Origin of the sequence: Serratia proteamaculans, from assembly GCF_946227095.1 — a bacterium.
Classification (GTDB): domain Bacteria; phylum Pseudomonadota; class Gammaproteobacteria; order Enterobacterales; family Enterobacteriaceae; genus Serratia; species Serratia proteamaculans_E.
On record NZ_CAMISV010000005.1, the window covers coordinates 115,344 to 346,029 of the forward strand.

210 protein-coding genes, 3 tRNA genes, 2 pseudogenes, 1 riboswitch and 1 other annotated feature (2 of these 217 only partly in view) are annotated in these 230,686 nt (G+C 56.4%); of the genes and pseudogenes, 79 read left to right on the forward strand and 136 right to left on the reverse strand.

Annotation, left to right across the window (positions count from 1 at the left end):
• Nucleotides 1–473 carry the 5' portion of a H(+)/Cl(-) exchange transporter ClcA gene (gene clcA / locus OC597_RS12095; RefSeq protein ID WP_099063066.1) on the reverse strand. The gene continues 967 nt to the left of window position 1, outside the view, so 473 of the gene's 1,440 nt are visible here — the first part of the coding sequence; its start codon is at nucleotides 471–473; its stop codon lies off the left edge, out of view.
• A gap of 179 nt (nucleotides 474–652) precedes the next feature.
• On the opposite strand from clcA, the gene hemL reads away from it, so the two are divergent.
• The gene (gene hemL / locus OC597_RS12100) at nucleotides 653–1,942 is read left to right on the forward strand and encodes a glutamate-1-semialdehyde 2,1-aminomutase (protein WP_261257347.1); all 1,290 of its coding nucleotides are present in this window, start codon (nucleotides 653–655) and stop codon (nucleotides 1,940–1,942) included.
• 62 nt (nucleotides 1,943–2,004) lie between these two features.
• On the opposite strand, the gene ampE is transcribed toward hemL, so the two are convergent.
• On the reverse strand, nucleotides 2,005–2,859 hold the full coding sequence (gene ampE, locus OC597_RS12105; protein WP_085120245.1) for a beta-lactamase regulator AmpE: 855 nt from the start codon (nucleotides 2,857–2,859) through the stop codon (nucleotides 2,005–2,007).
• A gap of 215 nt (nucleotides 2,860–3,074) precedes the next feature.
• Here ampE and nadC point away from each other — a divergent pair, with 215 nt between their 5' ends.
• From nadC to hofC, 4 genes are all read left to right on the forward strand, one after another.
• A complete protein-coding gene (nadC, locus tag OC597_RS12110; protein ID WP_261257345.1) occupies nucleotides 3,075–3,965 on the forward strand; it encodes a carboxylating nicotinate-nucleotide diphosphorylase in 891 nt (296 codons plus the stop codon).
• Nucleotides 3,966–4,164: 199 nt separating this feature from the next.
• Nucleotides 4,165–4,614, forward strand: a complete 450-nt coding sequence (ppdD, locus tag OC597_RS12115; protein WP_262208867.1) for a prepilin peptidase-dependent pilin — start codon at nucleotides 4,165–4,167, stop codon at nucleotides 4,612–4,614.
• Nucleotides 4,611–6,056: a type II secretion system protein GspE gene (gene gspE, locus OC597_RS12120; RefSeq protein ID WP_262208868.1), complete on the forward strand. Its 1,446-nt coding sequence runs from the start codon at nucleotides 4,611–4,613 to the stop codon at nucleotides 6,054–6,056. The genes ppdD and gspE overlap by 4 nt, the downstream gene beginning before the upstream one ends.
• Nucleotides 6,053–7,252: a protein transport protein HofC gene (hofC, locus tag OC597_RS12125; protein ID WP_262208870.1), complete on the forward strand. Its 1,200-nt coding sequence runs from the start codon at nucleotides 6,053–6,055 to the stop codon at nucleotides 7,250–7,252. The genes gspE and hofC overlap by 4 nt, the downstream gene beginning before the upstream one ends.
• Nucleotides 7,253–7,309: 57 nt before the next feature.
• On the opposite strand, the gene OC597_RS12130 is transcribed toward hofC, so the two are convergent.
• The gene (locus OC597_RS12130) at nucleotides 7,310–8,353 is read right to left on the reverse strand and encodes a GMP reductase (protein WP_261257338.1); all 1,044 of its coding nucleotides are present in this window, start codon (nucleotides 8,351–8,353) and stop codon (nucleotides 7,310–7,312) included.
• Between the two features lie 443 nt (nucleotides 8,354–8,796).
• Between OC597_RS12130 and coaE the strand changes: the two genes are divergently transcribed.
• Genes coaE through yacG form a run of 3 tightly spaced genes read left to right on the forward strand, consistent with a single transcriptional unit; the run spans nucleotide 8,797 to nucleotide 10,411 of the window.
• Nucleotides 8,797–9,411: a dephospho-CoA kinase gene (gene coaE / locus OC597_RS12135; RefSeq protein WP_261285599.1), complete on the forward strand. Its 615-nt coding sequence runs from the start codon at nucleotides 8,797–8,799 to the stop codon at nucleotides 9,409–9,411.
• Between the two features lie 5 nt (nucleotides 9,412–9,416).
• Entirely contained in the window at nucleotides 9,417–10,169 is a 753-nt protein-coding gene (gene zapD / locus OC597_RS12140; RefSeq protein ID WP_262208873.1) for a cell division protein ZapD, read from the forward strand.
• A 50-nt stretch (nucleotides 10,170–10,219) separates the two neighbouring features.
• Complete coding sequence (yacG, locus tag OC597_RS12145; protein WP_261257334.1) at nucleotides 10,220–10,411, forward strand: DNA gyrase inhibitor YacG; 192 nt, start codon at nucleotides 10,220–10,222, stop codon at nucleotides 10,409–10,411.
• A 43-nt stretch (nucleotides 10,412–10,454) separates the two neighbouring features.
• Here the strand turns inward: yacG and mutT are convergent, their stop codons facing one another.
• The 3 genes from mutT to secM all read right to left on the reverse strand — a co-directional run bounded on the left by mutT (nucleotide 10,455) and on the right by secM (nucleotide 14,293).
• Nucleotides 10,455–10,859 carry an 8-oxo-dGTP diphosphatase MutT gene (gene mutT, locus OC597_RS12150; protein WP_261285597.1) on the reverse strand — a complete coding sequence of 135 codons (405 nt, stop codon included), beginning with the start codon at nucleotides 10,857–10,859 and terminating at the stop codon, nucleotides 10,455–10,457.
• Nucleotides 10,860–10,959: 100 nt separating this feature from the next.
• Nucleotides 10,960–13,671 carry a preprotein translocase subunit SecA gene (gene secA / locus OC597_RS12155; RefSeq protein WP_261257332.1) on the reverse strand — a complete coding sequence of 904 codons (2,712 nt, stop codon included), beginning with the start codon at nucleotides 13,669–13,671 and terminating at the stop codon, nucleotides 10,960–10,962.
• An 88-nt stretch (nucleotides 13,672–13,759) separates the two neighbouring features.
• Nucleotides 13,760–14,293 (reverse strand): secA translation cis-regulator SecM, encoded by a 534-nt coding sequence (gene secM / locus OC597_RS12160; protein ID WP_261257330.1) that lies wholly within the window; start codon nucleotides 14,291–14,293, stop codon nucleotides 13,760–13,762.
• A gap of 26 nt (nucleotides 14,294–14,319) precedes the next feature.
• Here secM and OC597_RS12165 point away from each other — a divergent pair, with 26 nt between their 5' ends.
• Entirely contained in the window at nucleotides 14,320–14,844 is a 525-nt protein-coding gene (locus OC597_RS12165; protein ID WP_262208876.1) for a DUF721 domain-containing protein, read from the forward strand.
• A 14-nt stretch (nucleotides 14,845–14,858) separates the two neighbouring features.
• On the opposite strand, the gene lpxC is transcribed toward OC597_RS12165, so the two are convergent.
• The 16 genes from lpxC to mraZ all read right to left on the reverse strand — a co-directional run bounded on the left by lpxC (nucleotide 14,859) and on the right by mraZ (nucleotide 32,709).
• A complete protein-coding gene (lpxC, locus tag OC597_RS12170; protein WP_017891607.1) occupies nucleotides 14,859–15,776 on the reverse strand; it encodes a UDP-3-O-acyl-N-acetylglucosamine deacetylase in 918 nt (305 codons plus the stop codon).
• Between the two features lie 103 nt (nucleotides 15,777–15,879).
• Nucleotides 15,880–17,034: a cell division protein FtsZ gene (ftsZ, locus tag OC597_RS12175; protein ID WP_004950150.1), complete on the reverse strand. Its 1,155-nt coding sequence runs from the start codon at nucleotides 17,032–17,034 to the stop codon at nucleotides 15,880–15,882.
• A gap of 74 nt (nucleotides 17,035–17,108) precedes the next feature.
• Nucleotides 17,109–18,365 (reverse strand): cell division protein FtsA, encoded by a 1,257-nt coding sequence (gene ftsA, locus OC597_RS12180; RefSeq protein ID WP_004950148.1) that lies wholly within the window; start codon nucleotides 18,363–18,365, stop codon nucleotides 17,109–17,111.
• Entirely contained in the window at nucleotides 18,362–19,213 is an 852-nt protein-coding gene (gene ftsQ, locus OC597_RS12185; protein WP_099063078.1) for a cell division protein FtsQ, read from the reverse strand. Before ftsQ ends, ftsA begins: the two co-directional genes overlap by 4 nt.
• A 1-nt stretch (nucleotide 19,214) precedes the next feature.
• On the reverse strand, nucleotides 19,215–20,135 hold the full coding sequence (locus tag OC597_RS12190; protein WP_085120232.1) for a D-alanine--D-alanine ligase: 921 nt from the start codon (nucleotides 20,133–20,135) through the stop codon (nucleotides 19,215–19,217).
• Complete coding sequence (murC, locus tag OC597_RS12195) at nucleotides 20,125–21,603, reverse strand: UDP-N-acetylmuramate--L-alanine ligase (protein WP_085120231.1); 1,479 nt, start codon at nucleotides 21,601–21,603, stop codon at nucleotides 20,125–20,127. Before murC ends, OC597_RS12190 begins: the two co-directional genes overlap by 11 nt.
• A gap of 83 nt (nucleotides 21,604–21,686) precedes the next feature.
• The gene (gene murG, locus OC597_RS12200; RefSeq protein ID WP_262208879.1) at nucleotides 21,687–22,751 is read right to left on the reverse strand and encodes an undecaprenyldiphospho-muramoylpentapeptide beta-N-acetylglucosaminyltransferase; all 1,065 of its coding nucleotides are present in this window, start codon (nucleotides 22,749–22,751) and stop codon (nucleotides 21,687–21,689) included.
• Between the two features lie 3 nt (nucleotides 22,752–22,754).
• Entirely contained in the window at nucleotides 22,755–23,957 is a 1,203-nt protein-coding gene (gene ftsW / locus OC597_RS12205) for a cell division protein FtsW (protein WP_085120229.1), read from the reverse strand.
• A complete protein-coding gene (gene murD / locus OC597_RS12210; protein WP_207979278.1) occupies nucleotides 23,954–25,273 on the reverse strand; it encodes a UDP-N-acetylmuramoyl-L-alanine--D-glutamate ligase in 1,320 nt (439 codons plus the stop codon). The genes ftsW and murD overlap by 4 nt, the downstream gene beginning before the upstream one ends.
• Nucleotides 25,274–25,275: 2 nt before the next feature.
• Nucleotides 25,276–26,358 carry a phospho-N-acetylmuramoyl-pentapeptide-transferase gene (gene mraY, locus OC597_RS12215; RefSeq protein WP_261257324.1) on the reverse strand — a complete coding sequence of 361 codons (1,083 nt, stop codon included), beginning with the start codon at nucleotides 26,356–26,358 and terminating at the stop codon, nucleotides 25,276–25,278.
• A complete protein-coding gene (gene murF, locus OC597_RS12220) occupies nucleotides 26,352–27,713 on the reverse strand; it encodes a UDP-N-acetylmuramoyl-tripeptide--D-alanyl-D-alanine ligase (RefSeq protein WP_261257323.1) in 1,362 nt (453 codons plus the stop codon). The genes mraY and murF overlap by 7 nt, the downstream gene beginning before the upstream one ends.
• Nucleotides 27,710–29,197 carry a UDP-N-acetylmuramoyl-L-alanyl-D-glutamate--2,6-diaminopimelate ligase gene (gene murE, locus OC597_RS12225; protein WP_099063082.1) on the reverse strand — a complete coding sequence of 496 codons (1,488 nt, stop codon included), beginning with the start codon at nucleotides 29,195–29,197 and terminating at the stop codon, nucleotides 27,710–27,712. The genes murF and murE overlap by 4 nt, the downstream gene beginning before the upstream one ends.
• On the reverse strand, nucleotides 29,184–30,947 hold the full coding sequence (gene ftsI / locus OC597_RS12230) for a peptidoglycan DD-transpeptidase PBP3 (protein WP_085120225.1): 1,764 nt from the start codon (nucleotides 30,945–30,947) through the stop codon (nucleotides 29,184–29,186). Before ftsI ends, murE begins: the two co-directional genes overlap by 14 nt.
• Nucleotides 30,948–30,989: 42 nt before the next feature.
• Nucleotides 30,990–31,310 carry a cell division protein FtsL gene (gene ftsL / locus OC597_RS12235; RefSeq protein WP_012005204.1) on the reverse strand — a complete coding sequence of 107 codons (321 nt, stop codon included), beginning with the start codon at nucleotides 31,308–31,310 and terminating at the stop codon, nucleotides 30,990–30,992.
• Nucleotides 31,307–32,248, reverse strand: coding sequence for a 16S rRNA (cytosine(1402)-N(4))-methyltransferase RsmH (gene rsmH / locus OC597_RS12240; protein WP_085120224.1), 942 nt, complete (start codon nucleotides 32,246–32,248; stop codon nucleotides 31,307–31,309). Before rsmH ends, ftsL begins: the two co-directional genes overlap by 4 nt.
• A 2-nt stretch (nucleotides 32,249–32,250) precedes the next feature.
• Nucleotides 32,251–32,709 carry a division/cell wall cluster transcriptional repressor MraZ gene (mraZ, locus tag OC597_RS12245; RefSeq protein ID WP_085120223.1) on the reverse strand — a complete coding sequence of 153 codons (459 nt, stop codon included), beginning with the start codon at nucleotides 32,707–32,709 and terminating at the stop codon, nucleotides 32,251–32,253.
• Between the two features lie 871 nt (nucleotides 32,710–33,580).
• Here mraZ and OC597_RS12250 point away from each other — a divergent pair.
• On the forward strand, nucleotides 33,581–34,021 hold the full coding sequence (locus tag OC597_RS12250; RefSeq protein ID WP_261285594.1) for an L-alanine exporter AlaE: 441 nt from the start codon (nucleotides 33,581–33,583) through the stop codon (nucleotides 34,019–34,021).
• 40 nt (nucleotides 34,022–34,061) lie between these two features.
• On the opposite strand, the gene cra is transcribed toward OC597_RS12250, so the two are convergent.
• From cra to leuO, 5 genes are all read right to left on the reverse strand, one after another.
• Nucleotides 34,062–35,066: a catabolite repressor/activator gene (gene cra / locus OC597_RS12255; protein ID WP_085120221.1), complete on the reverse strand. Its 1,005-nt coding sequence runs from the start codon at nucleotides 35,064–35,066 to the stop codon at nucleotides 34,062–34,064.
• A 216-nt stretch (nucleotides 35,067–35,282) separates the two neighbouring features.
• Nucleotides 35,283–35,774, reverse strand: coding sequence for an acetolactate synthase small subunit (gene ilvN / locus OC597_RS12260; protein ID WP_004932806.1), 492 nt, complete (start codon nucleotides 35,772–35,774; stop codon nucleotides 35,283–35,285).
• A gap of 2 nt (nucleotides 35,775–35,776) precedes the next feature.
• A complete protein-coding gene (ilvI, locus tag OC597_RS12265) occupies nucleotides 35,777–37,495 on the reverse strand; it encodes an acetolactate synthase 3 large subunit (RefSeq protein WP_099063084.1) in 1,719 nt (572 codons plus the stop codon).
• 316 nt (nucleotides 37,496–37,811) lie between these two features.
• Nucleotides 37,812–39,620 (reverse strand): AMP-dependent synthetase/ligase, encoded by a 1,809-nt coding sequence (locus tag OC597_RS12270; protein WP_262208887.1) that lies wholly within the window; start codon nucleotides 39,618–39,620, stop codon nucleotides 37,812–37,814.
• A 462-nt stretch (nucleotides 39,621–40,082) separates the two neighbouring features.
• Nucleotides 40,083–41,030 (reverse strand): transcriptional regulator LeuO, encoded by a 948-nt coding sequence (leuO, locus tag OC597_RS12275; protein ID WP_262209079.1) that lies wholly within the window; start codon nucleotides 41,028–41,030, stop codon nucleotides 40,083–40,085.
• An 887-nt stretch (nucleotides 41,031–41,917) separates the two neighbouring features.
• Here leuO and leuA point away from each other — a divergent pair.
• From leuA to leuD, 4 genes are read left to right on the forward strand one after another with little or no spacing between them, the layout of a single operon-like run.
• Complete coding sequence (gene leuA, locus OC597_RS12280; RefSeq protein ID WP_017891594.1) at nucleotides 41,918–43,492, forward strand: 2-isopropylmalate synthase; 1,575 nt, start codon at nucleotides 41,918–41,920, stop codon at nucleotides 43,490–43,492.
• Nucleotides 43,493–43,494: 2 nt separating this feature from the next.
• Nucleotides 43,495–44,586, forward strand: a complete 1,092-nt coding sequence (gene leuB / locus OC597_RS12285; protein WP_262208888.1) for a 3-isopropylmalate dehydrogenase — start codon at nucleotides 43,495–43,497, stop codon at nucleotides 44,584–44,586.
• 1 nt (nucleotide 44,587) lies between these two features.
• On the forward strand, nucleotides 44,588–45,988 hold the full coding sequence (gene leuC, locus OC597_RS12290; protein ID WP_262208890.1) for a 3-isopropylmalate dehydratase large subunit: 1,401 nt from the start codon (nucleotides 44,588–44,590) through the stop codon (nucleotides 45,986–45,988).
• A gap of 11 nt (nucleotides 45,989–45,999) precedes the next feature.
• On the forward strand, nucleotides 46,000–46,602 hold the full coding sequence (gene leuD, locus OC597_RS12295) for a 3-isopropylmalate dehydratase small subunit (RefSeq protein WP_085120215.1): 603 nt from the start codon (nucleotides 46,000–46,002) through the stop codon (nucleotides 46,600–46,602).
• Between the two features lie 48 nt (nucleotides 46,603–46,650).
• Here the strand turns inward: leuD and OC597_RS12300 are convergent, their stop codons facing one another.
• From OC597_RS12300 to sgrT, 3 genes are all read right to left on the reverse strand, one after another.
• Nucleotides 46,651–48,123: a DASS family sodium-coupled anion symporter gene (locus OC597_RS12300; protein ID WP_261285588.1), complete on the reverse strand. Its 1,473-nt coding sequence runs from the start codon at nucleotides 48,121–48,123 to the stop codon at nucleotides 46,651–46,653.
• Between the two features lie 141 nt (nucleotides 48,124–48,264).
• Nucleotides 48,265–49,470, reverse strand: coding sequence for a sugar efflux transporter (locus OC597_RS12305; RefSeq protein WP_261285587.1), 1,206 nt, complete (start codon nucleotides 49,468–49,470; stop codon nucleotides 48,265–48,267).
• A gap of 157 nt (nucleotides 49,471–49,627) precedes the next feature.
• Complete coding sequence (gene sgrT, locus OC597_RS12310; protein WP_261285586.1) at nucleotides 49,628–49,801, reverse strand: glucose uptake inhibitor SgrT; 174 nt, start codon at nucleotides 49,799–49,801, stop codon at nucleotides 49,628–49,630.
• Between the two features lie 90 nt (nucleotides 49,802–49,891).
• On the opposite strand from sgrT, the gene sgrR reads away from it, so the two are divergent.
• From sgrR to ilvN (OC597_RS12345), 7 genes are all read left to right on the forward strand, one after another.
• Nucleotides 49,892–51,553: an HTH-type transcriptional regulator SgrR gene (gene sgrR / locus OC597_RS12315; protein ID WP_261257305.1), complete on the forward strand. Its 1,662-nt coding sequence runs from the start codon at nucleotides 49,892–49,894 to the stop codon at nucleotides 51,551–51,553.
• Nucleotides 51,554–51,590: 37 nt separating this feature from the next.
• Nucleotides 51,591–51,696, forward strand: a riboswitch (TPP riboswitch).
• A 58-nt stretch (nucleotides 51,697–51,754) separates the two neighbouring features.
• On the forward strand, nucleotides 51,755–52,741 hold the full coding sequence (gene thiB, locus OC597_RS12320; protein ID WP_261424864.1) for a thiamine ABC transporter substrate binding subunit: 987 nt from the start codon (nucleotides 51,755–51,757) through the stop codon (nucleotides 52,739–52,741).
• Nucleotides 52,717–54,324 (forward strand): thiamine/thiamine pyrophosphate ABC transporter permease ThiP, encoded by a 1,608-nt coding sequence (gene thiP / locus OC597_RS12325; protein WP_261463258.1) that lies wholly within the window; start codon nucleotides 52,717–52,719, stop codon nucleotides 54,322–54,324. Before thiB ends, thiP begins: the two co-directional genes overlap by 25 nt.
• A complete protein-coding gene (gene thiQ, locus OC597_RS12330; RefSeq protein ID WP_261257300.1) occupies nucleotides 54,311–55,015 on the forward strand; it encodes a thiamine ABC transporter ATP-binding protein ThiQ in 705 nt (234 codons plus the stop codon). Before thiP ends, thiQ begins: the two co-directional genes overlap by 14 nt.
• Nucleotides 55,016–55,103: 88 nt before the next feature.
• Nucleotides 55,104–55,220, forward strand: a complete 117-nt coding sequence (gene ivbL, locus OC597_RS12335) for an ilvB operon leader peptide IvbL (RefSeq protein WP_208295193.1) — start codon at nucleotides 55,104–55,106, stop codon at nucleotides 55,218–55,220.
• A gap of 110 nt (nucleotides 55,221–55,330) precedes the next feature.
• Entirely contained in the window at nucleotides 55,331–57,025 is a 1,695-nt protein-coding gene (gene ilvB, locus OC597_RS12340) for an acetolactate synthase large subunit (protein WP_262208892.1), read from the forward strand.
• Nucleotides 57,026–57,028: 3 nt separating this feature from the next.
• Nucleotides 57,029–57,322, forward strand: coding sequence for an acetolactate synthase small subunit (gene ilvN, locus OC597_RS12345; protein ID WP_099063098.1), 294 nt, complete (start codon nucleotides 57,029–57,031; stop codon nucleotides 57,320–57,322).
• A gap of 27 nt (nucleotides 57,323–57,349) precedes the next feature.
• On the opposite strand, the gene OC597_RS12350 is transcribed toward ilvN (OC597_RS12345), so the two are convergent.
• A complete protein-coding gene (locus OC597_RS12350) occupies nucleotides 57,350–58,120 on the reverse strand; it encodes a DedA family protein (protein WP_261257296.1) in 771 nt (256 codons plus the stop codon).
• A gap of 184 nt (nucleotides 58,121–58,304) precedes the next feature.
• Between OC597_RS12350 and OC597_RS12355 the strand changes: the two genes are divergently transcribed.
• The 3 genes from OC597_RS12355 (at nucleotide 58,305) to rluA (ending at nucleotide 64,548) form a co-directional block, all read left to right on the forward strand.
• Nucleotides 58,305–60,668, forward strand: coding sequence for a DNA polymerase II (locus OC597_RS12355; protein WP_262208894.1), 2,364 nt, complete (start codon nucleotides 58,305–58,307; stop codon nucleotides 60,666–60,668).
• Nucleotides 60,669–60,933: 265 nt separating this feature from the next.
• Entirely contained in the window at nucleotides 60,934–63,840 is a 2,907-nt protein-coding gene (rapA, locus tag OC597_RS12360) for an RNA polymerase-associated protein RapA (protein ID WP_261424869.1), read from the forward strand.
• 57 nt (nucleotides 63,841–63,897) lie between these two features.
• A complete protein-coding gene (gene rluA, locus OC597_RS12365) occupies nucleotides 63,898–64,548 on the forward strand; it encodes a bifunctional tRNA pseudouridine(32) synthase/23S rRNA pseudouridine(746) synthase RluA (protein ID WP_261285578.1) in 651 nt (216 codons plus the stop codon).
• Nucleotides 64,549–64,608: 60 nt separating this feature from the next.
• Here the strand turns inward: rluA and djlA are convergent, their stop codons facing one another.
• Nucleotides 64,609–65,430, reverse strand: coding sequence for a co-chaperone DjlA (djlA, locus tag OC597_RS12370; protein ID WP_085120201.1), 822 nt, complete (start codon nucleotides 65,428–65,430; stop codon nucleotides 64,609–64,611).
• Nucleotides 65,431–65,658: 228 nt separating this feature from the next.
• Between djlA and lptD the strand changes: the two genes are divergently transcribed.
• The 6 genes from lptD to apaH all read left to right on the forward strand — a co-directional run bounded on the left by lptD (nucleotide 65,659) and on the right by apaH (nucleotide 72,420).
• A complete protein-coding gene (lptD, locus tag OC597_RS12375) occupies nucleotides 65,659–68,022 on the forward strand; it encodes an LPS assembly protein LptD (protein WP_261285577.1) in 2,364 nt (787 codons plus the stop codon).
• 65 nt (nucleotides 68,023–68,087) lie between these two features.
• Nucleotides 68,088–69,386, forward strand: a complete 1,299-nt coding sequence (gene surA / locus OC597_RS12380; RefSeq protein WP_261257286.1) for a peptidylprolyl isomerase SurA — start codon at nucleotides 68,088–68,090, stop codon at nucleotides 69,384–69,386.
• Entirely contained in the window at nucleotides 69,373–70,365 is a 993-nt protein-coding gene (gene pdxA / locus OC597_RS12385) for a 4-hydroxythreonine-4-phosphate dehydrogenase PdxA (RefSeq protein ID WP_261463254.1), read from the forward strand. Before surA ends, pdxA begins: the two co-directional genes overlap by 14 nt.
• Nucleotides 70,358–71,176 carry a 16S rRNA (adenine(1518)-N(6)/adenine(1519)-N(6))-dimethyltransferase RsmA gene (rsmA, locus tag OC597_RS12390; RefSeq protein WP_085120197.1) on the forward strand — a complete coding sequence of 273 codons (819 nt, stop codon included), beginning with the start codon at nucleotides 70,358–70,360 and terminating at the stop codon, nucleotides 71,174–71,176. Before pdxA ends, rsmA begins: the two co-directional genes overlap by 8 nt.
• Nucleotides 71,177–71,188: 12 nt before the next feature.
• Nucleotides 71,189–71,566 carry a Co2+/Mg2+ efflux facilitator ApaG/CorD gene (gene apaG / locus OC597_RS12395; RefSeq protein WP_012005174.1) on the forward strand — a complete coding sequence of 126 codons (378 nt, stop codon included), beginning with the start codon at nucleotides 71,189–71,191 and terminating at the stop codon, nucleotides 71,564–71,566.
• A gap of 2 nt (nucleotides 71,567–71,568) precedes the next feature.
• Nucleotides 71,569–72,420, forward strand: a complete 852-nt coding sequence (gene apaH, locus OC597_RS12400; RefSeq protein WP_261257283.1) for a bis(5'-nucleosyl)-tetraphosphatase (symmetrical) ApaH — start codon at nucleotides 71,569–71,571, stop codon at nucleotides 72,418–72,420.
• Nucleotides 72,421–72,459: 39 nt separating this feature from the next.
• On the opposite strand, the gene OC597_RS12405 is transcribed toward apaH, so the two are convergent.
• The 4 genes from OC597_RS12405 to OC597_RS12420 form a co-directional block, all read right to left on the reverse strand.
• Complete coding sequence (locus OC597_RS12405; protein ID WP_261257281.1) at nucleotides 72,460–74,349, reverse strand: PhoX family protein; 1,890 nt, start codon at nucleotides 74,347–74,349, stop codon at nucleotides 72,460–72,462.
• Nucleotides 74,350–74,543: 194 nt separating this feature from the next.
• Nucleotides 74,544–75,026, reverse strand: coding sequence for a type 3 dihydrofolate reductase (gene folA, locus OC597_RS12410; RefSeq protein ID WP_261285575.1), 483 nt, complete (start codon nucleotides 75,024–75,026; stop codon nucleotides 74,544–74,546).
• 141 nt (nucleotides 75,027–75,167) lie between these two features.
• On the reverse strand, nucleotides 75,168–75,632 hold the full coding sequence (locus OC597_RS12415) for a threonine/serine exporter (protein WP_261257276.1): 465 nt from the start codon (nucleotides 75,630–75,632) through the stop codon (nucleotides 75,168–75,170).
• Nucleotides 75,629–76,429 (reverse strand): threonine/serine exporter family protein, encoded by an 801-nt coding sequence (locus OC597_RS12420; protein WP_099063110.1) that lies wholly within the window; start codon nucleotides 76,427–76,429, stop codon nucleotides 75,629–75,631. Before OC597_RS12420 ends, OC597_RS12415 begins: the two co-directional genes overlap by 4 nt.
• A gap of 129 nt (nucleotides 76,430–76,558) precedes the next feature.
• On the opposite strand from OC597_RS12420, the gene OC597_RS12425 reads away from it, so the two are divergent.
• Nucleotides 76,559–77,173 (forward strand): LysE family translocator, encoded by a 615-nt coding sequence (locus tag OC597_RS12425; protein WP_085120191.1) that lies wholly within the window; start codon nucleotides 76,559–76,561, stop codon nucleotides 77,171–77,173.
• 43 nt (nucleotides 77,174–77,216) lie between these two features.
• Here OC597_RS12425 and kefC read toward each other — a convergent pair whose 3' ends face one another.
• The 8 genes from kefC to pvcA all read right to left on the reverse strand — a co-directional run bounded on the left by kefC (nucleotide 77,217) and on the right by pvcA (nucleotide 88,924).
• The gene (gene kefC, locus OC597_RS12430) at nucleotides 77,217–79,070 is read right to left on the reverse strand and encodes a glutathione-regulated potassium-efflux system protein KefC (RefSeq protein WP_207979299.1); all 1,854 of its coding nucleotides are present in this window, start codon (nucleotides 79,068–79,070) and stop codon (nucleotides 77,217–77,219) included.
• Nucleotides 79,063–79,620, reverse strand: a complete 558-nt coding sequence (kefF, locus tag OC597_RS12435; protein ID WP_112347991.1) for a glutathione-regulated potassium-efflux system oxidoreductase KefF — start codon at nucleotides 79,618–79,620, stop codon at nucleotides 79,063–79,065. Before kefF ends, kefC begins: the two co-directional genes overlap by 8 nt.
• A 180-nt stretch (nucleotides 79,621–79,800) precedes the next feature.
• Entirely contained in the window at nucleotides 79,801–83,025 is a 3,225-nt protein-coding gene (gene carB / locus OC597_RS12440) for a carbamoyl-phosphate synthase large subunit (RefSeq protein WP_262208902.1), read from the reverse strand.
• Between the two features lie 16 nt (nucleotides 83,026–83,041).
• Nucleotides 83,042–84,190, reverse strand: a complete 1,149-nt coding sequence (gene carA / locus OC597_RS12445; RefSeq protein WP_261257272.1) for a glutamine-hydrolyzing carbamoyl-phosphate synthase small subunit — start codon at nucleotides 84,188–84,190, stop codon at nucleotides 83,042–83,044.
• Between the two features lie 469 nt (nucleotides 84,191–84,659).
• Nucleotides 84,660–85,481 (reverse strand): 4-hydroxy-tetrahydrodipicolinate reductase, encoded by an 822-nt coding sequence (dapB, locus tag OC597_RS12450; RefSeq protein WP_261424873.1) that lies wholly within the window; start codon nucleotides 85,479–85,481, stop codon nucleotides 84,660–84,662.
• A gap of 242 nt (nucleotides 85,482–85,723) precedes the next feature.
• The gene (locus tag OC597_RS12455; protein WP_498881645.1) at nucleotides 85,724–86,998 is read right to left on the reverse strand and encodes a glycosyltransferase; all 1,275 of its coding nucleotides are present in this window, start codon (nucleotides 86,996–86,998) and stop codon (nucleotides 85,724–85,726) included.
• Nucleotides 86,999–87,004: 6 nt separating this feature from the next.
• Entirely contained in the window at nucleotides 87,005–87,868 is an 864-nt protein-coding gene (locus tag OC597_RS12460; RefSeq protein WP_262208904.1) for a TauD/TfdA dioxygenase family protein, read from the reverse strand.
• 90 nt (nucleotides 87,869–87,958) lie between these two features.
• Nucleotides 87,959–88,924 (reverse strand): L-tyrosine isonitrile synthase, encoded by a 966-nt coding sequence (gene pvcA, locus OC597_RS12465; protein WP_261257267.1) that lies wholly within the window; start codon nucleotides 88,922–88,924, stop codon nucleotides 87,959–87,961.
• Between the two features lie 191 nt (nucleotides 88,925–89,115).
• On the opposite strand from pvcA, the gene OC597_RS12470 reads away from it, so the two are divergent.
• Complete coding sequence (locus tag OC597_RS12470; RefSeq protein WP_261463250.1) at nucleotides 89,116–90,039, forward strand: LysR family transcriptional regulator; 924 nt, start codon at nucleotides 89,116–89,118, stop codon at nucleotides 90,037–90,039.
• Between the two features lie 303 nt (nucleotides 90,040–90,342).
• Here OC597_RS12470 and ispH read toward each other — a convergent pair whose 3' ends face one another.
• Genes ispH through ribF form a run of 5 tightly spaced genes read right to left on the reverse strand, consistent with a single transcriptional unit; the run spans nucleotide 90,343 to nucleotide 96,045 of the window.
• Nucleotides 90,343–91,296 carry a 4-hydroxy-3-methylbut-2-enyl diphosphate reductase gene (ispH, locus tag OC597_RS12475; RefSeq protein ID WP_085120176.1) on the reverse strand — a complete coding sequence of 318 codons (954 nt, stop codon included), beginning with the start codon at nucleotides 91,294–91,296 and terminating at the stop codon, nucleotides 90,343–90,345.
• A complete protein-coding gene (gene fkpB / locus OC597_RS12480) occupies nucleotides 91,277–91,747 on the reverse strand; it encodes an FKBP-type peptidyl-prolyl cis-trans isomerase (RefSeq protein ID WP_085120175.1) in 471 nt (156 codons plus the stop codon). Before fkpB ends, ispH begins: the two co-directional genes overlap by 20 nt.
• 1 nt (nucleotide 91,748) lies before the next feature.
• Nucleotides 91,749–92,258 carry a signal peptidase II gene (lspA, locus tag OC597_RS12485; RefSeq protein ID WP_099063126.1) on the reverse strand — a complete coding sequence of 170 codons (510 nt, stop codon included), beginning with the start codon at nucleotides 92,256–92,258 and terminating at the stop codon, nucleotides 91,749–91,751.
• A complete protein-coding gene (ileS, locus tag OC597_RS12490) occupies nucleotides 92,258–95,074 on the reverse strand; it encodes an isoleucine--tRNA ligase (RefSeq protein ID WP_261285571.1) in 2,817 nt (938 codons plus the stop codon). The genes lspA and ileS overlap by 1 nt, the downstream gene beginning before the upstream one ends.
• Nucleotides 95,075–95,106: 32 nt before the next feature.
• A complete protein-coding gene (ribF, locus tag OC597_RS12495; RefSeq protein ID WP_262208908.1) occupies nucleotides 95,107–96,045 on the reverse strand; it encodes a bifunctional riboflavin kinase/FAD synthetase in 939 nt (312 codons plus the stop codon).
• A gap of 390 nt (nucleotides 96,046–96,435) precedes the next feature.
• Between ribF and rpsT the strand changes: the two genes are divergently transcribed.
• Nucleotides 96,436–96,699, forward strand: a complete 264-nt coding sequence (gene rpsT, locus OC597_RS12500) for a 30S ribosomal protein S20 (RefSeq protein ID WP_037420676.1) — start codon at nucleotides 96,436–96,438, stop codon at nucleotides 96,697–96,699.
• Nucleotides 96,700–96,732: 33 nt separating this feature from the next.
• On the opposite strand, the gene nhaR is transcribed toward rpsT, so the two are convergent.
• From nhaR to dnaK, 4 genes are all read right to left on the reverse strand, one after another.
• Nucleotides 96,733–97,665, reverse strand: a complete 933-nt coding sequence (nhaR, locus tag OC597_RS12505; protein WP_261257261.1) for a transcriptional activator NhaR — start codon at nucleotides 97,663–97,665, stop codon at nucleotides 96,733–96,735.
• 193 nt (nucleotides 97,666–97,858) lie between these two features.
• On the reverse strand, nucleotides 97,859–99,025 hold the full coding sequence (gene nhaA, locus OC597_RS12510) for a Na+/H+ antiporter NhaA (protein ID WP_261257260.1): 1,167 nt from the start codon (nucleotides 99,023–99,025) through the stop codon (nucleotides 97,859–97,861).
• A gap of 237 nt (nucleotides 99,026–99,262) precedes the next feature.
• Nucleotides 99,263–100,393 (reverse strand): molecular chaperone DnaJ, encoded by a 1,131-nt coding sequence (gene dnaJ, locus OC597_RS12515; RefSeq protein WP_085120169.1) that lies wholly within the window; start codon nucleotides 100,391–100,393, stop codon nucleotides 99,263–99,265.
• 106 nt (nucleotides 100,394–100,499) lie between these two features.
• Nucleotides 100,500–102,413, reverse strand: coding sequence for a molecular chaperone DnaK (gene dnaK, locus OC597_RS12520; protein WP_085120168.1), 1,914 nt, complete (start codon nucleotides 102,411–102,413; stop codon nucleotides 100,500–100,502).
• A gap of 324 nt (nucleotides 102,414–102,737) precedes the next feature.
• Between dnaK and satP the strand changes: the two genes are divergently transcribed.
• Nucleotides 102,738–103,337, forward strand: coding sequence for an acetate uptake transporter (satP, locus tag OC597_RS12525; protein ID WP_262208910.1), 600 nt, complete (start codon nucleotides 102,738–102,740; stop codon nucleotides 103,335–103,337).
• Between the two features lie 47 nt (nucleotides 103,338–103,384).
• On the opposite strand, the gene OC597_RS12530 is transcribed toward satP, so the two are convergent.
• The 3 genes from OC597_RS12530 to tal all read right to left on the reverse strand — a co-directional run bounded on the left by OC597_RS12530 (nucleotide 103,385) and on the right by tal (nucleotide 106,508).
• The gene (locus OC597_RS12530) at nucleotides 103,385–104,692 is read right to left on the reverse strand and encodes an MFS transporter (protein WP_261257259.1); all 1,308 of its coding nucleotides are present in this window, start codon (nucleotides 104,690–104,692) and stop codon (nucleotides 103,385–103,387) included.
• 124 nt (nucleotides 104,693–104,816) lie between these two features.
• Complete coding sequence (gene mog / locus OC597_RS12535) at nucleotides 104,817–105,404, reverse strand: molybdopterin adenylyltransferase (protein WP_262208911.1); 588 nt, start codon at nucleotides 105,402–105,404, stop codon at nucleotides 104,817–104,819.
• A 150-nt stretch (nucleotides 105,405–105,554) separates the two neighbouring features.
• Nucleotides 105,555–106,508 (reverse strand): transaldolase, encoded by a 954-nt coding sequence (tal, locus tag OC597_RS12540; protein ID WP_085120165.1) that lies wholly within the window; start codon nucleotides 106,506–106,508, stop codon nucleotides 105,555–105,557.
• 381 nt (nucleotides 106,509–106,889) lie between these two features.
• Between tal and OC597_RS12545 the strand changes: the two genes are divergently transcribed.
• Nucleotides 106,890–108,314, forward strand: coding sequence for an alanine/glycine:cation symporter family protein (locus tag OC597_RS12545; protein ID WP_262208912.1), 1,425 nt, complete (start codon nucleotides 106,890–106,892; stop codon nucleotides 108,312–108,314).
• Nucleotides 108,315–108,418: 104 nt separating this feature from the next.
• A complete protein-coding gene (yaaA, locus tag OC597_RS12550; protein WP_261285567.1) occupies nucleotides 108,419–109,192 on the forward strand; it encodes a peroxide stress protein YaaA in 774 nt (257 codons plus the stop codon).
• A 72-nt stretch (nucleotides 109,193–109,264) separates the two neighbouring features.
• On the opposite strand, the gene thrC is transcribed toward yaaA, so the two are convergent.
• The 5 genes from thrC to OC597_RS12575 all read right to left on the reverse strand — a co-directional run bounded on the left by thrC (nucleotide 109,265) and on the right by OC597_RS12575 (nucleotide 114,998).
• Complete coding sequence (thrC, locus tag OC597_RS12555) at nucleotides 109,265–110,554, reverse strand: threonine synthase (protein WP_261257253.1); 1,290 nt, start codon at nucleotides 110,552–110,554, stop codon at nucleotides 109,265–109,267.
• Nucleotides 110,555–110,557: 3 nt separating this feature from the next.
• Nucleotides 110,558–111,487, reverse strand: a complete 930-nt coding sequence (gene thrB / locus OC597_RS12560) for a homoserine kinase (RefSeq protein WP_261257251.1) — start codon at nucleotides 111,485–111,487, stop codon at nucleotides 110,558–110,560.
• A 1-nt stretch (nucleotide 111,488) separates the two neighbouring features.
• Nucleotides 111,489–113,948, reverse strand: a complete 2,460-nt coding sequence (gene thrA, locus OC597_RS12565; RefSeq protein WP_262208916.1) for a bifunctional aspartate kinase/homoserine dehydrogenase I — start codon at nucleotides 113,946–113,948, stop codon at nucleotides 111,489–111,491.
• A 25-nt stretch (nucleotides 113,949–113,973) separates the two neighbouring features.
• Nucleotides 113,974–114,092, reverse strand: a sequence feature (Thr leader region).
• A complete protein-coding gene (gene thrL, locus OC597_RS12570; protein ID WP_071592991.1) occupies nucleotides 114,031–114,117 on the reverse strand; it encodes a thr operon leader peptide in 87 nt (28 codons plus the stop codon). Its footprint overlaps the feature before it by 62 nt.
• 194 nt (nucleotides 114,118–114,311) lie before the next feature.
• Nucleotides 114,312–114,998: a tRNA/rRNA methyltransferase gene (locus tag OC597_RS12575; RefSeq protein ID WP_261285565.1), complete on the reverse strand. Its 687-nt coding sequence runs from the start codon at nucleotides 114,996–114,998 to the stop codon at nucleotides 114,312–114,314.
• A 633-nt stretch (nucleotides 114,999–115,631) separates the two neighbouring features.
• Between OC597_RS12575 and arcA the strand changes: the two genes are divergently transcribed.
• Nucleotides 115,632–116,348: a two-component system response regulator ArcA gene (arcA, locus tag OC597_RS12580; protein ID WP_004949989.1), complete on the forward strand. Its 717-nt coding sequence runs from the start codon at nucleotides 115,632–115,634 to the stop codon at nucleotides 116,346–116,348.
• A gap of 44 nt (nucleotides 116,349–116,392) precedes the next feature.
• On the opposite strand, the gene creA is transcribed toward arcA, so the two are convergent.
• The gene (gene creA, locus OC597_RS12585) at nucleotides 116,393–116,872 is read right to left on the reverse strand and encodes a protein CreA (protein ID WP_261257243.1); all 480 of its coding nucleotides are present in this window, start codon (nucleotides 116,870–116,872) and stop codon (nucleotides 116,393–116,395) included.
• Between the two features lie 343 nt (nucleotides 116,873–117,215).
• Here creA and robA point away from each other — a divergent pair, with 343 nt between their 5' ends.
• On the forward strand, nucleotides 117,216–118,085 hold the full coding sequence (gene robA, locus OC597_RS12590) for an MDR efflux pump AcrAB transcriptional activator RobA (RefSeq protein WP_112348512.1): 870 nt from the start codon (nucleotides 117,216–117,218) through the stop codon (nucleotides 118,083–118,085).
• Here robA and gpmB read toward each other — a convergent pair.
• Nucleotides 118,082–118,729: a 2,3-diphosphoglycerate-dependent phosphoglycerate mutase GpmB gene (gene gpmB / locus OC597_RS12595; protein WP_099063141.1), complete on the reverse strand. Its 648-nt coding sequence runs from the start codon at nucleotides 118,727–118,729 to the stop codon at nucleotides 118,082–118,084. The two genes, robA and gpmB, sit on opposite strands and share 4 nt — an antisense overlap.
• Before the next feature lie 111 nt (nucleotides 118,730–118,840).
• Here gpmB and yjjX point away from each other — a divergent pair, with 111 nt between their 5' ends.
• Nucleotides 118,841–119,380, forward strand: coding sequence for an inosine/xanthosine triphosphatase (gene yjjX, locus OC597_RS12600; protein WP_112348511.1), 540 nt, complete (start codon nucleotides 118,841–118,843; stop codon nucleotides 119,378–119,380).
• A gap of 18 nt (nucleotides 119,381–119,398) precedes the next feature.
• On the opposite strand, the gene trpR is transcribed toward yjjX, so the two are convergent.
• Both trpR and sltY read right to left on the reverse strand, forming a co-directional pair.
• Nucleotides 119,399–119,728: a trp operon repressor gene (gene trpR / locus OC597_RS12605; protein ID WP_112348510.1), complete on the reverse strand. Its 330-nt coding sequence runs from the start codon at nucleotides 119,726–119,728 to the stop codon at nucleotides 119,399–119,401.
• A 55-nt stretch (nucleotides 119,729–119,783) separates the two neighbouring features.
• Nucleotides 119,784–121,712 carry a murein transglycosylase gene (sltY, locus tag OC597_RS12610; RefSeq protein WP_262208920.1) on the reverse strand — a complete coding sequence of 643 codons (1,929 nt, stop codon included), beginning with the start codon at nucleotides 121,710–121,712 and terminating at the stop codon, nucleotides 119,784–119,786.
• Nucleotides 121,713–122,456: 744 nt separating this feature from the next.
• Between sltY and yfiR the strand changes: the two genes are divergently transcribed.
• The 4 genes from yfiR to ettA all read left to right on the forward strand — a co-directional run bounded on the left by yfiR (nucleotide 122,457) and on the right by ettA (nucleotide 126,656).
• On the forward strand, nucleotides 122,457–123,071 hold the full coding sequence (yfiR, locus tag OC597_RS12615) for a regulatory sequestration protein YfiR (RefSeq protein ID WP_261257234.1): 615 nt from the start codon (nucleotides 122,457–122,459) through the stop codon (nucleotides 123,069–123,071).
• Nucleotides 123,068–124,315 (forward strand): diguanylate cyclase DgcN/YfiN, encoded by a 1,248-nt coding sequence (gene dgcN, locus OC597_RS12620; protein ID WP_261257231.1) that lies wholly within the window; start codon nucleotides 123,068–123,070, stop codon nucleotides 124,313–124,315. Before yfiR ends, dgcN begins: the two co-directional genes overlap by 4 nt.
• Nucleotides 124,316–124,350: 35 nt before the next feature.
• On the forward strand, nucleotides 124,351–124,848 hold the full coding sequence (gene yfiB / locus OC597_RS12625; protein ID WP_261257229.1) for an outer membrane lipoprotein YfiB: 498 nt from the start codon (nucleotides 124,351–124,353) through the stop codon (nucleotides 124,846–124,848).
• 140 nt (nucleotides 124,849–124,988) lie between these two features.
• Complete coding sequence (gene ettA / locus OC597_RS12630; protein WP_261257227.1) at nucleotides 124,989–126,656, forward strand: energy-dependent translational throttle protein EttA; 1,668 nt, start codon at nucleotides 124,989–124,991, stop codon at nucleotides 126,654–126,656.
• 29 nt (nucleotides 126,657–126,685) lie between these two features.
• Here the strand turns inward: ettA and OC597_RS12635 are convergent, their stop codons facing one another.
• Nucleotides 126,686–127,654 (reverse strand): AraC family transcriptional regulator, encoded by a 969-nt coding sequence (locus OC597_RS12635; RefSeq protein WP_316044866.1) that lies wholly within the window; start codon nucleotides 127,652–127,654, stop codon nucleotides 126,686–126,688.
• A 128-nt stretch (nucleotides 127,655–127,782) separates the two neighbouring features.
• On the opposite strand from OC597_RS12635, the gene OC597_RS12640 reads away from it, so the two are divergent.
• Both OC597_RS12640 and OC597_RS12645 read left to right on the forward strand, forming a co-directional pair.
• Nucleotides 127,783–128,748, forward strand: a complete 966-nt coding sequence (locus OC597_RS12640; RefSeq protein ID WP_262208924.1) for an SDR family NAD(P)-dependent oxidoreductase — start codon at nucleotides 127,783–127,785, stop codon at nucleotides 128,746–128,748.
• Nucleotides 128,749–128,819: 71 nt separating this feature from the next.
• Nucleotides 128,820–129,824 carry an NADP-dependent oxidoreductase gene (locus OC597_RS12645; protein WP_262208925.1) on the forward strand — a complete coding sequence of 335 codons (1,005 nt, stop codon included), beginning with the start codon at nucleotides 128,820–128,822 and terminating at the stop codon, nucleotides 129,822–129,824.
• A gap of 57 nt (nucleotides 129,825–129,881) precedes the next feature.
• Here the strand turns inward: OC597_RS12645 and OC597_RS12650 are convergent, their stop codons facing one another.
• Nucleotides 129,882–130,793 carry a LysR family transcriptional regulator gene (locus tag OC597_RS12650; RefSeq protein ID WP_262208927.1) on the reverse strand — a complete coding sequence of 304 codons (912 nt, stop codon included), beginning with the start codon at nucleotides 130,791–130,793 and terminating at the stop codon, nucleotides 129,882–129,884.
• A gap of 98 nt (nucleotides 130,794–130,891) precedes the next feature.
• On the opposite strand from OC597_RS12650, the gene OC597_RS12655 reads away from it, so the two are divergent.
• Nucleotides 130,892–131,893 carry a zinc-binding alcohol dehydrogenase family protein gene (locus tag OC597_RS12655; protein ID WP_262208928.1) on the forward strand — a complete coding sequence of 334 codons (1,002 nt, stop codon included), beginning with the start codon at nucleotides 130,892–130,894 and terminating at the stop codon, nucleotides 131,891–131,893.
• 39 nt (nucleotides 131,894–131,932) lie between these two features.
• Here OC597_RS12655 and nadR read toward each other — a convergent pair whose 3' ends face one another.
• The 3 genes from nadR to serB form a co-directional block, all read right to left on the reverse strand.
• Nucleotides 131,933–133,192 (reverse strand): multifunctional transcriptional regulator/nicotinamide-nucleotide adenylyltransferase/ribosylnicotinamide kinase NadR, encoded by a 1,260-nt coding sequence (gene nadR, locus OC597_RS12660; protein WP_085120142.1) that lies wholly within the window; start codon nucleotides 133,190–133,192, stop codon nucleotides 131,933–131,935.
• A gap of 56 nt (nucleotides 133,193–133,248) precedes the next feature.
• Complete coding sequence (gene radA, locus OC597_RS12665) at nucleotides 133,249–134,634, reverse strand: DNA repair protein RadA (RefSeq protein ID WP_012005120.1); 1,386 nt, start codon at nucleotides 134,632–134,634, stop codon at nucleotides 133,249–133,251.
• Between the two features lie 63 nt (nucleotides 134,635–134,697).
• Nucleotides 134,698–135,675: a phosphoserine phosphatase gene (gene serB, locus OC597_RS12670; protein WP_262208930.1), complete on the reverse strand. Its 978-nt coding sequence runs from the start codon at nucleotides 135,673–135,675 to the stop codon at nucleotides 134,698–134,700.
• Between the two features lie 103 nt (nucleotides 135,676–135,778).
• Between serB and OC597_RS12675 the strand changes: the two genes are divergently transcribed.
• Complete coding sequence (locus OC597_RS12675; protein WP_099063150.1) at nucleotides 135,779–136,471, forward strand: YtjB family periplasmic protein; 693 nt, start codon at nucleotides 135,779–135,781, stop codon at nucleotides 136,469–136,471.
• A 151-nt stretch (nucleotides 136,472–136,622) separates the two neighbouring features.
• On the opposite strand, the gene deoD is transcribed toward OC597_RS12675, so the two are convergent.
• The 15 genes from deoD to OC597_RS12750 form a co-directional block, all read right to left on the reverse strand.
• Nucleotides 136,623–137,354: a purine-nucleoside phosphorylase gene (deoD, locus tag OC597_RS12680; RefSeq protein ID WP_012005116.1), complete on the reverse strand. Its 732-nt coding sequence runs from the start codon at nucleotides 137,352–137,354 to the stop codon at nucleotides 136,623–136,625.
• A 71-nt stretch (nucleotides 137,355–137,425) separates the two neighbouring features.
• Nucleotides 137,426–138,649 carry a phosphopentomutase gene (gene deoB / locus OC597_RS12685; RefSeq protein WP_261285558.1) on the reverse strand — a complete coding sequence of 408 codons (1,224 nt, stop codon included), beginning with the start codon at nucleotides 138,647–138,649 and terminating at the stop codon, nucleotides 137,426–137,428.
• 69 nt (nucleotides 138,650–138,718) lie between these two features.
• Nucleotides 138,719–140,041: a thymidine phosphorylase gene (gene deoA / locus OC597_RS12690; protein ID WP_099063152.1), complete on the reverse strand. Its 1,323-nt coding sequence runs from the start codon at nucleotides 140,039–140,041 to the stop codon at nucleotides 138,719–138,721.
• A gap of 69 nt (nucleotides 140,042–140,110) precedes the next feature.
• The gene (gene deoC, locus OC597_RS12695; RefSeq protein ID WP_262208933.1) at nucleotides 140,111–140,890 is read right to left on the reverse strand and encodes a deoxyribose-phosphate aldolase; all 780 of its coding nucleotides are present in this window, start codon (nucleotides 140,888–140,890) and stop codon (nucleotides 140,111–140,113) included.
• A 372-nt stretch (nucleotides 140,891–141,262) separates the two neighbouring features.
• On the reverse strand, nucleotides 141,263–142,540 hold the full coding sequence (locus tag OC597_RS12700; RefSeq protein ID WP_099063154.1) for a NupC/NupG family nucleoside CNT transporter: 1,278 nt from the start codon (nucleotides 142,538–142,540) through the stop codon (nucleotides 141,263–141,265).
• Nucleotides 142,541–142,730: 190 nt separating this feature from the next.
• Nucleotides 142,731–143,513, reverse strand: a complete 783-nt coding sequence (locus OC597_RS12705) for a TatD family hydrolase (RefSeq protein WP_261463238.1) — start codon at nucleotides 143,511–143,513, stop codon at nucleotides 142,731–142,733.
• Nucleotides 143,510–144,631, reverse strand: coding sequence for a patatin-like phospholipase family protein (locus OC597_RS12710; protein ID WP_261257201.1), 1,122 nt, complete (start codon nucleotides 144,629–144,631; stop codon nucleotides 143,510–143,512). The genes OC597_RS12705 and OC597_RS12710 overlap by 4 nt, the downstream gene beginning before the upstream one ends.
• Nucleotides 144,632–144,641: 10 nt before the next feature.
• Complete coding sequence (locus OC597_RS12715; RefSeq protein ID WP_099063157.1) at nucleotides 144,642–144,827, reverse strand: CsbD family protein; 186 nt, start codon at nucleotides 144,825–144,827, stop codon at nucleotides 144,642–144,644.
• 58 nt (nucleotides 144,828–144,885) lie between these two features.
• Complete coding sequence (locus OC597_RS12720; protein ID WP_004955572.1) at nucleotides 144,886–145,047, reverse strand: DUF1328 domain-containing protein; 162 nt, start codon at nucleotides 145,045–145,047, stop codon at nucleotides 144,886–144,888.
• 157 nt (nucleotides 145,048–145,204) lie between these two features.
• The gene (gene osmY, locus OC597_RS12725) at nucleotides 145,205–145,819 is read right to left on the reverse strand and encodes a molecular chaperone OsmY (protein ID WP_261285556.1); all 615 of its coding nucleotides are present in this window, start codon (nucleotides 145,817–145,819) and stop codon (nucleotides 145,205–145,207) included.
• A 528-nt stretch (nucleotides 145,820–146,347) separates the two neighbouring features.
• Complete coding sequence (gene prfC / locus OC597_RS12730; RefSeq protein ID WP_261257198.1) at nucleotides 146,348–147,937, reverse strand: peptide chain release factor 3; 1,590 nt, start codon at nucleotides 147,935–147,937, stop codon at nucleotides 146,348–146,350.
• A 157-nt stretch (nucleotides 147,938–148,094) separates the two neighbouring features.
• Nucleotides 148,095–149,360: a type II toxin-antitoxin system HipA family toxin gene (locus OC597_RS12735; RefSeq protein WP_261257196.1), complete on the reverse strand. Its 1,266-nt coding sequence runs from the start codon at nucleotides 149,358–149,360 to the stop codon at nucleotides 148,095–148,097.
• Nucleotides 149,361–149,363: 3 nt separating this feature from the next.
• A complete protein-coding gene (locus tag OC597_RS12740) occupies nucleotides 149,364–149,669 on the reverse strand; it encodes a helix-turn-helix domain-containing protein (protein WP_261257194.1) in 306 nt (101 codons plus the stop codon).
• Nucleotides 149,670–149,829: 160 nt separating this feature from the next.
• The gene (gene rimI, locus OC597_RS12745) at nucleotides 149,830–150,273 is read right to left on the reverse strand and encodes a ribosomal protein S18-alanine N-acetyltransferase (protein ID WP_099063162.1); all 444 of its coding nucleotides are present in this window, start codon (nucleotides 150,271–150,273) and stop codon (nucleotides 149,830–149,832) included.
• Nucleotides 150,218–150,655 (reverse strand): DNA polymerase III subunit psi, encoded by a 438-nt coding sequence (locus tag OC597_RS12750; protein ID WP_207977919.1) that lies wholly within the window; start codon nucleotides 150,653–150,655, stop codon nucleotides 150,218–150,220. The genes rimI and OC597_RS12750 overlap by 56 nt, the downstream gene beginning before the upstream one ends.
• 156 nt (nucleotides 150,656–150,811) lie before the next feature.
• Between OC597_RS12750 and rsmC the strand changes: the two genes are divergently transcribed.
• Complete coding sequence (gene rsmC, locus OC597_RS12755) at nucleotides 150,812–151,855, forward strand: 16S rRNA (guanine(1207)-N(2))-methyltransferase RsmC (RefSeq protein ID WP_261285555.1); 1,044 nt, start codon at nucleotides 150,812–150,814, stop codon at nucleotides 151,853–151,855.
• A 62-nt stretch (nucleotides 151,856–151,917) separates the two neighbouring features.
• Here the strand turns inward: rsmC and OC597_RS12760 are convergent, their stop codons facing one another.
• Entirely contained in the window at nucleotides 151,918–152,910 is a 993-nt protein-coding gene (locus OC597_RS12760) for an aldo/keto reductase (RefSeq protein WP_261257189.1), read from the reverse strand.
• Nucleotides 152,911–153,040: 130 nt separating this feature from the next.
• Between OC597_RS12760 and OC597_RS12765 the strand changes: the two genes are divergently transcribed.
• The 4 genes from OC597_RS12765 to OC597_RS12780 all read left to right on the forward strand — a co-directional run bounded on the left by OC597_RS12765 (nucleotide 153,041) and on the right by OC597_RS12780 (nucleotide 154,396).
• Nucleotides 153,041–153,985, forward strand: a complete 945-nt coding sequence (locus tag OC597_RS12765) for a LysR family transcriptional regulator (RefSeq protein WP_261257187.1) — start codon at nucleotides 153,041–153,043, stop codon at nucleotides 153,983–153,985.
• A 73-nt stretch (nucleotides 153,986–154,058) separates the two neighbouring features.
• Nucleotides 154,059–154,145 (forward strand) — tRNA-Leu (locus tag OC597_RS12770).
• 34 nt (nucleotides 154,146–154,179) lie between these two features.
• Nucleotides 154,180–154,266, forward strand: a tRNA-Leu gene (locus OC597_RS12775).
• A gap of 43 nt (nucleotides 154,267–154,309) precedes the next feature.
• A tRNA-Leu gene (locus OC597_RS12780) sits at nucleotides 154,310–154,396 on the forward strand.
• 86 nt (nucleotides 154,397–154,482) lie between these two features.
• On the opposite strand, the gene OC597_RS12785 is transcribed toward OC597_RS12780, so the two are convergent.
• The gene (locus OC597_RS12785; protein ID WP_037424165.1) at nucleotides 154,483–154,767 is read right to left on the reverse strand and encodes a DUF1435 domain-containing protein; all 285 of its coding nucleotides are present in this window, start codon (nucleotides 154,765–154,767) and stop codon (nucleotides 154,483–154,485) included.
• A 263-nt stretch (nucleotides 154,768–155,030) separates the two neighbouring features.
• Between OC597_RS12785 and OC597_RS12790 the strand changes: the two genes are divergently transcribed.
• Nucleotides 155,031–156,104, forward strand: coding sequence for a diguanylate cyclase (locus OC597_RS12790; RefSeq protein ID WP_261257186.1), 1,074 nt, complete (start codon nucleotides 155,031–155,033; stop codon nucleotides 156,102–156,104).
• A 17-nt stretch (nucleotides 156,105–156,121) separates the two neighbouring features.
• Here OC597_RS12790 and fucP read toward each other — a convergent pair whose 3' ends face one another.
• Genes fucP through OC597_RS12825 form a run of 7 tightly spaced genes read right to left on the reverse strand, consistent with a single transcriptional unit; the run spans nucleotide 156,122 to nucleotide 162,305 of the window.
• Complete coding sequence (gene fucP, locus OC597_RS12795; RefSeq protein WP_262208936.1) at nucleotides 156,122–157,351, reverse strand: L-fucose:H+ symporter permease; 1,230 nt, start codon at nucleotides 157,349–157,351, stop codon at nucleotides 156,122–156,124.
• A gap of 33 nt (nucleotides 157,352–157,384) precedes the next feature.
• Nucleotides 157,385–157,744 (reverse strand): L-rhamnose mutarotase, encoded by a 360-nt coding sequence (locus OC597_RS12800; RefSeq protein WP_262208938.1) that lies wholly within the window; start codon nucleotides 157,742–157,744, stop codon nucleotides 157,385–157,387.
• The gene (locus OC597_RS12805) at nucleotides 157,741–158,517 is read right to left on the reverse strand and encodes an L-fucose dehydrogenase (RefSeq protein WP_262208940.1); all 777 of its coding nucleotides are present in this window, start codon (nucleotides 158,515–158,517) and stop codon (nucleotides 157,741–157,743) included. The genes OC597_RS12800 and OC597_RS12805 overlap by 4 nt, the downstream gene beginning before the upstream one ends.
• Complete coding sequence (locus OC597_RS12810; protein WP_262209083.1) at nucleotides 158,495–159,358, reverse strand: amidohydrolase family protein; 864 nt, start codon at nucleotides 159,356–159,358, stop codon at nucleotides 158,495–158,497. Before OC597_RS12810 ends, OC597_RS12805 begins: the two co-directional genes overlap by 23 nt.
• Nucleotides 159,359–159,372: 14 nt before the next feature.
• Nucleotides 159,373–160,650: an L-fuconate dehydratase gene (locus OC597_RS12815; protein ID WP_262208941.1), complete on the reverse strand. Its 1,278-nt coding sequence runs from the start codon at nucleotides 160,648–160,650 to the stop codon at nucleotides 159,373–159,375.
• A gap of 14 nt (nucleotides 160,651–160,664) precedes the next feature.
• On the reverse strand, nucleotides 160,665–161,510 hold the full coding sequence (locus tag OC597_RS12820; protein ID WP_262208943.1) for a fumarylacetoacetate hydrolase family protein: 846 nt from the start codon (nucleotides 161,508–161,510) through the stop codon (nucleotides 160,665–160,667).
• A gap of 54 nt (nucleotides 161,511–161,564) precedes the next feature.
• Entirely contained in the window at nucleotides 161,565–162,305 is a 741-nt protein-coding gene (locus OC597_RS12825; RefSeq protein ID WP_261463233.1) for an SDR family oxidoreductase, read from the reverse strand.
• 235 nt (nucleotides 162,306–162,540) lie between these two features.
• On the opposite strand from OC597_RS12825, the gene OC597_RS12830 reads away from it, so the two are divergent.
• Together OC597_RS12830 and ampH are read left to right on the forward strand one after the other, a co-directional pair.
• On the forward strand, nucleotides 162,541–163,299 hold the full coding sequence (locus OC597_RS12830) for a FadR/GntR family transcriptional regulator (protein WP_261257176.1): 759 nt from the start codon (nucleotides 162,541–162,543) through the stop codon (nucleotides 163,297–163,299).
• Between the two features lie 161 nt (nucleotides 163,300–163,460).
• A complete protein-coding gene (ampH, locus tag OC597_RS12835) occupies nucleotides 163,461–164,603 on the forward strand; it encodes a D-alanyl-D-alanine-carboxypeptidase/endopeptidase AmpH (RefSeq protein ID WP_261257173.1) in 1,143 nt (380 codons plus the stop codon).
• A gap of 38 nt (nucleotides 164,604–164,641) precedes the next feature.
• Here the strand turns inward: ampH and hpaC are convergent, their stop codons facing one another.
• From hpaC to OC597_RS12890, 11 genes are all read right to left on the reverse strand, one after another.
• Nucleotides 164,642–165,157 (reverse strand): 4-hydroxyphenylacetate 3-monooxygenase, reductase component, encoded by a 516-nt coding sequence (hpaC, locus tag OC597_RS12840; protein WP_262208946.1) that lies wholly within the window; start codon nucleotides 165,155–165,157, stop codon nucleotides 164,642–164,644.
• 17 nt (nucleotides 165,158–165,174) lie between these two features.
• Nucleotides 165,175–166,737: a 4-hydroxyphenylacetate 3-monooxygenase, oxygenase component gene (gene hpaB / locus OC597_RS12845; RefSeq protein WP_085119598.1), complete on the reverse strand. Its 1,563-nt coding sequence runs from the start codon at nucleotides 166,735–166,737 to the stop codon at nucleotides 165,175–165,177.
• Between the two features lie 179 nt (nucleotides 166,738–166,916).
• The gene (hpaA, locus tag OC597_RS12850) at nucleotides 166,917–167,813 is read right to left on the reverse strand and encodes a 4-hydroxyphenylacetate catabolism regulatory protein HpaA (protein ID WP_262208948.1); all 897 of its coding nucleotides are present in this window, start codon (nucleotides 167,811–167,813) and stop codon (nucleotides 166,917–166,919) included.
• A gap of 96 nt (nucleotides 167,814–167,909) precedes the next feature.
• Nucleotides 167,910–169,280, reverse strand: a complete 1,371-nt coding sequence (gene hpaX / locus OC597_RS12855) for a 4-hydroxyphenylacetate permease (protein ID WP_262208950.1) — start codon at nucleotides 169,278–169,280, stop codon at nucleotides 167,910–167,912.
• Nucleotides 169,281–169,310: 30 nt separating this feature from the next.
• Entirely contained in the window at nucleotides 169,311–170,105 is a 795-nt protein-coding gene (hpaI, locus tag OC597_RS12860; RefSeq protein WP_275881019.1) for a 4-hydroxy-2-oxoheptanedioate aldolase, read from the reverse strand.
• A gap of 40 nt (nucleotides 170,106–170,145) precedes the next feature.
• Nucleotides 170,146–170,949, reverse strand: coding sequence for a 2-oxo-hept-4-ene-1,7-dioate hydratase (hpaH, locus tag OC597_RS12865; protein ID WP_261257169.1), 804 nt, complete (start codon nucleotides 170,947–170,949; stop codon nucleotides 170,146–170,148).
• Between the two features lie 10 nt (nucleotides 170,950–170,959).
• Nucleotides 170,960–171,346: a 5-carboxymethyl-2-hydroxymuconate Delta-isomerase gene (locus OC597_RS12870; protein WP_261257167.1), complete on the reverse strand. Its 387-nt coding sequence runs from the start codon at nucleotides 171,344–171,346 to the stop codon at nucleotides 170,960–170,962.
• Nucleotides 171,347–171,355: 9 nt separating this feature from the next.
• Entirely contained in the window at nucleotides 171,356–172,213 is an 858-nt protein-coding gene (gene hpaD, locus OC597_RS12875; RefSeq protein WP_262208954.1) for a 3,4-dihydroxyphenylacetate 2,3-dioxygenase, read from the reverse strand.
• Between the two features lie 167 nt (nucleotides 172,214–172,380).
• Nucleotides 172,381–173,835: a 5-carboxymethyl-2-hydroxymuconate semialdehyde dehydrogenase gene (gene hpaE, locus OC597_RS12880; protein ID WP_261463231.1), complete on the reverse strand. Its 1,455-nt coding sequence runs from the start codon at nucleotides 173,833–173,835 to the stop codon at nucleotides 172,381–172,383.
• Nucleotides 173,832–174,596 (reverse strand): fumarylacetoacetate hydrolase family protein, encoded by a 765-nt coding sequence (locus tag OC597_RS12885; RefSeq protein ID WP_262208956.1) that lies wholly within the window; start codon nucleotides 174,594–174,596, stop codon nucleotides 173,832–173,834. Before OC597_RS12885 ends, hpaE begins: the two co-directional genes overlap by 4 nt.
• On the reverse strand, nucleotides 174,593–175,225 hold the full coding sequence (locus OC597_RS12890) for a fumarylacetoacetate hydrolase family protein (RefSeq protein ID WP_261285545.1): 633 nt from the start codon (nucleotides 175,223–175,225) through the stop codon (nucleotides 174,593–174,595). Before OC597_RS12890 ends, OC597_RS12885 begins: the two co-directional genes overlap by 4 nt.
• 324 nt (nucleotides 175,226–175,549) lie before the next feature.
• Here OC597_RS12890 and hpaR point away from each other — a divergent pair, with 324 nt between their 5' ends.
• Nucleotides 175,550–176,002: a homoprotocatechuate degradation operon regulator HpaR gene (gene hpaR, locus OC597_RS12895; protein WP_261257159.1), complete on the forward strand. Its 453-nt coding sequence runs from the start codon at nucleotides 175,550–175,552 to the stop codon at nucleotides 176,000–176,002.
• 122 nt (nucleotides 176,003–176,124) lie between these two features.
• On the opposite strand, the gene OC597_RS12900 is transcribed toward hpaR, so the two are convergent.
• The 5 genes from OC597_RS12900 to OC597_RS12920 are packed head-to-tail and all read right to left on the reverse strand — an operon-like array spanning nucleotide 176,125 to nucleotide 180,559.
• Nucleotides 176,125–176,916: an SDR family oxidoreductase gene (locus tag OC597_RS12900; protein WP_261463228.1), complete on the reverse strand. Its 792-nt coding sequence runs from the start codon at nucleotides 176,914–176,916 to the stop codon at nucleotides 176,125–176,127.
• Nucleotides 176,917–176,920: 4 nt separating this feature from the next.
• The gene (locus OC597_RS12905; protein WP_261463227.1) at nucleotides 176,921–177,718 is read right to left on the reverse strand and encodes a molybdenum cofactor biosynthesis F family protein; all 798 of its coding nucleotides are present in this window, start codon (nucleotides 177,716–177,718) and stop codon (nucleotides 176,921–176,923) included.
• A 10-nt stretch (nucleotides 177,719–177,728) separates the two neighbouring features.
• Entirely contained in the window at nucleotides 177,729–178,511 is a 783-nt protein-coding gene (locus tag OC597_RS12910; protein WP_261257153.1) for an SDR family NAD(P)-dependent oxidoreductase, read from the reverse strand.
• A complete protein-coding gene (locus OC597_RS12915) occupies nucleotides 178,504–179,091 on the reverse strand; it encodes a DUF3156 family protein (protein ID WP_261257150.1) in 588 nt (195 codons plus the stop codon). Before OC597_RS12915 ends, OC597_RS12910 begins: the two co-directional genes overlap by 8 nt.
• On the reverse strand, nucleotides 179,066–180,559 hold the full coding sequence (locus tag OC597_RS12920; protein ID WP_261257148.1) for an APC family permease: 1,494 nt from the start codon (nucleotides 180,557–180,559) through the stop codon (nucleotides 179,066–179,068). The genes OC597_RS12915 and OC597_RS12920 overlap by 26 nt, the downstream gene beginning before the upstream one ends.
• Before the next feature lie 771 nt (nucleotides 180,560–181,330).
• Here OC597_RS12920 and OC597_RS12925 point away from each other — a divergent pair.
• The 4 genes from OC597_RS12925 (at nucleotide 181,331) to OC597_RS12940 (ending at nucleotide 185,324) form a co-directional block, all read left to right on the forward strand.
• Nucleotides 181,331–181,981: a helix-turn-helix transcriptional regulator gene (locus OC597_RS12925; protein WP_112349064.1), complete on the forward strand. Its 651-nt coding sequence runs from the start codon at nucleotides 181,331–181,333 to the stop codon at nucleotides 181,979–181,981.
• 140 nt (nucleotides 181,982–182,121) lie between these two features.
• The gene (locus tag OC597_RS12930; protein ID WP_262208961.1) at nucleotides 182,122–183,294 is read left to right on the forward strand and encodes an MFS transporter; all 1,173 of its coding nucleotides are present in this window, start codon (nucleotides 182,122–182,124) and stop codon (nucleotides 183,292–183,294) included.
• 13 nt (nucleotides 183,295–183,307) lie between these two features.
• Nucleotides 183,308–184,420: a histone deacetylase-like amidohydrolase gene (locus tag OC597_RS12935; RefSeq protein WP_262208963.1), complete on the forward strand. Its 1,113-nt coding sequence runs from the start codon at nucleotides 183,308–183,310 to the stop codon at nucleotides 184,418–184,420.
• Between the two features lie 97 nt (nucleotides 184,421–184,517).
• On the forward strand, nucleotides 184,518–185,324 hold the full coding sequence (locus OC597_RS12940; RefSeq protein ID WP_262208964.1) for an alpha/beta hydrolase: 807 nt from the start codon (nucleotides 184,518–184,520) through the stop codon (nucleotides 185,322–185,324).
• 41 nt (nucleotides 185,325–185,365) lie between these two features.
• On the opposite strand, the gene OC597_RS12945 is transcribed toward OC597_RS12940, so the two are convergent.
• The 3 genes from OC597_RS12945 to OC597_RS12955 form a co-directional block, all read right to left on the reverse strand.
• A complete protein-coding gene (locus OC597_RS12945; protein WP_112349061.1) occupies nucleotides 185,366–185,731 on the reverse strand; it encodes a cupin domain-containing protein in 366 nt (121 codons plus the stop codon).
• A 21-nt stretch (nucleotides 185,732–185,752) separates the two neighbouring features.
• Nucleotides 185,753–187,054, reverse strand: a complete 1,302-nt coding sequence (locus OC597_RS12950; protein ID WP_261285537.1) for an NAD(P)/FAD-dependent oxidoreductase — start codon at nucleotides 187,052–187,054, stop codon at nucleotides 185,753–185,755.
• A gap of 101 nt (nucleotides 187,055–187,155) precedes the next feature.
• A complete protein-coding gene (locus OC597_RS12955; protein ID WP_261424912.1) occupies nucleotides 187,156–187,914 on the reverse strand; it encodes a helix-turn-helix transcriptional regulator in 759 nt (252 codons plus the stop codon).
• Nucleotides 187,915–188,179: 265 nt separating this feature from the next.
• On the opposite strand from OC597_RS12955, the gene OC597_RS12960 reads away from it, so the two are divergent.
• Nucleotides 188,180–189,307, forward strand: coding sequence for an iron-containing alcohol dehydrogenase (locus tag OC597_RS12960; protein ID WP_262208967.1), 1,128 nt, complete (start codon nucleotides 188,180–188,182; stop codon nucleotides 189,305–189,307).
• Between the two features lie 134 nt (nucleotides 189,308–189,441).
• Here OC597_RS12960 and OC597_RS12965 read toward each other — a convergent pair whose 3' ends face one another.
• Nucleotides 189,442–190,371 carry a LysR family transcriptional regulator gene (locus OC597_RS12965; protein WP_262208969.1) on the reverse strand — a complete coding sequence of 310 codons (930 nt, stop codon included), beginning with the start codon at nucleotides 190,369–190,371 and terminating at the stop codon, nucleotides 189,442–189,444.
• Nucleotides 190,372–190,630: 259 nt separating this feature from the next.
• Between OC597_RS12965 and aptA the strand changes: the two genes are divergently transcribed.
• The 5 genes from aptA to OC597_RS12990 all read left to right on the forward strand — a co-directional run bounded on the left by aptA (nucleotide 190,631) and on the right by OC597_RS12990 (nucleotide 197,141).
• The gene (aptA, locus tag OC597_RS12970) at nucleotides 190,631–191,971 is read left to right on the forward strand and encodes an omega-aminotransferase AptA (protein WP_261463220.1); all 1,341 of its coding nucleotides are present in this window, start codon (nucleotides 190,631–190,633) and stop codon (nucleotides 191,969–191,971) included.
• Nucleotides 191,972–191,985: 14 nt separating this feature from the next.
• Nucleotides 191,986–193,494 (forward strand): CoA-acylating methylmalonate-semialdehyde dehydrogenase, encoded by a 1,509-nt coding sequence (locus OC597_RS12975; protein ID WP_262208971.1) that lies wholly within the window; start codon nucleotides 191,986–191,988, stop codon nucleotides 193,492–193,494.
• Nucleotides 193,495–193,497: 3 nt separating this feature from the next.
• Complete coding sequence (locus OC597_RS12980) at nucleotides 193,498–194,862, forward strand: APC family permease (protein ID WP_207977968.1); 1,365 nt, start codon at nucleotides 193,498–193,500, stop codon at nucleotides 194,860–194,862.
• Nucleotides 194,863–194,864: 2 nt separating this feature from the next.
• The gene (locus OC597_RS12985; RefSeq protein ID WP_262208972.1) at nucleotides 194,865–195,974 is read left to right on the forward strand and encodes a DmpA family aminopeptidase; all 1,110 of its coding nucleotides are present in this window, start codon (nucleotides 194,865–194,867) and stop codon (nucleotides 195,972–195,974) included.
• Nucleotides 195,975–196,055: 81 nt separating this feature from the next.
• Nucleotides 196,056–197,141, forward strand: a complete 1,086-nt coding sequence (locus tag OC597_RS12990) for a hypothetical protein (RefSeq protein WP_261285530.1) — start codon at nucleotides 196,056–196,058, stop codon at nucleotides 197,139–197,141.
• Nucleotides 197,142–197,161: 20 nt separating this feature from the next.
• Here OC597_RS12990 and OC597_RS12995 read toward each other — a convergent pair whose 3' ends face one another.
• The 10 genes from OC597_RS12995 to OC597_RS13040 form a co-directional block, all read right to left on the reverse strand.
• The gene (locus tag OC597_RS12995; protein ID WP_262208975.1) at nucleotides 197,162–198,412 is read right to left on the reverse strand and encodes a phospholipase D-like domain-containing protein; all 1,251 of its coding nucleotides are present in this window, start codon (nucleotides 198,410–198,412) and stop codon (nucleotides 197,162–197,164) included.
• Nucleotides 198,405–199,055 carry a MotA/TolQ/ExbB proton channel family protein gene (locus OC597_RS13000; protein WP_112349051.1) on the reverse strand — a complete coding sequence of 217 codons (651 nt, stop codon included), beginning with the start codon at nucleotides 199,053–199,055 and terminating at the stop codon, nucleotides 198,405–198,407. The genes OC597_RS12995 and OC597_RS13000 overlap by 8 nt, the downstream gene beginning before the upstream one ends.
• Nucleotides 199,056–199,103: 48 nt before the next feature.
• Nucleotides 199,104–201,347, reverse strand: a complete 2,244-nt coding sequence (locus tag OC597_RS13005; RefSeq protein WP_262208976.1) for a TonB-dependent receptor family protein — start codon at nucleotides 201,345–201,347, stop codon at nucleotides 199,104–199,106.
• Between the two features lie 39 nt (nucleotides 201,348–201,386).
• On the reverse strand, nucleotides 201,387–202,133 hold the full coding sequence (locus OC597_RS13010; RefSeq protein WP_261424919.1) for an energy transducer TonB family protein: 747 nt from the start codon (nucleotides 202,131–202,133) through the stop codon (nucleotides 201,387–201,389).
• Nucleotide 202,134: 1 nt separating this feature from the next.
• Nucleotides 202,135–202,542: an ExbD/TolR family protein gene (locus OC597_RS13015; RefSeq protein ID WP_012005055.1), complete on the reverse strand. Its 408-nt coding sequence runs from the start codon at nucleotides 202,540–202,542 to the stop codon at nucleotides 202,135–202,137.
• A gap of 235 nt (nucleotides 202,543–202,777) precedes the next feature.
• A complete protein-coding gene (locus tag OC597_RS13020; protein WP_261424921.1) occupies nucleotides 202,778–203,101 on the reverse strand; it encodes a helix-turn-helix domain-containing protein in 324 nt (107 codons plus the stop codon).
• Nucleotides 203,091–203,444 (reverse strand): type II toxin-antitoxin system RelE/ParE family toxin, encoded by a 354-nt coding sequence (locus OC597_RS13025; RefSeq protein ID WP_262208978.1) that lies wholly within the window; start codon nucleotides 203,442–203,444, stop codon nucleotides 203,091–203,093. Before OC597_RS13025 ends, OC597_RS13020 begins: the two co-directional genes overlap by 11 nt.
• Nucleotides 203,445–203,693: 249 nt before the next feature.
• A complete protein-coding gene (locus tag OC597_RS13030; RefSeq protein WP_099063206.1) occupies nucleotides 203,694–204,614 on the reverse strand; it encodes a L,D-transpeptidase family protein in 921 nt (306 codons plus the stop codon).
• A gap of 166 nt (nucleotides 204,615–204,780) precedes the next feature.
• On the reverse strand, nucleotides 204,781–205,659 hold the full coding sequence (locus tag OC597_RS13035) for a helix-turn-helix domain-containing protein (RefSeq protein WP_261257124.1): 879 nt from the start codon (nucleotides 205,657–205,659) through the stop codon (nucleotides 204,781–204,783).
• Nucleotides 205,660–205,668: 9 nt separating this feature from the next.
• Nucleotides 205,669–206,055: a hypothetical protein gene (locus OC597_RS13040; RefSeq protein WP_262208980.1), complete on the reverse strand. Its 387-nt coding sequence runs from the start codon at nucleotides 206,053–206,055 to the stop codon at nucleotides 205,669–205,671.
• Between the two features lie 116 nt (nucleotides 206,056–206,171).
• Between OC597_RS13040 and OC597_RS13045 the strand changes: the two genes are divergently transcribed.
• The gene (locus OC597_RS13045; RefSeq protein ID WP_262208982.1) at nucleotides 206,172–206,990 is read left to right on the forward strand and encodes an AraC family transcriptional regulator; all 819 of its coding nucleotides are present in this window, start codon (nucleotides 206,172–206,174) and stop codon (nucleotides 206,988–206,990) included.
• Between the two features lie 27 nt (nucleotides 206,991–207,017).
• Here OC597_RS13045 and OC597_RS13050 read toward each other — a convergent pair whose 3' ends face one another.
• The 6 genes from OC597_RS13050 to OC597_RS13075 form a co-directional block, all read right to left on the reverse strand.
• Entirely contained in the window at nucleotides 207,018–207,788 is a 771-nt protein-coding gene (locus tag OC597_RS13050; RefSeq protein WP_261257121.1) for a 3-hydroxybutyrate dehydrogenase, read from the reverse strand.
• A gap of 12 nt (nucleotides 207,789–207,800) precedes the next feature.
• Nucleotides 207,801–209,195, reverse strand: coding sequence for a GntP family permease (locus OC597_RS13055; RefSeq protein WP_198404428.1), 1,395 nt, complete (start codon nucleotides 209,193–209,195; stop codon nucleotides 207,801–207,803).
• A gap of 72 nt (nucleotides 209,196–209,267) precedes the next feature.
• Nucleotides 209,268–210,191 carry a 3-hydroxyacyl-CoA dehydrogenase family protein gene (locus tag OC597_RS13060; protein ID WP_262208984.1) on the reverse strand — a complete coding sequence of 308 codons (924 nt, stop codon included), beginning with the start codon at nucleotides 210,189–210,191 and terminating at the stop codon, nucleotides 209,268–209,270.
• Between the two features lie 17 nt (nucleotides 210,192–210,208).
• Nucleotides 210,209–211,390: an acetyl-CoA C-acetyltransferase gene (locus OC597_RS13065; RefSeq protein ID WP_262209085.1), complete on the reverse strand. Its 1,182-nt coding sequence runs from the start codon at nucleotides 211,388–211,390 to the stop codon at nucleotides 210,209–210,211.
• 23 nt (nucleotides 211,391–211,413) lie between these two features.
• Nucleotides 211,414–212,067, reverse strand: coding sequence for a CoA transferase subunit B (locus OC597_RS13070; RefSeq protein ID WP_262208986.1), 654 nt, complete (start codon nucleotides 212,065–212,067; stop codon nucleotides 211,414–211,416).
• Between the two features lie 10 nt (nucleotides 212,068–212,077).
• Complete coding sequence (locus tag OC597_RS13075; RefSeq protein ID WP_262208987.1) at nucleotides 212,078–212,776, reverse strand: CoA transferase subunit A; 699 nt, start codon at nucleotides 212,774–212,776, stop codon at nucleotides 212,078–212,080.
• A gap of 169 nt (nucleotides 212,777–212,945) precedes the next feature.
• On the opposite strand from OC597_RS13075, the gene OC597_RS13080 reads away from it, so the two are divergent.
• The gene (locus tag OC597_RS13080; RefSeq protein WP_261285518.1) at nucleotides 212,946–213,854 is read left to right on the forward strand and encodes a LysR family transcriptional regulator; all 909 of its coding nucleotides are present in this window, start codon (nucleotides 212,946–212,948) and stop codon (nucleotides 213,852–213,854) included.
• Between the two features lie 185 nt (nucleotides 213,855–214,039).
• Nucleotides 214,040–215,116, forward strand: a complete 1,077-nt coding sequence (yncE, locus tag OC597_RS13085) for a 7-bladed beta-propeller protein YncE (RefSeq protein ID WP_262208989.1) — start codon at nucleotides 214,040–214,042, stop codon at nucleotides 215,114–215,116.
• 171 nt (nucleotides 215,117–215,287) lie between these two features.
• On the opposite strand, the gene OC597_RS13090 is transcribed toward yncE, so the two are convergent.
• On the reverse strand, nucleotides 215,288–215,626 hold the full coding sequence (locus OC597_RS13090; RefSeq protein ID WP_262208991.1) for a hypothetical protein: 339 nt from the start codon (nucleotides 215,624–215,626) through the stop codon (nucleotides 215,288–215,290).
• Nucleotides 215,627–215,884: 258 nt separating this feature from the next.
• Here OC597_RS13090 and OC597_RS13095 point away from each other — a divergent pair, with 258 nt between their 5' ends.
• From OC597_RS13095 to OC597_RS13130, 8 genes and pseudogenes are all read left to right on the forward strand, one after another.
• Nucleotides 215,885–217,264 carry a glutamine synthetase family protein gene (locus OC597_RS13095; RefSeq protein ID WP_262208993.1) on the forward strand — a complete coding sequence of 460 codons (1,380 nt, stop codon included), beginning with the start codon at nucleotides 215,885–215,887 and terminating at the stop codon, nucleotides 217,262–217,264.
• A 72-nt stretch (nucleotides 217,265–217,336) separates the two neighbouring features.
• Complete coding sequence (locus tag OC597_RS13100; RefSeq protein ID WP_261257105.1) at nucleotides 217,337–218,047, forward strand: trehalose-6-phosphate synthase; 711 nt, start codon at nucleotides 217,337–217,339, stop codon at nucleotides 218,045–218,047.
• Between the two features lie 243 nt (nucleotides 218,048–218,290).
• Nucleotides 218,291–220,471, forward strand: a complete 2,181-nt coding sequence (locus OC597_RS13105; RefSeq protein ID WP_262208994.1) for a carbon starvation CstA family protein — start codon at nucleotides 218,291–218,293, stop codon at nucleotides 220,469–220,471.
• 197 nt (nucleotides 220,472–220,668) lie between these two features.
• Nucleotides 220,669–220,872: a YbdD/YjiX family protein gene (locus tag OC597_RS13110; RefSeq protein WP_004953088.1), complete on the forward strand. Its 204-nt coding sequence runs from the start codon at nucleotides 220,669–220,671 to the stop codon at nucleotides 220,870–220,872.
• A gap of 11 nt (nucleotides 220,873–220,883) precedes the next feature.
• Nucleotides 220,884–221,846, forward strand: coding sequence for a GTPase (gene yjiA / locus OC597_RS13115; protein WP_262208996.1), 963 nt, complete (start codon nucleotides 220,884–220,886; stop codon nucleotides 221,844–221,846).
• Nucleotides 221,847–222,135: 289 nt separating this feature from the next.
• On the forward strand, nucleotides 222,136–222,390 hold the full coding sequence (locus tag OC597_RS13120) for a hypothetical protein (protein WP_261257098.1): 255 nt from the start codon (nucleotides 222,136–222,138) through the stop codon (nucleotides 222,388–222,390).
• A pseudogene (locus OC597_RS13125) lies at nucleotides 222,368–222,466 on the forward strand (cell filamentation protein Fic); the annotation flags it as partial. The gene OC597_RS13120 and the pseudogene OC597_RS13125, both read left to right, overlap by 23 nt.
• 212 nt (nucleotides 222,467–222,678) lie before the next feature.
• Complete coding sequence (locus tag OC597_RS13130; protein WP_187962228.1) at nucleotides 222,679–223,587, forward strand: LysR family transcriptional regulator; 909 nt, start codon at nucleotides 222,679–222,681, stop codon at nucleotides 223,585–223,587.
• 20 nt (nucleotides 223,588–223,607) lie between these two features.
• On the opposite strand, the gene argE is transcribed toward OC597_RS13130, so the two are convergent.
• From argE to OC597_RS13150, 4 genes are read right to left on the reverse strand one after another with little or no spacing between them, the layout of a single operon-like run.
• Nucleotides 223,608–224,756 (reverse strand): acetylornithine deacetylase, encoded by a 1,149-nt coding sequence (gene argE / locus OC597_RS13135; protein WP_262208998.1) that lies wholly within the window; start codon nucleotides 224,754–224,756, stop codon nucleotides 223,608–223,610.
• Complete coding sequence (locus OC597_RS13140; RefSeq protein WP_262208999.1) at nucleotides 224,749–225,423, reverse strand: DUF1028 domain-containing protein; 675 nt, start codon at nucleotides 225,421–225,423, stop codon at nucleotides 224,749–224,751. The genes argE and OC597_RS13140 overlap by 8 nt, the downstream gene beginning before the upstream one ends.
• Nucleotides 225,420–225,860, reverse strand: a complete 441-nt coding sequence (locus tag OC597_RS13145) for a RidA family protein (RefSeq protein WP_262209001.1) — start codon at nucleotides 225,858–225,860, stop codon at nucleotides 225,420–225,422. The genes OC597_RS13140 and OC597_RS13145 overlap by 4 nt, the downstream gene beginning before the upstream one ends.
• A gap of 24 nt (nucleotides 225,861–225,884) precedes the next feature.
• The gene (locus OC597_RS13150; RefSeq protein ID WP_085119560.1) at nucleotides 225,885–227,279 is read right to left on the reverse strand and encodes a purine-cytosine permease family protein; all 1,395 of its coding nucleotides are present in this window, start codon (nucleotides 227,277–227,279) and stop codon (nucleotides 225,885–225,887) included.
• Nucleotides 227,280–227,694: 415 nt separating this feature from the next.
• On the opposite strand from OC597_RS13150, the gene OC597_RS13155 reads away from it, so the two are divergent.
• Together OC597_RS13155 and OC597_RS13160 are read left to right on the forward strand one after the other, a co-directional pair.
• Nucleotides 227,695–228,963, forward strand: coding sequence for a flavin-containing monooxygenase (locus tag OC597_RS13155; RefSeq protein WP_262209003.1), 1,269 nt, complete (start codon nucleotides 227,695–227,697; stop codon nucleotides 228,961–228,963).
• 84 nt (nucleotides 228,964–229,047) lie between these two features.
• A pseudogene (locus OC597_RS13160) lies at nucleotides 229,048–229,241 on the forward strand (GTP-binding protein); the annotation flags it as partial.
• A gap of 144 nt (nucleotides 229,242–229,385) precedes the next feature.
• Here the strand turns inward: OC597_RS13160 and OC597_RS13165 are convergent.
• Nucleotides 229,386–230,686, reverse strand: the 3' portion of a protein-coding gene (locus OC597_RS13165) for a lipopolysaccharide biosynthesis protein (protein ID WP_262209004.1). It continues 97 nt past the right edge of the window; only the last 1,301 of its 1,398 coding nucleotides appear in the window; its start codon lies beyond the right edge, outside the window; it ends in the stop codon at nucleotides 229,386–229,388.

Genomic DNA, 230,686 nt, shown 5'->3' on the forward strand with positions numbered 1-230,686 from the left:
ACATTACCGCCCATTTGTACCGTCGGCCCTTCACGGCCCAGTACCATGCCTGCCCCCAGCGTACCCATGCCGCCGATAAACTTCACCGGGATCACGCGCCACCAGCGCACCGGACGCAGCTCTTCCAACGCCCCCTCGATCTCCGGGATACCCGAACCGCCCGCCTCCGGGGCAAAGCGATGTACCAGGTAGTACCCCAGCACCGCCAGCAGGGCAGAAATAATAAAGGCCAGCGGCCAAACCAGGATCCAATAATCGGCGACCTGTGCCAGCCCGGACAAACGCTGCTGCTGCACCCAATCCACCGCTTTATCGAACGCCACGCCGAGCAAGCCCGCCAGGGCTCCCACCACTGCCGCCATTAACAGGATCGCTATCGGCGTTTTATCACGGCGCATAAGCTGACGCACCGCGTCACTGCGTTTCAGACGTGGAGCTCGCGCTAGCGGCGGCTGTTGCTGTAATTCAGTCATAATGGGTTATTCATTAATGGAATTAAATGTAATACAAATAGGCCAGCTGATTATTCTAGCCTACCCGTTGCCTGACCGCCCCTCAAAATAGGTATCTGACTGTGATCGTTTCATATCGGCGAACACTTCACTAGAATAGCGCGGTCAAATCATTCAAAACAGAATCCAGGAGCCGATTTATGAGCTTACACAGCAAGTCCGAAAGTCTGTATGCCCAGGCAAAACAGGTAATCCCAGGCGGGGTTAACTCTCCGGTGCGTGCATTCAACGGCGTTGGCGGTGTGCCACTGTTTATCGAACGGGCGGACGGGGCTTACCTGTTCGACGTCGACGGCAAAGCCTATATCGACTACGTCGGTTCCTGGGGCCCAATGGTACTGGGGCACAACCACCCGGCGATCCGCAACGCGGTCATCGAAGCGGCGCAGCGCGGTCTGAGCTTTGGCGCCCCCACCGAGATGGAAGTCAAAATGGCGGAGCTGGTCACCGAACTGGTGCCGACCATGGATATGGTGCGGATGGTGAACTCGGGTACCGAAGCCACCATGAGTGCCATTCGCCTGGCGCGCGGCTATACCAACCGCGATAAAATCATCAAGTTTGAAGGCTGCTACCATGGTCATGCCGACTGCCTGCTGGTGAAAGCCGGCTCCGGCGCGCTGACCCTGGGCCAGCCAAACTCACCGGGCGTGCCGGCCGACTTCGCCAAACACACCCTGACCTGCACCTTTAACGATCTCGATTCGGTACGTACCGCATTTGAACAGTACCCTTCCGAGATCGCCTGCATCATCGTCGAGCCGGTCGCCGGTAACATGAACTGCGTGCCACCTCTGCCAGAATTCCTGCCGGGCCTGCGCGCTTTGTGCGACAAGTACGGTGCGCTGCTAATTATCGACGAAGTCATGACCGGCTTCCGTGTGGCGCTGGCCGGGGCACAGGCCTATTACGATGTGGAGCCTGACCTCACCTGTCTGGGTAAAATCATCGGTGGCGGCATGCCTGTTGGCGCGTTCGGCGGCCGTCGTGAAGTGATGGCGGCGCTGGCACCTACCGGCCCGGTCTATCAGGCGGGCACGCTGTCCGGTAACCCGATTGCCATGGCGGCCGGCTTTGCCTGTCTGACCGAAGTTTCACAAGTCGGTGTCCACCAGACGCTGACCGAACTGACCGATATGCTGGCAACCGGCCTGCTGCACGCGGCGAAAGAAGAAAATGTCGCGCTGGTGGTGAACCACGTTGGCGGCATGTTCGGCCTGTTCTTTACCGATGCGCCGTCTGTCACCAGCTACCAGGACGTGATGCAGTGCGATGTAGAGCGCTTTAAGCGCTTCTTCCATCTGATGCTGGAGGAAGGGGTTTATCTGGCGCCTTCGGCCTTCGAAGCCGGCTTTATGTCTATTGCGCACAGCAAGGAAGACATTCAGCGCACTGTCGATGCTGCACGCCGCTGCTTCGCCAAGCTGTAAGTTTCGACCATCCAATAAAAAACGGGCGCTGAGCGCCCGTTTTTTATTTTCACATTTTGCCGTCAAAGCAAGGTGCCGTAAATCGTCAGCAGTGCCACCACCACCACGATAATCATGGTCACCTTGCGGGCCAGGGTTACCGCCGCCCGCGGAGTCTGCACCGGATCCATATGCGGATCGCGAGCCAGTGAGAACTGCGCCAGCCGTGTCAGCACCTGATACTGAGAAGAATGGAGATCGCCCAGCGACGCAAACCACGCCGGTAGCGCTCTCTCACCATGCCCAAACAGAGCGTAAGCCACGCCTGCCAGCCTCACCGGGATCCAGTCCAACCAGTTCAACAGATGATCGATACCCGACTGCGAACGCTCCAGCGGGGTATTGTGGCGCGCCAGCCAGGTCTGGTAAGCACGCAGGAAGGAGTAGCCCGCCAGCGCAATCGGTCCGTAAGGCCCACAGACCACGAACCAGAACAGCGGTGCCAGATAATAACGGAAGTTAATCCACAGCAACGCATTTTGCAGTTCGCGCAGGCGCAGCTCTTCGCTGCAATCCACCGGCAAACCGTGGATCAATGCCAGCTCCTCCGCCATCTGGTCGCTGGCATGAACATCCCCCTGCCGCGCCGCCTTCAGATAGGCGCGATAGTGTTTGCGCTTGATGCCAGCCCCCACGCACAGCAAATCAATAACAATCCACAGCAACAACGTCACTACGCCGAAAAACAGCCCTTGAGCCAGCCACAGGATCCCGCCGACCACCACCATCCAGGCCAGGGTCATCAGCAACGTCTGTGCCAGCGAAAAGCGGTGCAACCGATGAAACACCACCTCCAGCCGATGGTCCAACTGCCAATGCTCACCCAGCTTGAACAAACGTTCCCACGCCAGAACCAGTAACAGCGTAAACAGCGTCATTAGCGACTCCTCTCCCTTTCCATTGTTCCAAGCATAGCGTCATCGGGCTTGTCGGGTTGTTCCAGAGATGCCAGATTTAAATCCCGATCAAATATCGGACCTGGATCGGTTTTATGCCAGATTAGTTACGCGGCCACCGCGCTGCGGTGGTACTTATCATGGCAACAGAGTAGCATGTTCCCCCTACGATATTACCGTCCATTTCGGAGTTTTCTATGCCGACACGCCGCTACAGTGCCGACAGTCGCCGCACCGAGCTTCTTGAACGAATTGAAAGCGATATCCCTTATGCCGTTGCCCAGGCGCTGCGTGAAGACCTGGGTGGTGAAGTCGATGCCGAACGCGATATTACCGCGCAATTATTACCGGCCGACACCCAGGCCGAAGCCACCATTATCACCCGCGAGCCCGGCATATTTTGCGGCCAACGCTGGCTGAACGAAGTCTTCATCCAACTGGGTAACCAGGTGAAGGTGGAATGGCTGGTGGCGGACGGCGATAGCCTGGTCCCCGACCAACCGCTCTGCAAACTGACCGGCCCGGCGCGGGTGTTGTTGACCGGTGAGCGCACCGCATTGAATTTTGTACAGACGCTTTCCGGCGTCGCGACCGAAGTCAGCCGCTATGTGGCGCTATTACAGGGCACGCAAACTCGCCTGCTGGATACCCGCAAAACCCTACCGGGACTGCGTACCGCGCTGAAATATGCCGTACTCTGCGGTGGCGGCAGTAACCACCGTCTGGGGCTTTCCGATGCCTTCCTGATCAAGGAAAACCACATCATTGCCTCCGGTTCGATTAAACAGGCGGTCGAGAAGGCTTTCTGGCTGCATGCCGACGTACCGGTCGAAGTAGAAGTCGAATCGCTGGATGAACTGCAGCAGGCGCTGGACGCCGGTGCCGACATCGTCATGCTGGATAACTTCAGCGTCGAGATGATGCGTACCGCCGTGGCGCAAACGCAGGGCCGTGCTCAACTGGAAGTTTCAGGTAACGTGACCAGCGAAACCCTGCGTACCTTCGCCGAAACCGGTGTGGACTACATCTCGGTGGGGGCCCTGACCAAGCACGTAACCGCGCTCGATCTGTCAATGCGCTTTAAATAATCTCCGCCATCCAGACCTCCCTGGCCAGCCGGGGAGGTATTTTCTCGTCAGAATTGTGCAGCTCGCCCCATCTTTTCTCCTTCCGCTGCAATGCTAATAAATTGCTGTGGAACTGCGCCCCAAAACCGCCATAACCCGCTCGAAGCCCACGCCCTGTGCGCTTACCTTTGCCTCCACATTCATATGGAGGCAACAACAAATGGAAACACAGCGCGGTTTTACCCTGATCGAACTGATGGTGGTGATCGCCATTATCGCGATCCTCAGCGCCATAGGCATTCCCGCCTACCAGCGCTATATCCAAAAAGCAGCGATGACCGACATGCTGCAAACCATGACGCCGTATAAGCTGGCCGTTGAGCTGTGCGTGCTCGACAGTGGCGCACCAACCGGTTGTAACGCCGGCAGCCAAGGTATCCCGACCGGTGACGCCTCACGTTACGTCAGTGCCGTCCAGGTCAGCCAGGGGGTGATCTCGCTGACCGGTACGCAAACGCTGCTGGGGCTAACGGTCGCACTGACCCCCACCCAAAACACCGGCGGGCTGACACGCTGGACACGCCAATGCACCAGCGCCAACGTCAATCTGCAGGAAACCTGTCAGGAAGTTTTCCGTTTTGACACCACCGCAACGGCACCAACACCATGAGTACGACAATCAGCGACGAAATCCATGCGCTGTGCCGCCGTTATCAGGCGCTGGCTCTCAGCGAAGACCAGCACAGCCTGAGCGTAGCCCTGACGGAGGAGGCACCACAGGCGCTGTTGTCGGCGCTGCGTTTCGCCACCGGCAAGCGCATTCATTTGGAACAGTGGCCAGCAGCCCGGCTGGAGCTGGAACTGAACCAGCGTCAAATACAGGACGATCGCCCTGCGCAAGACGCATCAGAAGTTGGGCCTGACACGCCTTCCTTAAACGATGACAGTGACGCACCCGTAGTGCAGTTTATCAATCAGGCGCTGCGCATCGCCATTCAACGACGTGCCTCGGATATTCATTTCGAGCCCTACCAACAGGCTCTGCGTATCCGGCTGCGTATTGATGGGGTACTGCAGACGATAACCTCACCGCCTTTTGTGCTCGCCGCTCGCCTCTGCGCCCGGCTGAAGATTATGGGACAGTTGGATATCGCCGAACGTCGCCTGCCGCAAGATGGCCAGCTCAGTGTGCAATTGGATAACGCCAGTTACTCAATGCGCATCGCCACCCTGCCCACGCTGCACGGCGAAAAAGTGGTGCTGCGGATCCTGCAAACCGAGCGCCAGGAGCTGCCGCTGGATCGGTTGGGGATGGATCCGACGGCACTGGCACAGTTTGCCGCCGCGTTGTCCTGCCCACAGGGTATGATCCTGGTTACCGGTCCGACCGGTAGCGGCAAAACCGTCACGCTGTACAGCGGGTTACGCCAGTTGAATGACGCACAAAGTAATTTGTGCAGCGTCGAGGATCCGATCGAGATCCCACTGTTCGGCGTTAACCAGACGCAGATTAATGCCAAAACCGATCTGGATTTTTCCCGCGTTTTACGCGCGCTACTGCGACAAGATCCGGACGTGATCATGATCGGTGAGATCCGTGATCGGGAAACCGCAGAGATCGCGGTGAAAGCCGCACAAACCGGTCATCTGGTGCTATCCACCTTGCACACCAACTCCACCAGCGAAACCCTGACACGGCTGACCCATATGGGCATTCCCGGCTATCTGATTGCCGCTTGCCTGAAGCTGGTGATCGCCCAACGGCTGGTGCGTAAACTTTGCAGCCACTGCCGCCATCAGCAAAGCCAGACGATACGCTTCCCCACAGCGATTTGGGCCACGCCCTTGCTGCCCTGGCAGGCTGACGGCTGCGAGCACTGCTTTGGCGGCTACTACGGCCGCACCGGGGTGTATGAATTGCTAACCATCACCCCGGAAGTGCAGAGCGGTCTGTTGCAGGGGGCGGCTCCCGGTCAACTGGCCGAGATCGCCCGGCAGCAAGGGCAAATCACGCTGCTGCAGGCTGGGTTAACGCTGGTTTCACAAGGCGTCACCTCGCTGGAGGAGGTGTACCGCATTGTCGGCAACATTGCCGGTGAGAAGCCCGTGTGAAAGCGCTGCGCCTTTTCCTCTGGCAGGCGATTGATCCGCAGGGCCAACTACGCCAGGGCGAGCTGATGAGCAGCGAAAAAAACAGGGTTAGTCAGTGGCTGATCGAACAAGGGTTGCAACCCTGCCAGATTAACAGCGGGAAACGCATTGCCCCCAGCCAGTGGCGCGGAGAGCCCTTGATCCAGTTCACCCGCCAGCTTGCCACCCTGTTGCAGGCCGGGTTGCCGCTGGTCAGCGGCTTGCAGTTGCTGGCGACCGAACACCCGTCCGCAGCCTGGCGTTGCCTGCTGCGCGAGGTAGGCGAACAGGTGCAGCAAGGGCAGCCGTTTTCAGAGGTTATCGCCGGGCAACACGCCATCTTCCCTCTGATCTACCGCCAGTTGATCGCCATCGGAGAACTGACCGGCCACCTGGATGAGTGCTGCCTGCAACTGGCCCAGCAACAGGAAGCGCAGCAAAAATTGCAGAAGAAAGTGGTTAAAGCGCTGCGTTATCCCTTATTCGTCTGCGCAGTGGCGCTGTTGGTGAGTATTCTGATGTTGGTCATGGTGCTGCCGGAATTTGCCGGCGTCTACCAGTCTTTCGATGCTCCACTGCCGTGGTTTACCCAGGGGCTGCTGAACCTTTCCACTCTGTTGATTCATGGCGGCCCCTGGCTGGCGGCGATACTGGGCTGCACGCTATTTGCCTATTTTCGCCGACTGCACCCGCAACCACACTGGCGCAGACGCGAACAGGCCGTATTGCTGCGCCTGCCGCTGATTGCACAATTGATCAAAGGCGGCTGCCTGAGCCAAATATTTCGTATTTTGGCCATGACTCAGCAGGCCGGGCTCACGCTGATTGAAGGGCTGAACGCCGCAGCGCTGTCGGTAGATAATTTATTTTACCGCCAGGCGATTGAGAGGGTGCAGCAACAGATTGCGCAAGGCCAGACTTTCCACAGCGCATTGGGGCAGCAGGCGCTTTTCCCCACCTTGTGTCAGCAGTTGGTGCGGGTGGGCGAAGAGTCTGGTTCGTTGGATACGCTGTTAGGCAAACTGGCGCTGTGGCATGAGCAGCAAATTTTTGAGTTAGCCGATACGCTGGCACAAACGCTGGAACCGATATTGATGCTGGTGGTGGGTGGGATCGTCGGCACGCTGGTGATCGCCATGTACCTGCCGATATTTCAATTGGGGAACGTATTGGGATAACGCCTGGAGAACCTTGAGTGCAGCACCGAACGGCACCCAAGGTTTGGTCAGACTAAATCAGTTGCTGCCGAACACACGGTTTTCCTGCTCCGCTACGCGGATAAAGGTGGTGCGTTTGGTCAGCTCTTTCAGACGCTCTGCACCGACATAAGTGCAAGCGGAGCGCAGGCCACCGAGAATGTCACGGACGGTAAACTCAACCTCGCCACGCAATGGCAGCTTGACGGTTTTACCTTCGGCCGCACGGTACTGGGCAACACCGCCGACGTGGCGTTTCATCGCTGACTCGGAACTCATGCCGTAAAACAGCATGAATTTCTCGCCGTTCTCTTCCACTACGGTGCCTTCGCACTCGTCATGACCGGCCAGCATTCCACCCAACATGACGAAGTCTGCGCCACCACCAAAGGCTTTCGCTACGTCGCCCGGTACCGAGCAGCCGCCATCACTGACAATCTGGCCGCCCAGGCCATGTGCCGCATCGGCACACTCGATCACCGCAGACAGCTGCGGGTAACCCACGCCGGTTTTCACCCGGGTGGTGCAGACGGACCCAGGGCCAATACCCACTTTAACGATATCGGCACCGGACAGGATAAGCTCTTCCACCATTTCACCGGTGACCACGTTACCGGCACAGATCACATGGTTTGGGCAGGCCTCGCGCGCTTTCTGCAAGAAGGCGACAAAATGCTCGGAGTAACCGTTAGCGACGTCGATACAGATAAACTTCAGCCCCGGCGACAAGGCCAGAATTTGCTGCATCTTCACAAAATCAGCTTCGGAGGTGCCGGTTGATACCATCACGTGACGCAGCACCGATGCCGGTACACGCTGCACAAATGCGGCCCATTGTTCAACGGTGTAGTGTTTGTGTACGGCGGTGAGTACGTCGAAGGAAGCCAGGGCCTCTGCCATGCTGAAGGTGCCGACCGAGTCCATGTTGGCAGCGATAATCGGTACGCCGGACCAGCTCAAGCCAGAATGTTTGAAGGTAAACTGACGCTCCAGTTCAACTTCTGAACGGCTTTTCAATGTGGAGCGTTTAGGGCGAATCAGCACATCTTTAAAGCCTAACTTCAAATCTTCTTCAATACGCATGACTTATGATTTCCTGGTTTATGGCGACGGATCGCAGGATAGTATTCGAACCTATACCCTATGAATTTCAAGTTGCAGCTAGGCAGCCAGCTTGCTCACCCCAGGAGCTTACTTAAGTAAGTAACTGGGGTGAGCAAGTGCAGTCAACAACGCTGCGGCTTGAAAGGCGACGGGTAGATTAATGCCAGTTCCAGTGTCGTTATCATACTCGCTAATAATCGCCGGACAAGACTGCGAATTCTCCTTTATTTACGCTACAATCCGACAAATTTACCTGCGAATACGCAGTGTGACCTCCCGCTCATTTTCCCTTTCCGGCTGCGCTTTTTATCACCGTACGGTGCCAGCAACCAGACAAGCGCCGCCTGCTGACTTGCACTTCTGCGCGATCGCTTTATGATTCGTCTATTATTTTTTTATGAACATCAGGTGCATTCCCTACCATGGCCTACATTGTTGCGTTGACAGGGGGTATCGGCAGCGGTAAGTCAACCGTGGCAGACGCCTTTGCCCGCCACGGCGTGATGGTGGTCGACGCGGACATCATCGCCCGGCAGGTTGTCGAGCCTGGTGCCCCTGCATTGGCTGCCATCGTCGAACGATTTGGTAATGAAATGTTGCAGTCAGACGGCAGGCTTAACCGTGCCGCACTGCGCCAGCGTATCTTCAGTAACCCTGATGAAAAGCGCTGGCTGAACCAACTGCTGCACCCGCTGATTCATCAGGAAACCCAACGCCAACTGGCGCAAGTCACCAGCCCCTATGCACTTTGGGTGGTTCCCCTGCTGGTGGAAAACAACCTGCAGGCGCGCGCCGATCGCGTGCTGGTGGTCGATGTTGACAGCGAGACTCAGTTGGCCAGAACCATCGCCCGCGACGGTATCAGTCGTCAGCAGGCACAGAACATACTGTCCGCGCAGGTCACGCGCGAGCAGCGCTTGGCCGCTGCAGATGACATAATTGATAATAGCGGCACCGCTCAGGGGATAGAGCCATTGGTTGCCGCACTGCATCGCCGTTACCTTGAGCTGGCGGCATCAGCGACCCGACAGGATTAAACTGAATGAGTGATGTTTCCCCAAGCGTTCTTTTTGAACACCCGTTGAATGAAAAAATGCGCACCTGGTTGCGTATGGAGTTTTTACTGCAGCAGTTGCATGGCCAGCGGGCATTGAGCGAAACAGCTATCGCCCTGACCTTCTTCCGCACCGTCGCCGATCTGCTCGACGTACTGGAACGCGGTGAAGTGCGTACAGAGTTACTGAAAGAGCTGGAACGTCAGCAACAAAAGTTGCTGGCATGGGCCGATGTGCCAGGCGTCGATATGTCGCTGGTGGATCAGTTGCGCAACCAGTTGAAACAACGCGCGGCAGCACTGATGTCTGCTCCCCGCCTCGGCCAATCGCTGCGTGAAGACCGGCTGATTAGCCTGGTGCGTCAACGTCTGAGTATTCCGGGCGGGTGTTGCAGCTTTGATTTACCGACGCTGCACATGTGGATGCATGCCCCACAGCAAGAACGAGATGATGACGTCAACAAATGGCAGCAAACGCTGGAGCCCCTGAACCAGGCGCTGATCATGGTGCTGGATCTGATCCGTCAGTCCGGTCCGTTTCGCAATCAGATCAGTTTGAACGGTTTCTTCCAGGATAACGCGGAAGGCGCCGATCTGTTGCGCTTGCGCATCAATCTGGCCCATCAGCTTTACCCGCAGATTTCCGGCCATAAGACGCGCTATGCGATCCGCTTCCTGCCGCTGGACAGTGAGCTTGGTGTGGTACCGGAACGATTAACCTTTGAGTTGGCCTGTTGCTAACCCAATGACATAAAAACCTTTCACGTGTTGGAAGGGAGTAAGGAACAGATATGACGACCGTAGTGAAATGCCCAACCTGTGGCAAAGGCGTGGTTTGGGGTGAAGTCAGCCCGTTCCGCCCGTTTTGCAGCAAGCGCTGTCAGTTAATTGATTTGGGCGAGTGGGCCGATGAAGAGAAGCGCATTCCCAGCAACAGCGATCTGTCGGAAAGCGAAGAATGGAGTGAACAAGACGATCGTTGATCGCTCGTCTTTTGTCGGCCTGGTCTCTGCCAGGCCGCTCGTTTTACTGTGCAGCGCTCGCCTGTGCCACCAACAGTTTGATAATACTGACATTGGCCTCCGGGAATTCCTCCTCCCGTAAATCAGCCTGCTTCACCCAGCGCATAGGCTGGCCTTCACGGCCAAAGGGTTCGCCTGCCCAACCTTCCACCAGATAAAAATTCAGCGTCACAATACGATCGCTAAACCGGTGTTCAAGCACTTCCAGTAGCTCTGCGCGCTCGGTTTCAATCCCGGTTTCTTCCTGCAGTTCACGGTTGAGTGCCTGCTCCGGTGTCTCCCCCTGCTCAATCTTACCGCCTGGAAACTCCCAGAAGCCGGCCATATGCGAATCGGCGGCGCGACGCGTAATAAAGATTTCCTGCTGGGCGTTACGAATAATGCCAACGGCGATGTTCAGATGTTTCATCACATCCTCCTGATAGATTTGTCGGGCGCGGCAAACGCCCTAAAAAACAGGGGCTCAGCATGCTGAACCCCTGGGTTTTATTGGTTAAACACTGCCGGTCTTAGTTCTGCAGACGACCGTGGCACTGTTTGTATTTTTTACCGGAACCGCATGGGCACGGATCGTTGCGCCCTACTTTACGTTCCGCCGTTGCCGGCGCATTCGGATCTTCGGTGACCAGAGCATTTTCTTCATAGTGGCTCAGCTGTTGCTGTTTGGCCAAGCGCTCAGCTTCTTCACGACGTTGCAGCTCCAGCGCTTCAACCTCCTCCGGCATCCGCACCTGTACCTTGCTCAGTACGCTGATCACTTCATGCTTCAATGATTCCAGCATGGTGGCGAACATGTTGAAAGACTCGCGCTTGTACTCCTGCTTAGGATCCTTCTGCGCATAACCACGCAGATGGATGCCCTGGCGCAGGTAGTCCATCGCCGCCAAATGCTCTTTCCACAGGGAATCCAGCGTCTGCAGCATCACGCCTTTCTCGAAGTTGCGCATCATCTCGGTGCCAACCACTTCTTCTTTGCGCAGGTATTCTTCCTTCGCTTTTTCGAGAATGCGCTCACGCAGCGTTTCTTCGTGCAGCTCAGGCTCTTTATCCAGCCATTCAGCGATTGGCATATCCAGATCGAAGTCGTTTTTCAGGCGCTCTGTCAGCCCCTGAATGTCCCACTCTTCTTCCAGCGACTGCGGCTGAATGTAGCCATCGATGGTGGTCTTGAACACGTCTTCACGGATGCTGGTGATGGTTTCGCTAACGTCAGACACGTCCAGCAGTTCGTTACGCTGGCTGTAGATGGCGCGGCGCTGATCGTTGGCCACGTCATCGTATTCCAGCAATTGCTTACGAATGTCGAAGTTGCGACTTTCCACTTTACGCTGTGCGTTGGCAATCGCCTTGGTGACCCATGGGTGCTCAATGGCCTCACCCTCTTTCATACCCAGTTTACGCATCATGCTGGAAACGCGATCCGAGGCGAAAATACGCATCAGGGCATCTTCCATAGACAGGTAGAAGCGGGATGAACCGGCGTCACCCTGACGACCTGAACGGCCGCGCAGCTGGTTATCGATACGACGTGATTCATGGCGCTCGGTACCAATGATGTGCAGGCCGCCCGCAGCCAATACCTCATCATGGCGGATTTTCCAGGCTTCTTTAATTTCAGCAATTTGCTGTTCAGTCGGATCTTCCAACTGTTCAATTTCGGCCTGCCAACTGCCACCCAACACGATATCGGTACCACGGCCCGCCATGTTGGTGGCGATAGTGACCGCACGGCTTTGGCCGGCCTGAGCTACGATGTCCGCTTCCATGGCGTGGAATTTGGCGTTCAGTACCTTGTGCTCGATGCCGGCTTTGGTCAGCTCGCGAGAAACCACTTCGGATTTTTCAATCGAGATAGTCCCCACCAACACCGGTTGCCCGTTGACGGTACGCTCACGGATGTCTTCAATGATTGCACCAATCTTTTCCAGCTCGGTCATGTAGACCAGATCCGGCATGTCTTTACGGATCATCGGACGGTTAGTCGGCACCACGATGGTATCCAGCTTGTAGATAGAGCTGAATTCAAAGGCTTCGGTGTCGGCGGTACCGGTCATCCCGGCCAGTTTTTCGTACAGACGGAAGTAGTTCTGGAAGGTGATGGAGGCCAGCGTCTGGTTCTCGTTCTGGATCTCCACGCCTTCTTTGGCTTCTACCGCCTGATGCAGACCATCAGACCAGCGACGCCCCTGCATGGTACGACCGGTGTGTTCGTCAACGATAATGACTTCACCGTCTTTTACGATGTAGTCAACGTCACGGGTAAACAGCACATGGGCACGCAGTGCGGCTGTCACATGGTGCATCAACATGATGTTAGTCGGTGAGTACAGTGACTCGCCTTCATCCATGATGTCGGCTTCCATCAACATTTCTTCGATCAGGATCAGGCCGCGTTCAGTCAGGTGCACCTGGCGCGCTTTCTCATCAACCGAGAAATGGCCTTCGCCCTGGAAGGAATCGGAATCTTCTTTTTCCTGACGGATCAGCTTAGGGATCAGCTTGTTAACCTTGATGTACATCTCGGAGCTGTCTTCGGCCGGGCCGGAGATGATCAACGGAGTACGTGCTTCATCGATCAGGATGGAGTCAACCTCATCCACCAACGCATAGTGCAGCTTACGTTGAACACGCTCTTCCGGGCTGAATGCCATGTTGTCGCGCAGGTAGTCAAAACCGTATTCGTTGTTGGTACCGTAGGTAATGTCAGCGGCATAGGCTTCACGCTTGGCTGGCGCAGGCATACCCGGCAGGTTAATACCGATGCTCAGACCGAGGAACTCGAACAGTGGACGGTTGTTTTCGGCGTCACGCTGTGCCAAATAATCGTTCACTGTTACCACGTGCACACCACGGCCGCTCAAGGCGTTCAGGTAGGCAGGCAGGGTTGCGGTCAGGGTTTTACCTTCACCGGTACGCATCTCTGCGATACAGCGATCGTTCAGCACCATACCGCCCAACAGCTGCACGTCGAAGTGACGCATACCGAATACGCGCTTGCTCGCCTCACGCACTACGGCAAAGGCTTCCGGCAACAGGTTTTCCAGCACCTCGCCCTTTTCCAGGCGCGCGCGGAATTCGTTGGTCTTGGCTTTCAGTTCATCATCGGACAGTTTTTCCATGTCCGGTTCCATCAGACCGATCTGCTCAACCGATTTACGCATGCGGCGAAGTGTACGATCGTTACGGCTACCAAAAACTTTGGTCAATAATTTCACTAACATGATGTTTGATATCTCTGTCATGACAGCCAACACAGGCCGTCAATTTGCTGTTATTTTTTAGGTTTTTTGTCGCCCGACGGGCAAAAAATCAGCTTACGACTGCGGGCCCAGCACGGATGCCCTGCACCTGTGCGAGCCACAACCCTGTCTGATGCTGCGCAATGGCAGGCAGCACGGCATGGTGGGTATCACGAATGATGGTCGGCGGCTTCGGCTCATGCGTCAGCAGCGCGTTGAGAGTAGAAAGCAGCGCCAGTTGCGCTACCTGTGATGGGGGTTCGGTCGCTTCCGCTTCGCGTTCCTGTATCCGCGCGTAAACTGCCTGCGGAGCGAGAGCAAAAGAAAGGTGACGAATGACGGTGCGAAGCGCATGCTGGTGCCAATAATCGACACTGAAATTTGGGCGGCGATGCGCTTCCTGCAGCAATGCCAGACTGTTAAAGGCACCGCTGGCGGAATTTTGCCGGTTAAGGCTGGACGAGGTGCTCGGCAGAGCGGCTTGATCAGGTGCGCCGGACAGATTTGTAGGTACGCCAAGCGTGGCCGCGACCATCCCTAACAGGAGATGGGGCCAGAAATAACGTCTGCCAAATTGTCGCCAACGATTTAGAATACCGATCACGAGTTTATTATCCGCCGGAGCCCATTATGCGCGATAGCCGTCCACAATTATTAGATTCCCTGTTTGACGACGCTCACACAGAAGACAAAGGCCCGCTGTATAACGTCCAGCAACGCGCAGTTGCGCTGCTTAAGCTTAACCGTGCAGTGAAAGGCGTATTGCCGGTTCAACTGCATCCCTGGTGCCGCGTCGCTAATTTCCGACAGGGTATTTTAGTGCTAGAAACGGCAAATGCCAGCTGGATGATGCGTCTACGCTACGAACAACCGGCTTTATTATCTGCACTACGAGCGCAAATTCTACCATCATTGTCGTCGATCGACATCAGGATTAATCCTGCCTTGATGGCAAAAGGAAGCAACCTTGTGCAGAACGCCGCAAAAACCACAGGAAATATGCAGGCGAAAGTGCCCATGCGTCATCTGAGCCAGGAAAGCGCTGAGGAATTAAGGGGATTGGCAAGTCGCAGCCCAGAAAAACTGCGCAAGATATTGGAACGACTGGCATCGTTGGCCGGAGAAGGAGCCAACGCTACCAGTCGCGATAAGTAATCAGCGGTATCAGCTTATGCCAATACGGTGGACGGGGCTTTGAATGCCAATGGCATTTCGGCTTCGTCCTGGAAGGTGACAAATTCCCACGCTTCCTGTTTTGCCAGAACCGCTTGCAGCAGTTTGTTGTTCAGCGCATGACCAGATTTGTACGCGGTGAACGCGCCAATAATGTTATGGCCGCACATGAACAGGTCGCCGATGGCGTCCAGCATTTTGTGGCGTACGAATTCGTCTTCAAAGCGCAGGCCGTCTTCGTTCAGCACGCGGTAATCATCTACCACGATGGCGCAGTCAAAACTGCCGCCCAGAGCCAGGCCACGTGACTGTAAATACTCGATGTCACGCATAAAACCGAAGGTACGCGCACGGCTGATTTGACGCACGAACGAGTCGGCAGAGAAATCAAGGCGGTAGCGTTGCGTACTGGCATCGATTGCCGGGTGGTTGAAGTCGATAGTGAAGTCCAGGCGGAACCCGTTATGCGGGGACAGCTCGGCCCACTTGTCGCCATCTTCAACACGCACGGTGTCTTTCAGACGCAGGAATTTCTTCGCAGAGTTCAGTTCTTCAATGCCGGCATCCAGCAACAGGAAGACGAACGGACTGGCACTGCCGTCCATGATAGGGATTTCGGCGGCGTCAACTTCGATAACGATGTTGTCGATGCCCAATCCAGCCAGTGCGGCATTAAGATGCTCAACGGTAGAAATACGCACGTCATGCTCATTCACCAGGCAAGTACAGAGCATGGTATCACGCACGGATTTTGCATCAGCCGGGAAATCAACCGGGGGATTCAAGTCAGTGCGACGATAGATGACCCCGGTATTAGCCGCCGCGGGGCGCATTGTCAGCGTGACTTTCTTGCCGGTATGCAAACCGACACCCGTCGCCTGAACAATACGTTTTAATGTCCTTTGTTTGATCATCGTTTTATCTCGCAATGTTATCAATCCTACCGACCCAGCATACAGCAAGGTCGGCGGGACAGTTTAGCACAAAGAGCGGAGATTCCAAATTCTCAGGATATTCTTAGTCTGCCTGCTTGCGCAGGAAGGCAGGAATATCAAGATAGTCGGGCTCTTTATTAGGCTGCGCAGTCGGATCGTTAACTACCTTGGCGGCAGGTTTCACTTCCTGCGGCAACGGCGACATGCCGTGCTGCTGGTAGCGATGATCCATCACTGGCTGGCTGGCCTGTTTGTTGGTCACCAGAGTGATTTCCGGACGTTTGTCCATGCCGATACCGGTCGCAACCACGGTCACGCGCAGTTCGTCGTTCATTTCCGGATCCAGCGAGGTACCGATAACTACGGTCGCATTGTCGGAAGCGAAAGCACGAATGGTGTTACCCACGGTTTCGAACTCATCCAAACGCAGGTCGAAGCCGGCGGTGATGTTGACCAGAACGCCGCGAGCGCCGGACAGGTCGATGTCTTCCAGCAGTGGGCTGGAGATCGCCATTTCCGCTGCTTCTTCAGCACGGTCTTCACCACAGGCAACGCCGGAACCCATCATCGCGTAGCCCATTTCGGACATTACGGTGCGCACGTCGGCGAAGTCGACGTTCATCAGGCCCGGACGGGTGATCAGTTCGGCAATACCCTGCACCGCGCCTTTCAGCACGTCGTTAGCCGCGCCGAACGCGTCCAGCAGAGAAATACCGCGACCCAGAACTTTCAACAGCTTGTCGTTCGGGATAGTGATCAGTGAGTCCACATGTTTGGACAATTCTGCAATACCCTGCTCAGCGAACGCCATGCGTTTCTTGCCTTCAAAATTGAAAGGCTTGGTAACCACGGCCACTGTCAGAATACCCAGATCTTTAGCAACTTCTGCGACGACTGGCGCTGCACCGGTACCGGTACCGCCGCCCATGCCGGCTGCAATGAAGACCATGTCTGCACCATCCAGTGCGGCGCGCAGGGCTTCACGGTCTTCTTCCGCTGAATTGCGACCCACTTCAGGGTTCGCGCCTGCACCCAGACCTTTGGTAATACCGCTACCGATCTGGATGGTTTGGCCAACTGCCGTTTTACGAAGCGCCTGAGCGTCTGTATTAACGGCGAAGAATTCAACACCTTCGATGCGCTCGCGCACCATGTGTTCAACGGCGTTGCCACCGCCACCGCCGACGCCGATGACTTTAATCACCGCGTCATTGGTTAGTTCCATTGGTTCAAACATAGTTTCTCTCCGTTTTGTGCCTGTCGCTGCGAGGTCATAAAAAGATTACTCAGCATGATCTCTTTGTTGAAACATTAAAACTCTTTTCTCAGCCAGCTATTGATACGTTTAAACCAATTGCCCACCGAGGCGCGTTTTTCTACTTCTGCCTCACCACTCAGGTGAGACTCTTTTCCATAGTGCAGCAGACCTACCGCCGTAGAGTAGTAAGGCTCCTGCGCATAATCCGTCAGACCCGTGATGTTCAAGGGTTGGCCGATGCGTACCTGGGTATGGAACACCCGTTGCGCACAAGCTGCCAGGCCATCAATCTGGGCGGCACCACCGGTCAGCACAATACCCGCTGCCAGATGATGCTTAACCCCTTGCTGACGCAGTTGCTCCTGCAATTGCAAAATCTCATCGTTAACCAGATTCAACAGTTCGGTGTAGCGTGGCTCAATAACTTCAGCCAGTGTCTGTCTTTGCAGACTACGAGGAGGACGCCCCCCAACGCTTGGCACCTCTACACTTTCATCCTTGCTAACAATCGACCCAAGCGCACAGCCGTGTCGAACTTTGATCGCTTCCGCATCTGTCGGCGGTGTGCCGAAGGCGTAGGCGATATCGCTGGTGACCACGTTCCCGGCGTAAGGGATCACTTTGGTGTGGCGCAACGCACCGCCGGTGTACACCGCCATATCCATGGTGCCCCCGCCGATATCCACCACACAAACGCCGAGTTCGCGCTCATCTTCGGTCAGTACCGCATAGCTGGCGGCCAGACCGGCGAAAATAAGTTGGTCTACTTTCAGACCGCAACGTTCTACTGCCTTAACGATGTTCTTCGCCATATCGTTATGACAGGTAATCAGGTGCACCTTGGCTTGCATACGCACGCCCGACAACCCAACCGGGTTTTTGATGCCTTCCTGATAATCGATGGCGTATTCCTGAGGGATAACGTGCAGGATGCGGTGTTCATCACGTACGCGTACCGATTTAGCGGTATGCACCACGTTCTCCACATCTTCCTGTGTCACTTCCTCTTCGGAAATAGGAACCATCCCTATTTCGTTCTGGCAACTGATGTGTTTCCCCGATAATGCGAGGTAAACCGAAGAAATCTGGCAATCAGCCATCAGTTCGGCCTGATCGATAGCGCGCTGTACGCACTTCACTACCGACTCCAGGTCGTTAACGCCACCCTTATCCATGCCGCGAGACGGGCAGCTGCCCACCCCGATAATGTTGACCATGCCATCGGGCAGAACTTCCCCTACCAATGCGGAGACTTTTGCAGTACCGATCTCCAGTCCAACTACCAGTTTTCTGTCCGTCGACTTGATCATTGTTGTTTTGCCTGTGCCTGATTCTGTTGCTGATTACTGTTTTGCTGATCGCCTGCTGCCTGCGGGTCGATTAACACTGGGGCCCAACCTACCGATGCACCGGCCTCATAGCGTAAGTCGACATAGCTGACTCGCTTGCTTTCTGCCTGCCCCTGCTGCTGCAATACCGGATAAAGCTCGATAAAGCGCTGCAGGCGTCCGGTGCGATCGTCGCGTCCCAGCTCCAGCCGAACATCATTATCCAAAGCCAGCTGCCAGGAGTGGCGGGCACTCATAGCCGCCATTTTCAGCGTATATTTGCTGGCCGCTAACATGCTGCTCATGGTCCGATATCCATCCAGAACATCCTGTTCGCTCCCTTCCGGGCCATAAAGCAACGGCAATTTCTGTTTGCCAATTCGTTCTGCCGGCACGCTGAAGGATTTGCCTTCGGCGTCCACCATGTGCAAATCATTCCAGCGCGCTACCGGGACATACTCCACCAGGTGGATTTTCAGCTCATCCGGCCACTGCTTGCGTACGCTGGCCTGCTTGATCCACGGCAGGCGTTCAATCTGTTGCTGGATGATGTCCACATCCTGCGTCATGAAAGTCCCCGGCGATCCCAGCGCCAGGATCGCCTGGCGAATATCGTCGTTGGTGGTGTAGTGACGTTCACCGGTCACCACCAGTCGTGACAGCGGCAGGCGGCTGGCGTCTTTCATCCAGCCAATCACCGCCCAGCCACTCCACAGGACCGTTCCCAACACCATCAGCAGGAAAACCATTCCCGCCAACTGGGTTCCATTGCTACGGCGCGGGTTGTTATCCACCTCGCGTTCACGTGCATTCAGGGCAGCTTGCGACATATCAGTCGGCCAATTCCAAAATTCTCGCTACCAGCTGCGAGAAGCTTAAACCAGACTGGCGCGCTGCCATCGGCACCAGGCTATGACTGGTCATGCCTGGCGAGGTATTCACCTCAAGCAGATAGAAGCTGCCATCGCTATCCTGCATCACATCCACACGGCCCCAGCCGCTGCAGTCCAGCCCACGGTAGGCGCGTAACGCCAGGGCAGCCATCTCGGCTTCCTGTTCCGCACCCAGGCCACTCGGACAGAAATACTGGGTATCGTCCGAAATGTACTTGGCCTGATAGTCGTAAAACACGCCGGCCGGCTGAATGCGGATCGAAGGCAGAACCTGGTCACCCAGCATCGCCACCGTGTATTCCGGGCCACTCAGCCATTTCTCGACCAGGACGTCGTCGTCATGGCGGAAACCTTCTTCCAATGCTGCTTCAAGCGCGTCACGTTCTGTGACCTTGCTCATCCCGACGCTGGAACCTTCACGGCTTGGCTTGACGATCAGCGGCAGGCCCAGGGCCTCCACGCGAGCAATCAGCGTCGCTTTCTCTGCACCGGCATACTGCTTGCGGTTCAGCGCTACATAAGGAGCAACCGGTAAGCCCATCGACTGCCACACCATTTTGGTGCGCCATTTGTCCATGGTCAGCGCCGAAGCCATCACACCGCTGCCGGTATAAGGCAGTTCGAGGAACTCCAGCATCCCTTGCAGGGTACCGTCTTCACCGCCGCGACCGTGCAGCGCGATAAATACCTTGGTAAACCCGTGCTCTTTCAACTGGGTTACCGGGAAGTCACGGATATCAATGCCGTGGGCATCGATACCGGCTTCTCGCAGCCCGGCCAGCACGGCGGCGCCGGATTGCAATGACACTTCACGTTCAGCGGAGGTACCACCCAGCAGTACGGCAACTTTATCGGCCATGATGTTCCTCCTCTTTTTTCTGTGGCTGCAGTTTCAGCTCAGCCAGTTTGCGGGCAACTTTACCCACGTTACCGGCGCCCTGCACCAGTACCAAATCGTCGGCTTGCAGCAACTGCGCCAGGGTTTCCGGCACGGTGTCCGCATCGGAAACCAGAATCGGATCCAGCTTGCCGCGGCTGCGAATGGTCCGGCACAGCGAGCGGCTGTCCGCCCCCGGGATTGCCGTCTCACCCGCGGAATACACATCCAGCATCAGCAGCACATCGACCTGCGACAACACGTTGGCGAAGTCGTCGTACAGATCGCGAGTACGTGTGTAACGGTGCGGCTGGAAAATCATCACCAGACGTTTGTCCGGCCAACCGGCGCGCGCGGCTTTCAGCGTTGCGTCAACTTCGGTCGGATGGTGGCCATAATCATCCACCAGCATCGCACTGCCACTTTTGCCGTTTACCGGCTCCAGCGGGAATTCGCCGAGGAAATCAAAGCGGCGACCGGTGCCCTGGAAATTCGCCAGCGCACGCAGGATATCTGCGTCGTCAATGCCTTCTTCTGTTGCTACCGCCACTGCCGCCGCGGCGTTCAACGCGTTATGGCGGCCCGGTGCGTTCAGGGTCACCGTCATCAACGGCTTATCCTGACGGCTCAGGGTAAAGTGGCCCTGTGGCCCAACCTGACGGTAGTTCTCGATGCGAACATCGGCATCATCGCTAAAACCGTAGGTGGTGATATGGCGGCCCACGCGTGGCAGCAATTCGCGCACCACCGGGTCATCAACACACATCACCGCACGGCCGTAGAACGGCAGGTTGTGCAAAAAATTAATAAACGTCTGCTTCAGAATCTCGAAGTCGCCCTGGTAGGTTTCCATATGGTCGGCTTCGATATTGGTGACAATCGCCACCATCGGCTGCAAATGCAGGAACGACGCATCGCTCTCATCCGCTTCCGCAATCAGGTAACGGCTGGAACCCAAACGTGCATGGGTGCCCGCCGCTTTCACCAGTCCGCCGTTCACAAAGGTCGGATCCAGACCGGCCTCGGCATAAATGTTCGACACCATCGCCGTGGTCGTAGTCTTGCCATGCGTACCGGCAACGGCGATACCGTGGCGGAAGCGCATCAGTTCCGCCAGCATCTCTGCGCGACGGATCACCGGGATACGCGCCTCACGGGCGGCGACAATTTCCGGGTTGTCGGCAGAAATGGCGGTAGAAACCACCACTACGCTGGCATCCAGGACGTTTTCCGGGCGGTGATGGAAGTAAATCGTCGCCCCGAGCGCGCTCAACTGTTGGGTTACCGGGTTCGGCGCCAGATCGGAACCGCTGATTTGATAACCTTCGTTAGCCAACACTTCGGCGATACCACCCATGCCGGCGCCACCGATGCCGACAAAGTGAATGTGCCGGACGCGTCGCATCTCGGGCACGATAGTACGTAGTTTCGCCAGTTGTTGTGTATTCATCACTCTCTCTAATCCGGGTCCGGCTTGCCGAGCCCCTGTATGACATTCTTTAATTCAGGTCCGGCGTACCGAACCCCTGCAAATTATTTGGCGACCCGCACCAGCTCCGCCGCCACACGTTCGGTAGCATCCGGGATAGCGACTGCACGTGCCTTTTCAGCCATCGCCAACAGCGTTGGGCGATCCCAGCTGGCCAGCAGTTCTGCCACGACATCGGCGTTAAACTGCGGCTGTTCGATAATCTTCGCCGCGCCGGCTTCTTCCAGCGGACGAGCATTCCAATACTGCTGACGGTCTTTGTGCTGGAACGGCACAAATATCGCCGGCAGGCCCGCGGCAGCAATCTCGCTGACGGTCAGCGCGCCGGAGCGGCACACCACCACATCAGCCCAGGCGTAGGCGGCAGCCATGTCATCAATAAACTCGGTCACCTTGTGCTGTGTCTGCCCTACCCTCTCGTAGTCGCGTAACACGTTTTCCAGTGCGCCTTTACCGACCTGGTGCCAGAGCGTTATTTTATCGCCCAATCTCGCCGCGACTTCAGGAACTGTCTGATTCAGCACCCGGGCGCCCTGACTTCCGCCAATCACCAGCACGCGGGTCGGCCCTTCACGGCCAATCAATCGCTCTGCTGGCAACGGTAGCGCCAGTACGTCGGTTCGCACCGGGTTGCCCACCACTTCCGCGTTCGGGAACGCGCCGGGGAAGGCTTGCAGCACGGTTTTGGCAATACGCGCCAGCCAGCGGTTGGTCAAGCCGGCAATGCCGTTTTGCTCGTGCAATACCACCGGGACACCGCACAGCCATGCCGCCAAACCGCCAGGGCCGGAAACATAACCGCCCATGCCCAACACCACGTCCGGCTGGTAGCTGCGCATAATCGCCTTCGCCTGACGAACGGCGTGCCAGATACGCAGCGGTGCGCTCAACTGGGCCTTCAGCCCTTTGCCGCGCAGGCCGGAAATACGGATGAAATCAATCTCGATCCCGTGCTTTGGCACCAGATCGGCTTCCATTCGGTCTGCGGTTCCAAGCCAGCGCACCTGCCAGCCCTGCGCCATCAGATGATGTGCGACCGCCAGTCCCGGGAACACATGTCCGCCGGTACCGCCTGCCATCACCATTAAACGCTTAGGTTTCCCGCTCATCCCTTACCTCTTCACAAACGCCTGGGCTTTAGCCAGACGCGTTTCATAATCAATACGCAGTAACAGCACGATCGCCGTCGACATAATCAACAGGCTCGAGCCGCCGTAACTTATCAGCGGCAGCGTCAGGCCCTTGGTCGGCAACATACCGGCGGCGGCACCGACGTTAACCAGCGCCTGGAAGCTAAACCAGACGCCAATTGAGCAGGCCAAAAAGCCGGAAAAGCGTTGATCGAGCTCCAGCGCACGGCGGCCAATCGACATAGCACGAAAAGCGACGCAGAATACCATTAACAATGCGAAAACCACACCGATATAGCCCAGTTCTTCGCCTAAAATCGAGAAGATAAAGTCGGTGTGCGCCTCCGGCAAATACTCGAGTTTCTGCACCGAGTTGCCCAACCCCTGTCCCCAGAACTCACCGCGCCCAAAGGCCATCAGCGACTGGGTCAACTGATAGCCGCTGCCGAACGGATCGGCCCACGGATTCCAGAACGAAGTCACACGGCGCATACGGTAAGGTTCGGCAATGATCAACAGCACCACGGCGAAGCCACCAGAGCCGATAATCGCCAGGAACTGCCACATTTTGGCGCCGGCCAGGAACAGCATCGCCAGCGTAGTGATAAACAGCACCACCACGGTACCGAGGTCCGGCTGTGCCAACAGCAATACCGCCAGCACCACCATCACACCCATCGGCTTACAGAAGCCCCAGAAGTTGGTACGCACTTCTTCTACCTTGCGCACCAGATAGCTCGCCAGGTAACAGAACAGCGACAGCTTGGACAGCTCCGCCGGCTGAATACGCAGTGGCCCCAATGCGATCCAGCGCGATGCCCCGTTTACCGAACTACCGACCACCAGCACGATCAGCAGCATCACAATCGACATCAGTAGCATGACATTGCTGTAGCGCTGCCAGACTTCCATCGGAATACGCAGCGTCACCATCGACAGGCCAAATGCCAACCCGAGGTACAGCGCGTCACGCTTGGCGAACAGGAAAGGATCGTCTGCCAAACGCTGGCCGATCGGCATCGATGCCGAAGTCACCATCACAAAGCCGACAATGGCCAACCCAAAGGTCAGCCACAGCAGGGTACGGTCGTACAGCACCATATTGACCGAATCGTTATCCCGCGATCCCGCCACCCAATTTTTAAACAGTTCGGTCAGCCCGAAGTTCGGCAAGCGTAGTCTCATCCGCCGAGCTCCTGTGCCAAGCGGGCGAACTCATCGCCGCGCACTTCAAAATTACGGAACTGATCCAGGCTGGCACATGCCGGTGACAGCAACACCATATCGCCGGACTGCACCCGACCAGCTATCGCCTGCATCGCCTGTTCCATGGTTTCGGTCAGCGTAGCCACCTCCGGCCGCAGCTGCGCCAGTTGTTCGCCATCACGGCCGAAGCAGTAAAGGCGGACATTATCGCCTTGCAGATACTGCGCCAGCGGAGAAAAGTCGGCAGATTTGCCGTCGCCGCCCAGTAGCAGGTGCAGAGTGCCATCAACCTGCAGGCCATTTAACGCCGCTTCGGTGCTGCCGACGTTGGTGGCTTTGGAGTCGTTAATCCAGCGTACGCCGTTATGTTCCCAGGCCAGTTGGAAGCGGTGTGCCAACCCGGTAAAGGTGGTTAACGCTTTCAGGCTGGAAGCACGCGGGATATTCACCGCATCGGCCAGTGCCAACGCCGCCAGCGCATTGGTGTAGTTGTGGCGGCCGGTCAGTTTCATCTCGCGGGTGTTGAGGATTTTCTCGCCGCGCACACGCAGCCAGGTTTCACCCAGTTGACGGTTCAGGTGGTAGTCACCCACATCGGCACCGAAACTGATGCAGCGCTGGTCTGCGCCGCGTACCGGCATGGTCAGCGCATCATCTGCATTCACCACGCACAGGTTGGCATTTTCATAAACGCGCAGTTTGGCCGCACGGTACTGCTGCAGGCCAAACGGATAGCGGTCCATGTGATCTTCGGTGACGTTCAAAATGGTCGCCGCGGCCGCATGCAGGCTGAAGGTGGTTTCCAGTTGGAAACTGGACAGCTCCAGCACGTACAGCTGGCATTCCTGGCGCAACAGGCTCAGCGCAGGCAGGCCGATATTGCCGCCAACCCCCACCGCCCAACCGGCCGCTTTCGCCATCTCACCCACCAGGGTGGTGACGGTGCTTTTACCGTTAGAGCCGGTGATGGCCACGATCGGTGCCTGGGCTTCGCGGCAGAACAGCTCGACGTCGCCGACAATCTCCACGCCAGCCTCTGCAGCCGCGCTTAATGCCGGGGTTGCCAACGCCATGCCCGGGCTGGCGACGATCAAATCAGCCGCCAACAGCCAGTCCAGATTCAAATCGCCCAAATGACGCTCAACGCTTTCAGGCAGCTTGTCCAGCCCTGGCGGTGAGATGCGGGTATCCATAACGCGTGGCGTCACGCCGCGCGCCATAAAGAAATCAACACAGGACAGGCCGGTGAGGCCCAGCCCGATGATGACCACTTTTTTACCCTGATAATCCGTCATAATTACCGCACCTTCAGCGTCGCCAGGCCAATCAGCACCAGCATCAGCGAAATAATCCAGAAGCGCACGATCACGCGCGGTTCTGGCCAGCCCTTCAATTCATAGTGGTGGTGAATCGGTGCCATGCGGAAGATACGTTGCCCGCGCAGCTTGAACGACCCCACCTGCAAAATCACCGACAGCGTTTCAACTACGAACACGCCGCCCATAATCAACAGTAAAAATTCTTGGCGCAGCAGTACCGCGATGGTGCCCAACGCACCGCCCAGTGCCAGGGAGCCCACATCGCCCATGAAGACCTGAGCCGGATAGGTGTTGAACCACAGGAAGCCCAGACCGGCACCGACGATGGCGGTACAGACGATCACCAGCTCACCGGCATGGCGCAGATACGGAATGTGCAGGTAGTTGGCGAAGTTCATGTTACCGGTCGCCCAGGCCACCAGCGCAAAGCCCGCGGCCACAAACACCGTTGGCATAATCGCCAGGCCATCCAGCCCGTCGGTCAGGTTGACCGCGTTGCTGGTGCCCACAATCACAAAGTACGCCAGCAGCACGTATAACAGGCCGAGCTGCGGCATGATGTCCTTAAAGAACGGCACAACCAGCTCGGTGGCTGGCGTGTCTTTTCCTATGGCATACATGGCGAAGGCAACCACCAACGCAATCACCGACTGCCAGAAGTATTTCCAGCGGGCAATCAGCCCTTTGGTGTCTTTGCGCACCACCTTGCGGTAGTCATCAACGAAGCCAACAATGCCGTAACCCACCAGCACGAACAGTACGCACCACACGTAAGGGTTGGATGGATAGGCCCACATCAATACCGAAACGGTGATGGAGGTCAGGATCATGATGCCGCCCATGGTCGGCGTACCGCGCTTGCTGAAATGCGACTCCGGACCGTCGTTACGCACCACCTGGCCGAAGGACATTTCCTGCAGGCGTTTAATCACCCGCGGCCCCATCCACAAGGAGAGGAACAGCGCGGTCAGCAGGCTGACAATGGCTCGGAACGTCAGGTAGGAAAAGACGTTGAAGCCGGAATAATATTTGACCAAATGTTCGGCCAGCCAAACTAACATGGTGCTTTCTCCTGTAACGCGCGTACTACCTGCTCCATTGCGGCACTACGTGAACCCTTGATTAACACGGTAATTACCGCATGTTCTGACAGTAATTCCGCCACGCGCGCGATCACTGCTGCCTTATCCTGAAAATGTTCGCCATGACCCGAGGCTGCAACCAGCACCTGGCTTAACGGGCCGACGCCCAACACTTTATCCACCCCTGCCAGCCGGGCGGCTTCACCCACCTGACGGTGACATTCTTCGGCTTCTGCCCCTAACTCTGCCATGTCGCCCACCACCATCACGCGGTAGCCCGGCATTTCCGCCAGCACCTGTGCGGCAGCCGTCATTGAACCGACGTTGGCGTTATAGCTGTCATCCAGCAGCAGTTGGTGGTCAGAAAGCGCAATCGGGAACAAACGCCCCGGTACCGCCTGTAACTGTTTCAATCCCTGACGCACGGCTTCGAGCGAGGCACCCGCCGACATTGCCAGCGCCGCAGCGGCCAACGCATTGGCCACGTTATGACGGCCCGGCAGCGGCAGCGCGATCGGTGCAGTACCGAACGGGCTGTGCAGCGTAAACTGCGTGCCCTTGCCATTCACCCGCACATCGCTGGCGAAGAAATCGACGTTTTCTGCCGCTTGCGGCGAGAAACGCCAGACGGTTTTGCCGTCCAGCATGCTCTGCCAGTGCGGCCAGTCGTTATTGTCGGCGTTGAGGATCGCCACCCCGTCAGCCGGCAAACCGGCAAAAATTTCGCCTTTTGCCTGAGCGACACCGGCCAAAGAGCCAAAGCCTTCCAGGTGGGCGGCCGCCAGGTTATTCACCAGTGCGGTCTGCGGGCAGGTTAAAGCCGTGGTGTAAGCAATTTCGCCAATATGGTTGGCGCCCAGCTCAATCACGGCAAAGTCGTGCTGCGGCTGCAAACGCAACAACGTCAGCGGCACGCCGATATCGTTGTTGAAGTTACCGGCGGTATACAACACTTCACCGCACTCACGCAGAATGGCCGCGGCCATTTCTTTCACCGAGGTCTTGCCCGATGAACCGGTTAACGCCACTACGCGAGTCGGTACCTGCTGACGAACCCAGGCAGCAAGCTGTCCCAGTGCCAGACGGGTATCTTTCACCACCAGTTGCGGAACCTCCACCAATAAGCGCTTACTTACCAGCAGTGCCCCGGCGCCAGCGGCTACCGCATCAACAGCAAAATCGTGAGCGTCGAAACGCTCGCCTTTCAATGCCACAAACAGGCAACCTGCGGTTACCTGACGGGTATCTGTCGTCACCTCAACGATTTGGCAATCGGCGCCGATCAACTCAGCGCTCAATACATCGGCCAGTGTCCGAAGGGAGACAGGGATCATGCTACTACCCCCAGCAGACGCGCTACGGTGGTGCGATCGGAGTAATCCAGGCGGCGATTCCCCACCAGTTGGTAGTCCTCGTGGCCTTTACCTGCCACCAGTACCACATCTTGTTCTTTAGCTTGCATGATGGCGCTGGTTACCGCTTCCGCACGGCCGTGGATCACCAGAGCGCGTCCGGCGTCCAGCAGGCCGGTCAGGATATCGGCGATGATCGCCTGCGGCTCTTCGGTACGAGGGTTATCGTCGGTCACGACCACGCGATCGGCGAACTGTTCGGCGATACCGCCCATCAACGGACGCTTGCCTTTGTCACGATCGCCACCACAGCCAAACACGCACCACAACTGCCCCAGGCAGTGCAAGCGTGCGGCTTCCAAGGCTTTTTCCAGCGCGTCCGGGGTGTGGGCGTAATCGACCACTACCGTCGGTTTACCCGGCGCGTTGAACACTTCCATTCGGCCACAAACCGGCTGCAGCTGATTGCCGGTGGCGACCAATTTGTCCAGCGGATACCCCAGCGACAGCAGCGTCGCCAGTGCCAGCAGCAGATTGCTGACGTTGAAGGCCCCCATCAGACGGCTTTCAATCTCACCATCACCCCAGCTTGAGCTGAAGTGGATAGTGGCACCGTTATCGTGATAGTTAACCGCAGTGGTTTTCAGCCAGCGACCATGGCAGCCCGGTTGCAGGTTATCCTGCATGGTAACGGCCACGGCATCCGGTAATTTGCTCAACCAGCGCTGACCGACTTCATCATCAGCATTGATAATCGCCTGGCCCACTTCGTGACCGGCGAACAGCGACCATTTGGCCGCTTCGTAATTGGCCATGTCACCGTGGTAATCCAGGTGATCCCGGCTCAGGTTGGTAAATACGGCAGCGGCAAACGGCAACGCCGCCACGCGGTGCTGCACCAGCCCATGGGAAGAGACTTCCATCGCGGCAAAGGTCGCACCGCTGTCGACCAATTCGTTCAACACGTGCTGAATATCCACCGCAGAACCGGTGGTATTCTCCGTTGGGCATACCTGGCCCAGCAGACCGTTGCCCACGGTGCCCATCACGGCGCTGGTTTCGCCCAGCAGTTGGCCCCATTGCGCCAGCAGTTGAGTGGTGGTAGTTTTGCCGTTAGTCCCGGTGACGCCAACCAGACGCAGGCGCTCCGCCGGCTGATGGTAAAAACGACCGGCCAACGCGGAAAGACGCTGATTGAGCTGGCTCAGATAAATCACCGGCACGCCGTGCATTTCAGTGATGGCACCGTCTTCAGCCTGACCTTCAGCTTCGGCAATCACAGCGGCAACGCCCTGCGCGATGGCCTGCGGAATATAGCGGCGTCCATCCGTCTGATGGCCGACAACGGCGACAAACAGATCCCCGGCAGCCGCAATACGGCTGTCTAATGTCATTTCCCGCAGCGCGCGCCCGGGCGCCGTTGGCACCCACGGAGCGAGTAAGTCGCGCAAATTACGATCGGCCACCTGAACCCTCTTTTCTGTTAATTACAAAATCGCTTTTCTCACCGGTAGGCAACGCATCCGGCTCGACGTTCATGGTGCGCAATACGCCGCCCATGATGGCGCCAAACACCGGTGCGGAGATCGCACCACCGTAGTATTTCCCACCCTGCGGGTCATTGATGACCACCACCAGAGCAAAACGGGGATTACTCGCCGGCGCAACGCCAGCGGTATAAGCGATGTATCGGTTGACGTATTTGCCGTCCGGGCCCACTTTTTTGGCGGTACCGGTTTTGATGGCAATACGGTAGCCCTTGATCGCGGCTTTCACCCCACCGCCGCCCGGCAGGGCAACGCTTTCCATCATGTGCACCACAGTGCGCACCAGAGGTTCAGGGAACACGCGCTCACCGGCAACCGGTGGGTCAACCTTGGTAATCGACAGCGGGCGATAAACGCCCAGACTGCCGATCGTTGCGTAGACTCGCGCTAACTGTAACGGGGTTACCATTAGCCCATAGCCGAAAGAGAAGGTGGCCCTCTCTATGTCAGACCACCGTTGTTTTTTTGGGTATATGCCACTGCTTTCTCCGACCAGCCCCAAATTGGTCGCTTTTCCCAATCCAAAACGAGAGTAAGTGTCTACTAACGCTGAGGACGGCATCGATAACGCCAGTCGTGAAACACCGACGTTACTCGACTTCTGCAAGATCCCGGTCAGGGAGAGTTCCGCATAGCGCGCAACGTCCCTGATTTCCTTACCGTTGATACGGTAAGGGACGGTATTCAGCACGCTGTTTTCTTTCACAATGCCGTGCTGCAATGCCGTCATGACCACCATAGGTTTCACGGTGGAGCCGGGTTCAAAAATATCGGTGATAGCACGGTTACGCATGGTTTCTTTCGGCGTACCGGCCATATTGTTCGGGTTGTAAGACGGGCTGTTGGCCATGGCCAACACTTCGCCGGTGTTCACGTCCACCAGTACGGCGGTACCGGATTCGGCCTTGTTGAACGCCACGGCGTTGTTCAGTTCGCGATAAACCAGCGCCTGCAGACGTTCGTCTACGCTCAGCACCAGGTTATGCGCCGCCTGGCTGTCGACCGAGGAGATATCCTCAATCACCCGGCCATAGCGGTCTTTACGCACGGTTCTTTCGCCCGGTTGCCCGGTCAGCCAGCGATCAAAGCTCTTCTCGACGCCTTCAATCCCTTGGCCATCAATGTTGGTCACGCCGATGATATGCGAGGTCACCTGGCCGGATGGATAGTAACGGCGAGACTCCTGACGCAGGTAAATGCCCGGCAGTTTCAACTTGTGGATGTAATCGCCAATCGCCGGATTCACCTGGCGCGCCAGGTAGACGAAGCGCCCTTTCGGGTTGGCGTTAATGCGGGTAGAAAGCTGATCCAGTGGGATATTCAACGCATCAGACAGTGCCTTCCAGCGGGTGTCCAGGGTGATGCCACCACGCTCATTCAGCTCTTTCGGGTCAGCCCAAATGGCGTTGACCGGCACGCTCACCGCCAACGGGCGTCCTGAGCGATCGCTGATCATGCCGCGAGAGGTTGGCACTTCCTGCACGCGCAGTGAACGCATGTCGCCTTCTTTCACCAGGCGGTCCGGGTTAATCACCTGCAGATAAGCCACCCGCAGCATCAACCCCACCAACGCCAGCAAAATACAGCCGCACAGCAACGCAAAACGCCAGCTTACAAAGCTGGCCTGATCTTCCTGGCGTTTCAACTTACCGGGGCGTGCTGCTTTCATGCGTTCCCTTTCTACTCCGTGTAGTGATTTCAGTTAAACCATTCATTGTTTAACGATGATATTTTCCTGCGATGGATCAACATGTTGCATCTGCAGTTTTTCTGTAGCGATGCGCTCTACCCGACTGTGATCCCCAAGAGCATTCTCTTCCAGAATCAGGTTGCGCCACTCAATGTCCAGAGCATCTCGCTCTAAAACCAGCTGCTCGCGCTCGGCGGTCAGCAAACGGGTACGGTGCGCGGTGGTCACCACAAAAACCGCAGACACCAGCGAGGCAATCAGCAAAATCAATGGGATCTTGGCGTTACGCAGCAGATCGCCGCCAATCACCCCGACTAAGCCATGACGCTCATTACCAATCACGCGGGCATCCTCTCGGCAATACGCAGCACCGAGCTACGCGCACGTGGGTTTTCCGCCACTTCGGCATCCCCAGGCATCATCTTGCCCAGCGCTTTCAGCGTGCGTCCGCCCATACTGCGCAATTGCGCTTCGGTCAGCGGAATACCGGCCGGCACCTGAGCACCGCGGCTGTGATGGCGCATAAAGCGTTTAACAATACGGTCTTCCAGCGAGTGGAAGCTGATCACCGACAGGCGACCCTGCGGGGCCAGCACTTCCAGCGCGCCGTCCAGCGCACGTTCGATCTCTTCCAACTCACTGTTGATGTAGATACGGATCGCCTGGAAACTGCGGGTTGCCGGGTGTTTGTGTTTATCCCGGAACGGGCTGGCGTTGGCGATCAAATCGGCCAGCTGTTTGGTGCGAGTCATCGGATCGACCAGGTTTCTTTCCACGATGGCGCGAGCGATACGCTTGGCGAAACGCTCTTCGCCAAAGGTTTTCAGCACCCAGGCAATGTCGTCGGCTTCCGCTTTCATCAGCCACTCGGAGGCTGACTGACCGCTTGAGGAGTCCATACGCATATCCAGCGGCCCGTCACGCATGAAGGAGAAACCGCGTTCCGCGTCATCCAACTGCGGCGAAGAAACGCCCAGATCGAGTAAAATGCCATCTATCTGCCCCACCAATTCGCGTTCCCGCACATAGTGTGACAAATCTGAAAATGGGCCGTGTACGATGCTAAAACGAGGATCTTCAATAGACTTGGCGGCTGCAATCGCCTGTGGGTCGCGGTCAATTGCCAGCAAACGCCCTTCCGGCCCCAACTGGGACAGAATCAGACGCGAATGGCCACCGCGGCCAAAAGTACCGTCGATATATATGCCGTTACTGCGAATATTGAGACCTTTTACCGCCTCATCCAACAGTACGGTGGTGTGTTTATAATTTTCCAACATGCTTATAGCGACAAGTCCTGTAGCCGCTCAGACAACGGTTCCTGAGTCGACTGTTCTGCGTCAATATCATCCTTGACTTGTTGATACCAGGTCTGTTCATCCCACAGTTCAAACTTGTTGAACTGCCCGACCAGCATCACTTCTTTTGTGAGCCCGGCGTGTTGGCGTAGCGTTGTCGCTAACAGCAACCGACCGGCGCTATCCATCTGACACTCACTGGCATGCCCCAACAGCAAACGCTGAACGCGGCGCTCGGCGGGATTCATACTCGACAGACGGGATAACTTTTGCTCAATAATTTCCCATTCGGGCAGTGGGTAAAGCAGTAGGCAGGGCTGATGGAGGTCAATGGTACAAACCATTTGGCCTAGCGATTGCTCGTTCAGCAAATCCCGGTATCGGGTAGGTACGGCAAGCCGCCCTTTGCTGTCGAGATTGACCATCGTTGCTCCACGGAACATGCCTGAGCTACCCCTCCACGACCATTTTCACCACTTTACCCCACAAATTCCCACATAATGGAGTTTACGGAGGGTATGAAAACCTTGTCAAGCCAGAGCGCCGGCGCTTTGGCAATATTTCTTCGGTCATTTTGGGAGCTGGCTCGCGAAAGGAACGCTATTTATTAGATGATTAAAAATTAACATCATGATAAACGGGGAGAAATTTCTAAGCGGAAAGAGCGTGATTAAAAACCTGACAAATTGGCGATTAATTAACTCAATACTTCCTTCTGCAATCGATGTCTCATTTTTTAGCTCGGCAATCACATCCCTGTAACCCGTTGGGACCCGCACCGGACAAGGCCCGGCGTAAACTTGCCTTACCACCGAAATAGGGCTTAAGCCATTGAGTTAATAACGCTCAACGGTTATTACGCCCCAAGCCGGCCGCTATTTTACTTCAATTAAAGCCTCAGTGATAAGTTCGCTGAAAAAATAAATGACTCGGATATTACGAGGGGAGCTAATTTCGATTTAAATCAATTTAGTAAGATTATTCTCAAAATACCTGTTTACAATTATGGTTTCATTTCCTTACATCATTTATTCCCACAATTTTTACTGTGAAAAAGCAGCTCGCCGCAGCAAATAATGCAACTCATTGTTTTTTATTGAATAGTTGCAATTCATCCATTTTTAATCTCTTTGCGCCATATTCCTCTGCCTGAGCTCAGCACAAAAACCACGCAACGCCTTAAAATAAAAATATTTAGCTACTTAGTGAATTTATGGCGGAAGTGTAAACTACAAAAAGAATAAAAACCCAGATTTAACAACCACAAATTAACGTATTAACAGAACATTAACCAATAACTACGGAGATTGCATCATGCTTTCGCCTGTCCCTCATTGGCGCAGCGCCGCTGCCGATACCTTTGCACTGGTGGTGTACTGTTTTATCGCCGGTATGGCGATAGAAATCCTGGTGTCCGGCATGAGCTTTCAACAATCACTCTCGTCCCGTTTGCTGTCGATCCCGGTGAACATCCTGATCGCCTGGCCCTATGGGCGCTATCGCGATCTGTTTATCCGTGTCGCCAGGCGCTTTCACCGCCAACCCTTTTTACTGCGCAACCTGGCCGATCTGTTGGCCTATGTCAGTTTCCAATCCCCCGTCTATGCCGCCATCTTGTGGAGCGTCGGTGCCGATGGGCAACAAATCATGACGGCGGTGACCAGCAACGCGGTGGTGTCGATGGCAATGGGCGTGGTGTACGGTTATTTTCTCGAATACTGCAGAAAATTGTTCAGAGTGACAGGCTACGTGTGAAGTGTGAAGCAGGAGCGCAACGGGGCGCTCCTGTTAAGGATTATTTCCGGCTCAGACTGCCGCGGCGGAACAGATTACGCCGGATGCGCGTCAGACCCGGTTTGGGTTTACGCGGCTCATCCAGACTGGCCAGCACCAGTTCCAGCACCCGCTCGGCCACGTCACGGTGACGCTGGGCAACCGCCAGAACCGGACACTCAAGGAAGTCCAACAACTCGTGATCGCCAAAGGTGGCGATCGCCAGATCGGTCGGCAAACGGCCACGTTGCTTCAGCGTCACGTCCATCACCCCTTGCAGCAACGAGAATGAGGTGGTGAACAGCGCCTGCGGCATCGGGTGGGTTTTCAACCATTCGGCAAACAGCACGCCGGCAGCCTCACGCTCATAACTGTTGGCATACAGATAATCGACATGCCGCTCGTCATCCTGCCATGCCTCGCGGAACCCCTGCTCACGCAGGAAGCTGACGGAAAGCTCCGGCAAGGCCCCCAGATACAGCACCGATTCAGCCGGGAAGGTACGAAGCTCCTGCGCCAGCGCAAAGGAGTCCTCTTGATCGGCCCCCACCACGCTGATGAAATGCTCGCGATCCAGTGCCCGGTCCAGTGCGATAATCGGCAGTGGATCGTTGGCCCAGCGCTGATAGAACGGGTGCTCCGGCGGTAAGGCGGTGGAAACGATCAGCGCGTCGACCTGGCGTTGCAGCAGGTGCTCAATGCAGCGCATTTCGTTATCCGGCTGATCTTCCGAACAGGCAATCAACAACTGGTAGCCGCGTTGGCGAGCCTGACGTTCCAGATAGTTGGCAATACGGGTGTAGCTGGTGTTTTCCAGATCCGGTATCACCAGACCGATTGAACGAGTCCGCCCGGCGCGCAGCCCTGCCGCGACGGCATTCGGATGATAGTTGTGCTCCCTGACCACGGCCATCACTTTTTCGACGGTTTTATCGCTGACACGATACTGCTTCGCCTTGCCGTTGATGACATAACTGGCCGTAGTGCGCGAAACGCCTGCGAGACGCGCGATTTCATCCAGTTTCACGTTAACCCCTTAATGACGCTGAAAATAGAAGTGAAAACCATACCCGGATTAACCATCGCATCCTGTGCGGTTATTCAATCCAGCCTCTGCGATCTAACAGCAGAAAACACTGCCTAGCAACCGCTTTTGCCGAAAGGTGCCAGCAAACGGGCAAAAAATGCCGAAAAACAAAGGGCGCAGCCTGGCCGCGCCCTTAGATTATGCCAATATCACGCCTCAGCGCATGATTTTATCGCCGCGCGACACGCCGACCACACCGGAACGCGCCACCTCGACAATTTCAGCCACTTCACGCACCGCACTCAGGAACGCATCCAGCTTGTCGCTGGTACCCGCCAGCTGAACGGTGTACAGCGTGGCGGTGACGTCGACAATCTGACCGCGGAAAATGTCGGCGCAGCGTTTCACCTCTTCGCGACCATAGCCACTGGCCTGCAGCTTCACCAGCATGATTTCACGTTCAACGTGCGCGCCCTGCACCAGTTCGCTGACGCGCAGCACGTCCACCAACTTATGCAGCTGCTTTTCGATCTGCTCCAGCACTTTCTCATCGCCGACGGTTTGAATCGTCATTCGTGACAACGTGGGATCGTCGGTCGGTGCTACCGTCAGGCTTTCAATGTTGTATCCGCGCTGAGAGAACAAGCCCACCACACGCGATAACGCACCGGATTCGTTTTCCAGCAATACAGATAAAATACGGCGCATGATCAGGTCCTCTCCGTTTTGCTTAACCACATTTCGTCCATGCTTCCACCCCGGATTTGCATCGGGTAAACATGTTCGGTCTCATCGACGGTGACGTCGACAAATACCAGACGCTCCTTCTCGGCCAGCGCCTGTGCCAGTTTGCTTTCCAGCTCATCCGGCGTGCGAATGGCGATGCCTACGTGGCCATAAGCCTCCGCCAATTTGACGAAGTCCGGCAGGGAATCCATATAAGACTGGGAGTGGCGGCCGGAATAAATCATGTCCTGCCACTGCTTCACCATCCCCAGATAGCGGTTGTTCAGGTTCACCACGATCACCGGCAGGTTGTACTGCAGCGCGGTGGACAGCTCCTGAATGTTCATCTGGATACTGCCGTCCCCGGTGACACACACCACGGTTTCATCAGGCAGTGCCAACTTCACGCCCAGCGCCGCCGGCAGACCAAAGCCCATGGTGCCCAAGCCGCCGGAGTTGATCCAACGGCGTGGTTTGTCGAACGGGTAGTAGAGTGCGGCGAACATCTGGTGCTGGCCGACATCGGAGGTGACATAAGCGTCGCCCTTGGTCAGCCGGTGCAGGGTTTCGATCACCGCCTGCGGCTTAATGGTGCCGCTGTTTTTGTCGTAGCTCAGGCAATCGCGCGCACGCCACTGCTCAATGGACTGCCACCAGTCACGCAACGCATCATGGTCCTGCGCCTTGTCTTCCTGTGCCAGTAGCTCCAGCATCTGCGTAAGCACCTGTTTGGCATCGCCAACAATTGGAATATCAGCGTCTACCGTCTTGGAAATTGAGGTAGGGTCAATGTCGATATGCAGTACGGTAGCGTCCGGGCAGTATTTGGCCAGGTTGTTGGTGGTACGATCGTCAAAACGCACGCCGACGGCAAAAATCACGTCAGAGTTGTGCATGGTTTTGTTGGCTTCATAAGTACCGTGCATGCCGAGCATGCCGACGCTCTGGCGGTGCGTACCGGGAAAAGCGCCCAACCCCATCAGGGTGCAGGTCACCGGCAGGTTCAGCTTCTCCGCCAATTCCAGCAGCTCTGCTTCACAGGCCGAGTTTATCGCCCCGCCGCCAACGTACATAACGGGTTTTTTAGCCGACAGCACGGTGTGTAACGCACGTTTAATCTGCCCGCGATGCCCTTGCACCGTCGGGTTATAGGAGCGCATGCTCACTTCTTGTGGGTAGGCGTAAGGCATTCTCACCGCCGGACCCACGATGTCTTTCGGCAGATCGATCACCACCGGACCAGGGCGACCGGTAGAGGCCAGGTAAAAAGCCTTCTTCAGGATGCCGGGAATATCTTCGGTGCGTTTGACCAGGAAGCTGTGCTTCACTACCGGGCGAGAAATCCCCACCATGTCGCACTCCTGGAAGGCATCATAGCCAATCAGCGAGCTGGGAACCTGACCGGAAAGCACCACCATTGGGATGGAGTCCATATAAGCAGTCGCAATGCCGGTTATCGCATTGGTCGCTCCGGGACCTGAGGTCACCAGCACCACCCCCACTTCGCCAGTCGCACGCGCATAGCCATCGGCCATATGCACGGCACCTTGCTCGTGGCGTACCAATATGTGATCGATTCCTCCGACCGTATGCAGGGCATCGTAGATATCGAGTACCGCCCCGCCCGGATAACCGAATACATGCTTAACGCCCTGATCGATCAACGATCGGACGACCATCTCGGCTCCTGACAACATCTCCATGGGTTTGCCTCCAGGCTAACTTATTCTTATCTGGTGCCGGAACGTGGCACCTGTTGTGGGGCAATACCCCAAACTTTTTATGGATTGACTATAACCCATTAACATAACGTCAGAATATAAGGCAGGCAAACGGCAAAATAGCACAATAACAGAATGGTTACTGGCAACGGGCTGGGGATTGGGGGTTTACAGAAACAATGCACTAGCCGCTGGCAAATCGGGCTAGGCATTGTTTCAGTCAGGCAATGAATTACAGAACTATATCAGGCAAGAAGGATGTCGTTTTTTTAACCAGACAAGCTGCCCGGCGGCGTGGCTAAGCCTTATCCTGGTACATCGAGTCAATTTCACTCTGATAGCGCTGCAAAATCACTTTACGACGCAGCTTCAGCGTCGGCGTCAGTTCCCCCAACTCCATCGAAAAGGCCGCCGGCAACAGGGTAAACTTTTTCACCTGTTCGAAACGCGCCAACTCTTTTTGCATCTCACGCAGGCGGTTGTCGAACATTTCCAGAATATGGCTGTGGCGCAGCAGTTCAAGTCGATCCTGGTATTTCAGGTTGATGGACTTGGCATACTCTTCCAGCGACTCAAAACTGGGCACAATCAAGGCAGAGACAAATTTACGTGCGTCGGCAATGATCGCCACCTGTTCGATAAAGCGATCCTGCGCCAGCGTGCCCTCAAGCATCTGCGGAGCAATGTACTTGCCACCGGAGGTTTTCATCAGATCCTTGAGACGCTCGGTGATAAACAGGTTGCCGCCTTCGTCAATGGCACCGGCATCGCCGGTCTTCAACCAGCCATCTTCGGTAAATGAGGCGGCGGTTTCCAGCGGCTTATTGAAATAACCGCGCATCACCACCGGGCCACGCACCTGGATTTCATTCTCCTCACCAATACGCACCTCGACCCCCGGCAGGGGTTTGCCAATCGAGCCAAAGCGGAAATTGCCCTCTTCCCAGCAGGAGACGGTGGCGCAGGTCTCGGTCATGCCATAACCATATTTGATGTTGATGCCCATCGCCTGGAAAAACAGGATGACATTGTCGTCCAGTTTGGCACCGGCAGCCGGCAAGAAGCGCACCCGCCCGCCGAGAATGCCACGCAGTTTACTCAACACCAGCTTGTCGGCCCAACGGTGGGAAAGATCAAACAACTTGCCCAGTGGCTTACCGGCGCGCTCTTGCAGAAACTTACGCTCACCGCAGACAATTGCCCAGTGGAACAGTGCACGGCGCAGCCAGGGGGCACGGGCAACTTTCTCGTGCACCGCGCTGAAGATTTTTTCGTAGAACCGCGGCACCGCGCACATCAGTGTCGGGCGTACCGCCGTCATGGCCTCACGCACCCAGTCGGTATTCGGTAAAAACACGTTTTGCGCACCGGAGTGCATGATGAAGAAGCTCCAGGCACGTTCAAACACATGCGACATCGGCAGAAAACTGAGAGAGACATCTTCTTCCGTTACCGTCAGTCGCTCATCGTGCAGATAAAGCTGTGCCGCCAGGTTGCGATAATCCAGCATCACCCCTTTAGGTTCGCCGGTGGTGCCGGAGGTGTAGATCAGCGTGAACAGATCCCGCAAATCGCAATCGGCAATCCGTTGTTGTAATTGCGATTCGAACGCCGCCGGATCGGCTTCACGCTCAAAGGCGCTCAGGTGCTGAGCAATCTCACAACCGCGCAGATCAACGCCATCATCAAACACAATAATGTGGTTCAGCTGCGGACAGACGCCGCGTAACGCGATGGCGGCATCCAGTTGAGCCTGTTCGCCAACAAACAGAATGCGGATATCGGCGTCATTAATGATAAAAGCCGCCTGCGCCGGTGTATTGGTGGCATACAGGGGCACGCTGACCCCACGTAACCGCAGGATCGCCAAATCCGCCAGCGACCAGGCCATGCTGTTATTGGCAAAGATCGCGATACGTTCTTGCACGTCGGTACCCAGCGCCAGCAGCGCACTGGCGATGTGGTTGATATGCGTATCGACCTGCTGCCAGGTCAGTTGGGTCTCGCCGGTGGGAGACCATTGGCGAAAAGCTGTGCGATCGGCACGCTGGGAAATTTGGTGCTGTATACGGTGAGTCAAATGGTATTGCAGCAGATTATTGATCATAGTGCCCTGAGCCTGAAATGAATCAAACAGTTAGCGTTGAGCAGGACATCTTGCTCTGCATCTCAGCTTACACGTGTTTACTTTTTTTCGCGCAGTCTACCTACTCTCTGGCAGCGGGAAAAGAGATTTCAGCGTAGAAGTGTGAGCTAAAACCCAGGTTAATTTCACCGCGACCTATCATTGGACAGAAGGGGGAGGAAAAGGTTTTATCCAGGTCACAAAACACAGGTTCGGCAGGCGCCATAGAAAACAGATAGAAACACCAACTGTAATTAATATTTCAGAACATTATTTTATAATGATAATTTTTAATGAAACTATCGAAGTCATTCGAAAGCCGTTAATTTAGAACACTTAAGCCAAGATATATCTTATATAAACCCAAGATAATTCCTAACCAACGGAGGGAGCGAATTATTCCCCCAACGGGAAACTACCACCTCGGGGTAATAATCGGCTGATTTACTCAGGCATATCAGACTGGCCAAGCATGACTTTCATCCATTGATGCCCCTTATCTCTTTCAGCGGACTCATGCCAGGACAGATAACAGGTCACCTTATTTTCATTGCAGGGAAACGGTATGAAACGTAGCTGTAATGCTTCAACCTGCTGCTGAGCCAACCAGGCCGGAACAATGGCAATCATGTCAGTATTGGATACCATACTCAGCACACTGTATAAATCGGTACATTGTTGAACCACGACTCGCTGCATCGCTTCCTCTATATAGTAAGGTTTACTGAAAGAATTAAAAATATCCAGTGAAACTACCGCATGCTGCTCTGAAAGGATTTGTTCCGGCGTGATACCTTTTCCAATTCTCGGATGTTTCTTGGCAACAACCAACACCAGCTCGTCCTCAAAAAGCGCCACACTTTTAAACTCTGCAGATTCGAAACAGTCATAGCCAATCACGAACTCAACCTCTTGGTAGCGCAATTGACTATCGATGTTGTTAGTTATGTATGATTTTATTTTCAAATGGGTCTGAGGCGCTATTTCTTTCATGTGATTGATTAGCTTGGCCCCCAAGCGTAAATCAAGTGGACTGCAAATGGCGATGGAGAAGACTCGCTCACTGGTAAAGGGTTCAAACTCTGCACCAGGCAGCTCATTTTGCACCAACTGCAATGCCTGTCTCACCGGCCCAAAAAGCTGCCTGGCCCTTACGGTAGGCTGGATCCCTCGGCCACAACGCACGAACAACTCGTCATTGAACATCAGCTTTAAGCGTGCCACGGCATTGCTCACTGCCGGTTGCGACATCCCCAAAAAGCTCGCCGCCCGGGTAATATTTTGCATCTGCATAACGGCATCAAACACGGTGAGCAAATTCAGATCGACGCTGCGTAAATGCAAATCGCTGGTTTCTTTCTCAGCGATCACTCCTGAATTACATTCCGACATATCCCACTCCACTAAGTCCTGTGTAGATAATTCTCCACGTACAATTAAAAAGTGATAATCCATCACTATTTTAATCCTACCAGGCAGAATTAGTTATCTTTCGCTCAGTTCATTCAAACCGAGCTCAAGCATCGTCCTATATACAAACATGGTTAAAAGTTAATACCTGCTGCACATCACATTCGTTTTTCTCACGGGAAGAGTTTACGCATACCAGTTAAATAGATTGATTTTATAAACCCACCTTCAGCTCTTCATTTAACTCCAGTGGCTTACCATTACCTCCTCACAAAAATACGGTTAGCAATCATTCCCTATCAAATAGCACGCCCATAATTTCCAGGCCCATGAACTTTACGAATAATTCATAAAAAACATAACCAACCACAAACACATTGATGACAAGAATACACCCCCCTCTCTTTTGCTTTTGGCTAGCATGCCCTCTGTCGTTTTGCATCTTTAATTTTAACCTAATAAACATCAGAAGCAATTGCGGCGATATATATTCATTTAATTTATGCTAACAGGTTCGCAAATCCTCCCCTGCCTTTTATCTGACAATATCATTTTTTACCGAACTATCTTCTGTTCCGCGCTACAGGTTAATCAGGAGGGCCGTGAGTACCCTCATTTTCAATCAGGTGTTGACATGACCAGGCCAATAACGTATCAAATTAGGCAACGAAACTATTTTAGAGAAGCTGAACCGCCATGAACCGTACTTACCGTCTACTAGGCCTACTACTTAACGCATCTTGTTTGCGCGGTATGCCGGTGGACGCAGTTCAGAGCTGATTCAGCCCACCTTCATAACAAACCCGCGCTACTGCGCGGGTTTTTTTTTACCCGCTTAGCGTGAAATAAACACGATAAGGAACGCCCTGATGAGCCAACAAGTCATTATTTTCGATACAACGCTGCGTGATGGCGAACAAGCGCTGCAAGCCAGCCTGAGCGTGAAAGAGAAGATTCAGATAGCGATGGCGCTGGAGAGAATGGGTGTCGACGTCATGGAAGTCGGCTTCCCGGTATCCTCACCGGGTGATTTCGAATCCGTACAAACCATCGCCCGCCAGATTAAAAACAGCCGCGTATGTGGCCTGGCCCGTTGCGTGGATAAAGACATCGACGTCGCAGCTGAAGCGTTACGCGTGGCCGAAGCCTTCCGTATTCACGTGTTCCTGGCCACTTCCACCCTGCATATTGAATCCAAACTGAAGCGCTCGTTCGACGAAGTGCTGGAGATGGCAATCCGCTCGGTGAAGCGTGCCCGTAACTACACTGACGACGTAGAGTTCTCCTGTGAAGATGCAGGCCGTACGCCGATCGATAACCTGTGTCGTGTGGTAGAAGCCGCCATCAACGCCGGTGCCACCACCATCAATATTCCAGACACCGTGGGCTACACCACGCCGAATCAGTTTGGCGGCATTATCACCACCCTGTATGACCGCGTACCGAATATCGACAAGGCCATTATCTCTGTGCACTGCCACGACGATCTGGGGATGGCAGTAGGCAACTCCATCGCCGCAGTGCAGGCCGGCGCACGCCAGGTAGAAGGCACCTTGAACGGCATTGGTGAGCGCGCAGGCAACACCTCGCTGGAAGAAGTGATCATGGCAATCAAAGTGCGCCAGGACATCATGAACGTGCACACCAACATCAACCATCAGGAAATTTTCCGCACCAGCCAAATTGTCAGCCAGCTGTGTAATATGCCGATCCCTGCCAACAAGGCGATTGTCGGTTCCAATGCCTTCGCCCACTCCTCCGGTATTCATCAGGACGGCGTGCTGAAAAATCGTGAAAACTACGAAATCATGTCCCCGCAGACCATAGGTCTGAAAGATGTGCAGTTGAACCTGACCTCCCGTTCCGGCCGCGCCGCGGTGAAACACCGCATGGAAGAGATGGGCTACAAAGAACAGGACTACAACCTGGACAATCTGTACGCCGCCTTCCTGAAGCTGGCCGATAAGAAAGGTCAGGTGTTCGATTACGATCTGGAAGCCCTGGCCTTCATTAATAAGCAGCAGGAAGAGCCCGAGCATTTCAGCCTGGACTACTTCAGCGTGCAATCAGGCAGCAGCATCATGGCCACCGCATCGGTGAAATTGATCTGTGGCGAAGAAGAGAAAGCCGAAGCGGCCACCGGCAATGGGCCGGTTGACGCGGTCTATCAGGCCATCAATCGCATTACCGGTTACCCCATCGAACTGGTGAAATACCAGTTGACCGCCAAAGGCCAGGGCCGCGACGCACTGGGCCAGGTTGATATCGTGGTGTCCTACAACGGCCGCCGCTTCCACGGCGTGGGTCTGGCGACCGACATCGTGGAATCCTCCGCCAAGGCGATGGTTCACGTATTAAATAATATTTGGCGCTCCCAGCAGGTAGAAAAAGAAAAACAGCGTCTGCAGCAAAGCAAACATCAAAATAATCAGGAAACGGTGTGAACATGACGAAGACTTACCACATTGCCGTCTTGCCCGGAGACGGAATCGGCCCGGAAGTAATGGCCCAAGCTCGTAAAGTGTTGGACGCAGTGCGTCAACGCTTTGATATCCGTATCACCGAAGCCGAATACGACGTCGGTGGCATCGCCATCGATCGCCATGGCAGCCCGCTGCCACAGGCCACCCTCGCCGGTTGTGAGCAAGCCGACGCCATCCTGTTCGGCTCAGTAGGTGGCCCGAAGTGGGAATACCTGCCGCCGGCAGAGCAGCCTGAACGTGGCGCTTTGCTGCCGTTGCGTAAACACTTCAAACTGTTCAGCAACCTGCGCCCTGCTCGTTTGTACCAGGGGCTGGAAGAGTTCTGTCCACTGCGTGCCGACATCGCCGCCCGCGGTTTCGATATTTTGTGCGTGCGTGAACTGACCGGCGGCATCTACTTCGGTCAGCCAAAAGGCCGCGAAGGCCAGGGCATGCAAGAACGCGCCTTCGATACCGAGGTTTATCACCGCTTCGAGATCGAACGCATTGCCCGCATTGCCTTCGAGTCCGCCCGTAAGCGTCGCAACAAAGTGACCTCGATTGATAAGGCCAACGTATTGCAGAGCTCCATTCTGTGGCGCGAAGTGGTCAATCAGGTCGCCAAGGATTACCCGGATGTGTCGCTGTCGCATATGTACATCGACAACGCCACCATGCAGTTGATCAAAGACCCGTCGCAGTTCGACGTGCTGCTGTGCTCCAACCTGTTCGGCGACATTCTGTCCGACGAATGTGCGATGATCACCGGTTCGATGGGCATGCTGCCTTCCGCCAGCCTGAACGAACAAGGCTTTGGTCTGTACGAGCCGGCCGGTGGTTCCGCGCCGGATATCGCGGGTAAAGGCATTGCCAACCCGATCGCCCAGATCCTGTCTGCCACCCTGCTGTTGCGTTACAGCCTGGGTGCCAGCGAAGCGGCCGATGCCGTTGAACGCGCCATCAATCAGGCGCTGGAACAGGGTTACCGCACCGCCGATCTGGCCGGTGTTGGCCCAGCTATCAGCACCGATGAAATGGGTGACATCATCGCCCGCTTTGTTGCTCAGGGGGCATAACATGTCTAAAACGTTATATCAGAAATTATATGATGCCCACGTGGTCTACTCAGCGCCGGAAGAAACCCCGCTGCTGTATATCGATCGCCACCTGGTGCATGAAGTGACCTCCCCGCAGGCGTTCGACGGCCTACGCGCCATGGGCCGTAAAGTGCGCCAACCGGGCAAGACTTTTGCCACCATGGACCACAACGTGTCCACCCAAACCAAAGACATCAACGCCAGTGGCGAGATGGCGCGCATTCAGATGCAAGAGCTGATCAAGAACTGCGAAGAGTTTGGCGTATTGCTGTATGACCTGAACCACCCGTATCAAGGCATTGTGCACGTGATCGGCCCAGAGCAGGGCATGACGCTGCCTGGCATGACCATCGTCTGTGGCGACTCCCACACCGCAACTCACGGCGCTTTCGGTTCACTGGCATTTGGTATCGGCACCTCCGAAGTGGAGCACGTGCTGGCGACCCAGACCCTGAAACAGGGCCGTGCCAAGACCATGAAAATTGAAGTGACCGGCGACGCCGCCGTTGGCATCACCGCGAAAGACATCGTACTGGCGGTGATTGGTAAAACCGGCAGCGCCGGTGGTACCGGCCACGTGGTGGAATTCTGTGGCACAGCCATTCAGGCGCTGAGCATGGAAGGCCGCATGACGCTGTGCAACATGGCGATCGAAATGGGTGCCAAAGCCGGGCTGGTTGCGCCGGACGACACCACCTTTGATTACCTGAAGGGCCGTCAGTTTGCACCAACCGGCGATAACTGGGAACAGGCCGTTGCCTACTGGCGCACGCTGAAATCCGACGACGATGCCAAATTCGACACCATTGTCACCCTGCGTGCAGAAGATATCGCGCCACAGGTGACCTGGGGCACCAACCCGGGTCAGGTTATCGCCGTCAACCAGACCATCCCCACACCAGAATCGTTCAGCGATCCAGGTGAGCGCGCCTCAGCCGAAAAAGCCCTGGCCTATATGGATCTGAAACCGGGCATCAAGCTGACAGACGTGCCGATCGACAAGGTGTTTATCGGTTCCTGCACCAACTCACGCATTGAAGATCTGCGCGCAGCGGCTGCCATCGCCAAGGGCCGCAAGGTCGCCAGCGGTGTTCAGGCCATCGTGGTGCCAGGCTCCGGTCCGGTGAAAGCCCAGGCGGAAGCCGAAGGTCTGGATAAAATCTTTATCGATGCCGGTTTTGAATGGCGTCTGCCGGGCTGCTCGATGTGCCTGGCGATGAACAACGACCGCCTGAACCCGGGCGAACGCTGTGCATCCACCAGCAACCGTAACTTCGAAGGGCGTCAGGGCCGCGGTGGACGTACTCACCTGGTCAGCCCGGCAATGGCCGCTGCGGCCGCTATTGCCGGCCATTTCGCCGATATCCGTGATATTCACTAAGGGACGCAACCGTGGCTAAATTTACTCAACATACCGGTTTAGTGGTGCCTTTGGATGCGGCTAACGTCGATACCGATGCCATTATTCCAAAACAGTTTTTACAGAAGGTAACGCGCACCGGCTTTGGCCAGCACCTGTTTAACGACTGGCGCTTTCTGGACGATGCCGGCCAGCAGCCAAATCCGGAGTTTGTACTGAACCAACCGCGTTACAAAGGTGCCAGTATTTTGCTGGCGCGTGAAAACTTCGGTTGCGGCTCATCGCGTGAACATGCCCCTTGGGCGCTGACCGACTACGGCTTTAGAGTGGTGATTGCCCCCAGCTTCGCCGATATCTTCTACGGCAACTCGCTCAACAACCAGCTGCTGCCGGTTAAGCTGAGTGAGCAGGACGTGGAAACGCTGTTCCAACTGGTCGCGGCCAATGAAGGCATTGAATTTGAAGTTGATCTGGAAAACCAGACGGTGAAAGCCGGTGACAAAAGCTATCCGTTCGAGATCGACAGCTTCCGCCGCCACTGCATGATTAACGGGTTGGACAGCATCGGTCTGACGCTGCAACACGAAGCAGATATTTCCCGCTACGAGGCGCAGCAGCCAGCCTTCCTGAACTGATATTAAATCACCCGCCGCCAGGCGGGTTTTTCTATTATCAATAGCCGATTACCAATAACCGAGCCATTTCCACCACGCCCCACCAATCAACATCCAAATCAGCAAGTTAACTATGCTCATCACCAAACCGGTTTTCCACCACTCACCCAACGTCGCATAGCCGGAGCCAAAGACAATCGGTGCCGTGCCGGTACCATAGTGGGTCAGCGACATCATCAGTGAAGAAGAGAAGGCCAGAATCAAGCCCAGCAACGCGGGCGGCGCACCGAGCGCAATACCAGCAGCAAAGAAGGCGGCAAACATGGCGGTAACGTGCGCGGTGGTGCTGGCGAAGAAGTAATGTGAATACAGATAGATGATGGTCAGCAGTACCGTGCCGCCAACCCAACTCATTCCCATATGATCAATACCGTTGCCCACGGTTTGCGACAGCCAACTGATTAACCCCAACTTGCCGAGGAAGCTGGCCATCATCACCAGCGCGGAGAACCACACCACCGTGTCCCAGGCTCCCTTGTGCCTGAGCACATCTTCCCAACTCAACACGCCGGTCGCCAGCAATACCGCCAGACCAATCAACGCGGCAGTGGTCGGGTTGACCGCCAGTGCCGGGCCGAAGATCATCGCCGGAATACCGGCCCACAGCACTAATAGCAGCGCAAACACCGCCAGCGTGATTTTCTCCGGCAGCGTCACCGGCCCCAGGGCCTGCAGCTTGTCGCGTGCGAAACGCGGAGCATCCGGGGTACTTTTCACCTCCGGCGGATACAACAGATAAATCACCAACGGCATGACGATCAGCGAACACAGCCCCGGTACCAGCGCGGCCACCGCCCACATGGACCAGGACAGCTCGAAGTTGCCATGCGTGCCTTTGGCGATCAGGCTGACGATCAACGGGTTAGGCGCGGTCGCGGTGATAAACATCGCCGAAGTGATCGGGTTGATATTGTAATTCACCAGCGACAGATAGCGGCCAATCTTGCCGGAGGTGTTCAACTCGGGTTTGGAGCCAAAGCTGTCGGCGATCGACTTCATGATCGGATGGATAATCCCGCCACCACGGGCGGTGTTACTTGGGGTCACCGGCGCCAGGGTGGTTTCCGCCAGCGTTAGCGCATAGGCAATGCCCAGCGTCTTCTTACCGAACAGCGAGATAAAGTAATAGCCGATACGCGCCCCCAGCCCGGTTTTGTTCAGGCTAAGGGAGATCATGATCGAAAAGCCGATCAGCCAGATCAACTGGTTGGAAAATCCGCTGAGCGCATCATTCAACGCAGCACCGGGTTTACCGGGATTGGTGACGCCCGTGACGGCCACCAGCGCAATCGCCACCACCGAAACGGCACCGATAGGCATAGCTTTGCCGATGATGGCGATGATGGTGCCGATAAATAGCGCGAGCAAATGCCAGGCATTGGGTTCCACCCCTTCTGGCACGGGGATCACAAACCAGATAAGTAAGGCGGCAAGGACGGCACACAGAGAAGGGACGGGCTTGAGCGGCGTTAGTTTATCCATAACATACCCACTTTTCTAAACGGATCGGCATCTCAGCAGCAAGATGGGCGGGAACGCGCTCATCGCGTTCCGGGTCCGTTCAGCTTGGGGGGCTGGCGTCATGTTCTCAATGACATGCGTCAAGGTTGGTGACGTTTAAGCTCACACTTCCCGCACGCGGGCACTCATCCACAACGCCACCACCGCCAGAAGGGTCGCCAACCAGTAAACTGCATAGTGCCCCAGGTTTTCCACCAGCGCCCCCTGCAGTACCCCGGCCAGGATCACCCCGGTGGAAATACTGTTGGTAAACAGCGTGGTCGCCGCGCCCGGTCGGCCCGGCATCAGGTCCTGGAAATAGAGCATACCGATACCGGCGATGATGCCGATAAATATGGCGTTGAACAGCTGTAGCACCATCAGCGCCAGCTTAAATTTAAACATCACCAACCCGGCATAAAACAGGATGCCGGCCGCCACGGCGAACAGCATCATGTTGCGCTTACCGAACCGTTTGACGTAATAACCGGCCAGCAACATTGCCGGGATCTCCAGCCCGGCGGCGGTCCCCATCAGCAGCCCCGCCAAATCCTCCGGCAGGCCCAGATCGGCAGTGATATACAGCGGCATGTCGATGATATACAGGGTGTTGCAGGTCCACATCAGCATCGAGGCAATAAACAAGCGTCGTACATCGCGGTTGCGCCAGGCGCCGACAGGGACGATAGGAGCCGAAGGGATCGCCGCCAGTGCATTCCCCGGCTCGACCGGAGCCGCACGGGGCACCGAAGGCAGGGTAAACCACACCAGCAATGCACAGATCGCGAAGGTCGCCGCGGCAATCATGAACATCACGGTAAATCCGTAGTTCAGCGCCAGCGTAAACGACAGCGGCGGACCAATCACCCAGGCCAGCGACAGTTGCGCACGCATCACCGAGCTGAACATCACCACTTCACGCGCCGAACTGTCGGCATATTCCCGCGCCAGCGCGAAAATCTGCGGCATCGCAGTATTGGCAATCGCCGACAGCAACACCCCGGCGGTGATCAATGTCAGGTAGTCACGGTTAAAGGCAAACAGCAGACAGTTGCCAACCGCCATCAGGCAACACAGCAGGATCAACTTGCGCCGATCGCCGCGCATATCCGAGCGCTTGGCCAACAGGAAACTGACCGCAATACCAACAATGGCGTTAACGGTATAAAACAGGCCAACCCACAGCGGCCGCACCTTGACCTCGGTGGTCAGGAACAGGCTCAGCGTCGGCGCCAAGAGCGCGCCGGCAATGCCGGAAAGAAACGCAATCAGCAGGAATGCGGCAAAGATCGGATTAAAGCGGCGTGGCAGCCAGCGCTGGCGTTTCATTTCTTTGTTCCTGACCCTAAAGCGGAAGACAGAACCTTAGGCTACGGTGGCAAAATTGCAAGAACATCACCGCGGTCCATAATAAAAAAACCAGTGGGTATGACCCCACTGGCTGGTGAACAACACCATTACTCAGAAACCTTTTCTACCCCGAGCCTCACAGGTGCTCGCGATATTGCTTATCTGTCATGCTATGGATATCCCATTGGGTTAAATGCGCCAGCATCTCCAGCCGCGCCTGTTCAGGCACCAGCTCCAACCAGTCGGCCCGCTGGCGGCGTACCGCTGTGAAATACCGCTGATAGAACTGTTTTGACAAGAAAACTTTCATCCGTCGCCCTCCCCCTTTCATTGAGGAAAATTATCGGCGTAATATAGGGAAAGATAAATTGATGAGTTGATGCCGGAGCGTTCCTCTTTTATGTCCACCTCCAGATTGCAACAGCAGTTCATTCGCCTGTGGCAACGCTGCCACGGCGAGCCGACAGAAACCACGCTACAGGAACTGGCCGAAGTGCTCACCTGCTCGCGCCGCCACGTACGTTCGTTACTGGGTGCCATGCAGCAGCAGGGCTGGCTAACCTGGCAGGCAGAGTCGGGGCGCGGCAAGCGTTCGCGGCTCACCTTCCACTACACCGGTCTGGCGCTGCAACAGCAGCGGGCGGAGGAATTGCTGGAACAGGACCGCATCGATCAACTGGTGCAACTGGTCGGCGATAAAAACGTGGTACGCCAGATGCTGCTGTCCCAACTGGGGCGCAGCTTTCGTCAAGGGAAACACATTCTGCGGGTGCTCTACTATCGCCAGTTGTACAACCTGTTGCCCGGTTCGGCGCTACGGCGCTCGGAAACCCATCTGGCACGGCAAATTTTCAGCGGCCTGACGCGGATAAATGAGGAAAACGGGGAACTGGAGTCTGACCTTTCGCATCACTGGCAGCCATTAACTCCACGGCATTGGCGTTTTTATCTGCGCCCGGCGATTCATTTTCACCATGGCCGCGAGCTGGAAATGGAGGATGTCATCAGTTCGCTGACCCGCTTGATGCCACAGCCGTTGTTTTCCCATATCGAACGCGTGACTTCACCGACGCCTTATGTGATCGACGTCCATCTGCACAGTCCCGATTACTGGCTGCCGTGGCTGCTGGGCAGCGTGCCCGCGATGATCCTGCCGCGTGAATGGCAGAGTCTGCCGGAATTCTCACGCCACCCGGTGGGCACCGGGCCGTATAGCGTGGTGCGCAACCACCGCAGCCAGATGAAAATTCACGCCTTTGACGATTATTTTGGCTACCGCGCGCTGATCGATGAGGTGAATATCTGGGTGTTGCCGGAAGTGACCGAAGAACTGGTGCATTCCGGTGTCCAACTGCAGGCGGACGATACCGGTAAAAATGAGCTGGAAAGCCGACTGGAAGAAGGCTGCTATTTCCTGCTGTTCGATCAGCGCTCACCGCTGGCGGCCGATCCGGCTATTCGCAGCTGGCTGTGCGAATTGATCAACCCCATTTCGCTGCTGAGCAATGCCGGCCCGGTCTATCAACGCTATTGGTCACCGGCCTACGGTCTTCTGCCGCGCTGGCACCACAATCGCGCGCTGGCGCAGCAGCCCAAACCGGCCGAACTGACCGAGCTGACGCTGACCTATTACAGCGAGCACTCGGAATTCCACGCCATCCAGCTGGCGATCGAACCCCTGCTGGCGCAGCAGGGTATCAAGCTGAAGATCCAGGTTGTGGATTACGACACCTGGCATAAAGGCGAAGCCATCAGCGATTTGTGGCTCGGCAGCGCCAACTTCTATCTGCCGCTGGAGTTTTCGCTGTTCGCCACTCTGTATGAACTGCCGCTGATGCAGCACTGCATGAATGAAGATCTCGCTGAGGACGCCGCGCTGTGGCGTGCCAATGCCTTACCGCTGGCCGATTTTGGCCAACGCCTGGTCAGCAATCATCAGTTACACCCGCTGTTCCACCACTGGTTGCAACTGCACGGCCAGCGCAGTATGCGCGGTGTACGGATGAACACCCTCGGCTGGTTTGATTTTAAATCCGCCTGGTTTGCGCCGCCGGAAGCATAAGCGCCTTTCACCGGCGCCCGTTAGTCTTTACAATGGCGCCGTCTCAACGGGGTGCAAAATGCGGCGTGCCGATTTTGCTGAGAACAAACCCGTCGAACCTGATCCGGTCAATACCGGCGGAGGGATTTGAGCCCAGCGAACCGGCAGCTGCCGATCGCCCCCTCAGATACCCTTGCCCCCCTAAATTTTCAGGAGTGCAAAGTGGTCAAAAAAAGCCTGCCCTTATTACTGTTGTTGTGCGCCGCACCGGTGTTTGCCAAGCCCACGCTGACGGTCTACACCTATGATTCCTTCGCTGCCGACTGGGGCCCGGGTCCGGCGGTCAAAAAAGCCTTTGAGGCCCAGTGCGATTGTGAGCTGAAGTTCGTCGCGCTGGAAGATGGTGTATCGCTACTTAACCGCCTGCGCATGGAAGGAAAAAACAGTGCCGCCGACGTCGTGCTCGGGCTGGACAACAACCTGCTGCAGGCCGGGCAACAAACCGGTTTATTCGCGCCAAGCGATGTCGACAACGCTAAGTTAAGCGTCCCCGGCGGCTGGCAGGATAAAACCTTTGTGCCTTATGACTACGGCTATTTTGCCTTCGTTTACAACAAAGAAAAGCTGAAGAACCCGCCAAAAAGCCTGCAGGAGCTGGTCGACAGTGACCAGAACTGGAAGGTAATTTACGAAGATCCGCGCACCAGCACCCCGGGCCTCGGCCTGTTGCTGTGGATGCAGAAAGTCTATGGCGACAAGGCCCCTGAAGCCTGGCAAAAGCTGGCGAAGAAAACCGTCACCGTGACCAAGGGCTGGAGTGAAGCCTACGGCCTGTTCCTGAAAGGCGAAGGTGACCTGGTGCTCAGCTATACCACCTCCCCCGCCTACCATCTGATCGAAGAGAAGAAAGACAGCTACGCCGCCGCTAACTTTAGCGAAGGCCATTACCTGCAGGTCGAAGTGGCGGGCAAACTCAAGGCCAGTAAACAACCCGAGCTGGCAGAGCGCTTTATGCAATTTATGGTGACTCCGGCGTTCCAGAACAACATTCCCACCGGAAACTGGATGTATCCGGTGATCAAAACCCAGCTGCCGGCCGGGTTTGAGCAAATGACCGTCCCGCAGACCGCGTTGCAATACAGCGCTGAAGAAGTGGCCAAACAACGCGGCAACTGGATCCGGGCATGGCAAACCGCCGTCAGCCACTGATCCCACGCTGGCTATGGCCGGGGCTACTGGCTGCCGGTCTGATCCTGACCATCGCCGCACTGGCGATGGGTTCGCTGTGGCGGCACGCGCCGGAAAGCGACTGGCAAGGTCTATGGCAGGACAGCTACCTGTGGCATGTGGTGCGTTTCACCTTCTGGCAGGCGTTGCTGTCCGCGCTGATCTCGGTGCTGCCCGCCATTTTGCTGGCACGCGCGCTGTACCGCCGCCGTTTCCCCGGACGTCAATTACTGCTGCGGTTGTGCGCCATGACATTGGTGCTGCCGGTGCTGGTGGCGGTGTTCGGCCTGCTCAGCGTTTATGGTCGACAGGGCTGGCTGGCCGCGCTGTGCGGTTGGTTAGGCATTAATTACAGCTTCTCGCCTTATGGCCTGCAGGGCATCCTGTTGGCCCACATGTTCTTCAACCTGCCGCTGGCGACCCGCCTGCTGTTGCAGGCGCTGGAAAATATTCCGGTCGAACAGCGCCAACTGGCAGCACAACTTGGCATGAGCGGCTGGCAGCAGTTTCGTTTTGTCGAATGGCCGGCATTACGCCGCCAGATCCTGCCGAGCGGCGCACTGATCTTCATGCTGTGCTTTGCCAGCTTCGCCACCGTATTGTCACTGGGCGGCGGGCCGCAGGCCACCACCATCGAACTGGCGATCTACCAGGCGCTCAGCTATGACTACGATCTCAGCCGCGCCGCGCTGTTGGCGCTGATCCAACTGGCCTGTTGTCTGGGGTTGGTGGTACTCAGCCAGCGCTTGAGTCAGGCCTTGCCGGTCGGCAACACCCAGGCCCACGTCTGGCGTAACCCGGAAGACAGCCTGTGGCGCCGCACCAGCGACTTTTTGCTGATCGTCGCCGCCCTGCTACTGCTGTTACCCCCGCTGTTGGCGGTGATTGCCGACGGAGCCAACCAAACGCTGGTCAGCGTGCTGCAACAGCAGGTGCTGTGGCAGGCGTTGTTTACCTCATTGCGTATTGCTCTCGGTGCTGGCGCACTGTGCGTGGTGCTGACCATGATGCTGCTGTGGAGCAGCCGTGAGCTGAAGCTGCAACAGCGGCTGCGCTGGGGCCATGCACTGGAACTGAGCGGCATGGTGATCCTGGCGATGCCGGGCATCGTATTGGCGACCGGCTTCTTCCTGCTGCTGAGCGATACCGTCGGGCTGCCACAGTCGCCGTATGCATTGGTGATCCTCACCAATGCACTGATGGCGGTGCCCTACGCGCTGAAAGTGCTGGAAAACCCGATGCGCGACCTGGCCGAACGCTACAACCCACTGTGTCTGTCGCTGGATATCCACGGCTGGCAGCGGCTGCGGCTTATCGAGCTGAAAGCGTTGCGCCGCCCGCTGGCCCAGGCGCTGGCCTTTGCCTGCGTGCTGTCGATCGGCGATTTCGGCGTGGTGGCCCTGTTTGGCAACGAGCACTTCCGCACCCTGCCTTTCTACCTGTATCAGCAGATTGGCGCCTATCGTAGTAATGACGGCGCGGTCACCGCACTGTTGCTGCTACTGCTGTGCTTCCTGCTGTTTACCCTGATCGAACGCTTACCGGGCCGCCATGATAGAGCTTGAAAAACTGACCTACCTGTATGAACACCTGCCGATGCGCTTTGACCTGCGCATTGAGCCGGGCGAACGTGTCGCGGTGCTTGGCCCCAGCGGAGCCGGCAAAAGCACCCTGCTCAGCCTGATCGCCGGGTTCCTGCCGGCCGCCAGCGGCAAGCTGCTGCTTAACGGCAGCGATCACACCGCCACGCCACCGGCCAAACGCCCGGTCTCGATGCTGTTCCAGGAAAACAACCTGTTTGCCCACCTGACGGTGGCGCAGAACATCGGATTGGGCCTGGATCCAGGGCTGCGGCTGAATGAGCAACAAAAGCAGCAGTTGGCACAGATTGCCCGGCAAGTGGGGCTGGAAGAGCATCTGCCACGTCTGCCGTCCCAGCTTTCCGGTGGCCAACGCCAGCGTGCCGCCCTGGCGCGCTGTCTGATCCGCCAGCAACCCATCTTGCTGCTCGACGAACCCTTTTCGGCGCTCGATCCGGCGTTACGCAGTGAGATGCTGCAGCTGCTGCAAGAGGTGTGTGACCAGCGCAACCTGACGCTGCTGATGGTATCGCACAATCTGGATGACGCCGCGCGCATCGCGCCACGTACCCTGTTGGTGGTCGATGGCCGCATTTATTACGACGGTCCGACTCAGGCGTTGCTGGACGGCAGTGCGCCGGAAGCCCGGGTGTTGGGCATTTCACACAAACCGTGATCTGCCGCGCGTTTTTTATGCTGCGTAAATAAACCTGTTGTGCGAATTTTTCGCCTGTGGTTTTATAAAAACCTGACTTTTTTTACTGATGATAAGGTTCCCTGTGATCGCATCCTCGCTGACTTCGACCCTACTAGTTACCGCGCTACCAGCCGCGGTGATGGTCGTCGTGCGTGTGGTGGTGGTCGTCGGCAATGCGCCGTAGGGTCCGAATCAACGCATCGATTCCCAAACCCCGCCGGCGCAACCGGGCGGGGTTTTTAGTTTCAGCCCCCTGCCCAGAAAAGCGAACCGGCCTTGAGAAAGGATAGGAACATGGCAATTTCGGGCACGCCACAGCAAGACAACCGCTTCACCGGCGCACAGTTGATCGTTCATCTGCTGGAACGTCAGGGCATCACCACCGTCGCCGGCATTCCCGGTGGCGCGGCGCTGCCGCTGTATGACGCACTGAGCCAAAGCACCCGCATTCATCACGTACTGGCACGCCACGAACAGGGCGCGGGCTTTATGGCGCAGGGCATGGCACGCGCCAATGGTAAAGCTGCGGTGTGCATCGCCTCCAGCGGGCCGGGCGCCACCAACCTGGTGACCGCCATCGCCGACGCCAAGCTCGATTCCATTCCGCTGGTGTGCATCACCGGCCAGGTGCCGTCTTCGATGATCGGCACCGATGCCTTCCAGGAAGTCGACACCTACGGCATCTCGATCCCTATCACCAAGCACAACCATTTGGTGCGCGATATCCGTGAACTGCCACAGGTGATCTGTGACGCATTCCGTATCGCCGAGTCCGGCCGTCCTGGCCCGGTGTGGATCGACGTACCGAAGGACGTACAAACCGCGGTGATCGATTGGGATGAACTGCCGCCGATCGCCGTTCCCGACGCCGCCCCCACCTTCGAGGCCACTGCCGTAGCGCAGGCCGCGGCGATGATCAACCAGGCCAAACGCCCGGTGCTGTACCTGGGCGGTGGCATCATCTGCGCCAATGCTCACCAACAGGCGATTGAGTTGGCGGAACGCGCCAACCTGCCGACCACCATGACGCTGATGGCGTTGGGTGCCATGCCGGTACAGCACCCGCTGTCGCTGGGCATGCTGGGGATGCACGCGGCGCGCAGTACCAACTTCATTCTGCAAGAGGCCGACCTGCTGATCGTACTGGGCGCACGCTTTGACGATCGGGCAATTGGCAAAACCGAACAGTTCTGCCCGAACGCCAGCATTATTCACGTGGATATCGACCGTGCCGAACTGGGCAAGGTGAAACAGGCCAACATTGCCATTCATGCCGACGTCGGCCAGGTGCTGCAGCAACTGCTGCCACAGATTGAGGCGCAGCCACGCAGCGAATGGCTGGACACCGTCAATGGCCTGAAGCGCGAGTTCCCGTTCAGCATGCCGAACGCCGAAGATCCGCTGAGTCACTACGGGTTGGTGCTGGCCGCTGCACGCTGCGTGGACGAAAGCGCCATCATCACCACCGATGTGGGCCAGCATCAGATGTGGGTGGCGCAGGCCTATCCACTGAGCCGTCCGCGCCAGTGGCTAACCTCCGGCGGCCTGGGCACCATGGGCTTCGGCCTGCCGGCGGCGATCGGCGCAGCCCTGGCCGAGCCGCAGCGCAAGGTATTGTGCTTCTCCGGTGACGGCAGCCTGATGATGAACATTCAGGAAATGGCCACCGCCGTCGAGCAGGATCTGGACGTGAAAATTATCCTGATGAACAACCAGGCTCTGGGGCTGGTGCATCAGCAGCAAACGTTGTTCTACCAGCAGCGCATCTTTGCCGCCGCCTATCCCAAGCGTACCGACTTTATCAAGATTGCCGCCGGTTTCGGGCTGGATACCTGCGATTTGAACGCCGCAGAAGATCCGCAAGCCGCGCTGGCCGAGGCGATCCAACGGCCCGGCCCTTGCCTGATCCACGCGCTGATTGATATCAATGAAAAAGTCTTCCCGATGGTGCCGCCGGGTGCCGCCAACATCGACATGATTGGAGAATAAGCCATGTCAGAACAACACAATAACCCACAGGTGATCCTGGAGCTGACGGTACGTAACCATCCCGGCGTGATGTCGCACGTGTGCGGCCTGTTTGCCCGCCGCGCCTTCAACGTAGAGGGCATTCTGTGTCTGCCGCTGAAAGACGGCAAGCAGAGCCGTATCTGGCTATTGGTGGCGGACGATCAGCGGCTGATGCAGATGATCAGCCAGGTGGAAAAACTCGAAGATGTGCTGCAGGTAAAACGCCACAGCGAAGACGTGCGGGTGTTCGAACAGTTAGAGGCTTTCTTCCAGTAATGCACCGAGGGGCGTTACGCCCCCTGGTTACTGCCCGGCCAGCACCTTCCACAGCAAATGCCGGTAAACCGGCATCAACGGCTGCTGGTGCAGATAATAAAAGGTGCCGAGCGCGAGGATCCAGCTCAGTACGCAGGCCATTCGCAGCCGTACCGGTGACAACCAATTGCTTAGCCGATCGGCGCTGCGCTTGCCTTCACGCCACCAGCGCCAGCTCAGCCAGGCGGCCAGCCAGACCAGCACCACCACCGCAAACAGCAGCCATTTGAATAAAGCACTGTTGGCGCTGGCGGGAATGTCGATCGCCACCCCGGCCAGAATCCCCGGGAAGAAATAGACCGGCGGCCAGGTGATACAGCCGATAATGTTCGGCAGTGCGAATTTGTACGGCGGTAAGTCCAGCATCCCTGCCACCATCGGTACCAGCGGGCGGGTCGGGCCGACAAAACGGCCAATCAGAACGGTCGCCATACTGTGTTGATGCAGTGCGTGCTCGGTCTTGTCGAGCATCGCCTTGTTCTTTTTCAGGAATGACCAGCGGTGCAACGGCCCCTTGAAAGCGCGCCCGATAAAATAAGAGATCCAGTCCCCCAGCAGGCAACCGACGATCCCCGCAGCCCAGGCATAATAGAAGTCCACCTGACCACTGCCGATCAGCGCACCGATGCTGGCCATCATCACCGTACCGGGCAACAGCAGCCCGACCAGCGCCAGCGACTCCAAAAACGCGACAAACATGACGACCATCAGAGTGAAAGCCAAAGACTGGGTGATCAAATGCTGTAAATAGGCTTCCATTAAACCTCTGTTGGTTATCCAAAGCGCGTGGGCGTGGGATTGTCAGGTGCCGCCGGAAACGAGTCAACCGGTGAATTGTATGCGTTTTTGGCAGAACTGTGCGGTAATGGACAATTACTGTATAAAAACCCATACTATAATTTATCTATTCCCCCCTTTAGCTTAGCTTGTCAGGAACAGCGTGATGTCACTCCAACAGGGTTTCTTGCTCACCCGCCACTGGCGTGATACGCCCGCCGGCACCGAGGTGGAGTTTTGGCTGGCGACCGAAAACGGCCCGCAGCAACTTCGCCTGTCGCCGCAGACCTCCGTCGCCTTTATCCCAGCCGAACAGCGCCAACGCGCTGAGCAATTGCTGCGTGAAGAACGCCAATGGGAGCTAAAACCGCTGCCGCTGACCGATTTTCATCATCGCCCGGTGCTGGGACTCTATTGCCGCCAGCACCGTCAGTTGATCAAACTGGAAAGGCTGTTGAAAGACGGCGGCGTCAATCTCTACGAGGCCGATATCCGCCCGCCGGAACGCTACCTGATGGAACGCTTTATCACCGCACCCGTGTGGTTCAGCGGCCAGGCCAACGGCAATGGCCCGCTGATCAACGGTCAGATGAAGCCAGCTCCGGAATATCGTCCCACGTTGAAACTGGTCTCGCTGGACATTGAAACCACCGCCCATGGCGAGCTCTACTCGATCGCGCTGGAAGGCTGCGGTCAGCGTCAGGTGTACATGCTCGGGCCGGCTAACGGTGGCAATGAGCCGCTGGATTTTGATCTGGAGTACTGTGTCAGCCGCCCACAAATGTTGGAACGGCTGAATCAGTGGCTGGAACAACACGATCCCGACGCCATCATTGGCTGGAATCTGGTGCAGTTCGATTTACGGGTCCTGCAAAAACATGCCGAGCGTTACCAAATCCCGCTAAAACTGGGCCGCGGTGGCAACCTGCTCGAGTGGCGTGAACACGGCTTCAAACAGAATCATTTTTTTGCCTCCGCTGCCGGGCGGTTGATTATTGACGGTATCGAGGCACTGAAGTCCGCCACCTGGAACTTCCCTTCCTTCAGCCTCGAGCATGTGTCGCAGACATTGCTGGGGGAAGGCAAGTCGATCGACAATCCTTACCAGCGAATGGCGGAAATCGACCGGCGCTTTGCCGAAGACAAACCGGCGCTGGCACGCTACAACCTGAAGGACTGCGAGCTGGTGACGCGAATCTTTGCCAAGACCGATCTGCTGACCTTCCTGCTGGAACGCGCCACGGTGACCGGACTGGCCGCCGACCGCAGTGGGGGTTCGGTGGCCGCGTTCAGCAATCTGTATATGCCGCGCATGCACCGGCTGGGCTTTGTCGCCCCCAACCTCGGCGAGCAACCGGAAGAACACAGCCCTGGCGGCTTTGTGATGGATTCACAGCCCGGCCTGTATGACTCGGTGCTGGTGCTGGATTACAAGAGCCTGTACCCGTCGATCATCCGCACCTTCCTGATCGATCCCGTCGGGTTGGTAGAAGGTATGCGGCACCCGGGCGATGCCGATTCGGTGCCCGGTTTCCGCCAGGCACGTTTTTCGCGCAGCAAACACTGCCTGCCGGCGATCGTCGAGCAGATCTGGCAGGGGCGTGAGGCGGCCAAACGTCAGCAGAACAAAGCCTTGTCCCAGGCCTTGAAGATCATCATGAACGCGCTGTACGGCGTACTGGGATCGAGCGGCTGCCGCTTCTTCGATCCCCGTCTGGCCTCATCGATCACCCTGCGTGGCCATGAGATCATGCGCCAGACGCGCGAACTGATCGAGGCTCAGGGTTACCAGGTGATCTACGGGGATACCGATTCCACCTTCGTCTGGCTCAAGCAGCCGCATGACGAACAGCAGGCGGCGCAAATAGGCCGGACCCTGGTGCAACAGGTGAACCAATGGTGGCAACAGCATTTACAGCAACAGTTCGGGCTGGAAAATGCGCTGGAGCTGGAGTTCGAAACCCATTACTCGCGCTTCCTGATGCCCACCATTCGCGGTGCCGAACAGGGCAGTAAAAAACGCTATGCCGGGCTGATCGCCAAGCCGGACGGCAGCGAAGAGATGGTGTACAAAGGGCTGGAAACGGTGCGTACCGACTGGACACCGCTGGCGCAGCAGTTCCAACAGCTGCTTTACCAACGTATTTTCAAGCGGCAGCCGTATCAGGATTTTGTGCGTGAATACGTTAGCCAAACGCTTAACGGCGACTTCGACGATCGGCTGGTCTATCGCAAGCGCCTGCGCAGAAAGCTGGACGAATATCAACGTAACGTCCCGCCACATGTTCGCGCAGCCCGCATCGCCGACGACTATAATCGTCAGCAGGGGCGACCGCTGCAATACCAGAACGGCGGCTGGATCAGCTATGTGATGACCGTGGCCGGGCCAGAGCCGCTGGAAACTCAGCAGTCGGCAATTGATTACCCCCATTATCTCGAGCGCCAGTTGGAACCGGTGGCTGACGCCATACTGCCATTTTTGCATGACGATTTTACCACGCTGGTGACCGGACAGATGGGCCTGTTTTAACATTCCGCCCGCCCTGCGGGCTTTGGCGAAGGGTTAAGAAAAATCATCGGGTTTTGCAGGTGACGAACGCGCCGCCTTCCATTACCATAGCGCCCTTCCCAAATTCTGGACCACACTCCACCCATGACATCGATGATGTATGCATGGGGTGAATAGCTATTGCCCGCCATATTAAAATAAATCGGGATTAGCAGACGTTTGATACGGGTGCCGCGGCCCTCTCGCCCGGTAACAAGACTTACTTAAAGAATCGAGCCGACAATATATGCCTTTTACACTTGGTCAACGCTGGATCAGCGACACGGAAAGCGAATTAGGACTGGGTACCGTCGTGGCGCTGGATACGCGCATGATTACCCTGCTTTTCCCCGCAACCGGCGAAAACCGCCTCTATGCCAGAAATGACTCGCCAATCACCCGCGTGATGTTCAACCCGGGCGACACCATCAGCAACCACGAAGGCTGGGAGCTGCAGGTGGAAGAGGTCAAAGAGGATAACGGCCTGCTGACCTATATTGGTACCCGCCTGGATACCCAGGAGAGCGGTGTGGCAATGCGCGAAGTGCTGCTGGACAGCAAGCTGACCTTCAGCAAGCCGCAGGACCGTCTGTTTGCCGGCCAGATCGACCGTATGGACCGTTTCGCCCTGCGCTTCCGTGCGCGTAAATACCAGAGCGAGCAGTACCGTCTGCCGTTTGCCGGCCTGCGCGGCATGCGCGCCAGCCTGATCCCACACCAGTTACACATCGCCTATGAAGTCGGCCAGCGCCATGCGCCGCGCGTGCTGTTGGCGGATGAAGTCGGCCTGGGTAAAACCATCGAAGCCGGGATGATCATTCACCAGCAATTGCTGGCAGGCCGCGCCGAGCGCGTACTGATCGTGGTGCCGGAAACCCTGCAGCACCAGTGGCTGGTCGAAATGATGCGCCGCTTCAACCTGTATTTCTCACTGTTCGACGACAGCCGTTACTCAGAAGCCAAGCTCGACAGCAGCAACCCGTTTGAAACCGAACAACTGGTGATCTGCTCGCTGGACTTCGTGCGCCGCAACAAGCAGCGTCTGGAAGAGATGGCCGACGCCCAGTGGGATCTGCTGGTGGTCGATGAAGCCCATCACCTGGCCTGGAGCGAAGACGCGCCAAGCCGCGAGTATCAGGTGATTGAGCAACTGGCTGAGCACATTCCCGGTGTGTTGTTGCTGACCGCAACCCCGGAACAGCTTGGCCAGCAGAGCCACTTCGCCCGTCTGCGCCTGCTGGATCCGAACCGTTTCCACGACTACCACGACTTTGTCGCCGAACAGCAGAAATATCGCCCGGTGGCCGACGCCGTCACCCTGCTGTTGAGCGGTGAACGTCTGACCGATGACAAGCTGAACCTGCTGGGCGAACTGATCGACGAACAGGACATCGAGCCGCTGTTGAAAGCGGCCAACAGCGACAGCGACAACAGTGAGCAGGCGCGTCAGGAACTGGTCACCATGCTGATGGACCGCCACGGCACCAGCCGCGTGCTGTTCCGTAATACCCGTAACGGCGTCAAAGGCTTCCCGCACCGTAACCTGCACCAGATCAAGCTGCCGCTGCCGACCCAGTATCAAACCGCGATTAAAGTGTCCGGCATCATGGGCGCGAAGAAAACCGTCGAGGCCCGCGCACGCGACATGCTGTATCCGGAGCAAATCTATCAGGAGTTTGAAGGCGAAAACGCCACCTGGTGGAACTTCGATCCACGCGTTGAGTGGCTGCTGAATTACCTGGTGGCCAACCGTCACGAGAAAGTACTGGTGATCTGCGCCCACGCCGCCACCGCGCTGCAACTGGAACAGGTGCTGCGTGAACGTGAAGCGATCCGCGCCGCCGTCTTCCACGAAGGCTTGTCGATTATCGAACGCGACCGTGCCGCCGCCTACTTCGCCTCAGAAGAAGATGGCGCTCAGGTGCTGCTGTGCTCGGAGATCGGTTCTGAAGGCCGTAACTTCCAGTTCGCCAGCCATCTGGTGATGTTCGATCTGCCGTTCAACCCGGATCTGCTGGAACAGCGTATCGGCCGTCTGGACCGTATTGGCCAGATGCATGACATTCAAATCATGGTGCCTTACCTGGAAAACACCGCTCAGGCGGTACTGGGGCGTTGGTTCCACGAAGGGCTGGATGCCTTCGAGCATACCTGCCCGACCGGCCGCACCATTTATGACAGCGGCTACGAGCAACTGATCGGTTTCCTGGCGTCGCCGACCGAGCAGGAAGGGTTGGATGAATTCATTCACACCTGCCGTCAGCAGCACGACCACCTGAAGGTGCAACTGGAGCAGGGCCGTGACCGCCTGCTGGAAATGCACTCCAACGGCGGTGAGAAAGCACAAGCGCTGGCAGAAGCCATCGCCAATCAGGACAACGACGTCAATCTGGTGGGCTTTGCGCTGAACCTGTTCGATATCGTCGGTATCAACCAGGACGATCGCAGCGACAACCTGATTGTCCTGACGCCGTCCGACCACATGCTGGTGCCGGACTTCCCGGGCCTGCCGCAGGACGGCTGCACCGTCACCTTCGATCGCGAACAGGCCCTGTCGCGTGAAGATGCGCAGTTCGTCAGTTGGGAACACCCGATTATCCGTAACGGCCTGGATCTGATCCTGTCCGGCGATACCGGTAGCTGTGCGGTCTCCCTGTTGAAAAACAAGGCGCTGCCGGTCGGTACCCTGCTGGTCGAACTGGTGTACGTGGTTGAGGCACAGGCGCCGAAACACCTGCAACTGACCCGCTTCCTGCCCCCGACGCCAATCCGCATGCTGATGGACCGCAAAGGCACTAATCTGGCGGCACAGGTTGAATTCGAAAGCTTCAACCGCCAGTTGAACGCGGTCAATCGCCACACCTCCAGCAAGCTGGTCAACGCGGTGCAGCAGGATGTGCATGCTATGCTGCAACAGGCGGAAAGTCTGGTTGAAGAGCAGGCCCGTGCGCTGATTGAACTGGCGAAACAGGAAGCGGATGACAAGCTGAGCACCGAATTGGCGCGTCTGGAAGCCCTGAAGGCGGTCAACCCGAACATCCGTGATGACGAAGTCGAAACGTTGGAGTTCAACCGCAAGCAGGTACTGGTTAACCTGAATGAAGCGGGATGGCGTCTGGATGCGATCCGTCTGGTAGTCGTGACTCACCAGTAACCTGTGCGACGGGGAACTGCGGTTCCCCGTACCGTCACTTTCAGCGGAGTCCACAAGATGGAACCTTACAATCCCCCGCAGGGCCCGATGCATATTCTGTATCAGGATGAGCACATTATTGTGGTCAACAAACCGAGCGGCCTGCTGTCGGTACCTGGCCGTGCGCCGGAAAACAAAGACAGCCTGATGACACGCATTCAGGCGGACTTTCCAGCGGCAGAATCGGTACATCGCCTGGATATGGCAACCAGCGGCGTGATTGTAGTGGCGCTGAACAAGGCTGCCGAGCGCGAGCTTAAACGCCAGTTCCGCGAGCGTGAGCCGAAGAAGTCTTATATCGCCCGCGTATGGGGCCATCTGGAGCAGGATGAAGGCTTGGTTGATTTGCCACTGATTTGTGACTGGCCGAACCGACCGTTGCAGAAGGTGTGTTTCGAAACCGGCAAAGCGGCGCAAACCGAGTATCTGGTGCTGTCACGCGATGCCGATGGCAGCACGCGGGTAAAACTCATGCCGATTACCGGCCGTTCACATCAGTTACGCGTGCATATGCTGGCGCTGGGCCACCCGATCCTCGGCGACGGTTTCTACGCACCTCCAGAAGCCAAAGCCATGGCAGCCAGATTACAGCTGCATGCACAGGAACTGCGTATTACCCACCCGGCATTCCAGACGCCAATGCACTTTCGCGTCGAACCTGATTTTTAACCGGTATAAAGAAAGGCCCAGCATTGAACTGGGCCCCTGTCAGGTATTCAAAACCCGCTGTTACTTAAAGCCTTTCTCACGCTTGATCAGATCGTACGCTGCCTGAATTTCCTGCGCTTTCTGCTTGGCCATTTCCATCATTTGCGGCGGCAAACCTTTCGCCACCAGCTTATCCGGATGGTGCTCGCTCATCAGCTTGCGATAAGCGCGCTTGATGGTGGTGGCATCGTCGCTGCTGCTGACACCCAGCACTTTGCAGGCATCTTCCAACGTAGGCCCACGTTGCGCCTGCTGGTAACCACCGTGCGAATAACCGCCCTGCTGACCACCGCCAAACTGACGCCCGCCTTCCATCATGCTGAGGAACTGATCGAACTGCGCACGCGAAATGCCCAGCTCTTCAGCGATCACATACAGCACCTGACGCTCGTTCGGGTGCAGCGAGCCATCGGCAAATGCCGCCTGGATTTGAATTTCCAGAAACATCCGAATCAGGTCAAAACGGCCGAAACAAATGCTGCGGAACTGCTGCAGCGTTTCTCTCAGCGGAAACTGGCTCTGTTTACCTTCACGAAACGCCTGCTGCGCCGCCGTACGGGCTTCCCCGTGCAGTTGCAGACGATCCATAAACAGGCTGGCGATCTGAATATCCGCCTCGGTAACGCGTCCTTTTGATTTGGTCAGGTGACCCATCACCTGAAAAGTGGTGCGGAAAAACAGCGTTTGCCGCGTTTGCTGGCCGGCGAAAAAGCCCCGGCTGCGCTTATTGCTGCGCGCAGTGTCGATCATATGACCAACAATCAGCCCCAAAACTACACCCCAGAATCCCGCGCCAGCCCAAATGGCCACGATGACCCCGAGCAGTTTTCCCCAATACTGCATATACTCCTCAATTATCATGCCGAAAGCCGACTGCTCCCTCCCGTCTTAGGTGAGGGTTAAGGCGATTTTTCTCAGGATTTGGATTATCATACCTGTCATTTATCTTTGCGCCTATCGACGACGCAAGTAAACGGCCGGATTTAACACTAGCGCAACGCAGATGAGTAATATAGTCTCTGACCGTTTGCCGGACATGACGCCTCTGATGACGGAACACCAAAACCGCGTATGAAAAAAAGTTTCCCAACACTGCTGGCCACACTGATTTGGACGGCACTCTACAGCCAGCATGCCCTGGCTGACCTGGCCGAGCAATGTATGCTTGGCGTTCCTGTTTATGACAAACCGCTGGTCAGCGGCGACCCCAACAGCCTGCCTGTCACTATCAACGCTGATGACTCCCGCACGGATTATCCGAAAAGCGCGCTGTTCACCGGTAACGTAAATATTGAACAAGGCAACAGCACCCTGACCGCCAAGCAGGTGGAACTGACCCAGACGCAAAATCCGGGGCAGACCGATCCGGTGCGCACCGTGACCGCTACCGGTGATGTGCACTACAGCGACAATCAGATCAAGCTGAAAGGCCCGAAGGCCTGGTCAAATCTGAACAACAAAGATACCGACGTCTATGAGGGTGACTACCAAATGGTAGGCCGTCAGGGGCGTGGCGACGCCGACAAGATGAAGATGCGCGGCGCCAACCGTTACACCATTTTGGAAAACGGCACCTTTACCTCCTGTTTGCCGGGTGACGACAGCTGGAGCGTAGTCGGCTCCGAAGTGATCCACGACCGTGAAGAACAGGTAGCGGAAATCTGGAACGCCCGCTTTAAGATTGGCGGTGTGCCGGTGTTTTACAGCCCATACCTGCAATTGCCGGTCGGTGATAAACGTCGCTCCGGTTTCCTGATCCCGAACGCAAAATATGGCAGCAGCAATGGTTTTGAATTTGTGCTGCCGTATTACTGGAACATTGCGCCGAACTTCGACGCCACCATCACACCGCACTACATGTCCCGACGCGGCCTGCAGTTGCAGAACGAATTCCGCTATCTGGTGCAGCCTGGCCTGGGCCTGATGGAATTTGACTGGTTGCCGAACGACAAGGAATACAGCAAGGATAACCCTGACGACAGTAAACGTTGGTTGTTCTACTGGAACCACAATGGCGTGATGGATCAGGTGTGGCGCTTCAACGTCGACTACACCAAGGTCAGCGATTCCAAATACTTTACCGATCTGGATTCAAAATACGGTTCCACCACCGACGGTTATGCCACGCAGAAATTCAGCCTTGGTTACGCCATTGATAACTGGGACGCGACCTTAAGCTCCAAACAGTTCCAAATCTACGACGATACCGATCGCAGCCGGTCAGACTCCTACAAAGTTCAGCCGCAGCTGGACCTGAACTACTATAAAGACGATCTCGGCCCGTTCGATTTCCGCATCTATGGCCAGGCGGCCAAATTTATCAGCGTCAACCCGTACAGCCCGGACGCCACTCGTCTGCATATGGAGCCGACGCTGAGCCTGCCGCTAACCAATGGCTGGGGCAGTCTGAACACCGAAGCCAAGTTGCTGGCGACCCATTATCAGCAGGATATTCCTGACGGTTTCGCCGCCAACTACAAGACCCGTACCGGCAACAACGCGCCAGGCCTTGAAGACTCGGTTAACCGCGTATTGCCGCAGTTCAAGGTCGACGGCAAGATGGTGTTCGATCGTCCGATGAACTGGTCCGAGGGCTATACCCAAACCCTCGAACCCCGCGTGCAGTACCTGTATGTGCCGTATCGCGACCAGAGCAACATCTACACCTACGACACCACGCTGCTGCAAACCGACTACTCCGGTCTGTTCCGTGACCGTACTTACAGCGGCCTGGATCGCATCGCTTCACAGAACCGCGTGTCTACCGGTTTGACCACGCGAATTTATGATGACGCGCTGGTTGAACGTTTTAATGCTTCCGTGGGTCAAATCTACTACTTCAGCCGTTCCCGTACCGGTGACCAAACCACGGGTTACGATAACAATGATGACACCGGCAGCCTGGCCTGGGCCGGCGACACCTATTGGAAGATCGACGATCGTTGGGGCCTGCGCGGCGGCCTTCAGTATGATACGCGCCTCAATAGCGTCTCACTGGGCAACGGCGTGCTGGAATACCGTCAGGATTCTGAACGCGTAGTGCAGTTGAACTACCGTTACGCTACGCCGGAGTATATTGAGACGGCGCTGAACACCACGCAGATTCCGGCCTATCAGGACGGCATTTCGCAGGTGGGTATCACCGGCAGTTGGCCAATTGTCGATCGCTGGTCCGTCGTAGGCGCTTATTACTACGATACCCGTGCAAAACAGTCCGCCGATCAGTTGCTCGGTGTGAAGTACAACACCTGCTGCTGGGCAGTGACCTTGGGCTATGAGCGTAAGATCACCGACTGGAACAACAGCAACAATACCAGCGTTTATGACAACAAAGTTTCATTCAACGTCGAACTGCGTGGCCTGAGCAGCGATCACAGTCTGGGCTCCGCGGAAATGTTGCGTACCGGCATTCTGCCTTACCAGCGTGCATTTTGATGCTTTGTAACACTTTGAAAACGAGAACTTTCACCCGCATTTGCGGATTACATAATGGGAAATGTATGAAGAACTGGAGAACGCTTATTCTCGGATTGGTGGTTTGTGCCAATACCGCGTTCGCAGCACCCCAAGAAGTGGATAAAGTCGCCGCCGTCGTGGATAACGGCGTGGTCCTTGAGAGCGACGTAAGCACCCTGTTGCAGTCGGTAAAGCTCAATGCGCAGCAGGCCGGCCAGCAATTGCCGGATGACAAAACGCTTCGTCACCAGATCCTTGAGCGTCTGATTATGGATAACATCCAGCTGCAGATGGCCAAGAAAATGGGCATCAACGTTTCTGACGCCGATCTGGACAAAGCCATCGGCAACATCGCCGCACAGAACAAAATGAGCATCGATCAGATGCGCAGCCGTCTGGCGTATGAAGGCTTGAACTACAACACCTACCGTTCGCAGATCCGCAAGGAAATGCTGATTTCTGAGGTGCGTAACAATGAAGTGCGCCGCCGCGTCACTATCCTGCCTCAGGAAGTTGACTCTCTGGCCACTCAGGTTGGCGCTCAGAACGGTAGCGATACCGAAATGAACATCAGCCACATCCTGATCCCACTGCCGGAAAACCCGTCGCAGGCGCAGGTGGACGACGCGGAAGCCCTGGCTAAAAAACTGATGGGTGAAATCAACGGCGGCGCCGACTTCGGCAAGCTGGCGATCTCCTACTCTGCCGACTCCCAGGCGCTGAAAGGCGGCAACATGGGCTGGGGCAAGCTGCAGGAAATCCCTACCCTGTTCGCCGAAAGGCTGGTTAACGCCAAAAAAGGCGACGTGGTTGGGCCGATCCGTTCCGGCGTAGGCTTCCACATCCTGAAAGTGAATGACATCCGTGGCTCCACCCAGTCGGTATCCGTTACCGAGGTTCATGCACGTCACATTCTGCTGAAACCTTCTGTGGTGCTGACCGACGATCAAGCACGCGCCAAGCTGCAAGCGGTAGCCGAAGAAATCAAGAGCGGCCGCGCCAAGTTTGCTGACGAAGCCAAACAGCTTTCTCAGGATCCGGGTTCTGCACTGCAGGGCGGCGATCTGGGCTGGGCTTCTCCAGACATCTACGATCCGGCCTTCCGCGACGCGTTGATGAAGCTGAGCAAAGGCGAAGTCAGCCAACCGGTGCATTCTTCCTTCGGCTGGCACCTGATTCAGTTGCTGGATACGCGTCAGGTAGACAAAACCGATGCAGCGCAGAAAGATCGCGCTTACCGCATGCTGTTCAACCGCAAGTTTGCTGAAGAAGCGCAAACCTGGATGCAGGAACAACGTGCTCAGGCTTACGTGAAGATCCTTGACGGTAATGCACAACAATAATCGCATCGTAATCACCCCCGGCGAGCCTGCCGGGGTTGGGCCGGATTTGGTGGCAGCGCTGGCGCAACAGGATTGGCCTGTTGAACTGGTGGTGTGCGCGGATCCGGCCTTGTTGCTTGAACGCGCCCGGCAGTTAAACCTGCCGCTGCAACTGCGCACCTATCAGCCACAGCAGCCTGCTCAACCGCAGCGCGCCGGTACGCTGACGGTGTTGCCGGTCGCTACCGCTCATCCAGTGGTGGCAGGCGAGTTGAACGTGGGCAATAGCGCCTACGTGGTGGAAACTCTGGCACGCGCCTGTGACGGTTGTCTGAACGGTGAATTCGCCGCGCTGATCACCGGCCCGGTGAACAAGGCGGTGATCAACGACGCCGGCGTGCCGTTTATTGGCCATACCGAGTTCTTTGCCGATCGCAGCGGTTGCGATCGCGTGGTGATGATGTTGGCGACCGAAGAGCTGCGCGTGGCGCTGGCGACTACCCACCTGCCTTTACTGGCGGTGCCTGGCGCTATCACCCGGCAAAGCCTGCATGAAGTCATCCACATTCTCGACCATGACCTGAAAACCAAATTTGGCCTCGCCCAACCGCAGATCTATGTCTGTGGCCTGAACCCGCATGCCGGGGAAGGCGGCCATATGGGGCATGAAGAGATAGACACCATCATCCCGGCGCTCGACGCGCTGCGTGCTGAAGGCATCAATCTGATCGGCCCACTGCCGGCGGACACCCTGTTCCAGCCCAAGTATCTGCAACATGCCGATGCGGTGCTGGCGATGTATCACGATCAGGGTCTGCCGGTGCTAAAATACCAAGGGTTCGGCCGGGCGGTAAATATTACCCTCGGTTTGCCTTTTATCCGTACCTCGGTCGACCACGGTACCGCTTTGGAACTGGCCGGCACCGGCACCGCCGATGCCGGCAGTTTTAAAACGGCCTTGAATCTCGCCATTAAAATGATAATTAATTGTAATGAATAATAAAGTCCACCAAGGGCACTTTGCCCGCAAACGCTTTGGACAGAACTTTTTAACCGATCAGTTTGTCATCGATAGCATTGTCTCCGCCATTCACCCGATGCCGGGTGAAGCGGTAGTTGAAATCGGCCCCGGCCTGGGTGCACTGACCGAGCCGGTCGGCGCACGTATGGACCGCATGACGGTGATTGAGCTGGACCGCGATTTGGCGGCCCGCCTGGCGAATCACCCGCAGTTGAAAGACAAACTGACCATTCACCAGCAAGATGCCATGACGGTGAACTTTGCCGAAATGGCCGAGCAGGCTGGCCAACCGCTGCGCGTGTTTGGTAACCTGCCGTATAACATTTCGACGCCGCTGATGTTCCACCTTTTCAGCTATACTCAGGCCATTCGCGACATGCACTTTATGTTGCAGAAAGAGGTAGTTAACCGTCTGGTTGCCGGCCCAAACAGCAAGGCCTACGGGCGTTTGACCGTAATGGCGCAGTACTACTGCAACGTTATCCCGGTGCTGGAAGTACCACCGACCTCCTTCACCCCGGCGCCGAAAGTGGATTCCGCCGTGGTGCGTCTGGTGCCGCACCTGGTGAACCCGAATCCGGTGGGCGACGTGCGCATGCTGAGCCGTATCACCACTCAGGCGTTCAACCAACGCCGGAAGACCGTCCGTAACAGCCTGGGCGACCTGTTCACCCCAGAGCAACTGACGGAGTTGGGTATCGATCCGATACTGAGAGCAGAGAATATTTCTGTGGCGCAATACTGTAAGCTGGCCAACTGGCTTTCAGCCAATCCCACGCCGCAGCAATAAGGAGTAGTGGTCATGATTGATTCGCCCCGCGTATGTATTCAGGTACAAAGTGTCTATGTGGAATCACAGTCGATACCTGAGGAAGAACGTTACGTCTTCGCTTATACCATCACCATCCGCAATTTGGGGCGTTTCAATGTGCAACTGCTGGGCCGTTACTGGCTGATCACCAACAGTAATGGCCGTCAGACCGAAGTTCAGGGCGAAGGCGTCGTCGGCGAACAGCCACTCATCCCGCCCGGCGGCGAATTCCAATACACCAGCGGCGCGATCCTTGAAACACCGCTGGGTACCATGGAAGGCCATTACGAAATGGTTGATCATCAGGGTCAGCCATTCCAGACCGCTATTCCGGTGTTCCGCTTAGCCATTCCAACGCTGATCCACTAATTATGTCGACATACCTTATCGGCGACGTTCATGGCTGTTTCGATGAACTGAAATCGCTATTGGCCCAGGTGGCTTTCGATCCTCAGCATGACCAACTGTGGCTGACCGGCGATCTGGTCGCCCGCGGCCCCGGCTCGCTGGACGTTTTGCGCTACGTGCGTTCACTGGGTCCGGCGGTACGTATGGTACTGGGCAACCACGATCTGCATCTGCTGGCGGTCTACGCCGGTATCAGCCGCAATAAACCTAAAGACCGTATCACCCCGCTGCTGGAAGCCCCGGACGCCGATGAATTGATCAACTGGCTGCGCCGCCAACCGGTGCTGCAGGTAGATGAACAACTCAAACTGGTGATGGCACATGCCGGCATTACGCCGCAGTGGGACATTGAAACCGCACAGCTCTGCGCCCGTGAAGTGGAAGCAGTACTGAGCAGCGACAGCTACCCGCTGTTCCTCGACGCCATGTACGGCGATATGCCGAACAACTGGAGTCCGGAACTGAGTGGACTGGCACGCCTGCGTTTCAGCACCAATGCCCTGACGCGCATGCGTTACTGCTTCCCGAACGGCCAGCTCGACATGATCTGCAAAGATGCGCCAGGCACCGCGCCTGCGCCGCTGAAACCCTGGTTTGAATTGCCACGGTTGGTCGATACCGATTACACCATTATCTTTGGTCACTGGGCATCACTGGAAGGCAAAGGCACACCGGCAGGCATTATTGGCCTCGATACCGGCTGTTGCTGGGGAGGCGATCTGACGATGTTGCGCTGGGAAGACCAGCAGTACTTTACCCAACCGGCCCACCGCCGCGATCTGCTGGATGGCGTGCACCAACAGGCCGCATCATAATCAAGTCGGGGCGGTCAACGCCGCCCCACTGTTTTCGTCTTAAGCGCCAATCACCCCACCGTCTTCACGCGTAATCATCAATACTGACGAGCGCGGACGCGGACTGTTGTTCGGAAAATGAGAATCGCCCTCTTCACCCGGGTGCTGGACGTTGACGAACATCGTCTTGTAATCCGGGGTGAAGGTAATACCGGTCAATTCACAGGATTTTGGCCCGACCATAAAGCGGCGGATTTCCCCGCTGAGCGGATCACCCACCAGCATCTGGTTGTTCCCCTGCCCGGCATAGTCGCCCTTGTTACTGTATTTACCGTCGGTGAGGATCCACAGACGGCCGGTCTTATCAAAACCCAAGCCGTCCGGGCTGTTAAAAGTATTGTCTGCCGTAATATTTGGCGTACCGCGATTGACCCCTTCCGGGTGCGCAATCGGGTTGCCGCACAGGGCATAAATATCCCAGGTGAATGACGCTGCGGTAGCATCGCCGCCCTCATCCCAACGGATAATCTGGCCATAGACATTGTTCGGACGTGGGTTCGCCGCGTTCAATGGCATGCCTTCTTCACCACGTTTGCTGTTGTTGGTCAATGTGCAGTAGGCGCGGCCATCGTGCGGGTTGACCGCGATCCACTCCGGACGGTCCATCTTGGTCGCCCCTACCTGCGCCGCGGCCTTACGGGCGAAGATCAGCACTTCCGCCTCGTCACGGAAGCCGTTTTCCGGCGTCAGGCCATTTTTGCCGAACTCCAGCGCAATCCAGCGCCCGGTGCCTTTCAGTGGCGTACCGGCGGCATCACCGTCAAACTGCGCCACATACAGCGTGCCTTCGTCCAACAGGCTGCGGTTATTGGCCGGATTAGCTACGTCCACCACGCCTTTGGAAACATATTTGTAGATGTGCTCACCGCGCTCATCGTCGCCCATGTAAACCACCAGGCGACCGTCTTTGGCGACGGTCACGGCAGCATTTTCATGTTTGAAGCGGCCCAGCGCCGTGTGTTTGATTGGCGTCGAGGTGGGATTCATCGGGTCGATTTCGACGATCCAGCCGTGACGGTTAAATTCATTCGGGTTCTTCGCCACGTCAAAACGTTCGTCGTAATCCGGCCAGTTGCGTTCCGGCTCGCTGACTTTCAGCGTGTAGCGCTTTTGATCCGCCGTGGTCTTATAGTCGGCCTGATGGGTGCCGAAATAGGTATCGAAGTTCTCTTCGCAGGTCAGGTAAGTGCCCCAGGGGGTTTTACCGTTAGCGCAGTTGCCGAAGGTGCCCAGAACCTTGCGACCGGTAGGATCGGCCGCGGTTTGCAGCAATGCATGACCGGCAGCCGGGCCGCTGAACTGCATCTCGGTGTTGGCCGTAATGCGGCGGTTATAGCGCGAAGGACGTTCTACTTCCCAACGCTGGCTATCACCGGCGCGGCGCACCGCGACGATGGAAACCCCGTGTGCGGCCTGAGATTTACGCACGTCTTCCAGGCTGGTGGCTTTGCTGCCGCCGTGGGCAAACAGATACTGCTCGTTTACGTATTCATTGTTGATGGCCATCACGCCGTGATTGTCATCAATCGGGAAGAAGCTCATGCCATCGTTGTTGTCACCGAACTGTTTTTCCTGATCGGCGGCGCTGTTGTTGCCCTGTGGGTCAAAAGCGACGGCGCCCTCCACCAGAGGCTCGCCCCAGGAGATCAGCACCTCGGCGCGGTATCCCGGTGCAATCACCACCTCATCGGCGGTTGAGGCCGCAATGCCTTTAAAACCCAGAAGCTTGTTCGGCGGTAAATCTTCGGCCAGCGCCTGGGCGGAAACCGTCCAGATGCCGCCACCGAGGAAGCCGGCCAGGCCAACGGCACCGGCGCTGCCCAGCAGCAGTTTACGACGGGTGGGATCGGTCAGGCGGTCAGCATCTAATTGCTCAATTTTGCTCGTCATTGCTTTGCTTCCTTTTTAAATGGCGCCGCGATCGAGATTCACCAGAGTTTGCCGGGCGCTCAGAGTTGGGCTTCATACTAATCAGGAAGTGTGACGAAAATGTTACAATTAAAAGTCAGCGGAAGTTTTGCCGCAGAAACGACAAAGGGCGCAATCTCTTGCGCCCTCAGGAAAATATAACTCACACCCGGCAATCAGCGGTGTTCTAAAATCTCGAAGCAATAGCTGTGAGAATTCAGTTCGTCAGCATCGTGGAACTCACTGAACGAGGTTTCCCATTCGTCCGGCTCATAGTCCGGGAAGTGGGCATCGCCACCGACTTCGGCATCGATATGCGTCAGGTACATGCGGTTGGCGTGAGCCAGGAACTGGCTGTAAATACGCCCGCCACCTATCACCATCACTTCTTCCACATCACCGGCAGCGGCCAGCGCTTCGTCAATCGACGTGGCCCAGGTCACCCCGGTATCCGTGCCCGGACGGCTGCTTAAAACGATGTTATGACGACCCGGCAACGGACGGCCAATGGATTCGAAAGTTTTACGGCCCATAATAACCGGTTTATTCAGCGTGTTACGTTTAAACCACGCTAAGTCCGCCGGCAGGTGCCACGGCATGGCGTTTTCCATGCCAATAACGCGATCCGCCGCCAAGGCAGCGATCAGGCTGATAATCATTGTTAAACCCTGTGTAGGCAGCAAAATTGCTCACACTATACGTAAAGCCCCAACTGCCGTCGATAGGCTAATCAAGCAATATGAATATATAAGATAGCTCTTATCAGAATATCTAATACCCGTTTTTCCGCCCCTTGATTCTCAGACGCCGGGACGTTTGCGATACAGCCACAGCCCAGGCAGTGATAGTCCGATCGATAACGCACCGACGATAAAACAGGCCTTGAGGAAGTTGCTCATCAGGGTGGCCATCAGCGCCTCGCTGTATCCCAGATGCGAGATTTCCACCACCGAGATCATCGCGGTATAGGCCGAGATACCCGGGAACATTGGGATCACCGCCGCCACGGTAAACACCTTCGGGTGCGCCAGCAGCCAGCGCGACCAGTAAATACCGATCATGCCGATCAAAATCGCCGCCAAAAGCGTGGCCCATTCGATGTTCATGCCTGCATGCATCATCAGCATCCGCGAACCATGGCCCACCGCCCCCAACAGTGCACAATAGCGCAGTGCGCGCACCGGCACGTTGAAGACCATGGCGAAGCCCAGCGCCGGTACCGCCGCCAGCAGCATGTCCTGCAGCAAAGCCCAAAGCAGGTTCATGACCACCCCCGCAGATCCCACAGCGACATCGCCATCACCACGCCAATACAGGTGGCCAGCGTCAACAAGCTGGCCATCGCCCAGCGCGCCAGCCCGGTATTGATATGGCCTTTGAACATGTCGGCCACCGCGTTAATCAGCGGAAACCCCGGCACCAGCAGCAGCACGCTGGCAGCCATCGCCACCGTAGAGGTTTGGCTGAATACCGGCAGCCGCAGCAGCAGGCCGGAAACCGAGGTGGCGACAAACGCCGTCAGGCAAAAGTTGATCAGTGGATTCATGTGGCGGGCGGTCAGCATTTGGCGCACCGACATGGCCAGACCGCTGGCGATAAAGGTCACGGCAAAGGCTTTCTGATCGCCGCCGTTCAGCATGCTGAAGCAGCCACAGGACAGCGCCACCATCAGCACCACCAGCCAACGCGGGTAGCGCAGCGGACGAATTTTCTCAAAACGCCGGGCCACATCATGCGCATCCGCCAGCCGGTGCTCGGCCAAAATAACGATGTGCTGCACCTCGGTCACCATCTGCATATTGATGCCGCGATCGACGTTTTTGCGCGTGGTGGTCAGGCATTCACCGTTGCTGAGGGTGGTCAGCACCACCGCATTGGCCGAGATCGAGCTTTCCACGCTGTCCATGCCCAACGCCAGCCCCAGCCGGGTGGATAATTGCTCCACCACCATGCTTTCGGCACCGTGCTGTAACAGCAGCAAAGCGCATTGAATACACAGGCGGGTGATTTCACGCTGTTGCCGCTGCGGTGGCGGTAGGTCGGTGGTTGTCAGTTGCTGCATAGGGCCCCGGGTTTTGTTCAGACTGAGGATCCATCATAGGGTTAAACATTACCTCATTTGGTTGATGCGCATCAGGGGAAGCGGCGTTATTATCAGCGCAATTAGGCCTTTTGTGCAGAGAGTCAAATCATGCTTGAAACTTCGCTGTTCGTTGCTGGTATTGCCGCCCTGGGGATGCTGTCGCCCGGCCCGGATTTTTTCCTGGTGATCAAGAATGCCGCCCGTTATCCGCGCCTGGCCGCCATGATGACCGCCTTCGGTGTGATCTGTGGCGTCGCAACCCATATGTCTTACTGCGTGGCCGGACTGGCAGTGGTGATCACCACCACACCATGGTTGTTCAACGTGCTGAAGTACGCCGGGGCGGTCTATCTGATTTGGGTGGGTATTCAGGCGCTGCTGTCACGCGGTGGTAGCAAGATGAACGTCAGCAATCTGCCGCAGCAACAGGTGAGTCTGAAAAGTGCTTTTGTGCAGGGTTATCTGTGTAATCTGCTCAACCCGAAAGCCACGCTGTTCTTCCTGGCGGTGTTTACTCAGGTATTGCAGATCAACTCCGGACTGGGAGAAAAACTGTGGTATGCGGGGATTATCCTTGGCCTGTCCGCCCTGTGGTGGCCGGTGCTGGTGTTCCTGATCCAAAGCGGACCGGTGCGTCGCGGGCTGGAGAAAACCCAGAAGGTAGTGGATAAATTGCTGGGCGGCATGCTGATTGCCCTGGGTATCAAGGTGGCACTGAGCTAACCCATCTCGTGTGGGGCGCAGCCTGACGCTGCGCCCACCGGGTTTAGCCCTTGGCTTCTACCACCTCATCCTCCGGTGCTTTGCCATCGATACTGCCACGCCAGCCACTCTGCTGGACCCGGGCCAACCGATTCTGATCCTGCTCGATAGCCGCACTGAGCATCTCTTTAGCCCGTTGCAGACCGGCGAGACGGAATTCGGTGTCCTGATAATTCTCCAGCGTTTCCTCGAGCATTTTCAGGTTGTAGCGTCGGAAGGTATCTGCTTTTTCACGTGCCTCGTAAGCATCCAGCCCCAACAGTTCCAGCGTTTCGCGGCCAATGCGCAACGAGCTTTCAAAGGTTTCACGTTCCGGGCTTTCCACCCCTAACTGGCGCAACTGATACCAGTGGTCAACATCGCGCGCACGCGCCACCACCTTCAGGTGCGGGAAGTGCCGCTTGGCCAACTCGGTCAATTGTAAATTGGCCTCCACGTCGTCGATGGCGTTAATCAGCACCTTGGCGTGCTCGGCACCTGCCGCCTCCAGCAGATCGGCGCGCGTGGCATCACCATAAAACACCTTGGTGTCGAACTTACGCAGCGTTTCGATATGGTCCGGATCGTGATCCAACACCACGGTATGCACGCCGTTGGCCAGTAGCAAACGGCCGGCAATCTGACCAAAACGCCCAAACCCGGCAATGATCACGCTGGCGTTTTCATCATCAATTTCATCCGCGGGACGCTCGTCCTTCGGCGCGTTTTTCTCGATGCGAGCCGCCACCACCAACAGCACTGGTGTCACCGCCATTGATAAAGCCACCGCCAGCGTCAGCGATTTAGCCCATTCCGGCGGCAACACCCCGGCCAACTGGGCGGCCCCGAAAATCACGAAGGCAAACTCACTGCCCTGCCCTAACAAAATGGCAAACATGCCGCGCTGACGCTTCGGTACGCCAAGCCAGGGCCCGATCACCCACAATAGCGCCGCCTTGATCAGCATAAAGCCCAGCAGCAGCGAGGCAATCAACAACGGATGGTGGAACAGGGTGCCGAAGTCGATCGACATGCCAACACCGATAAAGAACAACCCAAGCAGCAGCCCCTTGAACGGCTGAATATCGCTTTCCAACGCATGACGGTATTCGGAACTCGCCAGCATTACCCCGGCAAGGAAGGCCCCCATCGCCATCGACAGCCCAGCCATTTCCAGCAAAATGCCAAAACCGAATACCAGGAACAGCGCCACGGCACTAAAGACTTCGCGCATGCCGGAGCGGGCGACAAAGTGCAGTAACGGCCGGGTCACGTAACGACCGAGCAGTACCACCACCACCAGGGCACCCACCACCTTGGCCGCCGACAGGGCAAAGGTCGCTAACGTGGTGACGGCACCGCTGCTGGCCAGCAAGGGGATCATCGCCACCAGCGGGATCGCCGCGATATCCTGGAACAGCAATGCAGCAAATGCGCTACGGCCAATCGGCGACGGCGTCAGGTTACGTTCACTCATCGCCTGCATGGCAATGGCGGTGGAGGACAGAGCCAGCGTCAGGCCGATCAGCAGCGCCACCTTCCAGTCCAGCCCGAGGAAATAGCAAAAGGCACTCAGCGCCAGCCCGCAAGCCGCCATCTGGATAATGCCGCCGCCAAATACCGAGGCGCGCAACGTCCACAGTCGTTTCGGATCCAGCTCCAGCCCGATGATAAACAGCATCAGCACCACGCCGATCTCGGCAAAGGTGAGGATCGACTCCGCGTCAGAGACCAGTTTCAGCCCCCAGGGACCAATAATACAGCCGGCGATCAGATAGCCCAGTACCGAGCCCAACCCCAGTCGCACCGCTATCGGCACGAACAACGCGGCCGATCCCAGATAGATCAGCCCCTCAATCATCATATGGTGATTATCCATGCTCGACTCCCTGATCCGCCGGTTCACTGTGTTCCATCAGATACGCCACCAGCCGCTGGCGGTAGGCCTCTCCGGCGGCAATCAGCGCCGGTTCATTGCAGGTAAAGGTATTGTGCACGGCAAAGTAGGGCTGCCAGTTCATACCGCAATACAGCGCCGTGGCCTGCAGCGGCTGCCCCAGTGCGGCAAAATTGGGGTAATCACCCAGTTCGAAATGGTGCTCATCCCCCCCGCTGGTCACCGCCCACAGGACATCTTTACCTACCAAAGCATCGCCTTCATGACCATAGGCCCAACCGTGCTCCAGCACTTTGTCGATCCACAGTTTCAGCAACGGCGGTTGGCTGTACCACTGCATCGGATGCTGCAACACCACCAGATCGGCACGCTCCAGCGCTTGCTGTTCGGCGTTGATATCAATATTGAAATCGGGATACAGCTCGTACAGCGAACGGACTTCCACCTCGGGAAGGTCCTTGACCGCCTGTAACAGGCGATGGTTGGCATGAGAATGCCGGGGATAAGGATGGGCGTAAATTATCAGGATCATGGTTGTCGTCGTTCCTTCGTTCCTTGCCAATATATCAAGCATATACCAATCACACAGAGTGACAGTTTGCTGAATGATTGATAGCGGAAATTTTTAACACGAGACAACAAATTGGCTGAAGGAGATAAAAAAAGGGCACTGCATTCAACTGCAGCGCCCTGATGTTACGACATAGAGAGATTACTTACCGATGCGTGCGTGCATCTCCTGCACCGAGGTCACCTGTTCGGTCGGATCGGCCTTCAACGCCATCGCGGTGGCAAAGCCGCCGTTCAGGGTGGTGTCGTAATGCACCTTGTACTGCAGCGCGCTGCGGCGAATCAGCTTGGAATCCTCAATCGCCTGGCGGCCGGCCGTGGTGTTAACGATGTAGGTGTACTCGCCATTCTTGATGCGGTCCTGAATGTGCGGACGACCTTCATGCACCTTGTTGACCAGGCGTGGGTTAATCCCCGCCTCGCCCAGCACCACGGCGGTACCGTGGGTGGCATCCAGCTCAAAGCCCTGTTTCAGCAGGCTTGCCGCCAGATCCACCACCCGGGCTTTATCACCTTCACGCACCGACAGCAGTGCACGACCCTGCTTCTTCATGCCTGACTGGCTGCCGAGCATCGCTTTGGAGAAGGCTTCCGCGAAGGTACGACCTACGCCCATCACTTCCCCGGTAGAGCGCATTTCCGGCCCTAAAATCGGGTCGACGCCTGGGAACTTGTTGAACGGCAGCACCACTTCTTTCACCGAGTAGTAAGGCGGAATAACTTCTTCCGTTACGCCCTGCTCGGCCAGCGTTTTACCCGCCATCACGCGTGCCGCTACCTTGGCCAACTGGACGCCGGTCGCCTTGGAGACGAAGGGTACGGTACGCGCAGCACGTGGGTTGACTTCAATCAGGTAGACTTCGTTGTTCTTCACCGCAAACTGCACGTTCATCAGGCCGCGAACCTGCAGCTCGAACGCCAGTTTCTCAACCTGCTGACGCATCACGTCCTGAATTTCTTTGCTCAGGGTGTAGGCCGGCAGTGAGCAAGCGGAGTCACCGGAGTGCACGCCCGCCTGTTCGATGTGTTCCATGATGCCGCCAATCAGCACCCGCTCGCCGTCGCAAATGGCATCGACGTCGACTTCTACCGCGTCATCCAGGAAGCGATCCAGCAGCACTGGCGCGTCGTTGGAAACGCTGACCGCGTTCTGGAAGTAACGGCGCAGGTCGATATCGTCATAAACGATTTCCATCGCGCGGCCGCCCAGTACGTAGGAAGGACGTACCACCAGCGGGTAGCCGAGGCCAGCCGCTTTCTCTACCGCCTGTTCGATGGTGGAGACGGTGGCGTTGGCCGGCTGTTTCAGGCCCAGACGGTGCACCGCCTGTTGGAAACGCTCACGGTCTTCGGCGCGGTCAATCGCATCTGGGCTGGTCCCGATGATCGGCACGCCTGCGGCTTCCAGCTCACGCGCCAGCTTCAGCGGGGTCTGGCCGCCGTACTGGACAATCACGCCTTTCGGCTTCTCGATACGCACGATTTCCAGCACGTCTTCCAGCGTCACCGGCTCGAAGTACAAACGGTCGGAAGTGTCGTAGTCGGTAGACACGGTTTCCGGGTTACAGTTGACCATAATGGTTTCGTAACCGTCCTCGCGCAGCGCCAGCGAGGCGTGTACGCAGCAGTAGTCGAACTCAATGCCCTGGCCGATACGGTTCGGACCGCCGCCCAGCACCATGATTTTCGGACGGTCATTGGTCGGATTGGACTCGCACTCTTCTTCATAGGTGGAGTACATATAAGCGGTGTCGGTGGCGAATTCTGCCGCGCAGGTATCCACACGCTTATAAACCGGGTGCAGGCCATAACCGTGGCGCAGTTTGCGGATTTCGCTCTCTGCAACACCGGCCAGGATAGCCAGGCGCGCATCGGCGAAGCCTTTACGCTTCAGGGTACGCAGGAATTCCGACGTCAAACCGTTGATGCCGGTTTCGGCAACCTGCTCTTCCAGGCGCACCAGCTCTTCGATTTGCACCAGGAACCAGCGGTCCACGTTGGTCAGATTGAAGACACCGTCAACCGACAGGCCGGCGCGGAAGGCGTCCGCGATGTACCAGATGCGGTCAGAACCGGCATCTTTCAGCTCACGGCGGATTTTGGTCAGCGCTTCCGGATCGTCCAGATTCACTTTCGGGTCAAAACCGGTCGCGCCCACTTCCAGGCCACGCAGCGCTTTCTGCAGTGACTCTTGCTGAGTACGACCAATCGCCATCACTTCGCCGACGGATTTCATTTGGGTGGTCAGACGGTCGTTGGCACCGGCAAATTTCTCGAAGTTGAAACGAGGAATTTTGGTCACGACGTAGTCGATGGACGGTTCGAACGAGGCGGGCGTGCGACCACCAGTGATGTCGTTCATCAGTTCGTCGAGGGTGTAACCCACCGCCAGCTTGGCGGCGATTTTGGCAATCGGGAAGCCGGTGGCTTTCGACGCCAGCGCCGAAGAGCGGGATACACGCGGGTTCATTTCGATGACAATCAGACGGCCGGTTTTCGGGTTAACCGAGAACTGCACGTTGGAGCCGCCGGTTTCCACGCCGATTTCACGCAGCACCGCCATCGAGGCGTTACGCATGATTTGGTATTCTTTGTCGGTCAGGGTCTGCGCTGGCGCTACGGTGATCGAGTCACCGGTATGGATACCCATGGCGTCGAAGTTTTCGATCGAGCAGACGATGATGCAGTTATCATTCTTATCGCGCACCACCTCCATCTCGTACTCTTTCCAGCCGATCAGCGACTCGTCAATCAACAGCTCTTTGGTCGGTGACAGGTCCAGACCGCGTTCGCAGATCTCTTCGAACTCTTCGCGGTTATAGGCGATACCGCCGCCGCTGCCGCCCATGGTAAAGGAAGGACGGATGATGCACGGGAAACCGACGTCTGCGGCAACCGCCAGCGCTTCTTCCATATTGTGCGCAATGCCGGAGCGCGCGGTGTCCAGACCGATTTTCTTCATCGCCACGTCGAAACGGCGACGGTCTTCAGCTTTATCGATCGCGTCAGCGGTAGCGCCAATCATGGTCACGCCAAACTCGGCCAGCACGCCCTGACGTTCCAGTTCCAGCGCACAGTTCAGTGCGGTCTGGCCGCCCATGGTCGGCAGCACGGCATCCGGACGCTCTTTTTCGATGATTTTGCGCACCACTTTCCAGTGAATCGGCTCGATGTAGGTCGCATCCGCCATTTCCGGGTCAGTCATGATGGTAGCCGGGTTGGAGTTCACCAAAATAACGCGGTAACCCTCTTCGCGCAGCGCTTTACACGCCTGAGCCCCCGAGTAGTCGAACTCACACGCCTGGCCGATAACAATCGGGCCAGCGCCGAGGATCAGGATGCTTTTTATGTCTGTACGTTTTGGCATTTTTTACTGCTCCTGATTATTTGGCGTTAGAACGGTAAGTCTCGATCAGTTCGATAAAGTGATCGAACAGCGGCGCGGCATCGTGTGGGCCCGGGCTGGCTTCAGGATGCCCCTGGAAGCTGAACGCGGCTTTGTCGGTGCGGTGAATGCCCTGCACCGTGTGGTCAAACAAGGATTTGTGCGTTACGCGCAGTTCTGCCGGCAGGTTGTTTTCGTCCACGGCAAAACCGTGGTTCTGCGCGGTGATCATGACACAGTCTTTATCCAGGTCTTTTACCGGGTGGTTACCGCCGTGGTGACCGAGCTTCATCTTCACGGTTTTCGCGCCGCTGGCCAGTGCCAGCAACTGGTGGCCGAGGCAGATGCCAAATACCGGAATATCGGTTTCCAGGAACTGTTTGATGGCGGTAATGGCGTAATCGCAAGGCTCCGGGTCACCCGGGCCGTTGGACAGGAAAATGCCGTCCGGACTCATCTTCAATACTTCATCTGCCGGGGTTTGCGCCGGCACTACCGTCAGGCGGCAGCCGCGATCCACCAGCATGCGCAGGATGTTGCGCTTGGCGCCGAAGTCGTAAGCCACCACGTGGAACGGCAGCTCAGAGGCCGCTTTGGCTTCCGGCAGTTCGCCTTCAAGCGTCCAGCTACCTTGCTGCCAGCTGTAAGCTTCCTGAGTGGTCACTTCTTTCGCCAGGTCCATGCCTTTCAGGCCCGGGAAACCTTTGGCCTTCGCCAAGGCCAGAGCAGCATCCGGTGTGTCAGCGGCGATGATGCAGCCGTTCTGTGCACCCTTCTCACGCAGCAAACGAGTCAGCTTGCGGGTATCAATGTCGGAGATCGCCACGATGTTGTGACGCTTCAGGTAGTCAGACAGGCCTTCTTCGTTGCGGTAGTTGCTGGCAATCAGTGGGAGGTCGCGAATGACGAGGCCTTGGGCGTGTACTGCGGAGGATTCTTCGTCAGCAGCATTGGTGCCGACATTGCCGATATGAGGATAAGTAAGAGTAACGATCTGGCGGGAGTAGGAAGGATCAGTGAGGATTTCTTGATAACCGGTCATCGACGTATTGAAGACCACTTCCCCCACTGCCGTACCCTCTGCCCCGATGGCCCGACCGTGGAATTGGGTTCCGTCTTCGAGAACCAATAGCGCTGACTTAATCAAAACACCCTCCAAGGAATAATCAATCACAATATCTGCATATTAATTCAGATATCACGATCTAAATCAATGCAAAAACCGCCCTCAAGGTCAATTTTTGGCAAATTGGGCGCATTTTAATGATGAGAGCTCCGCTTGTCTACCCAAAGCGCCATTTTTTCTCTTATTTTTGCACTTCTCAACGTTTAATAGGGTTAGCAGCCATAAAAACACCGCTAAACTCGGGCTAGTAAACGGTTGCGGGGAGGAATGACAAAAAAGCGCAGTGATAAAGGAAAAATATCGGACCAAAAACATCATCAATGGTATTTTTCGGCAAAAAACCAAGAAAAGCATACATAAATGACCATCAGAGTGGAAAATCCATAAATAACCACTGTTTTTAATGTTAAAAAAAAGGACAATAAAATTATTGTCCTTTAATCATAGCACTATGATCAATACAACCACATCACGATGGTATATAAATCAATTATAACTGGTCAAGATTGAGCACATCCCGCATATCAAACAGCCCTTTATCACGCTTATACAGCCATGATGCTGCACGTACCGCGCCACTGGCGAAAGTCATGCGGCTGGAGGCTTTATGGGTAATCTCTACCCGCTCGCCGATGTCGGCAAACATGGCGGTGTGTTCCCCGACGATATCGCCAGCACGAATAGTGGCAAAGCCAATACTCTTCGGATCGCGCTCACCGGTATAACCTTCGCGCGCATACACCGCACACTCTTTAAGATCGCGTCCCAGTGCACCGGCAATCGCCTCGCCCATCGCCAACGCCGTGCCCGAAGGGGCATCCACTTTATGGCGGTGATGCGCTTCAATAATCTCGATATCGGTATAGTCGCCCATCACCTGAGCGGCTTTTTCCAACAGTTTCAGCACCAGATTGACGCCGACGCTGAAGTTGGCGGCAAAGACGATACCAATCTGCTGCCCGGCGGCACGGATGGCCTCTTTGCCGGCATCATCAAAGCCGGTAGTGCCAATCACCATGGCTTTTTTATGCTCGACGCAGAAAGCCAGGTAGCCCAGGGTGCTTTCCGGGCGGGTGAAATCGATCAGAATATCGAAATCGCCAACCACCTTTTCCAGGCTGTCGCTAACGGTCACGCCCAGCGTGCCTACGCCCGCCAGTTCACCGGCATCGGTGCCAATCAGGCTTGAGCCTGGCCGTGAAATCGCCGCCCCCAGCACCACACCCGGTGCCTGCTGTACCGCCTGGATCAATTGACGGCCCATACGGCCGCTGGCACCCGCAACCGCAATGCGGATTTGTGAATCAGTCATGCTTGCTCTCTTGTTGATTTGGCGCCTATCCCATTAGGCTATCGGTTCAGGGTAACTGCCCCACCTTACCACCGCCAGAGGATTCATTTCATAATTAGAAAATTATGATATCCCACGCATTTCATCAGCAATGCTGTCAATGGGATAACATTTGACCAAAAAAATGCCCATGCCTTGATTTACATAATCATGCAGTTTTAACCGGTATAATCTGCATGAAAAACCGCTTTTTAGCTGGGGACTCAATGGGTCAAAACGGCCACCTCATCAGCAATTGCCGCCAGTGCATCATGGCGAGCGTAATCGGCCTGGACCAGCGCAGCACGCTGTCGATACATCGGCTGCGTCAAAATTTGCTGCACGGCTTGCCGCAACTGCGCCGGATCCGGGTTACTGGTATGCAGGTTAATTCCGCATCCCGCAGCCACCACCCGCGTGGCGGCCTCGAGTTTGTCTTCACCGGTACCGGCGACAATCAATGGCACCCCCTGATCCAGGGCGTAGTTGATTGAACCGTAACCGCCGTTGGTGATCAACAGTGCGGCCTGCGGCAGCCAGTGCTCGAAAGAGATAAACTTCTGCACCCTGGCATTCGCGGGCAACAGCGCCAACAACTCGTCAATCGGACGGCCCCCCGTGGTCGCTAACACCCGAACCGGCAATTCAGCCAGCGCCTTCAGCGTCGGGACAATCAGCTGATGCAGATCGACATTTGCCAGCGTGCCCTGCGTGACAATCACCAGAGGCCGCCGGTCAGCCTCATCCCACTCATCGGCAGTTTCAAGCGCCGCCGCCGCGCTACGCAGCGGACCAATAAAGCGCACGCTGGCCGGCAAATCTTCACGCGAATACTCCAGTGCCGGGGTTGCCAGTTGCAAAAAGCGATCGCAGCCGCCAATTAACGCATCGGTAAATGGCTGTTGCAGTGGCTGGCCGCCGGATTGTGCCATCGCCGCATCAAAACTCTGTTGTACCTCCTCGATTAACCCGCGGGTGCCTTCATCCACCAACTGCTCGCGCTGCAGCTCACGGGGCAATAACGCCGGAGGGATCCGCGGCCCATAGAAGATCGAATCCGTAGAGGAGAACGATAACGGCGTCACGCCAATGCCGATCACCGGCGGGCGCTCCCGAGTCTGCAATAGCGGCAACACCCCGTAGAAACAGTTTTCCACGATCAGCAGGTCGGTGCTCTCGGCGGCCATCACGCTTCGCAACTGCTGATCCAGCAACGGGATCGGGGCAGCGAAGAAGTCTTTCAGCGCCAGCGCCATCTGAGCATTGCCCGGCGGCAGCGCAGCCCGTTCGGGAAAGTGCTGCTCAAGATAGCGGTAGTCGAAATCGACCCGCTGATCAAAAGCAATAAATTGCGCGCCAACAGCCTCAGCACGTTGGCGAAACAGCGCACCGGTCATCACCCGAACCTGGTGCCCTTGTGCAATCAGGTGCCGGGCAATGCTCAGCATCGGATAAACGTGGCCGGGCGTGGCCACCGCAGTCATCAGAATACGTGCCATAGCGAGTTAAGCCTCTGTGTTTGCCGGCTTCAACGCCTGATTGGCGCACACCGGGTTGCTCTGAATATGGACCCGCTGCAAATGGCGAGCAGAGCGTGCAGTGAATCCCTCACGCCCGTGCAACAGCGAGAAGTTGTCCGCTACCACTACGTCGCCCTGCTGCCACTGGTGAGCGTAGTAATGGCGCGGGTCGTAAAGATGCTGTTGCAGGGTCTGGTGGAATGCCTCTTGCTTGTCTTGCGGCACACCGTGATATTCCAGCGCGTGCTGGTTAAGGAACTTTTTGCCCTCGGTCGGCGGTTCGTTGTAGCGCATGATCTGCCCACGGCCGCTCGGATGCGTCACCACCAACGGTGAACAAACCTCACCGCCGTAGTGCACTACCTGCTTAATGCGATAAGAGATCGACACCTTCAGCCACTGGGCCAACAGCGCCTCATCGGCATTGGCCAGCAGGCACGTGGTGTCAACAAAGGTGGTGCGCCCGCCTTCATCCTGCGAAGGCGCGGCCACACAGTGGAATAGCTGGAATTCCGGGATGGTCGGCTTGTACATACCGTCCCAGTGCAACGGCACATAGCTGCTGTCGAAAATATGGTCCTTGGCATCCGGATGTTCTTTCACATCCAATACTGCACCGAATGGCCACATCATGATCTCGCCCCAGCCTTCGGCATAGCCGGTCAGCACCTGAGGATCGGTAAAGCCAGAGTCGAAGCCACGCAGCACCAGCAGGTGATGCTGTTGAGCCAACGCCCGCAGCGTCGCTACCGGCAGTTCGCTGATCGGTTGCCCAGGATATTGCGGGGTCAGTACCGCGCCAAAAGGAGTATTCAGTTCAATACGGCAGTTCAGTGTTTGGTGGTCCATAGGTCACTCTCCTTGAATCGAATTTTCTGCTCACACGGCAACCGGGCCGTTAAAAGACGCCCGCCAAAGCGACGGGCGTAAGGTGATGCATTAGGCCATCTGTGGCTGTTCGATCAGGTAATGGCTGGGCGTGCCGCGGATCGCCACCAGTTCACCCGCCAACTGCTGAGCGTCTTTGCGTTTCATCAGCACAAACTGTCCGTTGACCTTAGCCGCTACGCCATGCCACGGCGTTAGCCAGTCGTCTTTGGTTGGCATCATATGAATGCCCATTTTCAGGCTGTCGGCGGGCTGCGGATGGATCGACAGACGTATCGCCAGCGGGAAATGCTGGGCCAGCAGGTTACCCCAGGCCCAGCTGCGCTGGATCACGCCACAGGCGCGCTGTTTGGCGTCTTTTTGCAATGCGGCGTTGGAGCCGCTGTAGCCTGGCAGTTGGCTGTCTTCATACAGGAACCGGGTGATGGCGCGATACAACTGCAGCCCCTGTTCGTCCTGCATCAGTTGCTGTTTGATTGTTACCTCCGGCTCGGCATAACCGTCGACCAACAACTGGCGCAGCAGGTCATAGTCGCCGGTATGCTCGGCCAGCCCTTCCACGTCCCCCAGGTTGAACACGCTCAGGTGCGTCGCCCCAACCTCATGCAACAGGTTTTCGATTTCGTGCTGGTAGTGGTTGATAGCCTCGTCACTGACACGGATCAAATCACCGAAGACATGGCCATCCGAGCAAATGACGATATGGGCACCCGGCGGGTAATAAAGTTGAATGCGTTGGCAGAGAGAATTAAGAAATATTAACGACAGTCGTTCAGCCATATCGGGTACCGAACCAATCACCTTATTAGTATTGGGTGATTTTGTCGGGAAGGCGGGCAAAACAAATTCAATCCGCTGTTCATTTTCAATGAATGCCCGGATACGCGGTAATTGCACCTGAGAAACGGCCTGTTCTTCGTCAGCATTTGAGGCTTCCAATCCCGGGAATCGACGCCGATATTGCAATAGCTCATGAAGGATTTTTAACGATATTTGTTCAATACGGGCACTATCCACAATTAACTCCTGTTCAGATGTGGCGCAGGCAACTTATTCGCAAACGCAATAAGACTTATCAAAAAGAGAGGTGTCGCGTGGGAAATAAGTCTCGCCTCGCGATTTATCTGCTTCAGGCAATATAGAAGAGATAATGCTATATTATTAGCCCGTATAATTAACAATCTTGGTTAAGTTGAACTTAACAAACTATGAGTAATATTCTAAAACGCATGGCCATTTTTTCTAAAGTTGTCGATTGCGGCGCATTCAGCATGGCAGCCAAAGAATTAGGCATTACGACCTCCGCCGTCAGCCAGCATATCCGCCAGCTGGAAAACGAGCTGGGCATTCAATTACTTCTACGTTCTACTCGTTCACTGAGCCTGACCGAAGCCGGGCTGTGCTTTTATGAGGACTGTGTTCTGATGATCCATGCCGCCGAGCGGGGTCAACAGCGTATTGCCGCGCTGCGCGGCGAACTAGCCGGTGAGTTGCGCGTCGCCACCTCGACGGAATTTGCCACCCATTATCTGGTGCCGGCGCTACAGAGCTTCCTTGATGAACACCCACGCATCACGCTGAGGCTGGAAATTCATGATGAAAAGATCGACCTGATAGGCCAGCGTATCGATCTGGCGATCCGTGGTGGCGTAATGGCAGATTCCAGCTATGTCTCTACCCGTCTGGCACGCTTTCGTGAAGTGTTGTGCGCCTCACCGGCCTACCTTGCCGGACACGGCGTACCTGATACCCCACAGGCATTAACTCACCACCAATGGGTCACTTTTACCCCGTTGGGGAACCCGCAGTTTGTTCGCCTGCTCCACCCTAACGGCGACGAGCATCGGTTGCGTATGACCGGACGTTTATTTACCAATAACGGTATGGCGATGAAAGAATTGGCGCTGGCCGGTAAGGGGATCATCCGTAATTTCTTCGTCAACGTTGAAAATGAATTGTGCCGGGGCGACCTGGTCGAGGTGCTGCCGGGCTGGCGATTACCGGATATTAATTGCTATGCGATTATGCCGCGGCGGGACAGCCAGCCATTAAAGGTTCGCCGTTTACTCGAGCATATGAAAATCCATTTACAGAAAAAAGAACAGAATTCCGTAGGCCAGTTACGGATTTAATGAAATAAGAAACGTCTGTAACGACACTTTATTTAGTTATTTAACTTTTCAGCCGATTGCTGACCAGCACCAGAGTTTATTTAGATTGCAGACTAATGATATTAACCTTAATAACTTCCTCATTGCCTATATAAGCATTTACTCCGCCATTAATTCAAATTGTCAGAACGAATTTGACTTTAAGTAACAGAAAATTTGAATCAGTTCTCTCTCCCGCGCCTTTTAATACATTCATTGCCCGGTACCGCTCCCTAAAAAAAACGGGAAGCCAAAGCTCCCCGTTATTTTATTTATGCCCGATGCTTAATCGACCTGTTTGATATCAACCCGCAGCTCTTTCGGCACTTCGAACACGATGTTCTCTTCACGGCCGCTGACTTCCTGCACGTTGACACCGCCCAGCGCTTTCAGGCGACTGATCACGTCCTGCACCAATACGTCTGGTGCCGATGCCCCGGCGGTAACACCGATATTGCGAGCATCCTTCAGCCAGGCTTCCTGAATGTCAGCCGCAGAGTCGATCAGGTACGCCGGCTTACCCACGCGTTGAGCCAGCTCCGCCAGACGGTTGGAGTTAGAGGAGTTCTTCGACCCCACCACCAGAACCACGTCCGCATCCCCGGCCAGGTTACGCACCGCTTCCTGTCGGTTGGTGGTGGCGTAGCAGATGTCGTCCTTACGCGGCCCGATGATGCTCGGGAAACGCTTGCGCAGAGCATCAATCACGTCAGAAGTGTCGTCCACCGACAGCGTGGTTTGTGTCATAAAGCACAGGTTGCTTTCATCTTTCACCTGTAGCTTACCCACGTCGTCCGGTGACTCCACCAGATACATGCCGCCCTTCGGGTTGCTGTACTGGCCCATGGTGCCTTCCACTTCAGGGTGGCCCGCATGGCCGATCAGGATCGCCTCGGTGCCACGGCGGCTGGCTCGCGCCACCTCCATATGCACTTTGGTGACCAGCGGGCAGGTGGCGTCAAACAGCATGGTCAAATCACGCGCTTTGGCTTCGGCCCGAACGGCCTGGGAAACCCCGTGCGCCGAGAAGATCAGAATTGACCCGTCCGGCACTTCGGTAATTTCCTCGATAAATACCGCCCCACGCTCACGCAGGCTGTCCACCACGTAGCGGTTATGCACCACTTCGTGACGCACGTAGATAGGCGCGCCGTAAATTTCCAGCGCGCGTTCAACGATACTGATCGCACGATCAACCCCGGCACAAAAGCCACGTGGGTTAGCCAGCAATATTTGCATGCGTCTCCTCCTGCTGCGGGTCAATCTCCAGCACTTCAATATCGAAGGTCACCGGATGGCCCGCCAGCGGATGGTTGAAATCAACGGTAATCGAATCTTCCGCCACTTCACGCACCACACCCGGCATTTCGCTGCCGTTGACGGCGGTAAACAGCATGATGGTGCCCGCGTCCGGTACCCCGGTTTCCGCGAAGTCACGGCGTGAGAAGAACTGGACCAGGTCCGGGTTCTCTTCGCCAAATGCCGCTTCCGGTTGCAGGGTAAAGGCGCACTTGTCGCCCGCACTCAGACCAAGCAACTGTGCTTCCAGCGGCTCTGACAGGCTGCCGTCACCCAGTCGGAACAGCGCCGGTTTGCCGTTGCTGCGGGTGGATTCTGCAGTTGAACCGTCTTCCAGTTTCAACGTGAAGTGCACCAGCACTTCGCTATCGCCCTTAATCTGAGCCGTCATATTACTCACCTTTGCTCTTTGCACTTTTGTTCGCCGGCGATAAAAAGCCTTCCAGTACGATCATCGCCGCCCCCACGCAGATAAAGCTATCCGCCAGGTTGAAGGTCGGGTAGTGCCAGCCGCCCACGTAGAAGTCGATAAAATCGACCACGAAGCCGTGCCACAAGCGATCGAACAGGTTGCCGAGCGCACCGCCAATAATAAAGGCATAGGCGATGTTGTTCAGCTTTTGCTGCGCCGAACTGCGGTACATCATCACCAGCAGCACCGCCACGATGGCGACGGCGATACCGGCGAAGAACCAGCGCTGCCAGCCGCCGTGATCGGCCAGGAAGCTGAACGCGGCACCGTAGTTACGCGCATAGAACAGATTGAACGACGGGATCAGCGGCTGGGACTGGCCCAGCACAAAGTTTCCGAGGATCCACTGCTTGCTGGCAAAATCCAGTACCAGCACCACCACTACCAACCACAGCCAGCGCAAGCCGGTCGAACAAATAGGTTTACTCATTAGGCAAACTTACGCTTTTCGCCGTCACCGGCTACGTTGATCACACAGCGGCCGCAGAGATCTGCGTGTTCCGCCACCAGGCCGATATCGGTGGTGTAATGCCAGCAGCGCGGGCACTTCTCACCTTCTGCGGTACTGAAGGCGATTTTCAGACCTTTCACCTGTTCTGACGCTTGAGCATCCGCCGGCGCATCGGCCAGAGGCGCAACGCGCGCCGCCGAGGTCAGCAGCACAAAGCGCAGCTCATCCTGCAGGCTGTTGAGGCGTTCAGCCAGTTCGCTATCGGCATACAGCGTTACCGCGGCCTCCAGCGAGCCACCGAGGCGTTTGTCGGCACGCGCCTGCTCCAGTACCTTGTTCACTTCGCCGCGCACTTTCAGCAGTTCGGCCCAGAAGCTATCGTTCATGCCTTCGCCTTCCGCCAGACCGAACAGGCCGTCGTACCACTCTTCAGTGAACACGTACTGCGCGCGTTTGCCCGGCAGGAAAGCCCAGATTTCATCGGCTGTGAACGACATGATAGGTGCCATCCAGCGCACCAGCGCTTCTGCGATATGGAACAAGGCAGTCTGGCAGCTGCGACGGGCGACGCTGTCGCTCTTCGCGGTGTACTGACGGTCCTTGATGATATCCAGATAGAAGGAACCCATCTCGACCGAACAGAACTGCATCAGGCGCTGTACCACTTCATGGAAATCGTAATTGGCATAAGCCTTTTCGATATCCTGCTGCGCCGCCAGTGCACGACCCACTGCCCAGCGATCCAGTACCACCATCTCTTCCGGTGCCACGCAGTCGGTGCTCGGCTCAAACCCGTTCAGGTTGGCCAGCAGGAAGCGCGCGGTGTTACGGATGCGACGATAAGAATCGGCAGAGCGTTTCAGGATCTCGTCCGACACCGCGATCTCGCCGGTGTAGTCGGTAGAGGCTACCCACAGACGCAGGATGTCGCCGCCCAGCTTGTTCATCACGTCTTGTGGACTGATGGTGTTGCCGATCGACTTGGACATCTTGCGGCCCTGACCGTCCACGGTGAAACCATGGGTCAGAACTTCTTTATACGGTGCCTTGCCTTTCATCGCCGTGGAGATCATCAGTGATGACATAAACCAGCCGCGGTGTTGGTCAGAGCCTTCCAGATACATGTCGGCGCCATGACCATTGAACTCAGGGCGCACGTCGACCACAGAAGAGTGGGTCGAACCGGAGTCGAACCATACGTCCAGGGTGTCTGGTACTTTCACGTAGTCGGCAGCATCCGCACCGAGAATATCGGCCGCGTCCAGATCCCACCAGGCCTGAATACCGTCCTGCTCAACGCGCTTGGCCACTTCTTCCATCAGCTCGACGCTGCGTGGGTGCAGTTGCTCAGTGTCTTTGTGCACAAACAGTGACATCGGCACGCCCCAGGTACGCTGACGCGAAATACACCAGTCCGGACGGTTGGCGACCATGGTTTCGATACGTGCCTGGCCCCACTCAGGGATCCACTGCACGCCTTTGATCTCTTCCAGCGACTGCTTGCGCAGGCCTTTCTGATCCATGCTGATGAACCACTGAGGGGTAGCGCGGAAGATGATCGGCGTTTTGTGGCGCCAGCAGCATGGGTAGCTGTGAACCAGTTTTTCCACGTGCAGCAGTGCGCCTTTCTCACGCAGCAGCTCAACGATCAGATCGTTGGCCTTGAAAACAAACTTGCCATCCAGCAGCGGGTAAGTGCCGGTCAGGTAGCAGCCGTTTGGCCCTACCGGATTGGCCACTTCCAGGCCGTACTTCTGGCCGATGACGAAGTCATCCGGGCCGTGGCCTGGCGCGGTGTGTACTGCACCGGTACCGGCATCCAGCGTCACGTGTTCGCCGAGGATTGCCGGCACGTCGAAGCCCATAAACGGGTGTTCGAAACGCATCAGTTCCAGATCGGCACCTTTGCAGCTGCCCAGAACTTCCCAATGGGTAATGCCGGCGCGTTTCATCACGCTTTCCACCAGTTCGGCGGCCAGGATCAGGCATTGGCCTTCAACCTGTACCAACTGATACGCAAATTCAGGGTGCAGGGAGATGGCGCGGTTAGCCGGCAGCGTCCACGGGGTGGTGGTCCAGATAACCAGAGAAACCGGACCGTTAAAGTTGGCCACATCAAACTTGGCCGCCACGGCAGCCGCGTCAACCGCGTGGAAAGCCACATCGATAGACGGCGAAGTTTTGTCGTAATACTCAACTTCCGCTTCCGCCAGTGAAGAACGGCAATCGGTACACCAGTGCACCGGCTTGGCACCTTTCAACAGGTGGCCATTGCTGATGATTTTACCCAGCGCGCGGATGATATTGGCTTCGGTTTTGAAGTCCATGGTCAGGTACGGGTGATCCCAGTCTCCCAGCACGCCCAGACGGATGAAGTCTTTCTTCTGACCTTCAACCTGTTCTGCGGCGTACTCACGGCACTTGATACGGAATTCCGCCGCGGTGAGTTTTTCACCCGGCTTGCCGTACAGTTGCTCGACCTTCAGTTCGATCGGCAGGCCGTGGCAGTCCCAACCCGGAATGTAAGGCGAGTCGAAGCCGGACATCCCTTTCGACTTGATAATAATGTCTTTGAGAATCTTGTTAACCGAGTGACCAATGTGAATGCTGCCATTCGCATACGGAGGGCCGTCATGCAGAATGAAGGATTTTTTGCCCTTTTTGGCAGTACGAATAATCCCGTACAGATCCTGTTCATACCAACGTTGCAGCATGCCAGGTTCACGCTTGGCCAGATCGCCACGCATCGGGAACCCTGTTTCCGGTAAGTTCAGGGTATTCTTGTAGTCACTCATTAGATTCTCGGTTCCGTTTTCGGCTATAGAGATTAAACCGGTGTCTGTAGCCCGAAGAACTTCCGGGCCGTCACCACATCATTGGCGATTTGCTGCTTCAGCGCATCGAGCGAAGCAAAACGCTGTTCATTGCGCAATTTCGCGCGGAGCACCACGTCAATATGGCGCCCGTAAAGATCCAGTGTGACATCCAGCAGATGGACTTCCAGCTGCTGTCGCACGCCGGCAACGGTTGGGCGTGTGCCAATGTTGGCCACGCCGGGGAGCGGTTCAGGCCCCAGGCCATAAACTTCTACCGCATAGACCCCTTTCACCGGGGCAACCAGGCGTTTTAGCGGCAGGTTGGCGGTAGGAAAGCCGATAGTACGGCCCAGTTCATCGCCGTGCACCACCCGACCAGAAATACTGTACGGGTGGCCCAGCAGCGTTTCGGCCAGTGCCAGGTCGTCATCGCGCAGCGCATTGCGAATCGCCGTGCTGCTGATACGTTGATCGCCCTCGCGGAAGGTCGGCGTGCTGATCACTTCAAAACCGTATTCTTTACCGGCTTTTTGCAATAGCGGAAAATCGCCCTGGCGGGTAGCGCCAAAGCGAAAATCATCCCCGACCATCAGGAATTTCACCCCCAGTTTCTCCACCAGCAGTTCGGCAACGAATGCCTGTGCCGTGTTGGCAGCGAAACGCGGGTCGAACTTGACGCACAACAGGTAGTCAACACCCGCCTGCGCCAGGTATTTGGCCTTGTCACGCAAACGCGTAAGACGGGCCGGTGCCTTGTCCGCTGCAAACATCTCCAGCGGTTGCGGCTCAAAGATCATGACCATCACTGGCAGCCCGAGGCGATGCCCCTCTTGTTTCAGCTGCTCCAGCAACGCTTGGTGACCGCGGTGTACGCCGTCAAAGTTGCCGATGGTGAGCACGCAACCATGGTGGCGTGCCCGGATATTGTGAATGCCGCGAATTAGCTCCATAGCTGGCTCAAAACAGTGGAAATCGCCGGATTATACCTTGTACAGCGGTTAAGGTTAACCCGCGATTGGTGCCTTTATGTAATAGACATACCATACCGGAGATAATCTGCAGGTGAAACGCCCTAACCGCAGTTTATCCGGCGACACAAAGCTGATTATCGACCGCGGCCAACAGCTTGCGGCCAATACGGCAACTCATTGGCGAATTTTCTCGCGAAACACTGTATTCCCATGACCGAAGCTGGTAAAATCCTGCCCCATCACAACGTAGCAAGTGCCGCCAGTACAAACGGCGCTTATTTGCACAAATCCGTTGACAAACGAAGACTAAAAGGGGATATTCCTCGGCCTTCGAATTGTCCTCAATAGAATATATTTGGGAGTTGGACCTTGGCTAATATCAAATCAGCTAAGAAACGCGCCGTACAGTCTGAGAAACGTCGTAAGCACAATGCTAGCGGCCGCTCAATGATGCGTACCTACATCAAGAAAGTAGAAGTTGCTATCGCAACTGGCGACAAAGAAGCTGCAAAAAATGCATTCCTCGTGATGCAACCAATCGTGGACCGCAAGGCAGCTAAAGGCCTGATCCACAAAAACAAAGCTGCACGCCATAAGTCAAACCTGACTGCGCGTATCAACGCAATGCAATAAGCATTACGTTATCAGCTTGATAAAAAAACCGGCTTAGGCCGGTTTTTTTACGTCTGCAATACCGCTCTGGTAAGCAAACAGCGCAGAGAAGTCCTTGTTGCACACCCGCTGTACCGCTGGATGCTGGATCATGCGCTCGGCAAAAATGATGTAGTACTCTTCCTGCACGCTATCAATACGCCCAATCTCCACCACGTCATCATCGTTATAGGTATCCTGCGCATACAGCGTCGGTGCAACGAAGATCGCGTTGTGGTACATGCCGAAGGTCTTCATCAGGGCCGCGTCATCAAATTCGCCCAGGATCTCCACCTGAATGCCCTGGGTGTTAAACCAGTTCAGTAGTTTACGGCCCAGCATCGAACGCCGACCGGGGATCAGCAATTTTCGCTGCTCCAGGCAGGCGGGGAACGGCAGGTCCGGCGCAGGCTGGCGGCAAAAGAAGCTGATGCCACATTCACCCAGCTTGAGCGAGAATAATCCTTCCTGCTGGCTGGAATCCACCGGGCAGTCTGACAGGATCATGTCGAGCTTATGCTGGCTGAGCTGTTCCAGCAGCATCTCGTGCGTCGACTCGAAGCAACGCAGGTGAATTTGCTCATTATCTACCACTACCGCCGTCTCCAGCACCTGACTCACCAAACGTTTGGACAGCGCATCCGCGACCCCGACGTCGAACAGCAGGTTAGATTCCTTGCGGTAATTAACGATATCCAGCATTTCCTGGCTGAGCATAAACATCTTGTCGGCATAGCGGAAAACCAGTTGCCCCAACTCGGATGGCACCAGCCCGCGCCCCTGACGCTTGAACAGCTTGCCGTCCAAACGTTCTTCCAGCGCTTTGATCTGGCCGGTGATGGTCTGCGGTGTCAGAAATAGGGCTTCGGCGGCGCCGACCACCGAACCTTCCTTGCAGACCTGCCAGAAGTAGTAAAGGTGATTAAAGTTGATATGCGACATCCTCACGAGGTGCTCTCCTTAACATTTCGTCATGGCGGCGATCGGCCGTGACGAGCGACTAATGTCCTTTCCCTGTTTCAGACAACCTGTTGCTGCATTCGTCCCAAACAGAATGGCCGAAGCTGTGCATATTTTATCCTGCACAGCTCCGACCAGCTATTGTAGAGTGTCCCCACGAACAGGGGATCCCCTAAAAGGGTTATCTGACTCGCGGTAACGACATGCGCAACAGACCGTACCCGACCACCGCCGCCGTGGTTGACCCAATCAGGATGCCCAGCCGCGAATAAGTACTTAGTACAACATCTGCATCGCCAAAGGCCAGCGAAGCGATGAAAATCGACATGGTAAAACCAATACCACAGAGCACGGAAACGGCAAACACCTGTTTGAAACCAATTCCTTCAGGCAGCTTGGCAATGCCCAGTTTCACCGCCAACAGGCTGAAAGTGAAGATGCCCAATGGCTTACCGATAAACAGGCCCGCTGCGATACCCACCGGCAACAGTGAGGTCAGCCCGCTCAGCGACACGCCTTGTAATGAAACCCCGGCGTTGGCAAAAGCAAACAGCGGCAGTATCAGGAACGCTACCCACGGATGCAGCTCATGCTCCAGCGTCTCTGACGGTGATGGCCCCTTCTTCACGTTTAGCGGGATCATAAAGCCGATGATGACCCCAGCCAGCGTCGCATGTACCCCGGACTTGAGGATAGCCACCCACAATACCAGGCCGACAATCATATAAAGCGAGGTTTTGCCCACGCCGCGCCAGTTCATAAACGCCAGCACGGCGATAGAGGCTGCCGCCACGCCCAACGCCGCCATCGAGACTTCGTGGGTATAGAACAGCGCGATAATCACGATCACACCCAGGTCGTCGATGATCGCCAGCGCCAACAGGAACACCTTCAGGCTGGTTGGCACGCGATTACCCAACAGTGCCATCACCCCGAGAGCAAAGGCAATATCGGTCGCCGCCGGGATCGCCCATCCCTGACGGGCCACCTCGTCCGCCCCGTTGAACATCAGGTAAATCAACGCCGGTGCCAGCATGCCGCCCAATGCGGCAATCGCCGGGAACACCGCCTTGTCACGCCCGGCCAATGATCCCTGCATCAACTCACGCTTGACCTCCAGCCCGACCACCAGGAAAAAGATCGCCATCAGGCCATCGTTAATCCACAACAGCAACGGCTTGGCAATCTCCAGTGAGGACACCTTTACCATCACAGGTAAATTGAGGAAGGCGTGATAAATCCCCTGAGCTTGGGTATTGGCCATGATCAGCGCGATAATCGCGGCTACGATCAGGATAATGCCGCCCGCGGCTTCCTGACGTAAAAATTGACGAATGATGTTGGTCACAATACGTCTCTCCAGAGCAGCGCAAGGCACAGACGGCCCTGCAGACAAAGTAATGGAATGAGTATAGACGGCGAATCACTTCGATAAAATACGTTTATAAATGCTTAAAGCATCGTAAAAACCGATCAATAAGAGATATATGTCACATTTTAACTAGGGTTATTAGACGAGTCAGTGCCAATAAAAAACCCCGGTTTTGACGCCGGGGTTATGCAGTACGCTAACGGAAACAGCAGCTTAACGCGTCAGGTCATCAAAAAACTTTTTTACCCCGTCGAAGAAGCTCTTCGAACGCGGGCTGTTTTTGTCACCGGAAGGGCCACCCAGGCTCTCCTCCAGTTCCTTCAGCAATTGCTTCTGCTTGTCGTTCAGGTTAACCGGAGTTTCTACCACCACACGGCACAGCAGGTCGCCCTGGCTGCCACCACGTACCGATTTAACACCCTTGCCGCGCATGCGGAACAGTTTACCTGTCTGCGTCTCTGCCGGTACTTTCAGCTTCACGCGGCCATCCAGCGTCGGGACTTCAATCTCGCCGCCCAATGCCGCCATCGCGAAGTTAATCGGCACTTCACAGTACAGGTTATTGCCTTCACGCTCGAAGATCGGGTGCGCTTTCACCTGAACCTGAACGTACAGATCGCCTGCTGGCGCGCCGTGCTCACCCGCTTCACCCTCACCTGCCAGGCGAATGCGGTCACCAGTATCAACGCCGGCCGGGATTTTCACCGACAGCGTTTTGGCTTTCTCTACCCGGCCGTGGCCGTGGCAGCTATTGCAAGGGTCTTTGATAATCTGACCGCGCCCATGACAGTGCGGACAAGCCTGCTGCACGGTAAAGAAGCCCTGGCGCATCTGCACCTGGCCCTGCCCGTGACAGGTTGGACAGGTCACCGGCGAGCTGCCCGGCTTCGCGCCGCTGCCGTGGCAAACGCCACACTCTTCCAGCGTCGGAATACGGATCTCTTTGGTCACGCCACGAACCGCTTCCTCGAGGGACAGCTCCATGTTGTAGCGCAGATCGGAACCACGGCTGGCGCGCTGACGGCGGCCACCACCGAAGATGTCGCCAAATACGTCGCCAAAGATATCGCTGAACTCAGCACCGCCGCCACCAAACCCGCCGCCACCGCCCATACCGCCCTGTTCAAAGGCAGCATGACCATATTGATCGTAAGCCGCACGCTTTTGACCGTCGGTCAGGATTTCGTACGCTTCCTTAATCTCTTTAAACTTGGCTTCGGCGTCTTGCTCCTGATTGCGGTCAGGATGGTATTTCATCGCCAGGCGTTTATACGCCTTTTTGATCTCACGTTCTTCCGCCGTCTTGGAGACGCCGAGAATCTCGTAATAGTCTTTCTTCGCCATTATTTCTGTAACCCTTAACATGCGTGCACGGGCGTAGAGTTGCCTCGACGCCCGTGCTGGTTTGCGGTAACGACCTCTCAGCCGTTCCGTGCCCGCTTAAGGGCGATTATTTTTTGTCTTTAACTTCTTCGAACTCAGCGTCAACCACGTCGTCGTCTTTCTGCGCCGCGTTGTCAGCACCGGCATCAGCACCTTGCTGAGCCTGCTGCGCCTGAGCCATTTCCAGCAGCTTGCCGGAAACCTGCACCAGAGCCTGGGTCTTCGCTTCGATCTCGGCTTTATCTTCGCCTTTAACCGCCACTTCCAGATCTTTCAGCGCCGCTTCGATAGCCGTTTTGTCTTCTGCCGGCAGTTTGTCGCCCGCTTCTTCCAACTGCTTACGGGTGCCGTGGATCAGGTGGTCAGCCTGGTTACGGGTCTGCACCAGCTCTTCGAACTTACGGTCCGCTTCGGCGTTCAGTTCGGCATCACGCACCATTTTCTGGATTTCTTCTTCGTTCAGACCAGAAGAAGCCTTGATGGTGATTTTCTGCTCACGGCCAGTATTCTTGTCTTTGGCAGACACGTGCAGAATACCGTCGGCGTCGATGTCGAAGGTTACTTCGATCTGCGCCATACCGCGTGCAGCAGCCTGGATGCCGTCCAGGTTGAACTGACCCAGTGACTTGTTATCGTTAGCGCGTTTACGCTCACCCTGCAGCACATGGATGGTTACCGCAGACTGGTTGTCTTCAGCGGTAGAGAACACCTGGCTGTGCTTGGTCGGGATAGTGGTGTTTTTGGTGATCAGCGGAGTCATCACGCTGCCCATGGTTTCGATACCCAGCGACAGCGGGGTAACGTCCAGCAGCAGAACGTCCTTCACATCACCGGCCAACACGCCGCCCTGTACCGCAGCACCCACCGCAACGGCTTCGTCCGGGTTAACGTCTTTACGTGGTTCTTTACCGAAGAAGTCAGCAACTTTCTTCTGAACCATTGGCATACGGGTCTGGCCGCCCACCAGGATCACGTCCTGAATGTCGGAAACCGACAGGCCTGCGTCTGTCAGGGCCACTTTCAGCGGCTCGATAGAACGTGCAACCAGATCTTCTACCAGCGACTCGAGTTTTGCACGGGTCACTTTGATGTTCATGTGTTTTGGACCGCTCGCATCTGCAGTGATGTACGGCAGGTTAACGTCGGTCTGCTGAGCGGAAGACAGTTCAATCTTCGCTTTCTCAGCGGCTTCTTTCAGACGCTGCATCGCCAACGGATCTTTGCGCAGATCGAAACCTTGTTCTTTCTTGAATTCGTCCACCAGGTAGTTGATCAGGCGGCTGTCGAAGTCTTCACCACCCAGGTGGGTATCACCGTTGGTTGCCAGAACTTCGAAGGTTTTTTCGCCGTCAACTTCGTCGATTTCGATAATAGAGATATCGAAAGTACCGCCACCCAGGTCATAAACCGCGATGGTACGGTTACCGACTTCTTTGTCCAGGCCGTAAGCCAGGGCTGCAGCGGTCGGTTCGTTGATGATACGTTTTACTTCCAGACCTGCGATACGGCCGGCGTCTTTGGTCGCCTGACGCTGAGCATCGTTGAAGTAAGCAGGTACGGTGATAACCGCTTCAGTTACCGGTTCGCCCAGGTAATCTTCAGCCGTTTTCTTCATTTTCTTCAACACTTCAGCAGAGATCTGCGGAGGTGCTACACGCTGGCCTTTCACTTCGACCCATGCGTCGCCGTTATCAGCAGCCACAATTTTGTACGGCATGATGTCTTTGTCACGCTGTGCTTCTTCATCCTGGAAGCGACGGCCAATCAAGCGCTTGATCGCAAACAGGGTGTTTTGTGGGTTAGTCACAGCCTGACGCTTAGCAGGCTGGCCAACCAGAATTTCACCATCCTGGGTATATGCGATGATCGAAGGTGTAGTACGGTCGCCTTCGCTGTTCTCCAGCACGCGCGCTTTACCACCATCCATAATTGCTACACAAGAGTTGGTAGTACCCAGGTCGATACCAATAATTTTGCCCATCTAAACGTCTCCACTAATAAATTCATATTCGGTCAGGTTGCTAACCTATATGTGGGCAATTTTTTGTTTTTCAACTGCCCAACATTTCAGTCTTAGCCGCGGTCAGCAACTGCGGTTGCAAATAAGATGGGGCCATACCATCCAGCATCAAGGGGCAGGGCAAAAAAAAATTCGTTTTTATCGTCACTCAGATCATTGTTTCCTGTTCTGGGGATCATTATGATGCCGCGCGCTCTGATGGAAGTTAGGGTTTTTTCGGCCATTCAGACCATTTATGAATTTACCTATCCATTTTCGTTAAAATTCTGTTATCGCAGAGGACATATGCACACCAACAAGTTGGCAAATCCCGGCCCTCTCGGCCTGATGGGCTTCGGGATGACCACCGTCTTGCTGAACCTGCACAACGCGGGCTTTTTCCCATTGAACTCCGCCATCATCAGCATGGGGATTTTCTTCGGTGGACTGGCCCAGATTATGGCTGGCCTGCTGGAATACAAGAAAGGCAACACCTTCGGCATGACGGCCTTTATCTCTTACGGCAGTTTCTGGCTGAGCCTGGTCGGGCTGCTGCTGCTGCCACGCCTGGGGTTGGCTGAACCGACCGATGCCGGCGTACTAGGCATCTACCTGGCACTGTGGGGTGTCTTCACGCTGTTTATGTTCTTCGGCACCTTGCGCGCCAACCGCGTGCTGCAGTTCGTGTTCGGCAGCCTGACGCTGCTGTTCGCCCTGCTGGCCATCGGCAACATCACCGGAAACCATGCGCTGCTGAACTTTGCCGGTTACGAAGGCATTATATGCGGAGCCAGCGCCATTTATTTGGCCATGGCAGAAGTGCTCAACGAGCAGTTTGGCCGTACGGTGCTGCCGATTGGCGAGCCAAAGGTCGACAATGTTGAACCTATTCGGGCCGTGGCATAATTGCCGTTAGCCTGAAACAAGAAGCCCTGCGATTGCAGGGCTTTTTTTTAGCTGTAGGAACCGGCTCGCTGCGCCTTGGTCTCGCTGTTCAGATCGCGATGCAGGTAAATTCCCAGCAGCAGTCCGATACCTGACAGCGCCAACACATAGTAAGCGGGTGCTAACGGGGTTAACTTCATGATCAACGTCACAAATATTGGGGTTAAACCACCAAAAATAGCGTATGCAACATTATATGAGAACGAAATCCCGGTAAACCGAACTTCCGCTGGAAAAGCCCGTACCATCACGTAGGGTACCGCACCCACTATGCCTACGCTGAAGCCCACCAGCGCATAGCAAGCGAACAACATTTCCGGGTGTTCACCCACCGTCCGATAAAATAACCAACTGCAACCGGCCAGCAGCAGGCTACCGACGATAAAGGTTTTGCTGGCACCAAAACGATCCGCCGACAACCCGGCGATGATGCAGCCGGCAATCAGCATGATGGTAGCAATGCTATTGGCCTGCAGCGACAGCGCCGGGGCGATAGCAAACTGTTTTTGCAGATAGGTCGGGGTCATCAGGATCACCACCACAATACCGGCGGACAGTAGCCAGGTCAGCAGCATCGACACCACCACTTCCTTGCGATGATTGAGCACCACCGATTTCAACGGCAGCTCTTCTGCCAGGGCCTTACGCGCCTGCATCTCGATGAAGATCGGTGTTTCCTGCAGCCAGCGGCGCAGGTACATCGCCACCAGGCCGAAAATGCCGCCAAGCAGGAACGGGATGCGCCAGCCCCCGTCAATAATGGTCTGTTGGCTGAGGGTGGTGTTGATCACCGTCGCCACCAGCGAGCCCAACAGGATGCCGACGGTCAGCCCAGCAGTCAGCGTGCCGCAGGCGAAACCAATGCGTCGGCGCGGTACGTGTTCTGCAACAAACACCCAGGCCCCCGGCACCTCACCGCCGATCGCCGCCCCTTGCAGCACGCGCATCAGCAACAGCAACAGCGGTGCAGCAATGCCGATGCTGGCATAGGTCGGTAACAGACCCATCGCCAACGTCGGCAGCGCCATCAGTAAAATACTCAGGCTGAACATTTTCTTGCGACCGACCAGATCGCCGAAGTGCGCCATCACGATGCCGCCCAGCGGTCGAGCCAGATAACCAGCGGCAAAAATGCCGAAGGTTTGCACCTGACGTAGCCATTCCGGCATATCCGCCGGGAAGAACAGCTCGCCCATCACCGCCGCAAAGAAGACAAAAATGATGAAATCATAGAACTCCAGCGCACCGCCCAGGGCAGCTAACGTCAGAGTTTTGTAGTCTTGCCGGTTTAACCGGCGATTATTATCGTGAGGCATAGGGTACCGTCGGAGGAAACTGTAAAAATAAAAGCCATCGGCTTTCTGTAAACGAATCCTTACTATAACGGCAAATTATTTTCACACCAGATCGGCTAGCGCTTATCTCACAAAAGGCTGAAATTTAGAGGTTTATCTCGCGACGCACATTCTTCGGGCGAAATGCTGCTACCACTGCCGCCTCGGTTTCCACATAGGGCCCCTCAAGCAACTGAATGCAGTACGGCACACTGGCAAAGATGCCATGCACCACCACCTTGCCCTGCTCGTCCTTAACCCCTTCCAGCGTCTCCTTGATCGACTTGGGCTGCCCCGGCAGGTTGATGATCAGCGCCTGCTTGCGGACTGCCCCCACCTGACGTGAAAGAATTGCCGTTGGCACATAGTGTAGGCTGATCTGACGCATTTGCTCGCCGAAGCCAGGCATCACGCGATCGGCGATCGCCAGCGTAGCGTCAGGGGTCACGTCGCGGCGAGCCGGGCCGGTGCCCCCAGTGGTCAGCACCAAATGGCAGCCCATTTCATCCACCAGCTCACACAGGGTTTGTTCGATCAACGTCTGCTCATCGGGGATCAGACGGGTTTCCAGTTTGAACGGGGTGGTCAGCGCGCCACTCAGCCACTCTTCCAGCGCCGGGATGCCTTTGTCCTGGTAAACGCCGCCGGAAGCGCGGTCAGAAACAGAAACCAAACCAATACGTAATATGTCCATGCGTAACCTCTACAGCCTGATGGGGTTCGGACGGGTTCGCTTCCCGCCCTATTTTGAATCTTGAGAGTATAAAGTGTCTGCCCGCCGTCGGGATCTGCGGGCATAAAAAAAGGCGGCCTAAGCCACCTTTTTCCGCGCTGATTGCCGCAATTACAGCAGATCGGCGATCATTTTTTCCAGCTTGCCCTGGTCTACGGCAAACTTGCGGATACCGTCGGTCAGTTTCTCAACGGCCATTGGATCCTGGTTGTGCTGCCAGTAGAACTCAGGTTCGGTCAAGGCTGCAGGACGCGCTTGCACTTCGCCGGTGTAGGCCAGTTTACGCTCCAGGGTCCCTTCGCTCTCTGCCAGCTCTTTCAGCAGCGCAGGGGCGATGGTCAGACGGTCACAACCGGCCAGCTCGATGATTTCGCCGACGTTACGGAAGCTGGCGCCCATCACCACGGTTTTGAAGCCGTGCTGTTTGTAATACTGATAGATTTCGGTAACGGAAACCACACCCGGGTCTTCGTTTGGCGCGAACTCTTTCTTGTCGCCATTGGCTTTGTACCAGTCGAGGATACGGCCAACAAACGGAGAAATCAGGAATACGCCGGCTTCGGCACAGGCACGCGCCTGAGCGAAGGAGAACAGCAGCGTCAGGTTACAGTTGATGCCTTCTTTTTCCAGCTGCTCCGCAGCGCGGATGCCCTGCCAGGTAGAAGCCAGTTTGATCAGGATGCGATCGTTGCTGATGCCGGCATCGTTGTACAGTTTGATCAGGCGCTTGGCCTTGGCAACGCTGGCCACGGTGTCGTAAGACAGACGTGCATCCACTTCGGTAGAGATGCGGCCCGGAACCAACTTCAGGATTTCCAGACCAATGTTAACGGCCAGCTTGTCGGCGGCATCGGCGATCTGCTGTTCGCGATCGCTGCTCTGCTCGCGCGCCCACGCAATGGCTTCGTCAATCAGTTTGCGGTATTCAGGAATTTGGGCTGCATTGAGGATCAGCGAAGGGTTGGTCGTAGCATCTTGCGGTTGATACAGCTTCATAGCCGCGATATCGCCCGTATCTGCAACCACGGTGGTCAGTTGGCGCAGGGAAGTTAATTTATCGGTCATGTTGGCATTATCTCATCGTTTGTGCATGAACTTTTGGCATCGTTCAACCATGCCCTGCCCTGATAATAACATGCGCAAGGCCCGGTGCAAGGCTGGAAAATCGCGGCCCGGCGGCGCTGGTTTTATCCTTGAGCGAGCAACCGTTTACGCTGGTATCTTTCGTCATTCCCGAGCGGATGAAAAGGCAATAACGTGCTATCGATTGAATAAATTATGTTAAATTCGCGAAAATTAATGCAATGAGTCCCGGAATCTGAGAAAAATCTCAATGGCTTTGAACCGGGCTGATTTCAGCTAAGCTCTTGTAAAAATTCAATCAATGTATTTTCACCCGCGGTGGATACGGCGTGGTGCGCGACAAATTTCAACAAGGAGGGATCCGTGACGGACCTGATGAATTTTATTAATAATATTTTGTGGGGTTCAGTACTGATTTATTTGCTGCTCGGTACCGGCATTTATTTCACCCTGCGCACCCGTTTTATCCAGGTCCGCCATTTCAGCCATATGTTCTCGGTGCTCAAGCACAGTAACAAGAGCGACAGCGCGGGGATCTCCTCCTTTCAAGCCTTGTGCACCACGCTGGCCGCACGGGTCGGCACCGGCAACCTGACCGGCGTGGCAATTGCCCTTACCGCCGGTGGCCCGGGTGCCATCTTCTGGATGTGGGTAGTGGCGTTTATCGGCATGGCCACCTCCTTTGTTGAAAGTACCCTGGCGCAGCTCTATAAAACCAAAGACCAACAAGGCAACTACCGTGGCGGCCCGGCTTACTATATGGAGAAAGGGTTGGGCATGCGCTGGATGGGCGTGCTGTTTTCCATCTTCCTGATCATCGCCTTCGGCCTGGTGTTCAACGCCGTCCAGGCCAACTCCATTGCCCAAGCCTCCGCCGTCGCCTTCCACGCGAAACCGCTATATGTCGGTCTCGGTCTGGTAGTCCTGAGCGGTATCGTGATCTTCGGCGGCATTCGCTCCGTGGCCCGCGTGGCTGAACTGGTGGTGCCCGTGATGGCCGCAGCTTATTTACTGCTGGCCCTCTGGGTGATTGGTCATAACATTGCGCATATGCCGGCGATCCTCACGCTGGTGGTTAAAAGCGCCTTCGGGCTGCAGGAAGCGGCAGCCGGTGCCGTCGGTTACGGCATTTCGCAGGCGATGACCCAGGGTGTTCAGCGCGGCCTGTTTTCCAACGAGGCTGGCATGGGTTCGGCACCTAATGCGGCGGCCTCTGCCTCACCCTACCCGCCGCATCCGGCCTCGCAGGGCTATGTGCAGATGCTCGGGGTATTTATCGATACCATCGTGATTTGCAGTGCAACCGCCGCGATCATTCTTTCTTCCGGCGTATTGGATCAGCCGGTGGCCAACGTCAGCGGTATCGACATGACCCAGCGAGCGCTTTCCGCCGCCGTCGGCAGTTGGGGCTCGCCGTTTGTCGCCATCGCCATTTTCTTCTTCGCCTTTACCTCGATTATCGCCAACTATGCCTATGCCGAGAGCAATCTGGTGTTCCTGGAGCGAAACCACCCGGCCGGCCTGCTGATTTTCCGTTGCGCCGCACTGGGCATGGTGATGTTTGGCGCGCTGGCCGAACTGCCAGTGGTATGGAAAATGGCCGATACCTCAATGGCTTTGATGGCCATCACCAACCTGACGGCAATCCTGCTGTTGTCACGCGTGGCGCTGAAGTTGGCTAACGATTACCACCGCCAGAGAACGCTGGGAAGATTGCCCACTTTCGACGCCAATCGCTTCCCCGAGTTGAAATCCCAGCTTGAACCGGGCGTGTGGGACAAAAATTAACTTTTGCGGGCGCGGCTGGCACGCGCCCTGCCTATCAGACCCATTGACCCTTTTTCCCGCGCTTTTTGCTACAGTATCCGCTCTTGGATAAACAGGATCTGGCCATGCTCGTTATTATTTCACCTGCAAAAACTCTTGATTACGAAAGCCCGCTGGCAACCGAACGCTTCACCCAGCCGGAGCTGCTGGACAAATCGAAGCAGTTGATCAAAATCTGCCGCGACCTGACGCCGGTGCAAATCGCCAGCCTGATGGGTATCAGCGATAAACTGGCCGGTCTGAACGCCGCGCGCTTTGGCGACTGGAAACCGAAATTTACCCCGGACAATGCCCGCCAGGCACTGTTGGCGTTTAAAGGCGACGTTTATACCGGCCTGCACGCGCAGGATTTTAGCGAAGATGACTTTGATTTCGCCCAACAGCATCTGCGCATGCTGTCCGGACTGTACGGCGTGCTGCGTCCGCTTGATCTGATGATGCCTTACCGCCTGGAGATGGGTATCAAGCTGGAGAATGCCAAGGGCAAGGATTTGTACAGTTTCTGGGACGAGCAGATCACCAGGAAGCTCAACGAGGCGCTGGAGCAACAGGGGGACGACGTGGTGGTCAACCTGGCTTCCGACGAATACTTCAAATCGGTGAAGCCGGCCAAACTGCATGGCACGCTGATTAAACCGGTGTTCCTCGACGAGAAGAACGGCAAATACAAAGTGATCAGCTTCTACGCCAAGAAAGCGCGCGGACTGATGAGCCGCTTTATCATTAAGAATCGCCTGACCCAGCGCGAGCAACTGCTTGATTTTAATCTGGAGGGCTATGCTTTCGACCCGGCTAATTCCAAAGATAACGAGTTGGTGTTCAAGCGCCCCGAGCAGTGAAATGCCCACCCATAAAAAAGCCGTCGTAATGACGGCTTTTTGCTTTTATACCAGGGCCTAAGCCAAACCGAATCAGGCAGGCAGTGCCATCAGGAACTTACGCAGTTCGCCAAAGCCGGCCGGCAAGCTGTGGGACAGCAGCGGCAAATCGGCACGCAGCGCCAGTGCTTTCGGCAACGGCAGCTCCTGACCGAGGATTTCCTCTACGCTCTCTTTGAACTTGGCCGGATGTGCCGTGCCGAGGAACAAACCAAACTCCCCTTCCTGCAACTGGTCACGCAGCGCGCGATAAGCGATTGCCGCGTGCGGTTCGGAGAGATAGCCCAACTTCGCCAGCTCACGCATGCTGTCCTTGGTGGTTTCGTCACTGACCGTGGCGTGACCCAGCTCTTTCAACTGCCAGATCTTACGACGGAACAGTTCCTCTACCCGCGGCCAGTTATTCGGCTGGCTAACATCCATGGCATTGGACAGCGTAGCCACCGTGGCATGCGGCTGCCACTGACCGTTAGTCAGGAAGCGCGGCACGGTATCGTTGGCATTGGTCGCGGCGATAAAACGCTTCACCGGCAGGCCCAATGATTTGGCCAGCAGACCGGCGGTCAGATCGCCGAAGTTACCGCTGGGTACCGAGATCACCAACTGATTACGGGCTTCCTGCGGCAGTTGCGCTACCGCCTCAAAGTAGTAGCAAATCTGCGCCAACAGGCGGCTGATGTTGATCGAGTTGGCCGAGTTCAGATGCAGCGCTTCTTTCAGTTCCTGATCGTCAAATGCCTGTTTCACCAATGCCTGGCAGGCGTCGAAGTCGCCGTCGATCGCCACGGTGTGGATATTGCCACCCAGGGTGCAGAACAGTTTTTCCTGCAGCGGGCTGATTTTGCCCTGCGGATACAAGATCACCACTCGCACATTCTTCAGGCCGTAGAAAGCATGGGCCACTGCCGCACCGGTATCGCCGGAGGTCGCGGTCAGGATAGTCACCGGCTCATCGCCCGCCACTTCCGCCAGCATTTGTGCCATAAAGCGGCCGCCGAAGTCTTTGAACGCCAGCGTTGGGCCGTGGAACAGTTCCAGGCAGGCAATGTCGTCTTCCACTTGCGCCACCGGCGCCGGGAACTCAAAGGCCGCCGCGACACGCTTATGCAACGCTTCCTCAGAGACTTCATCGCCAATAAACGCCGACAGAATGCGGCTACTGCGAGTGACAAAATCCTGTTCCAGCAGATGGTCGATTTCAGTCAGCTCAAACTCAGGCAGCTCCAGCGGGAAAAACAGCCCCTGCTGTTTGCCCAAGCCCTGTTTGATCGCCTGTGTAAAGCTGACCTGCTCGTTGTGATCCTTAAGGTTGTACAGTTTCATGCGTTATCCCAGTAGTCGTGCGCCTGCGGTATCCAGGCGGCAAATATGAACAAAACCTTCGTCGTTTTGCAGATAGTGATTAGTCAGCCAGTCGGCCATGCGTTGTGCGGTCGCGCCGTCATCACAGACGGCGAACAGCGTCGGCCCGGAACCGGAAATACCGCAAGCCAGCGCACCGATATCCTGGGAGGCCTTGCGCGCGTCGGCAAAGCCCGGCAACAGGCGGGTGCGGTACGGCTCGGCAATCACGTCCTGCATCAGTTTGGCGGCCAGCTGCGGCTGTTGGGTATGGCAGGCGTGGATAAAGCCCGCCAGATAGCGACCGTGGCTGATGCAGTCCTGACGACGATACTGCGCGGGCAGGATCGCGCGCGCTTCGGCGGTGGATACCTTGATACCCGGGTAAGCCATCACCCACAACCAGTCTTTAAAGCAGGGCACTTCCTGGCTGATGAAGCCTTCTTCTTCCAGCATCAGTTGCAGGCCGCCGAGATAGCAAGGCGCCACATTATCGTAATGCACGCTGCCGGAGATGCGGCCTTCAAGCTCGCCCATCAGGCCCAGCAGCGTCATTTTATCCAGCGGACGGTTGCAGAACTCGTTCATCGCCATCAATCCGGCGACCACCGAGCAGGCGCTGGAACCCAGTCCTGAACCAATTGGCATGTTTTTCTCGAGCCGCATCGCCACCGGGATCTGCTGACCGATTTCCTGGCAGAAGCGCTCCCAACACTGGTAAACAATATTCTCTTTCGGATCATCCGGCAGTTTGCTGACGAAGCGACCGGCATTTTGCAGACTGAACGTTTCGGCGGCCTCTACACTGACACAGTCGCCCAGTAAGGTTCCGTCGATCGGCGACACCGCTGCACCCAGAACGTCGAAACCGACGCTGACGTTACCAATTGAGGCCGGCGCATACACCTTAACCATATTAAACTCCCAACTTCCATGACAGTGTGCGCAACAGGTCGGCAAACACCCCCGCTGCGGTCACATCGTTACCGGCGCCGTAGCCGCGCAGCACCAGCGGCAATGGCTGATAGTAGCGGCTGTAGAAAGCCAAAGCGTTCTCGCCGTTCTTCACTTTATACAACGGATCGTTACCGTCTACCGCATCTATACGCACCTGGCAGCGGCCATTTTCGATCACCCCGACATAGCGCAGTACCTTGCCCTGCTCGGCGGCGTTGGCTACGTTGCGGGCATACTCTTTGTCCAGCTCCGGCAGGCGCGCCATGAAGGTTTCCACGTCACCGGTGGCGTCAAAGGACGGCGGCAGCACCGACTCAACCTCAATGTCCGCCAGCTCCAGTTTGTAACCCGCCTCACGGGCGAGGATCAACAGCTTGCGGGCAACGTCCATACCGGAAAGATCGTCACGTGGATCCGGCTCGGTATACCCCTTGGCTTTGGCCTCCAGGGTCGCGGCCGATAACGACATACCCTCGTCCAGCTTGCCGAAAATAAACGACAGCGAACCGGACAGAATGCCGGAGAAACGCGTCAGTTCGTCACCGGCGTTCAGCAGGTTTTGCAGGTTCTCGATCACCGGCAAGCCCGCACCGACGTTGGTGTCGTACAGGAACTTGCGACGTGAACCGGCAGCGGCGGTGCGCAGCTGTTGGTAATAGTTCATCGACGAGGTATTGGCCTTTTTGTTCGGCGTCACCACGTGGAAACCATCGGCCAGGAAATCGGCGTATTGATCCGCCACCGCCTGACTGGAGGTACAGTCGACAATCACCGGATTCAGCAGGTGGTACTCCTTCACCAGACGGATCAGGCGGCCGAGGTTGAACGACTCCTGCGCACCGGCCAGCTCATCCCGCCAACTTTCCAGCGCGATGCCATGTACGTTGGTCAGCATGGCGCGTGAATTAGCGATACCGCACACCCGCAGGTCGATATGTTTTTGTTTCAGCCACGGCTGCTGACGGTAGATCTGTTCGATCAACGCACCACCCACGCCGCCGACGCCGATGACAAACACTTCAATCACCTGATCGGTGTTAAACAACATCTGGTGGCAGACGCGAACGCCGGTAGTGGCGGAGTCATTGCTGACGACAACTGAGATGGAACGCTCGGAAGACCCCTGAGCAATAGCGACAATATTGATATTGGCGCGCGCCAGTGCAGAGAAGAAGCTGGCCGAAATGCCGCGCAGAGTACGCATGCCATCGCCAACGACCGAGATGATCGCCAACTGCTCCATCACATCCAGCGGCTCCAGCAGGCCGTCTTTCAACTCAAGATAAAACTCGTCTTCCAGCGCTTTACGCGCACGTTGCAGCTCACTCTGCGGTACGCAGAAGCTGATGCTGTATTCGGAGGAGGACTGGGTGATCAGCACCACCGAGATACCGGCGCGCGACATCACGGCGAACACTCGCGCAGCCATGCCGACCATGCCCTTCATCCCCGGGCCGGATACGTTGATCATCGCCATGTTATTCAGGTTGGTGATGCCCTTCACCGGAGTTTCGGTATCCAAATTTTCGCCGCCAATCAGCGTGCCCGGGGCCTGCGGGTTGGCGGTGTTTTTGATCAGGCAAGGGATTTGGAACTGGGCGATGGGAGCAATAGTGCGGGGGTGAAGCACGCTGGCGCCGAAATAGGAAAGCTCCATAGCTTCCTGGTACGACATCGATTTCAGCAACCTGGCATCCGGCACAGTGCGCGGATCGCAGGTATAAACGCCGTCTACGTCGGTCCAGATTTCACAACAGTCGGCGCGCAAGCAAGCAGCCAGTACCGCAGCAGAGTAGTCAGAGCCGTTACGGCCCAGCACCACCAGTTCCCCTTTGTCGTTACCGGCGGTGAAGCCCGCCATCAGCACAATGTTATCCGCCGGGATTGCCGCCGCAGCGATACGCAGTGTGGATTCGGCGATATCTACCGTGGACTCCAGGTAGTGCCCCTGAGCCAGCAATTTCTCCACCGGGTTGATCACCGTTACCGGGAAACCTTTGGCACGAAACACCCCTTCCATGATGGCAATGGAGAGCTTCTCACCGCGGCAGATGATGGCCGCATTCACACTGTCCGGGCATTGACCCAGCAGCGCAACCCCGTGCAACACCTGCTTGAGTTGTGAAAACTCTTGGTCGACCAGGGTTTTGAGACGATCGTACTCAAAGCCGGGCAGCGCCTGCGCCAGGCCGCTCAGCAGGTCGGCAAAGATGCGTTCTGCATCGCTCATATTTGGCAGAATGTCCTGCCCCGCTACCGTTTTTTCAATCATCGCCACCAAATGGTTGGTGATTTTAGCCGGAGCGGACAAGACCGTGGCCACCTGTCCCTGACGTGCGTTACTTTCCATGATGTCGGCAACGCGCAGAAAACGTTCTGCATTCGCTACCGAGGTTCCGCCAAATTTCAGCACTCGCATTTCTTATCTCTCCCGAATTTAAGCCGAAAAAAAAGCCCGCACTGGTTAGGTGCGGGCTTTTTTCTTTTGTTTCCTGTACGCGTCAGCCCGCCCCGTTACCTGTGGTATCGGTGGTGGTAATAATTGTTGTGTTCAGGCTGATATTTCGCATTTTGTCTGTCTGTCTCATTAATTACTCTGTCCCCTCTATTGGTTAAAGCAATCGCTATCCCAAGTCAAATTATTTCTTGTTTTTGCTTATTTATCGCCCAACGGAGCAACTGGGCAATGCAATAGTCGAAAAGCCAAATGACAGAATAAAAAGACAGACAGATGGCATTTTTGTAGTGGATCACACTGCCTAATCAGCCATGTTTGCGGGTATCACTTTGTCAGTTTTTTTTCGATGTCATGCAGCAAAGTATGCAGCATCGCGGTATCGCGCTGCTGCAACGCACCCAGCCGCTGATGCAACCAATCGCGCAATTTTTGATCGTCACTGACCTCCAGTGCCGTCAATAATCCCTCGGCTCGCTGACGCAGCGCCTTGAGCTGGCCCTCATTGGCCACCGACTCCTGTGGCGCACTCACATTCATCAGCTCCGACAATTGATAGCAATACACCATCACCGCCTGGCCGAGATTCAATGAAGGGTAATCCGCCTGCATCGGCACGCCGGTCAACAGATCCGCCAGTTCCAGCTCTTCATTAGTCAGGCCGGAATCTTCACGGCCAAACACCAACGCCGCCTGACCTACCCACTGACTGCGTTCACTCAACTGGCCCAACAGTTGCTGCGGCGTACAATAATAATGGAAACGCGCACGGCTGCGAGCAGTGGTGGCAACGGTGAAATCCACGTCCGCCAGCGCCTGCTCAAGAGTGGCAAAAGTTTGCACGCCGTCGAGGATATCCCCCGCCCCATGAGCCACCCAGCGAGCCGCCGGCTGCAGGTGCGCTTCGCTGTCGACAATCCGCAACGAAGTGAAACCCATGGTTTTCATTGCCCGCGCCGCAGCGCCAACGTTTTCCGGCCGCGCCGGCGCCACTAAAACAATATGAAGCTGCATCAATACTCCGCTGAATGAGAGATCGCGTATTTTTGACTGTTTGGGATAGCCTGATTATATTTACATCTGTGCAACAATAATCCCGGAGAACGCGATAGATAGGGTTAAATGGGTTATTGACCTGATAAATTGCGCGTAATACATATTATTGCTACTTATGTTTTACTACGCTTATTAATCAAAGCGTTAAAAGAAGCCATTTATCAACAAGCCAATAATTCTACCTCATTAGGTGCCACAATGCTGAATCGAACACAGAATTTAGGGTTCTGTGACTTAACCTGGCATTTCTGTAAGTGTTTTTCACAAAACTGTTAACGTGCTACAATTGAATTTGATATATGTCAACAAACCTTAGTTTTGTTGGGTGATGAATTCGGTGTGCACTGTTATATTGCTGTTAATACGGTTAGGATATGCACCGTTTTGGCACCTTTGGGGATGTAAGGAATAGCGCCCCAACCAAGCTAGCGATCTTGTTGACATGGGATGGAAAGTGCATCAAGAACGAGTTTACGTACTTTAGTCATTGAGTAGAAGGGAACGTGAGCGCTAATCTCTGCCCTCCGCTATGAAAACAAAGACTTCTGTACTTCCTATTTTCTATTTTGTTGGCAATTTTAGGTAGCATATATGCAGACCCCGCACATTCTGATTGTCGAAGACGAGTTAGTCACTCGTAACACCCTGAAGAGCATTTTCGAGGCGGAAGGCTACGTTGTTCATGAAGCCAATGATGGTGCAGAAATGCACAACATCCTGTCTGAAAATGATATCAATCTGGTTATCATGGACATCAATCTGCCAGGCAAAAATGGCCTGCTGTTGGCGCGTGAATTGCGCGAACAGGCCAGCGTTGCGCTGATGTTCCTGACCGGCCGTGATAACGAAGTTGATAAGATCCTCGGATTGGAAATCGGCGCTGATGATTACATCACCAAACCGTTCAATCCGCGTGAACTGACCATTCGCGCACGCAACCTGCTGTCACGCACCATGAACCTGGGCAGCGTCGGCGAAGAACGTCGTCTGGTTGAAAGCTACAAGTTCAACGGTTGGGAGCTGGACATCAACAGCCGCTCACTGATCAGCCCAGCGGGTGAGCAGTATAAACTGCCACGCAGTGAATTCCGCGCCATGCTGCACTTCTGTGAAAACCCGGGCAAGATCCAATCCCGTGGCGAACTGCTGAAGAAGATGACTGGCCGTGAGCTGAAGCCACATGACCGCACCGTGGACGTGACCATCCGTCGCATCCGCAAGCACTTCGAATCGACACCGGACACGCCAGAAATCATCGCCACCATTCACGGTGAAGGTTACCGTTTCTGCGGCGATCTGGAAGAGTAAGCCTCCCGCGTTAAAATATTTGGGGTTCCGTCGAACCCCAAATCTTATTTTGCCTCACCCCAAGGGATGATCGGCACTGCGCTCAGCGCATTCTTCGGTGAACCATCCACCACACGGTCAGAATAACTCAGATAAATCAATGCATTGCGATTTTTATCATAGAAACGCACCACCTGCAGTTTCTTGAACACCAGCGACGTTCGTTTCTGGAACACCACGGTCCCTTCCGCCTTACCATTTTTGATTTTATCATTCAGCTCAATCGGACCGACCTGCTGGCAAGAAATGGCAGCATCTGCGGTATCTTCCGCTAATCCCAGCCCACCTTTGATGCCACCGGTTTTTGCCCGGCTGATATAACAAGTTACATTTTTAACATCAGGATCATCGAAGGCTTCCACCACAATTTTATGGTCCGGACCAAAGAGTTTGAATACCGTATCGACCGACCCAACCTGTTCTGCCTGCGCACTATTTACCGTTGCGCAAACTAAACCAAACAAAAATATCCATCCTTTTTTCATTCACTTAACTCCAATAGCCTGAATCCTAAAAATAGGCGCAGGCAATCAATATTGTTTATGTTTTAGGTCACAGAATAGGGATCTTTCCAGTCCGCACCGATCTTTTTAGCACAGAGCGTGAAAAAAATCTTTGAGAGTCTCGGAGGAAAAAAATTGCTATTATGCGGCGTCGTTATATCTTTGCGCCCGTTTAAGGTGTGCCCCTGTCCAACCCTTGCGCAACCCGCTGCAAGAGGCAAAGAGTGCTACGCAAAATGGCTCATGGATTGGTCTGATAGCGCAAGCACCAGCGTAATGAATAAACAGTTCGGGTCCCTACCCTAAAGCTCTACGAGGAAGATCTATGGATCAAGCCGGTATCATTCGTGATCTGCTTATCTGGCTGGAAAGCCATTTGGACCAACCCCTGTCTCTGGACAATGTGGCGGCCAAAGCAGGTTACTCTAAATGGCATTTACAACGGATGTTTAAAGATATTACCGGTAACGCCATCGGCGCTTATATCCGGGCAAGGAGATTATCCAAGGCTGCGGTGGCGCTGCGTTTAACCAGCCGACCTATTTTGGATATCGCTTTACAATATCGCTTCGACTCGCAGCAGACATTTACACGCGCATTTAAAAAACAGTTTGCACAAACGCCAGCGCTGTATCGTCGTGCCGAAGACTGGAGCGCATTCGGCATCTGTCCACCGATCCGCCTGGGCGCCTTTACTCTGCCGCAGCCAGAATTTGTCACCTTGCCAGAACAACAGTTGATTGGCCTGACGCAAAGCTATTCCTGTACGCTGGAGCAAATCTCCAACTTCCGTACCGAATTGCGGTCACAATTCTGGCGCCAGTATTTGGGCGAAGCCGAAACGCTACCGCCGGTACTGTACGGGCTGCACCATTCACGCCCGAGTCAGGAAAAAGACGACGAACAGGAAGTGCTGTACACCACGGCGCTGGAGCCGCATCACGTACCGGCCAAGATTGTGGCCGGGCAGCCGCTGGTACTGCAAGGTGGCGAGTATGCGATGTTCAGCTATGAAGGCCCGGCCTCTGGCCTGCAAGACTTCATTCTGACCGTTTATGGCACCTGCCTGCCGGCGCTCAAACTGACGCGCCGTAAAGGGCACGATATTGAGCGCTTTTATCCCAAGGGTGACCGTCGGCCACCCCAACCGCCGACCGAGATCAACTGCGACTATTTGATCCCGATCCGCCGTTAACGCTGCAGTTCGTCCAGCGCGGGCGTGTCCAGATGCGTGACATCGCCCGCCGTTTCGACGATCCAGCCAGAGGCCAACCATGGACTCTGCTGGTGATCGACTCGCGACAGTGAACAGTTGCGTAAACGCAGGCGGCGCTCGGCATAAGCCGGTAACCCGAGTACGGTGCTGATTAAACAGCCCAAAGCGATACCGTGGCTGACAATCAGCGGTTTGCTGCCCTCAGGCAACATCAGGCAGCTTTCGAGCGCCTCGCGCATCCGGTCACCCAGCTCACTCATGGATTCACCTTGAGGGATACGGCCGTCGGCAGTACCATCGACCATCTGCTTACGCCACTGTTCTTCCTGTGGCGTCAGGCTATCGATCAGACGTTCTTCCAGCACCCCCATATGCAACTCACGCAAACGTGGATCGGTTATCACCTCGCAGCCGCAAGCCTCTGCGATGATTTGCGCGGTGCGTCGGGTACGCCCCAGATCGCTGGTAATCACGTGCGTGATGCCTTGTTTGCTGACGCGCTGGGCAACCAGACGAGCCTGATGTTCACCGTTAGCGGTCAACGGGCTGTCGGACTGGCCCTGGATGCGGCGAGCCGCATTCCATTCCGTTTCGCCGTGGCGAACGAGGTATACCTGTAACATTTTGCTTTTCCGTTATACTGCGTGAAACCTGAGTTTATCGTCGTCAGATGCCGCTTGCGCAAGCGTCTGCCGTAGTGAATAGGCTCTTAGCTTAAGGATGCCAAACCCGTTATGTATCATGTTGTCGCTGCAACTACCAACCCGGCAAAGATCAAGGCTATTCAACTGGCCTTTGATGACACCTTTGGCACAGGCCAATGCCGCATTGAATCGGTCGACGTCGCCAGCGGCGTCTCACTGCAACCCATAGGTAATCACGAAACCCGCACCGGCGCACGCCAGCGCGTAATGGAAGCCCGGCAGGTACGCCCAGAGGCCGACTTTTGGGTCGGCGTAGAAGCAGGAATCGAAGAGAATATGACTTTCGCCTGGATGACGGTAGAAAACCCGAATACCCGTGGCGAATCGCGCTCAGCCAGTCTGATGCTGCCGGAGACGATTTTACAGGGAATTCGTGCCGGCCGCGAATTGGGGAGTGAGATGGCGATCATCACCGGCAATGCCGAAGTGAAGCGCCAGGGTGGCGCTATCGGTATCTTTACCGATGGGCGATTGAGCCGCACCAGCGTTTACCATCAGGCTCTGCTGTTGGCGCTGGTGCCTTTCCACAACCCGATCTACCAGAACCATAACAACGCAGCACAGAAATAACCTTTGCCGGGCGCGGCGCTACTGTGCATCGCCCAGCAACTGCTGTTCCAGCCACTGTTTCAGCGCCGGCGTCGCCGCCTTCAGGCTGTTCGAACCGCGAGTGATGGTGGCAATTCCCGCCCCCAGTTCGTTTTTCAGCTCACGCTGGCTCATTTCACCACGCATCAGCTCCTGGATAATCCGTACCCGTGTACCTAAAGCCGTGCGTTCGTCCGGCGTCAGCAGCAGTTGCAGCAGGGGTTGATGCAGATCCTGGGCAAACGAATTCTGCAGCAGCGCAACAAAGCGCAGCCAATCCTCATTACCTTGTTCTGAAAGAGCCGGGTCGTTAAGCGATAATTGCGTCATGGCAAGCCACCATACTATTTAACTAGTACAGCAGCATACCATAGCGACGTCAAAATCAATAACGCCTCTGCCACTCGGCATCGGTCAGCACTTTGGCCGGCCGGTGCATGAGATAGCGATAAAATGCGTCGTAGGCCAACACGTTCTTCACGTAGGAACGGGTTTCCGAGAACGGAATGCTTTCGACAAATGCCACGGCATCAACCCGCCCTTCACTGTTGCCCAGCCAGGTATTCACCCGAGATGGACCGGCATTGTAAGCCGCCGAGGACAGGATACGGTTGCGGCCGAACTGCTGGTAAACATACTCCAGATAGCTGGTGCCAATGATAATATTGACGCGCGGATCAAGCAGTTGGCTTGGGCTCGAGTAACCGGGAATATTGTACATCTGCACGGTATGCTGTGCGGTACGTGGCATCACCTGCATCAGGCCGCTGGCCCCGACCGGTGACTGCGCTTTCGGGTTCCAGGCGCTCTCCTGACGGGCGATGGCCATGGCATAGCTCGGCGTTATCCCCTTGTCATCAGTCGCGGCGCGGAATTCTTGCGGCCAGGCCACCGGGAAGCGTTCCTCAAGGTGATCCCACATTTTGCCGACAATAGTCGCCTGCACGCTGAGATCGGCCCATTTTTGCTCAAAAGCATAACGCGCCAGCGCTTCCTGTTCCGGGCGACTGCGGCTGGCCACGAACGAAGTCCACTCACTGCGCGCCAGGTTATCCATATTCCAGTACATCAGTTCACGCACCCGGGCAATTTCCGGCCCATCCACCAGCGAAGCGCGGGGTTTTGCCGCCACTGCCACCATCACCGGATAAGGCGTATTCAGTTTTTGCGCCGCTACCATCGGGTAGAAGCCGCGTTCGGTCATCAGCCGACGCAGGATCTCTTCCCCTTCGCTACGTTTGCCTTCATCCAGTAAAATGCTCGCGCGCCAGTATCGCCATTCATCTTTATTGCGTGATTCCGTTGGCAGACGCGCCAGCCAGGTCGCCACCCCCTGACGATCACCGGCGCCCAGCGCCATGCGCACGCGGCGCTCCAGCAGTGCCGGTGACTGACTACGCAGGATCACCTTGTCGCGCCACTGGGTCTGTTCAAAGGTCGCATCGCTGCCCATCAGGCGCCATGCCACCGCGTCCTCCAGCCCCTGCTGCTCGCTGTCACTCATTTTTTGCAGGCGGACAAGGGTCGGGATCATCGCGCGGGCATTTTCCGCATCCTGACGCGCCAGACGTTCGAAAGCGATGCCGGTTGCCGCACGGGTAAAGTCAGTCGGGCCCACGCTGCGGGCAAAGGACTCGACCGTCGCAGGATCGTTTTGCAGGCGCACCAAGGCATCGCCCATGGTCTGATAATCTGACGGCAACTGGCGGTAGAGGCTGTTCACCAGGCCGCTGTTACCCTCTTTCAACGCCAGTTTCATGCGTTCCAGAATAGCCGATGGCGTTTGTTTGCCAGCCCCCTGCCAGACGCTGAATAACTTGTCACAGGCTCCCGGCAGAGATTTACCGCTCATCCAGATATCGTCGACGCCATTCCAGGCCGCTTGCTGATCGCCGGTGGCCCATTTGGCGTAGTAGTAATTACAGCGTGCCGCGATAGGTTTAGGCGGTTGCGGGCTGAAGGTCAACAGGGTGCGCCAGTCTTCACGCCGCGCCAATTCATTAACAAAACGCGGAGCCAGTGACTTCGCCGGCGGCAGCGTCGGATGCTGCTTGATAAAGTCATTCACTTCAGAGAACCCGGCCTGGCTGAGGTCTTGCGTCAGCTCACGGTATTCCAGATAAGGGTAAAGCGGGTAATCACGCAGCGTCGGCATTAGTTGCGCCACCACGTCCATCTGATTGCTGTCCCACGCCTGCTTGATCTGCAGGTAACGCTGACGCTGAGCGTCCAGCGAGTCCGCCAATGCGGCGCTTGAAAATGCCGTCAGGCACAGGCCCACAGCTAAAAACCGCCACTTGTCTACCTTGACCATACTGACTCTTTCCTCGCTAATGCTGATGGTGTTGCCAGAGCCGGTTCAGCCCGTTGCCGCGTTACGTCAGCAGCCAACGGGTCGGTGAACCCGGCTCTCCGAGTATTTCACGCCCTGTCGTGGAATATGTCTATCCGGCACGCCAGAGCAAAAGGGGGGTGCTGAGCAGCGCGCTCAGCCATCTACCATAGACAGCAGGATCGCTTATCCATTCACTATGGTAGAAGAAGTTTATCGTCACGATGGGCTTCAGGTAAAAAAGGTTTACCCTCACTGACAAATTAATTAAAGCTGACGACAATTTTGCCGTATTAATCATTTCATCCTGGAGTTGGCGCTAACAACCGATCGGAACCACAATTATTAATCCCCGCCGCCAATATAAAATTAAGCCATTTGAAATTATTAGCCGTCGCAGGATTTGATCATCAAAACGATAAGCAAAAACGTTGCGCAAACCGCCAGAACCCAGGCCTGCCGCGCTAACTTTGCAGAAAACGCCTGGCAAACCCTGACGGACGTTTTTATACTATTAAAAAAAGCTAAGATAATTCCGAGAAAACGGCACATAAAGCGCGCAACAGGGATATCTTATAATACAATCCGCGCCAATTATGGGTTAGATAGTGTTCATCAGGCAGTGCGATTGACAGTTTTCAGCAAGATAATTATCCCTTCGACCGGGTCAGGCTTCTCATTGTTATGTTGCCGCAACAGTACTGCGGACGTGGGCAGGAATGGCAGATGAAGATGGCAAAATATGCCGCGTTGTTAGCGACCTGCGCAAAAAGCTCACTCACGAGTTTCATTTGCGCACGTCTGGACTGCAGCCGTCTGTTGTCACTGGTTTTGCTCGCCCTGTTGGCGTTTCCCGGTTTGGCGCGTCCCGAGACTGGCGATCCGTATAAAAATCGCATCCACGCCGTCACCACCGTGGTGGTCGGCATTATCAGCTATGCCCGCTGGCCCAGTGAACCCAACCCCATCCGACTGTGCGTAACGGCGCCGACACAATATGCCGAAGGCCTGTTCGATCCCATTTTGCTGAGTGCCCCCCGGCCGATTAAAGCCGAGCGCATCGCTTTCGACAGCCCGTTGCTGAGCACCGGCTGTGACGTGATTTATTTGGGCAATATCAATGCCGGTCAGAAACAGAATTTTATGCAACGCATTAACGGCCACTCCATTCTCAGCATCAGCGAGAACGATGATGAATGCTCTGCCGGCAACGCGTTTTGCCTGCAGATCGAAGGCGACACGGCCAGCTTTAAAGTGAACCTTGACGCACTGGCACGCAGCGGCGTGCGCGTTCACCCCAACGTGCTACAACTGGCACGCAAACAGGCGCCTCCACTATGAAGTGGTTGCGCAAGAACCGATCGGGTCAGTCGCGACCTACGCTGGGGCGGGTGCTGCAACGGGTGCACCTTGGGCTGGCGCTGATTGCCGTCGGCACCGCCGGGATTTTCCTGACGCTGGTCGCGCTGTTTGCGCTGCGCGCCTATGCCGACCATAACCTGCATCTGATTGCGCGCTCCATCAGCTATACCGTCGAAGCTGCCGTGGTGTTTGAAGACCGCACCGCCGCACGTGAGGCACTGGTATTGATCGCCTCCAAAGAAGAAGTATCAGAGGCAAGAATTCTGAACAACAACGGCAAGGTGCTCGCCAGTTGGCGTCATCCCAAAGATGGCCCGCTGCACGGTATGGAAGAAATCGTGGCCCACTGGGCGCTGCCGGAACCGGTGATCCTGCCGATAACTCATGAAGGCAAAGAGGTCGGCAAAGTGTGGCTGCTCGGCCACGGCGGCAGCCTGCTGCGTTTTCTGTTGCGCGGTATGGTCGGCATGATCGCCTGTCTGGTGCTCAGTACCCTGTGCGCGCTGGTACTTTCCCGCCGCATGCTGCTGGGCATCGTCCGTTCGCTGGATGACATCGCCAATGTCGCGCATGCGGTACGCCGCGATCGCGCCTTTGGCCTGCGGGTGCCATCAGCGCCAATTGCCGAACTGCATGAGCTGAGCGTCGACTTTAATGGCCTGCTCGATGAGCTGGAAGCCTGGCAGGCACACCTGAAACAGGAAAATGATTCACTGACTCACCGGGCAACGCACGACAGCCTGACCGGCTTGCCGAACCGTGCCTTCTTTGAAGGGCGACTGAGCCGTGCGTTGGGGGACATTAAACCGACCGAAAAGCTGGCGGTGCTGTTTATCGACGGTGACCGCTTCAAGGAGGTCAATGACAGCTACGGTCACGCTGCAGGCGACCTGGTGCTGACCACCATTGCCGGGCGCATTCGCGCACAGCTACGTGAAACCGACCTGGTGGCACGTTTGGGAGGTGATGAGTTCGCCGTATTGTTGGCACCGGTCCACACTACGGAAGATGTCCTGCAGATTGCCGATAACATTATCGACTGCATGACCCAACCGGTAATTTTGCCGAACGACGAGGCGGTGATTTCCTCTCTGAGTATCGGTATTGCCCTTTACCCTGAGCATGCGGTAACGCCTCAAGGGCTCTTGCACGAAGCTGATGATGCAATGTACCAGGCAAAGCATCGTTATAACGGAGGCTGGCGGCTGGCAATACAGAAATAAAGCCCCGGCTATAAAATAAAACTAGGGATTTGATTATGATACAGCAAACACTAAAAAACCGTTTCTCACTGCTGGCGATGATGTTTATCGCCCTGTTGGCCCTCGCCGGCTGCCAGAGCAAACCGCAGGGCCTGACGCCTGAGCAGATTGCCCTGTTGCAGTCACAAGGGTTTAAGCTGACGGATAACGGCTGGGAGTTTGGCCTGTCCGACAAGGTGCTGTTTGGCAATAACGTCGGCAAACTGAACCCGGAAAGTACCGATACGGTACAAAAAATGGGTCGTGCGCTGATGAGCGTCGGCATCACCCAATTCCGTCTGGACGGTCATACGGATAATTACGGTGAAGACAGCTATAACGACCAGCTTTCGTTGCGCCGCGCCAATGCAGTGGCCGATCTGCTAGCCAGCGTAGGTATTCCTCGTGCCAATATCGAAACCCGCGGCATGGGTAAACGCGATCCGGTGGCCGATAACCGCACCTCCAGCGGCCGTGCCGAAAACCGCCGCGTTGCGATTGTCGTCACTCCTTAAGCGACCAATATGCGCCTTCACGGGCGCATAAAAGGTTATACTTAGCGATCGCTGTGTGATGTCTGGGATCCGCTTTCGAAACGGGCTACACTCCGCAGCCAGACATCCTATAAAAACTGATATAGAGAGGCAGAGGCACCGTGGCTCAATACGTCTATACCATGCATCGCGTCGGCAAAGTGGTTCCGCCGAAGCGTCACATCCTGAAAAATATCTCGCTGAGCTTCTTCCCGGGCGCCAAAATTGGCGTGCTGGGTCTGAACGGCTCAGGTAAATCCACTCTGTTGCGCATCATGGCCGGCATCGATACCGATATCGAAGGTGAAGCTCGCCCGCAGCAAGGGATTAAAATCGGTTACCTGCCGCAAGAACCGCAACTGAACCTGGAACACACCGTTCGCGAGTCAGTCGAAGAAGCGCTGGCGGAAGTGGTCGGTGCGCTGAAACGTCTTGATGAGGTGTACGCGCTGTACGCTGAAGAAGGCGCCGACTTCGACAAGCTGGCCGCTGAACAGGGCCGCCTGGAAGAGATCATTCAGGCCCATGATGGCCATAACCTGAACACCCAGCTTGAGCGTGCCGCCGATGCGTTGCGCCTGCCAGAATGGGACGCGAAAATCGCCAACCTTTCCGGTGGTGAGCGTCGCCGCGTAGCGCTGTGCCGCCTGCTGCTGGAAAAACCGGACATGCTGCTGCTCGACGAACCGACCAACCACCTGGATGCTGAATCCGTGGCCTGGCTGGAGCGCTTCCTGCACGACTTCGAAGGCACCGTAGTGGCCATCACCCACGACCGTTACTTCCTCGACAACGTGGCCGGCTGGATCCTCGAGCTGGACCGCGGTGAAGGCATTCCATGGGAAGGTAACTACTCTTCCTGGCTGGAGCAGAAAGACGCTCGTCTGGCGCAGGAAGCCTCTTCCGAAGCCGCACGTCGCAAATCCATCGAGAAAGAGCTGGAGTGGGTTCGCCAGGGCGCCAAAGGCCGTCAGTCCAAAGGCAAGGCCCGTTTGGCCCGCTTTGAAGAGCTGAACAGCACCGAATACCAAAAGCGTAACGAAACCAACGAACTGTTTATCCCACCTGGCGCACGCCTGGGCGATAAAGTGGTTGAAGTCAGCAATCTGCGTAAGTCTTACGGCGATCGCCTGCTGATTGACGATCTCACCTTTGCGGTACCGAAGGGCGCAATTGTCGGCATTATCGGCCCGAACGGCGCCGGTAAATCCACGCTGTTCCGCATGATGTCCGGTCAGGAACAGCCTGATTCCGGCAACATCGTGCTGGGTGACACCGTCAAGCTGGCCTCGGTCGATCAGTTCCGCGACAGCATGGATGGCTCCAAAACCGTGTGGGAAGAAGTCTCCGGCGGCCAGGACATCATGCGTATCGGCAACACCGAAATGCCAAGCCGTGCCTACGTCGGCCGCTTTAACTTCAAGGGTGTCGATCAGGGCAAACGCGTCGGCGAGTTGTCCGGGGGTGAACGTGGTCGTCTGCATCTGGCCAAGCTGCTGCAGGTTGGCGGCAACGTACTGCTGCTCGATGAACCGACCAACGACCTGGATATTGAAACCCTGCGCGCGCTGGAAAACGCCCTGTTGGAGTTCCCTGGCTGCGCGATGGTTATCTCGCACGACCGTTGGTTCCTTGACCGTATCGCCACCCACATTCTGGATTACCAGGATGAAGGCAAAGTGGAGTTCTTCGAAGGTAACTTCACCGAATACGAAGAGTACAAAAAACGGACGCTGGGCGCCGAAGCGCTTGAGCCACACCGTATCAAGTACAAGAGAATCACCAAGTAACCCGAAAGGCGCCGCATACGGCGCCTTTTTTATTCCCGGGTCTTAGCGCTGCGGTAATCCCGCGGTGAGCAGTGCATCAACCGCTTGAAGGCGTTGCTAAAGGCGCTGTCCGACTCATAGCCCAGGTTCTGTGCAATCGAAGATACCGTCCCATGCCCGGTTCGCAGTGCTCGCGCTGCCAACAGCATCCGCCAGCGCAATACGTACTCCAGTGGCGCCAGGCCCGCCTTTTGTTTGAATCGCAGTGCCAATGTTGAACGCGAAACACCGGCTACTCCAGCCAACGATTCTACCGTCCAGCGTCTGGCGGGATCGGCATGAACCGCCTGCATGGCGGCGCCTATGCGCGAATCGAACAAGGCCCTTAGCCAACCAGATACCATGCTCCCTTCTCCTGCAAGGTAAATCCGCAGCACCTGCACCAACATAATATGCCCCAAATGATGCGCCATCAGCGCGCTCCCCGGTGATGGACTGGCCAGTTCTTCCGCCAAACGCTGTAAGGCCCAACGCAGTACCGATGCCTGATCCGAAGCGCTTTTGATCACCACGACTGCCGGTAACGAGGCAAATAACAGGTCAATCTCCTCGCCAAATGCGAAACGCCCACCGATCAGAAAACAGTCTTCAGCGTCGCCATAGCGCGCCATCCCGTTTACCGCGTGACGATAAAGCTCCACAGCGTCGACCGCCGGGAGAGATAGATCGCTGCCCACGGTGGCAGCCCGCCCACGTGGCAACAAAAAGCAATCCCCCGCCTCCAGCCATATCGGCGGCTCATGCCCTTCCACCGCCAACCAACATGCGCCGCGTACCACCGCGTTGAACTTGCCTTCTTCCAGTGCAGGGAAATACACGGCCCAGTCCCCACCCGCTTGTAAACCGCCGAAAAAAGAGTGTCGACTCTGTAACAAAGAAAGGACTTCTGACAGCGGATCCATAAGCGTTTCAAACTCCCTTGACGAAAAACGGCACTTTATTAACGGCAATATCCCCATCGTAATCGCAACATTCGGACGTTCGCGACAGAAATTCGGCGTTTGTTGCATTCAAGCTCCTGACTACAAACCCTACAATGTACCTTCTCGGGCAGATCCGCCAGTATCCGAAATGCAGAGGACATCCCATGAAACACAGACAAATGCCTATCCATTCCCCTTTCGATGCGACAGCTACCGCAGCGGATGTGCTTGAAGGTTTAGACCTCACAGGCAAGACCGCCCTCGTAACCGGTGGGCATTCCGGGCTCGGGCTGGAAACCACCCGCGCATTGGCTGGCGCAGGAGCACGGGTCATTGTCGCTGCGCGTGATCCTCACTCAGCAAATGTCCAACTCAACAATATTGCTAACGTTGAAGTTCACAGGTTGGATCTCGCCGATCTGGCCAGCATCAGCCTATTCTCGCAACAACTCCTCGAGACCGGCGCACATATCGATATCCTGATTAACGGCGCCGGCATTATGGCCTGCCCAGAAACGCGCGTAGGGCCGGGCTGGGAGGCACAGTTCGCCACTAATCACCTTGGCCACTACGCGTTGGTGAATCGACTCTGGCCGGCGCTGACTGGCGGTGCCAGAGTGGTGTCAGTATCGTCCTCCGGCCACCAGATTTCCGCCATTCGCTGGCACGATATTCAGTTCAACCAGGGTTATGACAAATGGCTAGCCTACGCTCAGTCGAAAACGGCCAACGCGCTGTTCGCGTTCCATCTGGATAAGCTGGGGCAAGACTCAGACGTGCGGGCATTCTCACTCCACCCCGGCATGATCCCCACACCACTACAACGCTTCATCCCCAAAGAAGAGATGATTGCACTGGGCTGGATGGATGGCGAAGGCAACCCCGCCGACCCAACGGCACTCAAAACCCCACAGCAAGGAGCGGCAACCCAAGTATGGGCGGCGACGTCACCCCAGCTAGAGGGTATCGGTGGCCTCTATTGTGAGGATTGCAACATCGCCAGGCTGGAAGAAAGCGGACAGGAATCTTTCACCGGTGTGAAGGCGTACGCGATCGATCCGCTGCAGGCCAAACGCCTTTGGGCGTTATCGGCGCAACTCACCGGCGTGGACGTCTTTGCCGAAAAATAACGCCCGGTTTGATCGAGATATGAGCAAGTGATAACAACCGAAAATTTCATGATTGAAGAGTGGTCATTGCTATGAAAAACCGTCAAATCATTCTTACCGAGTTGCCACAGGATAAACTCACCGCCCAACATTTCCATATCCGCCAAACATCCATGCCTGTCCCGCTGCAGGGAGAAGTCCTGTTACGTGCGCTTTATTTTTCCCTGGATGCAGCCAGCAGAGCCTGGATGCAAGGGACTACCTACCGGGCAGGCCTTGCAGCCGGTGACGTTATGAGCGGATTGGCGTTAGCCGAAGTAGTTGAGTCGTACTCGCCACAATTAGCCGTCGGCGATTTGGTTCTTGCTGAAACCGGTTGGCAAACTTTTTCGCTATCTCCTGCCGAACATCTGATGAAACTCAGCGCAATTGAACCGATTACACATCTGCTCAGTATTTATGGCGTCCCTGGACTGACCGCCTATTTTGGGTTGTTGGAATGCGGAATGCCGAAGGCGGGGGAAACGGTGGTGGTAACAGCGGCAGCTGGCGCCGTGGGCGCATTTGTCGGGCAAATCGCCAGAATCAAGGGATGCCGTACCATTGGCATCGCAGGCGGTGCCAAAAAATGCGCCCTACTCACCCGTGAGCTGGGTTTCCAGGAAGCGATCGACTACAAAGCGGGTAATTTAAATGAAGCACTGCGCACGGCTTGTCCTGAAGGCATCGACGTCTTTTTCGATAACGTCGGAGGAGACATTCTGGAGGCCGGTCTGCTGAACATGGCGAGTTATGGGCGTATCGTCTGTTGCGGCGCCATTTCACAATATGATGCACAGGCCCCCATCGCAGGGCCACTCGGCGTTCCCGGGATGATGATTATCAAAAGTCTGACCATGCGAGGCTTTTTGTTGTCTGACTTCCTGGCAAATCGGGAACGAGCAATAGCAGAACTCACGGCCTGGGTCGCTGCCGGAGAATTGGTGGTACCTGAGGATATACTCGAGGGTTTCGACAAATTGCCGACAGGGCTGATTGGCTTGCTGGCTGGCGAAAACGTCGGTAAGCGCCTGGTAAAAGTAATGGATGATGCGTGATTAACCTGAGCCGAAAACTCGGCAATCACCCTGATCCTTTTAGCAATGTGGTCGACTTCATTTCCACGCCAGCTCACGGGCATAGTCGTCAAATACCGGGTGTTGCAACACCACGTCGATAAAACAGGCCAGCGCCGGTGAATTCAACTTGCGGCTCGGATAGACCAAATACAGTTCATTGCCTTCCGCCTGCCAGTCCGGCAGCACCTCGACCAATTGCCTCTGGGCTACCACCTCACGACTGAGAAAGGCCGGCAGCAAGGTAATGCCCGCACTGGCAATCGCACATTCACGCGCGTACAACAGATTATCGGTGATATGCCGCATCGGCAGTTGCCAACGAAAGTATTCATCGCCCCGACGCAGGCTCCAGACTGGCCAGGAGCGGTGCGCAATACAACGGTGCTGCTGCAACTGCTGTGGGTCAACAATCGGTGGGGACTCCGCCAGATAGGCCGGTGAAGCCAGCAAATAACGCGGCGCATGCCCCAAGCGACGGCCAATAAGTGAAGAGTCCTGTGGCTTGCCGGTGCGCAACGCCGCATCGAACCCTTCCTGCACCATGTCCACCATCGCATCAGACACCGACACCTCCAGCGAGACGTCCGGATATTGGCGCTGGAAATCCGCCGCTAGCCGCGCCAGCAACGTCGCCCCCAGCCCGGCAGGCGTCGAGATGCGCAACCGCCCGCTGGGGTTATCACGTAGCCGTTGCAGCGCCAGATCGGCCCGTTCGGCGGCGGACAGCATCTCCTGGCAGTGCTCCAGATAACGTTCGCCGGCAAAGGTCAGATTGAGCTGACGGGTGGTGCGGTTCAGCAGCCGCAGGCCCAGCATCTGTTCCAACTGGCTGATGCGCTGGCTAACGCTGGACTTCGGCAAAGCGGCACGTTTGGCGGCGGCGGTAAAACTGCCACACTCGGCCACCAGCGCAAACAACGCCATATCCTGTAGCTGCTTAAACCTCATTGTTCACCTCAAACGAACACTTAGTTAGTTATTGTCCATCTTATCACTCCCCTCCAACAGGTCTACACTGGGGTTATACATTCGAAAGGAGCAAAGTCATGCCGATTAAAGCCATTGCCGTAGACCCGAAAAACCCCGCCGGTTTCATTGAAATCAGCCCGGAAAAAATCGCCCCAGGCCAGTACGATCTGCTGGTGGAAGTCAAAGCGGTGTCGGTCAACCCGGTGGACACCAAGGTGCATGCCGGTCTGCAAAAAAGCGGCCTGCAGCAGCCACGTATTCTCGGTTGGGATGCCAGCGGCGTAGTGGTAGAAGTGGGCAGCAGCGTCAGCGGTTTCAAGCCCGGCGATGAAGTCTGGTATGCCGGTGACATCACCCGCCCAGGCAGCAATACCACCCATCAGTTGATTGATTCGCGCATTACCGCCCATAAGCCACGCAGCCTGAACTGGGCCGAGTCCGCGGCGATGCCATTGACCGCCCTGACCGCCTGGGAAGCGCTGTTCGAACACCTGAAAATACAGGACGCCGAACCAGGCAAAACCCTGTTGATTATCGGCGGTGCCGGTGGCGTAGGTTCGCTGGCGATCCCGTTTGCTGCCCAGCGCAGCCAGGTAAAGGTGATTGCGACTGCATCACGCCCCGAATCAGCGGCCTGGTGCCGGGAGCGCGGTGCCGATCTGGTGGTCGATTACCACGATTTGAAAGCTAATCTGGCGCAGCAGGGTATTAAGAACGTGGATTATATTCTTTGCCTGAACGATACCGACGGTCACTGGCAAGCCATTTCCGATCTGATCGCGCCAATGGGACACATTTGCACCATCGTAGAAAACGCCCAGCCGTTGGACCAAAATGCATTGAAGTTGAAAAGTGCCGCGCTGCACTGGGAATTGATGTTTACTCGCAGCATGTTCACCACGCCGGACATCGCCCAACAGGGTGAGATCCTCAAGCAAGTGGCGCAACTGCTGGATGAAGGAAAACTGAGCACCACCCTGAGCCAAACCTTGCAAGGGCTGACGGTAGAGACCCTGACCGCCGCGCATCAAAAACTGCTCGACGGGCATATGCAGGGCAAACTGGTGATTGTTTACTGATGACAGTTGGGGCGCAGCACTGAACTGCGCCCCAATGGCTTATACCGCCGCAACACCGACCAGCCGACTGGCATCCGCTGCCAGCAACTGTTTAACCAGCTCGACACAGCGCAGGAAGCGTTCGTCGTAGTCGCTGGACTCCACGTGTACGTACTCGATGTTATTGGCCCGCAGCATCTCTTCTAACAAATGCTGGAACACTTTGCGATCCTTGGGGTTACCCAGACTGCGCAGGCCATCCGCCACCCAGGGGGTGTTATTTTCCAGCAGGATCACCAGATCAAACCGATACTCGTCGATCAGCGCCTGCACAAAGGGGTGTTCGCGCCCTTCGTACTTTTTGCAAAATGCCTGAGTAGTGACAAAGTCGGTGTCGATAAAGGCCACTTTGTTGGCGTACTTCACCGCAAAGTCGACGTACTGCGCCTGCCCGAGAGCGATCTTGTCGTAGTCGGAATACTGGAGCGCCATCTCATCCCCGCCGAGGTGCGAGAACACATAGTCGCGGCCATACTCCCAGGCACTGGTGGTGTTAAAGATGTTCGCCAGCTTATTCACCAGGGTCGATTTACCGCTCGACTCCCCGCCGAGGATCGCCACGGTACGCACAAAGAACGGCTTCACTTCGGTCGGAATATAATCCCAATAGCGGAACGGATCCTGACGGATCTGGCGGCCGCTGATATTCATAAATGAACGTTCGGGATCGATCAGGACGGTTTCAATCGCCAGATGTTCACGGTAACGCGGGGCGTCCTGCGCTTCGCTCGAATAGATGAAACTCGGCACTATGGCTTTCTGTTCCAGGAAGGCCTTCACCCCATCGCTCCAAACGTTCCAGCCGTGCGGATAGGGTTCAATGCCCTGCTCGTCGAACGAATGAATATGGATATTCTTCTGGTATTTGAAGGTTTGCAGCAGCCAGCGTAGGCGATCGCTGACCGTCGGCTGTTGCGACATCGAACTGTTCTCGAACAGCTCTCTGTCACGCGGTTCGTCGTAACACAGGATCACGTGCAGCTCATCAACCTGGCTACAGGCGCGCTGGATAAGATAGATATGGCCGGTGTGCAGGGGGTAAAATTTACCAAACACCACGCCGACCTTTTTCTCACGCCGTGGAAATTCCAGGCCAAGATAGCGGTGCAACGCCTCCAGTTTCTGGGCGCTCGGACTTTTGATTTTGTCGTTAAGCAGCTGGCTGAGGTAGCCTTTGGTCATGCCACTGGCATCCGCCACCTGCTGCAGAGTGCAGCTCTTCTGCTTAATCGACGCCTTCAGGTAATCAAATTGCCGCATAGCCCCTCCGTTTAGTATGCTAAACAAAATAGCATAATCTGCACACCGCGTGGCAATTAATAAAACTGCTCCAGGACATCCAGCGCGTCTGCCAATTTCTTCACACCGAACACCTGCATGTTGGCCGGCGGTTTTTTCGGTACGTTGGCATGTGGCACGATGGCTCGCTTGAAACCGTGTTTCGCCGCTTCGGAAATACGTTCCTGACCGCTGGGTACCGGGCGGATCTCTCCTGCCAGCCCCACTTCGCCAAACACCACCAAATCGTTTGGCAGCGGACGATCGCGCAGGCTGGACACCAGTGACATCAATAATGCCAGATCGGCGCTGGTTTCACTGACTTTTACCCCACCAACCACGTTGACGAACACGTCCTGATCGGACATCTGCAGCCCGCCGTGACGGTGCAGCACCGCCAGCAGGATCGCCAATCGGTTTTGTTCCAGGCCAACGGCTACACGACGAGGGTTGGACATCATCGAATGATCCACCAGTGCCTGGATCTCCACCAGCAACGGCCGCGTGCCTTCCCAGACCACCATCACCGAACTGCCGGAGGTCACCTCATCGCCACGGCTGAGGAAGATGGCCGACGGGTTGCTGACCTCGCGCAGGCCCTGCTCAGTCATGGCGAAAACGCCCAATTCATTCACCGCGCCAAAGCGGTTTTTGTGGCTGCGCAGGGTACGAAAACGCGAATCGGCGTCGCCATCCAGCAGCACCGAGCAGTCGATACAGTGCTCCAAAACTTTCGGCCCGGCCAGCGAGCCGTCTTTGGTGACGTGTCCCACCATCACAATCGCTACGCCGCGCGTCTTGGCGAAGCGCGTCAGATAGGCGGCAGTTTCACGCACCTGCGCCACGCTGCCCGGTGACGACTGGATATCCGCCATGTGCATCACCTGGATGGAGTCGATCACCATCAGTTTCGGCTGTTCCTGCTCGGCAATCAGGCAGATCTGCTCGATACTGGTTTCCGACAGCATATTCAGGCCGCCGGTCGGCAAGCCGAGGCGGTGGGCGCGCATCGCCACCTGTTGCAGTGATTCTTCACCGGTGACGTACAGGGTTTTCATCTGCTCGGACAGCTTGCACAGCACCTGCAGCAACAGCGTACTCTTGCCGGCGCCAGGGTTACCACCGATCAGGATCGCACTGCCCGGCACCACACCGCCACCCAGCACCCGATCAAACTCGAGGAAGCCGGTGGAGAATCGCGGCAGCTCGTCCAGGCTGATGTCCGACAGCTTTTGCACCTTGCTGATACCGGCATCACCGGCGTAGCCGCTAAGACGCTCATTGCGAGAGGAGGAAGACACCGCAGCAAGGCGCACTTCTGTAATGCTGTTCCAGGCGTGGCAAGCGCTGCACTGCCCCTGCCAGCGCGGATAATCGGCCCCGCACTCATTACATACAAACGCCCGTTTTGCTGCTTTTGCCACGTATTACCTCTGTTTTTTTACCCCATTGTCGCTGACTGGCAGTATCGCCGGATCAGGCCAACGTTAGCGAACTTCGTGTTTCAGGCTGCCGGTCAGTACACACAGCACGCCAATCAGGTCAGCATGGCGAATCGACACCTGTGCCTTCTCATAGACTTTCGGTTTGGCGTGATAGGCAATGCCCAACCCGGCAACCTGCATCATTTTCAAATCGTTGGCACCGTCGCCGATAGCCACGGTTTGTTGCAGCGGGATACCCCGCTTTTCCGCCAGAGCAACCAGCGTATCGGCTTTGAACTGTGCGTCGACTATCGACCCCAGCACTTCACCGGTCAGTTTGCCGTCGCGAATTTCCAGTTCGTTGGCCGCCACCGCCACCAGCTTCAGTTTGTCGCGCAGGTACTCGGCATAATAGGTGAAACCGCCGGACGCGATCGCCACGTGCCAGTCCATCGCCTGCAGCTTGCGCACCAGGTTGATCAGCCCAGGCATCAGCGGCAACTCATCGCGCACCTGCTTGAGGATATTGGCATCGGCACCTTTCAGCGTGCCCACGCGCTGGCGCAGGCTGGCGGTAAAGTCCAGTTCGCCGCGCATCGCACGTTCAGTGACTTCAGACACCTGTTCACCGACGCCCGCCAGTTTGGCGATCTCGTCAATGCATTCAATCTCAATCGCGGTAGAGTCCATATCCATCACCAGCAGCCCGGGGGTACGCAGATGAGGGATTTTGCCGAGCGGTGCCACATCCAGCCCGCCCTCCGCCGCCAACAGCTTGGCACGCGCCGTCAGGGTACCAGCCAGACGCACCACCTGATAATCCTCAACACACCAGGCGGTAACAATCACCATCGCCGCCCCCAGCTTGCGCTGGAAATCGGTAATGCGCGTTTTGTTCAGTTCTCTGCCATATAATAGCCAACCGGTATGACCCGCCCGATAATCCAGCGGCATCACTTCGTCACCGCTCAGCGAAAGGGGAAGACCCGGCCATTGAGAGATCTCTGCCGGGAGATCGCAATAGGTCAGACTATTCGACATCCTTAACTCCTGAAAAACACTGCATGATAAAACGACGCATCAAGCTATCCTATCGCCATTGCTTCTGGCAACATAAAGTCTCGAAGATGCCCAAGGAACCTGCATGGCTCGCGCTAAACTGAAATTTCGCCTGCACCGCACCGCTATTATCCTGATTTGCCTGGCTTTGCTGGTGCTGCTGATGCAGGGCGCGTCCTATTTTAGCCTGAGTCATCAACTGGCGCGATCCGAACAGGTGGAAGAACTGGCGCAAACGCTGACCAAACAGGTAGCCTCCAGCCTGGCACCGCTGATGGACGACGACAGCGACGTCGATAACCAGCGCATCGACGCCATCCTCAAACAGCTCACCGCGGGCAGTCGCATTCTGGACGCCAGCGTCTATCAGCTTGACGGCACGTTAGTTTCCCACGCCGGTGAACAGATAAGTATACGCGATCGTTTGTCGCTCGACGGTAAACGCGCCGGCAGCTACTTCAATCATCAACTTGTCGAGTCCATTCAGGGCAAAGACGGCCCGATCGGCTTTATCCGCATCACGCTGGATACCCACGTGCTGGCGACCGAATCCAAACAGGTGGACAACACCACCAACCTGCTACGCCTGATGATCCTGCTGGCTCTGGCCATAGGCATTATTCTGGCGCGCACCTTGCTGCAACACCGCCGCAGCCGCTGGCAACAATCACCGTATCTGCTGACCGCCAATACGCCATTGGAAGAAGGTAACACGGTAGAAAATGACGATGATGACGATCGACCGCAAGAGAACAAAGAAGAAGAGAAGAAAATCTGATGATCACATGCTGATGAATGAATATTGAATAGATTGAATATCATTCAACTGGCTGAATCAAAAATAAAAACTGGCTTTTATTTTGCTGAAATGAATAGATTAGTGAATAGATAGGTACAGGGGCGCAGCAAGCTGCTGCGCCCGCTGGGCATTACTCTTTGTCGCCCAACAGCACGGATTCCAGCGCGATAACGATCATTTCGTTAAAGGTGGTTTGACGCTCTGCTGCGGTGGTCGCTTCGTGACGCAGAATGTGGTCAGAAACGGTACAAATGGTCAGTGCCTTACAGCCAAACTCTTCGTACAGCTCTGCCGCCACGCCGTAGATACCGGCCGCTTCCATTTCCACACCCAGAATGCCGTACTTCTTCATTACCTGGAACATGTCTGGATCTGGCGTGTAGAACAGGTCAGCGGAGAAGATGTTGCCTACGCGCGCCGGGATACCCTGCGCTGCCGCTGCGTCTACCGCGTTACGCACCATGTCAAAGTCGGCGATAGCCGCATAGTCATGGTCTTTGAAACGCATGCGGTTCACTTTGGAATCGGTGCAAGCACCCATACCGATCACCACGTCACGCAGTTTGACATCGTCACGCACCGCGCCGCAGGAGCCCACGCGGATGATTTTCTTCACGCCGAATTCGGCAATCAGTTCACGCGCATAAATGGAGCAGGACGGGATACCCATACCGTGGCCCATTACGGAGATTTTGCGGCCTTTGTAAGTCCCGGTGAAGCCCAGCATGCCACGCACGTTGTTCACTTCCACCGCGCCTTCCAGGAAAGTTTCCGCGATGTATTTTGCACGCAGCGGATCGCCCGGCATCAGTACTACGTCAGCGAAATCACCCATTTCAGCATTAATATGCGGCGTAGCCATAATTGTCTTCCTTTAAATCGTCGTCATGAATAAAAAAATACGCCGGGCAACCGCCCGGCACTAACAAAGTCTTAGAACATCGATTTGCCGTAATCCATCGGCGACACACCAAAGTAACTGGCGATCGTCTGGCCGATGTCGGCGAAAGTTTCACGGTGGCCCAGCGAGCCCGGCTTCACTTTCGGGCCGTAAACCAATACCGGGATGTGTTCGCGGGTGTGGTCGGTACCCGGCCAGGTTGGGTCACAGCCGTGGTCAGCGGTGAAGATAATGATGTCTTCATCTTTAACCAGTTTCAGCAGTTCCGGCAGGCGGCGGTCGAACAGCTCCAGTGCGGCAGCATAGCCTGCCACGTCACGGCGGTGACCGTAAGAGGAGTCAAAATCAACGAAGTTGGTGAACACAATAGTGTTGTCGCCGGCTTTTTCCATTTCGATCAGGGTGGCGTCGAACAGCGCATCGATACCGGTAGCCTTGACCTTTTTGGTGATACCCACGTTGGCGTAGATGTCGGCGATTTTACCGATCGACACCACTTCACCGCCCTTCTCGTCCACCAGCTTTTTCAGCACGGTTGGCGCCGGTGGCTCTACAGCCAGGTCGTGACGGTTGCCGGTACGCTGGAAGTTGCCCGGCTTGTCGCCCAGGAATGGACGCGCGATCACGCGGCCAATGTTATAACCGCCTTCGGTCAACTCTTCGCGGGCGATTTCACACAGCTCATACAGACGGTCCAGGCCGAAGGTCTCTTCGTGACAGGCGATCTGGAATACCGAGTCGGCAGAGGTATAGAAAATCGGTTTGCCGGTTTTCATGTGCTCTTCGCCCAACTGGTCGAGGATCACCGTGCCGGAAGAGTGGCAGTTGCCGAGGTAACCCGGCAGATTGGCGCGCTCAACCAGTTTGTCCAGCAGCTCCTGCGGGAAGCTGTTGTGTTCGTCGCTGAAGTAGCCCCAGTCGAACAAGACCGGCACACCGGCAATTTCCCAGTGGCCTGACGGCGTATCTTTACCGGAAGAGAGTTCGCTGGCGTGTGCATAGGCGCCAATGATGTCCGCATTGCGATCCAGCCCTTGCGGGAAGGTACCGGTGGACTCTTCCGCCGCTTTGCCCAGGCCCAGACGGCTCAGGTTAGGCAGAGTCAACGGGCCCTGACGGCCAACGTTGGCTTCACCGCGCGCGCAAACCTCGGCAATGTGCCCCAGCGTATCGGAACCCTGATCGCCAAATTTTTCGGCATCTTCGCTTGCGCCAATACCGAATGAGTCTAATACCATAATAAATGTGCGTTTCATCATGCTCTCCTGCGTGTTCTCACGCTGTGGGCGACAGCGAAAACGCCGCTGCCGCTCCTGATTCGTTAATTATTCGGTGATGCGTTTGTAGACCACTGGCGTCACTTCCGGCGCTTTGTCACTCAGCACCATTGCACTGCGTACCGCTTCGGCCGCCTGCTGCCAGCTTTCTTCGTCGTTGGCGTGGATCACCGCCAGCGGTTGCTGGGTATCCACCTTGTCACCCAGGCGCGCCATGCCGGTCAGGCCGACGCTGTAGTCGATATTGTCGGTCGCGCGGCGACGACCGCCGCCCAACGATACCACCGCCATGCCCAGCGCACGGGTATCCATCGCGCTGATGATACCCTGTTTCTCGGCGTAAACCGGTTTGCTCAGGGTTGCGGCAGGCAAGTAGCTGTCGTAGCGCTCGACGAAATCGGTCGGGCCCTGTTGCGCCGCCACCATGCGACCAAACACTTCCGCCGCTTTACCATTGTCCAGCACCGCCTGCAGTTTGGCACGCGCATCGGCATCATCTTTCGCCAGACCGCCGGAAAGCAGCATTTCCACGCACAGAGCCATCGTTACTTCCAGCAGGCGCGGGTTACGGTATTCACCGGTCAGGAAACGCACCGCTTCGCGAACTTCAACTGCGTTACCGGCGCTGGAAGCCAGCACCTGGTTCATGTCAGTCAGCAGCGCGGTGGTTTTGCAGCCTGCACCGTTCGCCACACCGACAATCGCCTGCGCCAGATCGGCTGACAATGCGTAGGTTGGCATAAAGGCACCGGAACCGACTTTAACGTCCATCACCAAGGCATCCAGCCCTTCCGCCAGCTTCTTCGCCAGAATAGAGGCGGTGATCAGCGGGATAGAATCCACGGTGGCGGTGATATCACGGGTAGCATAGAAACGCTTGTCCGCCGGTGCCAGCGAACTGGTCTGGCCGATAATCGCCACGCCCACGTCCTGAATAATCTTACGGAAGGCATTGTCGTCCGGGAAAATATTAAAGCCCGGGATCGCCTCCAGTTTGTCCAGCGTACCGCCGGTATGTCCCAGGCCACGCCCGGAAATCATCGGCACATAGCCACCACAAGCCGCCACCATCGGGCCGAGCATCAGCGAAGTCACATCGCCCACGCCGCCGGTAGAATGTTTGTCGACCAGCGGTCCGTTCAGTGACAGACTTTTCCAGTCCAGCACGGTACCGGAATCACGCATCGCCATGGTGAGCGCCACGCGCTCCGGCATGGTCATATCGTGGAAATAAATGGTCATCGCCAATGCCGCGATCTGACCTTCGGAAACCACATTGTCACGGATCCCATTGATGAAAAAGCGGATTTCCGCTTCGCTCAACGGCTGACCGTCACGTTTTTTACGAATAATTTCTTGTGCCAGGAACAAGGCGTCCCCCTGTTTTAGCTAGTGTAGAGTACGGGCAGGCACCATTTCGCGCCTTACCGACGGAATAGATCAGTAACCGTTGCCAGACGTCTCGGCACTGTGGCCCAGCGTCGCCAACAGGCTGGCTAACAGACTGGAAACCCCGAAGCGGAAATGACGTGCATCGGCCCAGCCCTCACCCAGAATACGATCGGCAAGTTGCAGGTAATGCAGTGCATCTTCTGCCGTACGCACACCGCCGGCCGGCTTAAAGCCCACCGTTTTGGCGACGCCCAGATCGCGGATCACCGACATCATCAGCTCGGCGCTTTCCAGCGTCGCGTTGACCGGCACTTTACCGGTTGAGGTCTTGATAAAGTCCGCGCCGGCATTGATGGCAATTTCCGACGCCTTGCGGATCAGATTGGCCTGCTTCAGCTCACCGCTTTCGATGATCACTTTCAGCAGCACGTTGGCGGCCAGACAGGCCTGCTTGCACTGTTTTACCAGTTCAAAACCGACCTGCTCATTACCGGCGATCAATGCGCGGTAAGGGAATACCACGTCCACTTCATCGGCACCGTAAGCGATGGCCGCACGCGTTTCTGCCAGCGCAATCTCGATATCATCGTTGCCATGCGGGAAGTTGGTGACGGTCGCAATGCGGATGTCTGGCGTCCCCTGCTCGCGCAGGGCCTTGCGCGCCGCCGGGATAAAGCGCGGATAAATGCAGATGGCCGCGGTCTGTCCGGCCGGGCTGTTCGCCTGACGACACAACGCGATCACTTTCTCATCGGTGTCATCATCGTTCAGCGTGGTTAAATCCATTAGGGTCAGCGCACGTTGCGCTGCTGCGGTTAATTCGGTCATAAAACTCTCCAACTGAGAACCTGGGTGTTGGCGAGCGGACTTGGTTCCTTGAAGATAGCGCTGGGGAACGGGTTCCCTCATCGGCAACTGAGATCCTTCTCACCGCACATAACCCTCCGCCTCGCGCAGGGTCAGTAATAGCTATTTGAACACGATCGCCTGGGGTAATTCGCGCTCGCAGTCACACTATATGAAATAACACTGTAACAGACCGGAATTATATGTGAAGACCATCACAAAATAACGCGATATCGTTCACAAATCCGCTAAAGAAACGGGCAAAGACAGCGGGCACAGCATTCTGTGCCCGTGTTAGAAGTATAGGCGGTGTCCTGCAATAGAGCCTGTGCACTCTGCAGGACAGCCTCAGGCTTACAGCGCCAGGAAGAACCCGGCGATGGTCGCACTCATCAGGTTGGAGAGCGTACCCGCCGCTACGGCTTTCAGACCGAAACGTGCGATGTCGTGACGACGGTTCGGTGCCATGCTGCCCAGGCCACCGAGCAGGATCGCCACCGATGACAGGTTGGCAAAACCGCACAGGGCAAAGGAGATGATCGCCTTGGTATGCGCCGACAATACCTGCAACCCGTCTGCCGCAACCACGTCATCCGGACGCAGATAGGCGCCGAAGTTCATGTAGGCGACAAATTCATTCACGATAATTTTCTGGCCGATAAACGAACCGGCGGTCATCGCTTCATGCCAAGGCACGCCGATCAGGAAGGCAATCGGTGAGAATACCCAGCCGAGTATCAATTCCAGCGACAGTTGCGGGAAGTCGAACCAGCCGCCGATACCCCCGAGGATACCGTTCAACAGGGCGATCAATGCGATAAACGCCAGCAACATCGCGCCCACGTTCAACGCCAACTGCATACCGGAAGCCGCGCCTGAAGCCGCCGCATCGATCACGTTAGCCGGGCGATCTTCTTCCGCGATAAGCTTCGTCGCATCGTCTTTATCGTGGGTTTTTTCGGTTTCCGGCACCATCAGCTTGGCAAACAGCAAGCCACCCGGCGCAGCCATGAATGAAGCGGCAATCAGGTATTCCAGCGGTACGCCCATCTGGGCATAGCCCGCCAGCACCGAACCGGCCACCGAGGCCAGGCCGCCACACATGACGGTAAAGAGTTCAGACTGGGTCATGGTAGCGATATACGGACGCACTACCAGTGGGGCTTCGGTCTGGCCTACGAAGATATTAGCGGTAGCCGACAGGGATTCAGTACGCGAGGTACCCAACAGCTTTTGCACACCGCCGCCCAACACGCGGATCACCAGTTGCATGATGCCGAGGTAATAAAGCACGGCAATCAATGAGGAGAAGAACACGATCACCGGCAGAACGCGCAGCGCAAAAACGAAGCCGCCGCCGCCGAAAACTTCAAACATCTTGTCGGATACCAGACCGCCGAAGATAAATGAAATCCCCTGATTACCGTAGGCGATCACGTTCGCCACACCGGCCGACATGCCACCGAGAATGCTGCGGCCAACCGGGACATACAGCACCAGCGCGCCGATGGCTACCTGAAGAACGAATGCCCAGCCAACGGTGCGAAACCTGATCGCACGGCGGTTGCTGGAAAGCAGCACGGCAATGGCGATCAGCGCCGCCATGCCGACCAGGCTCATGATGAGTTGCATGCAAAGTATCCCTGTTGCGAAAAAGAAATGCAGCCCTATCCGGTTGTACCGCGAGGGTTGCTTATGAGTGATTTCGGAGTGCGATTATACGGAGCGGGGCAGCACCCGCACCGATTTATGTCACAAATATATACAACAGGAAGCAAATGAAAATCTTATAACGTGACACAAGTCACACTTATTGCGACATTTAACCTTCGAGGGTAAACAAGGCGTGAGTGTTGTGTTGCAGATGGGCGGCAATATCATCCGGGGATTCAGAGCGCAGTTGGCACAGCGTATGGAACACCTCAACGGCACGCTCGGGACGGTTGGCTTGCCCCTGATAACCAGCCAGCGGCATGTCAGGCGCATCGGTTTCCAGCAGCAACGAAGTCAGTGGTAACTGGGCCATCACATTACGGGTTTTCTGCGCCCGCTCATAGCTGATGGTGCCACCGACACCGATGTAATACCCCAGGCGAATAAACGCCTGCGCCTGCGAAAGGCTACCGGCAAAGCCGTGCACCACGCCCCGGCGCGGCACCTCGGCACGGCGCAGCATCGCCGCCAACTGATCGTGGCTGCGACGGGAATGCAAAATCACCGGCAGGTCGTATTGTTTGGCCAGCTTCAACTGGGCGTTTAACACCCGCTGCTGCCGCTCAAACTGCGGGTCTTCCATATACAGATCGAGGCCGATCTCCCCGACCGCCACCAGCTTCGGCGGTCGGCTGGCAAGAAACGCCGCCAACTGCTCCAGCTCCGGTTCATGGTGCCCGGCAATATACAGCGGGTGCAGCCCCAGAGCGGCAAACAGTGGCGGATACTCGCGCGCCAGCTTCAACACCCGCACAAAGCGATCGGCGGTTACCGTCGGCACGATAATCCTTCGCACACCCGCCTGTTCGGCCAACGCCAGGCTTTCACGCTCATGACCGCTAAACGGCGGGAAATCAAAATGGCAGTGGGTGTCGGTGAATTCGTGCATCACAGCAGGCCACCCTCACCCGGCGGTACATCGCCCGGCAAGATAATCTCCATCGCAGCCAGTTTGGCTTCCGTCTGGCTGGCAAGATCGCGCGGGTGACTGATATCGGTAATGATCGGTGAAGGCATGATGACGTTTTCCGGCTGGATCAAACGCCGTGACAGCGCCTTTTTCACCTTCATGCCGTCCAGTTTGTCCTGCTCTACCAGCCAATGGCCGACGGTCGCCAGGAAGTAACGCCCGCACTTACGGCCCAGGTGATAATCCTGATTGAGCGACGTGACGCGGCTCCCCAGAGCATTACTGGCCAACGGCTTCGGTGGGAAAATTTCGAAGATGCGCAACTTGCCGGGCGGCTTCTCAATAAACTGCTGAATACGGTGATAGCTTTGCTCATGGTGCTGCAGGATGCGTACCATCTGCTGCAGGCTGCTTTCACTCAGCCAATGCTCCATGCGCTTCATCCATTGCGGCGTGTAATACATCTGCGACGGCACGGTACGGATCACCACTATGGTATCCGCGCCACGGCGATAGGCCTCTTCAACCGGGATCGCATCGCTGATGCCGCCATCCTGATAGCTGATGCCGTCCAGCTCGACGCCCATACGGTAAAAACCGGGGATGGCACTGGAAGCCTTGAGGGCCGGCAACCAGCTTTCACGTTGCGCCGGCAGGTAGGTCGGTTCGAAGTCATCACTGCGGCAGGCACACATCAGGAATTCACGGCCATCAGCCAGCTGTTTTTCTGCCACATCCATCGCCAACGGGACCTGTTGCGAAGTGGTATCGAGCAGCCAGTCGAGATCAATCAGATGCCCACCGCGCACAAAGCGCAACGGGTTAAAGAATTCAGCGGAGGTGGTATAACGGGTGATCACCCGCCGCGCATAGCCCATCTGGCCACAAATAAAAGCCGAGAGGTTCTGTGCGCCGGCAGAGGTGCCGATCATCAGATCAAAAGGATTAAAGCGGGCACGCTGAAACTCGTCCAGCACGCCGGCGGTAAAAATGCCGCGCTGCCCGCCCCCTTCACATACCAGCGCCATTTTACCGGGCCGATAAGGTTTATACGCCAGCGGTTCGATATTGCCGAGCGTGATGGGTATTCTGTATCCCAACCCTGCATCCTCAGTGAGACGTTTTACCCGAGGATACCTTGTCTTGCTCTCTTCCGTAATCCTCTTGCAGTACACCAGAGAGGCAGTCATTACTTCCCATCAGCCAGATGCAGTCGCTGTCGGACCACTCCGCCAATGCCTGACACACCCGGCCCTTCAGCTGTTTCCAGCGTCCGAAGATGATGTCGCTGTTCATGACTGACCTCCCTGACGATGAGAAAAGGAATTAAGCTTTGTTACACTTTGAGAGAAAGCTAAGGACGTCGGCGGCCGGTAAACAGGCTGACCAGGAACAGAATGATCCCCACGACGAAGACGATTTTTGCTGCCCAGGCGGCGGTACCCGCCAGCGTCCCAAAACCTAACGCCGCAGCAATCAATGCGATGACTAAAAAGATAATGCCCCAACGAAACATAAGCTTCTCCTTACCATAGTGAAAAAACGCATCGCAATCCGTGCCCTTCTCGGGCGCTGCCAGATTGCAGGTCAGTTTCTTTTTTTGATGGTGCATCCCGGGTTAACCTTACGGCTAACCCGGGATTTGGTGCTTGTTGTTACGCGTACTAATAAATTTATGGCTTAACGACCAGGTCGTTCTTGACGCTTTTCACGCCATCGATAGCCTTGGCGATGCTCTCTGCACGCGCTGCCTGCGCCTGAGTTTTCACTTCACCGGAAAGCTGTACCACACCGTCGGTGGTTTCTACCTTCACGTTGCGTGAAGGCACGATGTCATCGGCCAACAGCTTGGCTTTCAGCTCGCTGGTGGTCGCGGTATCACCGGCATAAGCCTTCACCGACTGTTTGCTTTCGTCTTTCACGTGCAGCTTGTCGCTGACGGATTTGACGCCTTCTACTTTGCCGGCCACTTCAACCGCGTGCTCAGCCTGCGCCTGGCTAGCGACAAAACCACTCAGAGTGACGGTGCCTTTTTCGGTTTTCACCGAGATATCGGTGCTGGAGATGGTTTTGTCATCGACCAGCGCACTTTTAACTTTAGCCGTTGTTGCGCTGTCATCCATGTAGCCGTCAACTTTTTTCATGGAGCTATCGATTTTGGCACCCGCACTATCAGCAGCGCTCGATGCTTTATTGAGCATGGTCTCTTCAGCCAGTGCGCTGCCACTAACCAGAACGGAACCCAAAACAACAGCCATCAGTGATTGTGCAAATTTAGTATTTTTCATCGATCTCTTCCTTTGGTTGTGGATCCAAAATGATTGCGGATCCTTCAGCCGCCATAACGCGGCCCACTCAGTAATACTTCACGATTTCTATACGTTCAAACATTCACATTAAACGATTGTTGTCACATCAGGAGTATTGCAACGGCTGTGCCAATTTTAAAACACCCTTTAAAATCAATGACAAATAAAAAACAGCTTACTTTTCAGGCTAAAAACTGTCGCCTATTGACGACAATACTAATCAGTAAAATCAATGTTATCGCTATGTTATTGATTTACATGGCATCACACTGTCTCTAATTGGCAACAGTGCCGAATAACTCGCTGCCGTTATGACAAAATGCAGTGAATTACGCTTACCGGAACGATTATGCCCTGTTAAATATAGACCATGTGGCAGAAAACGCAGGTATTGCCGGACAAAGCCTGGCGGATTCAGAGGGGCTGAAAGGATGAAGGAGACTTATTAATTAGCAGAATGGGGGAAACAATATGACACAGGGCACCCTAAGGTGCCCTGTTGTTCTGTTAGTGCTCGCGCGTTTTGCGGAACACCACTTCAGGGTAGCGTTCCTGTGTGATGTTCAGGTTAACCATGGTTGGCGCGATGTAAGACAGATTGTCGCCACCGTCCAACGCCAGGTTAAGCTCACACTTGCGTTTGAACTCTTCAAACTTCTTCACGTCGCTGCATTCAACCCAACGGGCGGTCGAAACGTTGACCGACTCGTACAAGGCTTCCACGTTGTATTCGCTTTTCAGACGCGCAACCACCACTTCGAACTGCAGCACACCGACCGCACCGACGATCAAATCGTTGCTGGCGATCGGACGGAATACCTGCACCGCGCCTTCTTCGGACAGTTGCACCAGGCCTTTCAGCAGCTGTTTTTGCTTCAGCGGATCGCGCAGACGAATACGACGGAACAGCTCCGGTGCGAAGTTCGGAATACCGGTGAACTTCATGTCTTCACCCTGGGTGAAGGTATCGCCGATCTGAATGGTGCCGTGGTTGTGCAGACCAATAATATCGCCCGGGTAAGCTTCTTCCACGTGCGAACGGTCACCCGCCATAAAGGTCAGGGCGTCGGAGATCACCACGTCTTTGCCGGTGCGCACCTGGCGCAGCTTCATGCCTTTCTCATAGCGGCCGGAGACCACACGCATAAAGGCCACGCGGTCACGGTGTTTAGGATCCATGTTAGCCTGGATCTTGAACACAAAGCCGGTGAACTTCTCTTCCGCCGCCACCACTTCACGGGTGCTGCTTTTACGCGGCATCGGCGCCGGTGCCCAAGACACCAGACCGTCGAGCATGTGGTCCACGCCGAAGTTACCCAAAGCGGTACCGAAGAATACCGGCGTCAAATCACCGCTCAGGAAAGCTTCATGATCGAACTCATGAGAGGCGCCCTGCACAAGCTCCAGCTCTTCACGCAGCTGCGCGGCCAGATCTTCACCCACGGCGACGTCCAGCTCCGGGTTGTCCAACCCTTTGACAATACGCACTTCCTGAATGGTGTGGCCTTTACCGGTCTGATAAAGGTAGGTTTCATCCTTGTACAGATGATAAACCCCTTTAAACAGCTTGCCGCAGCCGATAGGCCAGGTGATCGGTGAGCAGGCGATTTTCAGCTCACGCTCAACTTCATCCATCACTTCCATCGGATCGCGAATATCGCGGTCCAGTTTGTTCATAAAGGTCAGGATCGGCGTATCGCGCAGACGGGTTACTTCCATCAGCTTGCGGGTACGATCCTCAACCCCTTTCGCGGCGTCGATCACCATCAAACAGCAGTCAACCGCAGTCAGGGTACGGTAAGTATCTTCGGAGAAGTCTTCGTGCCCCGGGGTGTCCAGCAGGTTAACCAGACATTCGCGGTACGGGAACTGCATCACCGAGGTGGTGATCGAGATCCCACGCTGCTTTTCCATCTCCATCCAGTCGGATTTGGCATGCTGTTTTGAGCCACGGCCCTTTACCGTACCGGCGGTCTGGATAGCCTGTCCGAATAACAGCACCTTTTCGGTAATGGTCGTTTTACCGGCATCGGGGTGCGAGATGATGGCGAAAGTTCTTCTTTTCGAGACTTCGCGGGCAAATTCACTAGGAGACATGTTTTTCAGATTCTACAGTTAGTCCGCCCTGCGAAAGTATCAGAACGCGCCGCGCACGGCGCCAGGCAAAGCGGTAAATAAAAGATAATAGCCGGGCATTTTCGCTGATTTACCCACCGGTGACAATCAATGGATCTTGCGAAGCAAGATTAAACCGTCAATGCAGTCGGAAATCTGGGGACAACGCCGCCCAATGCTGACGCAATACCATTTTATGCTCTTCCGCCATCGGTAAGTTTTCCAATAATGGTGGCCATAAGGTGCGTGCCTTGTCGATGGCATCCAGTAAATGCACCCGTATAGCCGGCCAAGGAATACCGACGCGCTCTGCCCAATGTTCGAAGGTTTGCATTGAAATCATCGACCAACGCTTTTCCCTCGCCATATTAAGCGCCACTTCTGATTCATGCGGGATATAAGCCAAAGTGGTTACAATGTCATAAGCGGGAGAGAGCCGAACTTCGGTTTGATTGGGATAAATCATTGACCAGTTTTTGACATGGGCATCGCCATTAGCCAGCAGAATATTGGCCAATAAGCGGCGAGCCATCTGTTGCACATCAACCAAGGGTTCAGTGCCCCAGTTATAAAGATAAGCCGCTATTTGCTCATAGTTTTTGCCACGATATTTATCATGAGCATAGAGTTCAAACACTTGGGCAAAATCTTCCGTGTGTACTCGCCCGCTTTCGCTACGATCAAAACGACGGATGGCATAAGCAAAAGACTCATCTGCCAGGCGAATATCAGGTAAATTATCTAACTGATCCAACGCAACTAACTCAATATCAGGGATTTCCACACCGATGGCCTGCGCTAATCGCATAGCCGTATACTCATTTTCAGGCACGCTGCGATGAACTGTTGAGGGCGTTTTGATAATCCAACTATCAGAACCCACCTGAGAGGAAATATTGAAACGGCCGTCCTGACGTAAAGAGGAAAACTTCATCTGCACGCCTGCCAGAGAAAATTTTTGAGCATCCAGCCCCACCTCGATTTGCACGGCCTCCAGTTTACCACGCGACGTTAAAGCCCAAGCAGGGATCTCACTCGCCACAAGCGCCCGTGCCTCAAGTGCACCCGGCAGGTTGGCCCCTGTCCATGCCATCAAAGGAAACTCTTCAGAAGCATGCGCTTTCAAAGCTTGAGCTAACCAGCTACGCAACGCCCCTTCAGGCAGCAAATTGGATAACACGGGGGGAAGGCGCTGTGATGACATCAAAACCTGATCCAGATACCCCGGGTGCGCCCACTGCCTTAGGGTAAACACCGGGCGAGTGGACTCTGGCATAGCAAGATATTGCGGATCAAACGTCAGGATATTCTTGCCACCGCTATAATGCGCCAGCACACCAATACGCACATTGTGTAATACCAATGCTAATGCCTGTACCGATTCAACCTGCCGTTGTCCATCCATCAGCTAGTCCTCGAGGTCTTTCAGTTTTTTGTCGAAACTCCGCAATCCAACCGCTTCTGAAACTTTTTCCACATCCTTTTGTAGCAACAACTCCACGTCATGCACATTTTTTTTCGGCACGATAAGGTATTCCAAATCCATCGCCGCCAGTATGCGTAGCAGCGTACTCATCCTCATATCACTACCGGATTCGATACGCTGATATTGCTGCTGGGTCATGCCAATCTTCATCAAAAAGTCTTTTTGATTCCAGCCCAGTTCGGCACGTTTTTCTTTCAAAAACTTTGATATTTCTGATGATTTACGCATCAGTCACCTCAAAACAACCTATTGATTGTCATCACATCGATAAACAATAAATTAGTTGTTAACCAGCATAAAAACAATCAATTTGTTGTATGTACATATAAAAACAACCCTTTTATTGTAAATTAACATCGAAACAATAAAGGAGTTGTTTTCCTCGGATTCAAGCCAGCGGCAGCGCCATGACTATCGCGTCTTCACGCCCATGGGCAGCAGGGTAGTAGTTACGGCGGATGGTCACTTCATTAAAGCCGAGATCTTCGTACAGCGCGATGGCGGCACGGTTAGAGGCTCGTACTTCCAGCCACAGCGTAAATACGCCACGGGGTTCCAGTTGTGCAATCAGCGCTTCCAGCAATTGACGGCCGAATCCCCGGCGTTGCCAGTCGGGATGAATGGCAATGTTGAACAGCGTGGCTTCATCCAGCACGATTTGGGTGATGGCAAAACCCGCCATCTGCCCGTCGGCTTCCAGTTTCAGGTTAAGGTAGCGATCGCCTTGATTACTGGTAAGGGTGGCTTGCGTCCAGGGAAAGGCGTGGCTGGCTTGCTCAATCTTGAAGGCTGTGGCCAGGTCGGCCGCGGTCAGGGTAGAAATAGTGTTCATGATGACAAATCTGCTGCCAGAGTGCGCGTTTGGCACTCGCATCGAGAGAAAGCTCGGCCAGTGCCGGGCTGTGTAGCTGCGCGCCGGCCACCGCAAGCGGCTCCGCAACGCCCAACCGCCAACTGTTGCATTCGGTATCCTCAGGCAACATCGCCACCTGGTCCGGCGTCAGGGTGTAGGTTTGCGCCGGGGTCAGCCCCAGGCTGCGCAGCACGTCGCAAAACAACGGATCGTTAGGCTCAGGCAACGTCTGCGCTACAATCAGCAAACGCACCTCGGGTGGCAGACTGACCGCCACTTCGCCCTGCAACACGCCCGGGCGGCGCAATGTCCACTGCGTAATACCCAGTTGTTGTAACAGCCAGTCGCGTTTTGATGCCATGCCGATTCCTGTCAGGATCTACCCGTTGTGGTGCGCCATGCCTGCCATGCGCCGCGCTATGCTAACAAACCCGCGCGGCCTGCGCCAACAAACCCGTCGAACATATCGCCACAAAGCTCTATAATCCCCGGTCTAATTTCTAGGAGCCAAAACCTGATGTCTGCATTAACCCCCGCCAGTGAAGTCATGCTGCGCCACAGTGATGAGTTTATCGAACGCCGCGTTCTGTTCGCCGGTGACCTGCAGGACGCCCTGCCGGCCCAATTTGAGGCCGCGGATGTGCGTGTCCATACCCAGCAATACCATCACTGGCAGTTACTGAACCGGGCGATGGGTGACAACGTGCAGTACGGCCTGACCGTAGACGCCGCGTTCGTCGCCGAGTGCGATACGCTGATCTACTACTGGCCGAAGAGCAAACAGGAAGCGCAATTCCAGCTGTACAACATTCTGGCATTGCTGCCGGTAGGCACTGACGTGTTCGTGGTCGGTGAGAACCGCAGCGGCGTGCGCAGCGCAGATCAGATGGTGGAAGACTACGCCACCCTGGTTAAAATCGACAGCGCCCGCCGCTGTGGCCTGTATCACGGTCGCCTGGATACCCAGACCGAATTCAACCTGGAAGACTGGTGGGAAAGCTACCAGTTGCACGATCTGGAAGTGAAAACCCTGCCGGGCGTGTTCAGCCGCGACGGGCTGGACGTTGGTAGCTCACTGCTGCTGTCGACCCTGGATAAACACATGAAAGGCAAAGTGCTGGACGTGGGTTGTGGAGCCGGCGTAATGGCCTCAGTGCTGTCCAAACTGTCGCCAAAAATGAAGCTGACCCTCAGCGACGTTAATGCCGCAGCCATTGAATCCAGCCGCGCGACGCTGGCCGCCAACGGCATTGAAGGTGAAGTGATCGTCAGTAACGTCTATTCCGACATTACCGGCCGTTTCGATCTGATCATCTCCAACCCACCGTTCCATGACGGGCTGCAAACCAGTTTGACCGCAGCAGAAACCCTGATCCGCGGTGCGTTAAAGCACCTGCCGATCGGCGGTCGTCTGCGCATCGTGGCCAACGCCTTCCTGCCGTACCCGGACATCCTGGACGCCACCTTCGGCAGCCACGAATTGCTGGCACAAAACGGCCGCTTCAAGGTGTACCAGGCAACCGTTGCCCGTGCGCCACGCGATGGCAAGAAGAAAAAGTAAGTCCCCCCCGACTCGCGAATATCGGCTATCAGGGCGCAGCGTTCACACGCCGCGCCCTTTTTTCACCCGTTGATATAGGTCATCGACTCTGCGCCGTAGCGTGCGCCCGCGGCCGCCTGCAACGGGAACACCGCCTCAATCGCCGCCAGTTCCGCCTTATTCAGCGTCAATTCAGCCGCCGCAATATTCTCTTCCAGATAACGACGGCGCTTGGTTCCTGGGATCGGCACGATGTGCTCGCCCTGCGCCAATACCCAGGCCAACGCCAGCTGTGACGGCGCCACACCTTTGCGTTTGGCCAGTTCGGTCACTTTCTCTACCAACGCCAGATTACGGGCAAAGTTTTCCCCCTGGAAACGCGGATTGCTGCGGCGGAAGTCATCGGCATCCAGGTCTTCCGGCCGCTGGATCGCCCCGGTCAGGAAACCTCTGCCCAGTGGGCTGTAAGGAACAAAGCCAATGCCCAGCCGCTCACAGGCCGCCAACACCCCTTGCTCGGCATCACGCGTCCACAGCGAATACTCGGTCTGCAAAGCGGTTATCGGATGTACCTTATGCGCACGTTCCAGCGTAGCGACCGAAGCCTCACTCAACCCGATGTAGCGGATTTTACCTTCGCTGATTAGATCCGCCATGGTGCCAACCACCTCTTCGATCGGCACCTCAGGATCCACACGATGCTGGTAATAAAGATCGATCACCTCGACCCCAAGCCGCTGCAGGCTGCCCTCCACCGAACGGCGGATATACTCCGGCCGACTGCTGACGCCCCGGGCGCTGGGATCGGTCGGATCGCGCAGGATGCCAAATTTGGTGGCCAGGAAGACCTGCTGCCGTTTGCCCTTGATCGCTTTGCCAATCAAACGTTCATTGGTGTGCGGCCCGTACATGTCGGCGGTGTCCAGCAGAGTCACCCCCAGCTCCAGCGCCCGATGCAGGGTAGCGATGGCTTCTTGTTCATCCTGCGCCGTCGAATAAAAATCGCTCATCCCCATGCAGCCCAGGCCCAGGGCGGAAACGGTCGGGCCATTGGGACCTAATTGACGTTGTTGCATTGTGTTGCCCTCATGCGGTTGGTCTCAGCGGAGTGCTGGTGCAACAGAGTCTGGTTGTTTACCCTGAAAAGATAAATAATGCAGATTACTCATCACTGTTCATAAATCGCTAACAATAGGGAGCGGCAAGATGGATCAGATCCAGGCCATGCGCATTTTCACCCGCATTGTCGAACTAGGCAGCTTCAGCCGGGCAGCCGAACGCTTGCAACTGCCACGTGCCACGGTCAGCAATGCGCTCAAGCGGCTCGAGCAGCGCCTCGGCGTCCGCCTGCTGATCCGCACCACCCGCCAGGTCCAGGTGACCAGCGAAGGTACTCTGTATTATCAGCGCTGCGTGCAGTTGCTGGGTGCGTTGGAAGAGGCGGACACGCTGTTCAGCCACCATAAACTGCAGCCCTCCGGCAAGGTGCGCATTGACATGCCCCATTCGCTGGCGCGTGAAATCGTGATCCCCGCCCTGGATGACTTTTACCAGCGCTATCCGGATCTGACTCTGGCATTAGGTGCCAACGATACCCACGTGGATCTGCTGCGTGAGGGAGTGGATTGCGTGCTGCGCGCCTGGGAAACCGAAGATGACAGCCTGGTGGCGCGGCGTATCGCCATGCTGCCACAGTTGACCTGCGCCTCTCCCGGCTATCTGGCCACGTTCGGCGTACCCCAATCGATTGACCAATTGCAGCAGCATCAGGCGGTGGGTTATTTTTCCCTCACCAGTAATCGCAATTACCCGTTGGAGTTTTGCCGCAACGGCAAGGTGGAGTTACGCGAGTTGCCCGCCAGGTTGAGCGTCAGCGGTGCCGATGCCTACACCAGCGGCTGTCGCGCCGGCATGGGGCTGATACAGGCTGCACACTACTCGCTGGCACCCTGGCTGCAGAAAGGGGAATTGGTCGAGGTGCTGGCAGACACCCCGCCGCCGCCAATGCCCATTTACATCATGTATCCCCCCGGCCGGTTCCTTGCGCCCCGGGTCAGGGTATTGATTGACTGGCTGATTTGGCTGTTTGAACAGTATCAATCACCTAAAACGGACGTTTTTCCAGCAAACGCCCGCAAACAGGGGAAATAACTATTGACGTCCCCGCCAAAATCTCTAGAATTCGCCTCCGTGGTAACGTTACTCCGGTAACGTTTCTTGGAATGCGAAGGTGGCGGAATTGGTAGACGCGCTAGCTTCAGGTGTTAGTGTCCTTACGGACGTGAGGGTTCAAGTCCCTCTCTTCGCACCAAATAACCACATGATTTATATTGCACAGCATCAATGCGAAGGTGGCGGAATTGGTAGACGCGCTAGCTTCAGGTGTTAGTGTTCTTACGGACGTGAGGGTTCAAGTCCCTCTCTTCGCACCAAGCTGGTGATATAAATCGAAAGCAAAGTAAAGATATCGGCTGTGCGAAGGTGGCGGAATTGGTAGACGCGCTAGCTTCAGGTGTTAGTGTTCTTACGGACGTGAGGGTTCAAGTCCCTCTCTTCGCACCAATCGATAACTCTCTCCGGTAATATCCCCAAAGCAATTCCCAATCGAAACGATGATAAAGAACACGCGAAAGCGTGGTTTTGCGTTTTCAGCCCAGATTGAAGTTCAAACCGATCGCGGCCAATCCGCCGGCCAGTGCCATGCAGGAAGGCAACAACAGGTAGTGACGCCAGCGACTGTTGAACAGCATCACCAATGTGGCCAACATAGCGATCACAATCAGCGTGCGCAGTTGCATCATATCCAGGTTGATCAATGCCAGTAACGGCATCAAGGCGCATGGCAGTAAAACGCCCCAGGCGCTGGCCAAACGGTTGCCCAGGCACCAACTGACGCCCCACAACCCACACGCGGTAATCATGGCTGCAATCATGATAACCCTACCCTTCAAGTGATAATGAGAACCAATATCATATACCACTTTTTTTCACTGCGCATCATTTTCGCTGCAACAACCAAACCCGGATGACACAGCGGTTGAAAAATGATAGTTTGCCATAAGAAAATTCTTAGTCTTATTCGCATGTTAATAATCACAATCTACAACCATACAATGCGGGTGTTTAATTCACACCGACAGAATTTTTCGCAACCTTAATTTTTCGACAGATCGATATTGTAAAGAGTGAACTCCGTATGAACGCGCGTTCTTATCAGGAACTGCTGAACAGCAAACACCGCTTATCATTATTTTTATTTCTATTGATGAACGCTGCCTCTTCCGTATTTACATTATTAGTCCCATTTCAAAACAAACCCGCTTTTACCCTACCTTTATTAGGTATACCGCTATTTTGTCTGGCGGCACTGTTATTTACCCTGCAGTCTCCACGGTTATACGTCAAAAAATTGAATCTATTTTCCTGTGTTCTCGGCCTGCTGTGGGCGGCACATATTTACCTTAAAAGTCAGCACTGTGCGCCGAACAACCAAAGTTTTCTATTAATTAGTCTGTTCAGTATGTTCTTTATCAGCGCCATAGCCTTGACCGATAACTTTATCGCCTTTTGCCTGCATGCCGTTCCGTCCGCATTAGTCATTCTATTACTGGACGGCATGCACAATACCATGCGCATCGTATTCACTACGGTATTACCGATTATCGCATTCTCTATCCATCATCTGATGCTCAAACGCAGCGAACTTTTCACTCAAACGCTGGTGGCTAATCTGTATAACGAACGGGACAGGTTCAGCAATTTAAGCATGATCGATCCCTTAACCGGGCTTTATAACCGCCGGGGCCTGGAGAATAAAATCAATATACTGCCGACGCCCCCGTCAGACTGTCATTTCTTGGTGTTGCTCGATATCGATCACTTCAAGGCTTATAACGATAACTATGGTCACACCATGGGTGACCAGGCGCTGGTGCAGGTGGCCATCGCTATTCGCGACTCGGTACGTTCACGCGATATCGTGGTGCGCTACGGCGGGGAAGAGTTTCTGGTGCTGCTGACCAACGTGAACGAAGAGTACGCTACCCAGGTGGCTGAACGGGTGCGGCAGCGGGTGCAGGAATTAAAAATCCCCCATCGCTTTAATCAGTTTGAAACCACCACGGTGACGCTCAGTGCGGGAATTTCCGCGCTGAACAAGCTGGATGTCGCCTCGGCGATCCGGGCGGCCGATGCCGCGTTATATCAGGCGAAAAACAACGGGCGCAATAATATTCAGCTGGCACCCACCGTTCAGCCCGCCGCTCTCTGAGCCGGCGGGCAGTAAGCTTAGCGACGGCGCTGCTGCAGACCGTAAACAAACACCACGGCGAAGCACAAAAGCGGCAGGAAATACGACAACGCGGTGCTGTAGCGATCCGCCAGTGCCCCCATAAAGTAAGGCATGATGGCTCCGCCAACGATCGCCATGATCATAAAGGAACTGGCGCACTTGGTGTGTTTACCCATGTTTTTCACCCCGAGGGCGAAAATGGTCGGGAACATGATCGACATAAAGAAGAATACGGCGATCAGCGCCACCACCGAGATCCCATCCATACTGAGCATGACCACAGCGCACAGCACAATGTTAACCAGCGAGTAAATCATCAGCAGCGTGGCCGGTTTGACCCTGCCCATCAGCCAGGTGCTGAAGAAGCGCCCCACCATAAAGCAAATCATGGCGATGGAGAGCAAATAGGACGCGCTTTGGTTGGAAACATCGCTCCAGTGTTCGGTGGCGTAGTTAATAAAGAACGCACCGACGCCGACCTGTGCCGCCACGTAGAAGAACTGGGTAATCACTCCACCAACAAAGTGCTTGTGCTGCCAAAGCCCCTGAGCAATTTCACCGTGCTCCGGCTGCTCTTCCTCGCGGATGTCCGGCAAGCGGGTGCGGCTGAATAAAAAGGCAATCAGCAGTACCAGCACAGCGATCGCCACATAGGTCATCTTCACCGCACTTTGGTCACCGCTGCTCGCCCCCTGGGTGGCAGAGAAAAACAGCGTACCGCCGATCATCGGGCCAATAAACTGCCCTAACCCGTTAAACGACTGGGAAAGGTTCAGCCGCCGTTCGGCCCCCTGTGCGTCCCCCAATACTGTGGCATAAGGGTTGGCTGCGGTTTCCAGGCAACCCAGCCCGCAGGCAATCACAAACAGCGCGAACAGGAACATGCCAAAACTGTTGGCGGAGGCCGCCGGTACAAACAGCAGTGCCCCCAGCGCATACAGGCACAGCCCGATCAGAATGCCGGCCTTGTAGCCTTTCTTATCCATAAAATAGCCGGCGGGCAGCGCCACCAGGAAGTAGGCACCGAAATACGCCGCCTGTAATAATCCCGACTGCGCTTTGGTAACGTGCAGGGTTTCCTGAAAGTGTTTATTTAATACGTCCAACAGGCCATACGACAGCCCCCACATAAAGAACAGGCTGGTGACCAGAATAAAAGCCCAGCGCAGATTGGCCGTCGCCTTGACGCCCACCTGAGGGGGGGCAGCAGTTTTTTCAGCAAGCATTGATATATCCTCGGTAGGGTAACGATGTCAGTGTTATTGTTTTTGCAAAGAGAATATCCGCTCCATCTCCACCCATTTTTCGCCTTGCGGCGTCCAGGGGGTGGCCACCTGGTAGTGCCACATCAGGGCTTCCCAGCGCTGCACGTGGGGATTGCTCGAACCGGCGGCGTTAAACCGCTCGGCATCGAACTCGGTACTGACTTCAACGATCATGAACAGCCGGGTGCCCAGCCGGTAAATCTCCATATCCCGAATGCCGTGCTCACGCAGGTGGGCGGCAATCTCCGGCCAGATACGCTGATGATGGCCCAGGTATTCCTCGATCAATGCCGGTGAATCGACCAGATCGAGTGCCTGACAAAAGCGCTGCCCCGTTCCCTCCGCGCCACTCATGTGATCGCCCGGTCGAGATGCAGATAGCCACCGTCCACCGACACCCATTGCCCGGTGGTGTGTGACGAACGCGATGAGATCAGAAACACCACGGTGTTGGCGATTTCCTGCGGCGTGGTCATCCGCTGTTCGAAAGGAATGCGCGCGGTAATTTTCTCAAGCTGCTGCTCCGGCTGCTCGAAGGTATTGATCCAGCGCTGATACTGCGGCGTGATCACCTCTGCCGGCACCACCGCATTCACCCGCACGCCTTCATGGCGCAGCGATACCGCCCACTCACGCGTCAAAGCCAGCACCGCGCCCTTGGCGGCGGTGTAGCCACTGGTGCCGCCCTGCCCACTGAGTGCGGTCTTGGAGGCAATATTGACGATGGCCCCCTTACTGCTTTGCAACGCCGACTGGCACAGGTGCGCCATCAGGTAGTAATGAATCAGGTTTTTCTCCAGCGATCCGACAAAGGCTTCGCGCCCGGCCTCCAGCCCCACGCCGTCGTTAACCCCGGCGTTATTCACCAATGCATCGATACGGCCGAAGGTTTCCTGCGTTTGTGCCACCGCCCGCCGACACTCCTGCTCTTCACACAGATCGGTGATGATCACCGTGCTCTGCGGCTGCAACCGACGCAGCTGAGCCAGAAACTCCGCTTCCGGCACGGCATTAGTGACAATCACCGGGATCGCCCCTTCTTCCGCCAGCAGTTGGGAGACAGCCGCACCGATGCCGGAGCCGCCACCGGTCACCATCACCACCTTATCTTTCAGATACAGATCCATAACCAGACTCCGTTAACCCATAAATTCGGCAGGCCGTGCCGCCCCAAATCTCCGCCTGCTGCGAAGGACTCAGCGTGGCGATGGCCTGCTCACTCAGTTGATAAACCTGGCCGTAATCACCGGCCAGCAGGCACACCGGCCAGTCGGATCCGAACATCAGTCGCTGCGGACCGAACGCCTCCAGCGCCGCCTCAAAAAACGGCAGTAATTGCGAGGCCTGCCAATGCCCGTTGGGGGCTTCAGTGATTAACCCGGACAGCTTACAGACCACGTGCGGCAACGCCGCCAAGGGTTTGATTTGCTGCGCCCAGTGTTCTGCGCCTCGGGCGATATCCGGTTTGCCGAAATGGTCCAGCACCAGCCAGTAATCGTCATGTTCGGCGGCAAACTGCATCGCCGCCGACAAATGCCGGTGAGTGACCAGAATGTCGTAAACGTAGCCGTGCCGCTGCACCGCCTGCATACCACGCCGCACTTCCGGCCGTGTCAGCCAGGCGTCCGGCTGTGGTTCGTCCTGCACCAGATGACGCAGGCCGCGCAACAAAGGTTGCTGTTGCAGTTGCTCCAACTGCTGCGACAACTGGGGTGCGGTGATGTCCAGCCAGCCCACGACGCCGCATACGCCTTGGCTTTGCTGGGCCTGCGCCAGTAACGTCTGGGTTTCCTGCTCACACTGGCGAGCCTGCACCACCAGCGCGCCGTCAAAACCGTGCTGTTGCAGCAAGGGTTCAAGCTGTTTCGGGCCAAAATCCTGTCGCAACACCGCCATCTGCTCGCTGATCCACGGATAGCGCTGCGGATGGTAATGCCAGTAATGTTGATGAGCGTCGATGCGCAGCATGGCTTGTTGCCCGTTCAACCGCGGAACCGGTACTGTTCAAGCGACGCCGCATGCATCTCAATCGAATAGCCGGGATTGAGCGGCGGCATGTAGGCCGCCCCTCTGACCTCACAGGGGTGGACAAAATGTTCATGCAGATGATCGACGTATTCGATCACCCGGCCGTCGTGGGTGCCGGCAATACACAGGTAGTCGATCATCGACAGATGCTGAACGTACTCGCACAATCCCACGCCCCCGGCATGCGGGCACACAGGCAGTTGGTATTTGGCCGCCATCAGCATCACCGCCAGCACTTCGTTGACGCCGCCAAGACGACAGGCGTCAATCTGCACCACGTCAATCGCCTCACGCATGATGAACTGCTTGAACATGATGCGGTTTTGGCACATCTCGCCGGTGGCCACTTTTACCGGGTGCACTCCTTCGCGGATGCGGCGATGCCCTTCCACGTCGTCCGGACTGGTCGGTTCTTCGATAAACCAAGGCTTGGCGAATGCCAGATGCTTCACCCAGGGAATAGCGTCGTTGACTTCCCACACCTGGTTGGCGTCGATCATCAGTTGACGATCGGGGCCGATCACCTCGCGGGCAATGCGCACCCGGCGGATATCATCTTCCAGATCGCGTCCCACCTTCAGTTTCAGGTAGGAGAAACCGGCATCGACCGCTTCCTGGCACAGCCGGCGCAGCTTGTCGTCCGGGTAACCCAGCCAGCCGGCGGAAGTGGTGTAGCAGGGGTAACCGTCCTGCAGCAGCCGCTCCAGGCGCTGTTCCTTGCCCTGCGCCCGCTGTCTGAGCAGGGTGAGCGCTTCCTGCGGGGTAATGCAGTCGGTGATGTAGCGAAAATCAATACAGCGCACCAGTTCCTCGGGAGTCATCTCGGCCACCAGTCGCCACACCGGCTTGCCTTCGGCTTTGGCCCACAGATCCCAAACTGCGTTGATCACCGCCCCGGTTGCCAGGTGGATCGCCCCTTTGTCCGGGCCGATCCAGCGCAGCTGGCTGTCACTGGTAAAACGCCGCCAGAAGGCACCCATATCGGCAGCGATCTCTTCCAACGACACTCCGACGATCTGATGCTCCAGCGCGCGGATCGCCGCGCAGCAGATCTCATTGCCGCGACCAATGGTAAAGGTCAGCCCGTGACCGCTCAGATCGTCGCGATCGGTCTCCAGGATCACGTAAGCGGCGGAGTAATCCGGATCCGGATTCATCGCGTCGGATCCGTCCAGCGCCAGCGAGGTGGGGAAGCGGATATCTTCAACCCGCAGTGCGGTAATCTTCGTCATGGCAGTGCTCCACATCAGGCTTGTACGGTTGTTTGACGCTGTTCACCCAATCCTTCAATCCCCAGCCGCATCGTCTGCCCGGCTTTCAGGTAGAGAGGCGTTGGCTTCTGTCCCATGCCAACACCCGGTGGCGTGCCGGTAGAGATCACATCGCCCGGCTGCAGGCTCATAAAGCGGCTCAGATAGCTGATGATTTGAGGAATACGGAAAATCATGGTGCTGGTGTTGCCATCCTGATAGCGCTTGCCGTCCACCTCCAGCCACAGATTCAGGCGATGAGGATCGGCAATTTCATCGGCGGTCACCAGCCAGGGCCCGGTGGGGCCAAAGGTGTCGCACCCCTTGCCCTTGTCCCAGGTGCCGCCGCGTTCGATTTGGAATTCACGCTCCGAGACGTCGTTAATCACGCAGTAACCGGCGACGTGCTGCATCGCGTCCTGCTCGCTGATATAGCGTCCGCCCTGACCAATGATCACGCCCAGCTCCACCTCCCAGTCGGTCTTGCGCGAGTCACGCGGGATTTGCACCTGATCGTTAGGCCCGACCACCGCGCTGGTCCATTTGCTGAACACCACCGGCTCAGAAGGGATCGCCGCGCCGGTTTCCGCCGCATGATCGGCATAATTCAGACCAATGCAGATAAATTTGCCGATGTGGCCCACGCATGGCCCCAAACGCGGCTGTCCGGCCACCGTCGGCAGTTGGTTAATATCCAGCGCGCGCAGTTTGTCCAAAGCGGCGGGCAACAGTGCCTCACCGCTCAGGTCGGCGATATGCTGCGACAGGTCACGGATCTGCCCCTGACTGTCTAATATTCCCGGGCGTTCCTGTCCCGGTGCGCCATAACGTAAAAGTTTCATCCTGTCCTCACTGTAGAAAAATGTATCGGGCGTCATCGCCTGAAGTTCCGGGCCTCAGTTGCTCCAGCCGCCGTCAATAATCTGTACCGTACCTGTGGTATAGGAACTGGCGTCAGACGCCAGATAGAGCGCCAACTGGGCAATCTCGCCGGTGGTGCCAATACGGCCAATCGGCTGGCGGGCCACAAACGCCTGATACACCTCTTCTTCGCTGCGGCCCTGTTCACGCGCCTGTTCGGCAATACGCTGGCGCAGCGACGGTGATTCCACCGTGCCGGGGCAAATGGCGTTGCAACGAATACCCTGGGTGACGTAATCCGCCGCCACTGAACGCGTCAGGCCGATCACCGCCGCCTTGCTGGCGCTGTAAGCGAAGCGGTTCGGCACCCCTTTCACGCTGGAGGCGACCGACGACATGTTAATAATCGAACCGTTTTTGCGCGCCAGCATGCCGGGCAAGAAGGCGCGGATCATGTGGAACATCGCCGTCACATTAAGATCGAGGGCAAACGCCCACTGCTCCTCACTGCACTCAAGGATCGAGCCGCTGTGTACCACGCCGGCGCAGTTGAACAGCACGTCGATCGGCCCCAGGGTTTCCGCCGCCACGGCGATCGCCGCAGTATCGGTCACGTTTAGCGTCATCGGCCGAATGCCGGGCAGCCCCTGCAGTTGTTCGGTGTTGATATCGGTGGCGATCACCTCGGCGCCCGCATCGGCAAACAGCCTGGCAGTGCTGAAGCCAATCCCCTGTCCGGCGGCGGTGATCAGCACGCGTTTTCCAGTTAAATTCATTTTCGCTCCCTTGGCCTAAAGGCCTAATGGTCAGGCCATTAAAGGCGTTTAAAGGTCGGACCTTTAACATGACAAAAGACGCTTTACGCGTTATGGTTTGGTGAGAATGTTATGAGACACACTTAAAACAGCATTTTGATTAACCAATTTTTTACACTTGAATAACGATTACTCAAGCGGCTTGAGTAATATTTGTGCGCAACATCACTTAACATCGAACAGCCTAAGGTAAAAAATGCCGATCACCCGACTGGAAAATCCCCGAATTTACAGGCAGATAGCCGATCAATTGAAACGGCTCATCGATAATAATGAATTTCCACCAGGCAGCCGCCTGCCGTCCGAGCGGGATCTGGCCCAGCAGTTGCAGGTCAGCCGTGCCTCCGTGCGTGAGGCATTGATCGCACTCGAAGTGATTGGCCTGGTGGATGTCAAAGTCGGCAATGGGGTGATCGTCCGGGCACAGACGCCGGTAATGATTTCACAGGAACCGGTGATGGCACAGGCCGGGCGCGGTCAGTGGGCAGAAATTGACGATGAACTGAATATCGAGCTGGATTTTAATGCCGAGCTGCCGCCCTTCTCACTGCTGCAAACCCGTTTATTGATCGAACCGGAAACCGCCGCGCTGGCCGCCCGCCATGCCACTGACCAGGAGCTGGCAGGCATCCGCGCCGCCTACGAACAAAACTGCCGCGATAACCGAGAAGGATCGGCCACCCACCCCGGCGACCGGTTGTTCCATATCCGCATCGCCCAGGCCAGCGGCAACCCGGCCTACGCCTTTATCATCGGCCACCTGCTTGGCCACCGTTATGGCAGCATGTTCCGCGTACTGCAACGCAACTATACGCCGGACGATATGTCACACCGTTCCGAGCAGGAACATCAGGCCATTTTAGCGGCGATCGAAGCGCGTGACGTGCGCGGTGCGCGCAAGGCAATGAAGGCCCATTTGGATCAGGTGATCGCCATTTTCACCCGCGTACAGTAAGTCGATTCGGCCTCATCAGGGCGGCAGAAAATTATTTATCAAACCGCTCTTTTTTCCACATGCAGCCAGGGCCGCGGCACATTACACTGACAGCAGACGAAACCGGGTCATATCCCGGTTCAGGCCTTTTTCCTGTTGCCTTTTAAAATGGATAACAACCGTTGAAGAACTCTTTCTCCGCTTCATTGCTGGCGCTGAGCCTGTGTGCCGCCCCGCTGGCCGCGCAGGCCGCCGCACCGCAACTGGCCTCGCAAATTGTCGACCAGTATGCCGAACATATTTTCTACAACAGCGGTGCCACCGGTATGGCACTGGTGGTGATCGACGGTAATCAGGTGGTTAACCGCAGTTTTGGCGATACCAAACCCGGTAATAACCTGCGCCCACGCCCGGACTCTCTGATCCGCATCGCCTCTATCACCAAGCTGATGACCAGCGAAGTGATGGTCAAGATGGCGGCGGAAGGCCGGGTCAAGCTCAACGATCCGCTGCGCAAATACGCCCCGCAGGGCGCTTACGTCCCGGCTTATAACACTCGCCAACCGATCACGTTACTGAACCTGGCAACCCATACCAGCGCGCTGCCGCGTGAACAACCGGGCAAGAAGCCGCCGAAAACGCCAGTCTTTACCTGGCCGACCAAGGCGCAGCGCTGGCAGTGGCTGGAACATGCCAACGTTGCGGTACCACCGGGTGTACGTGCCTCTTATTCGAACCTGGCGTATGACCTGCTGGCCGATGCGCTGTCGCGCGCAGCGGGCAAACCTTATAGCGCCCTGCTGAAGGAAAAGATCACCGCACCGCTCGGTATGGTCGATACCACCCTGAGCCCAAGCGCCGAACAGTGTTCACGCCTGATGGTGGCCTCGGCCGGCCCCAGCGCCTGCCGTGACACCACTGCCGCGGGTGGTAGCGGCGGCGTTTACTCCACGCCGCGCGACATGCAGCGCTGGATGCAGCAGTTCCTGACCTCCAACGTTTCCGGTTCACGCAAATCGACCGCCGCCAGCGAACAGACCATGTATTTCCAGCGCAACGATCTGGTGTCGCTAAAAGGCATGGACGTACCGGGTGAAGCCAGTGCGCTGGGGCTAGGCTGGGTGTATATGGCACCGAATGGCGAACTGCCGGGGATTATTCAGAAAACCGGCGGGGGTGGCGGCTTTATTACCTATATGGCGATGATCCCGCAGAAAAACGTCGGGGTGTTTGTGGTGGTGACCCGTTCGGAGCTGAGCAAATTCACCAACATGAGCGATCCGGTGAACCGGTTGGTAAGTGATTTGGCGGCGAATAAGAGTTAATGCCATGGGGCGCAGCAGTGAGCTGCGCCCCATGAATGTCAGGCCAGAGCCAGCCTTTCGTGCATCACCGGATGGAAGTTGCGTTTGAAGTAGATCAGCCCGTTGCCAGCCGCACTCACCACGATCTGGCGGATCTGCACCAGATACACCTGATGGGTGCCGATGCACTGGATCTGCTCGATCTCCCCTTCCAGGCTGGCCAGCGTGTTACGCAGCACCGGCTGCCCCAGCGTGCCGCTCTGCCAGTCATCCAAACGGAAACGTTCTTCCATGCTGACCTCGGTCATACCGGCAAAGTGGCGGGCCATCAGCTCCTGCTCATGGTTCAACACGTTGACGCACAGCCGCTGATTGGCCTGGAATACCGGGTTCATCGCGCTGTTGCGGTTTATGCACACCAGCAGCGTCGGTGGTGTATCGGTCACCGAGCACACCGCGGTGGCAGTGATACCACAGCGCCCCGCCGGGCCGTCGGTCGTGACGATATTCACCGCTGCGGACAGGCTGGCCATGGCGTCGCGAAACAGCAGACGGTGTTCATTTTCCTGAGACATACAAACCTCCTTACGGATCACTTAAGCAGTCTATCCAACTGATTAATGTCGTCATTGTTATGCAGATGCGGCACTTTCCAGCCGTGCTGGTCGTAGTCGGACAGGCATTTGTCGACCATCTCCATCATCTTGCCCATGGTGCCGGATCCCTGCGCCTGGCGCAGGCACTGCAGACGGATCTCGTCCTGGCTGCCGGCGTAGTTGATCTCATACAGCTCATGACGCCCGCCGAATTCACTGCCGATCGCATCCCACATCAGCTTGAGGATCTTGATGCGCTCGACGTGATCCATACCGTCGGATCCGCGCACATAGCGAGACAGGTACTTGTCGATCTCCGGGTTATTCATGTCACGCACGCTGGACGGCAGGTAAATCAGGCCGCTGGTGACGTTCTTTTCGATGATGTTCTTCACCTTGGCGTAGGCCATTGGTGCCATCACGCGGTAAGTCTGTAGCGCAGCGGAATCCGGCAGATAAGCGCCATTTTCCCACTTGGTGGCTTCGGCACACATCGCATCGGTCAGCGACCAGAACAGATTGCGCCAGGCTACCACTTCGCCCAGATCGGCCTGCACGCCACGGAACTCCAGCACGCCGGTACAGGACAGGCTCTTTTGCAGCAGCGCAGTGATAAAGTCCATCTTCACCGCCAGGCGAACACAGGCCTGTAACGGGAACAAGCGGGCGAATCCCCCTTCGGTACTCCAGCGACGACAACGATCGAAATCGCGGTAGATCAGCACGTTTTCCCATGGGATCAACACATGATCCATAATCAGGATCGCATCGTTCTCATCAAAACGGCTCGAGAGCGGGTAATCGAACGGCGATCCGGTGGCACCAGCCACCAGTTCATAGGAGGCGCGGGAGATCAGTTTCACCCCTTCGGCATCCATAGGTGCGACAAACATCAGCGCGAAATCCGGGTTATCGCCCATCACCTGGGCCGAACCGAAGCCGATAAAGTTGTAGTGGGTCAGCGCCGAGTTAGTCGCTACCACCTTCGCGCCGCTGACGATAATGCCGGCGTCGGTCTCTTTCTCCACCTGAATAAACACGTCTTTCACTTCGTTGACCGGCTTGTGGCGGTCAATCGGCGGGTTGACGATAGCGTGGTTAAAGTACAGCCCGGTTTCCTGAATGCGTTTGTACCAGTGGCGTGCGTTGTCGGCGAACTGGCCGTAAAACTCGGGATTAGCGCCCAGCGCGGAGCCGAAGGCCGCTTTGTAGTCCGGGGTGCGCCCCATCCAGCCGTAGCTCTGACGCGACCAGTCGGCGATGGCATCACGCTGCTGACGCAGCTCTTCCGGGCTGCGAGCGTAGCGGAAGAATTTGTGGGTGTAGCCGCCGTTGCCGGTATCGGTGCCCCAACACAAGCGGTCCTGGCTAACCGGGTCATGCAGTGAGTCGTACAGTTGACCGACCGAGGCCGCCGCATTACGGAATGCCGGATGGGTGGTTACGTCTTTCACCCGCTCGCCATAGATATAAATTTCACGGCCGTCCTGCAAGCTCTTCAGGTATTCGTCACCGGTGAACGGGCGTTTGTTGTCAGCACGAAAGTCTTCAGGTTTCATTTAACTCTTCCTCGTAATCGGTATTTTAGGGGCCGTGGGCTCGGCCACTTGTTAAAATAATGTTTTCTTTTGGTTGCTTAATTGAAGCCCCCAACGCCGGTTTCGAGAAGAGACTTTTGCGGCAATCGCCGGTACTTTTCAGGCAGGTTTGCCGCTTTAGCGGCAAACTGTGATCCAGCTTACGAAAGGGAATGTTGTGCGGCGCGGTAGGTCGAGGGGGAACAGCCTTCCAGCCGATTGAAAAAGCGGGCGAAATAGGCCGGATCTTTAAAACCCAGGCTATAAGCGGTTTCATGCACCGTGCAAGCGCTGAACAGCAGCATACGTTTGGCCTCGCGCAGCAGGCGATCGAATATCAGTCGTTTGGGCGGCTGATTGGCGAAACGCCGACACAGGTCGTTGAGTCTTGATTCGGTGACGCCCAGCGCCTGGGCATAGTCCGGCACCGGCAGATGATCGCGGAAGCGTTCGTCCACCATCCGATTGAAGCGCTGGAACAATTTCAGCTCACCGCGCACGCCACTGGTGGCGGAGTCCTCCAGCGACGCATTGCGCAACAGCAGGGTCAACACCGCCTGCGCCAGTAACGTCAGCGTCTGTTCGCGGCCGGTCAAGCGCTGGCAGAACTCACGCCGGATCAACGCCCAGTAATGGCTGAGCGCCGTCAGTTCCTGCGGCGCGTCGGCCATCGACAAACAAATACCCGGCATATCCATTGCCAAATTGCTGCCGGGATACAGCCGCTCCAGCAGGGGCCAGATCAACTCCTGGCGCACCGTCAGCACGTGACCGTCGCTGTCCGGCTCGGTGAAGAAGGCATGCGGCACCGAGGGCGGCGTCAGGATAAACAGCGGCGCCTGCACCGAATAGTGCTGGTCATCCAATTGCAGTTCAATCTTGCCGGTCTCCAGAAAGTGCACCTGGAAGAAGCGGTCGTGCCAGTGCACCTGCATATCGCGGCCAAAAAAGGCCGCCAGCCCGGCAAAGGTTTCGTAATGCACTTCATCCGTGGCGTAACGCGCATCGTACTCTTTGCAGATATCGATGTTGGCGATAAAACCGGTACTTTTCTGCATGTATTGACCTCATTCCCCCGAGAACGGGTTGAGCGTGCTCAACCCCTACGGCTGTGCGGCAGGGGCGCCGCATGTGGCGCCCCTAAACTGTCCCCATTAAGGCGTGGCCCGTGGGCGCGAGCCCTGCATCGGAATACGCCAGACGATCAGTGCGCCGATGATCAACAGTGCCGAAACAAAATACAGCCCGGAGTTAAAGCTGCCGGTCAGATCCTTAAACCAGCCGATCAATAGCGGGCTGACTGCCGATCCTATGTTGCCGGTGGCGTTGATCACCGCGATCCCGATCGCCCGCGCCTCCAGGCTGATCGACTGATCCGGCGTAGTCCAGAAGATCGCCATGGCGGTGAACGAGCCGACAGAAGCCATGACGATCCCCAGCAGTTGGATCATGCTGTGGTCGGTGGCCGAAGCCAGCAGCCAACCGGCGGCGGCAAACAGGTACGGCAGCGCGGTATGGTGTTTGCGCTCCTGCAATCGATCCGATCTTTTACTCCACCAAATCATCCCGGCGATGGTGCAGATCTGCGGGATCGCCGCCAAAATGCCGATCACGATGTTGCTGCTGCCCTGGTTAAAGCTCTGCAGGATCTGCGGCGTCCAGATGTTGATGGCGCTCAGGGTGTTGGTCAGGCAGAAATAGGCCAACGTGTACATCAGCACAATCGGGGTGAAGATTTCCCGCCACAGATTGCGCTGCTGCATAGCCCGGTGGCTACCCGGGCCATTGGGCTGCACCAGTTGCAGCTTGTCGGCATCCATCATGGCTTTCAGACTGGTTTTTTCTTCGTCGGTCAGCCACTTGGCCTTGGCCGGGGTATCGTCCAGGTAGAACCACACCACCACGCCCAGCAGCACCGAAGGAATACCTTCCACCAGGAACAGCCATTGCCAGCCCTTGAGCTTCATCAGCCCGTCCAGCGCCAGAATATAGCCTGACACCAGCGAGCCAATCGCCATGGTTACCGGCATGGCGATCATAAACAGCGCATTGGCCCGGGCGCGGTAAAACGCCGGGAACCAGTAGGTGAGATACACCAGAATCCCTGGCAAAAAACCGGCTTCGGTGATGCCGACGATCATCCGCAGCACATACAGGCTGGTCGGCCCGGTGGCGAACAGAGTGCAGGTCGAGGCGATGCCCCACAGCACCATAATGGTGGCGATCCAACGCCGTGCCCCGACGATCCCCAGCATGATATTGCTCGGGATACCGAAGATCACATAGGTGACGTAGAACAGGGTCGCCGCCAGACCGAACATGGTCGAGCTGAGGCCGAGATCCTTGCCCATGGTTAACCCGGCGAAACCGATGTTGATACGGTCGAGGAAAGAGAAAACAAACAGCACAAACAGGAAAATAATCAGTCGCCGAAATAACTTTTTAATCACCGATTGCTCGGTGGCGGTTAACGCTTTATGTTGCTGCGCCGGGTTGACCGGCGGCAGCGAATCGACGTTGCTCATGGTGTCTCCAGTAAGATTGCGTCCTGCAACCTAATAAACGCCCGGTGATTGCACGGGAGGCTGTTGCTGCTTAAAGCGACCGGCCAGGGACTCCGCCGCCCGCGCCAGCAGGGTGGTATCTACCCCGACCGCGACAAACAGCGCGCCGGACGCCAGATAATGCTGCGCCAGCTCCGGGTTAGCGGTCAGAATGCCCGGCGCCTTGCCGGCAGCGCTGATGCGCGCAATGGCATCGTCGATGGTGCGTTGCACCTCCGGTTGCTGTGGATTACCGGCGTATCCCATGTCGGCACTCAGATCAGCCGGGCCGATAAATACCCCATCAACCCCTTCCACCTGCAGGATCTCGTCCAGGTTTTTAACCGCCTCACGGGTTTCGATTTGCACCAACACGCACATCTGCGCGTCGGCCTGTTGCAGATAATCCGGCACCCGATTCCAGCGTGACGCACGCGCCAGCGCGCTGCCAACACCGCGTATGCCGTGCGGCGGATAACGGGTAGCACGCACCGCATCACGCGCCTGTTCGGCGTTCTGGATCATTGGGATCAACAGCGTCTGCACGCCGATGTCCAGCAGTTGCTTGATCAGCACCGCGTCATTCCATGCCGGGCGCACCACTGGCTGGCTCGGGTAAGGCGCAATCGCCTGCAACTGACCCAGTACCGTTTGCACGTTATTAGGCGCGTGTTCGCCGTCGATCAACAACCAGTCAAAACCGGAGCCGGCCAACAGTTCGGCGCTGTAGCTGCTGCACAACCCCAGCCACAGGCCAATCTGCGGGCGTTTTTCCTGCAGCGCCTGCTTAAAAACGTTGGTTAACATTGTGTTCTCCATGGTGTTTTCCCCTCCCTGAGGGGGGAAATCAAACAAACCGGCAGCTAATGCAACCCATCGGGCCGTAATCGGCATGGAAGGTATCGCCACGTCGTGCGGCTACCGGCCGGGTAAAGGAGCCGCCGAGGATCACCTGTCCGGCTTCCAGTTCCACGTCATACGGGAACAGCTTGTTGGCCAGCCAGGCCACGCCGTTGGCCGGATGGTTCAACACCGCCGCTGCGACGCCAGATTCTTCGATCACCCCGTTGCGGTACAGCAACGCACTGATCCAACGCAGATCCAACGCGTCCGGTTTGATTGGCCGGCCACCCATCACCACACCGGCGTTAGCGGCGTTATCGGAAATGGTGTCGAACACTTTGCGCGGGCGCTGAGTTTCAGGGTCGATGTTATGGCTGCGTGCATCGATGATCTCCAGCGCCGGAATGATGTAATCGGTGGCGTTGTAGACGTCAAACAGCGTGCAGTTCGGCCCGCGCAGCGGTTTGGCCAGTACAAACGCCAGCTCTACCTCAACGCGCGGCACGATAAAACGATCGATCGGAATATCGCTGCCGTCGTTGAAAAACATGTCATCCAGCAACGCACCGAAATCCGGTTCAGTGATCTGCGAACTGACCTGCATGGCGCGCGACGTCAGGCCGATTTTATGGCCCTTCAAGGTGCGGCCTTCGGCGATTTTCAGCGCCACCCACTGCCGCTGAATGGCATAGGCGTCTTCGATGGAGATCTCGGGATGATCCAGCGACAGCGCGCGGATCTGCTCACGGTTCTGCTCTGCCTGATGCAAACGTTGCACGGCACGGCTAACCAGCTCTTTATCCAACATTGACGGCCCCTTACTCTTTACGGAATAGCGCGTGGACATTGTTTTGCTTGTAGTTCAGCACCGGATCCAGCTCTTCCATGGCGAACGACAGCGCCAGATAGCGGTTGGCCATCAGCTCGGCGAAGTGCTCAGTGATCAGCGTAAACAGCATCGCCCCCACCTGTTCACGGCTTTCCAGGCTACGGCCGTGGCCGATCTTCAGCGTCATATGCACAAAAGCATAATCCCGCTGGCCGTCAGCCATCTGCCAGGTATCCAGCCAGATGGCACGGCTGCGCACCCCGGCCAGTGGGAAAATCCCGGTATCTGCCAGCGCCTGATTGACCTTGGCGAACAGCGCGGGTAAATCCGCCTCACGGCGGATGTTGTCGGTACATTCAGCGTAAAAATGGGGCATGGAGGCTCCTCAGGCTTCGGCCGGCAGCGGGAACACGGCGTTAACCTGCCCGGTGCCGGAACTGGCGAACAGCGGGGTAATGAACTCCACCTTGCCGTCATATTTGTCCCACCCCAGCAGGCCGAGCAGCATCACGGTGTCATGCATGTTGCCTTCGCCATAGCAGTAGTCGGCGTACTCCGGTAGCATTTCGCAAAACTCGCGGAAGCGCCCTTCTTCCCACAGCTTGACCACCCGTTCGTCCATCTGCTGGTCAAACTGGCGGGTATAGCTGTTCATGCCCTCTTCGGCACGCTGGTCGTCGATAAAGCGGTGTGAAAGCGAACCGCTGGCCAATACCGCCACCGTGCCGTCGTATTTATCAATCGCGGTTTTGATCGCTTCCCCCAGCCGACGGCTATCGGCAAAGTCATGTACGGTGCAAAACGCCGAGATCGAAATCACCTTGAAATGTTTGTCGCTGTTCATGTAGCGCATCGGTACCAGCGTGCCGTATTCCAGCTTCAGACTTGGGATCTCATGCGCCTTGGCACGCACCCCAAGTTTGCAGGCTTCCGCGGCGATCAACTGCCCCAGCGCCGGGTTGCCTTCGTATTCGTAGGTCATGTCGCGGATGAAGTGCGGCAGTTCGTTACTGGTATACAGCCCTTCGAAATGCGGGCTGCAGTTGATGTGATAGGCGCTGTTCACCAGCCAGTGGGTGTCGAACACGATAATGGTGTCGACGCCCATTTCGCGGCAGCGCGCGCTGATCTCTTTATGCCCGTCGATCGCCGACTGACGGCAACCGTGGTTTTTTCCTGGCATTTCCGACAGATACATCGATGGAACATGCGTAATTTTGGCGGCCAAAGCTAACTTACCCATACAACCTCCTATCCCCTTCATCTTTCGAATTGCTGCGTTGTTGGCTGCCTACGGTCACCCCAGTCACTTACCTAAGTAAGCTCCTGGGGATGTCCGTACTTGCCGCCTAGCCCCAATCCGAAAGCTGTTGGGTATAGCCTGTTTTAGTTTTAAAACATGGAGCTGATTTAGACGCCCCAGCGTGGGATCGGGTGATCACCCATGGAAATACACACGTTCTTCATCTCGGCAAACACTTCGAAGCTGTATTCCCCGCCTTCACGGCCGGTACCGGAGGATTTAACGCCGCCAAACGGCTGGCGCAGATCGCGTACGTTTTGGGTGTTAACAAAAACCATGCCCGCTTCAATATTGCGGGCCAGACGCAGCACCTTGCTCACATCCTGCGTCCAGATATACGACGCCAGGCCGTATTCCACGTCGTTGGCCATGCGCAGGCCGTCTTCTTCTGATTTGAATGGCAGCAGGCAGGCCACCGGCCCAAAAATCTCCTCCTGCGCAATGCGCATCCGGTTGTCGACATCCGCCAGCACCGTCGGGCGCAGGAAGTTGCCGTGGCTCAGACCGGCCGGTTTATCCGGGCCGCCGGCCAGCAGAGTTGCCCCTTCTTCGATGCCAAGGCGGATATAGCCGGAAACTTTTTCCCAGTGCTGCGGGCTGATCAACGCGCCGACCTGGGTGTTGGGATCTTGCGGATCTCCCACTCGCAGGCGGTTGGCGCGCTCGGCGAAGCGTTTGACGAATTCCGGGTAAATGCTCTCCTGAATAAAGATGCGAGAACCGGCGGTGCAGCGTTCACCGTTGATCGAGAAAATGGTGAACAGCGCGGCGTCCAGCGCACGTTCAATGTCGGCATCTTCAAAAATCAGCACCGGCGATTTACCGCCCAGCTCCATGGAAAACTTCTTCAGCCCGGCGCTTTCAATAATCCGGCGACCGGTGGCGGTACCGCCGGTAAAGGACACGGCGCGCACGTCTTTATGGCGTACCAACGCATCCCCGGCGGTGGAGCCATAACCCTGCACCACGTTGAGCACCCCGGGCGGAATACCGGCTTCCAGCGCCAGTTCGCCCAGACGATCGGCGGTCAGCGGCGACAGCTCGGACATTTTCAGCACCGCGGTGTTGCCCAATGCCAGGCAAGGCGCGGTTTTCCAGGTGGCGGTCATGAAAGGCACGTTCCACGGCGACACCAGCGCGCACACCCCGACCGGCTGGATCAGCGTGTAGTTGAGCATCTTGTCGTCCACCGGGTAGGTGCGGCCGTTCATCTGCTGGCAGATCTCGGCGAAGAACTCAAAGTTGTGCGAGGCGCGTGGGATCAGTACGTTTTTGGTTTGGTGGATCGGCAGACCGGTGTCGGCCGTTTCCATCTCGGCGATCTGCGGTACGTTCTCGTCGATCAGTTCACCCAGACGGCGCATCAGACGCGCACGCTCTTTCATTGGCGTATTGGCCCATTTAGGGAAAGCGGCCTTGGCGGCGGCCACCGCCTGGTCGATCTCCAGCTGTCCGCCAGACGCCACTTCCGCCAGCACCTCGCCGTTGGCCGGGTTGGTGGTGGTGAAGTACTCTTTACTGGCTACGTTTTTACCGTTAATCCAATGGTTGATGGTTTTCATCGCAGGCTTTCCTCGTAATCTTTTTCACTGATGATGTGGTTAACCAGACGGCCGATGCCCTCGATTTCCACCACCACTTCGTCACCCGGCTGCACGTCGGCCAACCCTTTCGGGGTGCCGGTGGCGATCATGTCGCCCGGCTGCAGCGTCATAAACTCACTCAGGTAGCTGATCAAATAGGGGATATCAAAAATCATGTCGCCGGTGCTGCCGCGCTGACGCAGTTCACCGTTGACGTAAGTGCTGAGCGCCAAGCTGTGTGGGTCGGCAATATCATCGCGATCGACAATGTACGGACCGATCGGCGTCAGGGTGTCGCGGCTTTTCACCCGCAGGTTCGGGCGGTAGTAATTTTCCAGATAGTCGCGGATGGCATAGTCGTTACACAGGGTGTAACCCGCCACATAGTCCATGGCGTTCTCACGGCTGACATTGCGTGCGGTTTTGCCGATCACCGCCACCAGCTCGGCTTCGTAGTGCATATACTCGACGTCGGCCGGGCGTACCGACACCTGACGATGCCCGGTCAGGGTGTTCGGTGCCTTCAGGAACACCAGCGGTTCTTCCGGTGCCTTGAATTCCAGCTCGCTGGCGTGGTCGGCATAATTCAGGCCCAGGGCAAACACCGTGCCTTGCGCCGGTGGCAACCACTCGACGTCCAACTCATCGACAACGCTGCCGTCCGGCAGGATGACACGCAGTTGATCGTCGACGTTGACGTTAACAATTTGGCCATGATGGCGAATACGGGCGTGTTTCATGATGCTTCTCCTGCCTGCGTCACGCGGTTGGTCAGAGTCGGCAGACCGGCGGCACGCACCGTGACTTCGTCTCCGGGTTTAATCTCCACCCGCTGGTGCGGCGTGCCGATCAGCACCGCGTCACCCGGCTGCAGGGTAATAAAATCGCTGATGGCGGCGATCAGTTCCGGCACTGAACGCAGCAGATCGGCCGTCGACCAGCGATCCTGTTCCACACCGTTGATTTCGGTGATGATTTCCAACTTACCGGGGGTCGCCAACTGGCCGAGATCCCCCAGCGGGCAGAAGCCGTCGCGGCATTTTGCTTTGATTGCCGGGCGGTAAAAGCTGCTTTCCGGCAGGCTGATGTCATTGGCCAGCGCATAACCGGCCAGATAGTCGGCCACCCGTTCGGCCGGCACCTTGCGCGCGGTATTGCCAATCACCACCGCCAGCGTGGCGCCGCTCTGCACTTGTTCACCGGCAGGAAACGGGATCGCCCCGCCGTTGGCGAGGTAGGTATTACGCGGTTTGATAAACCACACCGGGGTCTTGGGCGGGGTTTTATAAGGTGGCTGATGGAACGCCTGATCCCAAGCGTCCATCTGGCTGCGGTGGTTCAACGCGACGGAAAATACAGTGCCTTTCATGCAAACTCCTTTCAATGACAGAACATGACAACCGGCATTCATTAATATGTTAATGATTACTTTTATACGCTGTTCAGCTTTTACGCAACGCGGGTGGGTTGATTTGTGATCGTGATAACAAAATATTCACAAGTCACGAACATTAGCGTTATTATTCAACGTATTAATCAATTTCAGGCGATTTTTCCACCCGCAGCTACATTTTCGCTTTATCCGTCGGGGTAAACTTGGCTACTATTAAGTTATTAATAAATCCAGGCCGTTCATTGCATCCCTGCGTTCGGCACCGGAATAACGAACACCTTGATAGCTAAGGCCAAATCTATGCATGAATCCTTAACCATTGCCCTGCTGCAGGCGCGCGAAACCGCCATGGGGTTTTTCCGCCCGATACTGAAAAGCCATAACCTAACGGAACAGCAATGGCGCATCATTCGCGTACTGGCCAACAGCCGTTCAATTGAATTCCACGAATTGGCGGCGGAAACCTGCATCCTGCGCCCCAGCCTGACCGGCATTTTGTCGCGCATGGAGCGCGATAAGCTGATCTTCCGCCTGAAGCCGGTTAACGATCAGCGCAAGCTGTATGTTTCGCTGACCCAGCAAGGCCAGGATCTGTATGAAGTGGCACGCCATCAGGTTGAACAGGGTTACGGTGAGATTGAAGCCGCATTTTCGCAGCAGAAGATGGGCCAACTGATGGAGTTGCTGGACGAGTTGATCACCCTGGGCGACAAACTGCCCGCCAACGTGACCGCCCATCCTGCAAAGAAATGATCCTTCCGGTTATCATCCTCTAATTAATTGGCGTTGCAGCTAGGCGGCCAGGGCGTGAGTCCCCAGGAGCTTACTTAAGTAAGTGACTGGGGTGAGCGTATGCAGCCAACAACGCTGCAACGTCAAGAAAGAAGAGGATGAGCCTCGGGGAGTAATGCGCCGCCGTCCACCACCAGCGTTTGGCCGGTGATATAGGCCGCCGCCGGTGAGGCGAGAAACACCATCGCCGCCGCAATGTCTTCCGGCTCCCCCAGCCGCCCGAGCGGTACTGCTGCGGCAATCGCCTGATTGACCGCAGAGCCCCCCAGATTAGCCATCGCCGGTGTGCGGATCATCCCCGGCTCCACGCCGTTGACCCGAATGCCTGCCGCCGCCAGCTCCAGCGCCGCCGCGCGAATAAAACCGTTTACCCCCGCCTTGGAAGCGGCATAGTGCGCCAGCCCCGGATAAGCCACCCGCGGCCCGGTGACCGACGAGGTCACCAGAATGCTGCCGCCCCCCTGACGTTGCATCCACGGCAACGCCGCCTGTGCCAGAAAAAACGGTGCCATCAGATTGACGCTCAGCGTGCGTTGCAGCAGTACCGCGTCAATCTCGGCGAAGGGAGTCAGCGGGAAGTAGGCCGCGTTGTGGATGACCACGTCCAGCCGCTGATACCGTTGGCCTACCTCTGCCACCCGTTCGGCAATCTGCCCCGGATCGGCCAGATCACAGGCCATTGCCTGCACCCGCCAACCTTGTTGTTGCAGTATTTCCGCCTCATCCTGCGCCTTCTGCAGTTGCAGATCCGCCAGTATCACCGTTGCGCCCAACCGGGCAAAGGCGCTGACAATCGCCAGCCCAATGCCCTGCGCGCCGCCGGTCACCAGCACCACCTGGCCGCTAAAGGCATCGGCCGCATAAGGTGTCTTCATCGGCCTATCCCCGTGGATGACGCGTGGTGTTCAGCACCTGGGCGTGGGCACCCACGGCAAAATTGCTCAGCGCATTGAAGTCACTGCCCTGATAACCGAGGATCTTGCCGTCGGTGCGCATGCCCTGCAGATCGATCATCACCACGCCCAGCGTCGGCACGATCTTCTCGCGCCAGACGAACAGGTAGAGCTGTTCGGCTACTTTCACGTAGTGACAGCGATCGACATCCGCCAGCCCTTTCTCCACCCCGTCCAGGCACTGCCAGGCATAGAAATTGTCGTTCAGGTAGATATGTTCATAACGTTCGGTCGGGCTGTAGGTGTACATATTGCGCATGCCGATTAACTCATCGGTGAACTGTGGCGGCGCAACGGTGGCATCATCCAGGGTACCAAAGTAGAACTCCGCCTTGACCGCCGTCAGCGGCAACCCCTGCTCAACCCGGCTGAAGGCATCCAGTCGTGTCTGCTGCTCATCCGGCAACTGGCCGTAGACGGCGGTGAAATTGCCCTGATTACGATCGCACACCAGCGTAATACTGGCGTTATCCTGCGCAGGATCGAGAAAATCGATAAACAGAATGCCGGGGCGAATGCTGGTGGCACGATAAGCAATGCCCCGGTATTCACCCCAGCTCAGCGTCTGCTGATCGACGAAATGACAGCTCAGCGTTTCCCCGTCGGCAAAGCGCAATGCCAGCGTACTGCCGCTAAGGCCGTGCTGTGGTTCCAGCGTATTGCTGTGCGGCGCAAAGCCTTCCGCCAGCGCGCCCACCTGAATAAATACCGCTTCTGAACTCATTTGATGCTCCTTAAAGGGAAGTGAAAGCCAATGTCGGCACGTCGACGATGGTTGAACCGCCGTCGGCCACCAGCGCCGCACCGGTAATGATCGACGCCTCTGACGAGCAGAGAAAACGGCAGATGCCGGCAATTTCTTCGGCGCTGGCCGGGCGGCGCAATGGCACATCGCGGCAGACCATCTGATAAGCCTGCGCCAGCGAAATCTGATGGGCGTCCATCAGCAACTGCATCTCTTCATCCGCCATCGGCGTGGTGACCCAGCCAGGGCACACCGCGTTGGCACGCACCCCCTGCGGACCGTAATCACGAGCGATGGAACGCATCAACCCGATCAACGCATGCTTGGCGGTGACGTAACCGCATACCTCCGGCCCGGCGGCCAATGAGGCGATAGAAGCGACAAACAGCAGGTTACCGCCGGTTTTCATCAGCTCCGGCAAACAGGCGCGAGCACTGGCAAATGCGCTGTTGAGATTGCTGTCCATCGCCTGCTGCCATTGTTGGTCGGTCATGTCGGTAATGCGTTTGAATCCCATACCGCCGGCGCTACCGATCAGGCAGTCGATACGCCCGGCCTGCTGCAAAATGGCCGGCAACAATTGGGTGTTCCAGCTTTCTCCGCTGGCGGCATCGCCGACCAACGCCTGTACGCCGATCTCATCCGCCAGTGCGGTCAGCGGTTCAGGACGACGACCGATGATAAATACCCGATCGCCCTGGGCCGCCAGTAACCGGGCACAGGCGGCGCCCACGCCGGTGCCGCCGCCGGTAATCACTACCACTCTATTCATCGATTCTCTCCATCAATTGGCCAATCATCAGCAGGCTGCTGAGCAGCAATCGCCGTTGCTCCGGTTCCAGCCGCAGATAGCGACGACCGGCAGGCAAACGGCTGACCACTTCCGAAGCGGCAAAATGTTCGATCTCCAGTCGCCAGTGTCCGGCAACCAGCGTCAGTTGAATGCGGCGGAAATCCAGCTGTGCCAGCGTTTGGCCAACTTGTGGATAGCGCTGAAAGGCAGTAATCACCCGCTGCGCCACAGCATCATTGCGGACCGCGCGATACACCACCCCATTGCGCCGCAGCCATCCTCCGGCGGTGATGCACAGCGTCAGCGGCTCTTTCAGCGTGCAGTTCCCCTGCAGTTGAAAACGATGGCTGACGATATGCGCCATAAACAACGCACTGACCTGTTCACTGATGTCGATCACCGGCCCTTGCGCTAACGTCAGCCGCAGCAGGCACGGTGCCAGGCGCTCGCAGGCATAGGGTTGCAGGTTGTTCGCCAGGCGGCTGAGGGTCACGCCCGGCTGATAACCCGCCGGTGCGCGCTGCCAGAGACGGTTAAGTGAGGGAAGTAAGCCGATCAAACTGCGCCTCCTCGCCTTCTGCTTTTGCAAAGGCGGTTTCCAGCACCTGCTCGACCGGCACCGGTTTGAACGGGTTGACCTTCTGCACGCACAGGGTCCAGAACAGCGCGTAAGCCGCTGTCAGACCAATCATGATGCTGAAAGGGATATACACCGCGCGCGGGTTCATGCCCGGCGGAGTGATATAGATAATCGCCAGCACGATGCCAACGCTGGAAACGATTTGCGGCAGCGGGAACCACGGCGATTTGTAAGCACGCGGCAGATCCGGGCGGCGAATACGCAGGATCACTACCGAGCAGGTCACCAGCAGGTAGGCGACCCCCCAGGCGCACACCGCCGCCAGCACCAGCGGAATAATGCGGTCGAGATTGCCCTGGATAGCAAAGGCGTGCACACAGGGGATCAGTACCGCCACCAAAATCCCCACCACCGGGGTTTTAAAACGCGGGTGCAGATAAGCGAAGATGCGCGGCAGCGCGCCGTCCAGCGCCATGCCATAGAGGATCCGTGGCACCGCGGCCATCAGCGTGTTGATGGTCGCCGCCCCGGCCAACAACAGGCCGATGCCCAACCAATATTTGCCGAACTCGCCCATCACCTGGCCGGCAAAGGCCGGAATGGCCATCGGCGTGTCCAGCAGATGAACGCCGTTGGCGGCATCCACCAACACGTTTTCCACCTGGTGACTGAGCGCCGCGCCGTATAAGGCCATACACACCGCCACGCCGCACAGCCCCAGTGACATGGCTCGCGGGATGACGCTGGCGGAACGTTTGATCTCCGGCGCCATCGGCGTAACCAGTTCGCAGCCGACGAACATAAACATCGCCATGCCGATCAGGCTGAACACTGCGAACGGATCGTTCAGGCTCAGGGTGCTCCCGAACCAGCCTTCCAGCGGCACGGCATGCGGTGAAAGCAACCCGGCAATGCCGAAGATCACCAACGTGCTCCACATGGCGAAGGTCAGCACAATCTCCGCTTTACCGAACGCCTCAATGCCAAAAGCGTTGAGTATGCCAAACACGATCACCAGCCCAACCCCGACCATCCAGGAGGCATTGTGGGTTTCCATCAGGGTGTTGAGGTGCTCGAAATTCACCAGTGCCATGATGCCGGAGAGAATGGTTTCGGCGGTACCGGCAAAGATATGCACGATCAGGTAGGCCGACAGCGCGCCGGTAATGGCAAAAAAACGCCCCATGCCGCAGGCGATGTAGTCATAGACCGAGCCGGAGGTCGGCAGGATCGCTGCCGCTTCCGAGAAGGTCGTGAGCTGGGCCTGCATCATGATAAAGGCGATCAGCATCGCCAGTGCGAAGGTGTCGCCGCCGATGCCAAAACCGCTGGTGACGGTGAGGATCACCGGGCTGGCCATAATCACCCCGACCGAGCTGGCCAGCGTGGTGGGGAATCCGACCTTGCCCCGCTCAAGATGGGCGTGAAGCCGCGACGACAGGTTCATGGTTATTTCCTCTTATAGTTTTATCGTTTTGCCCTGATGTTGCATTTGCAGGTTTGGCGTCGCCAGTGGCGGCAATATCACTATAGAGAGGAAAAGAAAATGCTGACTATCGTCCTTAAGAACGAGGCCGAGCCATAGCTTTTTCGTCTTACCTTTTTAGTCCGGTCAGCCGTTATGGTTTTAGCCGGGGTGAAAGGATTTCCAGAGAGGATCAAGCGCTGCGGTGTTTGTCTATCGTTCTTAAGAACGAGCTGTCGATGGCGGCCCTGCGGGGTTACAAAAGGGCGATTCGTGGCGGGGACGTCACTCTAAATAGGAAATCTCTGTAAATTCAGCGGGAAGGACATACCACATTCGTTAATATATTAATGAAATATTGACACCAAATGACCGCTGGAGCCATCAACAACCGATCGCCGCCTTGTTATTTATGTATTTTATTGCAATCCGGCTCACGTTGTTAATATGTTTTAATTGTGTTGCAAAATTGCTACCGCTATGCTTGTATCGTTCATATTATAAACAGCGGCAACTCCCATTCCGGTACCTGAAAAAGATACCCTATGGATTTCAAGTTGCAGCTAGACGGCCAGCTCGCTCATCCTCAGGCGCTTACACAAGTAAGTAACTGGGGGGAGCGACAAATCTGTCGGGAACAGATTTGAACGCTGCTTGCAGCGGCCCCGAAGGGGCAAGACCCACGATGGGTCTTGTAAAGCAGGTAACAACGCTGCGGCTTGAAAGACGACGGGTAAAGGGAGGAAATGAATCATGCACACTACTGCACCATCCGATGCCTTTATCACGAGCTGTCTGAACACCATTGCTCATCTTATCCCGGTGTCTGCTGGGGTATTTTATTTGGTTAATCCGGACCTGCGGCCAGACCATTATATTTTGCATGGTATTTCCGATAACACCCATCAGCAGTATTTGAATCATTTCCAGCAGATTGATCCGCTTAAACCGGCCAACTTCCACCAGCAGGATATTAATATGGTCGGCATGAGCCCGGCGGCGATCGCTAATAACCGGCACTATTATCATGACTTTATGCTGCCCAATCACATGCGCGATATGACGGAGATATTTATCCGCCAGCGTAAACGTATTGTCGCCGGGGTGTCATTGATTCGCGATACGCCGTTTACCGAATTGGAACGCGGTCGCCTGCGGGCGGTGATGCCGCTGATCGAGCTGGCGACCCGCGATCTGCTGCCTGGCGGTGAAGCCCAATTGCTGACGGCCAAGGAGCAAGAGATCGTCAATATGGTGCGCGAAGGGGCCAGTAATAAACGCATCGCACTGAAGTTGGGTATTTCCCTTTCGACGGTAAAAACCCACATGCGCAATATATTTGCCAAAACCGAAGTCGTAAATCGCACCGAATTGGTTGCCAACAGTTTTATTGCACACGGATGATAAATTAAGCCATAGCAATGGCTTATGACCGATAAATTAAACGCGTTAATTATTCGTCATCAATGGCGCGGTTTCCGCCTGCCTAAAACACGGCATCGCGGGTATATCTGAACCAGGCTTACCCCGTGGAGATCATTATTATGTCCAGTGATTCTGTTTCTGTGCCCACCGCCGGGACGGCGCTCCCCTGCCCGCCACGGCTGTTGACCGCCATTATTCTCTTTGCCGCCATTGCGCCGGGCATCCTGATGACCGCACCGGCCATAGCCGCGCAGTTAGCCAGCCAGTGGCTGCTGACTCCGGCGCAAATCGGCCATCTGTTTTCTACCGAACTGGGAGCAATGAGCCTGGCCACGCTGCCCGCCTGGTGGTGGATTAGCCGCGTGAACTGGCGGCGGGTGGCAGCACTGGCAGCGGCCGTGTTTATCGCCGGTAACCTGGCCTCGGCGTGGGTCAGCGATTTCAGCCTGCTGCTGGGGCTGCGTTTTGTCGCCTCGCTGGCGGGTGGCACCTTGATGATCCTGTGCATCACTTGCGCGGCGGGCACCGCCAACCCCAGCCGGGTTTACGCTCTGTGGGTTTTGGGCCAACTGGTGTTGGGCGCGGTCGGGCTGCTGGTGTTGCCGACGCTGTTCGCCCACTTTGGGTTGATGGCGGTCTATCTGATCCTGGCGGCCATCATGCTGTGCTGCCTGCCGTTGATCGGTGCCTTCCCCAGCGGGTTTCACCCGGTGCAATCCGCCGTCCATTCCACCGCAACTCCCCGGCGGCGCAAAATCTTCGCCGTACTGGCGGTACTGACCTTTTACATCAGCCTGAGCGCAGTCTGGACTTTTATCGGCAGCATCGCCGCCGCGGCCGGTCTTTCGCCGGTACACAGCGGTCAGGTACTGGCCACCGCCACGCTGTTTGGCATCGTCGGTGCCGGTGGTGCCGCTTTGATCAGCGCCGGTCGTGGCGGCAACCGGCTGATTTGGCTGGGCTACGGTTTGCTGCTCGCCGGTATCACGCTGCTAATCCAAGAGCCCCTGCTGCTGCGCTTCGCGATAGCGGCGGTGTTGTTCAAATTTACCTGGACCTTTGTGCTGCCGTTTATTTTGGCCCGCGTCGCCGGGCTGGATAACAACGGCAAGCTGATGAACAACATCAATCTGGTGATTGGCGGCGGTATGGCGATTGGCCCAACGCTGGCCGGTTACCTGATTGAATCTTCAGGCGGCTTTGACGCGCTGCTGGTTGGCGCGTTGGGTTGCTCACTGCTGTCGTTACTGTTGATTTTGTTGGCTTCACCGCGCGCTCGCCGCGCCGTTTAACAGGAGTAAAAAGGTGAAAAGAAAAACCGGTTTCTTGTTTGATGAACGCTGTTTCTGGCACAGCACCGGCCTGCACGCCACCACGCTGCCGGTTGGCGGCTGGGTGCAACCGCCTTCGGGGGCCGGCCACGCCGAGTCGCCGGAAACCAAACGGCGGATGAAGAACCTGATGGATGTGTCCGGCCTGTCACGTCAGCTCACACTGCTGAGCGCCGAACTGGCGACGGACGAAGACCTGCTGCGCATTCACCCAGCCGATTATTTACAACGTTTCAAACAGCTGAGCGACAACGGTGGCGGCATGCTGGGGGAAGAAGCCCCGCTGGGACCGGGCAGCTATGAGATTGCCAAACTGTCCGCCGGGTTAGCCTGCGCGGCGGTCGAGGCCGTGCTGCTGGGTGAGCTGGATAACGCCTATGCGCTGTCACGCCCGCCGGGACACCACTGCCTGCCGGACCAGTCGATGGGCTTTTGTTTTCTGGCCAATATCCCGATCGCCATCGAGCGCGCTAAACAAAAATACGGTTTGGGCAAGGTGGCGGTACTCGACTGGGACGTGCATCACGGCAATGGTACCCAGCATATCTACTGGCAACGTGACGACGTGTTGACGCTGTCGTTGCATCAGGACGGCTGCTTCCCCGCCGGGTACTCCGGTGAACAAGACTGCGGGGCCGGGCCGGGCGAAGGCTATAACATCAATATTCCGCTGCTGGCCGGGGCCGGTGACGACGGTTATCTGTATGCCATGCAGCAGATTGTCATTCCGGCACTGGAGCAATTCCAGCCGGAGTTGATCATAGTCGCCTGCGGCTACGACGCCAACGCCCTGGATCCGCTGGCACGCATGCAGTTGCACAGCGACAGTTTCCGCAACATGACGGCTTTGGTGCAGGACGCGGCCGATCGTCTGTGTGGAGGAAAATTGGTGATGGTGCATGAGGGCGGTTATGCCGAATCCTACGTGCCGTTCTGCGGTCTGGCGGTGATGGAACAGCTCAGTGGCATCCGCACCGAAGTCCAGGATCCGCTGCTGGAATTTATCCAGCAGCAGCAGCCGCGCGAAGCCTTCAACCAGTTCCAACGCCAGGCCATCGATAGGCTGGCGCAGCAGTTCATTCGCTAATCACTCCGGGGCGCAGCACTCAGCGCCCCTGACCATTCCCCGCTTTACCACTACGCTGAATAAGACCTCCGTAATCCCTACCGATGAGAAAAATAATATGTCTGAACAGAAGATTAGCTTTATCAAAGGCAGTCAGGGCGATATCGCGGTCCACGATTGGGGCCATGAGCGGCCACGCTTTCTGGCGCTGCTGGTGCACGGTTATGGCGAGCATCTCGGTCGCTATCAGTATGTGGCGCGAATGTTAGAAGCACAGGGCGCACGGGTGTTCGGCCCTGACCATCTCGGCCATGGGCTGTCACAGGGTGAACGCGTATTAATTGAAGATTATGATGCCGTGGTCGACGACGTTCACTGCGTAGTCGAGCATTTTAAGGTATTGCACCCTGGCATCCCGCTGGTGGTCATCGGCCATTCGATGGGCGGTATGATCGCCACCCGCTACGTTCAGCGTTATGGTGATGACGTGCGCGCGCTGGTGCTCTCCGGCCCGTTGATCGGCGAAAGAACCCAGATCTCCGATCTGCTTGGCCTGCCGAAGATCCCTGATGAACCGCTCGATACCGCCACCCTGTCGCGCGATCCGGCAGTCGGCGTAGCTTATCAGGCCGATCCGCTGGTGTGGCATGGGCCCTTCAAACGCCCGACGTTGCACGCCATGCAGCAGATGCTGGCCAAAATCAACGACGGGTCGGGCTTCGGCGCACTGCCCACGCTGTGGATACACGGTGATGACGACCGGCTGGTGCTGATGGCGCAATCGCAAACCACCATCAACCTGCTGAAGGGCAGTGATTTTGAGGTCATGATTAACCCCGGCGGACGGCATGAGAGTTTTAACGAAACCAACAAGGATCAGATATTGCGGCGGATCGGTGATTTTATTAAGCGGGTGCTGGGATAGCGGATTTCCCCTCTCCCGGCGGAGAGGGGCTGGCGCCGAGATCAACCTTCGACAATCGCCAGATAGTGTTTCACAAAGCGATCGGAGGTGATCTCCCAGCGCACCGGCGTGCCTTTCTCAACAAACCACGAATCCCCAGCCTGGTACTGCACTGATTGACCGGTGTTCTCATCGGTCAGCGTTGCCGTGCCTTCCCACACCGTGGCGTGTTCGGCAAACGGATACTCCATCACAAAGGTGCCACGGGTACAGCTAAAGATGCCGCAGCTCAGATTGTCGGTCGGCTCACCGAAAATGCCCGCCACGCCGACGGTTGGCTCACCGGCGATCACTTTGGCGCCCAGATTACTGACGCTGCCAATCTCCAGCAATTCAGGCAGCGGTTGCTTAAGCAGTAATGGTTTCATTTTTCTCTCCTGTGGTAAGAATTAACGGCGGCCTTTCCAGTAGCCGGATGTCTGGTGCCACACCTTGCCGGCGGTGGTCATCACCCGCCGCAGTTTGTCCTTGCCAAAGATATTGACGTGTGGGATCGAACTCATCAGATCGTAACGATCGGATCCTTCACTCATGCCCTCCGCCAGCACCTTGCAAACGATATGGCTCGGGGTTACGCCAAAGCCGGAATAGCCCTGCACGTAGAACACGTTATCGTGCTGCGGCAAGGTGCCGATCTGTGGGAACAGGTTGGCGCTGCAGCACAGCGGCCCGCCCCAGGCCAGGTCGATCTTGACATCATGCAGATACGGAAACACCTTCAGCATCAGGTGGCGGTTCCAAGCTTTGAGATCTGCCGGAATGTATTCGATCAAGCGGGTGGCGCTGCCAAACAGCAGGCGGTTTTCGTTGGTCACCCGGTAATAGTCGATCACCGGGCGGATGTCGCTGTAGGCCCCACGGATCGGGCTGATCTGGCGGATCAGTTCGTCAGACAGCGGTTCGGTCGCCAGTTGGAAAGCGTAGGTATTGATGGTTTTGTTGTAGATGAACGGCTCCATGCCGTTAAGAAAACCGTTGCACGCCCACAGCATTTTGTTGGCACGTACCGACCCCATGGCGGTACGCACCTTTATGCGCGGGCCATACTCCACGTCGAGTACGCTGCTGTTTTCGAAGATCTTCACACCGTAGCCGCTCAACGCCTGGGCCTCGCCCAGCAACAGGTTGAGCGAATGCACGTGGCCACCGCCCATGTGTTTCAATGCGCAGGTGTAGGCGTCCGATCCCACCACCTGTTTCACCTCGGATCCGGTATAGAGTTCGATCTCTTCGTCCGGCGATACCGCCTTGAATTCCTTCAGCCAGCTGCGCAGGGTTTTCTCCTGCCGCGCGTTGCTGCCCAGGTAGCCATAGCCAAAGCAGAAATCGGCATCGATTTGGTATTTTTTGATGCGTTCGCGAATGATCCCGGCGCCGAGATTACTGATTTTAAAGATGGTTTCCAGCCCGGCCGGGCCAACGTGACGTTTGATCTTTTCCAAATCGTGGCCGATACCGGCCATCACCTGCCCGCCATTACGTCCGGTGCCGCCGTAGCCCAAATGACGGCCTTCCAGAATGGCGATATTGGTGATGCCCTGCTCCGCCAGCTCCAGCGCGGTGTTGATGCCGGAGAAGCCGCCACCAATGATCACCACGTCAACATCCAGATCCTCTTCCAGCGTCGGGAAGCGCAGATCGTACTTTTTGGTTGCCGCGTAATAGGTTAAGGATTCGATATTATTATTCACTGCCGCACTCCCGATGACCCTGGCTCTGTCAGCGGATTATCGGCAAGCGACCCGACGGCCACCATGTCCCCTTAGGGACATTCGCAACAAATAATTAACACTTAGGCGCTGCGACGCAGCGGTGTGGCCAGCAGCAGGCTAAACAATTCGGCCTGTGAGCCGATATCCAGCTTGCTGTAAATGTTTTTGCGGTGGTTTTTCACCGTGCCCAGGCTGATAAACAGCCGGTCGGCGATCTGTTGCGAACCGCAGCCGTCGAGGATCAGATCCACAATCTCTCGCTCCCGAGGAGTCAGCAAATAACGCGCCTGCACGGCACTGTCCGTTACCCGGTCTGGCGTGGCGGGCGCAACCCTTACTTCGCCATGCAGGCGAGCGACGCTTTTCAACAGCGTCAGCGCGTCACTCAGGTCTGCCAGCTGCGGGGAACGCACCCCCACCGACTGGCGCGCCGAGCCAAAAAACACCCCCAACCCGCGTTCCGGCGTCAGCGGCAGCAGCACACCGGCTTCGTCATGCCAGCCGGTCATGCGATAAAAATTACGATAATACTCCGTGTGATAAAAACCGCAGGGGGCCAGTTCGCGCAGGGTCAAGACCTCGCTGCCGCCACCGCCGTTCAGCGCCAGATAAAACGGATCCTGCAGGTAAGCGCCCTGCTGGTAGAGTTGATTTACCGCGTCACTGTTTTCTTTCTCGGTTTTGATCAGACAGCGTGGTGCTTGGCCACGGTCGAAGGCGTAAACAATGGCGTTATCAAAGGCGAAGTAACCTTCCAGCCAGGCCAGCAGGCTGGGATAGAAACGCGGGGTCGCCACTGCGTCGATCACCGCTGATAATCTTTCGACCTGAATATTCATCTCCGCCTCGCCATCATTAATAAATTAACAATCACCCTATTCCGGCTGTGCCCTGGCCTGCTTGTTATAGAAAACACTCAATAGCGCCAAATGCAACAGCACAATTGTTTACATGTTAAACAAATCACACCTTCGCCCGATTATCGCCGTCAGGCTCAGAGACGCTGGGTTAATATATTAATGGATGCATTTAAGGCAGCGAAAAGCAGTGGTTCAGCCGCAGAGGCTGGCTTATTCTGTGGTTTTCGCGTGCCAAGGAGAGACCATGAACCCCAGCCTGACGATCGCTAACCGCCATATCTGGTTCGGCCACGGCAGTATCAGCCAACTGATCCCGCTACTGACCGCCGAACCACAGCCGACGCTGTTGTTTAGCTGCCGCTCATTCCTCAATGGTGCGGTGTTTTCCTCCCTGGCCGATGCCCTGACGCCGCTGCTGATCGGCACGGAGATCGTCAGCCACGAGGCTTCGCCGCAGGAAATCGACGCCTGGGTGGCACGCTGGCGCGGTAAAGCCCAGCGGGTGGTGGCCATCGGCGGTGGCAGCGTGCTGGATGCCGCCAAGGCGTTTGCCGCCCTGGTGGAGCACCCCTTGCCGACCCTGCGCTATATGGAAAAGGTCGGTGATACGAAAATCAGCGGTGCCACCCTGCCGCTGATCGCCATTCCGACCACCGCCGGTACCGGCAGCGAAGTGACTCAGAACGCGGTGATCACCGACACCCACTTCAGTAAGGTGAAAGCCTCGCTGCGCCATAACAACTTTGTGCCGCAGACCGCCATTCTGGACCCGCAACTGCTGGAAGGCGCACCAGACAAGGTTTTGGCCTATTGCGCCATCGATGCTTTTACTCACCTGTTCGAAGCCTATTTGTCTAAAACCGCCAATGCCATGACCCGCGAGATGTCGCTGACCGGTATCCGCCACTTCCTGCTCGCCTGGCCGACGCTCAACCGCAGTGCCCAGGCCCGCGAAGACATTATGCAGGCCTCGTACCTTGGCGGACTGACGTTGAGCACCGCAGGACTGGGGGTGATCCACGGCATTGCTGGTGAGATCGGCGCATTGCGTGATTATCACCACGGCCAGGTTTGCGGCCGCCTGCTGTTGCCGTTCCTCGAACTGCTGGCACAAAGCGAACAACCGCAGCAACGGGCGCTGATGACCGAACTCGCCGCGCGCCTGTTCCCCGAGCAACAGGACAGCCCGGATCGCTATCTGATCGACTTTATTACCCGCAACGCCATCGCCAGCTTCTGGCAGGACGACCTGCCGATTTCTGCCGACGAATTGGCGGTGACGCTGGCAAAATCCAACAGTAAAAACTCGCTGATCGACTACAGCACGCCGCAGCGGCAGCTAATGATCGAAGGCGCTTTCCGCGTCGAATGATTATATAATTAGATCAACGTAATAGCGGGAGATGGGAAATGGGTATCGTCAGTTGGATTTTTACCGGCATCGCCATTGGTATCCTGGTCGGTGTGCTGATCAAGATTTTTGGCAAGAAGAAAGACCAGTAAACATCACGCTGTTCCATGAGTCGCCAGCAGGCATTCGTGGAACAGCTTTACCACTCGCTGTGGGCTGGGTGAACGCCGCAGTACGCTGGAATACTCGCAATGGTAACGGAACAGCGCCGGTTTGATCGCCCGCATCATATTTTGCGCGACAAAAAACGCCGCATAGTGGTCGGGCAGAAAACCCACGTACTTGCCGGAGAGAATTAAGGTGGCGATCGATTCCTGGGCAAAGCCCGTCGCCTTGCGCTGCAAATGCTGCTGTAAACTCAGCTCCATATTCGGCGAGTGATAGCCCAAGCCGGCAAAAGCATAATTGTGCAGGAGATCCCAATTTAGCGAATCATGATTAGCGGAAAATAATTCATGTTGCGCACCGCAATATAAGAACATCCTCTCATTAAATAATGAACTATAAGATAAACTTTCCGCACTGCGGTGCATGGGAATAATACCAATCTGAAATTGGCCGTCAATAACACCACGTTCAATGGTATTTATTGGCTCCACATACATTTGCAAAGATACCTCCGGTGCCCGCTCGCTAAATAAGGCAATAGCCCGACCGATGTGCGCCTGCGGGTTGCTGACGGTATGGTCAAATATCGCCACGTGCAGTTGCCCGCCCAGGCGCTGGTGCACGTCATCTACCCCACGGCGAAATGCCTCAGTGGCCGCCAGCAGCTTGGTGGTTTCCTGGTAAATCAACAGCCCTTCGTCAGTGACCGCAAACCCCTCACGCCCGCGGTGGCAAAGCGTCAGCCCCAAGCGTTGCTCCAGATCCTTGATATGTTTGCTAATGGTCGACAGGCTGATATTCAGCTCCAGCTCGGCCGCACTCATACCGCCGCAGTCGACAACGGCCTTAAATACCCGCAGCAACCGCAGGTCCATATCCGACAACTGTCCCAAAATTGCGCGCTTTTTTACTTGCATAAAACCTTAAGTAAGTTTCGATATATGATTATTCACATTAGTGAAGAAGCGGAACATAGTCAATTTCAGAAAACAATTCATTAACACGCTTATTTATACCCTATAGCTTTTAAGTTACGGCTAGGCGACCAGCTCGCTCATCCCCAGGCGCTTACTCAAGTAAGTAACTGGGGTGAGCGAGTGCAGATAACAACACTGTAACTTAAAAGATGACGGGTATATTTAATTAACCGTACCTATTCTCCCCCCGGAGGGAAAAATGGCTGAATTAAATCACCCTGAAAATAAACCCGAACGTGAATGGTTAGAAGCTCATTGGATGCCGTTTACCGGTAATCGTAATTTTAAAGCCAACCCGAGAATGATAAGCCACGCTGAAGGCGTTTATTATACCAGCCAGGACGGACGCAAAATTTTTGACGGTTTATCCGGGTTATGGTGCTGCGGCTTGGGCCATGGCCGCACGGAAATAGCGGAAGCGGCTTATCGACAACTTTCTCAATTGGATTATTCCCCGGCGTTTCAGTTTGGCCATGCATTGTCTTTTGAACTGGCGAATAAAATTAAGGCCATGACCCCGGCCGGGTTGGACTATGTGTTTTTCACCGGCTCCGGCTCCGAAGCGGCGGACACCTCATTAAAAATGGCGCGTGCCTACTGGCGGGCCAAAGGCCAGGCGGGAAAAACCTGCTTTATCGGGCGCGAAAAGGGCTACCACGGGGTTAACTTTGGCGGCATCGCGGTGGGCGGTATCGCCGGAAACCGTAAAGCCTTTGGCGCCAGTGCCGAAGCAGACCATCTGCCCCATACCCTGCTGGCGGGTAACGCCTTTTCACGCGGTATGCCGGAACAGGGTGCGGAACTGGCGGAGGAGCTGAACCGGATCATCACCCTGCGTGATGCCTCGACCATTGCCGCCGTGATTATCGAACCCTTCTCCGGCTCCGCCGGGGTGATCGTACCGCCGGTCGGCTACTTGCAACGCATCCGCGAGATCTGTACTCAACACAATATCCTGCTGATCTTTGACGAAGTGATCACCGCCTTCGGCCGCTGCGGTGCCCTGACCGGTGCCGAAGCCTTTGGCGTCACGCCAGACATGATGAATATCGCCAAACAGGTCACCAACGGCGCACAACCGATGGGTGCGGTGGTGGTGCGGCCAGAAATTTACCAGGCCTTTATGGCCACCGATGAACCCGAGTATTTGCTCGAATTCCCGCACGGCTACACCTATTCCGCCCATCCGGTCAGTTGTGCGGTCGGGCTGGCAACGCTGGATATCATTGAGCGCGAGCAGATGATCGAACGGGTGCAGGTACTGACCCCCTATTTTGAGCAGGCGGTGCACGGTTTGCAGGGCTGCCGTCACGTGACCGACATTCGCAACTTTGGTCTGGCGGCCGGTATCACGCTGGCGGCACGGCCAGGAGAAGCGGCGCGCAGGCCGTATGAGGTGGCGATGCGCTGCTGGGAAAAAGGATTTTATGTCCGCTACGGTGGCGACACCCTGCAACTGGCCCCGCCGTTTATCAGCAGCGAGGCGCAGATCGATTCGTTGATCAACGCCCTGGGCGACGCCATCAACGCAACCGAATAACAGGAGCGAATACCATGCCCATTGCACATTGGATCAACGGTCAGTCCGCCACTGGCGGCAGCCGCAGCCAGCCGGTATTCGATCCGGCGACCGGGTTGTCGCAACAGCAGGTGTTGCTGGCCGACCCTGCCACGGTAGCAAGCGCCATCGACGCTGCCGAACGGGCCTATCCGGCCTGGCGCGATACCCCGCCGCTGAAGCGGGCCAGGATCATGATTCGTCTTAAAGCCCTGCTGGAGCAGCACGCTGATCACATCTGTCAGTTGATTACCGCCGAACACGGCAAGGTGCTCAGCGATGCCATGGGCGAATTGCAGCGCGGTATCGAAAATATTGAGTACGCCAGCTATGCGCCGGAGCTGCTGAAAGGCGAGCACAGCAAGGATGCCGGGCCGGGTATCGACTGCTGGAGTGAGTTCCAGCCGCTGGGGGTGGTGGCAGGCATCACGCCGTTTAACTTCCCGGCGATGGTGCCGTTATGGATGTGGCCGATGGCGGTCGTTTGCGGCAATACCTTTGTGCTGAAACCCTCCGAACGCGTCCCCTCCTCCACGCTGTACATTGCTCAACTGGCGTCAGAGGCCGGGCTGCCACCCGGGGTGCTGAACCTGGTTAACGGTGACCGCGAGGCGGTAGAAACCCTGCTGCACGATCCACGGGTTAAAGCCGTGAGCTTTGTCGGCTCAACGCCGGTGGCAGAGCATATCTATCACACCGGCTGCGGCCAGAACAAACGGGTGCAGGCCTTGGGCGGGGCGAAAAACCACGCCGTAGTGCTGCCGGACGCCGACATCGCCGGTAGCGTCAGCGCGCTGATGGGGGCAGCCTTCGGTTCCTGCGGACAGCGCTGTATGGCAATCCCGCTGGTGGTGGCGGTGGGCAACGACACCGCCGACGCGCTGATCGCCGGGCTACGGCAGCAAATGGCCAATATGCGAGTGGGTGCCGGTAGCGACAACCGCAACGACATGGGGCCGCTGGTCACTCACGATCATTTTCAGAAGGTGAAAGGCTATATCGATCAGGGCGTTGACGAAGGTGCCAGCCTGGTGGTCGACGGCCGTGAGTTGGCGGTACGGGATGACAACGGGCAAATCAGCCAGGGGTACTTCATCGGCCCGACGCTGTTTGACCACGTACAACCCGGCATGCGGATTTATCAGGAAGAGATCTTCGGCCCAGTGCTGGGCGTGGTGCGGGTAGCGTCGCTGAAGGAGGCGATGGCAATGATTGATGCCCATGAATACGGCAACGGCACCTGCCTGTTCACCCGCGACGGCGAGGCGGCACGCTACTTTTCCAGCCATATTCAGGTCGGCATGGTGGGGATTAACGTCGCCCTGCCGGTCCCGGTGGCCTACCACTCCTTTGGCGGCTGGAAGCGCTCGCTGTTTGGCGACCTGCACGCCTACGGCCCGGATGCCGTCCGGTTTTACACCAAACGTAAAACCATCACCCAGCGCTGGCCCTCATCCAGCGATGCCCAATATGCCAGCTTCAGTTTCCCATCCGGGCAGGGTTAAGCCATGACAGAACACAAATTCAAAGGCAATCTCAGCGTCCTCGACGTGGTGATGATTACCGCCTCCGGCGTCACGCCGGCCAGTTCGATCTTCGTTATCGCCCCGCTGGCCATCGCCAGCGCCGGCAGTGGCGCCTTTATCTCGTTTCTGATCGCCGCCTTTATCGCCGCCACCATCGCTTTATGCTACGCCGAATTGGGGGCCGCGCACCCCAGCGCCGGGGGCGAATACAGCATCATCAAACGGCTGTTCGGCACCCTGTGCGGGTTGCAGACCTACCTGTTTATCCTCAGCGCCGCGCTGTTTGTGCCGGCAGTTTTAGCCACCGGTGCGGTGCCCTACTTAAATACTGCCCTGGGCACTCAGTTCGACGCCTCCACCGCCGGTATGGTCACCATTTTGATCGGCGGTGCCTGCGCTATCTTCAACATCAAGGCCAACGCGCTGTTGACCGGCACCTTCCTGGTGGTAGAGGTCGCGGTATTGGGCCTCATCGCCTGGCTGGGGTTCAGCAACCCGCACCAGAGCGCGGAGATACTCACCTCGCCGGTGATGCTCAACCCCGAAGGGCTGCTGGCCCCGGTTTCCGTCCCTTTGATTGTCGCCATGGTCGGCGTGGCGCTGTTTTCCTATAACGGCTACGGCGCGGCGGTGTATATGGCGGAAGACATGCGTGAGCAAGGTAAACCCATGGCCACCGCCATCATGCTGACGCTGGTGATTGTGGTGCTGGTCGAGCTGTTGCCCTTCACCGCGCTGCTGATCGGTGCGCCGTCTTTGGTTGAAATGGCCAAGCAGGCCGACCCGGTCGGTTACGTGGTCAGCCAACTGGGCGGGCCGACACTGGCACGGGTGGTCAGCGGCGCGATTTACCTGTCGGTATTCAACGCCATTATCGCCATCGTGGCGCAGTTCAGCCGAATGATGTTCTCCAGCGGACGTGACGGTTTCTGGCTGCCGCAGGTGAACCGCGCGCTGAAAAAAATTCACCCGCGCTTCGGCACGCCGTGGATCGCCACCCTACTGTTCGGCATCCCCTCGGCGCTGCTGGCCTTCTGCTCCAACCTTGGCGACCTGACCTCCTTTACCGTGATCCTGCTGCTGCTGGTGTACATCATCATGGCCATCGCCGCGCTGATCAGTCGCCGCCGTGTGCACTTCCACCATCCGTATCTGATGCCATTGTGGCCGTTGCCGGTGGCGATCGCACTGATCGGCTGTCTGTACGTGTTGTGGACAATTTTGATCGCCAGCAGCCTGAAAGACTTTATTATCATTGCCGGCATCTTCTGTTTTGGTCTGGTGCTGAGCTACCTGCGTAACCGGCAGGCCATCCCGCTCGTTGAACCCTCAGTTGAAGGAGAATAACCATGTCGCAGCGCGCTCAGGATTTGGGCATTAAAATCGGCCACGGCATTGCCGGCCCGCTGAACGCCATCACCGACGTGCCCGGCGTCCGGGTGGGTCATGCCAGCATCCATGCCGATCTGGCCGATGGCCGCAGCGTGCGTACCGGCGTCACGGTGGTTGAACCGCGTGCCGGTCAGGCCCGGCAGTCTCCCTGCTTTGCCGGGGTGCACGTGCTCAACGGCAACGGCGACGCCACCGGGCTGGAGTGGATCCGCGAAGCCGGCCTGCTCACCAGCCCCATAGCCTTTACCAACACCCACAGCGTCGGCGTGGTGCGCGACGCTTTGATCGCCCTGGAACGCGAGGCGCTGCCCGCCGACGATAAGGCGCTGTACTGGAACATGCCGGTGGTGATGGAAACCTTCGACGGCCTGCTCAACGACATCAACGGCTTTCACATCAAGCCCGAGCATGTACGACAGGCGTTGCAAGCAGCGCATAACGGCTTGCCACAGGAAGGGGCGGTCGGCGGGGGCAGCGGCATGATCTGCCATGAATTCAAGGGGGGCAGCGGCACCGCCTCCCGCCGCCTGCCTGCCGATCGCGGCGGTTGGACGGTCGGCGCCATCGTGCAGGCCAACCACGGCAAACGTGCCTCGCTGCTGGTCGGTGGCTACCCGGTGGGCCGTCATCTGGGGCATATTCATTCGCCATTCACCCCGCAGCTGCCGCATCCAGGCATGGGGTCGATCGTCGTCACCCTGGCCACCGACGCGCCGCTATTGCCGCACCAATGCACCCGCCTGGCCCAACGTGCCAGCATCGGTATCGCCCGCACCGGCGGTGGCACCGAGGATTCGAGCGGCGATATTTTTATCGCCTTCGCCACCGGCAACGACGGGCTACCGCCTGCCGATTACGCCAACAAAGGGGCCTTCACCACCCCGTTACAGATGGTGAATAACGACTACATCTCCGAGCTGTTTGCGGCGGCGGCCGAGGCAGTGGAAGAGGCGATTATCAATGCCCTATTGGCAGCCAATACCATTTCCGGTAACGGCCATCGGGCAGAAGGGTTAAGCGCGGAGCAGTTGTTGACCGCGCTGGAACAAGCCGGCTGGCGGACATAACCTCAAAGTCTGCTCTTGTTATGAGGGCAGACTAAAAAATGCTACTCTGGGCGGCGTCCATTTTTTATTCTCAAGGAATTAATGATGAGCCGCCACTCGCTCAAATCTCTTTTAAATAAAATCCCACCAGGAAAACGACGCACCCAATTTGTAATAATTATTTTATTAGCCTTCTTGGCGTTATTTTTATACAACAAAAACTATATTGTTTATGCCATTATCCTGTGTTTGTTTTTGGCATTACCGACGATGTTTTTACTTAGAACGGCGACCCTTCTCCCCACAATAAAATCCAGATTAATCAGGCGGTACTGGCGATTGGTGGTCAATACAAGAAAATTTTACAAACTGTCTATTTTCACCGAATTTCTGCTTTATCTCGCGACTCTCCTCATTATCCTGCATATTCCCTACGTTTTATTTATCGATGTACATAGCCTGCTGTTGATGCAGTTCAGCGTCGGAATTTATGCGCTCGCCGCCCTGTTGGATTTAAAATCCAGGTGCGAATGGATGATAAAAAAAACCTGGGCAAGATTGGCCGGTAAAGTGTTGCTGGCCGGTGTTGGAACATTGGCATTTTACATCTCATCTGCAATGTCAAAGAGTTGGCTGACGGAACTCACACACAGCAGCTCGCGTTTTTACCCGGAAATGACCAATATTTTGGCGACCCTCTATGCACCAATCGCTTATTTGAGCATCATCCTGCTGTTCGTTATAACAATGGCGATGATCGAATGGTTAGCCATCATCATTCCAATGGGCTTCATCATGCCGTTACAGATACTCGCACCGAAATTAATTAATCGCATGACGCAGCGTCTTATCACCGGTAAAAAACGTCTTTCTTCCGATGAGGACAAGCAGCTGGAAGTGAAAAAACTCATTATTCTGCCGCGTATAGCCGCTCCATTAATACTGGCGTCTTTGATGGTCGCAGGCATGCACAGTACTTTTAACATCAGTTCACCGACAGTCAGTCTTATAGCAAAGAAATTCCTTGTTGAGCTTCATTATCATGCCAACTATCAATGCGCTAATCTGCCGCCAGAAGCGACTGTCGCTGAACTGGAAAAAGGGAGGGTCTCCGTTGCCTATTTTGGCGAGAACAACATTTCCTTCAAAGAATACAGATGTGAAATGTCACCCAATGATAAGCATTGACCACCACTCTATTTTCGCTATCAGGATTCGCCGCCCGGTTTAGGGGTCGGGTAGTCATAATCCAGCTTGATCGGTTCGGCGTAAACGCTGTCCCACAGCTGGCTGTAAAGCTTATCCACCCGCTGGCTCATCGCCGGGCTGTGCAGCACCAGTTCCAGATTGCGCGAGTTATCCAGATAACCGCCGGTCCAGTTGCTGGTGCCGATCCACGCCGTTTCGCCGTCGATGGTCATCATTTTGCTGTGGATCACCCGGGCGAACGGGATAAAGCCACTGCTGGCCGGAGGAATAGTGACAATCTTTATCTGCACATTCGGCACCACCGCCAGGCTTTTCAGCCAGGCAATATCCGGCTTTTTGGTGTTCCAGTTGGCCACCATCAGCTCGATCTTCACGCCGCGTGCGGCGGCACTGCGCAGGGCATTGTCGATCACCGCGTAATAAGGTCGGCTGTGTTCCGGACCATAAGACAGTGGCGCATAGTCCATCACCTGCACCCGCACGCGTTGTTTGGCGGTTGCCAACAGACGCGGCAACTCCACCTGTGAGTCAATCACCCCCGCCGGATTATAGGCGCGTGGACTGGCGACCAAATAATTACCCTGCGGCGTTTCGGTCTTTGGCTGGTAAGGCAGTTGTGGTACCGGTTTATCCGCCGCCAACAGAGCCTGCGCTTGCCAGTCCTGCTCGAAGATTGCCTGGATCTGCCCGACTACCCCGGCATCGCTGATGCGCAGCCCGGTTTCATGGATATGCGCCAACGCACGCCAGTCAAAGTTCTGGCTGCCGACAAACGCCTGCTTACCGTCCACCAGCAGATATTTGGCATGCAAAATCCCGCCGCTCAGCCGCTGGTAAGGAATAATGCGCAGTTCCAGATTAGGGATCGCTTTTAGCTGTTCCAGCGTCTCAGGGGTAGAGATGCGGATGCCCTTTTCTTCCATCAGAAAACGGATTTTCACCCCGCGCTCGCCCGCCGCTTTCAGGTGTTGCAGCACGCCGTCCAGCAGCGAACCCTGTTGATTCGCCACGTAGAACTGGCCCAGATCGATGCGGGTTTTCGCCGCATCGAACATCTGCTGCCACACTTCGGCGGTGTTGCGCAGGTCATCCGCCTGCAACGCGGTTTCCACCGGCGCGGTATACACCAACTCATAGCCGGGAATATCAAAACGCGCCGCCGCACTCTGGCTCAACATCAACAGACAGCTACCCCATAACGCAGTGTAAAGGCGGCCCAGCGGCCGCCGTGGTTGATGGCCATTAGGCATAGCGCGGTGCCTCACTGTCAACCCATTGCTCGCGGTTGCCGTTTTCCGGGCGGCTGGTTGGCGCACCGGCACGGATCAGCAGCACCTTCAGCAGTTCGTTAATCCGCTCCATGCGGCTTTGCAGATAGTTGTTACCCACCAGGCACAGCAACGCAATGGCGATACCCAACCCGGTGGCGTACAACGCGGTGCCCATACCGGCAGAGACCAGGCTCGGCTCGGAGACCCCGGAGGCGGCCAGCGCCTTAAAGGTTTCGATAATCCCCATCACCGTACCCAACAACCCCAATAGCGGCGCAGCGGTCACGATGGTTTCCAGCAGCCACAGGCCACGCGCCATCAACGGTTTACTCAGCAAGTACTGGGCGTCGATCAGATCGCCGATCGCTTCGCGGTCACCAGCGCGGTGTTTTTGCTCCAGCACCGGTGAGATCACCGCCAGCGGCAGGCTGTTGCGTTGGGTCAGCTCATCCGGCAGATCGGCGGTACGGCGCACGTCCAGCGTCAGCGCCTGCTCCAGTTTGCGAGCCTGACGTTGGGTGTAAGCGAAATACAGTGCGCGTTCGATAATGATCACCAGGGCTATCGCCAGCGCGGCGTACATCACGTAGAAAATAATGTCGTGCAACAGATTGGCATTCATCATTCAATCCTCCAACCCTGCGGCTTTCAGGCCGCAGAGTATAAATAGTTAAAAGGTGGCTTCCAGCGACACGCTGAAGGTACGTTCTTCCCCAACGTTGTAGTACGGCGTACTGGCCCTCACGCCGCCATAAGGCGCTGCGTTGAAGGTGGTGGTGCGCACCGAAGTCAGGTATTCCTTGTCAAACAGGCTGCTGATACCAAAACGCAACGCCGCGCTCTTGACGATCTTTTTGTCCACCGGCAGATGCACGCCCGCGGCCAGATCGAATACCGTACGGCCGCCAATCTTCTCGTCATTGGTCAGGTCGCCGTAGAACGAACCGACGTATTTGCCACTCACACTGCTGTAGTACAGGCCATCGTCATAACCCAGGGTCATGTTGAGCAGGTTTTTCGGGACGTTCGGCACCTCTTTGCCACTGGTTGGCAGCGGCAGGCCGCCGTTGCTGACAATGTCGCTCTTCTGCTTGGACTCGGTGTAAGTGTACGAGGTGTAGTAGTTGAAGTTATGCGGCAATTGGCCGCTCCACTCCAGCTCCAGCCCTTTGTTCTCGACGTTGCCGATGTTCATCATCTCGTAGTCACCGGCCGGGTTGGTGGTGGAGATTTGACGATCGCTGTAGCGCATGTAGAACAGCGTGGCACTCATCAGCATGTCTTCCCGCTCGAAGCGCCAGCCCAACTCATGGTTCCAGCTCAGCTCCGGTTTGGTGCTGATCGAGTCACCCACGTTGTACAACACGTAGTTTGGTGGGGTACGCATGTTACGCGTCAGGTTATAGAACACCTGATTTTCCGGGTTCAGCTTGTAGCTGGCGCTGAAGTTCGGCAGGAATTCATGGTATCTGGCATCACGCTTTTCCGGCACGTTATACAGGCTGCCTTTATTATCCCCATTGCGTTCAACGTACTGATAGGCCAGCCCGCCGACGAAGGTTAAGTCCGGCGTGGCGAACCAGGTATCCTGCAGCCACACTTTTTGCGCCGGGGTGATGGTGTACTGATTACGCCCCTGCACGGTGTTGCCGTTGGCATCTTTGACCTGATCGGATCCGCCCGGTTTACCCGAGAGTTGCTCCGGGTTACCGTCGTCCTTGATGCCGATAAACGGCTGGGTCTGCGACTGGCGCGCACGCTCATACCAATAACCGATATCCAGGCTGTGCTGGTCGTTGATATCCCACTTCAGCTTGGTGGTGATACCCGGGCGCCAGGTCTGGGTCCAGGATGGGCGGTAATAGGTGTTTGATTTCAGGTTGCTGAGATCATACTGACCGGCCTTATCCGAAGTATTGGACAGCACCGAAGCCGTTTGGCCGCTGAAACTGCCGCCGTTACCCCAGTAGTAATAGGGTTGCAAGGTCAACGACAGGTTGTCGCGCAGTTGCAGCTTCTGGGTGAACGACAGGGTGAAGGTGTCAAACGGATTACGGTTAAGTTTGTAGTACTTGTTCAACTGGCCCTTGCTGTTGTATTCCGGCGAGGTGGCGTAGTCGGTATCACGGCCGTCATTTTCAAACTGCGCCTTGCTCAGGGTGCTGTAGTTGACGTTATTCTGTTGGTTGTACTTCATGATCAGGTTGCTGCTGTTGCCGTTACCGTCCTCATACAACGAGCTCATTTCGAACTTGTTGGAGTACTCACGCCCTTCCCCGCGCCACTTTTTCGCCTCGGTGTGTGAGTAGGAGATCCAGTTGCTGAAGCCGTTGTACTCACCGGTCTCCAGACGCGCAAAGGTTTTGCTCAGGTTGTTGCTGCCCAGCGTCTGTTTGACGAAGCCGCCGAAATCTTTTGCGGGACGGCGTGTCACCATCCCAATGTTACCGCCGCTGGAACCGATATGCGGGCCGTCCACCTCAGAGGAACCCTGGGTAACGAATATCTCTTCCAGGTTCTCCGAATCGCCCAGCAGGTTCGGATACACCGCATAGTTGCCGGAGTCGTTGATCGGGATACCGTCCATCGACAGACCGATTTGATCGGAGTTCATGCCGCGCATGGTGTAATCAACGCCGCTCAGGCCGCTGGCGTCGTTACTGTTGACGTTCAGGCCCGGAGTGTATTTCAGTTTGTCGATGGCATTGGCCGCCGCTGGCATTTTATCCATCGCCTCTTTGGTGATGGTAGAGCGCGACTTGGCGCTATCATCCTGCACCATCATGCCGCCGCCGAGCGATTGCCCTTTTACGTTGATGGTGCCGACGTCGGTCGAGTCCGCCGCCAGCGCCGTACCCGGCAATATCGCCGACATCACTGCCAGGTAAATCCCAGATCGATTGAAAGATTTCATTGTTCCCATCCCATAAAGATCAAACTGTTATGCCAGGCGTCAAGGCGCCTGATAATTGAACGTGGCTGAAAATCGTTTTGTTGTTTGCCCGTTGAAAGCCTCACTCGGGAAAGGTTTCACCTGGCTGATGCTTTGCAAGCTGCTCAGCGCCGCACGGTTAAGCAGCATGTTGGTAGCTTTATTGGCGATACCGGACGAGAGCACCCGACCGCTGCGATCGACCTCCAGCCACACCTCTACGTTGCCCTGAGGTCGCTCGAGAGAAGCCTGCCGACCGCTGGGGTAGCGCTTGCGCTGCTCCAGCTCACGACGCAACGCCTGCAGATAACCGTTTTCGATCGCCTGCGTATTCACTTTCGGCGCCGCCGGGGCTGCCGGAGTAGGTTGTACCGCCGGCTTGCTGACCAATGCCCTGGGCGCTGCAGTGGCCGCGACAGGTTTGGCCTTTTCCACCGGCCTGGCTTTCTCTTTCACCGGTTTTGGCTTGGGTTTCGGCTGCGGTTTGGGCACCGGCTTGGCTTCGATAATCGGCTCCGGGGCCGGTACGATCGGCTCAGGAATAGCTTCCGGCTCCGGCGGCGGGGGTTCGGGTTGTGGCGGGGTTTCCACCGGTGGTTCCGGCTGAGGCTCAGGATCCGGTTCGACCAGCGCCAGCTCCATGGTGGTTTCGTCATAGCGTGGCTGAATTTTCAGCGCTGCCTGTTGGCTGGCAAACAGCACGCAGCCCACGACGATCAACGCTGGCAACCAGCTGAAAAGGTGACGTGAACGATAGAGCAGATACATGTCACAGCTTCCGTGTGGCGATAGAGACGGAGTAGAAACCGCCCTGGCGCAGGTTATCCATCACCGCCACCAGCCGCTCTACCGCGACGCCTTTGTCGCTGTTGACGATAATGGTGGTGGTCTGGTTTTCCTGCTGCTGTTGCTTCAGCGTGCTGACCAGTGCGCTCAGCGCCAGCGGCTGACCGTCGAGTTGAAGTTGGTCTTCAGCACCCAGCGTAATGATCGCCTTCTTCTGCGGTTTCAACTGTTGGGCGCTACCGGCGGACGGCAACTGGGTTTTCAGCCCGAGGGCCGGGATCACGTTCAGGCTAATCAACACAAAAAACACCAGCAAAAACATCATCACGTCGATCATCGGGATCAGTTCGATGTGTGCTTTGTTCTTTTTCGGCTCGTTCCAGTTACGCATGGCACTCCCTCCCAAAAGCAAAGCAGCCAATATAGAGAGCCTATGTTTACCTTTTGTTACGCTTGTGTGATCTTATTCTCACAGTGAACACATTTTGAGAGAATATTCCCAGCGAGTAACTGGTCAGAGGGGTTATATAACTGGTTAATTGGATATGATTTTTAATGGAATAATAAAGACGGGGAACTTATAACGGTTAATGCATAGGCAGGTAGTTTGTGATTATCCTGACACTTTATAGCAAGATCTTCAGACCGTGCTTTTGCACCAGAGAAAGTAGTTTTAGTGACGGGCCCCCCGGCAGTTTTGCACCTGACTCCCATTTTTGAATGGTTGATAAACTGGTATTCAAATAACGGGCAAAAACCGGCTGACTCAGATGCAATTGTTCACGCAACGCCTTGATCTGATAAGGTTGTAATATTTCCAACGGTGTCAGGCAAGACTCATCAAAACTGCGCATAGTTTCTTGTGAAATAGCCCCAACTCGATACAACCCCTCCGCTGCACTGTGGGTAGCTTCAAATGCAGGGCTGCGAAACTCAGCTTTATTTTTCATGACAAATCTCTACCCATTCGTTTTGTTCGACTAGTGCAGCTATCGCCTCGGTGGTCAGGCCGCCATAGTGTGCTGCCAGTTTTCGGAATATCTGTAATTCCGCCGGATTGATGCTGGCCTGATCCTGCTTAGCGAACAGGAAGGTATACACCCAACTATTGCCATTTTTTGCCAATACCAGCGCCCGATCGCGATTACGGCACAGACGTTTTTTGAATACGCCGCCACCTAAATCAATAGCTAAACCTCTCTGTACATCCTGAATTGCTTCGCACAAAACCACATCGGTTATGCCATGAGCATAAGCTTTTTTCGTAAACCACTTGGTTTTAAAAGTACGCATGGCGGCTGATATCCTATCGGCAATAAATGTAGCACTTAGTGATGTACTTTCCAATGACGACTTAGTCCACCAACATCTTCTCTATGTGCGTTCAGGGCAACAGAGGAAACCCAAATTTGCCAATAGCACCGAACTTTTAAATCAGCAGGAGTAACGACAAGTAAATAGTTGCGGGGTTGTACGCAAAACAGTGGTTTTCAGCCATAAAAAAAGACGCCCTAAGGCGTCTTGTTTGCAGCACTGATTTAATCAGTTCACTTTAACCGGCATACCGGAACGGGCTTTGATGGCCGCGTCCACTTCGCTCTGGTTAACGGCTGGGTCCATCATCACTTTGCCTACTGGCGCAGAGATGGTCAACGGCACCGGATCTTTCGACTTCAGCTGCTCTTCGTTAGCAGAAAGCGGGTTGTGCACTTCCAGGTAACGGGAACCGTCCGGCTCGACGCTGGCTTTGATCGGCTCGTTGATGAATTGCACACGAGTCCCGACCGGCACGTTGTCGAACAGGAACTTGATGTCGTCAGCACGCAGACGCACACAGCCGTGGCTTACGCGCAGACCGATACCGAAGTTGGCGTTGGTGCCGTGGATCGCGTACAGACGACCGACGTACAATGCATACAGACCCATAGGGTTGTCCGGACCGGCCGGGAATACCGCAGGCAGGATCTCGCCGTCAGCAGCATATTCTGCACGCATCTTGGCGGTTGGCGTCCAGGTTGGGCCGTCTTTTTTACGCTGCACCGTGGTGGTCCAGTTCAACGGGGTATCTTTACCCAACTGGCCGATACCGATTGGCAGCACGATCACCGTGTTGGTGCCTTTCGGGTAGTAGTACAGACGCATCTCGGCGCTGTTGATGACAATGCCTTCACGCGGTGCGTCCGGCAGGATCAACTGCTGTGGGATGGTCAGGGTGCTGCCGGCCTTCGGCAGGAACGGATCCACACCCGGGTTGGCTTCCAGCATATTGCTCAGGCCCATCTGGTATTGAGCGGCAAAGCTCTCCAGCGGCAGCTTACTGTCTTCCGGTACGGTGATTTGGATGTTCTCACCCACCAGACGGCTGTCTTTGGCAGGTAAAGGATAGACAACGGCGAAGGCAGCTTGGCTGAATACCACCAGTGCCGTAAACAGGGTTAGTAACGCGCGAATGCTCATTTTCATCTTCGTGTTGGTTGTGGCCACTGGCAGTTATAGGTTATTTCGGCCATGAATGACCGGATGCGCATTATATGTGCACATCGACCTAAGTGTGAAACATTACCGGCGCAATATCGAACTTTTTTGTAACCTGGTGCGGCACGAAGAGGAGTAACTGTGAAAACCGCCGCTAAAACGCGGCGGTTGACGGCGACATCCGGCGAATGGGGATCAGATATTCACAGCGGATCGCCGAGCCACCAGCGCTACAAACGCCACCTGCTGCGGGATAGAAACGCTCGATATCCTTACCCGGCCGCCGAACGGCTTTCATCATTGGCATCGCGGTGTCGTACAGGCGGGCGATAAAGTTTTGTAACTCTTCTACCTGCCCCTGATAGGCAAAGCTGGCGTAGTCGCCCTGCTCGATCAGGACCGCTTCGCCTTCCGCTCTCTCGTCCGCCAGTGCCAGAGTATAAGCCATCCGTTGCCCACCCCGCTGCCGGCTGTCGGCCTCCAGGCTGGTGAGGCCATAGACCACCGACGACGACTCAGCCTCCATCGGTATAATCTGACGCCAGGCGTGCTGACGCAGCTCATTTTTCGACTGCAGCAGTTGCCCCAGCGTACAGCTACGATGCTGAGTACGCCCGACCAATTGCATCGCCGGTAGCGTGATAATCTCTGCCTGCGGCAACGGCCCTTCGGTCAAGCGCAGTGGGGGCTGCATGCCCTGCCCTGACCAGTCCGCACTGCGGCGGTAACCGGCTGGCGGCATACCGAACTGCTTTTTGAAACAGCGAGTGAAAGTCTGCTGGGAATCAAACTGGTACTTGTCGGCAATGAAGGCGACACCGTGGCTGGTGAGCCGGAGTTCACGCGCGGCAGCCGTCAGCCTTCTGCGCCGGGCATAAGTTCCCAGGATCTCACCGGTTAACTCTTTAAACAGCCGCTGCAGGTGCCATTTGGAATAACCTGATTTAGCCGCGATATCGTCGAGCGTCAGCGGTTGATCGAGATTTTGCTCGATCCAGGCCAGCAGCGACGCAATTACCTGTTGCTGATACATAGCGCCTCCTTATTGATCCAGCCAGCGTTGCGCCAGCTCACGGGCCTGAGCCTCACTGGCCACGACCTGCACCGGGTAGCCCCAAAAACGGCTGGCAAAATCGACAAACTCTGCCGCCGCTTGCCGCCGCACGTCGTCCGGCTCAATCAGCACCATGCCCTTTACCCAACGCGCCAACGCCTCCCGATGATCGCGCTTCCACAATGCAATTTGGGTTCGCTCATCACGATCCTGTTCACCGTTCTCATCCATACGCCGGTCACACAACAGGACGAACGCCTGCTCACGTTGCAATAAACGGCTGAACTCGGCGAACTCGGCGACAGTGTCTTGCGGTTGCCCGGCGGCGAGTTGACGCATCCACACCAGCGGAAAGGTGGTGGAGTCTAGTGACATACGATATCTCCTGAGAGTGCGAAAACCAGCGCTCACTGTATCGGTCGCCGTGCTAGACCACATTGCACAATCAGGACATAATGTTTTTCAATCACGCCAAACTGAGAATTATTCTCATGACCTTTATCACCGAGCCGCGTTTCGATATCGATCAGGTGCCGCGCGCCATTTTTGCCGTGCAGGGTTCCACCATTGATAAAGATTGGGAGATCACCCATCACCGGCACCGCAAGGCACAGCTGATTTATACGGTGCGCGGCATGGTCCGTTGCGAGGTGGAAAACGGTCTGTGGCTGGTGCCGCCGCAGTGTGCGCTGTGGATGCCCAGCAATGTGCTGCATAACGCACAAGGGGCCAGTGCCAGCGAATGCTACTGCCTGTTTGTCGATCAGGATGCCATCGCGGGGTTGCCGACCCAATGCTGTACGCTGGCGGTATCCCCGCTGCTGCGCGAACTGCTGTTCCAGGCCAGCGGGTTCGAACAGTTGTATGACCAACAGGGGCCCGAAGGACGCCTGGCCAGCGTGCTGCTGGATCAATTGGTCAAAGCGCCGGTTGAGAACCTGCACCTGCCAGTCTCCAATGACCCGCGCATTCGCCAGTTAACCGAGCGCCTGTTGGCCAACCCGGCAGACAAGGCGACACTCAGCCAGTGGGCGCAGCGTATTGGCATGAGCGAACGCTCGCTCAACCGCACGCTGCAACAGCAAATGGGCATGAGTTTTGGTCACTGGCGGCGACAATTGCACGTGGTGTTGGCGCTGCAACGGCTGACCCAGGGCGACAGCGTGCAGCGCGTGGCGTTGGATTTGGGTTACGAGAGTGCCAGCGGCTTTGTCACCATGTTCAGAAAAGCGGTGGGCAAACCCCCGGCGCGTTATCTGGCGGAGAAAAACGCGGCGGATCGGGCACAAGGGGCCGGGATCGTCATGTAATGACGAACACTGCCCCAGACAAAAAAGTTACTGCGCCAACCAGCCACCATCCATATTCCAGGCGGCCCCACGCACCTGCACCGCCGCGTCACTGCACAGGAATAACGCCAGCTCGCCCAGCTGTTCCGGCGTCACAAACTCCAGCGAGGGCTGTTTCTCCGCCAGCAGGTCATTGCGTGCCTGCTGTGGATCGGTTCCGGCGGCAATCCGCTGGTCAATTTGCTGCTGCACCAGCGGCGTCAGCACCCAGCCGGGGCAGATAGCGTTACAGGTAATCGCGCTGCGGGCGGTTTCCAGCGCAATGGTCTTGGTCAGCCCCACCACGCCGTGCTTGGCCGCCACATAAGCGGCCTTGTCTTTGGATGCCACCAGCCCGTGCACCGAGGCAACGTTGATAATCCGCCCCCAGCCGCGCTCTCGCATGCCCGGCAATGCCAGACGGCTGGTGTGAAACACTGACGACAGGTTAATCGCGATAATCGCATTCCACTTGTCGGCCGGGAAGGATTCCAGCGGAGAAACGTGCTGAATACCGGCGTTATTGACCAGAATATCGGTGCCGCCGAACTCCAGTTCAACATAGCGCATCAGGTCGGCAATCTGCTGCGGGTCACTGAGATCCGCGCCGTGGTAGCCGGGCGCTGCGCCCAAACCCGCGATATGTGCCTTCGCCTGCTCCACTTCACCGAAACCGTTGAGGATCACCTGGGCGCCCGCGGCCGCCAGGCTGGACGCCAACCCGAGACCGATACCGCTGGTCGAGCCGGTCACCAGTGCAGTTTTACCTTGTAAATTCATGTTATCGCTCCTTTAAACAATGCCGGTCAGGTAGAACACGCCGATCACAAACAGCACTGCGGCGCTCTTGATCAGGGTGATGGCGAAGATGCCACCATAGGCTTGTCGATGGCTAAGGCCGGTGATCGCCAGCAGGGTGATCACCGCGCCGTTATGCGGCAAGGTGTCCATGCCGCCGCTGGCCATGGAAGCCACCCGGTGCAGCACTTCCAGCGGGATCTGCGCGGCGTGGGCGGCAGCGATAAAGGAATCGGACATCGCGGCCAGCGCAATGCTCATGCCGCCGGAAGCCGAACCGGTGATACCCGCCAGCAGCGTCACGCTGACAGCCTCGTTCACCAGCGGGTTGGGAATGGTCGCCAGCGCCTTCGACAGCACCAGAAACCCCGGCAGTGCCGCGATCACCGCGCCAAAGCCGTATTCCGAAGCGGTGTTCATCGCCGCCAAAATCGCCCCACCGACCGCCGTTTTACTGCCCTCCGCCAGCCGCCCGCGAACGTTACGGAAACCAAAAATCAGCACCAGCAGAATACCCGATACCAGCGCCGCCTCCACCGCCCAGATGGCGGTGATCTTGCCGATCTCGGTGGTGATCGGCTTGGCCAGCCCCGGCAGTGTCAGCTCGTGGCTAACGCCATACCACTGCGGGATCCAGTGGGTAAACCCCAGGTTCAACAGCCCGACCAGGATCAACGGCATAATAGCGATCAGCGGATTGGGCAGATTGATGTTGTCCGGGGTTTCAGGCTCATTCAGCAACTCGGTGCCGTAACCTTCGCCCCGCAGCTGCGCCTTGCGTCGCTGACGTTCAAGATAAAACAGACCGACCGCGATGATAAACAGCGAGCCAATCAGTCCCAGCCAGGGTGCTGCCCAGGCGTTGGTACCGAAGAAGCTGGTCGGAATGATGTTCTGGATCTGCGGCGTACCGGGCAGTGCATCCATGGTGAAAGAGAACGCCCCGAGCGCCACCGTCGCCGGGATCAAGCGTTTGGGGATCCCGCTCTGGCGGAACAGCTCGGCGGCGAAGGGGTAAACCGCAAACGCCACCACAAACAGCGAGACGCCGCCGTAGGTCAGCAGCGCGCAGACCAGCACAATCACCGGAATGGCATGGCGACGGCCAAGAATATTAATCGCCGCGGCCACTATCGAACGGGAAAACCCGGACAGCTCAATCAGCTTGCCAAACACCGCGCCCAGCAGAAAGACCGGGAAATAGAGTTTGACGAAGCCGACCATCTTTTCCATAAACAGCCCGGTGAAGGTCGGGGCGACCGCGCCGGGATCGGTCAACAACACCGCGCCCAGTGCGGCTATCGGGGCAAATAAAATCACGCTGTAGCCGCGGTAGGCGGCCAGCATCAGGACTCCCAGTGCTGCCAGGGCAATCAAAACGCTCATCATCACTCCCTATTGCCCTTGATGTCTGAACAACTCCAGCCATGTTGAGCAACTCATTATTGTTGTTGGGTGCGGTTAAGGTTTCAGGGCGAAACGCAGTTGGTGCGCCCGCCGCTGTTGGATGCGTTCCCTGCGTGCTTCATCCCAGTGATAAAAGCCCTGGCCGCTACGTTGGCCGGTATGGCCCTGACGAAGCTGATCCTCCACCAGCGCCATCATCTTTTCATCGGTCGCCAACTCTGGCAGCAAGTGGCGGGCAATATCTGCCACCGTCTCCAGCCCGGTCATGTCGGCGGCCTCCAGCGGCCCAACCATCGCGTAGCGCCGCCCAAGCGAAGCTCGCATCACCTGATCCACCACCTGCGGGCTGGCGATACCGCTTTGCACGATGTACAGCGCCTCGCGCAGTAGCGCAAACTGCGGCCGGTTGCCGACAAAACCCGGCGCGGCGCGATCCAGCAGCACCGCCTCCAGCGCCATGCCACTCAGTAATTGCTGCACCGCAGCCAGATGGCGCGGATCGGTGGCGCTGCCGGGCACAATCTCCACCAGCGGGATCAGGTGGGGCGGGTTCCAAAAATGGGCGATCAACAAGCGCTGCGGATGGATCATCCGCACTGCCAACTCGTCCGGCGGCAGGCCGCTGGTATTACTGGCGATCACCGCGTCGTCGGCAATCAGCCCTTCCAGTTGTTCATATAACGCGTGCTTGAGCGCCAGACGCTCGGGGATCGCCTCTATCAATAACCGGGCGCGGGCCAGGTCATTTAGATCGCCGGTCACGCTCAGGCGCGCCAGCACCGCCGCCTGTTCCGTCGCCGCAAACTGCCCAACGTCGGTCAATTCCGCCAGAATACTGCCCGCGACCGCCGGGACTTCCGCCAGCCGCTGTGGATCCGGGTCGTACAGCAGGATGTCATGACCATGGCGAGCGAAGTGGGTGGCGATGCCAATCCCCATCAGCCCGGCGCCAAGCACTGCATAGTCAGGTGAATGCATAGCTTCCTCCCAGATAATCAGCCGCGCTCGACCGCCAGCGCCACGCCCTGCCCGCCGCCGATACACAGCATCGCCAGCCCCTTGTTGACCTCACGCCGCTGCATCTCGTGCAGCAGCGTGACCAATATGCGACAGCCGGAAGCGCCGATCGGGTGTCCGAGCGCTATCGCCCCGCCGTTAACATTGACCCGGGCGCTGTCCCACTCCAGTTCACGGCCGACAGCCAACGCCTGTGCGGCAAACGCCTCATTGGCCTCGATCAGGTCTACCTCACTCAGCGACCAACCGGCATTAGCCAGACAGCGGCGCGCCGCCGGTACCGGGCCGATGCCCATGATCGCCGGATCGACCCCCGAGGCCGCATAACCGGCAATGCGCGCCAGCACCGGCAACTTCAGCTCGGAGGCCTTCGCCGCACTCATCAACAGCACCGCCGCCGCACCGTCGTTAATCGAGGAGGCATTACCGGCGGTCACCGTGCCGTCCTGGCGGAATGCCGGACGCAGCCGGGCCAGGCTTTCCAGCGTGGCGTCAGCGCGGGGTTGTTCATCCGACGCCACCCGCAGCGGTTCGCCCCTGGGTTTGGGCACCTCTACCGGGGTGATTTCCGACACAAAATGCCCGGCCTGCTGCGCGGCCTGGGTTTTCTGCTGTGACCGCAGCGCAAACTGATCCTGCTCGCTGCGGCTGATGGCGTATTTCTCTGCCAGATTCTCGGCGGTGATACCCATGTGATAATCGTTGAAGGCATCCCACAGGCCGTCCTGGATCACGCTGTCGATCAACTGACCGTGGCCCAGACGCAGCCCGGCACGCGCGCCGTTGATCAGGTATGGCGACTGACTCATGCTTTCCTGCCCCCCGGCGATAATCACTTCGGCGTCACCACAGCGGATCGCCTGCACCGCCAGATGGATCGCCTTCAGACCCGAACCGCAGACCTTATTGATGGTCAGCGCCGGTACGCTATAGGGTAGCCCGGCGTTCAGCGCGGTCTGACGTGCCGGGTTCTGGCCACAACCGGCCGTCAGCACCTGACCGAGGATCACTTCATCCACCTGATCCGCTGGAACACCGCTGCGCGCCAGTAAGGCCTTCACCACCACCGTGCCCAGATCCACCGCCGACAACGTAGCCAGCGCGCCCTGAAAACTGCCAATCGGCGTGCGCGTGGCCGCCACAATCACCACCTGTTGCATGGTTTTCTCCTTGGGTATCGTCATCAGAAGCGCATCTCCGGCACCTGTGTCGGCACAATCAGCCGACCGGCGGTTTTGGCGACAATCTCTTCCACGCTGACGCCGGGCGCACGTTCGCGCAGCACAAAGGCACCGTTTTCAATTTCCAGGTAGGCCAGATCGGTCAGAACCTTGCGAATGCAGTGGGCCCCGGTCAGCGGCAGCGTGCAGTGCGGTAACAGCTTGGACTCACCACTCTTTGACGCGTGGGTCATCACCACGATGATGTTCTCCGCGCCTGCTACCAGATCCATCGCGCCGCCCATGCCCTTCACCAGCTTGCCGGGGATCATCCACGAGGCAATATTGCCCTTAACGTCCACCTCAAAAGCGCCCAACACGGTGAGATCAACATGGCCGCCGCGGATCATGGCGAACGACTGCGCCGAGTCGAAAATCGAGGCGCCGATACGGGCGGTCACCGTTTGCTTGCCGGCGTTGATCATGTCGGCGTCCAACTCTGCCTCGGTCGGGAAGCCGCCCATGCCCAGTAGGCCGTTTTCGGATTGCAGCATCACGTCCATGCCCGGTGGTACATAGTTGGCCACCAGCGTCGGAATGCCGATCCCCAGATTGACGTAGTCGCCGTCACGCAGTTCTTGTGCCACGCGCTGCGCCATTTGTTCACGGGTAAGCATGGGGTTCTCCTCAGGTCCGCAGGGTGCGCTGTTCAATGCGCTTTTCGAAACTGCCCTGGATCAGGCGGTCGACGTAGATACCGGGGGTGTGGATCGCCGCCGGATCCAGTTCGCCCGGCGCGACAATTTCTTCCACCTCCACCACGGTGATCCGTCCGGCGGTGGCCATCAGCGGGTTAAAGTTCTGCGCGGTGTGACGATAGATGACATTGCCGAAGTGATCGGCTTTCCAGCCCTTGATGATGGCGAAGTCGCCGGTGATTGCCTGCTCCATGATGTAAGGGCGGCCGTTGAATTCGCGCACTTCCTTGCCTTCGGCTACCGGGGTGCCGTAGCCGGTGGCGGTGAAGAACGCCGGGATCCCGGCTCCCCCGGCACGGATTTTTTCCGCCAGCGATCCTTGCGGCGTCAACTCCACCTCCAGCTCGCCGCTGATCGCCTGTTGCTCGAACAGCGCGTTCTCCCCAACGTAGGAGGCCACTACCTTGCTGATCTGTCGATTTTCCAGCAGCAGGCCGAGACCAAAGCCGTCGACGCCGCAGTTGTTTGATACCACCGTCAGGCCGGTCACTCCCAAACGACGGATCTCATTAATCAGGTTTTCCGGGATGCCGCACAGGCCGAAACCGCCCGCCAGCACCGTCATATTGTCCGTCAGGCCTGCCAGCGCTGCCTGGTAGCTTCCGACGCGTTTATCGAGCCCTGCCATTCGCTGCCTCTGAGTGTTCTGTAGCAATGGGCGGTATACCCCTGCTGGTGTAAAGGCATCATCAGGTCACAAAAATGATTTGTTAATTTTGTTTTTGTGCCCCATTGATTTAGAATTTTTATTAATCAATTGTTAATGGCTGTTTTCAAAAGAGTTAAATAATTCAAAAATGAAAATGAGCATCAAACAGTTACGCGCGTTTTTAGCGGTAGCTCACACTCTTAACTTCGCCCAGGCGAGCGAACGGCTGAATATTTCGCAGCCGGCGCTGAGTCTGGCCATTCGCGGGCTGGAAGACGCCTTGGGGGGACAGTTGTTGCTGCGTACCACCCGCCGCGTGGCGCTGACGCCGGAAGGCGAGAGCTTCTTCCCGATGGCGCGCCAACTGCTGGCGGACTGGGACAATGCGGAAGAGGCGATGCACCAGCGCTTTACCCTGCAAATGGGCAAGGTGGCCATCGCGGCCATGCCTTCGTTCGCCGCTAATCCGCTGCCGCCGATCCTGAAAGTGTTTCGCGATCACTACGCCGGGATCAACGTGGCGGTGCACGATGTGATTAACGAGCAGGTGTTCGAGATGATCCGTGAAGGCCGGGTAGAAATGGGCATCGCCTTCGAGCCGGAGCCCAGCGATACCCTGCACTTCACCCCGCTGTGCAACGATCGCTTTGTGGCGGTAGTGCCGAAGGATTCGCCGCTGGCAGGCCGGGCGCAGGTGAGTTGGAAAGAACTGCTGACGCTGGACTTTATTACCCTGCAGCGCCCTTCTGCAGTGCGTTTGCTGCTGGAACAGACGCTGGCCAAAAGCGGAAGAACCCTGGAGGTGGCGTTTGAAAGCCACCAGTTGGTAACGGTCGGGCGCATGGTAGCCAACGGACTGGGCGCCAGCGCGGTACCGGCGCTGTGTGAACAACAAATGGGCGAGTTAGGTGCCACCTGCGTGCCGCTGTTCGGCCCAGTGATAGAACGGCGAGTCGGGTTAATCCGCCTTGCTCAACACCGTTTGTCTTCGGCGGCCCAGGCGCTGGCCGGGGTGATTGAACGGGAAATGGCTGCGGCCCCCTCCTCCACACTGTGATTTTCACCCCAGCATGCATTGAAATAACTCCCATTCTCAATAAATAATGATTATTATTCGCAAGCATAAAGCCCGGTGCGCCACGACGTGACCGGCAGGACTTTACCTTCAATTCGATGATGAGCTTTCTTGGCCTCAGAGCAACGGCTCTGCGGCGATAGGCTTTTTAACTCCATGGAGAGGTTATGAACTCTGCAACAACTCGCAACCGTCGTTTCGGCGGGCGCACGGCGTTCCCACTGCTGCTGCTCACTTCAATGCTGTTTTCCGCCCCGTTGCTGGCCCAGAGCGAGCCAGAACTGCTGCGTAAACCGGTCGGCAAAGGTGCTTATGAAATGGTCTACAACCAGGGCGAGAACGCGCTGTACCTGGCCACTTCGCAAAGCCGCAAGCTGGATAAAGGGGGCGTAGTCTACCGTTTGGATCCACAGACGCTGGATATCACCCAGATTATTCACAACGACATCAAACCTTTCGGTGCGGCCATTAACAGCAAAACCGACACGCTGTTCTTCGGCAACACCACCAACAACTCAGTGACCGCCATCGACGGCAAAACCGGTGAAGTGAAAGGCCGCCTGGTGCTGGATGCGCGTAAACGCTCCGAGACGGTAAAGCCGTTAGCGCCGCGTGAACTGGTCGCCGACGCCACCACCGATACCCTGTATATCACCGGGCTGGGTGAATCCAGCGTGGTTTGGGTGGTTGACGGCAAGGATCTGACCCTTCGCACCACCATTACCGAGACCGGTAAATACGGCACTGGTCTGGCGCTGGACGCCGCTGCCGGCCGTCTGTATGTGACCAACGCCGACGGTGAACTGGTGACTATCGACACCAAAACCAACAAGGTTGTCAGCCGCAAGAAACTCGATGAGTCCAAAGAGCACTTCTTCCTGAACATCAGCCTGGATCCAGCCACCCACCGCGCCTTTATTACTGATTCCAAGCAGGCGCAGGTGTTGGTTGTCGATACCCGCGACGGCAAAATTCTGAGCAAGATCGAGGTGCCGGAATCGCTGGCGGTGCTGTTCAACCCGGCGCGTAATGAAGTCTATGTGACCCATCGCCAGGCCGGTGAAGTCAGCGTGATTGACGCCAAGAGCTACAAGCGGCTGCAAACCATCAAGACGCCGACCCACCCAAACAGCCTGGCGCTGTCACCGGATGGCCAGACGCTGTACGTCAGCGTCAAACAGGCTTCCAGCCGTGAAAAAGAAGCCACAGATCCGGATGACGTGATCCGTATCGCTTTGAAATAACACCGACAGGGGCGCTATCGTCAGTTATTTTGTCCCCTCTCCCTTGGGAGAGGGTTAGGGTTAGGGTGAGGGGATACGCATCGACACGAAAGCCCCTCACCCCGGCCCTCTCCCACTGGAGAGGGGGCGCTCACCTAAGCAATATTTCACATACTTATCCAGAGCTTTGCTTCACTGACTGGCATTAAATGAGTCGACGTGCTTACCCACCAGCCCGTCGGCGTCCTGGATCACCGCTTTTTTAGTCGCACGCTTGTAAAGGCATAACTCTTTTCTCGGCTGATTGTGCATAAACGCCTGCGGGTAGCGGCCGCTCAGCAGCAGCGCCGAGTAACCGACATCGTCGCCATAATGAATAATGCTCCCGGCGGCTTTGGCCCCTTTCAAGACGCTGGCCTTCAGACAGGCCGCTTGCAGCGCTTTATCGCCGCTGGACCAGGCAGCTTCGGACGACGCGGCGGCATTGAACGCCGTGATGGCGACGGTAAACACGATTAAGGCTCTGATCATGGGCTTCTCTCCGGAATAACCAAGTTATCCGCAGTATATGCAGCCGTTTATTATCCAGCCATCGGAGGATGGCGCATTATTTACAGCTTTTTTATTCCAGGTGGAAATAAAGTTACGGCGTTTTTACAGACAGTTTTTAGGGCCACGGATAACATCATTACATCGCCAATATGGCCTCACGAGACGGATGCCTCATGTGTTTATCCCTTACCTTGGTTCTCATTCATCCCCCTGTTTTTATTAAACTCGGGGGCTGTCATGTATTCTAATATTATTGGCTTCAACCCGATGCTGGCGGATATTCCCGCCGCGCAGGCGCGTTCATTGCGCAAAGAAGTTGAGCAGTATTTACAGCGCTATCCCGACACCGAACACGTCGATATTTATCTCAACGATTTGAACGGCCAGTTTCGCGGTAAACGTCTGCCGATCGCCGAGTTGTTCACGCTGGACAAAGGCTGCTATTTCCCGTTGTCGATCTACGCCATGGACCTCGGGGGGCAGGTGATTGAAGAAAGCGGGTTGGGTCAGCAGGCGGGGGAACCGGATCGATTATGCCTGCCGGTTCCCGGCACATTGCGCCCCTGTGCCCGTGACCCACAGCACCATGCCCAACTGCTGCTGACGATGACCAACGCCGATGGCGACGCCTGTGAACTGGAGCCGCGCGTGGTGCTGCAACAGGTGCTCAAGCGCCTGCAGGCCAAGGGTTTCTACCCGGTGATCGCGGCAGAGCTGGAATTTTATCTGCACGATCCTCGGCAACAACCTGCCGACACCAGCCAGTGCCCAACGCAAAGTTTTTCTGTCGATGCCCCGGAGCGCCACCATGCGCTGCTCAATGACATCGAACATCAGGCCAGGCTGCAAACGCTGCCGCTGACCGGCGTGGTGGCCGAAGCGGCCTCCGGCCAGTATGAGCTGAACCTGCACCACAGCACCCGGGTGGTGGAAGCCTGTGACCAGGTGCTGGCCCTAAAGCGCCTCACTCGTCAGGTTGCGGAGAAACACCACCAGCATGCCTGCTTTATGGCCAAACCCTGTGCACAGGCGGCCGGCAGCGGTTTGCACTTTCATATCAGCCTGCAGGATGAACAAGGCAATAACCTGCTGGCCAGCACGCCGGGCGAACTGAGCCCCGTCATGACGCAGGTGATGGCCGGCATGCTGGCGCTGATGCCAGCCTCGATGGCGATATTCGCGCCGAACATCAACGCCTTCCGCCGTTTCCGCCCGGGCATGCACGTGCCGCTGCGTGCCTCCTGGGGGCACAACAACCGCACGGTGGCACTGCGTCTGCCCTGCGCCGACAGTGCCAACCAACGCATTGAATACCGGCTGGCCGGTGCCGATGCCAATCCTTATCTGGCGGTAGCGGCGATGCTGAGCGGCATGCTGTATGGCCTGGAACACGTGCTGCCCCTGCCCCCGGCGGCCTGCGGTAACGGTTATGAAAATGACGACGCGGCGGCGCTGCCGCTCAGCCAGCAGCAGGCGTTAACGTTATTTCGCCAATGCCCGGCGCTGCGCGAAAGCCTCGGCCCGGCGTTTACCGCGCTGTGGCACACCTGCAAGACCGCCGAACTGCACCGCTTTGAAGGACAGGTCACCGCCGCGGAAATCAGCTGGATGCTGTAACGCGCCGGACTCTGCATTCATAGGGCGAATATCTTCGCCCCCTACACCCCATGATTGAACAAGGTGAGCACCATGTCTCGTTTGGTTTTGATCTCAAATAAGCAGTGTGACAGCAAAGATTTGGCCTGCGCTACGCAGGCGCTCTCGGCCGTTGAGGCCAATGATGATGATCAAGGGCTGTGGCTGGGCTGGAACGGCGACGTGCAAAACTTTGGCGCCGCGCCGCTGCGCCCGGTCAGCCATCAGCATCGCAGCGGCTATCAGCAAGTGACCTTCCCGCTGTCCACCGAGGAATTTCACTTCCACTATCAGGGCTACTATCACGATGGCCTGTGGCCGGTGTTCCATAATCACCCGGAGAAGGCGCATTTCACCCCGGAGAACTACCGCGCTTATCGGCAACTCAACCAGCATTTTGCCGATATCGCCTGCGAGTATGTGTGCCCGGACGACATCATCTGCATTGATGATTATCAGTTGCTGCCCTGTGGCCAGGCACTGAAGGAACAAGGATTATTGAATCCCTGCGCATTCTTCTTCCATTTGCCGTTCCCGTCAGCCGCACTGCTTAAGCAAATCCCCGAGCACCACGGCTTAATCGGGTCGCTGTTTTTCTACGACCTGATCGGCTTTCAGTCGCTCGATGACCGCAATAACTTCCTCAATTATCTGGCTAACGAATACCCGGTCGAGATGCTGCCCGACGACCAGCTACAGGTTAACGGCCATATCTTCGCCACCGGCATCTTCCCGGCCGGGATCAACGCCCGCAAGATTTACTGACCTCAGCTATCCGGTTGGCGTTGTCACACAGCGCCCAACCGCTCACCCCGGGATTTTGACCGCTTAGCGCCCCTATAGCACCGCTGACTGAAATTCAGATGTCTTCCCCTGCCCCAAGCCGCAATGATGAGCTGTTCCTATACCTCTACCCGACCGTTATCCGCATCCGGGCCACGCGCCTAAACATCTTATAAGCGGATTAACTCACTCATTTTTTTGCAGATTTGAACTAAGGATATCTCGATGAAACGAGAGGGGATTTTAAAACACATACCCTGGATGCTGCTGGGGATACTCGGCGCTTCCTGCCTGGGCGTGGTGGCGCTGCGTCGCGGCGAGCACATCAGCGCACTGTGGATCATCGTCGCTTCGGTGGCGGTGTATCTGGTGGCCTACCGTTATTACAGCCTGTACATCGCCACCAAGGTGATGAAGCTGGATGCCTTCCGCGCCACCCCGGCGGTGGTCAATAACGACGGCCTGAACTATGTGCCGACCAACAAATACGTGCTGTTCGGCCACCACTTCGCCGCCATTGCTGGCGCAGGCCCGCTGGTCGGCCCGGTGTTGGCTGCGCAGGTCGGTTACCTGCCCGGCACGCTGTGGCTGTTGGGCGGCGTGGTGCTGGCGGGGGCAGTGCAGGACTTTTTAGTGCTGTTCATCTCCTCACGCCGCAACGGCGCATCGCTCGGTGAGATCATCAAAAAGGAAATGGGGCCGGTACCGGGCACCATCGCGCTGTTTGGCTGCTTCCTGATTATGATTATCATTCTGGCGGTGCTGGCCCTGATCGTGGTGAAGGCGCTGGCGGAAAGCCCATGGGGCGTGTTCACCGTGTGCTCCACCGTGCCAATTGCCCTGTTTATGGGCATCTACATGCGCTTCCTGCGCCCTGGGCGGGTCGGTGAGATTTCGGTGATTGGCATCGTGCTGCTGGTGCTCTCCATCTGGTTCGGCGGCGTGATCGCCCACGACCCATTCTGGGGCCCGGCGCTGACCTTCAAAGACACCACCATCACCTATACGCTGATTGGTTATGCGTTTATCTCCGCTCTGCTGCCGGTGTGGTTGATCCTGGCACCGCGCGACTATCTGGCGACCTTCCTGAAAATCGGCGTGATCGTCGGGCTGGCGATTGGCATCGTGATCCTCAACCCTGAGCTGAAAATGCCGGCGATGACCCAGTTTATCGACGGCACCGGCCCGGTGTGGAAAGGCTCGGTGTTCCCGTTCCTGTTCATTACCATCGCCTGTGGCGCGGTGTCCGGCTTCCATGCGTTGATCGCCTCCGGCACCACGCCGAAACTGTTGGCCAATGAAAAAGACGCGCGCTTTATCGGTTACGGCGCGATGCTGATGGAGTCCTTCGTCGCCATCATGGCGCTGGTCGCGGCTTCCATCATCGAACCGGGCCTGTACTTCGCCATGAACACCCCACCGGCCGCACTGGGCATCACCATGCCAGACCTGCACCGCTTGGGCACCGAAGACGCACCGATGATCATGGCCTCACTGCGTGATGTGACCGCCCATGCGGCGGCGACCGTCAGTTCCTGGGGCTTTGTCATCAGTCCGGAACAGATCCTGCAGACCGCCAAAGACATCGGTGAACCTTCGGTACTGAACCGCGCCGGTGGCGCACCAACTCTGGCGGTGGGTATCGCCCACGTGTTCCACCAGATCATTCCTGGCGCCAATATGGGCTTCTGGTACCACTTCGGTATTCTGTTCGAAGCGATGTTCATCCTGACCGCACTGGATGCAGGCACCCGTTCCGGCCGCTTTATGCTGCAGGACTTGCTGGGTAACTTTGTGCCGTTCCTGAAAAAAACCGATTCGTTGGTGGCCGGTATTGTCGGCACCGCCGGTTGTGTGGGGCTATGGGGTTACCTGCTGTATCAGGGGGTGGTCGATCCGCTCGGCGGCGTGAAGAGCCTGTGGCCGCTGTTCGGCATCTCCAACCAGATGCTGGCCGCCGTGGCGCTGGTGCTGGGTACCGTGGTGCTGATTAAGATGAAGCGCACCAAGTACATTTGGGTCACCGTGGTTCCGGCCGTGTGGCTGCTGATTTGTACCACCTACGCCCTGGGCCTGAAGCTGTTCAGTGACAACCCGCAGCTGGAAGGCTTCTTCTTCCAGGCCAGCGAGTACAAACGCAAAATCGCCGAAGGCGGCGCCGAGCTGACCACCCAGCAGGTGGCCAACATGAACCATATTGTGGTGAACAACTACACCAACGCCGGGCTGAGCATTCTGTTCCTGCTGGTGGTGTACAGCATCATCTTCTACGGGGTGAAAACCGCCATGGCGGCACATAAAAACCCGAACCGTAGCGACCAGGAAACACCTTACGTGCCGGTGCCTGAAGAAGCGCCTTCCAACGGCGTAACTGAGGGAGACGTCAAAGTTTCACCGCAGCACTGATGGTGATTTAACGGATACCCTGCATATAACCTTCATCTTTCAAGTCGCAGGGGTGTTGGCTGCCTTCGCTCACCCCAGTCACTTGGTAGACCAAGCTCCTGGGGTTTCGCTCAGTGGCCGCCTACCTGCAACTTGAAATCTATTGGATATAATGAGATCTATTATGCAGGGTATTTTCATCAATGAGGGAAAGGCTTATGTTCGGTAATCTCGGCCAGGCGGGTAAATACCTCGGGCAGGCGGCGCGCATGTTAGTCGGCGTACCTGACTACGATACCTACGTCCAGCATATGAAAGACAACCACCCGGACAAGCCGGTGATGACCTATAAAGAGTTTTTCCGCGAACGCCAGCAGGCCCGCTACGGTGGGGACGGCAAAGGCGGCATGCGCTGTTGTTAAAAGGATCCTCAATGAAACCCATCGCAGTCACCATTCTGACCGGCTTTTTGGGTGCCGGTAAAACCACCCTGCTCCGCCATATTCTGAACGCCGAACACGGCTACAAAATTGCCGTGATTGAAAATGAGTTCGGCGAAGTGCCGATCGACAACGCCCTGATTGGCGATCGCGCCAGCCGCATCACCACCCTGAGCAACGGCTGCATCTGCTGCAGTAAATCCAACGAGCTGGCAGACGCGTTACTGGACTTGCTGGACGGCGTGGACCAGGGCCAACTGGAGTTCGACCGGCTGATCATTGAATGCACCGGCATGGCTGACCCCGGCCCGATCACCCAGACCTTTTTCTCGCACGAGATCCTCTGCGAACGCTTCCTGCTGGACGGCATCATCACGCTGGTGGACGCCGCACATGCCGATCAACAACTCAACCAGTTCAGCATCGCGCAGGCGCAGGTGGGCTACGCCGACCGTATTCTGCTGACCAAAACCGACGTGGCACCGGACTGTGAAGCCCTGATCCAACGGCTGCAACAGATGAACGCCCGCGCACCGGTTTACACAGTGACGCACGGCGATATCGATCTGGGCGTGCTGTTCGACATCGAAGGCTTTGTGCTGAACGACAAGCTGAACCTGACGCCGCCCACCCCGCTGTTCCGCCGCATTCCACAAGCGCAGAACAACATTCAGTCGATCGTGGTGTACCACGACCAGCCTCTGGAACTGATGCAGGTTTCAGAAGTGATGGAAGGCCTGCTGCTGGAATACGCCGACAGCCTGCTGCGCTATAAGGGGATTTTGTCGATCCGGGACGAGCCACGCCGCCTGCTGTTCCAGGGTGTGCAACGGCTGTATAACGCCGACTGGGACCGCGAGTGGCTGCCCGATGAAGAACGCCGCAGTACGCTGGTGTTTATTGGGGTAGATTTGCCGGAGGAAGAGATTCGGGCGCGGTTTGCGGCACTGAGTTGAGTGAGAAACCGCATTACCGCATTAATGGAAGCAACCTAAAGAACTACGCCTGATAGTGCTACAGGTGGGAATCATACAGAACGCCGACACGCCGTGAACCCATCCCTGGGGGCTCGTATCGCGCATCCATGCGCTCAACGGTCGGCTAACCTGCAATGGCTCCCACCTGCCTCAAGCTTAGGGTGTAGCAGTATTAAACTCAGCTATTTAGAAAGCCGTAACGCGTTGCACTTTAGCAACATGGCTGTATTGGCATACAAAAATATAACCAAGAACTGAGGGTACTCCTATGACCCAAAGAGCTCTCGTTAGTGTTGCAGGTTATGTCCATAAACTTGCAGAAGATCATAATATTACAGCGTACCGCGACGGAATGAGCCGTATGGCAGTTGCGATTACGGGTCTGGCTGATGATGCTGTCGAGTTGGACGACGTTGAGCAATTAATGGTAAATCTTAGACGCAAAGGTGTGCTTACCAAGTCTGAAATACTTAAACTTCAGGGGCGTTACTTCCGCGAAAAAAGGACTGGATGGTTTAGATAAAGAAAACATCTCATACGGCAGTCTGGATGATCCTGAAATCCAAAAGATCTACATGACCTACCGGATGCAGAAATAACATCACCCTTTTCACCGCAGCAGGATGGTGACTGCTTCGCTACTGACGTTATCGCCTGATTGAGACACTCTGAATTTTTGAACCCCCTCACTGTTAACTGGCAGGGACTCCCCTATGCTGGCAGCCTTGATGTTAACATAATTGCAACAATTGATTGGCGGATTGATTTTAATTTCAAGCACCGAATCATTTGTTTTTTAAAGGGATCAATGATGGCTAATTACACCTTGCGCCAGCTTAAATATTTCGTCACCACTGCCAAATGCAGGAGCGTTACTGAAGCCTCGCGTAAACTGTACATTGCACAGCCTTCTATCTCTGGTGCGATAAAAAGCCTTGAAGACAGCTTTGGTGTGCAACTGTTTATCCGCCACCATGCGCAGGGTGTCTCACTGACGCCTTCCGGCTCTCGCTTTTATCGCAAAGCACAAAAACTATTACGCATGGCGCATATCTTTGAACAAGATGCGCTGGCTGATAACGATATGGTTTCCGGGAAAATCAGTGTTGGCTGTTTTGAAACGGTCGCCCCTTTAATTTTGCCGAAACTGATCAGAGGATTTAAAACACTTTATCCGGGGATAGAGACTCTCATTCACGATGGTGAGCAGCATGAACTGGTGCACAGCCTGACCACCGGGAGTCTGGATGTTTCTTTGCTGTACAACCATGATCTGAACAGTAATATCGTCACGGATGTTTTGGTGGCCCCCAGAAAACCCTACGTCCTGCTGTCCGCCCACCACCCGCTGGCACAAAACAAACAGGTGTCGCTGGCAGATCTGGCCACTGAGCCTATGGTGCTGTTAGACCTGCTGCCCAGCCGAAACTACTTCCTCAATTTGTTCACCCGTGTCGGCATTACGCCCAATATTGTCTTTAGCTCACCTTCCCTCGAATTGGTGCGTGGCATGGTCGGCCAGGGGCTTGGCTTTGCCATTCTGGTCACCCGGCCCTATGGCCAATACAGTTACGATGGCCAACCGCTGGCGACGGTCGAGCTGCAAGATGAAGTCGAAGGCTCAGGCCTGGTGGTGGCCTGGCTCACCGCCAACCAACTGACCAAACCGGCTCAGCTGTTCGTTGAGTTTTGTAAAAGCGAACTGGCCAATATGCACTAACCCCACCCATTACGGAGCCGTCAGGCCAACATCCAGAGACGCAGGTTGGCCAGCATTTGCATGCAACGTTCAAGCTGTTCCACGCTCACATATTCATCTGGTTTATGGCCTTGATCCATACTGCCTGGGCCGCAAATCAAGGTAGCGACCCCCGCCTGATCAAATAACCCGCCCTCGGTACCAAAAGCCACCGTGGTGAACGCCTGATTGTTACTCCACTGTGCCAGCCAGCGGGCAAAATCAGACTGTGGATCGGTGAGTAATCCCGGATACTGACTTAATGGTTGGAAGCTAATATCACTGCTTGTCGCAACCTCCCGCATAGCCGGTAACAGTTCATCATCGGCATACTGCCGCAGTTCGCTAATAACCGAATCAACCCGCATATCCGGCAAATGGCGAATTTCAAAATCGAACTGACAATCCTGCGGGACAATGTTTAGCGCCGCTCCGCCGTGGATCGTGCCCACCTGCAGCGTGCTGTAGGGCGGATCAAAACACCGGTTTTGCGTGGCCGCCAATTGACTGCCCAGCAAGGTTAATTTATTGATGAGTTTGGCCGCGTATTCAATCGCATTCACACCCTGCGGAGTATAGGCAGAGTGGCAAGCATGGCCCTGCACTTTACAGCGCATCGCCAGCTTGCCTTTATGACCGTAAACCGGCTGCATGCCCGTAGGTTCACCCACAATGCACATCGCCGGTTTATCCGGTGAGAGCTTAAGATGAGCGACCAGGCTGCGGACTCCAAGACAGCCGACCTCCTCATCATAGGAAAAGGCCAAATGCAGCGGCATGCGTAACGGTTGGGCCACAAAAGCCGGCACCGAGGCCAGAACACAGGCCAGAAATCCCTTCATATCGGCGCTGCCACGGCCGTAGTAACGGCCCTTGTGGTGTGTCAGCGCAAAAGGCGGCATCGTCCATTGCTGCCCGTCGACAGGAACCACATCGGTATGCCCGGACAACATCACCCCGCCTTCACCTGCGGGGCCGATGCGGGCGTACAGATTGGCTTTTCTTGCGACATCGTCCTGAAAAAGCTGCGTTTCCATCCCGAAACCGACCAAATAATCCTGAATAAAAGCGATCAGCTCAAGATTGGAGTTCCGGCTAGTGGTATCAAAAGCCAGCAGTTTGGCCAGCAGGTTACGCACTGCATCACTCATCACCCGGTACTCCATAACTTGGTGCTTCACGGGGATCTATAGCCCGGGTGACGTAGGCCTGCATCTGAGGCTCATAGGCCTGCCACAACCCCGCCAATTCATTAATCGGGTCTTTCTCTGCCCAATCCACCCGCAGATCAACGATCGGCCAGGAGTAATCGCCCACTACCTTAAGCGCCGCCGAATGCACCGCGCCTGCCTCGCCGCCCTGCTCAATGGCCGCCTGCAGCGCCGCCATCAAGCGATCGGCCAACTGGCCGGACGTATTCTCAAATGCGCTCACCATGGCATTAATCACTTTTTTGTCCGCCAACATGTTCCCTGCCGCGACGCACTTTTTACCCTGCACCTGGTGGTAAGTCCCCAGCGATTTACCGCCGCTAAAAACGGCGGTTTCACCCTGGCGGTCTATGGCTATCACCTGACGGTAATCACTAAACGGATCGTTAAGCAGTACCTGCTCCAGCGCACTCGTCGGTTTCATCCCCTGTTCGAGTTTTTCCAGCACCTGCTGACCCAATTTGGGTAACGTGATGTTCTGGCTGGAGACCGCCCCCACGCCGGCAAGCAGCCAGGGGCAACGAGCACCGACGGCGATACTGGAAGAACTCAGGGCAATACCGAACTGCCCTGTCGCCTCGCAGCGAGCCGCAATTGAAAAGGTCATAGGGACTCCTTCACAGACCAACCCTCAGGGATCACGGCAATAATATCGATTTCCATCAACCACTGTGGCTGCGCCAGCCCAGCCACCACAATCCCGGTAGAGATAGGGAAGACGCCTTTAAGCCATTTACCGACCACCTGATAGACCGGCTCACGGTACCTTGGGTCAATAATGTAAGTGGTGGTTTTAACAATATGCGAAAGGTCACTTCCCGCTTCCTCCAGCAGTTGTTTGGCATTTTTCATCGCCTGCTCAGCCTGAGCGGCGGGATCGCCCAACCCCACCAGATTACCGTTAAAGTCCGTGCCCACCTGACCACGGACATAGACGGTATTTCCCGCGCGCACCGCCTGGCACAGATCGTTATTCAGTGATTGGTTAGGATAAGTCTCTTTAGTATTAAACATGCGAATTCTGGTATGGGTTACATTACTCATCAGTGATTCCTGTTAAATAAAACCTTAGTGAACAATTTGCCGACGGCGATGGGCGGTATCGCGACTTGCCATCCAGTAATACAGCGGTGACGTCACCACCAGCCCAACCAGCCAGGAGAGATCTGCCCCATTAATATGCGCAGAGATCGGCCCGACATATAACGGGGTATTCATAAACGGGATCTGTACCAAAATACCTATGCCATAAGCCAACAGCGCCTGGGGATTAAAGTAACCATAGATACCGCCGTCGGCCTGGAAAATAGAGTTAATGTCATAGTGACCTTTATGAATGGCGTAGAAATCAATCAGGTTAATCGCCGTCCAGGGAACCAGCACCACCAACAACGCCAACACCAAATCGACGAAATGACCGATAAAGTCCTTAGAGGTATAAATTGCAGCGACACAGCAGAAAATCAGCACCAACACCGATAACACCGCCCGGCTCTTGGCGGTAGGTATCCAGCGCCAGGAAAAGGTCTGCACCAGCGTGATGATCGAGATCACCGTGCCATACAGATTAAGCGCATTGTGGCTAATGACGCTCAGCAGAAAAAGCACCAACATCAGAGGGCCTATCGCACCGGCCGCCAGCTTTACGGCATCCATGGTGTCCATCCCGACCGGCGTTGCCAGTACCGCCACCGCCCCGAAGATAAAAGAGAGGCAGGAGCCTGATACCGAGCCCAGGTAGGTCGCCCAGAAGGTGGCTGAGACTGAAACGTCTGCCGGCAGATAGCGTGAATAGTCAGAAACATAGGGAGCAAACGCAATTTGCCATAACGCCCCCAGCGACACCGTGGCCAGCCAACCGGAAAGCGTAAAACCACCCCGGGTCAAAAAGTCTGCGGTCTGTATATGGGTAAAAATATAGCCAAAACCCAACAGGATGCCGATACCCAGCACCCAGGTTCCGATCCTGTTAAGCACATGAATAAAGCGATAGCCAATAATGCCAATCACGCAGGACCCTGCCGCGCCGACCACTATCCCCATCGGAACCGAGACGCCTTCCACCACGCCATGCAGGGATTTACCCGCCAGCACGATGTTGGAGGTGAAAAAACCGAGATACATAACGCCAGCGATCACCACCACCAACAGAGAACCCAGCGAGCCGAATTGAGCCCGGCTCTGGATCATTTGCGGGATGCCCATTTGCGGCCCCTGGGCCGAATGCAGCGCCATCAGCACACCGCCAATCAGGTGCCCGACCAAAATAGCGGTGATCCCCCAGAACAGATTGAGATGAAACAATTGGATACCGAGCGCACCCGTCACGATGGGCAATGGAGCGATGTTGCCACCAAACCACAGCGTGAACAGATCCCTGACCTTCCCATGGCGTTCTTCCGGCGGGATATAGCCAATGGTGTGTTTTTCAATGAGGGGCGGCGATGATTCAGTAACAGGCATGGTGAACTCCTGGTTAAGTATAATTTTATTGATATTTTTGAATTAACCGGTATGGCCGACAGGACTTTTTTATTTGAGCGATAATGCGCATCTTGGGCGGCATAGATAAAATATTAAAATTATTCCGCCAGAGCATAAAAAAGTTATCTCGAATTTATTTTATTTTCCCACCGATAGACTATCCTGCTGCAAAATAGACCATGCAAAACACAAGGAATAAGCTATTTATTAGATCCGCGCATTTAGCAAATTGGTGTTTAAAAATCCGTACCTTCCTGCATCATTTATTTATCGTCAATTGGCAGTTTAATAATATTTTACCCATGCAGTAGCATCCCATAGGCTGCGAAATCCAGCTGGGGTAGATCAGGGTATATCTGACCCCGCACCGAATCATTATCCTGAGGATGCAAAAATGACATCAGATAAAATCGAGATTGATACGCTAGTGATTGGCGCGGGCCAGGCTGGGGTGGCGATGAGTGAACATCTGACCCGATGTGGCATTCCGCATTTGGTGTTGGAGAAAAACCGCATTGCCGAAGCCTGGCGCACAGGGCGATGGGACTCTTTAGTCGCTAACGGGCCGGCCTGGCACGATCGCTTCCCAGGCATGGCCTTTGAAGGTATCGACCCCGACGGCTTTGTGCCAAAGGAACAGATTGCGGATTATTTTGCCGCCTACGCGGATAAATTCAATGCGCCCATCCGTACGGGGGTTGAAGTAAAACACCTGCAGCGCAATCTTGGTCGCCCAGGTTTTCGGGTTGAAACCTCAGCAGGCGTCATCGAAGCCAGACATGTCGTGGCCGCCACCGGCCCCTTCCAGCGACCGGTGATCCCACCCATCGCCCCAAAAGATGACAGCCTCACGCAACTTCACTCGGCGCAATACCGTAACCCACAACAGTTGCCCGCAGGGGCGGTTCTGATTGTCGGGGCCGGTTCTTCAGGGGTTCAGATTGCCGATGAGCTACGCCGGGCAGGAAAGCAGGTTTATCTTTCCGTAGGGGCGCATGATCGCCCACCCCGCGCTTACCGCAATCGCGATTTCTGCTGGTGGTTAGGGGTGCTTGGCCTATGGGATGCCACGGCAACCCAGCCAGGTAAAGAACATGTGACGATTGCCGTGAGCGGCGCTCAGGGTGGCCATACGGTAGATTTCCGCAAATTGGCGGCTGAAGGAGTACACCTGGTTGGCGTCACCCGCGCTTTCCAGAATGGAAACGTCACTTTTGCTGACAACCTGAAGGAGAACATTACCCGAGGGGATGAAAATTACCTGGCACTGCTGGATGCAGCAGATGCGTATATTGCCCGCAATGGCCTGGATCTGCCTGAAGATCCGAACGCACGCCAGTTGCTACCCGACCCGGAATGCATGATTAACCCACTGCTGACGCTAAACTTCGCCCAAGCGGGCATTACCACCATTATCTGGGCAACCGGCTATACGGCGGACTATAGCTGGCTGGGGGTCGATACTTTCGATAACCAGGGCAAACCATTACACCAGCGCGGGGTGTCGAACGAGCCTGGCATCTATTTCCTGGGATTACCCTGGTTATCGCGCCGCGGTTCAACCTTTATCTGGGGTGTTTGGCATGACGCCAAATACATTGCCGATCATATCGCCACGCAACGTAGCTATCTAAAATATCAGGATGCCGCTCACCGCCAATAAATACTTTTAACATTGGATCCCGCAGGATCAGGCTGGGAAGGTTGGGCGTGGGCTCAGCTTACCGCCGTCCAGCATCGATACCCGCCGCTGGAACGGATGGAGGTTTCTGAAGTGATGGAATCTGCTGCTGGAATATGCCGACAGCCTGCTGTTCCTGGGGGCAACGGCTGTATAACGCCGACGGGGACCGCGAGTGACTCCCCGACGAGGAACGCCGTAGTACTTTGGGGTTTATTGGGGTGGATTTGCCGGAGGAAGTGATTCGGGAGAGATTTGCTTTAAATACACACTACGTGGAGTCATGGGAAGTCACAGTGCAGAGCCAAACCCTATGGCTCCACACTGGATTTTTACAACGGGGAATAACAACGGCCAAACAAGAAGCGGTTACACTTATTCTCTCTTGAATGGCGTTAATGCGTTCATCTCTTGGCGAACGATTTTATGAAACGTAGGTTTCTTACCAGAACCACGATCAACAGTCCCCCCCAATAGGCAAACAGTTCGTATTTCATTCTCTCACCCGCCAATGCAGAAACCGACGCTCCCGCCAGACACAGGAAAGTGAAGAAATACATTTCAAAACGCGGCATGGCCTTCCAACTGATAATCGAGAACTCAGTTCTCAGTATCAGGAATACCCAAAAAGCCAGGCAAGTGCTTACGGCCGCACCACCGGCACCAAAGCGAGGCACCAACAACGAGTTTGAGACAACATTCACCACCAAAGCGGCTAATGAAACGACCATAGAATAAATTGTTTTTCGACTTAAACCGATACCAACAGCAGTGGTCTCTGAAAGCGTATAAAGCAAAGGTGCCCCAAGACAAGCAATGAGAATATATTTAACGTCGACGTATTCTTTGGGCAGGACATAATCAGTAATCCAGGAGAAAAGTCCGCCCAAGCTGAACAGGCAAACTACGGCAATCAGCATGCACTGAGTGACCTTGTTGATCATCTGCTGCTCGTGACCCTCGTTAGCCTCCGCCAGCTTGTACACCACCGGTGCCCAAACGGTGGAGAACACGCTTTGTAAAATGCTCGCAACACCGGCAAAACTGACTGCAACCGAAAAAATAGCCAACTGCTCAAACCCGGAATAGGCTCGAACGAACATACGGTCAATGGTGGTTAATCCCCAAAAGGCCAGTCCCCCTAAAATCAATGGGTAACCGAACTTCAACATCGCCTTCGTTTTGACGTAATCCAGTGGGCTACGGAGAGCTTCAAGCCAGTCAGCCCGAGAAGACCACATCAACATCAATGAAACGGCGATAAACCCTATCGCGTTCGCCACCACCAACTGCATCAAGGTATGTTGGGTGAATAAAACGTAACACAGACCAATAACGATCAACGTCATCAATTTGGGCATGAGCTGGCTTAGCGAGAACGCCATGCCCTTTTCCTGCATACGCAGGATTAATGACAGAAACCGATTGAGGAATGACGAAAGCAAAATCAACAAAATGAGCAAGCTGATCGCGGTACTTTTTTGATCAAACAGCAACGTCGACAGGCTACCAGGAAACAATAAAAATACGACGCTAACGACCAGTATCATCAACATGCCGGGGAAGGTGACGTTTTTTAACAGCTGCCCCCGAAGTGATTCGCCGTGGTATTCCCGGACATAAGCCTGATCGAGGCCCAGGCTGAAAAACAGGACATAAAAAGACACGGCCACATTCAACATGCTTATCCGGCCGACATCATCAG

What these genes read in the sequence shown, in the direction of transcription:
- folA (WP_261285575.1), bottom strand. Translation starts at nt 75,026, where the DNA reads ATGATTATCAGCCTGATCGCTGCCTTGGCGGCGGATCGCGTTATTGGC.
- OC597_RS12405 (WP_261257281.1), bottom strand. Translation starts at nt 74,349, where the DNA reads ATGACGAGCAAAATTGAGCAATTAGATGCTGACCGCCTGACCGATCCC.
- apaG (WP_012005174.1), top strand. Translation starts at nt 71,189, where the DNA reads ATGATTGATTCGCCCCGCGTATGTATTCAGGTACAAAGTGTCTATGTG.
- rsmH (WP_085120224.1), bottom strand. Translation starts at nt 32,248, where the DNA reads ATGTTGGAAAATTATAAACACACCACCGTACTGTTGGATGAGGCGGTA.
- OC597_RS12995 (WP_262208975.1), bottom strand. Translation starts at nt 198,412, where the DNA reads ATGCCTAATGGCCATCAACCACGGCGGCCGCTGGGCCGCCTTTACACT.
- OC597_RS13045 (WP_262208982.1), top strand. Translation starts at nt 206,172, where the DNA reads ATGACCTTTATCACCGAGCCGCGTTTCGATATCGATCAGGTGCCGCGC.
- ampE (WP_085120245.1), bottom strand. Translation starts at nt 2,859, where the DNA reads ATGACGCTGTTTACGCTGTTACTGGTTCTGGCGTGGGAACGTTTGTTC.
- leuB (WP_262208888.1), top strand. Translation starts at nt 43,495, where the DNA reads ATGACGAAGACTTACCACATTGCCGTCTTGCCCGGAGACGGAATCGGC.
- hpaB (WP_085119598.1), bottom strand. Translation starts at nt 166,737, where the DNA reads ATGAAACCTGAAGACTTTCGTGCTGACAACAAACGCCCGTTCACCGGT.
- djlA (WP_085120201.1), bottom strand. Translation starts at nt 65,430, where the DNA reads ATGCAGTATTGGGGAAAACTGCTCGGGGTCATCGTGGCCATTTGGGCT.
- thrC (WP_261257253.1), bottom strand. Translation starts at nt 110,554, where the DNA reads ATGAAACTGTACAACCTTAAGGATCACAACGAGCAGGTCAGCTTTACA.
- ribF (WP_262208908.1), bottom strand. Translation starts at nt 96,045, where the DNA reads ATGGAGCTAATTCGCGGCATTCACAATATCCGGGCACGCCACCATGGT.
- OC597_RS13150 (WP_085119560.1), bottom strand. Translation starts at nt 227,279, where the DNA reads ATGCCTGTTACTGAATCATCGCCGCCCCTCATTGAAAAACACACCATT.
- ilvN (WP_099063098.1), top strand. Translation starts at nt 57,029, where the DNA reads ATGTCAGAACAACACAATAACCCACAGGTGATCCTGGAGCTGACGGTA.
- apaH (WP_261257283.1), top strand. Translation starts at nt 71,569, where the DNA reads ATGTCGACATACCTTATCGGCGACGTTCATGGCTGTTTCGATGAACTG.
- OC597_RS13035 (WP_261257124.1), bottom strand. Translation starts at nt 205,659, where the DNA reads ATGTATCAGCAACAGGTAATTGCGTCGCTGCTGGCCTGGATCGAGCAA.
- OC597_RS12920 (WP_261257148.1), bottom strand. Translation starts at nt 180,559, where the DNA reads ATGAACCTGTCGTCGCGGCTTCACGCCCATCTTGAGCGGGGCAAGGTC.
- dnaK (WP_085120168.1), bottom strand. Translation starts at nt 102,413, where the DNA reads ATGGGCAAAATTATTGGTATCGACCTGGGTACTACCAACTCTTGTGTA.
- hpaH (WP_261257169.1), bottom strand. Translation starts at nt 170,949, where the DNA reads ATGTTGGATAAAGAGCTGGTTAGCCGTGCCGTGCAACGTTTGCATCAG.
- nadC (WP_261257345.1), top strand. Translation starts at nt 3,075, where the DNA reads ATGCCGACACGCCGCTACAGTGCCGACAGTCGCCGCACCGAGCTTCTT.
- OC597_RS12575 (WP_261285565.1), bottom strand. Translation starts at nt 114,998, where the DNA reads ATGCAGCTTCATATTGTTTTAGTGGCGCCGGCGCGGCCGGAAAACGTT.
- OC597_RS12190 (WP_085120232.1), bottom strand. Translation starts at nt 20,135, where the DNA reads ATGGCCGATAAAGTTGCCGTACTGCTGGGTGGTACCTCCGCTGAACGT.
- OC597_RS12825 (WP_261463233.1), bottom strand. Translation starts at nt 162,305, where the DNA reads ATGAATTTAACTGGAAAACGCGTGCTGATCACCGCCGCCGGACAGGGG.
- OC597_RS13050 (WP_261257121.1), bottom strand. Translation starts at nt 207,788, where the DNA reads ATGAATTTACAAGGTAAAACTGCACTGGTGACCGGCTCGACCAGCGGT.
- OC597_RS12460 (WP_262208904.1), bottom strand. Translation starts at nt 87,868, where the DNA reads ATGGACCACCAAACACTGAACTGCCGTATTGAACTGAATACTCCTTTT.
- leuC (WP_262208890.1), top strand. Translation starts at nt 44,588, where the DNA reads ATGTCTAAAACGTTATATCAGAAATTATATGATGCCCACGTGGTCTAC.
- thrL (WP_071592991.1), bottom strand. Translation starts at nt 114,117, where the DNA reads ATGAGACAGACAGACAAAATGCGAAATATCAGCCTGAACACAACAATT.
- OC597_RS13060 (WP_262208984.1), bottom strand. Translation starts at nt 210,191, where the DNA reads ATGCATTCACCTGACTATGCAGTGCTTGGCGCCGGGCTGATGGGGATT.
- leuO (WP_262209079.1), bottom strand. Translation starts at nt 41,030, where the DNA reads ATGTCGGAATGTAATTCAGGAGTGATCGCTGAGAAAGAAACCAGCGAT.
- OC597_RS12130 (WP_261257338.1), bottom strand. Translation starts at nt 8,353, where the DNA reads ATGCGTATTGAAGAAGATTTGAAGTTAGGCTTTAAAGATGTGCTGATT.
- rimI (WP_099063162.1), bottom strand. Translation starts at nt 150,273, where the DNA reads ATGAACACTATTTCTACCCTGACCGCGGCCGACCTGGCCACAGCCTTC.
- deoB (WP_261285558.1), bottom strand. Translation starts at nt 138,649, where the DNA reads ATGAAACGCACATTTATTATGGTATTAGACTCATTCGGTATTGGCGCA.
- mog (WP_262208911.1), bottom strand. Translation starts at nt 105,404, where the DNA reads ATGGACATATTACGTATTGGTTTGGTTTCTGTTTCTGACCGCGCTTCC.
- hpaA (WP_262208948.1), bottom strand. Translation starts at nt 167,813, where the DNA reads ATGCAGAAAAGTACCGGTTTTATCGCCAACATCGATATCTGCAAAGAG.
- thrB (WP_261257251.1), bottom strand. Translation starts at nt 111,487, where the DNA reads ATGGTTAAGGTGTATGCGCCGGCCTCAATTGGTAACGTCAGCGTCGGT.
- OC597_RS12985 (WP_262208972.1), top strand. Translation starts at nt 194,865, where the DNA reads ATGTCGCAGCGCGCTCAGGATTTGGGCATTAAAATCGGCCACGGCATT.
- OC597_RS12735 (WP_261257196.1), bottom strand. Translation starts at nt 149,360, where the DNA reads ATGGATGGACAACGGCAGGTTGAATCGGTACAGGCATTAGCATTGGTA.
- hpaX (WP_262208950.1), bottom strand. Translation starts at nt 169,280, where the DNA reads ATGAGCAACGTCGATTCGCTGCCGCCGGTCAACCCGGCGCAGCAACAT.
- aptA (WP_261463220.1), top strand. Translation starts at nt 190,631, where the DNA reads ATGGCTGAATTAAATCACCCTGAAAATAAACCCGAACGTGAATGGTTA.
- OC597_RS13155 (WP_262209003.1), top strand. Translation starts at nt 227,695, where the DNA reads ATGACATCAGATAAAATCGAGATTGATACGCTAGTGATTGGCGCGGGC.
- OC597_RS13120 (WP_261257098.1), top strand. Translation starts at nt 222,136, where the DNA reads ATGACCCAAAGAGCTCTCGTTAGTGTTGCAGGTTATGTCCATAAACTT.
- sgrT (WP_261285586.1), bottom strand. Translation starts at nt 49,801, where the DNA reads ATGAAAGTTTTCTTGTCAAAACAGTTCTATCAGCGGTATTTCACAGCG.
- OC597_RS13065 (WP_262209085.1), bottom strand. Translation starts at nt 211,390, where the DNA reads ATGCAACAGGTGGTGATTGTGGCGGCCACGCGCACGCCGATTGGCAGT.
- hpaR (WP_261257159.1), top strand. Translation starts at nt 175,550, where the DNA reads ATGCATGAATCCTTAACCATTGCCCTGCTGCAGGCGCGCGAAACCGCC.
- OC597_RS12425 (WP_085120191.1), top strand. Translation starts at nt 76,559, where the DNA reads ATGCTTGAAACTTCGCTGTTCGTTGCTGGTATTGCCGCCCTGGGGATG.
- OC597_RS13110 (WP_004953088.1), top strand. Translation starts at nt 220,669, where the DNA reads ATGTTCGGTAATCTCGGCCAGGCGGGTAAATACCTCGGGCAGGCGGCG.
- OC597_RS12930 (WP_262208961.1), top strand. Translation starts at nt 182,122, where the DNA reads ATGTCCAGTGATTCTGTTTCTGTGCCCACCGCCGGGACGGCGCTCCCC.
- OC597_RS13015 (WP_012005055.1), bottom strand. Translation starts at nt 202,542, where the DNA reads ATGCGTAACTGGAACGAGCCGAAAAAGAACAAAGCACACATCGAACTG.
- hpaC (WP_262208946.1), bottom strand. Translation starts at nt 165,157, where the DNA reads ATGTCTCAGGAAAATGAACACCGTCTGCTGTTTCGCGACGCCATGGCC.
- OC597_RS12715 (WP_099063157.1), bottom strand. Translation starts at nt 144,827, where the DNA reads ATGAACAGCGACATCATCTTCGGACGCTGGAAACAGCTGAAGGGCCGG.
- yjiA (WP_262208996.1), top strand. Translation starts at nt 220,884, where the DNA reads ATGAAACCCATCGCAGTCACCATTCTGACCGGCTTTTTGGGTGCCGGT.
- OC597_RS12470 (WP_261463250.1), top strand. Translation starts at nt 89,116, where the DNA reads ATGAGTAATATTCTAAAACGCATGGCCATTTTTTCTAAAGTTGTCGAT.
- fkpB (WP_085120175.1), bottom strand. Translation starts at nt 91,747, where the DNA reads ATGACGGCTCAGATTAAGGGCGATAGCGAAGTGCTGGTGCACTTCACG.
- OC597_RS13020 (WP_261424921.1), bottom strand. Translation starts at nt 203,101, where the DNA reads ATGAAAAATAAAGCTGAGTTTCGCAGCCCTGCATTTGAAGCTACCCAC.
- OC597_RS13100 (WP_261257105.1), top strand. Translation starts at nt 217,337, where the DNA reads ATGTCTCGTTTGGTTTTGATCTCAAATAAGCAGTGTGACAGCAAAGAT.
- yfiR (WP_261257234.1), top strand. Translation starts at nt 122,457, where the DNA reads ATGAAGATGGCAAAATATGCCGCGTTGTTAGCGACCTGCGCAAAAAGC.
- creA (WP_261257243.1), bottom strand. Translation starts at nt 116,872, where the DNA reads ATGAAAAAAGGATGGATATTTTTGTTTGGTTTAGTTTGCGCAACGGTA.
- OC597_RS12980 (WP_207977968.1), top strand. Translation starts at nt 193,498, where the DNA reads ATGACAGAACACAAATTCAAAGGCAATCTCAGCGTCCTCGACGTGGTG.
- yfiB (WP_261257229.1), top strand. Translation starts at nt 124,351, where the DNA reads ATGATACAGCAAACACTAAAAAACCGTTTCTCACTGCTGGCGATGATG.
- kefF (WP_112347991.1), bottom strand. Translation starts at nt 79,620, where the DNA reads ATGATCCTGATAATTTACGCCCATCCTTATCCCCGGCATTCTCATGCC.
- OC597_RS12870 (WP_261257167.1), bottom strand. Translation starts at nt 171,346, where the DNA reads ATGCCCCATTTTTACGCTGAATGTACCGACAACATCCGCCGTGAGGCG.
- OC597_RS13010 (WP_261424919.1), bottom strand. Translation starts at nt 202,133, where the DNA reads ATGTATCTGCTCTATCGTTCACGTCACCTTTTCAGCTGGTTGCCAGCG.
- OC597_RS12655 (WP_262208928.1), top strand. Translation starts at nt 130,892, where the DNA reads ATGCCGATTAAAGCCATTGCCGTAGACCCGAAAAACCCCGCCGGTTTC.
- gspE (WP_262208868.1), top strand. Translation starts at nt 4,611, where the DNA reads ATGAGTACGACAATCAGCGACGAAATCCATGCGCTGTGCCGCCGTTAT.
- hemL (WP_261257347.1), top strand. Translation starts at nt 653, where the DNA reads ATGAGCTTACACAGCAAGTCCGAAAGTCTGTATGCCCAGGCAAAACAG.
- ftsZ (WP_004950150.1), bottom strand. Translation starts at nt 17,034, where the DNA reads ATGTTTGAACCAATGGAACTAACCAATGACGCGGTGATTAAAGTCATC.
- lspA (WP_099063126.1), bottom strand. Translation starts at nt 92,258, where the DNA reads ATGAGTAAACCTATTTGTTCGACCGGCTTGCGCTGGCTGTGGTTGGTA.
- OC597_RS12635 (WP_316044866.1), bottom strand. Translation starts at nt 127,654, where the DNA reads ATGGGGATATTGCCGTTAATAAAGTGCCGTTTTTCGTCAAGGGAGTTT.
- OC597_RS13140 (WP_262208999.1), bottom strand. Translation starts at nt 225,423, where the DNA reads ATGACCTTTTCAATTGCGGCTCGCTGCGAGGCGACAGGGCAGTTCGGT.
- ftsW (WP_085120229.1), bottom strand. Translation starts at nt 23,957, where the DNA reads ATGAGACTACGCTTGCCGAACTTCGGGCTGACCGAACTGTTTAAAAAT.
- ppdD (WP_262208867.1), top strand. Translation starts at nt 4,165, where the DNA reads ATGGAAACACAGCGCGGTTTTACCCTGATCGAACTGATGGTGGTGATC.
- OC597_RS12820 (WP_262208943.1), bottom strand. Translation starts at nt 161,510, where the DNA reads ATGAAACTTTTACGTTATGGCGCACCGGGACAGGAACGCCCGGGAATA.
- dapB (WP_261424873.1), bottom strand. Translation starts at nt 85,481, where the DNA reads ATGACTGATTCACAAATCCGCATTGCGGTTGCGGGTGCCAGCGGCCGT.
- secA (WP_261257332.1), bottom strand. Translation starts at nt 13,671, where the DNA reads ATGTTAGTGAAATTATTGACCAAAGTTTTTGGTAGCCGTAACGATCGT.
- OC597_RS12900 (WP_261463228.1), bottom strand. Translation starts at nt 176,916, where the DNA reads ATGAAGACACCTTATGCGGCCGATGCCTTTAGCGGCCAGGTGGTGCTG.
- OC597_RS12760 (WP_261257189.1), bottom strand. Translation starts at nt 152,910, where the DNA reads ATGCAACAACGTCAATTAGGTCCCAATGGCCCGACCGTTTCCGCCCTG.
- ftsQ (WP_099063078.1), bottom strand. Translation starts at nt 19,213, where the DNA reads ATGTCGCAAGCTGCCCTGAATGCACGTGAACGCGAGGTGGATAACAAC.
- hpaD (WP_262208954.1), bottom strand. Translation starts at nt 172,213, where the DNA reads ATGGGTAAGTTAGCTTTGGCCGCCAAAATTACGCATGTTCCATCGATG.
- OC597_RS12905 (WP_261463227.1), bottom strand. Translation starts at nt 177,718, where the DNA reads ATGAGTTCAGAAGCGGTATTTATTCAGGTGGGCGCGCTGGCGGAAGGC.
- OC597_RS13040 (WP_262208980.1), bottom strand. Translation starts at nt 206,055, where the DNA reads ATGTCACTAGACTCCACCACCTTTCCGCTGGTGTGGATGCGTCAACTC.
- deoD (WP_012005116.1), bottom strand. Translation starts at nt 137,354, where the DNA reads ATGGCTACGCCGCATATTAATGCTGAAATGGGTGATTTCGCTGACGTA.
- sgrR (WP_261257305.1), top strand. Translation starts at nt 49,892, where the DNA reads ATGTCCACCTCCAGATTGCAACAGCAGTTCATTCGCCTGTGGCAACGC.
- osmY (WP_261285556.1), bottom strand. Translation starts at nt 145,819, where the DNA reads ATGAAAAATACTAAATTTGCACAATCACTGATGGCTGTTGTTTTGGGT.
- OC597_RS12250 (WP_261285594.1), top strand. Translation starts at nt 33,581, where the DNA reads ATGCTTTCGCCTGTCCCTCATTGGCGCAGCGCCGCTGCCGATACCTTT.
- thrA (WP_262208916.1), bottom strand. Translation starts at nt 113,948, where the DNA reads ATGCGAGTGCTGAAATTTGGCGGAACCTCGGTAGCGAATGCAGAACGT.
- OC597_RS12740 (WP_261257194.1), bottom strand. Translation starts at nt 149,669, where the DNA reads ATGCGTAAATCATCAGAAATATCAAAGTTTTTGAAAGAAAAACGTGCC.
- thiQ (WP_261257300.1), top strand. Translation starts at nt 54,311, where the DNA reads ATGATAGAGCTTGAAAAACTGACCTACCTGTATGAACACCTGCCGATG.
- OC597_RS12645 (WP_262208925.1), top strand. Translation starts at nt 128,820, where the DNA reads ATGAAAAACCGTCAAATCATTCTTACCGAGTTGCCACAGGATAAACTC.
- OC597_RS12675 (WP_099063150.1), top strand. Translation starts at nt 135,779, where the DNA reads ATGGCTCGCGCTAAACTGAAATTTCGCCTGCACCGCACCGCTATTATC.
- ispH (WP_085120176.1), bottom strand. Translation starts at nt 91,296, where the DNA reads ATGCAAATATTGCTGGCTAACCCACGTGGCTTTTGTGCCGGGGTTGAT.
- OC597_RS13025 (WP_262208978.1), bottom strand. Translation starts at nt 203,444, where the DNA reads ATGCGTACTTTTAAAACCAAGTGGTTTACGAAAAAAGCTTATGCTCAT.
- ilvB (WP_262208892.1), top strand. Translation starts at nt 55,331, where the DNA reads ATGGCAATTTCGGGCACGCCACAGCAAGACAACCGCTTCACCGGCGCA.
- satP (WP_262208910.1), top strand. Translation starts at nt 102,738, where the DNA reads ATGCACACCAACAAGTTGGCAAATCCCGGCCCTCTCGGCCTGATGGGC.
- mraY (WP_261257324.1), bottom strand. Translation starts at nt 26,358, where the DNA reads ATGTTAGTTTGGCTGGCCGAACATTTGGTCAAATATTATTCCGGCTTC.
- yaaA (WP_261285567.1), top strand. Translation starts at nt 108,419, where the DNA reads ATGCTCGTTATTATTTCACCTGCAAAAACTCTTGATTACGAAAGCCCG.
- OC597_RS13105 (WP_262208994.1), top strand. Translation starts at nt 218,291, where the DNA reads ATGAAACGAGAGGGGATTTTAAAACACATACCCTGGATGCTGCTGGGG.
- murD (WP_207979278.1), bottom strand. Translation starts at nt 25,273, where the DNA reads ATGACGGATTATCAGGGTAAAAAAGTGGTCATCATCGGGCTGGGCCTC.
- OC597_RS12815 (WP_262208941.1), bottom strand. Translation starts at nt 160,650, where the DNA reads ATGACGAAGATTACCGCACTGCGGGTTGAAGATATCCGCTTCCCCACC.
- OC597_RS12305 (WP_261285587.1), bottom strand. Translation starts at nt 49,470, where the DNA reads ATGAAACGCCAGCGCTGGCTGCCACGCCGCTTTAATCCGATCTTTGCC.
- OC597_RS13145 (WP_262209001.1), bottom strand. Translation starts at nt 225,860, where the DNA reads ATGAGTAATGTAACCCATACCAGAATTCGCATGTTTAATACTAAAGAG.
- fucP (WP_262208936.1), bottom strand. Translation starts at nt 157,351, where the DNA reads ATGCTTGCTGAAAAAACTGCTGCCCCCCCTCAGGTGGGCGTCAAGGCG.
- carB (WP_262208902.1), bottom strand. Translation starts at nt 83,025, where the DNA reads ATGCCAAAACGTACAGACATAAAAAGCATCCTGATCCTCGGCGCTGGC.
- deoC (WP_262208933.1), bottom strand. Translation starts at nt 140,890, where the DNA reads ATGACCGAATTAACCGCAGCAGCGCAACGTGCGCTGACCCTAATGGAT.
- OC597_RS12700 (WP_099063154.1), bottom strand. Translation starts at nt 142,540, where the DNA reads ATGCAACTCATCATGAGCCTGGTCGGCATGGCGGCGCTGATCGCCATT.
- ileS (WP_261285571.1), bottom strand. Translation starts at nt 95,074, where the DNA reads ATGAGTGACTACAAGAATACCCTGAACTTACCGGAAACAGGGTTCCCG.
- leuA (WP_017891594.1), top strand. Translation starts at nt 41,918, where the DNA reads ATGAGCCAACAAGTCATTATTTTCGATACAACGCTGCGTGATGGCGAA.
- OC597_RS12890 (WP_261285545.1), bottom strand. Translation starts at nt 175,225, where the DNA reads ATGAAAGGCACTGTATTTTCCGTCGCGTTGAACCACCGCAGCCAGATG.
- OC597_RS12925 (WP_112349064.1), top strand. Translation starts at nt 181,331, where the DNA reads ATGCACACTACTGCACCATCCGATGCCTTTATCACGAGCTGTCTGAAC.
- OC597_RS13130 (WP_187962228.1), top strand. Translation starts at nt 222,679, where the DNA reads ATGGCTAATTACACCTTGCGCCAGCTTAAATATTTCGTCACCACTGCC.
- ilvN (WP_004932806.1), bottom strand. Translation starts at nt 35,774, where the DNA reads ATGCGCCGTATTTTATCTGTATTGCTGGAAAACGAATCCGGTGCGTTA.
- OC597_RS12790 (WP_261257186.1), top strand. Translation starts at nt 155,031, where the DNA reads ATGAACGCGCGTTCTTATCAGGAACTGCTGAACAGCAAACACCGCTTA.
- yjjX (WP_112348511.1), top strand. Translation starts at nt 118,841, where the DNA reads ATGTATCATGTTGTCGCTGCAACTACCAACCCGGCAAAGATCAAGGCT.
- thiP (WP_261463258.1), top strand. Translation starts at nt 52,717, where the DNA reads ATGGCAAACCGCCGTCAGCCACTGATCCCACGCTGGCTATGGCCGGGG.
- OC597_RS12800 (WP_262208938.1), bottom strand. Translation starts at nt 157,744, where the DNA reads ATGAGTGGCGCGGAGGGAACGGGGCAGCGCTTTTGTCAGGCACTCGAT.
- hpaI (WP_275881019.1), bottom strand. Translation starts at nt 170,105, where the DNA reads ATGTTAACCAACGTTTTTAAGCAGGCGCTGCAGGAAAAACGCCCGCAG.
- rsmC (WP_261285555.1), top strand. Translation starts at nt 150,812, where the DNA reads ATGTCTGCATTAACCCCCGCCAGTGAAGTCATGCTGCGCCACAGTGAT.
- OC597_RS13075 (WP_262208987.1), bottom strand. Translation starts at nt 212,776, where the DNA reads ATGGCAGGGCTCGATAAACGCGTCGGAAGCTACCAGGCAGCGCTGGCA.
- rapA (WP_261424869.1), top strand. Translation starts at nt 60,934, where the DNA reads ATGCCTTTTACACTTGGTCAACGCTGGATCAGCGACACGGAAAGCGAA.
- gpmB (WP_099063141.1), bottom strand. Translation starts at nt 118,729, where the DNA reads ATGTTACAGGTATACCTCGTTCGCCACGGCGAAACGGAATGGAATGCG.
- OC597_RS12530 (WP_261257259.1), bottom strand. Translation starts at nt 104,692, where the DNA reads ATGCCTCACGATAATAATCGCCGGTTAAACCGGCAAGACTACAAAACT.
- serB (WP_262208930.1), bottom strand. Translation starts at nt 135,675, where the DNA reads ATGTCGAATAGTCTGACCTATTGCGATCTCCCGGCAGAGATCTCTCAA.
- tal (WP_085120165.1), bottom strand. Translation starts at nt 106,508, where the DNA reads ATGACCGATAAATTAACTTCCCTGCGCCAACTGACCACCGTGGTTGCA.
- OC597_RS12785 (WP_037424165.1), bottom strand. Translation starts at nt 154,767, where the DNA reads ATGATTGCAGCCATGATTACCGCGTGTGGGTTGTGGGGCGTCAGTTGG.
- OC597_RS12990 (WP_261285530.1), top strand. Translation starts at nt 196,056, where the DNA reads ATGATGAGCCGCCACTCGCTCAAATCTCTTTTAAATAAAATCCCACCA.
- OC597_RS13055 (WP_198404428.1), bottom strand. Translation starts at nt 209,195, where the DNA reads ATGATGAGCGTTTTGATTGCCCTGGCAGCACTGGGAGTCCTGATGCTG.
- OC597_RS12940 (WP_262208964.1), top strand. Translation starts at nt 184,518, where the DNA reads ATGTCTGAACAGAAGATTAGCTTTATCAAAGGCAGTCAGGGCGATATC.
- OC597_RS12355 (WP_262208894.1), top strand. Translation starts at nt 58,305, where the DNA reads ATGTCACTCCAACAGGGTTTCTTGCTCACCCGCCACTGGCGTGATACG.
- argE (WP_262208998.1), bottom strand. Translation starts at nt 224,756, where the DNA reads ATGAGTGATGCAGTGCGTAACCTGCTGGCCAAACTGCTGGCTTTTGAT.
- OC597_RS12945 (WP_112349061.1), bottom strand. Translation starts at nt 185,731, where the DNA reads ATGAAACCATTACTGCTTAAGCAACCGCTGCCTGAATTGCTGGAGATT.
- OC597_RS12420 (WP_099063110.1), bottom strand. Translation starts at nt 76,429, where the DNA reads ATGCAGCAACTGACAACCACCGACCTACCGCCACCGCAGCGGCAACAG.
- OC597_RS12750 (WP_207977919.1), bottom strand. Translation starts at nt 150,655, where the DNA reads ATGGCATCAAAACGCGACTGGCTGTTACAACAACTGGGTATTACGCAG.
- sltY (WP_262208920.1), bottom strand. Translation starts at nt 121,712, where the DNA reads ATGGTCAAGGTAGACAAGTGGCGGTTTTTAGCTGTGGGCCTGTGCCTG.
- OC597_RS12805 (WP_262208940.1), bottom strand. Translation starts at nt 158,517, where the DNA reads ATGGATCTGTATCTGAAAGATAAGGTGGTGATGGTGACCGGTGGCGGC.
- dgcN (WP_261257231.1), top strand. Translation starts at nt 123,068, where the DNA reads ATGAAGTGGTTGCGCAAGAACCGATCGGGTCAGTCGCGACCTACGCTG.
- rsmA (WP_085120197.1), top strand. Translation starts at nt 70,358, where the DNA reads ATGAATAATAAAGTCCACCAAGGGCACTTTGCCCGCAAACGCTTTGGA.
- OC597_RS12765 (WP_261257187.1), top strand. Translation starts at nt 153,041, where the DNA reads ATGGATCAGATCCAGGCCATGCGCATTTTCACCCGCATTGTCGAACTA.
- OC597_RS12885 (WP_262208956.1), bottom strand. Translation starts at nt 174,596, where the DNA reads ATGAAACACGCCCGTATTCGCCATCATGGCCAAATTGTTAACGTCAAC.
- OC597_RS12910 (WP_261257153.1), bottom strand. Translation starts at nt 178,511, where the DNA reads ATGAATAGAGTGGTAGTGATTACCGGCGGCGGCACCGGCGTGGGCGCC.
- prfC (WP_261257198.1), bottom strand. Translation starts at nt 147,937, where the DNA reads ATGTCTCCTAGTGAATTTGCCCGCGAAGTCTCGAAAAGAAGAACTTTC.
- murF (WP_261257323.1), bottom strand. Translation starts at nt 27,713, where the DNA reads ATGATCCCTGTCTCCCTTCGGACACTGGCCGATGTATTGAGCGCTGAG.
- OC597_RS12455 (WP_498881645.1), bottom strand. Translation starts at nt 86,998, where the DNA reads ATGGCACGTATTCTGATGACTGCGGTGGCCACGCCCGGCCACGTTTAT.
- hpaE (WP_261463231.1), bottom strand. Translation starts at nt 173,835, where the DNA reads ATGAAAACCATCAACCATTGGATTAACGGTAAAAACGTAGCCAGTAAA.
- lptD (WP_261285577.1), top strand. Translation starts at nt 65,659, where the DNA reads ATGAAAAAAAGTTTCCCAACACTGCTGGCCACACTGATTTGGACGGCA.
- OC597_RS12955 (WP_261424912.1), bottom strand. Translation starts at nt 187,914, where the DNA reads ATGAATATTCAGGTCGAAAGATTATCAGCGGTGATCGACGCAGTGGCG.
- OC597_RS12650 (WP_262208927.1), bottom strand. Translation starts at nt 130,793, where the DNA reads ATGAGGTTTAAGCAGCTACAGGATATGGCGTTGTTTGCGCTGGTGGCC.
- OC597_RS12415 (WP_261257276.1), bottom strand. Translation starts at nt 75,632, where the DNA reads ATGAACCTGCTTTGGGCTTTGCTGCAGGACATGCTGCTGGCGGCGGTA.
- nadR (WP_085120142.1), bottom strand. Translation starts at nt 133,192, where the DNA reads ATGCGGCAATTTGATTACCTGAAGGCGTCGATTAAGCAGAAGAGCTGC.
- kefC (WP_207979299.1), bottom strand. Translation starts at nt 79,070, where the DNA reads ATGGATAATCACCATATGATGATTGAGGGGCTGATCTATCTGGGATCG.
- OC597_RS13080 (WP_261285518.1), top strand. Translation starts at nt 212,946, where the DNA reads ATGAAAATGAGCATCAAACAGTTACGCGCGTTTTTAGCGGTAGCTCAC.
- coaE (WP_261285599.1), top strand. Translation starts at nt 8,797, where the DNA reads ATGGCCTACATTGTTGCGTTGACAGGGGGTATCGGCAGCGGTAAGTCA.
- murC (WP_085120231.1), bottom strand. Translation starts at nt 21,603, where the DNA reads ATGAATACACAACAACTGGCGAAACTACGTACTATCGTGCCCGAGATG.
- OC597_RS13000 (WP_112349051.1), bottom strand. Translation starts at nt 199,055, where the DNA reads ATGAATGCCAATCTGTTGCACGACATTATTTTCTACGTGATGTACGCC.
- trpR (WP_112348510.1), bottom strand. Translation starts at nt 119,728, where the DNA reads ATGACGCAATTATCGCTTAACGACCCGGCTCTTTCAGAACAAGGTAAT.
- OC597_RS12300 (WP_261285588.1), bottom strand. Translation starts at nt 48,123, where the DNA reads ATGGATAAACTAACGCCGCTCAAGCCCGTCCCTTCTCTGTGTGCCGTC.
- ilvI (WP_099063084.1), bottom strand. Translation starts at nt 37,495, where the DNA reads ATGGAGATGTTGTCAGGAGCCGAGATGGTCGTCCGATCGTTGATCGAT.
- OC597_RS12270 (WP_262208887.1), bottom strand. Translation starts at nt 39,620, where the DNA reads ATGATCAATAATCTGCTGCAATACCATTTGACTCACCGTATACAGCAC.
- mraZ (WP_085120223.1), bottom strand. Translation starts at nt 32,709, where the DNA reads ATGTTCCGTGGAGCAACGATGGTCAATCTCGACAGCAAAGGGCGGCTT.
- robA (WP_112348512.1), top strand. Translation starts at nt 117,216, where the DNA reads ATGGATCAAGCCGGTATCATTCGTGATCTGCTTATCTGGCTGGAAAGC.
- lpxC (WP_017891607.1), bottom strand. Translation starts at nt 15,776, where the DNA reads ATGATCAAACAAAGGACATTAAAACGTATTGTTCAGGCGACGGGTGTC.
- surA (WP_261257286.1), top strand. Translation starts at nt 68,088, where the DNA reads ATGAAGAACTGGAGAACGCTTATTCTCGGATTGGTGGTTTGTGCCAAT.
- OC597_RS13070 (WP_262208986.1), bottom strand. Translation starts at nt 212,067, where the DNA reads ATGCTTACCCGTGAACAAATGGCGCAGCGCGTGGCACAAGAACTGCGT.
- OC597_RS12810 (WP_262209083.1), bottom strand. Translation starts at nt 159,358, where the DNA reads ATGCTGCGCATCGACGCTCATCAACATTACTGGCATTACCATCCGCAG.
- OC597_RS12830 (WP_261257176.1), top strand. Translation starts at nt 162,541, where the DNA reads ATGCCGATCACCCGACTGGAAAATCCCCGAATTTACAGGCAGATAGCC.
- zapD (WP_262208873.1), top strand. Translation starts at nt 9,417, where the DNA reads ATGAGTGATGTTTCCCCAAGCGTTCTTTTTGAACACCCGTTGAATGAA.
- ftsI (WP_085120225.1), bottom strand. Translation starts at nt 30,947, where the DNA reads ATGAAAGCAGCACGCCCCGGTAAGTTGAAACGCCAGGAAGATCAGGCC.
- OC597_RS13090 (WP_262208991.1), bottom strand. Translation starts at nt 215,626, where the DNA reads ATGATCAGAGCCTTAATCGTGTTTACCGTCGCCATCACGGCGTTCAAT.
- rluA (WP_261285578.1), top strand. Translation starts at nt 63,898, where the DNA reads ATGGAACCTTACAATCCCCCGCAGGGCCCGATGCATATTCTGTATCAG.
- ivbL (WP_208295193.1), top strand. Translation starts at nt 55,104, where the DNA reads ATGATAAGGTTCCCTGTGATCGCATCCTCGCTGACTTCGACCCTACTA.
- OC597_RS12960 (WP_262208967.1), top strand. Translation starts at nt 188,180, where the DNA reads ATGAACCCCAGCCTGACGATCGCTAACCGCCATATCTGGTTCGGCCAC.
- OC597_RS13095 (WP_262208993.1), top strand. Translation starts at nt 215,885, where the DNA reads ATGTATTCTAATATTATTGGCTTCAACCCGATGCTGGCGGATATTCCC.
- ftsA (WP_004950148.1), bottom strand. Translation starts at nt 18,365, where the DNA reads ATGATCAAGTCGACGGACAGAAAACTGGTAGTTGGACTGGAGATCGGT.
- yacG (WP_261257334.1), top strand. Translation starts at nt 10,220, where the DNA reads ATGACGACCGTAGTGAAATGCCCAACCTGTGGCAAAGGCGTGGTTTGG.
- OC597_RS12965 (WP_262208969.1), bottom strand. Translation starts at nt 190,371, where the DNA reads ATGCAAGTAAAAAAGCGCGCAATTTTGGGACAGTTGTCGGATATGGAC.
- yncE (WP_262208989.1), top strand. Translation starts at nt 214,040, where the DNA reads ATGAACTCTGCAACAACTCGCAACCGTCGTTTCGGCGGGCGCACGGCG.
- OC597_RS12720 (WP_004955572.1), bottom strand. Translation starts at nt 145,047, where the DNA reads ATGTTTCGTTGGGGCATTATCTTTTTAGTCATCGCATTGATTGCTGCG.
- OC597_RS12640 (WP_262208924.1), top strand. Translation starts at nt 127,783, where the DNA reads ATGAAACACAGACAAATGCCTATCCATTCCCCTTTCGATGCGACAGCT.
- OC597_RS12350 (WP_261257296.1), bottom strand. Translation starts at nt 58,120, where the DNA reads ATGGAAGCCTATTTACAGCATTTGATCACCCAGTCTTTGGCTTTCACT.
- dnaJ (WP_085120169.1), bottom strand. Translation starts at nt 100,393, where the DNA reads ATGGCGAAGAAAGACTATTACGAGATTCTCGGCGTCTCCAAGACGGCG.
- murG (WP_262208879.1), bottom strand. Translation starts at nt 22,751, where the DNA reads ATGAGCGGGAAACCTAAGCGTTTAATGGTGATGGCAGGCGGTACCGGC.
- OC597_RS12165 (WP_262208876.1), top strand. Translation starts at nt 14,320, where the DNA reads ATGCGCGATAGCCGTCCACAATTATTAGATTCCCTGTTTGACGACGCT.
- OC597_RS13030 (WP_099063206.1), bottom strand. Translation starts at nt 204,614, where the DNA reads ATGAAAATGAGCATTCGCGCGTTACTAACCCTGTTTACGGCACTGGTG.
- OC597_RS12975 (WP_262208971.1), top strand. Translation starts at nt 191,986, where the DNA reads ATGCCCATTGCACATTGGATCAACGGTCAGTCCGCCACTGGCGGCAGC.
- OC597_RS13005 (WP_262208976.1), bottom strand. Translation starts at nt 201,347, where the DNA reads ATGAAATCTTTCAATCGATCTGGGATTTACCTGGCAGTGATGTCGGCG.
- mutT (WP_261285597.1), bottom strand. Translation starts at nt 10,859, where the DNA reads ATGAAACATCTGAACATCGCCGTTGGCATTATTCGTAACGCCCAGCAG.
- pdxA (WP_261463254.1), top strand. Translation starts at nt 69,373, where the DNA reads ATGCACAACAATAATCGCATCGTAATCACCCCCGGCGAGCCTGCCGGG.
- arcA (WP_004949989.1), top strand. Translation starts at nt 115,632, where the DNA reads ATGCAGACCCCGCACATTCTGATTGTCGAAGACGAGTTAGTCACTCGT.